This is a genomic window from Actinomycetospora cinnamomea (assembly GCF_003096675.1).
GTDB lineage: Bacteria > Actinomycetota > Actinomycetes > Mycobacteriales > Pseudonocardiaceae > Actinomycetospora > Actinomycetospora cinnamomea.
In genome coordinates this window covers 168308-398993 of record NZ_QEKW01000002.1, presented here as the reverse complement: position 1 = coordinate 398993, position 230686 = coordinate 168308, and the positions used below count along the sequence as shown (strand labels likewise).

At 75.5% G+C, this 230686-nt stretch carries 210 protein-coding genes, 1 tRNA gene, 1 pseudogene and 1 riboswitch (2 of these 213 cut by a window edge); of the genes and pseudogenes, 97 read left to right on the top strand and 115 right to left on the bottom strand.

Features of this window, described 5'->3' with window-relative positions:
- From C8D89_RS06605 to C8D89_RS30140, 5 genes are all read left to right on the top strand, one after another.
- Positions 1–1117: the 3' portion of an alpha/beta fold hydrolase gene (locus tag C8D89_RS06605; protein ID WP_116707260.1), read on the top strand. It extends 149 nt beyond the left edge of the window; the window shows 1117 of its 1266 coding nt (coding positions 150–1266); its start codon lies beyond the left edge, outside the window; its stop codon occupies positions 1115–1117.
- A gap of 198 nt (positions 1118–1315) precedes the next feature.
- Entirely contained in the window at positions 1316–2494 is a 1179-nt protein-coding gene (locus tag C8D89_RS06600; protein WP_116707396.1) for an acetyl-CoA C-acetyltransferase, read from the top strand.
- A 290-nt stretch (positions 2495–2784) separates the two neighbouring features.
- A complete protein-coding gene (locus tag C8D89_RS06595; RefSeq protein WP_116707259.1) occupies positions 2785–3873 on the top strand; it encodes an S-(hydroxymethyl)mycothiol dehydrogenase in 1089 nt (362 codons plus the stop codon).
- Entirely contained in the window at positions 3870–4514 is a 645-nt protein-coding gene (locus C8D89_RS06590; RefSeq protein WP_243417897.1) for an MBL fold metallo-hydrolase, read from the top strand. The genes C8D89_RS06595 and C8D89_RS06590 overlap by 4 nt, the downstream gene beginning before the upstream one ends.
- Positions 4515–4598: 84 nt before the next feature.
- Positions 4599–5606, top strand: coding sequence for a gamma-glutamylcyclotransferase family protein (locus C8D89_RS30140; protein ID WP_116707258.1), 1008 nt, complete (start codon positions 4599–4601; stop codon positions 5604–5606).
- A gap of 4 nt (positions 5607–5610) precedes the next feature.
- On the opposite strand, the gene C8D89_RS06580 is transcribed toward C8D89_RS30140, so the two are convergent.
- Positions 5611–5916 carry a hypothetical protein gene (locus C8D89_RS06580; RefSeq protein WP_116707257.1) on the bottom strand — a complete coding sequence of 102 codons (306 nt, stop codon included), beginning with the start codon at positions 5914–5916 and terminating at the stop codon, positions 5611–5613.
- 159 nt (positions 5917–6075) lie between these two features.
- Here C8D89_RS06580 and C8D89_RS06575 point away from each other — a divergent pair, with 159 nt between their 5' ends.
- From C8D89_RS06575 to C8D89_RS06565, 3 genes are read left to right on the top strand one after another with little or no spacing between them, the layout of a single operon-like run.
- Positions 6076–7005 carry an ABC transporter ATP-binding protein gene (locus C8D89_RS06575; RefSeq protein WP_116707256.1) on the top strand — a complete coding sequence of 310 codons (930 nt, stop codon included), beginning with the start codon at positions 6076–6078 and terminating at the stop codon, positions 7003–7005.
- A complete protein-coding gene (locus C8D89_RS06570) occupies positions 7002–8198 on the top strand; it encodes an ABC transporter permease (RefSeq protein ID WP_116707255.1) in 1197 nt (398 codons plus the stop codon). The genes C8D89_RS06575 and C8D89_RS06570 overlap by 4 nt, the downstream gene beginning before the upstream one ends.
- Positions 8199–8256: 58 nt before the next feature.
- Positions 8257–9255, top strand: a complete 999-nt coding sequence (locus tag C8D89_RS06565) for a glycine betaine ABC transporter substrate-binding protein (protein WP_116707254.1) — start codon at positions 8257–8259, stop codon at positions 9253–9255.
- 77 nt (positions 9256–9332) lie between these two features.
- Here the strand turns inward: C8D89_RS06565 and C8D89_RS06560 are convergent, their stop codons facing one another.
- From C8D89_RS06560 to C8D89_RS06545, 4 genes are all read right to left on the bottom strand, one after another.
- Positions 9333–10721: a cryptochrome/photolyase family protein gene (locus C8D89_RS06560; protein WP_116707253.1), complete on the bottom strand. Its 1389-nt coding sequence runs from the start codon at positions 10719–10721 to the stop codon at positions 9333–9335.
- 133 nt (positions 10722–10854) lie between these two features.
- Positions 10855–12159, bottom strand: a complete 1305-nt coding sequence (locus C8D89_RS06555) for a citrate synthase (protein WP_116707252.1) — start codon at positions 12157–12159, stop codon at positions 10855–10857.
- A 204-nt stretch (positions 12160–12363) separates the two neighbouring features.
- The gene (locus tag C8D89_RS06550) at positions 12364–13320 is read right to left on the bottom strand and encodes a carbohydrate kinase family protein (RefSeq protein ID WP_116707251.1); all 957 of its coding nucleotides are present in this window, start codon (positions 13318–13320) and stop codon (positions 12364–12366) included.
- Positions 13320–14222 carry an aldose 1-epimerase family protein gene (locus C8D89_RS06545; RefSeq protein WP_116707250.1) on the bottom strand — a complete coding sequence of 301 codons (903 nt, stop codon included), beginning with the start codon at positions 14220–14222 and terminating at the stop codon, positions 13320–13322. The genes C8D89_RS06550 and C8D89_RS06545 overlap by 1 nt, the downstream gene beginning before the upstream one ends.
- Positions 14223–14307: 85 nt before the next feature.
- On the opposite strand from C8D89_RS06545, the gene C8D89_RS06540 reads away from it, so the two are divergent.
- The gene (locus C8D89_RS06540) at positions 14308–15753 is read left to right on the top strand and encodes an NAD(P)/FAD-dependent oxidoreductase (protein ID WP_116707249.1); all 1446 of its coding nucleotides are present in this window, start codon (positions 14308–14310) and stop codon (positions 15751–15753) included.
- Here C8D89_RS06540 and C8D89_RS06535 read toward each other — a convergent pair.
- On the bottom strand, positions 15750–17090 hold the full coding sequence (locus C8D89_RS06535) for an MFS transporter (RefSeq protein WP_116707248.1): 1341 nt from the start codon (positions 17088–17090) through the stop codon (positions 15750–15752). The genes C8D89_RS06540 and C8D89_RS06535 overlap by 4 nt on opposite strands.
- 17 nt (positions 17091–17107) lie before the next feature.
- Positions 17108–17731, bottom strand: a complete 624-nt coding sequence (pdxH, locus tag C8D89_RS06530) for a pyridoxamine 5'-phosphate oxidase (protein ID WP_207787110.1) — start codon at positions 17729–17731, stop codon at positions 17108–17110.
- A gap of 312 nt (positions 17732–18043) precedes the next feature.
- On the opposite strand from pdxH, the gene C8D89_RS06525 reads away from it, so the two are divergent.
- The 4 genes from C8D89_RS06525 (at position 18044) to sepH (ending at position 22811) form a co-directional block, all read left to right on the top strand.
- Positions 18044–19174 carry a citrate synthase 2 gene (locus C8D89_RS06525; protein WP_116707246.1) on the top strand — a complete coding sequence of 377 codons (1131 nt, stop codon included), beginning with the start codon at positions 18044–18046 and terminating at the stop codon, positions 19172–19174.
- A 135-nt stretch (positions 19175–19309) separates the two neighbouring features.
- Positions 19310–20245 (top strand): DUF559 domain-containing protein, encoded by a 936-nt coding sequence (locus C8D89_RS06520; RefSeq protein WP_116707245.1) that lies wholly within the window; start codon positions 19310–19312, stop codon positions 20243–20245.
- Between the two features lie 125 nt (positions 20246–20370).
- Positions 20371–21507: a phosphoserine transaminase gene (gene serC, locus C8D89_RS06515; protein ID WP_243417896.1), complete on the top strand. Its 1137-nt coding sequence runs from the start codon at positions 20371–20373 to the stop codon at positions 21505–21507.
- 254 nt (positions 21508–21761) lie between these two features.
- Positions 21762–22811 carry a septation protein SepH gene (sepH, locus tag C8D89_RS06510; protein WP_116707243.1) on the top strand — a complete coding sequence of 350 codons (1050 nt, stop codon included), beginning with the start codon at positions 21762–21764 and terminating at the stop codon, positions 22809–22811.
- A gap of 4 nt (positions 22812–22815) precedes the next feature.
- Here sepH and C8D89_RS06505 read toward each other — a convergent pair whose 3' ends face one another.
- Positions 22816–23499, bottom strand: a complete 684-nt coding sequence (locus C8D89_RS06505) for a DUF2537 domain-containing protein (RefSeq protein ID WP_116707242.1) — start codon at positions 23497–23499, stop codon at positions 22816–22818.
- On the bottom strand, positions 23496–24308 hold the full coding sequence (locus tag C8D89_RS06500; protein ID WP_116707241.1) for a TrmH family RNA methyltransferase: 813 nt from the start codon (positions 24306–24308) through the stop codon (positions 23496–23498). The genes C8D89_RS06505 and C8D89_RS06500 overlap by 4 nt, the downstream gene beginning before the upstream one ends.
- Positions 24309–24483: 175 nt before the next feature.
- On the opposite strand from C8D89_RS06500, the gene C8D89_RS06495 reads away from it, so the two are divergent.
- Complete coding sequence (locus tag C8D89_RS06495; protein ID WP_243417895.1) at positions 24484–25029, top strand: bifunctional nuclease family protein; 546 nt, start codon at positions 24484–24486, stop codon at positions 25027–25029.
- A 217-nt stretch (positions 25030–25246) separates the two neighbouring features.
- Entirely contained in the window at positions 25247–26761 is a 1515-nt protein-coding gene (locus C8D89_RS06490) for a glutamate-cysteine ligase family protein (RefSeq protein WP_116707240.1), read from the top strand.
- Here C8D89_RS06490 and C8D89_RS06485 read toward each other — a convergent pair.
- On the bottom strand, positions 26707–28014 hold the full coding sequence (locus tag C8D89_RS06485) for an MFS transporter (protein WP_116707239.1): 1308 nt from the start codon (positions 28012–28014) through the stop codon (positions 26707–26709). The two genes, C8D89_RS06490 and C8D89_RS06485, sit on opposite strands and share 55 nt — an antisense overlap.
- A gap of 127 nt (positions 28015–28141) precedes the next feature.
- A complete protein-coding gene (locus C8D89_RS06480; protein ID WP_116707238.1) occupies positions 28142–28360 on the bottom strand; it encodes a dodecin in 219 nt (72 codons plus the stop codon).
- 117 nt (positions 28361–28477) lie between these two features.
- Here C8D89_RS06480 and C8D89_RS06475 point away from each other — a divergent pair, with 117 nt between their 5' ends.
- Together C8D89_RS06475 and C8D89_RS06470 are read left to right on the top strand one after the other, a co-directional pair.
- Positions 28478–29869, top strand: coding sequence for a molybdopterin-dependent oxidoreductase (locus C8D89_RS06475; protein ID WP_116707237.1), 1392 nt, complete (start codon positions 28478–28480; stop codon positions 29867–29869).
- Positions 29869–30351 (top strand): hypothetical protein, encoded by a 483-nt coding sequence (locus tag C8D89_RS06470; RefSeq protein WP_116707393.1) that lies wholly within the window; start codon positions 29869–29871, stop codon positions 30349–30351. The genes C8D89_RS06475 and C8D89_RS06470 overlap by 1 nt, the downstream gene beginning before the upstream one ends.
- Before the next feature lie 24 nt (positions 30352–30375).
- On the opposite strand, the gene C8D89_RS06465 is transcribed toward C8D89_RS06470, so the two are convergent.
- Genes C8D89_RS06465 through C8D89_RS06455 form a run of 3 tightly spaced genes read right to left on the bottom strand, consistent with a single transcriptional unit; the run spans position 30376 to position 33220 of the window.
- Entirely contained in the window at positions 30376–30735 is a 360-nt protein-coding gene (locus tag C8D89_RS06465) for a nuclear transport factor 2 family protein (protein ID WP_207787093.1), read from the bottom strand.
- Positions 30732–31580 carry a methyltransferase domain-containing protein gene (locus tag C8D89_RS06460; protein ID WP_207787092.1) on the bottom strand — a complete coding sequence of 283 codons (849 nt, stop codon included), beginning with the start codon at positions 31578–31580 and terminating at the stop codon, positions 30732–30734. Before C8D89_RS06460 ends, C8D89_RS06465 begins: the two co-directional genes overlap by 4 nt.
- Positions 31577–33220 carry an AMP-binding protein gene (locus tag C8D89_RS06455; RefSeq protein ID WP_116707236.1) on the bottom strand — a complete coding sequence of 548 codons (1644 nt, stop codon included), beginning with the start codon at positions 33218–33220 and terminating at the stop codon, positions 31577–31579. Before C8D89_RS06455 ends, C8D89_RS06460 begins: the two co-directional genes overlap by 4 nt.
- Before the next feature lie 302 nt (positions 33221–33522).
- On the opposite strand from C8D89_RS06455, the gene C8D89_RS30715 reads away from it, so the two are divergent.
- Positions 33523–36297: an AAA family ATPase gene (locus tag C8D89_RS30715; RefSeq protein ID WP_165825574.1), complete on the top strand. Its 2775-nt coding sequence runs from the start codon at positions 33523–33525 to the stop codon at positions 36295–36297.
- 51 nt (positions 36298–36348) lie between these two features.
- Here C8D89_RS30715 and sfnG read toward each other — a convergent pair whose 3' ends face one another.
- Both sfnG and C8D89_RS06440 read right to left on the bottom strand, forming a co-directional pair.
- Complete coding sequence (gene sfnG, locus C8D89_RS06445; RefSeq protein WP_207787091.1) at positions 36349–37479, bottom strand: dimethylsulfone monooxygenase SfnG; 1131 nt, start codon at positions 37477–37479, stop codon at positions 36349–36351.
- A gap of 202 nt (positions 37480–37681) precedes the next feature.
- Positions 37682–39127, bottom strand: a complete 1446-nt coding sequence (locus C8D89_RS06440; protein ID WP_116707234.1) for an NCS2 family permease — start codon at positions 39125–39127, stop codon at positions 37682–37684.
- Between the two features lie 79 nt (positions 39128–39206).
- Between C8D89_RS06440 and C8D89_RS06435 the strand changes: the two genes are divergently transcribed.
- The gene (locus C8D89_RS06435) at positions 39207–39473 is read left to right on the top strand and encodes a DUF2530 domain-containing protein (protein WP_165825573.1); all 267 of its coding nucleotides are present in this window, start codon (positions 39207–39209) and stop codon (positions 39471–39473) included.
- 7 nt (positions 39474–39480) lie between these two features.
- Here C8D89_RS06435 and C8D89_RS06430 read toward each other — a convergent pair whose 3' ends face one another.
- Positions 39481–42543 (bottom strand): sacsin N-terminal ATP-binding-like domain-containing protein, encoded by a 3063-nt coding sequence (locus tag C8D89_RS06430; RefSeq protein ID WP_116707233.1) that lies wholly within the window; start codon positions 42541–42543, stop codon positions 39481–39483.
- A gap of 41 nt (positions 42544–42584) precedes the next feature.
- Positions 42585–43418, bottom strand: a complete 834-nt coding sequence (locus tag C8D89_RS06425; protein ID WP_423716734.1) for a DUF3027 domain-containing protein — start codon at positions 43416–43418, stop codon at positions 42585–42587.
- 123 nt (positions 43419–43541) lie between these two features.
- Between C8D89_RS06425 and C8D89_RS06420 the strand changes: the two genes are divergently transcribed.
- Both C8D89_RS06420 and C8D89_RS06415 read left to right on the top strand, forming a co-directional pair.
- Complete coding sequence (locus tag C8D89_RS06420) at positions 43542–45137, top strand: MFS transporter (protein ID WP_116707232.1); 1596 nt, start codon at positions 43542–43544, stop codon at positions 45135–45137.
- Positions 45134–45640, top strand: coding sequence for a DUF2771 family protein (locus C8D89_RS06415; protein WP_116707231.1), 507 nt, complete (start codon positions 45134–45136; stop codon positions 45638–45640). The genes C8D89_RS06420 and C8D89_RS06415 overlap by 4 nt, the downstream gene beginning before the upstream one ends.
- Before the next feature lie 36 nt (positions 45641–45676).
- On the opposite strand, the gene C8D89_RS30710 is transcribed toward C8D89_RS06415, so the two are convergent.
- Entirely contained in the window at positions 45677–46063 is a 387-nt protein-coding gene (locus C8D89_RS30710; protein ID WP_116707230.1) for a cold-shock protein, read from the bottom strand.
- Positions 46064–46186: 123 nt separating this feature from the next.
- Entirely contained in the window at positions 46187–47839 is a 1653-nt protein-coding gene (locus tag C8D89_RS06405; protein ID WP_207787090.1) for an AMP-binding protein, read from the bottom strand.
- Positions 47840–47956: 117 nt separating this feature from the next.
- Between C8D89_RS06405 and C8D89_RS06400 the strand changes: the two genes are divergently transcribed.
- The 3 genes from C8D89_RS06400 (at position 47957) to C8D89_RS06390 (ending at position 50580) form a co-directional block, all read left to right on the top strand.
- The gene (locus C8D89_RS06400) at positions 47957–49213 is read left to right on the top strand and encodes a phosphorylase family protein (RefSeq protein ID WP_116707228.1); all 1257 of its coding nucleotides are present in this window, start codon (positions 47957–47959) and stop codon (positions 49211–49213) included.
- Positions 49214–49289: 76 nt separating this feature from the next.
- Positions 49290–49682 (top strand): hypothetical protein, encoded by a 393-nt coding sequence (locus tag C8D89_RS06395; RefSeq protein WP_116707227.1) that lies wholly within the window; start codon positions 49290–49292, stop codon positions 49680–49682.
- Positions 49683–49710: 28 nt separating this feature from the next.
- On the top strand, positions 49711–50580 hold the full coding sequence (locus tag C8D89_RS06390; protein WP_116707226.1) for an alpha/beta fold hydrolase: 870 nt from the start codon (positions 49711–49713) through the stop codon (positions 50578–50580).
- A gap of 15 nt (positions 50581–50595) precedes the next feature.
- Here the strand turns inward: C8D89_RS06390 and C8D89_RS06385 are convergent, their stop codons facing one another.
- Genes C8D89_RS06385 through C8D89_RS06370 form a run of 4 tightly spaced genes read right to left on the bottom strand, consistent with a single transcriptional unit; the run spans position 50596 to position 53769 of the window.
- Positions 50596–51750: a sulfate/molybdate ABC transporter ATP-binding protein gene (locus tag C8D89_RS06385; protein ID WP_423716749.1), complete on the bottom strand. Its 1155-nt coding sequence runs from the start codon at positions 51748–51750 to the stop codon at positions 50596–50598.
- A gap of 5 nt (positions 51751–51755) precedes the next feature.
- Positions 51756–52589: an ABC transporter permease gene (locus tag C8D89_RS06380; RefSeq protein WP_243417893.1), complete on the bottom strand. Its 834-nt coding sequence runs from the start codon at positions 52587–52589 to the stop codon at positions 51756–51758.
- The gene (gene modA / locus C8D89_RS06375; RefSeq protein ID WP_243417892.1) at positions 52586–53368 is read right to left on the bottom strand and encodes a molybdate ABC transporter substrate-binding protein; all 783 of its coding nucleotides are present in this window, start codon (positions 53366–53368) and stop codon (positions 52586–52588) included. The genes C8D89_RS06380 and modA overlap by 4 nt, the downstream gene beginning before the upstream one ends.
- On the bottom strand, positions 53365–53769 hold the full coding sequence (locus tag C8D89_RS06370) for a TOBE domain-containing protein (protein WP_116707225.1): 405 nt from the start codon (positions 53767–53769) through the stop codon (positions 53365–53367). Before C8D89_RS06370 ends, modA begins: the two co-directional genes overlap by 4 nt.
- A gap of 119 nt (positions 53770–53888) precedes the next feature.
- Here C8D89_RS06370 and C8D89_RS06365 point away from each other — a divergent pair, with 119 nt between their 5' ends.
- Entirely contained in the window at positions 53889–55094 is a 1206-nt protein-coding gene (locus C8D89_RS06365) for an acyl-CoA dehydrogenase family protein (RefSeq protein WP_116707224.1), read from the top strand.
- A gap of 49 nt (positions 55095–55143) precedes the next feature.
- Here the strand turns inward: C8D89_RS06365 and C8D89_RS06360 are convergent, their stop codons facing one another.
- The 4 genes from C8D89_RS06360 to C8D89_RS06345 all read right to left on the bottom strand — a co-directional run bounded on the left by C8D89_RS06360 (position 55144) and on the right by C8D89_RS06345 (position 58282).
- The gene (locus C8D89_RS06360) at positions 55144–56217 is read right to left on the bottom strand and encodes a TerC family protein (protein ID WP_116707223.1); all 1074 of its coding nucleotides are present in this window, start codon (positions 56215–56217) and stop codon (positions 55144–55146) included.
- Positions 56218–56435: 218 nt separating this feature from the next.
- Positions 56436–56798: a MarR family transcriptional regulator gene (locus tag C8D89_RS06355; protein WP_116707222.1), complete on the bottom strand. Its 363-nt coding sequence runs from the start codon at positions 56796–56798 to the stop codon at positions 56436–56438.
- Positions 56799–57196: 398 nt separating this feature from the next.
- Positions 57197–57433: a hypothetical protein gene (locus C8D89_RS06350; protein ID WP_116707221.1), complete on the bottom strand. Its 237-nt coding sequence runs from the start codon at positions 57431–57433 to the stop codon at positions 57197–57199.
- Between the two features lie 108 nt (positions 57434–57541).
- Complete coding sequence (locus C8D89_RS06345; protein WP_116707220.1) at positions 57542–58282, bottom strand: response regulator transcription factor; 741 nt, start codon at positions 58280–58282, stop codon at positions 57542–57544.
- A 203-nt stretch (positions 58283–58485) separates the two neighbouring features.
- On the opposite strand from C8D89_RS06345, the gene C8D89_RS06340 reads away from it, so the two are divergent.
- A complete protein-coding gene (locus C8D89_RS06340; protein ID WP_116707219.1) occupies positions 58486–59688 on the top strand; it encodes a hypothetical protein in 1203 nt (400 codons plus the stop codon).
- On the top strand, positions 59672–60760 hold the full coding sequence (locus C8D89_RS29695; RefSeq protein WP_207787089.1) for a hypothetical protein: 1089 nt from the start codon (positions 59672–59674) through the stop codon (positions 60758–60760). The genes C8D89_RS06340 and C8D89_RS29695 overlap by 17 nt, the downstream gene beginning before the upstream one ends.
- A gap of 200 nt (positions 60761–60960) precedes the next feature.
- Here the strand turns inward: C8D89_RS29695 and C8D89_RS06330 are convergent, their stop codons facing one another.
- Both C8D89_RS06330 and C8D89_RS06325 read right to left on the bottom strand, forming a co-directional pair.
- On the bottom strand, positions 60961–61392 hold the full coding sequence (locus C8D89_RS06330) for a DUF5666 domain-containing protein (RefSeq protein WP_116707218.1): 432 nt from the start codon (positions 61390–61392) through the stop codon (positions 60961–60963).
- On the bottom strand, positions 61389–62444 hold the full coding sequence (locus C8D89_RS06325; RefSeq protein ID WP_116707217.1) for an efflux RND transporter periplasmic adaptor subunit: 1056 nt from the start codon (positions 62442–62444) through the stop codon (positions 61389–61391). The genes C8D89_RS06330 and C8D89_RS06325 overlap by 4 nt, the downstream gene beginning before the upstream one ends.
- Positions 62445–62697: 253 nt before the next feature.
- On the opposite strand from C8D89_RS06325, the gene moaA reads away from it, so the two are divergent.
- From moaA to C8D89_RS06310, 3 genes are read left to right on the top strand one after another with little or no spacing between them, the layout of a single operon-like run.
- Positions 62698–63786 (top strand): GTP 3',8-cyclase MoaA, encoded by a 1089-nt coding sequence (moaA, locus tag C8D89_RS06320; RefSeq protein ID WP_116707216.1) that lies wholly within the window; start codon positions 62698–62700, stop codon positions 63784–63786.
- The gene (locus C8D89_RS06315) at positions 63786–64082 is read left to right on the top strand and encodes a MoaD/ThiS family protein (protein ID WP_116707215.1); all 297 of its coding nucleotides are present in this window, start codon (positions 63786–63788) and stop codon (positions 64080–64082) included. Before moaA ends, C8D89_RS06315 begins: the two co-directional genes overlap by 1 nt.
- A gap of 37 nt (positions 64083–64119) precedes the next feature.
- On the top strand, positions 64120–64596 hold the full coding sequence (locus C8D89_RS06310; RefSeq protein WP_116707214.1) for a methylated-DNA--[protein]-cysteine S-methyltransferase: 477 nt from the start codon (positions 64120–64122) through the stop codon (positions 64594–64596).
- Between the two features lie 72 nt (positions 64597–64668).
- Here C8D89_RS06310 and C8D89_RS29070 read toward each other — a convergent pair whose 3' ends face one another.
- Together C8D89_RS29070 and C8D89_RS06300 are read right to left on the bottom strand one after the other, a co-directional pair.
- A complete protein-coding gene (locus tag C8D89_RS29070; RefSeq protein WP_165825572.1) occupies positions 64669–65130 on the bottom strand; it encodes an HAD family hydrolase in 462 nt (153 codons plus the stop codon).
- A gap of 34 nt (positions 65131–65164) precedes the next feature.
- The gene (locus C8D89_RS06300) at positions 65165–66061 is read right to left on the bottom strand and encodes a DNA-3-methyladenine glycosylase family protein (RefSeq protein WP_243417891.1); all 897 of its coding nucleotides are present in this window, start codon (positions 66059–66061) and stop codon (positions 65165–65167) included.
- A gap of 61 nt (positions 66062–66122) precedes the next feature.
- On the opposite strand from C8D89_RS06300, the gene C8D89_RS06295 reads away from it, so the two are divergent.
- Positions 66123–66518 (top strand): VOC family protein, encoded by a 396-nt coding sequence (locus tag C8D89_RS06295; RefSeq protein ID WP_116707384.1) that lies wholly within the window; start codon positions 66123–66125, stop codon positions 66516–66518.
- On the opposite strand, the gene C8D89_RS06290 is transcribed toward C8D89_RS06295, so the two are convergent.
- The 15 genes from C8D89_RS06290 to C8D89_RS06220 all read right to left on the bottom strand — a co-directional run bounded on the left by C8D89_RS06290 (position 66507) and on the right by C8D89_RS06220 (position 83344).
- On the bottom strand, positions 66507–67166 hold the full coding sequence (locus C8D89_RS06290; protein WP_116707212.1) for a helix-turn-helix domain-containing protein: 660 nt from the start codon (positions 67164–67166) through the stop codon (positions 66507–66509). The genes C8D89_RS06295 and C8D89_RS06290 overlap by 12 nt on opposite strands.
- 225 nt (positions 67167–67391) lie before the next feature.
- On the bottom strand, positions 67392–68438 hold the full coding sequence (locus C8D89_RS06285) for a P1 family peptidase (protein WP_243417890.1): 1047 nt from the start codon (positions 68436–68438) through the stop codon (positions 67392–67394).
- Positions 68431–69063 (bottom strand): thiamine phosphate synthase, encoded by a 633-nt coding sequence (gene thiE, locus C8D89_RS06280; RefSeq protein ID WP_116707211.1) that lies wholly within the window; start codon positions 69061–69063, stop codon positions 68431–68433. Before thiE (C8D89_RS06280) ends, C8D89_RS06285 begins: the two co-directional genes overlap by 8 nt.
- Complete coding sequence (gene thiM, locus C8D89_RS06275; RefSeq protein WP_116707210.1) at positions 69060–69890, bottom strand: hydroxyethylthiazole kinase; 831 nt, start codon at positions 69888–69890, stop codon at positions 69060–69062. The genes thiE (C8D89_RS06280) and thiM overlap by 4 nt, the downstream gene beginning before the upstream one ends.
- A gap of 94 nt (positions 69891–69984) precedes the next feature.
- Positions 69985–70866, bottom strand: a complete 882-nt coding sequence (locus tag C8D89_RS06270) for an SRPBCC family protein (protein ID WP_116707209.1) — start codon at positions 70864–70866, stop codon at positions 69985–69987.
- 114 nt (positions 70867–70980) lie between these two features.
- Positions 70981–71832: an FAD binding domain-containing protein gene (locus tag C8D89_RS06265; protein WP_116707208.1), complete on the bottom strand. Its 852-nt coding sequence runs from the start codon at positions 71830–71832 to the stop codon at positions 70981–70983.
- Positions 71829–74327 carry a xanthine dehydrogenase family protein molybdopterin-binding subunit gene (locus tag C8D89_RS06260; RefSeq protein WP_116707207.1) on the bottom strand — a complete coding sequence of 833 codons (2499 nt, stop codon included), beginning with the start codon at positions 74325–74327 and terminating at the stop codon, positions 71829–71831. Before C8D89_RS06260 ends, C8D89_RS06265 begins: the two co-directional genes overlap by 4 nt.
- On the bottom strand, positions 74327–74851 hold the full coding sequence (locus C8D89_RS06255) for a (2Fe-2S)-binding protein (RefSeq protein ID WP_116707206.1): 525 nt from the start codon (positions 74849–74851) through the stop codon (positions 74327–74329). Before C8D89_RS06255 ends, C8D89_RS06260 begins: the two co-directional genes overlap by 1 nt.
- A gap of 581 nt (positions 74852–75432) precedes the next feature.
- A complete protein-coding gene (locus C8D89_RS06250) occupies positions 75433–76080 on the bottom strand; it encodes an MOSC domain-containing protein (protein WP_116707205.1) in 648 nt (215 codons plus the stop codon).
- Entirely contained in the window at positions 76077–77747 is a 1671-nt protein-coding gene (mftF, locus tag C8D89_RS06245; RefSeq protein ID WP_243417889.1) for a mycofactocin biosynthesis glycosyltransferase MftF, read from the bottom strand. The genes C8D89_RS06250 and mftF overlap by 4 nt, the downstream gene beginning before the upstream one ends.
- Positions 77731–78363 carry a phosphoribosyltransferase family protein gene (locus C8D89_RS06240; RefSeq protein WP_116707204.1) on the bottom strand — a complete coding sequence of 211 codons (633 nt, stop codon included), beginning with the start codon at positions 78361–78363 and terminating at the stop codon, positions 77731–77733. The genes mftF and C8D89_RS06240 overlap by 17 nt, the downstream gene beginning before the upstream one ends.
- A 10-nt stretch (positions 78364–78373) precedes the next feature.
- Entirely contained in the window at positions 78374–78808 is a 435-nt protein-coding gene (locus C8D89_RS06235; protein ID WP_116707203.1) for a PaaI family thioesterase, read from the bottom strand.
- A gap of 76 nt (positions 78809–78884) precedes the next feature.
- A complete protein-coding gene (gene mftE, locus C8D89_RS06230; protein WP_116707202.1) occupies positions 78885–79562 on the bottom strand; it encodes a mycofactocin biosynthesis peptidyl-dipeptidase MftE in 678 nt (225 codons plus the stop codon).
- Between the two features lie 45 nt (positions 79563–79607).
- The gene (locus tag C8D89_RS06225; RefSeq protein ID WP_116707201.1) at positions 79608–81506 is read right to left on the bottom strand and encodes an oxidoreductase; all 1899 of its coding nucleotides are present in this window, start codon (positions 81504–81506) and stop codon (positions 79608–79610) included.
- Complete coding sequence (locus C8D89_RS06220; RefSeq protein ID WP_116707200.1) at positions 81503–83344, bottom strand: oxidoreductase; 1842 nt, start codon at positions 83342–83344, stop codon at positions 81503–81505. The genes C8D89_RS06225 and C8D89_RS06220 overlap by 4 nt, the downstream gene beginning before the upstream one ends.
- Before the next feature lie 37 nt (positions 83345–83381).
- On the opposite strand from C8D89_RS06220, the gene C8D89_RS06215 reads away from it, so the two are divergent.
- The gene (locus C8D89_RS06215) at positions 83382–84011 is read left to right on the top strand and encodes a DUF1707 SHOCT-like domain-containing protein (protein ID WP_116707199.1); all 630 of its coding nucleotides are present in this window, start codon (positions 83382–83384) and stop codon (positions 84009–84011) included.
- On the opposite strand, the gene C8D89_RS29690 is transcribed toward C8D89_RS06215, so the two are convergent.
- Positions 83980–84957 carry a hypothetical protein gene (locus C8D89_RS29690; RefSeq protein WP_207787088.1) on the bottom strand — a complete coding sequence of 326 codons (978 nt, stop codon included), beginning with the start codon at positions 84955–84957 and terminating at the stop codon, positions 83980–83982. The genes C8D89_RS06215 and C8D89_RS29690 overlap by 32 nt on opposite strands.
- 315 nt (positions 84958–85272) lie before the next feature.
- On the opposite strand from C8D89_RS29690, the gene C8D89_RS06205 reads away from it, so the two are divergent.
- The 6 genes from C8D89_RS06205 (at position 85273) to C8D89_RS06180 (ending at position 95382) form a co-directional block, all read left to right on the top strand.
- Entirely contained in the window at positions 85273–89382 is a 4110-nt protein-coding gene (locus C8D89_RS06205; protein WP_116707198.1) for a Pls/PosA family non-ribosomal peptide synthetase, read from the top strand.
- A 74-nt stretch (positions 89383–89456) separates the two neighbouring features.
- The gene (locus C8D89_RS06200) at positions 89457–90290 is read left to right on the top strand and encodes a dimethylarginine dimethylaminohydrolase family protein (protein WP_116707197.1); all 834 of its coding nucleotides are present in this window, start codon (positions 89457–89459) and stop codon (positions 90288–90290) included.
- Positions 90287–90967: a BPL-N domain-containing protein gene (locus C8D89_RS06195; protein WP_207787087.1), complete on the top strand. Its 681-nt coding sequence runs from the start codon at positions 90287–90289 to the stop codon at positions 90965–90967. The genes C8D89_RS06200 and C8D89_RS06195 overlap by 4 nt, the downstream gene beginning before the upstream one ends.
- A 5-nt stretch (positions 90968–90972) precedes the next feature.
- Complete coding sequence (locus C8D89_RS06190) at positions 90973–92367, top strand: M1 family aminopeptidase (RefSeq protein WP_116707196.1); 1395 nt, start codon at positions 90973–90975, stop codon at positions 92365–92367.
- Positions 92368–92388: 21 nt separating this feature from the next.
- Complete coding sequence (locus C8D89_RS06185) at positions 92389–93639, top strand: heparan-alpha-glucosaminide N-acetyltransferase domain-containing protein (protein ID WP_116707195.1); 1251 nt, start codon at positions 92389–92391, stop codon at positions 93637–93639.
- A 210-nt stretch (positions 93640–93849) separates the two neighbouring features.
- The gene (locus tag C8D89_RS06180) at positions 93850–95382 is read left to right on the top strand and encodes an Hsp70 family protein (RefSeq protein ID WP_116707194.1); all 1533 of its coding nucleotides are present in this window, start codon (positions 93850–93852) and stop codon (positions 95380–95382) included.
- Positions 95383–95427: 45 nt separating this feature from the next.
- Here the strand turns inward: C8D89_RS06180 and C8D89_RS06175 are convergent, their stop codons facing one another.
- A complete protein-coding gene (locus C8D89_RS06175; protein WP_116707193.1) occupies positions 95428–96129 on the bottom strand; it encodes an HAD-IA family hydrolase in 702 nt (233 codons plus the stop codon).
- A complete protein-coding gene (locus tag C8D89_RS06170) occupies positions 96126–97094 on the bottom strand; it encodes a phosphoribulokinase (RefSeq protein WP_243417888.1) in 969 nt (322 codons plus the stop codon). Before C8D89_RS06170 ends, C8D89_RS06175 begins: the two co-directional genes overlap by 4 nt.
- Before the next feature lie 102 nt (positions 97095–97196).
- Here C8D89_RS06170 and C8D89_RS06165 point away from each other — a divergent pair, with 102 nt between their 5' ends.
- From C8D89_RS06165 to C8D89_RS06140, 6 genes are all read left to right on the top strand, one after another.
- Complete coding sequence (locus C8D89_RS06165; protein WP_116707380.1) at positions 97197–97871, top strand: response regulator; 675 nt, start codon at positions 97197–97199, stop codon at positions 97869–97871.
- Positions 97868–99085, top strand: coding sequence for a GAF domain-containing sensor histidine kinase (locus C8D89_RS06160; protein ID WP_116707192.1), 1218 nt, complete (start codon positions 97868–97870; stop codon positions 99083–99085). Before C8D89_RS06165 ends, C8D89_RS06160 begins: the two co-directional genes overlap by 4 nt.
- 35 nt (positions 99086–99120) lie before the next feature.
- On the top strand, positions 99121–100545 hold the full coding sequence (locus C8D89_RS06155; protein ID WP_116707191.1) for a form I ribulose bisphosphate carboxylase large subunit: 1425 nt from the start codon (positions 99121–99123) through the stop codon (positions 100543–100545).
- A gap of 10 nt (positions 100546–100555) precedes the next feature.
- On the top strand, positions 100556–101020 hold the full coding sequence (locus C8D89_RS06150; RefSeq protein WP_116707190.1) for a ribulose bisphosphate carboxylase small subunit: 465 nt from the start codon (positions 100556–100558) through the stop codon (positions 101018–101020).
- Complete coding sequence (locus C8D89_RS06145) at positions 101010–102020, top strand: AAA family ATPase (protein WP_116707189.1); 1011 nt, start codon at positions 101010–101012, stop codon at positions 102018–102020. The genes C8D89_RS06150 and C8D89_RS06145 overlap by 11 nt, the downstream gene beginning before the upstream one ends.
- Before the next feature lie 61 nt (positions 102021–102081).
- On the top strand, positions 102082–102957 hold the full coding sequence (locus tag C8D89_RS06140) for a LysR family transcriptional regulator (protein ID WP_116707188.1): 876 nt from the start codon (positions 102082–102084) through the stop codon (positions 102955–102957).
- A 1-nt stretch (position 102958) separates the two neighbouring features.
- Here C8D89_RS06140 and C8D89_RS06135 read toward each other — a convergent pair whose 3' ends face one another.
- A complete protein-coding gene (locus tag C8D89_RS06135; protein ID WP_207787086.1) occupies positions 102959–103987 on the bottom strand; it encodes a class I fructose-bisphosphate aldolase in 1029 nt (342 codons plus the stop codon).
- Between the two features lie 178 nt (positions 103988–104165).
- Between C8D89_RS06135 and C8D89_RS06130 the strand changes: the two genes are divergently transcribed.
- The gene (locus tag C8D89_RS06130) at positions 104166–104348 is read left to right on the top strand and encodes a hypothetical protein (protein WP_116707187.1); all 183 of its coding nucleotides are present in this window, start codon (positions 104166–104168) and stop codon (positions 104346–104348) included.
- Between the two features lie 10 nt (positions 104349–104358).
- Here C8D89_RS06130 and C8D89_RS06125 read toward each other — a convergent pair whose 3' ends face one another.
- Positions 104359–104748 carry a DUF6223 family protein gene (locus C8D89_RS06125; RefSeq protein ID WP_116707378.1) on the bottom strand — a complete coding sequence of 130 codons (390 nt, stop codon included), beginning with the start codon at positions 104746–104748 and terminating at the stop codon, positions 104359–104361.
- Between the two features lie 217 nt (positions 104749–104965).
- Here C8D89_RS06125 and C8D89_RS06120 point away from each other — a divergent pair, with 217 nt between their 5' ends.
- Complete coding sequence (locus C8D89_RS06120; RefSeq protein ID WP_116707186.1) at positions 104966–106093, top strand: histidine kinase; 1128 nt, start codon at positions 104966–104968, stop codon at positions 106091–106093.
- Positions 106090–106752 (top strand): response regulator, encoded by a 663-nt coding sequence (locus C8D89_RS06115; RefSeq protein WP_116707185.1) that lies wholly within the window; start codon positions 106090–106092, stop codon positions 106750–106752. Before C8D89_RS06120 ends, C8D89_RS06115 begins: the two co-directional genes overlap by 4 nt.
- Before the next feature lie 33 nt (positions 106753–106785).
- Here the strand turns inward: C8D89_RS06115 and C8D89_RS06110 are convergent, their stop codons facing one another.
- The 4 genes from C8D89_RS06110 to mftA form a co-directional block, all read right to left on the bottom strand.
- Positions 106786–107067, bottom strand: a complete 282-nt coding sequence (locus tag C8D89_RS06110; protein ID WP_207787085.1) for a hypothetical protein — start codon at positions 107065–107067, stop codon at positions 106786–106788.
- Between the two features lie 245 nt (positions 107068–107312).
- Positions 107313–108539: a mycofactocin radical SAM maturase gene (gene mftC / locus C8D89_RS06105; protein ID WP_116707183.1), complete on the bottom strand. Its 1227-nt coding sequence runs from the start codon at positions 108537–108539 to the stop codon at positions 107313–107315.
- A complete protein-coding gene (gene mftB, locus C8D89_RS06100; RefSeq protein WP_116707182.1) occupies positions 108536–108880 on the bottom strand; it encodes a mycofactocin biosynthesis chaperone MftB in 345 nt (114 codons plus the stop codon). Before mftB ends, mftC begins: the two co-directional genes overlap by 4 nt.
- On the bottom strand, positions 108880–108975 hold the full coding sequence (gene mftA / locus C8D89_RS06095; protein WP_116707181.1) for a mycofactocin precursor MftA: 96 nt from the start codon (positions 108973–108975) through the stop codon (positions 108880–108882). Before mftA ends, mftB begins: the two co-directional genes overlap by 1 nt.
- 146 nt (positions 108976–109121) lie before the next feature.
- Here mftA and C8D89_RS06090 point away from each other — a divergent pair, with 146 nt between their 5' ends.
- Together C8D89_RS06090 and C8D89_RS06085 are read left to right on the top strand one after the other, a co-directional pair.
- Positions 109122–109706, top strand: coding sequence for an acyl-CoA-like ligand-binding transcription factor (locus C8D89_RS06090; protein WP_133251826.1), 585 nt, complete (start codon positions 109122–109124; stop codon positions 109704–109706).
- A 50-nt stretch (positions 109707–109756) separates the two neighbouring features.
- Complete coding sequence (locus C8D89_RS06085; RefSeq protein WP_341477309.1) at positions 109757–110065, top strand: GntR family transcriptional regulator; 309 nt, start codon at positions 109757–109759, stop codon at positions 110063–110065.
- 164 nt (positions 110066–110229) lie between these two features.
- Here C8D89_RS06085 and C8D89_RS06080 read toward each other — a convergent pair whose 3' ends face one another.
- Positions 110230–110967, bottom strand: a complete 738-nt coding sequence (locus C8D89_RS06080; protein WP_207787084.1) for an SDR family NAD(P)-dependent oxidoreductase — start codon at positions 110965–110967, stop codon at positions 110230–110232.
- Between the two features lie 215 nt (positions 110968–111182).
- Here C8D89_RS06080 and mdo point away from each other — a divergent pair, with 215 nt between their 5' ends.
- From mdo to mftM, 4 genes are all read left to right on the top strand, one after another.
- A complete protein-coding gene (gene mdo / locus C8D89_RS06075) occupies positions 111183–112475 on the top strand; it encodes an NDMA-dependent methanol dehydrogenase (RefSeq protein ID WP_116707179.1) in 1293 nt (430 codons plus the stop codon).
- A 110-nt stretch (positions 112476–112585) separates the two neighbouring features.
- Positions 112586–113881 carry an AAA family ATPase gene (locus C8D89_RS06070; protein ID WP_116707178.1) on the top strand — a complete coding sequence of 432 codons (1296 nt, stop codon included), beginning with the start codon at positions 112586–112588 and terminating at the stop codon, positions 113879–113881.
- Positions 113882–113905: 24 nt separating this feature from the next.
- A complete protein-coding gene (locus C8D89_RS06065; protein ID WP_116707177.1) occupies positions 113906–115453 on the top strand; it encodes a VWA domain-containing protein in 1548 nt (515 codons plus the stop codon).
- Positions 115454–115472: 19 nt separating this feature from the next.
- Positions 115473–116414, top strand: coding sequence for a mycofactocin oligosaccharide methyltransferase MftM (mftM, locus tag C8D89_RS06060; RefSeq protein WP_207787083.1), 942 nt, complete (start codon positions 115473–115475; stop codon positions 116412–116414).
- An 84-nt stretch (positions 116415–116498) separates the two neighbouring features.
- Here mftM and C8D89_RS06055 read toward each other — a convergent pair whose 3' ends face one another.
- Together C8D89_RS06055 and C8D89_RS06050 are read right to left on the bottom strand one after the other, a co-directional pair.
- Complete coding sequence (locus C8D89_RS06055) at positions 116499–117833, bottom strand: nitric oxide synthase oxygenase (RefSeq protein ID WP_116707176.1); 1335 nt, start codon at positions 117831–117833, stop codon at positions 116499–116501.
- A gap of 85 nt (positions 117834–117918) precedes the next feature.
- Entirely contained in the window at positions 117919–119175 is a 1257-nt protein-coding gene (locus tag C8D89_RS06050) for an MFS transporter (RefSeq protein ID WP_243417887.1), read from the bottom strand.
- A gap of 204 nt (positions 119176–119379) precedes the next feature.
- Here C8D89_RS06050 and C8D89_RS06045 point away from each other — a divergent pair, with 204 nt between their 5' ends.
- The 3 genes from C8D89_RS06045 (at position 119380) to C8D89_RS06035 (ending at position 124799) form a co-directional block, all read left to right on the top strand.
- Positions 119380–120195: a hypothetical protein gene (locus C8D89_RS06045; protein ID WP_116707175.1), complete on the top strand. Its 816-nt coding sequence runs from the start codon at positions 119380–119382 to the stop codon at positions 120193–120195.
- 284 nt (positions 120196–120479) lie between these two features.
- Positions 120480–122141 carry a globin domain-containing protein gene (locus tag C8D89_RS06040; RefSeq protein ID WP_341477305.1) on the top strand — a complete coding sequence of 554 codons (1662 nt, stop codon included), beginning with the start codon at positions 120480–120482 and terminating at the stop codon, positions 122139–122141.
- 237 nt (positions 122142–122378) lie between these two features.
- Entirely contained in the window at positions 122379–124799 is a 2421-nt protein-coding gene (locus tag C8D89_RS06035) for a molybdopterin-containing oxidoreductase family protein (RefSeq protein ID WP_116707174.1), read from the top strand.
- A 10-nt stretch (positions 124800–124809) separates the two neighbouring features.
- Here C8D89_RS06035 and C8D89_RS06030 read toward each other — a convergent pair whose 3' ends face one another.
- Positions 124810–125334, bottom strand: coding sequence for an OsmC family protein (locus tag C8D89_RS06030; protein ID WP_116707173.1), 525 nt, complete (start codon positions 125332–125334; stop codon positions 124810–124812).
- A gap of 32 nt (positions 125335–125366) precedes the next feature.
- The gene (locus C8D89_RS06025; RefSeq protein ID WP_207787082.1) at positions 125367–126758 is read right to left on the bottom strand and encodes an MFS transporter; all 1392 of its coding nucleotides are present in this window, start codon (positions 126756–126758) and stop codon (positions 125367–125369) included.
- A 61-nt stretch (positions 126759–126819) separates the two neighbouring features.
- Here C8D89_RS06025 and C8D89_RS06020 point away from each other — a divergent pair, with 61 nt between their 5' ends.
- Positions 126820–127359 carry a winged helix-turn-helix transcriptional regulator gene (locus tag C8D89_RS06020; RefSeq protein ID WP_116707373.1) on the top strand — a complete coding sequence of 180 codons (540 nt, stop codon included), beginning with the start codon at positions 126820–126822 and terminating at the stop codon, positions 127357–127359.
- A 431-nt stretch (positions 127360–127790) separates the two neighbouring features.
- On the opposite strand, the gene C8D89_RS06015 is transcribed toward C8D89_RS06020, so the two are convergent.
- The 7 genes from C8D89_RS06015 to C8D89_RS05985 form a co-directional block, all read right to left on the bottom strand.
- A complete protein-coding gene (locus C8D89_RS06015; RefSeq protein ID WP_116707171.1) occupies positions 127791–128468 on the bottom strand; it encodes a MadR family response regulator transcription factor in 678 nt (225 codons plus the stop codon).
- Positions 128465–129853: a MadS family sensor histidine kinase gene (locus C8D89_RS06010; protein ID WP_116707170.1), complete on the bottom strand. Its 1389-nt coding sequence runs from the start codon at positions 129851–129853 to the stop codon at positions 128465–128467. Before C8D89_RS06010 ends, C8D89_RS06015 begins: the two co-directional genes overlap by 4 nt.
- Positions 129854–129875: 22 nt before the next feature.
- Positions 129876–131180, bottom strand: a complete 1305-nt coding sequence (locus C8D89_RS06005) for an iron-containing alcohol dehydrogenase (RefSeq protein ID WP_116707169.1) — start codon at positions 131178–131180, stop codon at positions 129876–129878.
- A gap of 123 nt (positions 131181–131303) precedes the next feature.
- Positions 131304–132008 carry a PIG-L deacetylase family protein gene (locus tag C8D89_RS06000; protein WP_207787081.1) on the bottom strand — a complete coding sequence of 235 codons (705 nt, stop codon included), beginning with the start codon at positions 132006–132008 and terminating at the stop codon, positions 131304–131306.
- Complete coding sequence (locus tag C8D89_RS05995) at positions 132005–132328, bottom strand: AzlD domain-containing protein (protein ID WP_116707168.1); 324 nt, start codon at positions 132326–132328, stop codon at positions 132005–132007. The genes C8D89_RS06000 and C8D89_RS05995 overlap by 4 nt, the downstream gene beginning before the upstream one ends.
- Positions 132325–133026, bottom strand: coding sequence for an AzlC family ABC transporter permease (locus C8D89_RS05990; RefSeq protein WP_116707167.1), 702 nt, complete (start codon positions 133024–133026; stop codon positions 132325–132327). The genes C8D89_RS05995 and C8D89_RS05990 overlap by 4 nt, the downstream gene beginning before the upstream one ends.
- A gap of 110 nt (positions 133027–133136) precedes the next feature.
- Complete coding sequence (locus C8D89_RS05985) at positions 133137–135767, bottom strand: ATP-binding protein (protein WP_165825571.1); 2631 nt, start codon at positions 135765–135767, stop codon at positions 133137–133139.
- A gap of 99 nt (positions 135768–135866) precedes the next feature.
- Between C8D89_RS05985 and C8D89_RS05980 the strand changes: the two genes are divergently transcribed.
- Positions 135867–136796 carry a class I SAM-dependent methyltransferase gene (locus C8D89_RS05980; RefSeq protein WP_243417886.1) on the top strand — a complete coding sequence of 310 codons (930 nt, stop codon included), beginning with the start codon at positions 135867–135869 and terminating at the stop codon, positions 136794–136796.
- A 15-nt stretch (positions 136797–136811) separates the two neighbouring features.
- On the opposite strand, the gene C8D89_RS05975 is transcribed toward C8D89_RS05980, so the two are convergent.
- Genes C8D89_RS05975 through C8D89_RS05965 form a run of 3 tightly spaced genes read right to left on the bottom strand, consistent with a single transcriptional unit; the run spans position 136812 to position 140015 of the window.
- Entirely contained in the window at positions 136812–137996 is a 1185-nt protein-coding gene (locus C8D89_RS05975) for an XdhC family protein (RefSeq protein WP_116707164.1), read from the bottom strand.
- A complete protein-coding gene (locus C8D89_RS05970) occupies positions 137989–139125 on the bottom strand; it encodes a vWA domain-containing protein (RefSeq protein ID WP_116707163.1) in 1137 nt (378 codons plus the stop codon). Before C8D89_RS05970 ends, C8D89_RS05975 begins: the two co-directional genes overlap by 8 nt.
- Positions 139122–140015, bottom strand: coding sequence for an AAA family ATPase (locus C8D89_RS05965; protein ID WP_116707162.1), 894 nt, complete (start codon positions 140013–140015; stop codon positions 139122–139124). The genes C8D89_RS05970 and C8D89_RS05965 overlap by 4 nt, the downstream gene beginning before the upstream one ends.
- 529 nt (positions 140016–140544) lie before the next feature.
- Here C8D89_RS05965 and C8D89_RS05960 point away from each other — a divergent pair.
- Together C8D89_RS05960 and C8D89_RS30705 are read left to right on the top strand one after the other, a co-directional pair.
- Entirely contained in the window at positions 140545–141195 is a 651-nt protein-coding gene (locus C8D89_RS05960) for a LysM peptidoglycan-binding domain-containing protein (RefSeq protein ID WP_116707161.1), read from the top strand.
- Between the two features lie 411 nt (positions 141196–141606).
- Positions 141607–142314 (top strand): LysM peptidoglycan-binding domain-containing protein, encoded by a 708-nt coding sequence (locus C8D89_RS30705; protein ID WP_207787080.1) that lies wholly within the window; start codon positions 141607–141609, stop codon positions 142312–142314.
- An 86-nt stretch (positions 142315–142400) separates the two neighbouring features.
- Here C8D89_RS30705 and C8D89_RS31075 read toward each other — a convergent pair.
- The 5 genes and pseudogenes from C8D89_RS31075 to C8D89_RS05925 form a co-directional block, all read right to left on the bottom strand.
- Positions 142401–143329, bottom strand: a pseudogene (locus tag C8D89_RS31075) (molybdenum cofactor biosynthesis protein MoaE).
- 7 nt (positions 143330–143336) lie between these two features.
- Positions 143337–143837 (bottom strand): cyclic pyranopterin monophosphate synthase MoaC, encoded by a 501-nt coding sequence (gene moaC, locus C8D89_RS05940; protein WP_116707159.1) that lies wholly within the window; start codon positions 143835–143837, stop codon positions 143337–143339.
- Positions 143830–145296, bottom strand: coding sequence for an NAD-dependent malic enzyme (locus C8D89_RS05935; RefSeq protein ID WP_116707158.1), 1467 nt, complete (start codon positions 145294–145296; stop codon positions 143830–143832). Before C8D89_RS05935 ends, moaC begins: the two co-directional genes overlap by 8 nt.
- Positions 145297–145321: 25 nt before the next feature.
- Complete coding sequence (locus C8D89_RS05930) at positions 145322–145930, bottom strand: nucleotidyltransferase family protein (RefSeq protein ID WP_116707157.1); 609 nt, start codon at positions 145928–145930, stop codon at positions 145322–145324.
- 30 nt (positions 145931–145960) lie between these two features.
- On the bottom strand, positions 145961–146167 hold the full coding sequence (locus C8D89_RS05925; protein WP_116707156.1) for a hypothetical protein: 207 nt from the start codon (positions 146165–146167) through the stop codon (positions 145961–145963).
- A gap of 100 nt (positions 146168–146267) precedes the next feature.
- On the opposite strand from C8D89_RS05925, the gene C8D89_RS05920 reads away from it, so the two are divergent.
- Entirely contained in the window at positions 146268–148640 is a 2373-nt protein-coding gene (locus C8D89_RS05920) for a helicase-associated domain-containing protein (RefSeq protein WP_116707155.1), read from the top strand.
- A gap of 157 nt (positions 148641–148797) precedes the next feature.
- On the opposite strand, the gene C8D89_RS05915 is transcribed toward C8D89_RS05920, so the two are convergent.
- From C8D89_RS05915 to C8D89_RS05900, 4 genes are read right to left on the bottom strand one after another with little or no spacing between them, the layout of a single operon-like run.
- Positions 148798–149373 carry a GTP-binding protein gene (locus tag C8D89_RS05915; protein WP_116707368.1) on the bottom strand — a complete coding sequence of 192 codons (576 nt, stop codon included), beginning with the start codon at positions 149371–149373 and terminating at the stop codon, positions 148798–148800.
- Between the two features lie 10 nt (positions 149374–149383).
- The gene (locus C8D89_RS30110; protein ID WP_243417884.1) at positions 149384–150085 is read right to left on the bottom strand and encodes a DUF742 domain-containing protein; all 702 of its coding nucleotides are present in this window, start codon (positions 150083–150085) and stop codon (positions 149384–149386) included.
- A 22-nt stretch (positions 150086–150107) separates the two neighbouring features.
- Complete coding sequence (locus C8D89_RS05905) at positions 150108–150530, bottom strand: roadblock/LC7 domain-containing protein (protein WP_116707154.1); 423 nt, start codon at positions 150528–150530, stop codon at positions 150108–150110.
- Positions 150527–154984 carry a sensor histidine kinase gene (locus C8D89_RS05900; protein ID WP_165825570.1) on the bottom strand — a complete coding sequence of 1486 codons (4458 nt, stop codon included), beginning with the start codon at positions 154982–154984 and terminating at the stop codon, positions 150527–150529. Before C8D89_RS05900 ends, C8D89_RS05905 begins: the two co-directional genes overlap by 4 nt.
- A gap of 431 nt (positions 154985–155415) precedes the next feature.
- On the opposite strand from C8D89_RS05900, the gene C8D89_RS05895 reads away from it, so the two are divergent.
- The gene (locus C8D89_RS05895) at positions 155416–157140 is read left to right on the top strand and encodes a DNA repair helicase XPB (protein WP_243417883.1); all 1725 of its coding nucleotides are present in this window, start codon (positions 155416–155418) and stop codon (positions 157138–157140) included.
- 117 nt (positions 157141–157257) lie between these two features.
- Here the strand turns inward: C8D89_RS05895 and C8D89_RS05890 are convergent, their stop codons facing one another.
- Positions 157258–158295, bottom strand: coding sequence for a S66 family peptidase (locus tag C8D89_RS05890; protein ID WP_116707151.1), 1038 nt, complete (start codon positions 158293–158295; stop codon positions 157258–157260).
- Between the two features lie 428 nt (positions 158296–158723).
- Here C8D89_RS05890 and C8D89_RS05885 point away from each other — a divergent pair, with 428 nt between their 5' ends.
- Both C8D89_RS05885 and C8D89_RS05880 read left to right on the top strand, forming a co-directional pair.
- Positions 158724–159308, top strand: a complete 585-nt coding sequence (locus tag C8D89_RS05885; RefSeq protein WP_116707150.1) for a GNAT family N-acetyltransferase — start codon at positions 158724–158726, stop codon at positions 159306–159308.
- 16 nt (positions 159309–159324) lie between these two features.
- Entirely contained in the window at positions 159325–159876 is a 552-nt protein-coding gene (locus tag C8D89_RS05880) for a cysteine dioxygenase family protein (RefSeq protein ID WP_279323355.1), read from the top strand.
- 92 nt (positions 159877–159968) lie between these two features.
- On the opposite strand, the gene C8D89_RS05875 is transcribed toward C8D89_RS05880, so the two are convergent.
- The 6 genes from C8D89_RS05875 to C8D89_RS05850 all read right to left on the bottom strand — a co-directional run bounded on the left by C8D89_RS05875 (position 159969) and on the right by C8D89_RS05850 (position 168115).
- On the bottom strand, positions 159969–160397 hold the full coding sequence (locus C8D89_RS05875; protein WP_207787106.1) for a YccF domain-containing protein: 429 nt from the start codon (positions 160395–160397) through the stop codon (positions 159969–159971).
- A 45-nt stretch (positions 160398–160442) separates the two neighbouring features.
- Positions 160443–161741, bottom strand: a complete 1299-nt coding sequence (locus C8D89_RS05870) for an MFS transporter (RefSeq protein ID WP_116707148.1) — start codon at positions 161739–161741, stop codon at positions 160443–160445.
- Positions 161738–162814: a zinc-dependent alcohol dehydrogenase family protein gene (locus C8D89_RS05865; protein WP_243417882.1), complete on the bottom strand. Its 1077-nt coding sequence runs from the start codon at positions 162812–162814 to the stop codon at positions 161738–161740. The genes C8D89_RS05870 and C8D89_RS05865 overlap by 4 nt, the downstream gene beginning before the upstream one ends.
- Positions 162815–162830: 16 nt before the next feature.
- Positions 162831–164510 (bottom strand): AMP-binding protein, encoded by a 1680-nt coding sequence (locus C8D89_RS05860; protein WP_116707146.1) that lies wholly within the window; start codon positions 164508–164510, stop codon positions 162831–162833.
- A gap of 461 nt (positions 164511–164971) precedes the next feature.
- Positions 164972–166606, bottom strand: coding sequence for a chaperonin GroEL (gene groL, locus C8D89_RS05855; protein WP_116707145.1), 1635 nt, complete (start codon positions 166604–166606; stop codon positions 164972–164974).
- 180 nt (positions 166607–166786) lie between these two features.
- Positions 166787–168115: a serine/threonine-protein kinase gene (locus C8D89_RS05850; protein WP_116707366.1), complete on the bottom strand. Its 1329-nt coding sequence runs from the start codon at positions 168113–168115 to the stop codon at positions 166787–166789.
- A 189-nt stretch (positions 168116–168304) separates the two neighbouring features.
- On the opposite strand from C8D89_RS05850, the gene moeA reads away from it, so the two are divergent.
- The 4 genes from moeA (at position 168305) to C8D89_RS05830 (ending at position 174063) form a co-directional block, all read left to right on the top strand.
- On the top strand, positions 168305–169519 hold the full coding sequence (gene moeA / locus C8D89_RS05845) for a molybdopterin molybdotransferase MoeA (protein ID WP_116707365.1): 1215 nt from the start codon (positions 168305–168307) through the stop codon (positions 169517–169519).
- Positions 169520–169889: 370 nt separating this feature from the next.
- A complete protein-coding gene (locus C8D89_RS05840; RefSeq protein WP_116707144.1) occupies positions 169890–170651 on the top strand; it encodes a phosphatidylserine decarboxylase in 762 nt (253 codons plus the stop codon).
- Positions 170648–171760, top strand: coding sequence for a CDP-diacylglycerol--serine O-phosphatidyltransferase (gene pssA, locus C8D89_RS05835; RefSeq protein WP_116707143.1), 1113 nt, complete (start codon positions 170648–170650; stop codon positions 171758–171760). Before C8D89_RS05840 ends, pssA begins: the two co-directional genes overlap by 4 nt.
- The gene (locus C8D89_RS05830; protein ID WP_116707142.1) at positions 171757–174063 is read left to right on the top strand and encodes an AAA family ATPase; all 2307 of its coding nucleotides are present in this window, start codon (positions 171757–171759) and stop codon (positions 174061–174063) included. The genes pssA and C8D89_RS05830 overlap by 4 nt, the downstream gene beginning before the upstream one ends.
- Before the next feature lie 95 nt (positions 174064–174158).
- Here the strand turns inward: C8D89_RS05830 and C8D89_RS05825 are convergent, their stop codons facing one another.
- Both C8D89_RS05825 and C8D89_RS05820 read right to left on the bottom strand, forming a co-directional pair.
- On the bottom strand, positions 174159–174947 hold the full coding sequence (locus C8D89_RS05825; protein WP_165825569.1) for a LytR C-terminal domain-containing protein: 789 nt from the start codon (positions 174945–174947) through the stop codon (positions 174159–174161).
- Positions 174948–174997: 50 nt separating this feature from the next.
- Positions 174998–175351 carry a nucleoid-associated protein NapA gene (locus C8D89_RS05820; protein ID WP_243417881.1) on the bottom strand — a complete coding sequence of 118 codons (354 nt, stop codon included), beginning with the start codon at positions 175349–175351 and terminating at the stop codon, positions 174998–175000.
- A 90-nt stretch (positions 175352–175441) separates the two neighbouring features.
- On the opposite strand from C8D89_RS05820, the gene C8D89_RS05815 reads away from it, so the two are divergent.
- From C8D89_RS05815 to C8D89_RS05800, 4 genes are all read left to right on the top strand, one after another.
- Entirely contained in the window at positions 175442–176029 is a 588-nt protein-coding gene (locus C8D89_RS05815) for a peptide deformylase (protein ID WP_116707364.1), read from the top strand.
- 138 nt (positions 176030–176167) lie between these two features.
- The gene (locus C8D89_RS05810; RefSeq protein WP_116707139.1) at positions 176168–177076 is read left to right on the top strand and encodes a S1C family serine protease; all 909 of its coding nucleotides are present in this window, start codon (positions 176168–176170) and stop codon (positions 177074–177076) included.
- Positions 177077–177199: 123 nt separating this feature from the next.
- On the top strand, positions 177200–178033 hold the full coding sequence (gene thiD, locus C8D89_RS05805; protein WP_116707138.1) for a bifunctional hydroxymethylpyrimidine kinase/phosphomethylpyrimidine kinase: 834 nt from the start codon (positions 177200–177202) through the stop codon (positions 178031–178033).
- 70 nt (positions 178034–178103) lie between these two features.
- Entirely contained in the window at positions 178104–178967 is an 864-nt protein-coding gene (locus C8D89_RS05800; RefSeq protein WP_116707137.1) for a hydroxymethylpyrimidine/phosphomethylpyrimidine kinase, read from the top strand.
- 144 nt (positions 178968–179111) lie between these two features.
- Here C8D89_RS05800 and C8D89_RS05795 read toward each other — a convergent pair whose 3' ends face one another.
- Positions 179112–179507, bottom strand: coding sequence for a hypothetical protein (locus C8D89_RS05795; RefSeq protein ID WP_116707136.1), 396 nt, complete (start codon positions 179505–179507; stop codon positions 179112–179114).
- A gap of 48 nt (positions 179508–179555) precedes the next feature.
- Entirely contained in the window at positions 179556–180545 is a 990-nt protein-coding gene (locus C8D89_RS05790) for a D-2-hydroxyacid dehydrogenase family protein (RefSeq protein WP_243417880.1), read from the bottom strand.
- Positions 180546–180587: 42 nt separating this feature from the next.
- Between C8D89_RS05790 and C8D89_RS05785 the strand changes: the two genes are divergently transcribed.
- From C8D89_RS05785 to C8D89_RS05775, 3 genes are all read left to right on the top strand, one after another.
- Positions 180588–181436 (top strand): hypothetical protein, encoded by an 849-nt coding sequence (locus tag C8D89_RS05785; RefSeq protein WP_116707135.1) that lies wholly within the window; start codon positions 180588–180590, stop codon positions 181434–181436.
- 42 nt (positions 181437–181478) lie between these two features.
- Entirely contained in the window at positions 181479–182789 is a 1311-nt protein-coding gene (locus tag C8D89_RS05780) for a cytochrome P450 (RefSeq protein WP_207787078.1), read from the top strand.
- A gap of 128 nt (positions 182790–182917) precedes the next feature.
- Entirely contained in the window at positions 182918–183358 is a 441-nt protein-coding gene (locus C8D89_RS05775; RefSeq protein WP_116707134.1) for an SRPBCC family protein, read from the top strand.
- Positions 183359–183483: 125 nt separating this feature from the next.
- Here the strand turns inward: C8D89_RS05775 and thiG are convergent, their stop codons facing one another.
- The 3 genes from thiG to thiO form a co-directional block, all read right to left on the bottom strand.
- The gene (thiG, locus tag C8D89_RS05770; RefSeq protein WP_116707133.1) at positions 183484–184239 is read right to left on the bottom strand and encodes a thiazole synthase; all 756 of its coding nucleotides are present in this window, start codon (positions 184237–184239) and stop codon (positions 183484–183486) included.
- Positions 184240–184241: 2 nt separating this feature from the next.
- Positions 184242–184442, bottom strand: a complete 201-nt coding sequence (thiS, locus tag C8D89_RS05765; protein WP_116707132.1) for a sulfur carrier protein ThiS — start codon at positions 184440–184442, stop codon at positions 184242–184244.
- A gap of 71 nt (positions 184443–184513) precedes the next feature.
- Positions 184514–185677, bottom strand: a complete 1164-nt coding sequence (thiO, locus tag C8D89_RS05760; RefSeq protein WP_165825586.1) for a glycine oxidase ThiO — start codon at positions 185675–185677, stop codon at positions 184514–184516.
- A 44-nt stretch (positions 185678–185721) separates the two neighbouring features.
- Here thiO and thiE (C8D89_RS05755) point away from each other — a divergent pair, with 44 nt between their 5' ends.
- A complete protein-coding gene (gene thiE / locus C8D89_RS05755; protein ID WP_116707131.1) occupies positions 185722–186375 on the top strand; it encodes a thiamine phosphate synthase in 654 nt (217 codons plus the stop codon).
- Positions 186376–186407: 32 nt separating this feature from the next.
- Here thiE (C8D89_RS05755) and C8D89_RS05750 read toward each other — a convergent pair whose 3' ends face one another.
- The 7 genes from C8D89_RS05750 to C8D89_RS05720 all read right to left on the bottom strand — a co-directional run bounded on the left by C8D89_RS05750 (position 186408) and on the right by C8D89_RS05720 (position 191460).
- Positions 186408–187322 (bottom strand): S1 family peptidase, encoded by a 915-nt coding sequence (locus tag C8D89_RS05750; protein WP_133251825.1) that lies wholly within the window; start codon positions 187320–187322, stop codon positions 186408–186410.
- 103 nt (positions 187323–187425) lie between these two features.
- Entirely contained in the window at positions 187426–188619 is a 1194-nt protein-coding gene (locus C8D89_RS05745; protein ID WP_116707129.1) for a hypothetical protein, read from the bottom strand.
- Positions 188620–188851: 232 nt separating this feature from the next.
- Positions 188852–189511, bottom strand: a complete 660-nt coding sequence (locus tag C8D89_RS05740) for a DUF3159 domain-containing protein (RefSeq protein WP_116707128.1) — start codon at positions 189509–189511, stop codon at positions 188852–188854.
- A gap of 1 nt (position 189512) precedes the next feature.
- Positions 189513–189953 (bottom strand): VOC family protein, encoded by a 441-nt coding sequence (locus tag C8D89_RS05735; RefSeq protein ID WP_116707127.1) that lies wholly within the window; start codon positions 189951–189953, stop codon positions 189513–189515.
- 58 nt (positions 189954–190011) lie between these two features.
- Positions 190012–190662, bottom strand: coding sequence for a TetR/AcrR family transcriptional regulator (locus C8D89_RS05730; protein ID WP_116707126.1), 651 nt, complete (start codon positions 190660–190662; stop codon positions 190012–190014).
- A 77-nt stretch (positions 190663–190739) separates the two neighbouring features.
- The gene (locus C8D89_RS05725; protein ID WP_133251824.1) at positions 190740–191135 is read right to left on the bottom strand and encodes a hypothetical protein; all 396 of its coding nucleotides are present in this window, start codon (positions 191133–191135) and stop codon (positions 190740–190742) included.
- A gap of 40 nt (positions 191136–191175) precedes the next feature.
- Complete coding sequence (locus C8D89_RS05720) at positions 191176–191460, bottom strand: hypothetical protein (protein ID WP_116707124.1); 285 nt, start codon at positions 191458–191460, stop codon at positions 191176–191178.
- A 155-nt stretch (positions 191461–191615) separates the two neighbouring features.
- Between C8D89_RS05720 and C8D89_RS05715 the strand changes: the two genes are divergently transcribed.
- From C8D89_RS05715 to C8D89_RS05695, 4 genes are all read left to right on the top strand, one after another.
- Positions 191616–192617, top strand: a complete 1002-nt coding sequence (locus C8D89_RS05715; RefSeq protein WP_116707123.1) for a chemotaxis protein CheB — start codon at positions 191616–191618, stop codon at positions 192615–192617.
- Complete coding sequence (locus C8D89_RS31070; protein WP_423716707.1) at positions 192614–195811, top strand: CheR family methyltransferase; 3198 nt, start codon at positions 192614–192616, stop codon at positions 195809–195811. Before C8D89_RS05715 ends, C8D89_RS31070 begins: the two co-directional genes overlap by 4 nt.
- Before the next feature lie 959 nt (positions 195812–196770).
- Positions 196771–197724, top strand: a complete 954-nt coding sequence (locus tag C8D89_RS31300) for a helix-turn-helix domain-containing protein (RefSeq protein WP_479731919.1) — start codon at positions 196771–196773, stop codon at positions 197722–197724.
- A gap of 177 nt (positions 197725–197901) precedes the next feature.
- Entirely contained in the window at positions 197902–198945 is a 1044-nt protein-coding gene (locus tag C8D89_RS05695) for an alcohol dehydrogenase catalytic domain-containing protein (protein ID WP_116707121.1), read from the top strand.
- Between the two features lie 179 nt (positions 198946–199124).
- Here C8D89_RS05695 and C8D89_RS05690 read toward each other — a convergent pair whose 3' ends face one another.
- On the bottom strand, positions 199125–199862 hold the full coding sequence (locus C8D89_RS05690) for a GAF and ANTAR domain-containing protein (protein WP_116707120.1): 738 nt from the start codon (positions 199860–199862) through the stop codon (positions 199125–199127).
- Between the two features lie 273 nt (positions 199863–200135).
- Here C8D89_RS05690 and C8D89_RS05685 point away from each other — a divergent pair, with 273 nt between their 5' ends.
- The 4 genes from C8D89_RS05685 (at position 200136) to crcB (C8D89_RS05670) (ending at position 203661) form a co-directional block, all read left to right on the top strand.
- Entirely contained in the window at positions 200136–201764 is a 1629-nt protein-coding gene (locus tag C8D89_RS05685; RefSeq protein ID WP_116707119.1) for an MFS transporter, read from the top strand.
- A 74-nt stretch (positions 201765–201838) separates the two neighbouring features.
- Positions 201839–201903: riboswitch (Fluoride riboswitch) on the top strand.
- 246 nt (positions 201904–202149) lie between these two features.
- Entirely contained in the window at positions 202150–202692 is a 543-nt protein-coding gene (locus C8D89_RS29060; RefSeq protein WP_165825568.1) for a universal stress protein, read from the top strand.
- A 31-nt stretch (positions 202693–202723) separates the two neighbouring features.
- On the top strand, positions 202724–203284 hold the full coding sequence (crcB, locus tag C8D89_RS05675) for a fluoride efflux transporter CrcB (RefSeq protein ID WP_341477304.1): 561 nt from the start codon (positions 202724–202726) through the stop codon (positions 203282–203284).
- Positions 203281–203661, top strand: coding sequence for a fluoride efflux transporter CrcB (crcB, locus tag C8D89_RS05670; RefSeq protein ID WP_116707117.1), 381 nt, complete (start codon positions 203281–203283; stop codon positions 203659–203661). Before crcB (C8D89_RS05675) ends, crcB (C8D89_RS05670) begins: the two co-directional genes overlap by 4 nt.
- A 143-nt stretch (positions 203662–203804) precedes the next feature.
- On the opposite strand, the gene C8D89_RS05665 is transcribed toward crcB (C8D89_RS05670), so the two are convergent.
- Positions 203805–203880, bottom strand: a tRNA-Thr gene (locus C8D89_RS05665).
- Between the two features lie 149 nt (positions 203881–204029).
- Between C8D89_RS05665 and C8D89_RS05660 the strand changes: the two genes are divergently transcribed.
- Positions 204030–205559: a threonine/serine exporter family protein gene (locus C8D89_RS05660; protein ID WP_116707116.1), complete on the top strand. Its 1530-nt coding sequence runs from the start codon at positions 204030–204032 to the stop codon at positions 205557–205559.
- A complete protein-coding gene (locus tag C8D89_RS05655; RefSeq protein ID WP_116707115.1) occupies positions 205525–206982 on the top strand; it encodes an alpha,alpha-trehalose-phosphate synthase (UDP-forming) in 1458 nt (485 codons plus the stop codon). Before C8D89_RS05660 ends, C8D89_RS05655 begins: the two co-directional genes overlap by 35 nt.
- 28 nt (positions 206983–207010) lie before the next feature.
- On the opposite strand, the gene C8D89_RS05650 is transcribed toward C8D89_RS05655, so the two are convergent.
- The gene (locus tag C8D89_RS05650) at positions 207011–208102 is read right to left on the bottom strand and encodes a LacI family DNA-binding transcriptional regulator (protein WP_243417878.1); all 1092 of its coding nucleotides are present in this window, start codon (positions 208100–208102) and stop codon (positions 207011–207013) included.
- A gap of 175 nt (positions 208103–208277) precedes the next feature.
- Between C8D89_RS05650 and C8D89_RS05645 the strand changes: the two genes are divergently transcribed.
- Positions 208278–209882, top strand: coding sequence for an adenylate/guanylate cyclase domain-containing protein (locus tag C8D89_RS05645; RefSeq protein ID WP_243417877.1), 1605 nt, complete (start codon positions 208278–208280; stop codon positions 209880–209882).
- Positions 209883–209922: 40 nt separating this feature from the next.
- Here C8D89_RS05645 and C8D89_RS05640 read toward each other — a convergent pair whose 3' ends face one another.
- The 3 genes from C8D89_RS05640 to cysS all read right to left on the bottom strand — a co-directional run bounded on the left by C8D89_RS05640 (position 209923) and on the right by cysS (position 213840).
- On the bottom strand, positions 209923–211269 hold the full coding sequence (locus C8D89_RS05640; protein ID WP_116707113.1) for a short-chain fatty acid transporter: 1347 nt from the start codon (positions 211267–211269) through the stop codon (positions 209923–209925).
- Between the two features lie 147 nt (positions 211270–211416).
- On the bottom strand, positions 211417–212436 hold the full coding sequence (rlmB, locus tag C8D89_RS05635; RefSeq protein ID WP_116707112.1) for a 23S rRNA (guanosine(2251)-2'-O)-methyltransferase RlmB: 1020 nt from the start codon (positions 212434–212436) through the stop codon (positions 211417–211419).
- A gap of 3 nt (positions 212437–212439) precedes the next feature.
- Positions 212440–213840, bottom strand: coding sequence for a cysteine--tRNA ligase (gene cysS / locus C8D89_RS05630; protein ID WP_116707111.1), 1401 nt, complete (start codon positions 213838–213840; stop codon positions 212440–212442).
- 164 nt (positions 213841–214004) lie between these two features.
- On the opposite strand from cysS, the gene C8D89_RS05625 reads away from it, so the two are divergent.
- The 3 genes from C8D89_RS05625 to C8D89_RS05615 are packed head-to-tail and all read left to right on the top strand — an operon-like array spanning position 214005 to position 217152.
- A complete protein-coding gene (locus tag C8D89_RS05625; RefSeq protein ID WP_207787077.1) occupies positions 214005–215129 on the top strand; it encodes an NDMA-dependent alcohol dehydrogenase in 1125 nt (374 codons plus the stop codon).
- A gap of 14 nt (positions 215130–215143) precedes the next feature.
- The gene (locus C8D89_RS05620) at positions 215144–216166 is read left to right on the top strand and encodes an AAA family ATPase (protein WP_243417876.1); all 1023 of its coding nucleotides are present in this window, start codon (positions 215144–215146) and stop codon (positions 216164–216166) included.
- A 59-nt stretch (positions 216167–216225) separates the two neighbouring features.
- Positions 216226–217152 (top strand): vWA domain-containing protein, encoded by a 927-nt coding sequence (locus C8D89_RS05615; RefSeq protein ID WP_207787076.1) that lies wholly within the window; start codon positions 216226–216228, stop codon positions 217150–217152.
- Between the two features lie 50 nt (positions 217153–217202).
- On the opposite strand, the gene C8D89_RS05610 is transcribed toward C8D89_RS05615, so the two are convergent.
- The 5 genes from C8D89_RS05610 to C8D89_RS05590 all read right to left on the bottom strand — a co-directional run bounded on the left by C8D89_RS05610 (position 217203) and on the right by C8D89_RS05590 (position 221335).
- On the bottom strand, positions 217203–218018 hold the full coding sequence (locus C8D89_RS05610) for an ESX secretion-associated protein EspG (RefSeq protein WP_116707110.1): 816 nt from the start codon (positions 218016–218018) through the stop codon (positions 217203–217205).
- Positions 218015–219592, bottom strand: coding sequence for a hypothetical protein (locus tag C8D89_RS05605; RefSeq protein WP_116707109.1), 1578 nt, complete (start codon positions 219590–219592; stop codon positions 218015–218017). Before C8D89_RS05605 ends, C8D89_RS05610 begins: the two co-directional genes overlap by 4 nt.
- A gap of 66 nt (positions 219593–219658) precedes the next feature.
- Positions 219659–220129 (bottom strand): 2-C-methyl-D-erythritol 2,4-cyclodiphosphate synthase, encoded by a 471-nt coding sequence (gene ispF, locus C8D89_RS05600; protein WP_116707108.1) that lies wholly within the window; start codon positions 220127–220129, stop codon positions 219659–219661.
- Complete coding sequence (gene ispD / locus C8D89_RS05595) at positions 220126–220818, bottom strand: 2-C-methyl-D-erythritol 4-phosphate cytidylyltransferase (protein WP_116707107.1); 693 nt, start codon at positions 220816–220818, stop codon at positions 220126–220128. Before ispD ends, ispF begins: the two co-directional genes overlap by 4 nt.
- Before the next feature lie 34 nt (positions 220819–220852).
- Complete coding sequence (locus C8D89_RS05590; protein WP_116707106.1) at positions 220853–221335, bottom strand: CarD family transcriptional regulator; 483 nt, start codon at positions 221333–221335, stop codon at positions 220853–220855.
- A 218-nt stretch (positions 221336–221553) separates the two neighbouring features.
- On the opposite strand from C8D89_RS05590, the gene C8D89_RS05585 reads away from it, so the two are divergent.
- On the top strand, positions 221554–222096 hold the full coding sequence (locus C8D89_RS05585; RefSeq protein WP_116707105.1) for a copper chaperone PCu(A)C domain-containing protein: 543 nt from the start codon (positions 221554–221556) through the stop codon (positions 222094–222096).
- Between the two features lie 49 nt (positions 222097–222145).
- The gene (gene radA, locus C8D89_RS05580) at positions 222146–223543 is read left to right on the top strand and encodes a DNA repair protein RadA (RefSeq protein WP_116707104.1); all 1398 of its coding nucleotides are present in this window, start codon (positions 222146–222148) and stop codon (positions 223541–223543) included.
- Positions 223544–223546: 3 nt separating this feature from the next.
- Here the strand turns inward: radA and C8D89_RS05575 are convergent, their stop codons facing one another.
- The gene (locus C8D89_RS05575; protein ID WP_133251823.1) at positions 223547–224464 is read right to left on the bottom strand and encodes a DUF4232 domain-containing protein; all 918 of its coding nucleotides are present in this window, start codon (positions 224462–224464) and stop codon (positions 223547–223549) included.
- Positions 224465–224575: 111 nt separating this feature from the next.
- Between C8D89_RS05575 and C8D89_RS05570 the strand changes: the two genes are divergently transcribed.
- From C8D89_RS05570 to C8D89_RS05560, 3 genes are all read left to right on the top strand, one after another.
- Positions 224576–225499, top strand: a complete 924-nt coding sequence (locus tag C8D89_RS05570) for an HhH-GPD family protein (protein WP_116707102.1) — start codon at positions 224576–224578, stop codon at positions 225497–225499.
- A 4-nt stretch (positions 225500–225503) separates the two neighbouring features.
- A complete protein-coding gene (locus C8D89_RS05565) occupies positions 225504–225824 on the top strand; it encodes an antibiotic biosynthesis monooxygenase family protein (protein ID WP_116707101.1) in 321 nt (106 codons plus the stop codon).
- An 86-nt stretch (positions 225825–225910) separates the two neighbouring features.
- Positions 225911–226660, top strand: coding sequence for an SIR2 family NAD-dependent protein deacylase (locus C8D89_RS05560; RefSeq protein WP_423716747.1), 750 nt, complete (start codon positions 225911–225913; stop codon positions 226658–226660).
- 60 nt (positions 226661–226720) lie between these two features.
- Here C8D89_RS05560 and C8D89_RS05555 read toward each other — a convergent pair whose 3' ends face one another.
- A complete protein-coding gene (locus C8D89_RS05555) occupies positions 226721–227836 on the bottom strand; it encodes a winged helix DNA-binding domain-containing protein (protein WP_116707099.1) in 1116 nt (371 codons plus the stop codon).
- Positions 227837–227938: 102 nt separating this feature from the next.
- Here C8D89_RS05555 and C8D89_RS05550 point away from each other — a divergent pair, with 102 nt between their 5' ends.
- Both C8D89_RS05550 and C8D89_RS05545 read left to right on the top strand, forming a co-directional pair.
- Entirely contained in the window at positions 227939–229000 is a 1062-nt protein-coding gene (locus C8D89_RS05550) for a YihY/virulence factor BrkB family protein (protein ID WP_116707098.1), read from the top strand.
- 33 nt (positions 229001–229033) lie between these two features.
- Complete coding sequence (locus tag C8D89_RS05545) at positions 229034–230041, top strand: helix-turn-helix transcriptional regulator (protein ID WP_116707097.1); 1008 nt, start codon at positions 229034–229036, stop codon at positions 230039–230041.
- Here C8D89_RS05545 and C8D89_RS05540 read toward each other — a convergent pair.
- Positions 230026–230686, bottom strand: partial view of a GNAT family N-acetyltransferase gene (locus C8D89_RS05540; protein ID WP_116707096.1) — the 3' portion only. The gene runs 476 nt beyond the window's last position; only the last 661 of its 1137 coding nucleotides appear in the window; its start codon lies off the right edge, out of view; it ends in the stop codon at positions 230026–230028. The genes C8D89_RS05545 and C8D89_RS05540 overlap by 16 nt on opposite strands.

Here is a 230686-nt window from a genome sequence, read left to right as displayed (position 1 = left end):
GACGGAGATGACCAAGGGCGCGGGCTACGTGCTGTCCCGGGCGTTGCGCCAGACGGCCACCCCCGGCCGCAACAGCCGTGACGCGCGCCGCTGGTGGCGGCTCGTGCTGGGCCGCCGCCGCCCGCGCTGGCACAACGAGCACGAGATCGTCTTCGAGACGCCGATCGCACGCCTGCGGGACTTCTCCCAAGGCTCCACCGACGACGTCGCGCCCACCCTCGTCCTGCCACCGCAGGCCGGTCACGACTCCTGCATCGTCGACTTCCAGCCCCGGCAGTCACAGATGATGGTGATCCGCGAGGCCGGCCTGACCCGCGCGTTCACCCTCGACTGGGTCGGCGCGACACGGGCGACCTCGACGAGCACGATCGAGGACTACGTCGCGGTCGTCGACCGCGCGGTGGAGCACTGCCGGTCGACGACCGGCCACGACGCCGTGAACCTCGTCGGCGACTGCCAGGGCGGGTGGCTCGCGACGATCTACGCCGCGCTGCACCCGGAGAAGGTCAACACCCTGACCCTGGCCGGCGCGCCCATCGACTTCCACGCCGGCGAGACCCCGATCGGGGCGTCGTCGCGGGTGATGACCCAGCGGTTCGGCCAGCTGCCCTACCGCGCGATGGTCGCCGCCGGCGGCGGCGTCATGCCCGGCGCGTTCGTCCTCGGCGGGTTCATCGCGATCCGGCCCGACGCCGAGATCGCCAAGCACGTCGATTTGCTGCGCCACCTGGACGACCCCGAGGCCATCGCGCGCTACGAGGCGTTCGAGGACTGGTTCAAGCACACGCAGGACGTCGCGGGGACGTTCTACCTCTGGCTGGTCGAGCACCTCTTCGCCGGCAACGAGCTGGTGGCGGGCACGCTCGAGGTCGGCGGGCGGCGGGTGGACATGCGCGACATCTCCTGCCCGCTGTTCCTGCTCGGCGGCGCGACCGACCACATCACGCCGCCCGTCCAGGTCTTCGCGGCCGCGGACCACGTGTCCACCCCGGCCGACCAGGTCACCCGGCGCACCGCCCCCGGCGGGCACCTCGGCCTGTTCATGGGCAACCAGGCGCTGCGCCACGAGTGGCCGCCGCTCATGGCCGCCGTCGCGGAGCACTCCCGCCGCGGCTGAACGGACGTTGCTGGACCGATCCCGTAGCCGACCGGGGATCGTCAGCCCGCGGGCCTGGGTTTCGACCCCGGCCCGCGGGTACGTTCCAGATACCTGGCCCTTCGCACCGGCGGAGGGCACCACCGCGCCGTGACCACCCCGGTGGTCGGTCGTCGCCGGCCCACCGTCGTGCCATCCATCGACCAGGAGGTCTCCCGCATGCCCGGTTCCGTCATCGTCTCCGGCAAGCGCACCCCCATCGGCAAGCTCTCCGGCGCCTTCGCCGGCATGACGGCCGGTGACCTGGGCACCACCGCGATCAAGGCCGCGCTCGAGGCCGCGGGCATCAGCGGCGAGCAGGTCGAGTACGTGATCATGGGACAGGTGATCCAGGCCGGCAACGGCCAGAACCCGGCCCGCAAGACGTCGACCGATGCCGGCATCCCGATGTCCACGCCGTCGTTCACGCTCAACAAGGTCTGTCTGTCCGGGCTGGACGCCGTGGCGCTGGCCGACCAGATGATCCAGGCCGGCGAGTACGACATCGTCGTGGCCGGCGGCATGGAGTCCATGACCGCGGGGCCGCACATGCTCCCGAAGGCCCGCCAGGGCTACAAGTACGGCCCGGGCCAGCTGCTCGACGCCACCGACCACGACGGCCTGACCGACAGCTACGACCACGAGTCGATGGGCGCCTCGACCGAGCGGTTCGCCAAGGCCGCCGGCCTCTCGCGCCAGGAGATGGACGAGGTCTCCGCCGCGTCGCACCAGCGCGCCGCCGACGCCGCCAAGAACGGGCGGTTCGAGGCCGAGATCACCGGTGTCCAGGTCCCGCAGCGCAAGGGCGACCCGATCACGGTGACCGAGGACGAGGGCGTCCGCGGCGACACCACCGCCGAGGGGCTGGGCAAGCTGCGGCCGGCGTTCGACAAGGAGGGCGCGATCACGGCGGGCAGCTCCTCCCAGGTCTCCGACGGTGCGTCGGCCACCGTCGTCATGTCGGCGCGCAAGGCCGAGGAGCTGGGCATCACGCCGCTGTGCGAGGTCCGCAGCCATGGCTGGGTCGCCGGCCCGGACAACTCGCTGCTCTCGCAGCCGTCCAACGCCGCGTTCAAGGCGCTGCGCCGCGAGGGCATCGAGCCCTCGGACGTCTCGCTGTGGGAGATCAACGAGGCGTTCGCGGCGGTCGCGATCCAGTCGGCGCGCGAGCTCGGGCTCGACTCCGACAACGTCAACACCGACGGCGGCGCCATTGCTCTCGGCCACCCCATCGGCTGCACCGGCAACCGCCTCGCCGTGCACTGCGCCCACGAGCTGCAGCGCCGCGGCGGCGGCTACGCCGTCGCGAGCCTCTGCGGCGGCGGCGGCCAGGGGTCGGCGCTAATCTTCCACGCCTGACCCGTCCCGATGTCGGCGGTGTGGCACCGCTGACACCCAGTGTCCGTGACGCCACACGCTCGACGCGGCGGTCACCCCGAGGGGCGGCCGCCGCGTCGTCGTGCGAGGGGAACCGCCGAGCCGGATGCTGCGCCGAACCGGATGCCCCGGGGGCGCGCGGGGCGCCGTCCGCGGACCCGCGACTCGCGGTGATCATGCCGACGGCGGTGACCATGGCCGGGTGTGCATGCCAGGGTGGACGCCCGGGCACAGGTGACCGGGAGCACACTCAGGAGAAGACGGAGGCACACATGCCGCAGGAGGTCCGGGGCGTCGTGTCCCGGGAGAAGGGCAAGCCGGTCACGGTCGAGACGATCGTCGTCCCCGATCCCGGGCCGGGCGAGGCCGTGGTCGCGATCCAGGCCTGCGGGGTCTGCCACACCGACCTGCACTACCGCGAGGGCAACATCGAGGATGCCTACCCGTTCCTGCTCGGCCACGAGGCCGCGGGGGTCGTCGAGTCGCTGGGGGAGGGTGTGGAGGGCCTCGAGGTCGGCGACTTCGTGATCCTCAACTGGCGAGCGGTGTGCGGCGTCTGCCGCGCGTGCCGCAAGGGCCAGCACCACCTCTGCTTCGACACCCACAACGCCGCGCAGCCGATGACGCTCAAGGACACCGGCGAGGAGCTCAAGCCGGCGCTGGGCATCGGTGCGTTCATCGAGAAGACGCTGGTCCACTCCGGGCAGTGCACCAAGGTCAACCCGGAGGTCGACCCGGCCGCCGCCGGCCTCATCGGCTGCGGCGTCATGGCCGGCGCCGGGGCGGCGATCAACACCGGCCAGGTGCAGCGCGGTGAGACCGTGGCCGTCATCGGCTGCGGTGGAGTGGGCGACGCCGCGATCGCCGGGGCGGCGCTCGCGGGCGCCACGACGATCATCGCCGTCGACACCGAGGACCGGAAGCTCGAGTGGGCCAAGGGCTTCGGTGCGACGCACACGATCAACGCCAAGAGCCAGGACCCCGTGCAGGGCATCCGCGACCTCACCGACGGCTTCGGCGCCGACGTGGTCGTCGACGCGGTGGGCATCCCGGCCACCTGGAAGCAGGCGTTCGAGGCCCGCGACCTCGCCGGCCGTCTGGTCCTCGTCGGCGTGCCGTCACCGGACATGAAGCTCGAGGCCGACTTCCAGCCGTTCTTCTCCCACGGCGGGTCGCTGCGGGCGTCCTGGTACGGCGACTGCCTGCCGAGCCGCGACTTCCCGATGCTCATCGACCTCGCGCTGCAGGGCCGGTTCCCGCTCGACAAGTTCGTCACCGAGCGGATCTCCCTCGACGACGTCGAGCAGGCCTTCGAGAAGATGCACCACGGCGACGTGCTGCGTTCGGTGGTGGTCCTGTGACCGCGCAGAAGGTGGGCGAGGGCGTCGAGCACCTCACGACGTCGGGCCAGTTCCAGATCGACGGCAACTCCTTCGACGTCGACAACAACGTCTGGATCGTCGGCGACTCGTCGGAGGTCGTCCTGCTCGACGCCCCGCACGACGCGGAGGCGATCAAGAAGGCCGTCGGCGACCGCAACGTCGTGGCGATCCTGTGCACGCACTCGCACAACGACCACGTCAACGCCGCGCCGGCGATCGCGCAGGCCTTCGACGCACCGATCCTGCTCAACCCCGACGACCGGGTGGTCTGGAACCTGACCTACCCCGACCGCGAGCCCGACGGCGAGATCACCGACGGCGAGACGTTCACCGTCGGCGGGATCGAGCTGCGGGCCATCCACACGCCGGGGCACTCGCCGGGGTCGACGGTGTTCTACGCGCCCGACCTCGGCACCCTGTTCTCCGGGGACACCCTGTTCAACGGGGGCCCGGGCGCCACCGGGCCGTCGTACTCCGACTTCAACGTGATCATCGAGTCGCTGGCCCAGAAGGTCTTCACGCTGCCCGGCGACACGATCGTGCGCACCGGGCACGGGGACACCACGAAGGTCGGGGACGAGGCCTCGCGGCTCGAGGAGTACCGCGAGCGGGGCTACTGAGCACCTGGTGAGCCGCTGACCGCGCACGCCGACGCCGAGTACCCGGCCGACCCCTACCCCGGGGTCGCGCCGGGTTTCTCGTTCGTGCACCTCGACGCGGTCAGCCGCCGGCTGGAGCCGTCGGCGGACGCCGCCGCCGGGTGGACGGTGGACGGTGGTGACGACCTCGATGGCTGCGATCTCGACCGCTGGCTCGCCGAGCGCGCGGCGGCGCCGATGGCCGACCGGGTGCCGGTGCTCACGTTCGGGTCCAACCGCTGCCCGGGCAAGCTGACGTGGCTGCGCGAGCACCTCGGGCTCGTGGGCCCGGTCGTCGTGCTCCGGGCGCGGGTCGAGGGGCTCGCGGCCGTGTGGGCCGCGGGGCTGCGCACCCGGGACGGTGCGCGGCCGGCGACGCTGGCCCCTGCACCGGGCGCGGTGGAGACACACGCGGTGTGGATGGCGACCGCGGACCAGGTCGCGGTGCTGGACCGCTGCGAGGGACGCGGCGAGCGCTACGACCTCGTGCGTCTGGAGGTCGGCCGGGTGGTCGCCGAGGACGGCGCCCGCCTCGACCGCGTCTGGACCTACTGGGCGGGCGGACCGGTGCGCGCGCCGCTGCTCGTCGACGGCGCCCCGGTGGCGGTGAGCGCGGTGGCCCAGGACGCGGCCCGTGACCTGGTGGGCGAGCCCGCCAGCGCCGTCCCGGACGCCGTGACCGTCGAGCAGGGCACGCCCGACCCGCACGCCTGGCCCGACCGCGTCTTCGTCTACGGCACCCTCATGCCCGGGCGGCGCGCGTGGCCCCTGATGGCGCGGCACGTGGTCGGCGAGCCGGTCGAGGCCTGGCTGCCGGGGCGGGTGCACGACACGGGGCGCGGCTACCCGGCGCTCGTGCGGGGCGGGCCGGGACGTGCCCGGGGCGCCCTGCTGCGGCTGGCGGACCCGCCCGCCGCCCTGCCCCGGCTCGACGCGTACGAGGGCCCCGACTACCGCCGCGAGCGGGCGGTCGCCCACACCGAGGGCGAGCGCGTGCCCGCGTGGGTGTGGACGTGGCCCGGCCCCGTGCACGGGGCGCCGCTGACGGCGCCCTGGCCGCCCGGCGGGCGGTGACCCGCTACCAGCGCGTCCGCACCGTCACGTACCCCCGGCCGGGCGTCGTCCCGGGCACGACGGTGGCGGGCGCCGGCGCCGGAGGCGGGGATGCGTCGGCGGCGTCCGCCGACGCCTCGGCCCGCCGTCGCAGCCGGCGTCCGTGCGCGAGCAGGAGGAGGCCGCCGACCAGCGCCACCGCGGCGACGACGAACAGGGCCGCGCTCACGGCGGGCGGCACGCCGGGCAGGCGCGGGGTCCCCGGGACGGCCAGGGGCACGGCGCCCAGCAACAGCGTCAGCGTCAGGCCCACCACCACCAGCAGCCGCACGACCGTCCCCCTTCCGTCGCCCTCGCACTCTGCTGCGGACGTCGCACCGACCGCCAGGTCTCGTTACGACGAACGGGGTCACGATGCGGTCCCGGCGCCTGCGGTGGACGTGATCGGTGCGGTCGGACATCCTGTCGCCGGCTCCGACTGGGGAGAGCGATGCTCGAGATCGACGGGATCTCCAAGCGGTTCGGGTCGACGGTGGCCCTCGACCGCATGACGTTCACGGTGCGGCCCGGCGAGCTCTACGGCTTCGTCGGCGCGAACGGCGCGGGCAAGACCACGACGATGCGGATCGCGTTGGGCGTGCTGCAGGCCGACGCGGGCGAGGTCCGGCTGGACGGGCGCCCGCTCGACGCCGCCTCGCGGCGCCGGATCGGCTACATGCCCGAGGAGCGCGGCCTGTATCCCCGCATGGCCGTCGGGACGCAGCTGCGCTACCTGGCCGAGCTGCGCGGACGGTCGGCGAGCGAGGCCCGGGCCGCCGCCGAGCGCTGGACCGAGCGCCTCGGCCTCGCCGAGCGCCGCACCGAGGAGGTGCAGCGCCTGAGCCTGGGCAACCAGCAGCGCGTGCAGCTCGCCGCCGCGCTCGTCGCCGACCCGGACGTCCTGGTGCTCGACGAGCCGTTCTCCGGGCTCGACCCGATGGCGGTCGACGTGATGAGCGAGGTCCTGCGCGAGCGCCGCGACGCGGGCGCGCCGGTGGTGTTCTCGAGCCACCAGCTCGAGCTGGTCGAGCGGCTCTGCGACCGGGTCGGCATCGTGCGCAGTGGGCGCACCGTCGCCGAGGGGACGGTCGACGAGCTGCGCGAGGCGTCGGGCACCGAGCTCGTCGTCGTCGTGCCCGACGCCCCGGGCGGGTGGGCGGACGGCCTGCCCGGCGTCGCCGCCACCCGGGCGGCCGAGGGCGGGACAGTGCTCACGCTGGCCGACGCTTCCGAGCCGACGCTGACCGGGGTGCTGGACGCGGCCCGCCGCACCGGGCCGGTGCACGAGTTCCGCCGTCGCCGCCCCGCCCTCGCCGAGATCTACCGCGACACCGTTGCCGACGCCCCGCGGGAACCGGTCGAGCCCGGGGTGGCGGCGTGACCCCGGCGGCCCTGCGCCCGGTCGCCCTCATCGCCCGCCGCGAGTTCGCGGCGAAGGTCAAGGGCCGGGCGTTCGTGGTCGGCACGCTCGTCGTGCTCGTGCTGCTCGGGGTGTACGCGGCCGTGATCGCGACGATCGCGTCCGGGGAGGACACGGCGCGCGTCGCGGTGTCCGGCCCGGCGACCGCCCTCACCGGACCCCTGGAGCGCGCCGCCCCCACGGAGGGCCTGACGCTCACCGTCGTCGCCGCGCCCGACCCGGCCGCCGCGGAGGCGGCGGTGCGCGCCGGCGACCTCGACGCGCTGATCACCGGCGACCCCGTGCGACCGCGCGTGTTCGTCCAGTCCGAGCCCGACGCCGACCTCGAACGCGTGATCGTCGACGCGACGTCCGTCGTGGCGCGCGACGCCTACCTGCAGGGACGCGGGGTCGACCCGGCCGCCCTCGACGCCGTGGTCGCCGAGGCCGGGCCCGCCGTGGTGTCCGCCGAGCCGCCCGACCCGCAGGCGGGCCAGCGGCTGGGCCTCGGGCTGGCCGGGGCGTTCCTGCTGTTCTTCTCCATCCAGACCTACGGCGCGATGGTCGCCCAGGGCGTCGTCGAGGAGAAGTCGAGCCGCGTCGTCGAGATCGTGCTGTCGTCGGTGCGGCCGTGGCAGCTGCTGCTGGGCAAGGTGCTCGGCCTCGGCGCGGTGGGGCTGCTGCAGCTCGTCGTGCTCGGCGGGGCGGGGCTCGCCGTCGCGGGCGCCGCGGGCGTGCTGGCCGCGGACGCGGGGCTGATCTCGACGCTCGTCTCCGTCGTCGTCTGGTACCTGCTGGGTTTCGCCCTCTACGCGACGGTGTTCGCCGCGGCGGGGTCGCTGGTCTCGCGCCAGGAGGACACCCAGAGCGTGCTCTCGCCGGTGACGATCACCGTGCTGCTGGGCTTCGTCGTGGGGTTCAACCTGCTGACCTCGGACCCGCGGGGCACCCCGATCACCGTGCTCTCGCTGCTCCCGCCGTTCAGCCCGCTGTTCATGCCCGCCCGCGTCGCACTCGGCGTCGCACCGGTGGGGCAGGTGGTGCTGGCCTTCGCGCTGACCCTCGCGTTCACCGCCGCGGTGCTGTGGCTCGGCGGGCGCATCTACGCGAACTCGGTGCTGCGCACCGGCGCGCGGGTGAGCCTGCGCGAGGCCCTGGGGCGCGCCCGGGCCTGACGGGCCGGCCGAGATCGTCGGGCTCGCCACGGAGCGTTCCTGGTGCCAGGATCACGCGATGCTCCTCCGACGGTCCTCCCGCGCGGCCGCAGCAGTGGCCCTGGCCGCCCTCGCGTTCCTGCTCGCCGCCTGTGGCGGCCTCTCCGGCTCGGGCCAGCCCGAGGCCTCGGGCGGCAGCCTCGCCGCCAGCGGCATCAACCTCCAGGGCCAGACCTACACGGTCGGCGGCCAGGAGTTCGACGAGCAGCTGCTGCTCTGCAAGATGAGCGTCGCCTCGCTGCAATCGGTGGGCGCGACCGTCAACGACCGGTGCAACATCACCGGCTCCGCCGCCGCCCGCCAGGCCCTGCTCTCGGGCGAGATCGACATGGGGTGGTCGTACACCGGCACCGGGTGGATCGCGAACCTCGGCAACACCAACCCGATCCCCGACGAGCAGCAGCAGTACATCGCCACGCGCGACCAGGACCTGCAGCAGAACCAGATCGTCTGGACGCAGCCCACGCCCTTCAACAACACCTACGCGATCGCCACGAGGCGCGACTTCGCACAGCAGAACAGCCTGCGCACGACCACGGACTGGGCGAACTTCATCAACAGCGGCAACCCGGCCGCCACCACCTGCGTCGAGGCCGAGTTCGCCAGCCGCAACGACGGCCTGCCCAACCTTCTGAAGGCCTACGGCGTCACCCGTCCCTACGACTCGCCGCCCGCGTTGACCGTGCTCGACACCGGCGCGATCTACCAGGCCGTGGCGAACGGGAATCCGTGCAACTTCGGCGAGGTGTTCACCACCGACGGCCGCATCCCGGCGCTGAACCTCGTGACGCTCGAGGACGACCGGAACTTCTTCCCGAAGTACAACGCGTCGAACACCATCCGCAAGGAGGTCGTCGACCGGAACCCGCAGGTCGTGGAGGTGTTCAACCAGATCGCCCCGCGCCTGACGAACGAGGTCATGCTCGACCTCAACGGGCAGATCTCGTCGCAGGGCCGCGACGCGGCCGAGGTCGCGAGGGAGTTCCTCCAGCAGCAGGGCCTCATCGGCAGTCAGTGACGCGCACGTCGTGACGTCGAGTGGGCCGTGCGGGCCCGGACCCCCGCGGATCCCGGGCCCTCGCGGCCCGCTCGGCGTTACAGGCGGTTGAAGCGATCGAGCGCCTCCTGGCGCTCGGCCTTGTGGTCGACGATCGGCGCCGGGTAGTCGCCCGGGGGTTCGGCGAGCTTCCAGGGCTGGTGGACCTTCTTGCCCTCGATCCCCGCGAGCTCGGGCACCCAGCGGCGCACGTACTCGCCCTGCGGGTCGAAGCGCTCCCCCTGGGTCACCGGGTTGAACACGCGGAAGTACGGCGCGGCGTCGGTGCCGGTGCCCGCGGCCCACTGCCAGCCGTGCTGGTTCGACGGGAGATCCCCGTCGACGAGGAGCTGGAGGAAGTGGCGCGCGCCCCGCCACCACGGCAGGTGCAGGTCCTTGACCAGGAACGACGCCACCGCCATGCGCATGCGGTTGTGCATCCACGCCTGCCCGCGCAGCTGGCGCATGGCGGCGTCGATGGCCGGGAAGCCGGTGCGACCCTCCTGCCACGCGCGGAACCGCTCCTCGGCCCCCGGGCCGGAGTCGTAGGGCATGCGGTCGAACTTCGGGTCGAAGTTCTCGCGTGCCGAGCGGGGGTAGAACCAGAGCACCGCGGCGTAGAAGTCGCGGAAGCAGAGCTCGTTGCGGAACGACTCCGGTCCCTTGACGCCCTTGCCGCTGCCGCCGACGCCGGCGAGCAGCTGGCGCGGGTGGATGACGCCGTACTTGAGGTACACCGACATCCGCGAGGTCGCCGGCTTGTCGGGACGGTCGCGCAGGTCGTCGTAGTCGGCCAGGTGCTCGTCGACGAACGCCTCCCAGTGCTCGTGGGCGGCGCGCTCGCCCGCCTCGGGCAGCTCGGCCTCGGGCGGCTCGTCGGCGGGGATCCGCACCGCCCGCGGCCCGCCGTTCTTCTCCGAGGGCTGCATCCACTCCACGGTCGAGGCGTCGGTGTCGGCGGGGGCGCCCTTGTCGCGCTGGGCCCACTCGCGGCTGAACGGCGTGTAGACCTTGTACGGCTCGCCGTCCGACTTCGTGATCTTCCCGGGGTCGACCGCGTAGGGCGAACCGGTGCGCACGAGGTCGACGTCCCGCTCGCCCAGGGCCTTCTCGACGGCCTCGTCGCGCTCCCGGCCGTAGGGGCCGAAGTCGGCGGCGACGTGCACGCTGCCCGCCCGCACCGCGCCCGCGAGCTTCGGGATCGCCTCGACGGGGTCGCCGCGCACGACGAGCAGCCGCCCGCCGAGGGACTCGTCGAGGTCGCGCAGGCTGCGAAAGAGGAACGTCCGCCGGGCCTTCCCCGCCGGCCCGAGGAGCCGCTCGTCGAGCACGAACACCGCCAGCGAACGCCGCGCCCGCGCCGCGGCGGCGGTGAAGATCGGCTGGTCGTGCACCCGCAGGTCGCGGCGGAACCAGACGATCGCGGTGTCGTCGCGGGAGTCGCTCATGAGACCCGGCTACCCCGGGACCTCCGGCTCACTCCCGTCCGCCCGCCCGGCGCGGTGAGCGCACCGGACCGGGCGAGCGAACGGGGACTTCGGACGCATAGAGGCAGCGAACAGCGCGTTCGCTGCGAGGGGGTCAGCGCTGGTCGAGGCTGACGTACTCGCGCTGCGTCGGGCCGGTGTAGACCTGGCGCGGGCGGCCGATGCGGGTGTCCGGGTCGTCGATCATCTCGCGCCAGTGGGCGATCCAGCCCGGCAGGCGGCCGATGGCGAAGAGCACCGTGAACATCTCGGTCGGGAAGCCCATCGCCTGGTAGATCAGGCCGGTGTAGAAGTCGACGTTCGGGTAGAGCTTGCGCTCGACGAAGTAGTCGTCCTCGAGCGCGAACTCCTCGAGCCGCATCGCGATGTCCAGCATCTCGTCGCCGCCGCCGAGCTTGTCGATGATGCCGCGGGCGGTGTCGCGGACGATCGCGGCGCGGGGGTCGTAGTTCTTGTAGACCCGGTGCCCGAAGCCCATGAGCCGGACGCCCGGCTCCTTGTTCTTGACCTTGCGGACGAACTCGTCGGCGTTGCCCTCGTTGTCGCGGATGCCCTCGAGCATCGAGAGCACCGCGGCGTTGGCCCCGCCGTGCAGCGGTCCGAACAGGGCGTTGATGCCCGCCGAGATCGACGCGAACAGGTTGGCCTGGGCCGAGCCCACCATGCGCACCGTGGACGTCGAGCAGTTCTGCTCGTGGTCGGCGTGCAGGATGAGCAGCATGTCCAGCGCCTTGGCGATGTCGGGGTCGACCTCGTACTGCTCGGCGGGGAGGCCGAAGGTCAGGCGCAGGAAGTTCTCGACCAGGCCCAGGTTGTTGTCCGGGTAGAGGAACGGCTGGCCGATCGAGTTCTTGTAGGCGTAGGCCGCAATCGTCGGGACCTTGGCCAGCAGCCGCACGCTCGAGAGGTCCACGTTCGGCTCGTCGAACGGGTCGAGGGACGACTGGTAGAAGGTCGACAGCGCCGACACCGCCGACGACAGCACCGGCATCGGGTGCGCGTCCTTGGGGAAGCCGTCGAAGAACTTCTTGAGGTCCTCGTGCAGCATCGTGTGCCGCTGGATCTGCTCGGTGAAGTTCCCGAGCTGCTCGGCGTTCGGCAGCTCGCCGTACATCAGCAGGTAGCTGGTCTCGACGAACGTCGAGTTCTTCGCCAGCTCCTCGATGGGGTAACCGCGGTAGCGGAGAATGCCCGCGTCGCCGTCGATGTAGGTGATGTCCGAGCGACATGCACCGGTGTTGACGAAGCCCGGGTCGAGGGTGACGAGACCGGTCTCGCCGAGCATCTTCCCCAGCGCCACGCCCGAGGCGCCCTCGGTCGCCTCGACGATCTCCATGGTGTGCTCGCCGCCCGGGTACGACAGCGTGGCGGTGCGCTTCTCGGAATCCTCGCTGGCCATCGGCAGTCAGTCCCTCTCACGCTCGTCGCGAGCGGGAGGGTCGGCGGCGCCGGCGCAGGTGAAACATGGTGCCGGAGCCGCCCGGCCGCCGGGGTTTCCCCGCGACGCGCTCCCGCAGCAGTCGGGGTCGTACGAGCGCGAACCGTAGCGCCCGGACGGTCCGCGACGCATCACGAAGCGTGAGGCCACGAGGCGTGGCCCGCGTCACTGTTGACGGGGGCGTGACGCGCCGTCGAGCTCGTGTCGCCAGGGAGGCTCGGCCCCGGCCCGCGAGACCGTCCAGGCCGCGGCGCGCGCGGCGACGCCGAGCCCCTCGGTCCAGGCGTCGGCGTCGAGGCCGGCCACGGCGTCGCGGGCGAGCGCGTCGCGACCCGCCAGCCAGGCCAGCAGCGCGGCGTGCACGCTGTCGCCCGCGCCGATCGTGTCCACGAGCGGGCCCACGGAGTCGGCCGGCACCTCCACCACCCCGCCCCCGCGGGTGTGCGCGGCGAGCCCGGAGGAGCCGCGCGTGAGCACCACCGCGCCCGCCCCGGCGTCGAGGAGGTCCGACGGTGTGCGTCCCCACCGCTCGGCGTCCTCGTCGGAGAGCTTCACCAGCCCGGCCACCGCCGCGATCGCGTCCAGCCGGGCGATCACCGTCGCGGTGTCGTCGGTGAGCCCGGGCCGGAGGTTGGGGTCGAGGCTCACCAGGCGGCCGCGGGCCGCCTCGCGCTCGGCCAGCGCGGCGTAGCGGCTCGCCCCCGGCTCCAGCACCAGCGAGAGCGTCCCCACGGCCAGCGCCACCGTGTCGCCGGGGAGCGCGCCGGGGTCGGCGACGAGACGGTCGGCGCTGCCCGCGACGTGGAATGCGTAGCGGGCCGCGCCCGCGGCGTCGAGGGTGACCACGGCCAGCGTCGTGGGCTCGGGACCCCGCTGCAGCAGCGAGGTGTCGACACCGTTGGCCTCCAGTCGCGCGACGAGGGCGTCGCCGAAGGGGTCGGTCGACAGCCGGGTGAGCATGGACGTCGGGACCCCGAGGCGCCCCAGGCCCACCGCGGTGTTGAACGGCCCGCCGCCCAGGCGCGGGGCCAGCGGCCTCAGGGCCGGGTCGCCGTGGTGCGCGCCGTCCACCGGCACCAGGTCGACGAGCGCCTCGCCGCCGACGACCACCCGCCCGCCCATCAGACGGCCCCGTCCCGGGAGCGGATCCCCCAGCGCACGGTCCACGTCTCCCCGGGCGCGAGGACGTGCAGGTCGGTGCCCGAGTTCAGCGCGTCGGGCGGGCACGTCATCGGCTCGACGGCCACCGCCGGGCCGCGACCGGCGAGGTCATCGGGGGTGAACACCTGCACCCAGCGCACGGCGGGGTCGGCCCACAGCGCGGTGGCGCGGCCGTCGGGGGCCGTGAGCACGCCGAGCACGCCGTCCGGGCCGGGCGCGGCGCCGAAACAGGTGTCGAGGGCCAGGTCACCGACGCGGCGACCCGCGCGCAGGTCCTCCCCCGGCGCCACGGGACGGACGCCCGTCGGGACCAGGGCGTCGTCGACGTCGACGACGCGGTCGGCAAAGAGGATCAGCGTGCACCCGGCCGGGGCCGCGTCGCCGGCCCGCAGGTAGGGATGCGTGCCCAGCCCGGCGGGCACGTCGACCTCGCCGGTGTTGGTCAGCGCGTGGGTGACGGTCAGGCCGCCGGGGTCGAGCGCGTAGGTCGTCGCGACGTGCAGCGGACCGGGCCAGCCCCAGGACGGGTCGACGTCGGCGATGAGGGTGACCGCGTCGTCGGCCCGGGCCGTGACCGACCACGGCCGGTGGCGCAGGAACCCGTGGATGGCGTGGCCGCGTGCGGGCTCGGTGACCTCGAGGGCGTGGTCCGCGCCGCGCCAGCGGTACCGGGCGCCGGCGACACGATTGGGCCACGGCACGAGCACCCCGCCCGCACCCATCGGCGGCGTCTCCTCTTCCTCGAAGCCCTCGACGCGGTCATGGCCGGCGATCGTGAGCGTCCGCAGCCCGGCGCCCACCTCCGTCACGACGGCGCGGCTGTCCGTGGCGACGAGGTCGATCTGCTCGCCGGTGGGGGGCACGCGATCACGTTAACGCTGTGACGATCGGCTTGCGGTCACGCGTGGCCGGTTTGACCGGACCCTCTGTGCGGCAAGGGTGACGGGCATGACGGACGACACGGCGGCCGGGACACGCAGCGCGGCGGAGCGCGACCGGTCCGCGCCCGGCCGCCCGCCGAAGGTGGTCATCGTCGGGAGCGGCTTCGCGGGGTTCAAGGCGGCCCAGTCCCTGTCGCGCCGCATGGGCGACGCGGTGGACATCGTGGTGGTCAGCCCCACCAACTACTTCCTCTACCTGCCGCTGCTGCCCGAGGTCGCCGCCGGGATCCTGGAACCCCGTCGCATCTCGGTGGCGCTCGCGGCGGCGCTGCCGGCGTGCGTGCGCCATGCCCCGGGCGAGGTCGACGAGCTCGACCTCGACGAGAAGCGCATCGGGTGGCTCGACCCCGAGGGCGTCCACCACGAGACGACGTACGACCGCCTGGTGATCGCCGCGGGCAGTGTGCACAAGGTGCTGCCGGTGCCCGGGGTCACCCAGTACGCCCAGGGCTTCCGGGGCGTGCCCGAGGCGCTCTACCTGCGCGACCACCTCATCCGGCAGATCGAGCTCGCCGCCATGAGCGACGACCCGGAGGAGCGCGCCGCCCGGCTGACCTGCGTCGTCGTCGGCGCCGGCTACACCGGGACCGAGGTCGCCGCCCAGGGGCAGCTGTTCATGAAGGAGCTCGCGGCGAGCCGAGGTCTGCCGGAGGAGCCCCGGTGGGTGCTGGTCAGCCGTGGCGAGGTGCTCGCCGGGCTGGACCCCCACCTCGCCCACACCGCCGACCGGGTGCTGCGCGAGCGCGGCGTGGACGTCCGCACCCACGAGCAGGTGGACGAGGCGACGGGCGACGGGGCCCGTCTGGCCTCGGGCGACCACATCCCCACCCGCACGCTCCTCTGGTGCGTCGGCGTGCGCCCCGACCCGCTGATCGACGAGCTCGGGGTGGAGGTCGACCAGGGCCGCCTCGTGGTCGACTCCCACCTGCGCGTGCCCGGCTACCCGGAGGTGTTCGCCTGCGGCGACGCCGCCGCCGTCCCCGACCTCTCCCGGCCCGGCGAGTACACCGCGATGACCGCGCAGCACGCCGAGCGCCAGGGCAAGCTCGCCGGCCGCAACGTCGCGGCGTCCCTGGGCCACGGGCGCGAGAAGCGCTACAAGCACCGTGACCTCGGCTTCGTGGTCGACCTCGGGGGCTTCGAGGCCGCGGCCAACCCGCTCGGCGTTAAGCTGACCGGCAAGCCCGCCCACGTCGTCGCCCGCGGCTACCACCTGATCTCGATGCCCGGGAACCGCATCCGCACGGCGGTCGACTGGACCCTCGACGTGCTGCTGAAGCGCCAGACCGCCCAGCTCGGGCTCGTGCGCTCGCCGGCCGTGCCGCTGGACTCGGCCTCCCCGGAGGTGCCCCAGCACGGGCTCGGCTTCCCCCACGCCGCCGCCCCCGGGTCGCGGCGCAACGAGCAGCACGGCGAGCAGCCGCAGGAGCAGCGCCAGGAGCAGGCCAACTAGCGGTCGGCCTCTTCCCCGACGGGTGCCCGGTAGCGCCAGAACACCGGGAAGATCATCACCACGAGCACGGTGAGCACGATGACGCCCACGCCGCCGATCGTCGTCGCCGCGCCCGTGCCCAGCGCCGCGGCGGCCGGGCCGTGCCACAGGTCGCCCAGGCGCGGGCCGCCCGCGACGACGACGGTGAAGGTGCCCTGCATGCGCCCGCGCATCTCGTCGGTGGCGACGACCTGCAGCATCGTCTGCCGGAACACCGCGCTGACGAGGTCGGCGGCACCCGCGAGCGCGAGCAGGCCGACCGCGAGCCACAGCATCGAGGTCAGCCCGGACAGCGCGACGCCGGCGCCCCAGATGCAGATCGCGACCGTCACGGCGACGCCCTGACGCCGGATGCCGTGCAGGCGCCCGGAGAACAGCCCGCCGAGCGTCGCGCCGATCGCGATCGACGCGTAGAGGGCGCCGAGCGCCGGGCCGCCGCCCGGTGGATCCCCGAACACCCGCTCGGCGGCCTCGGGGAACACGGCGCGGGGCATCCCGACGGCCATCGCGATGATGTCGACGAGGAACGAGACCAGCAGGACCTGGCTCATCGCGATGTAGCGGAAGCCGGCGAGGACGTCGCGGAAGCCGGCGCTGCGCCGCACCGCGCGCACCGCGCCGCGCAGCCCGCCCGGCTCGCCCTCGGCGACCGGCAGGCGGGGCAGCATGTACACCGCCCAGATCGAGGCCGTGAGGCACGCCGCGTCGACGAAGTAGAGCGTCCCGACCGAGGTGAACGTCAGCGCGATCCCGGCCAGCAGCGGCCCGGCGATCGACCCGAGCTGGTTCACGGTGAACAGCAGCGTGTTCGCCGCGGGGAGCTCGTGGCGCGGGAGGATGCGCGGCAGCACCGCGGCGCGCGTCGGCTGGTTGACCGCGAGGAACGCGCTCTGGACCGCGTAGAGCGTCAGGATCGTCCACGGCCCGCCGACGCCGGTGACCGACACCAGCCCGAGCAGCAGCGAGGTCACCGCGATCCCGGTGCCCGTGACCACCAGCAGGCCGCGGCGGTCCACCGCGTCGGCGATCGCGCCGCCCCACAGCCCGAAGACGATCAGCGGGACGAGGCCGAAGAGCCCGGTCAGCCCGACCCACGCCGACGACCCGGTGAGCTGGTAGAGCTGCGTCGGCACCGCGACGACGGTGAGCTGCGCGCCGACGACGGTGACGATCGCGGCGATCCAGAGCCGGCGGAACGCGGGTGTGCGCAGCGGCGTGGTGTCGGCGAGGAACCCCCGCGCTGGTCGTCGCCCCTTCGACGGGTCCGACTCCGCTCCGCTGCGCGTCCCTCCTGCCACCGACGCATCCTGCGCCCTCAGGGCGCCAGGCGCTCCACCACCCAGTCCGCGTCGGTGCGCCGGAAGCGCAGGCGGTCGTGGAGGCGGTCGGGACGGCCCTGCCAGAACTCGACGTGGGTGGGGACGATGCGCCAGCCACCCCAGTGCGGTGGGGCCGGGATCTCCTCGTCGTCGGCGAACCGCTCGGTGACGGTGGCGAGCAGGTCGTCGAGGGCGGCGCGGTCGCGCACCACCGCGGACTGCGGCGACGCCCAGGCGCCGAGCTGCGACCCGCGGGGCCGGGTGCGCCAGTAGGCCATCGTGTCCTCGCGGGGCAGCAGCTCGACGGTGCCGATCACCGTCGCCTGCCGCTGCAGCGCGAGCCACGGGAAGGTGGCCGAGGCGCGGCGCGTCTGGCGCAACTGGTGGCTCTTCTCCGAGGTGTAGTTGGTGAAGAACGTGACCCCGCGCGGGTCGACGTCCTTGGCCAGCACCGTCCGCGTGGTCAGCCGGCCCTCGTCGTCGCCGGTGCCGAGGACCATGGCGTTGGCGTCCGGCAGGCCGGCCTCGCGGGCCGCCGCGATCCAGGCCAGCAGCTGCTCGTGCCAGGTGGGGGCGAGGTCGGCGACGTCGAGCGACGACGTCCGGTAGTCCTCCCGCATCCCCGGGAGCTCCGCGCCCGTGCTCGTGTCCGTCACCCGGCCTCCTCGTCGTCCGCGTCCGGTGTCCGCTCGCGGCACCGTAGGCATCCGGCTCCCCGCGCGACAGGCCCCGCGTCACCACCGGGGCAGGGTGAGGAGGCCCACACCCCTGCTCCGGGCCCCGACGTTGCCCGCCGGGCGCGTCACGGAGCAACGTGCAGCCGGGCCCCGAGCACCGCCACCACCCCGGCGGAACCGGCGGGCCCGAGCCGGGCAGCGGGGCCCGCACCCGGTCCCCGCGTCGCCCCGCCGACGCAGCGAGGAGGACCCCCCGTGACCCCTGCCGCCCCCGTCCCGGCGTCCGCGGTCCCGCCGCCGCCCCCGGGCTACTCCCCCGGCCTCGAGGGCGTCGTCGCCTTCCGCACCGAGATCGCCGAGCCCGATCGCGACGGCGGCGCCCTGCGCTACCGCGGGGTCGACATCGAGGACCTGGTCGGCGAGGTCGGTTTCGGGCAGGTGTTCGGCCTGCTCGTCGACGGGGATCCCGACCGGCCGCTGGTCCACGAGGAGCCGGGCGTCGAGCCGCCGTTCAGCGGCGACGTCCGTGTCGACGTGCAAGCGGGGCTGGCGCTGCTCGGGGCGCGCTGGTCGCTGCCGCCGCTGCTCGACGCCACCCCGGAGCGTGCCCGCGACGACCTCGCCCGCAGCGCCGCCGCCGCGCTCGCCCTCGCCGCCCGGTCGGCGCGGGGGGACGGCCTGCCGCCGGTGCCCGAGTCGGAGCTGGACCGCGTCGCCGACCCCGTCGAGCGCTTCCTGCACCGCTGGCGCGGCGAGGCCGACCCCGTCCACGTGCGGGCGCTCGACGCCTACTGGGTCTCGGCCGCCGAGCACGGGCTCAACGCCTCGACGTTCACCGCCCGGGTCGTCGCGTCGACCGGCGCGGACGCCGCGGCGTCGCTGTCGGCGGCGGTGGGCGCCATGTCGGGCCCGTTGCACGGCGGCGCCCCGGCCCGCGTGTTGCCGATGATCCACGAGGTCGAGCGCACGGGGGACGCCGAGGCCGTCGTGCGCGGGATCCTCGACCGGTCCGAACGGCTCATGGGCTTCGGGCACCGCGTCTACCGGGCCGAGGACCCGCGGGCCCGGGTGCTGCGCCGTACCGCCCGCGAGCTCGGCGCGCCCCACTACGAGGCCGCCGCGGCGCTCGAGGCCGCCGCCCTGGCCGCGCTGCGCGACCGGCGCCCGGACCGCGCGATCGAGACGAACGTCGAGTTCTGGGCGGCGGTGGTGCTCGATCTCGCGGGCGTCCCGGCGGCGATGATGCCGGCGATGTTCACCTGCGCGCGCACGGCCGGCTGGTGCGCGCACGTGCTCGAGCAGCGCCGCACGGGACGGCTCGTGCGTCCGTCGGCGCAGTACATCGGGCCCGGTCCGCGACCGCTCGACGGCGTCGGGGCGGCCTGAGCGCGGGCCTCGGCACCACCGAGATCCGGTTGGGTGGCGCGATCGTTCCGCTGAGCGGAGCGATCGCTCCGGAGACCGAGATCTCGGTGCTGGACGGCGTGGATCCCGGGGCGGCGGGCCTACGTCGAAGCCGGTATGAGCACCGACGCGCAGCGCATCCGATTCCGTCAGCAGGTCCGTCGTCAGCACGGGGTGGTGAGCCTCGACCAGGCCCGGGCCGCCGGCTACAGCCGTCAGGCCGTGGCCCGCAAGGTCGCGGCGAAGGCCTGGTTCCCGGCGGGCCCCCGGGTCTACCTGGTCGGGGAGCACGACGAGACGCCGCGATCGCGGGCGTTCGCCGCCTTCCTCTCGCTGGGCCCGGACGCGACGCTGGACGGTGTGACGGCGGCGTGGTGGCGGGGCCTGTGGGACACCGCCCCGGCGCGACCCCAGCTCGCGGTCCCACCCACCAGCCGCCCGCGTCCCCGCGCCGGCGTCGACGTCACGCGCCGGGTGATCGCCCCGGAGGACCGCGTCCGTGTCGGCGGGCTCGCCGCCTCGGCGCGCACGCTGACGGTGCTCGACGCCGCGGCCCGCCTGGGCCTCGAGGACGGCGCCCGGGTGGCCGACCGGGCGCTGCAGAAGGGCTCGGTGAGCATCGCGGGCCTGCGGGAGGTGCACACGCGCACCGCCGGGCGTCGCGGCGCGCCGGTGGGCGCCGAACTGATCGCCCTCGCCGACGGCGGCGCGCGGTCCTGGGCCGAGCGCGCCCTGCACGGCGGGCTGCGAACCGCCGGGTTCGCCGGATGGACCGCGAACACCGAGATCGTCCTGCCCGGCTTCGGGCGCGCAGTCGCCGACGTCGTGTTCGACGAGGCGAAGGTGGTCGTCGAGGTGGACGGCTGGGCCTACCACCGCGACCTGCGTGCGTTCCTCGTCGACGGCCCACGCCAGTCGGCGCTGGCCGCGGCCGGCTGGGTCGTCCTGCGCACGCACTGGTACGAGCTCCGCGAGGACCCGGACGCGTTCCTCGGCCGCCTCCGGGCGACGCTACGGACGAGGTCCGGACCTTGGGAGCGACCGTTCCGCTGAGCGGAGCGTTCGCTCCAGGAGAAAGGATCTCTCTCGCGTCGGGGGACGCGGCCGCGCACCCGACGGCGACCGTGCAGTGGCCCAGGCGACAGCGTCGCGGGGGGCGCGCTGCGAGGATGGCGGCCGTGACCACGTCGACCGACACGCTGCAGATTCCCGCCGAGCTCCTGCCCAGCGACGGGCGGTTCGGATGCGGCCCCTCGAAGGTGCGCCCCGAGCAGCTCGCCCGTCTCGCCGAGTCCGCGGGCGTGATGGGGACCTCGCACCGCCAGAAGCCGGTGAAGTCGATCGTCGGCCGGGTGCGGTCCGGGCTGCGCGAGCTGTTCTCGATCCCCGAGGGCTACGAGGTGGTGCTGGGCGTCGGCGGCACGACGGCGTTCTGGGACGCCGCCGCGGCCGGCCTGGTGCGCGAGCGCAGCCTGCACCTGACCTACGGCGAGTTCTCCTCGAAGTTCGCCTCGGTGACCAAGGGCGCCCCGTTCCTCGCCGACCCGATCGTCGTGTCCGCCGACCCGGGCAGCGCCCCGGAGCCGACCTCCGACCCGAGCGCCGACCTCATCGGCTGGGCCCACAACGAGACCTCGACCGGCGTCGCGGTGCCGGTGGCCCGGCCGAGCGGGTCGGGCGACGCGCTCGTCGCGATCGACGCCACCTCGGGCGCCGGCGGCCTGCCGGTGCAGATCAGCGAGTCCGACGTCTACTACTTCGCCCCGCAGAAGGCCTTCGCCTCCGACGGCGGGCTCTGGGTCGCGATCATGTCGCCGGCGGCACTCGAGCGCGTCGAGCAGATCGACGCCGACCGGCCGGGCGGGCGCTGGATCCCCGAGTTCCTCAGCCTCTCCACCGCCCTGGACAACTCACGCAAGGACCAGACCTACAACACCCCGGCGGTGGCCACGCTGCTGCTGCTCGCCGACCAGATCGAGTGGATCAACGCCGGCGGTGGGCTCGACTGGGCCACCGCCCGCACGAAGGACTCCTCGGACCGGCTGTACTCGTGGGCCGAGCAGTCGCCGTACGCGACACCGTTCGTCACCGAGCCGGACCACCGCTCCTGGGTCGTCGGCACGGTCGACTTCTCCGACGACGTCGACGCCGCCGCGATCGCCGCGACGCTGCGCACCAACGGCGTGGTCGACACCGAGCCCTACCGCAAGCTCGGCCGCAACCAGCTGCGCGTCGGCATGTTCCCGGCCGTCGAGCCCGACGACGTGACCGCCCTGACCCGCTGCATCGACTGGGTCGTCGAGCGCCTGACCTGATCGTCGCGCACCCCGGGCGGGCGAGCGTGCCCCGCGCCCGCTCGTCCGGGTGGTCCGCGGCGCCACCGCGTGTCCGCCCGTGTCCGCCCGTGTCCGTGGCCACGGAGTCGGTGGAACACTCCGGCGGCGCGCCTCCCTCGTCCGGGGCGGGCGGTCGCCTAGCGTCGGTGGGCGAGCACCGCGCCCCCACCACCGCCCACCCAGGGCGGCCGCCGATGTCCGGGGCCGGGCCGCGAGCCGACGGGGAGGCCTGGATGCGTCAACTGCGCGTCGTCGGCCTGGCAGACGACCACGAGACGGTGATCCTCGAGGACCCGATCCGGCACGAGCGGTTCGCCGTGGCCGGCGACGAGCGGCTGCGGGCCGCGGCCCGGGGCGACGTGCGCCGCCTCGGCCAGATGGAGATCGAGGTGACGAGCCCGATGCGTCCTCGTGACATCCAGGCGCGGGTGCGCGCCGGCGAGTCCGTCGACGAGGTGGCCGCGGCCGGCGGGGTGAGCATCGCCCACGTCGAACGGTTCGCCTACCCGGTGCTGCTCGAGCGCGCCCGGGTCGCCGAGATCGCCCGGCGTGCGCACCCGGTGCTGGAGACCGACCCTGCGCGCACCGACGGGCGCACGCTCGGCGAGATCGTCGCCGCGACGTTCACCGCCCGCGGCCAGGACCACGACGAGGCCCGCTGGGACGCGCGCAAGGGCGAGGACGCCCAGTGGGTGGTCACGCTCGCCTGGCAGGCGGGGCGCTCGGACAACACCGCCCGCTGGACCTATCGCCCGGGCAGCGCCGGCGGCACCGTCGAACCGCGCGACGACCCGGCCCGCGAGCTGCTCGGCCACGACCCGGTCGGCGGCCCGCGTCGCGCCGACGGCTCCCCCGCCGGGACGCCGGAGCCGGAGGCCCACCCCGAGACCCACGAGGCCGACGAGGCCCACGACGCGGTGGACGAGACGCCGGCCCTGGCCGTCGCGGGCGACACCGCCCCCGCCCGCCGCCCCGCGGGACCCGCGAGCGGTTCGGCACCCACCGGCGGCGCGTCCCGCCGCGGCGGGGCACCCGGACGTCGCGGCGCCCGACCCCCGCGCGGCGCCGGCGAGCCGACGGCGCCCACGTCCACCTCCGCCCCGAGCTCGGCTCCCACGTCCGCCACGGGCGGCGAGCAGGTGCCCGTGCCCCGCACCGGGCGCCGCGACGCCGACGAGGCCGCCGCGGAGACCCCCGAGGCGGGCCGGAGGGGCCGGCGGTCGCACCCGATCGTCCCGTCGTGGGAGGACGTCCTGCTGGGCACGCGCTCGCCGCGCTCGTGATCGGCTAGAAGGCCGCCACGGCGAGGAACAGGAACGCGACACCCGTGCCGGCGAAGGTGCCGTAGACCGCCCAGCGCCATGTGGGGACGTGGCGGTTGAGCCACAGCGCGGGCACGAGGCCGGCGACCACCGCGGCGTCGACGAGCAGCCCGAGCGGGCCGAGCCCCGTGATCAGGGGCGCGGCGAGGGCGAGGTTGGCGAGCAGGACCAGGCCCGCGACCAGCACCGCGAGCACCAGGCCGGTACCCCACGGCGTGGGCTCGGCGGCGGCCGCCACGGGTGAGGGGGTGCCGGTGTCGCCGGGGTGCGGCGGGCCGTGGTCCACGAAGCGGACGGGCAGCGGCGGCACCGGCGGCGGGTGGGGCGTGCGCGTCACGGCGCGCAGGGCGACGCGGTGGCCCGTGACGGGGTCGCAGTAGTCGACGGGCACGGCGAGCTCGACCGACAGCCGCGCGGCGAGCTGGCGGCCCCGGCGGCTGACCGCCTCGGCGGCGGCGTCGGGCGGCGCGGGCCGGGCGCCCGGCACGGCGGCGAACGGGCCCACCGACGCGGCCACCCGCGCCCACTCCTGCAGCGCGTCGACGAGGTCCGTGGGCAGCCCCCAGGTCCGCCCGTCGGTCCGGTCGGACAGCGGTACCCCCGCGACCATCGCGTGGCCGCGCACGGCCCGCAGCTCGACGACCCTCACCGCGGCACGCCGGTGGCGTGGAAGGCGACGGCCGCGGCCGTGGCGACGTTGAGGGAGTCGACGTCGTCGGCCATCGGGATGCGCACGCGGACGTCGGCGGCGGCGAGCGCCTCGTCGGACAGGCCCGGGCCCTCGGCGCCGAGCACCAGCGCCAGACGCTCGTGGCTCGCGAGAGCGGCCAGCGCCGAGGGGTCACCACCCGGCGTCAGCGCGGCGAGGGTGAACCCGGCGTGGCGCAGGGCGGTCACCGCCGGGCCCAGGCCGCAGGCCGCGAACGGCACGCGCAGCACGTGCCCCATCGAGACGCGGACGCTGCGTCGGTAGAGCGGGTCGGCGCAGCCGGTGCCGACGAGCACGGCGTCGACCCCCAGGGCGGCGGCGTTCCGGAACAGGGCGCCGAGGTTCTCGTGGTCGTTCACGCCCTCGAGCAGCGCCACCCGGCGTGCGCCGGCGAGCAGGGCCGCGGGCTCCGGGCTCGGGGCGCGGTCGGCGCTGGCGAGCACGCCCCGGTTGAGGTGAAAGCCGACGACGTGCGCCATGGTGTCGGCGTCGGTGACATAGGCGGTGAGGTCGGCGGGGACGTCCGCACCGCGCAGATCGGGCGCCAGGTCCTCGATCCGGCGCGCCACGCCGAGCAGCGCCCGCGGCGGGTACGGCGAGGCGAGCAGGCGCCGCACGACCACGGTCCCCTCGGCGAGCACCAGCCCGCGGCCACCGGGGCGGTCGGGCCGGCGGTCGGCGCGGGCGAGGTCGCGGAAGTCGGCGAGGCGCGGATCCGCCGCGTCGTCGACCGCCACCACACGCGCCACGTGCGTATCGTCCCAGACCTGGCCGACCCGGTCCGAGGGCGGCGAGGAGCGGTCCGGGCCGGAGTCCGGGTGTCGCGGGCGGCCGGTCGGGCACCCCGGTGGCCGGACGGGATCGGCGCACGATCGACAGGACGGAAGCCCCCGGGAGGGCTCGGGGACGTGGGAGGCTGGACCTGTGAGCGAGATGCGGGTGGTCGGCGTGCTGGCCGTGGACGACGCCACGCAGCAGGGCGGCGCGTCGGGCTCCGGGGAGAGCAGGCACCCGGTGGTGCTCCTGCAGGAGACCCAGGGCAAGCGCTGCCTCCAGATCTGGATCGGCCTGGCCGAGGCCGAGGCCATCGCCCTCGAGCAGCAGGGCCGCCTGCCCGAGCGCCCGCTGACCCACGTGCTGATCTCCGACGTGGTATCCGCGCTCGGCCGCCGCCTCGAGCGGATCGAGATCACCGAGGTCCGCGGCGGCACCTTCTACGCCGACCTCGTCTTCGATCGCGGACTGCGTGTCTCCGCCCGTCCCAGCGACTCGATCGCCATCGCCCTGCACGCCGACGTGCCCATCCACGCCACCGAGGGCGTGCTCGCCGACGCCGGGGTCGTCGTGGAGGACGACGAGGCCGAAGACACCCCCTCGAGCAGCGGCTCGGGCACCGACGAGGACGAGGTCGACCGCTTCCGCGCCTTCCTCGACAACATCTCCCCCGAGGACTTCGGACGCAGCGGTTAGCCACTGAGATCACCGGTCACTGCGGGCGGACGAATGGTCGCCCTCGACGGTGTCCTACGCTGAACGGACGCTTTCCGTGGGCGGACGGTGCCGGCGGCTGGCGTGTCCCCGCGGGCTGTGTCAGCGTGACCGGTCGTCGGGGTGCGGATGAGGCTCGGGCGCGCCGGGAGAGGCGCCCGGCGGTCGGGTCGGATCGTGGACGGGAGCCGCGCGGGCAATGGGCCAGCACCTCACCGCCACTCTCTTCACGGCCTCGGACCAGGCCCGCTACCGGACCCGGATACACCGGTGCCTCGAGGCGTTCGGGCGCATGGTCACCGAGGGCCGGTTCGCCGCCGAGGAGCCCAGCACCGGCGTCGAGATCGAGCTGGCGCTCGTCGACGACGAGATGCGTCCGGCGATGCTCAACCACGCCGTGCTCGACCGCTCCGCCTCGGACGTCCTGACCTCCGAGCTCGGGCGATGGAACCTCGAGATCAACCTGCCGCCGCGGATGCTGCCCGGCGCCACCGCCGGTGACCTCGAGCAGGACGTGCTCGACGCCGTGTCCCAGGCCGGAGAGTGCGCCCAGGGGGTCGGCGCCCGCGCGGTGACCATCGGCATCCTGCCCACCCTTGCCGCGGAGCACCTCGCGTCCGACCAGCTCACCGAGGACCCGCGCTACGCGCTGCTCAACCGCCAGATGCTCACCGCGCGCGGCGAGCCGTTCCGCCTCGACATCACCGAGCCGCCCGCCCCGCGCCACGGGCCCGTCGGCGGTGCGCCGGCCGAGCACCTCGTCCTCGACGTCGACTCGATCGCGCCGGAGGCCGCCTGCACGTCCCTGCAGCTGCACCTGCAGCTCACGCCCGAGACCTTCCCCGCGTACTGGAACGCGGCACAGGCGATCGCGGGGCTGCAGGTGGCGCTCGCGGCGAACTCGCCGTTCCTGCTCGGCCGCCGGCTGTGGGCCGAGACCCGGGTGCCGCTGTTCACCCAGGCCGTCGACACCCGGCCCGTGGAGCTGCGCAACCAGGGCGTGCGGCCCCGGGTGTGGTTCGGCGACCGCTGGACCCACTCGGCCTACGACCTGTTCGAGGAGAACGTCCGCTACTTCGGCGCGCTGCTGCCCCTGGCCGAGGACGAGGACCCGTTCGCCGAGCTCGACGCCGGCCGTCCGCCCAGCCTGCACGAGCTGCGGCTGCACAACGGCACCGTGTGGCGCTGGAACCGCCCGGTGTACGACGTCGCCGGCGGGGTGGCGCACCTGCGCCTCGAGAACCGCGTGCTGCCGGCCGGGCCCACGGCCGTCGACGCCGTCGCCAACGCGATGTTCTTCTACGGGCTCATCCGCGCCCTCGCGGAGTCCGACCGCCCGCCGTGGCAGCTCATGTCGTTCGACGCCGCGGAGGCCAACTTCAACGCCGGCGCGCGGCACGGGATCGATGCCGCCCTGTACTGGCCGGGCATCGGCACCGTGCGTGCCGACGAGCTCGCGCTGCGCCAGATGCTCCCCCTGGCCCAGGAGGGCCTGGCGGCGTGGGGCGTCGACTCCGCGGCCGCCGACCGCTACCTGGGGATCGTCGAGCAGCGGTGCGTGCGCCGGTCGACGGGCGCGACGTGGCAGGTGCGCACGGTGGTCGAGGCCGAGCGGGACGGCGCCGACCGGCCCGCGGCGATCCGGCGGATGATGCGCGCCTACCTGGAGGGCATGGAGGCCAACGAGCCGGTCCACGACTGGCCGGTCGGCTGACCCTCCCTGCGCCGTCGCAGCACCACCCAGAGGCCCGCGAGCAGTGCCACCAGCGCCGAGGCGGCGCCGCCGAGAACCAGCGGGGCGCGCCCGCCGAGCTCCGCGGCGAGCCAGCCCAGCGCCGGTCCGCCGACCGGGGTGCCGCCGAGCAGCACCACCATCCACAGGCCCATGACCCGCCCGCGCACCGACTCGTCCACCCCGAGCTGCACCGCGGCGTTGGCCGCGCTGGTGAACAGCAGCTGCGCCGCCCCGGTGGGCACCAGCAGCAGGGCCACCAGCGCGTAGCTGGGCATGAGGCCCGCGGCGGCCTCGCAGACGCCGAACACCACGGCAGCCACGAGCACGGTGCGCAGCCGCGGGCGACCGACGCGGCGGGCCGCGACGAGCGCGCCCAGCAGGCAGCCCACGCCGAGCGCCGAGGTCAGCAGACCGTAGGACTCGGCCCCGCGACCGAAGACGTTGCGGGCGACGATGGCGAGGGTCACGAAGAAGTTGATGCCGAGCGTGGACACGAAGAACACCAGCACCAGCAGCAGCACGACGTCGGGGTGCCGGCGAACCTCGCGCAGCCCCGCGCGCACGGCGCCGCGCTCGCGGGGGGCGCGGGCGTAGGCGTACATCTCGGCCGGGCGCATGGCCAGCAGGCCCGCCAGGACGGCGACGAACGTGGCGGCGTTGAGGAGGAACACCCAGCCGGTGCCGACCGCGGCCACGAGCAGGCCCGCGACGGCGGGGCCGAGGATGCGCGCGGTGTTGAACGTCATCGAGTTGAGCGCGACGGCGTTGGCCAGCGCGCCCGAGCCGACCATCTCCCCGGCGAACGACTGGCGCACCGGCCCGTCGAGTGCGGAGAAGCAGCCCAGGAGCACGCACAGCACGTAGACCTGGGCGATCGTCACCAGACCGGTGACGTCGAGCAGGCCGAGGACGAGCGCGCAGGCGCCCATGCCGATCTGCAGGCCCATGAGCAGGCGGCGCTTGTCGTACCGGTCGGCGATCGCCCCGCCCCACAGCGAGAGCAGCAGGGTCGGGCCGAACTGCAGCGCCGCGGCGATGCCCAGCGCGACGGGGCTCCCGCCCGAGAGCTCGAGGACCAGCCAGTCCTGGGCGACGCGCTGCATCCACGTGCCGACCAGCGACACGACCTGACCGGAGGCGAAGAGGCGGTAGTTGCGCACGCGCAGGGCGGCGAAGGTGCCGCCGCGGCGGCGCGCCGGCTCCGTCGCGGTGTCGGCGCCGGCCTCGCTCACGGTGTCCCGCCGTCGTCCGCCACTCTCGTGAGCTTACCTAACGAGTTGCGGCCGGGCCGTGTCAGCCGTGTGGCACCGCAGACGCTGAGTGTCCGCGGTGCCACACGGCTGACATCGACGCGCGCGCTCAGGGCTTGGTGTCCTCGAGGGCGAAGCCCACCTTGAGCGTCACCTGGAAGTGGCCGACCTCGCCGTCCTGCACGTGCCCGCGGATCTCGACGACCTCGAACCACTCGACCTGGCGCAGCGTCGAACATGCCCGGCGGATCGCACCGCGGATCGCCTCGTCGACGCTCTCGGCCGAGCTGCCGACGATCTCGGTCTTGCTGTAGATGTTGTCCGCCACGCAGGGCTCCTTCGCGATGGTCGAGGTTCGTGCTTCCCTCGAACCGATACCCGTTCGGCCACGGACACCCACGTGAGGCCCGTCGGGCCCGAGCGCCCCGACCGAGAGGACCCCGCGGTGACGAGCACGACCGAGCCGGCGCCGGGCCAGGGTCGGGGGGAGGGTCGGGAGGCACCGGACGAGGACGGCTACGGCTTCCCCCGCCCGTTGTGGCGCGGACTCGCCCGGCTCCCCGTCCCGCCACCGTTCTCCGCGCGGACCTGGCGCAGCCCGTTGCGCGGCCGGTGGCTGACGTCGGTGTTCGGGCTCGTGCTGCTGATCGGCCTGCCGATCGTGATCGTGACCGGGTTCCTGTCGTGGCTGGCCTACGGACCGCAGTTCGGGCAGGCCATCCCCGCCGACGTCGGGTACCTGCGGCCGCCGCCGCTGGAGTGGCCGACGTCCCCGTCGTGGCTCTACCGCCTCACCCAGGGCCTGCACGTGGGGCTGGGCCTGGTGCTCGTCCCGGTGATCCTGGCCAAGCTGTGGTCGGTGGTGCCCAAGCTCTTCGCCTGGCCCCCGGTGCGCAGCCCCGCCCAGCTCCTCGAGCGGATCTCCCTGCTCGCGCTGGTCGGCGGGATCCTGTTCGAGCTGGTCACCGGCATCATGAACATCCAGTACGACTACTCGTTCGGCTTCGACTTCTACACCGCCCACTACTGGGGTGCGTGGGTGTTCCTCGCCGGGTTCGTCACCCACGTACTGATCAAGTTGCCGGTGCTGGTGCGCGCGCTGCGGGCGGGTGCGCCCGGGCGCTGGCTGCACGACTCGGCGGAGCAGACGGTGCCCGAGCCCCCCGACGACGAGGCCGGCCACGGGCTGGTGGCCACGGCCCCGAGCGCGCCGACGATGAGCCGGCGTGCCCTGATCGGGACGGTGGCCGGCGGGAGCGCGCTGGTCGCCGTGCTGAGCATCGGGCGCAGCGTCGACCCGCTGCGGCCCCTCGCGTTCCTGTCCCCGCGCGGGCGCTCCTACGGCACCGGGCCCAACGAGTTCCAGGTCAACCGCACCGCGTTCGCCGCCGGCATCGGGCCCGGCGTCGGCGACGGATACGCGCTGGTGCTCACCGGCGGTCCCGCCGGCGAGGTGCGCCTCGACCGTGCCGCGCTGGCCGCGATGCCCCAGCACACCGCCGTGCTGCCGATCGCCTGCGTGGAGGGCTGGTCGACCGTGCGGACCTGGAGCGGGGTGCGACTGCGCGACCTCGCCGCGGCGGCCGGGGTGCCCGCGCCGGCGAACGCGTTCGTGGCGTCGCTCGAGCGGGCCGGGCCGTTCGCCCGCGTGACGCTGCAGGGCAACCAGGTGCTCGACCCCGATTCCCTGCTGGCCCTGCGGGTGGGCGACGCCGACGGCGGCCCCATGGCCGACCTCTCGCTCGACCACGGCTTCCCCGCCCGCGTGATCGTCCCGGCCCTGCCCGGCGTCCACAACACCAAGTGGGTGGGCTCGATCGACTTCCGGCGCGCGTGATGCGGGCCTTCCGTCGGTTCTACGGGGAGCACCCGCTGCACCTGCTCGCGCTCCTGGGCTGCTTCGCGCTGGCCGGTGCCGCGGTGCTGGCGCTGTGGCCGAACCCGAACGCGGTCACGATCGCGATCTGGTTCGCGGGCGCCGTGGTCGCTCACGACCTCGTGCTCTACCCGCTCTACGCGCTCGCCGACCGGTCGCTGGTCCTGGCGCGCCGGGTGCGCCGCCGGGTGTCGGCGCGCGCGGTCGCAGTGCCCGCGACGAACCACGTGCGGCTGCCGGTGATGGGCGCGGCGCTGGCCGGTCTGATCTGGTTCCCGACGATCTCCGGCCGTGCCGCGGGCACCGCCTTCTTCGCCTCGGGCCTGCCGCCGACGGTGGACTACGTCCAGTGCTGGCTGCTGCTCACCGCCGCGCTGTTCCTGCTCAGCGCCGTGCTCTACGCGGTGCGCCTGGGCCGGGCCGCCGTGCGCGCACGGGCGTGATGCTCCGCCTCGCCGGTGTGGCGCTCACACCGGTCCCCCGTCGCGGTAGGGCGCCCGCCAGTCCGGCGCCTCCCACGGCGGGCCGCCGTAGATCGTCTCGCGGACCACCAGATCGTCCCGGAACTCCAGAATGCTGACGCCGTACATCGGCTCGCCGCCGTCGTAGCGGATGACGGCCTCGGCGACCCAGAGGTCGCCGAGACCCAGCACCCGCCGGATCTCCCCGGTGACCTTCGCCGGGTACTGCGTCCGCCACGCCAGGAACGTGTCCCGGCCGGTGAAGCGCTCGCCGGATTGCGGGAACTCGAGCACGGCGTCGTCCGCGAAGATCCGGTGGCCGAGCTCGGGATCGTTCCCCGTCGCCTCCAGGTACCGCACGATCACGGCCCGGCGGCGTTCGTCGGCGTCGATGGTCGGCGCGCGACGACGGCGAACACGGGGATCACCACCTCGGGGCGCCGCTCCCAGCCGTCCACGACGGCGTGGGCCGCGTCCCAACGCGCCACGTCGTCCGCGTCCGCGAGCCCCGCGGCCACGAGCGCGTCGCGGGCGGCCCACGCCGGTCCGCGCATCCCCGAGGGCAGGGAGGCGGTCTGGGACCAGCCGCGGAAGTCCTCGACCTCGAGCCCCGCACCGCGCGCGAGGGCGGCCAGCCGGCGGCCGACCCGCAGGTCGTTGCCCCGGTCGGCGTGCCAGCGCTGGTAGCGCCGCTCGAGGTCGTCGATCGCGGGCAGCGACGGGGTGGTGCCGGCGCCGGTGGCGTCGACGTCGAGGACGTAGACGTGCCCGCCGGGCCGCACGAGGCTCGCGAGGTGGGCCACGAGGCGCTGCTCCGCGCCGCCGTTGTGGGCCAGCACGTGCCGCATGACCCCGACGTCGAACGCGCCCTCGGGCAGGCCGGTGGCGTCGGCGCGCGCCCGGCACACCGCCACCCCGGGCAGGCCGGCCTCCCGCAGCATGGCCCGAGCCGTGGCCACCGCCTCGGGGTCGGCGTCCACCCCCGCCACGACACCCTCCGGTCCGACACACCGGGCGAGGGCCAGCAGCATCGCGCCCGGCCCGCAGCCGACGTCGACCACGCGGGTGCCCGGGCGCAGACCCGCCCGCGCCCACAGGTCCGCCTCGTGCTCCCGGGCGCGCTCCGCCATCATCCGGTAGCGCGCGAGCTCGTCGGGGGCCAGCCGCAGCGCGTATCCCGGGGCCGCCGCCCTCGCCGGTGCCGCGGTCACCGTGCCGCCACCGGACGCTCGGCCGGGCCCCCGGACCCGGAACGATCCGCCGCCGGGAGGGCGCCGGCGCGCTCCTGCGCCACCAGCAGCCGGCGCAGGATCTTCCCGGACGGCGAGACGGGGATCGCGTCGACGAACGCGACCTCGGTGATGCGCTTGTGCGGCGCCACCCGGCCGGCCACGTGGGCCACGAGCTCGGCGGCCTCGACCTCGCCCGCGGCCACGACGACGGCCTTCGGCCGCTCGCCGGCGCGTTCGTCGGCCACCGGGATCACGGCGGCGTCGGCGACGGCGGGGTGCGTGCGCAGCACCGCCTCCACCTCGGCGGGGGCCACCTGCAGACCCTTGACCTTGATCAGCTCCTTGAGCCGGTCGTCGACGAACAGGTTCCCGTCCGCGTCGAACCGCGCGAGGTCGCCGGTGTGGAGCCATCCGTCGACGTCGATCGTGGCCGCGGTCGCGCCCGCGTTGCCCAGGTAGCCGGCCATCAGCTGCGGCCCCCTCACCCACAGCTCGCCGGTCTCGCCCACACCCAGGTCCGTGCCCGACCCGGGGTCGACGATGCGTGCCTCCACCCCGCCGAGCAGCAGCCCGCTCGAACCGGGCACGACCGGCACCGCGGGGTCGAACAGCGTGATCGTGGCGACCGCCTCGGTCATGCCGTAGCCCTGTCCGACGGGGCACCCGACGCGGCGCGCGCACTCCTGCTGCAGGTCCGCGGACAGGGGCGCGGCCCCGCAGCCGACGAGGCGCAGCGAGGACAGGTCGTAGCGATCCACGACGGGGTGGCGCGCCATCGCCAGGACGATCGGCGGCACCACCACCGAGACCGTGATCCGGTGGGCCTGGATGAGCCCCAGGTAGTCCTCGAGGTCGAAGCGGGGCAGCGTGACCATCGTGCCCCCGCTGCGCAGGGTCACGCCCGCGACCACGCTGAGCCCGACGGCGTGGAAGAACGGCGCGACGGCCATCGCGCGGTCGTCCGGGGTCACGTCGAGGGCGGCGTGCATCTGCGCGACGTTGGTCGTCATCGCGCGGTGGGTGAGCATGACGCCCTTGGCCAGCCCGGTCGTGCCCGACGAGTAGGGCAGCAGGGCGAGGTCGGTCGCCGGGTCGACGAGGCCGGGCGGCAGCGCGACGGCGGCGCCGTCGGCGAGCACCTCGGTGAAGGCCACCTCACCGTCGGGGTCGCCGATCACGACGATCTCCACCGGCCGGTCCTGCGCGGCCACCGCCGCCCGCACGAGGGGCAGGAACGGCGGGATCGTGACGACGGCGCGGGCGCCGCCGTCGCGGAGCTGGCCGGCGATCTCCTCGGCGGTGTAGAGCGGGTTGATGCCCGAGACGACGACGCCGGCGGTCATCGCGCCGTAGCAGGCGACCAGCCACTCCGGGCAGTTGGGCGCGACGATGGCGAGCACGTCGCCGGGGCGCAGCCCGCGACGGTGCAGGCCGCCGGCGCACCGGGCGACGTCGCGGCGCAGCTCGGCGTAGGTCACGGCGCGTCCGGACGGGCCGTCGATGACGGCCGTCGCGTCGGGACCCGCGGCAGGGTGGTCGAGCAGGAACGTGGGGACACCGACGTCGGGCACGTCCACCGCGGGTCGGCGGCTGCGCACGACGTGGTCGGCGGCGGTCACATCGGCTCCTCATCGGCGCCGCCGCCGTGCCCGGTGACGGGGATGCGGTCGGTCGGTGCCGCGGTGCGTCCGCGGCAGCACACCTCGATCACGGTCGTCGACCTCCTCGTGTCCTCGTGCGGACCCGGTGCTCCCCCGGAGTCGCCCGCGGACCACGGTGGGCCGACGACGGGGTGAGGACGTCGGGGACGGGCCCCGAGGAATGGGCCGACCCGGTGACCTCGTCACCCGTCGTGATGACCCGCCGGGCTCATCCTCGTACATTGGTCCACAAGGGAACGACGCAGAGCACGGAGAGTCACGTGCCGGTGACGACGGCGGGGGCCGCGCGGGAGACCGCGATCCTCGAGCGTGAGCACGAGCTCGCCGTGCTCGAGACCGTCGTGGGCGCCGCCGTCGGCGGTCGCGGCGGACTGGCGTGGATCGAGGGCCCGCCGGGGATCGGCAAGACCCGCCTGCTCGCCGCCGCCCGGGCCCGGGCCGACGGCCGCGCCGTGCTCGCGGCCCGGGGCGGGCGCCTCGAGCGCGACTTCGCGTTCGGCGTCGTCCGCGGGCTGTTCGAGCCGCTGCTCGTCGCGCGTGGCGACGCGCTGCTCACCGGCGCGGCCCGGCTGGCCGCCCCGGCCCTCGCCCCCGGCCGGGTCTCCGGCGGCGAGGTCGACGCCGCCGGCACGCTGCACGGCGTCTACTGGCTGGTGGCGAACCTCGCCGAGCAGGGCCCCGTCCTGCTCGTCGTCGACGACGCGCACCTCGCCGACACCGCCTCGCTGCGCGCGCTGGCCTACCTCGCGCGCCGGGTGGCCGAGCTGCCCGTCGCGATCGTGCTCGCCGCGCAGGCGCCGGACGCGCACCTGGAGCCGGCGGTGGTCGACGCGCTGCGCGAGGCCGAGGTCACCACGGTGCTGCGTCCGGGCCCGCTCAGCCCGGCCGCCGTCGGCGCCCTCGCCGCCGCCCGGTGCGGCTCGGCGCCCCCGGGGTTCGTCCGGGCGTGCCACGAGGCCACCGCCGGCAACCCGCTGCTGGTGCGGGCCCTGCTCGCGGCCGTCCTCGAGGCCGGGGCCGCGCCGGGACCGGAGGCCGTCGCGGAGCAGGCGCCTGCGGTCGTGGCGCGGTTCGTGGCGCGCCGCCTGCGCGACGCCGGAGGCGACGCCGCGGCCGTCGCCGACGCCGTCGCCGTGCTCGGCGGGGCGGCCGAGCTGCGGCACGTCGCCGCGGTCTCGGGCCTCGACCCCGACCGCGTCACCCGCGCCGCGGAGACGCTGGTGGCCGCGCGCCTCCTGTGCCCGGGCCGGCCGCTCACGCTCGCGCACTCCCTGGTCGAGCAGGCGGTCGCCGACCGGCTGGGGCCGGCCGCCCGCCACCGCGCGCACCGCCGCGCCGCCGACGTCCTGGCCGCGGACGGGGCCGGCGGCGAGCGCGTCGCCGCCCACCTGCTGCACACCGAGGCGTTCGGCGACCCGACGGTGGTGGCGTGGCTGCGGCGGGCGGGCCGGGAGGCGCTGGCCAAGGGCGCACCGGAGACCGCGCGCGCCTACCTGCAGCGGGCGGTGGCCGAACCGCCGCCGCCCGAGGAGCGGGCCGCGGTGCTGCACGAGCTGGGGGCGGCGACCGCCCGGGTCTCCCACACCGACGGCGTCGCGCTGCTCGACGAGGCGTTCGCGACCGCCACCCATCCCCGGCTGCGGGGCCTGGTCGCGCTCGACCTGGCCCGGGCGCTGCAGGCCACGCTCGCGTTCCCCCGCGCCCTGGAGGTGCTCGACGAGGCCCGCGCCGGGCTCGACGACGGCAGCGAGGCAGCACTCGAGCTGGCCGCCGCGGCCGCGGGACTGGCCCGGCGCGATCCCGCCCGCCGGGCCGAGGCGGTGCGGCTCACCCACGCCCTGCGCCGCGAGGGTCGGCTGCCGGCCCGCGGCGGCGCGATCCTGTTGGCCACCACCGCTCTCGAGGCGCTGCAGACCGACCACGACACGACGGCCGTGGACATGGCGCGCGAGGCGCTCGCGGCGACCCTGCGCGAGCCGGTCCCGGACCCGGCCGTCGTCCTGCCGGCGACGACGGTGCTGGTCGCCATCGACCACCTCGACCCGGTGCGCGCCGCGGCCGAGACGATGCTCGCCGGCGCCCGCCGCCGCGGGTCGACCGTCGACTTCACCGCCGCGAGCGTCCTGCGCACCCAGACCCGCTACCTGCAGGGCGACCTCGTCGAGGCCGAGGCGGACGCCCGCCTCGCCGACGCCCTCGCCGTCGAGCACGGGCTGCACACCGCCCGGCGCTACACCCTGGGCTGGCTGGTCGTCGTACTCGTCGAGCGCGGGGCCGTCGAGGAGGCCGCGGCCGTGCTGGCCGCCGGGGAGGGCCACACGGGGCTGGCCTACCTGCTCGCCGCCCGCGGGCGGCTGCGGCTCGCGCAGGGACGGGCCGCCGAGGCTCGCGACGACTTCGCCGCCTGCGGCGAACGGTTGCGCCTGCGCGGGATGGCCCACCCGAACCTGCTGCCCTGGCGGACCGGGCTCGCCGCCGCGCTGCACCGCCTCGGCGACGAGGAGGCGGCGGTGCGCGCCGCCGACGACGCGGTGGCGACCGGGCGCCGCTACGGCTCGCCCCGGGCGCTGGCGGACGCGCTGCGCACCCGGGGCCTGGTGGGCGGGACGATCGCCCCGCTGCGCGAGGCCGTCACCCTGCTCGAGCCGACGCCCGCCCGCCTCGAGCTTGCCCGCGCCCGCGTCGACCTCGGCGCGGCCCTGCGCCGCGGCAACCAGCGGGTCGCCGCCCGCACCGAGCTCGCCGCCGGCCAGGACCTCGCCCGCCGCTGCGGCGCCGACCCGCTCGTCGAACGCGCCCGCGAGGAGCTCGGCGCGGCGGGAGCGCGCCCGCGCCGGATGGCGGTCACCGGCGCCGACTCCCTGACCGCCGCCGAGCGCCGGGTGGCCGACCTCGCGGCCGACGGGTTGTCGAACCGCGAGGTCGCCCAGGCCCTGTTCGTCACCGCCAAGACGGTGGAGACCCATCTCGGGCACGTGTACCGCAAGCTCGGCGTGACCGGGCGAGACGAGCTGCTCGACGCCCTCCGTGAGTGAGATCGCGGGCCATGACACGGGCCATGGCCGACGGTTTCACTCGCAGAAGGGTCAGACCTGGGCCAGCGCCGGCGCGGGCTCCGCGTCGGGGAGCTCGGCCTCCTTCTCGCGGATGATCGGCAGGACCTCCTTGCCGAACTGCTCGACCTCCTCCTTGACGTGCAGGAAGCAGAGCAGGTTGAGGTCGACGCCGAGCTTCTTGTACGCGATGACCCGGTCGGCGACCTGCTCGGCGGTGCCGATCAGCTGGGTCTTGAAGCCGTCGTTGTACTGCACGAGGTCGGAGAACGAGGACTCCGCCCACATGCCCTTCTTGTCCGACGCCGAGGCGCCGGCCTGCTGCACGGCCTGACGGAAGCCCTCGACCTGCTCGACGTTCGCCTTGGCGACGATCTCGCGCAGGGTGTCGCGGGCCTCCTTCTCGGTGTCCCGGACGATCATGAAGCCGTTCAGCCCGAACCCGACCGAACGGCCGTGCTCGGCGGCGGTCGCGTTGATGACGTCGAGCTGCTCGGTGACGCCGTCGAAGTCCTTGCCGTTGGAGAAGTACCAGTCCGACACCCGGCCGGCCATCTTCTGCGCCGCCGTCGAGTTGCCGCCCTGGAAAATCTCCGGGTGCGGGCGCTCCGGCGTGTTCAGCGGCTTGGGCTTCAGCGAGTAGTCGTGGAAGCGGTAGAAGTCGCCACGGAACTCGAAGTGGTCGGACTCCCAGATGCCCTTGAGGCACCGGATGAACTCCTCGGTGCGCCGGTAGCGCTCGTCGTGCTCGAGCCACGGCTCGCCGAAGGCGGTGAACTCGCCCTTGAACCAGCCGGAGACGACGTTGGTGGCGAAGCGGCCGCCGGTGAGGTGGTCGGCGGTGGCGCCGAAGTTCGCGAACACACCGGGGTGCCACATGCCCGGGTGCACGGCGGCCATGACCTTGAGCTTCTCCGTCGCCATCATGATCGCCAGCGACAGCGAGGTGGACTCGTGCTGGTACTCCGCGGAGTAGCTGGCCATGTAGCGCACCTGGGAGAGGGCGTACTCGAAGCCCGCGGCCTCGGCGGCACGGGCGGTGTCGCGGTTGTAGTCCCAGCTCCAGTCGGTGCGCTGCTCGATCTGGCTCGTGACCAGGCCGCCCGAGACGTTGGGGACCCAGTAGGCGAACTTCAGCGGTGCGGTGGGGATGCCGGCGGACACGGCGATGTGCCTCCTCGCGAGGGGGTAGGGACGCGCGCGGACGCGCGGGGGTTCCGGGCAGGAGAAGAACGGGGCTCAGCGACAGAGCGACGTCGCGAGCAGCCCGTGATCGACGTGCCGACGGCGCGTCAGTGGAACCCGACCCATCACGAGCCGACGCTTCCGGCCCCGCGGGACCCTGTCAACCGGAGCCCGGCCTGCGTCACAGCCCGAACAGCACCCGCAGCGGCGTCACCGCGAAGTACAGGACGAAGGCGACCGCCACGACCCACATCAGCGGGTGGATCTCCCGCGCCCGGCCGGTGGCGCTGCGCAGCAGCACCCAGCTGATGAACCCGGCGCCGATGCCGTTGGCGATCGAGTAGGTGAACGGCATGACGACGATGGTCAGGAAGACCGGCATCGCCACCGAGAAGTCCGACCACTCGATGTCGCGGACGCCCCCGATCATCAGCGCGCCGACGATGACCAGGGCCGGGGCGGCCGCCTCCACCGGCACGATCTCGTAGAGCGGCGTGAAGAACATCGCGGCGAGGAACAGCAGGCCGGTCACGACGTTGGCCAGGCCGGTCCGCGCACCCTCGGCGATGCCCGAGGCGGACTCGACGAACACGGTGTTCGAGCTGGACGACGCCGCGCCACCGGCCACCGCGCCGGCGCCCTCGACGACCAGCGCGCGCCCGATGTTCGGCAGCTGGCCGCGCTCGTCGAGCAGCCCCGCCTGGCGCCCGAGCCCGGTCATCGTGCCCATCGCGTCGAAGAAGTTGGCGAGCACCAGCGTGAACACCAGCAGCGAGACCGCCAGGGCGGGCAGCCGCGCGAACGCGCCGAGGGAGACGTCGCCGACGAGCGAGAGGTCGGGCAGCGAGACGATCGACTCCGGGAGGCCGGGGTAGCCGAGGTTCCAGCCCCGCGGGTTCGTCCCGTTCGACGGCCCCACCTGCACGATCGCCTCGACGACGATCGCCAGCACCGTCGTGGTGAGCACGCCCAGCAGGATCCCGGCGCGGACGCCGCGGGCGACGAGCACGCCGGTGAGCAGCAGCCCGATGCAGAAGACCGCGCTGGGCCACGAGGCGATCGAGCCCTGGATGCCGAGCCCCACCGGCACGGTGGTGTTGGCCGCATCGGGCAGCCTGCGCACGAACCCGGCGTCGACGAGGCCGATGAAGGCGATGAACGCGCCGATACCGGCCGCGATCGCGATCTTCAGCGGGTCGGGGATCGCGTTGAACACGGCCGTGCGGAACCCGGTGAGGCCCAGGATCACGATGATCACGCCGTTGACCACCACGAGGCCCATCGCCTCGGGCCAGGTGACCTGCGGGGCGATCGTCACCGCGACCAGGGTGTTGATGCCCAGGCCGGTGGCCATCGCGAAGGGGAAGTTCGCGACGAGCCCGAAGACGATCGTCATGACGCCCGCGACCAGCGCGGTCACCGCCGCGACCTGCGGGACGGTGAGCACCATGCCCATGACGTCGCGCTTGGCCGACGGGGACGCCGGGTCCAGGCTGCCGAGGATCAGCGGGTTGAGGACCACGATGTAGGCCATCGTCACGAAGGTCACGACGCCGCCGCGGACCTCCTGGACGACCGACGTCCCGCGCTCGTTGAGGCGGAAGTAGCGCTGCAGCACGGCCGGCAGGTTTACCCGATCACGCCGCTCTCATGTGCGTGATCTTCCCGGCCATAGCCGTGAATTCCGCTCACGTAGGGTCCGGGGGGTGCCCCGCCGCCTCGATCTGCACGCCGAGCCGCCGCCGCTGCCGCGCCGGCTGACCGACGTCGTGCCGGTCGTCCTCGCCGGGTCGGCGATCTGGCTGGCCGTCGCGGTCGTGCTCGGCGTCCTCGCCGCGGCCGGCGTCCGCCCGCTCGACGTGTGGTTCGCCGCCGCGGTCGTCGGGGTGGGCCTCGGCGGGGTCGGGCTCGGTGTCCTCGCGCTGCAGCGCCGCGCCCAGCGCCGCGGGGTCAAGTGGGCCCAGAAGCTGTGACGCGGGGCTACGTGGAGGGCGCAGCGAGCGCCGCGAGCAGGCCGCGCACCGGATCGTCGGCGTGCACCACGCCCTCGCCGTCCACCCACGCCGCCGGCGTGTACTCCACCGGCGCCCCGCCGCGCTCGTCGTCGACGACGAGGACGCGCAGACGGTCGTGGAGCACCAGCTCGCCCTCGGGCAGGGGGCGGCCCAGCACCGCGGCCCACGCCACGGCGGCGGGCAGCTCCTCCCACGGCACGGCGCGCCCGCCCTCGCGCACGGTCACCCGCACGCGCTCGGAGGCGGGCGCGAGGTCGAGCAGGTCGGCGAGCAGGGCGGGGTCGCCGGCGCCGGGGAGGACGAGCGCCGCGGGCGGGAGCACCCCGCCGAGCTGAGCGCGGTCGAGGACGGCGGGCGGGACACCGGTCTCGGCGTCGCGGACCTGCCCGTCGGCGGTGCGCACCCGGTCCGGGGGCTCCACCTCGGTCACCGACACCCGCCCGGCGGCGACGGCCTCGGCGAGCGCGGCGTGCGCGGCGGCGGCGCGGGCGGGCGGCACGGGGCGGGCGGGGTCGGCGAGCCGGGCGAGCAGGTCGGCGGCGTCGTCGGGCCCGGCGACGCGGGGCCGGGTGCGCACGCCGATCGCGGCGAGGAACGCCGGATCGAGGCGGGCGGCGACGTCGTCGGGCACCGGGTCGTAGAGGCCGGCGACGGCCGTCGCGCCCGGCAGGCGCCAGTCCGTGGGCGGACGTCCCGCGAGGCGCCCGTGCCGTCCGAGCCACCAGGCGGTGTAGGGCCGCGGGCCCTCGTCCTCGCCCGGCGCGCCGACCGGCCGGGCGCCGCCGAGCGCCTCGCGGACCTCGCGGTCGCCGGCGAGCACCGGCCACGCCGCGTCCCACCGGTCGACCAGCTCGAGGTCGCGCACGGCGACGAGCGGGCCCGGGGCGTCCGCGCTGTCGGGCCCGCCGGGACGGTCGGCGGCCGGATCGATCTCCTCGGCCCACCACGTCTCCTCGTCGTCGAGGTCGTGGTCGGGGCCGACGGGGGCATCGTCGCGCAGGACGGCGAAGCCGTCGAGGACGCCGACCGCGGTCAGCGCGTGGCGCGGGTGGGCGGCGGCGACGGCGGGGTCGAGGACCCCGAGCGGTCCGTCGGGATCGACGAGCCCGCGCAGGGCACCGTCGGGCAGGACGAGCTCGTCGGCGCGCCGGTACCCGCCGTCGGCGGCGCGCAGGGCGAGGGCGCCGACGCCGGGCCCGGGGTCGGCGGCGCCCCCGGCGACGAGGGCGAGGACCAGGGCCGCGAGGGCGTCCAGCTCCTCGGGATCGCCCCCGGCGTCGGCGTCGTCGGCCGAGCGCTCGACGGCCTCGCGCAGCGCCGGGTCGGCCAGCAGCGACGGGCCGTCGAGGGCGCGCGCACCGAGCGCGAGCAGCAGCGCGCGGGCGCCGGGGTCGTCGTCGAGCCCCGGTGCGGCGACCCGCAGGCCCGGCACCGCGGCGGCGGCGAGGCGCTCGGCGACCGCCGGGTCGCCCCCGGGCAGCAGCACCCCGCGCGGGGAGAGCACCACGCGCCCGTCGGTCAACGGCACGGGCAGTCCGGCCAGCTCGTCGCGGGTGCCGGGGCCGGCCACCGCGGGCAGCGCGGCGAGACCGGCCAGCAGCGCCCGCCACCACGCCACCGGACGCTCGAGGCCGACCAGGGCGTCGGCCAGGGCGGCGATGCGGGTGCGGGCCACGCCGACGGCGGACAGCGCGCCGGCGTGGCGGGGCGCGGCGAGGCGGGCGTCGACGAGGCCGGGCAGCACATCGGCGAGCTGCCCGGCGAGGTCGGCGAGGACCTCGGGTGGGCCCGCGGGGTCGAGGTCGAGGACCTGCGCGCCGGCCGGGGCGAGGTCGGAGGACCCGTCGGCGGCCGGCAGCCACGGCGCGGTGCGCAGCGCGGCGAGCACGCCGTCGCGCAGCGCGGCGTCGACCGCCGAGGCGGGCAGCGCCGGGCGCGGGACCAGCCCCGGGCGTTCCTCGGCCGGCCGGTCGCGGACGAGGTCGGGGTAGGCGGCCGCGGCGGCGGCGAGCACGTGGTCGGTGACCGGGCCGGCGCGCACGTGGCGGCGATCGGGGTCCAGCGGCACGGTGGCCAGCAGGCGCGCGGGCAGCGTGGTGCGCTCGTCGGTGGGCGTGGGCGCGTGCAGGACGTCGGGGCGCTCGGGGCCGGCGAGCTCGCCGTCGGCGGGCACCGCCCACGTGGCCCGCCACCCGGGGCGGGCGCGGTCCTCGACGGCGAGGGTGGCGAGCAGGGCGGCGGGCACCTCGCCCTCGACGCGCCGCAGGCGCCAGCGCCGATTGCCGACCACGACGGCGTCGCCCTCGCCCGACCGCGCCACGACCCCCTCGGGCAGGTCGATCGCGTGCAGCGGGGGCAGGGCGAGCAGCAGGTCCTCGGCCTGCGCGGCGGCCGCGGCGAGCAGGTCGGCGGGGTCGAGGCCGGGGCGCAGCGGCAGCCGGACCTCGGTGTCGGTGCCCTCCGGCGGGCCCGGCTCGCCGGGGTCCGTGGGCCACACGAGGCGCAGCGCCGGCGCGGACCCGTCCCGGCGGGCCAGCTCGTCGGACAGCTCCGGCGCGCCCGCCCCGAGGATCGTGCGGGCGGTGCGCGCACGGTCGAACGCGACGCCGGCGACGGAGCCGTCGGCGCGGCGGGTGACGACGCGCGGGGCGTCGCTGATCGCCGTGACCGCGGCGAAGCCGACCCCGAAGCGCCCGACGCCGTGGACACTGGCGCCGCGCTTGGCCGACGCCCGCAGCGAGGCCAGCGCGGCGACGCCGTCCGCGTCCAGCGGCGCCCCGGCGCCCGCGACGTGCAGGTCACCGTCGACCACCCGGATCCGCAGCGCGGTCGTGGTGCCCGCACGCTCGGCGGCGTCCGCGGCGTTCTGGGCGAGCTCGACGAACCAGCGGTCGCGGTAGCCGCCGCGGAGCAGGTCCTCCTCGGCGTTGGCGTCCTCCCGGAAGCGGGCCGGGGACGCGGTCCAGGCGTCGAGGACGGCGCGACGCAGCGCGTCCGTGCCGAACGGGTCCGCGGGGTCCGGGGTCACGCCAGGCCCCGTCCCCGCTGCGGCCCCGGCCTGCACCGGTCTCAGCGGCGCGATCCGGTGGTCTCCGGCTCCATCTCGACCCCGTCGTCGTAGACGAGGTCGGCGACGGCGATGACCGATCCGCTGTCGACCTGCAGCTCGGAGTGGCCGCCGCAGCCGTACTCGGCGTGCACGACATGACCGTCGGCGGGGACGTTGCCGTTGCCGCACACGCCGAACGCGGCGCGGAGCGACCCGGCGACCGGGAGGTAGAAGCCGCAGGTGCCGCAGTGCGCGGTGGCCGCGCGCGCCATGTCGGCCCGGGGCCCGAAGTGCCCGTCCGACCAGCGCACCGCGGCGTCGAGACGGCCCTCGCGGCTCATCACGCGCGGGCGCCCCATGCCCAGTTCGTCGCCGACCTCCCGGACCCCCGCGCCCGGCTCGGCGTCCTCGGCGGCCTCCTCGTCGTCCGGGTCGAGCGCGGCGTGCGCCGGTACGAGGCGCTCGTCGCCCTCCTCGACGGGCAGGAGGTCACCCGGGCCGAGGTCCTCCGCGCGGACGCGGTCGCTCCAGGGCACCCACGTCGGCGCGACCACCGACTCCGGCCCGGGCAGCAGCACGACCTCGCTGACGTTCACGTCGCCCTCGGGGCCCGCGACCGTGACCGCCCAGTACCAGCCGCGGTAGCCGGGCTTGGCGGCGGCGAAGTAGTGGGTCGCGGCCTCGGGCACGTCCTCGGCGCGCACGGCCACCGCCTCGCCGACCTGCTCGGCCTCGCCGTCGGCGGTCTCCACGGCCGCGGCGCGCGCGAGCTCGCCCGCGGCGGCGAGGTGGGCGGCGACGGCCTGCTCGGTCTCGGTCATGACGTCGTCCGTGGGGTCGGCGAAGGGGACCACACCGTCGATTGTGCCGCTCACCCGACGGTGCGGGAGAGGCGGGCGCCGTTGCCGGGCCGCGCCGGGCACGGCGGGTCGGCGATCGATCACCGAGGGTCCCCGGGTGATCGGTCCTCGGTCATCATGGACCCCGTGACCGGACCGTTCCGGCGCCCGCCCGGCGACGACCCGAGGCGCCGGACGCCACCCCGCACGCCGCCCCCGGACGGCGACCCGGGCCACGGCGCCTACGGTCCCCCGCCCCGCCGCCGCCCCGGCCGGCTCCCGCCGACGGCCCGGCACACGCGCCCCTACCCCGAGGACCCGGGGGCGGGCGGCGCGGGGACGGGCGACACCGACGTCGACGCGCGCGAGGACGACGACCCGGCGCCGTCGAAGATCACGGTCACGCGCGTCGCGGCATGGCGGGCCCGGCGCCTGACCCGACGCGGTGCGCAGGCCTTCCACCGGGCGGCGTCGGCCGACGGCGCCGACCGCTCGGGGCTCACCGCCCTGACCTACGCGTGGATGGCGAACTACGCCTCGGACGCCACGCTCGCGGTCGCCCTGGCCAACACCCTGTTCTTCTCCGCGGCCAGCGCCGAGAGCAAGAGCAGGGTCGCGCTCTACCTGCTGATCACCGTGGCCCCGTTCGCCCTCGTGGCGCCCGTGATCGGGCCGCTGCTCGACCGGCTGCAGCAGGGCCGGCGCGCCGCCATGGCGGTCTCCACGGCCGGCCAGGGTGCGCTCGCGGTGGTCCTCGCCCTGTACATGGACACCTGGGCGCTCTACCCCGCGGCGCTCGGGATCATGGTGCTGTCGAAGTCGTTCGGCGTGCTCAAGGCCGCGGTGACCCCGCGGGTGCTACCGCCCGGCATCACGCTCGTCACCACGAACTCGCGGCTGACGGTGTTCGGCCTCGTCGCGTCGGGCGTGGCCGGCGGGGTCGCGGCCGGTGTCGCCTGGCTGTTCGGGTCGCCGGGTGCCGCGTGGCTCACCGCCGCGATCTGCCTGGCCGCGGTGTGGCTGTGCCTGCGCATCCCGGCGTGGGTGGAGGTCACCGAGGGCGAGGTCCCGACACGGATCCTGCCGGTGCCCGGGATCGAGGAGGCCCCGCCGAAGCGCTCGCCGCTCACCCGCGACGTCGTCACCGCCCTGTGGGCCAACGGGACCATCCGCAGCCTCACCGGATTCCTCATGCTGTTCGCCGCGTTCGTGGTCAAGAACGAGACCGAGGGCGCGCCCGGCGACCAGCTCGTGCTGCTCGGCGTGGTGGGCGCGGCCGCCGGCGCCGGGGGGTTCCTCGGCAACTTCGTCGGCGCCCGCCAGCGCTTCGGCCGGCCGCGGGTGCTCATGGTCGTGTGCCTGCTGCTCGCCCTCGTCGCGGTCGTGCTCGCCGCGGTCGTCACCGGGCTGGTCACCGCGGCCGTCGCCGCCCTCGTCGCCGCGACGACGAGCGCGCTGCTCAAGGTCTGCCTCGACGCGGTGGTGCAGCGTGACCTGCCCGAGGCCGGGCGGGCGTCGGCGTTCGGGCGCTCGGAGACGATCCTGCAGCTGTCGTGGGTGTTCGGCGGTGCGCTGGGCGTCCTGCTGCCGCCGACGTGGTGGATCGGGTTCACGGTGATCGGCGCCGTCGTGGCGCTCGGTACCGTGCAGACCGTGCTCATCACCCGCGGGTCGTCGATGCTGCCGCGGCGACGGCGCGCACCGGAGCCCGAGCCGGGGCGGGCCCGGCGGTGAGGACCCTGTCGCGGCGCACCGTGCTGGTCGGCGTCGCCGTCCTCGCCGTCGTGACCGTCACGGTGGTGCTGATCGTGCGCGCCACCGCCGGGCCGTCCTCCCCCGGCGACGTCACCTTCGCCGCGGGCGGGGCCGGCGCCACGGTGGGCGCGAGCCAGTTCTGCGACGTGCAGGTCACCGAGTGCGGCGACGACCCCGACGCCGTCGCCGTCCTGCGCGTCCCGCCGAACACCCCGCTGACCGTGACCGTCCCCGAGGAGGTCACGAGCACCCCCTGGCAGGTCGCGTTCACCTTCCGCGACGCGGCAGGTGCGGTCCAGCAGGGCCGCAGTCCCGTCTTCGCGCCCGGCACCGCCCCGGGCTTCACCCTCGTCCTGCCGGCGCCCTCCGACCAGCTGACGAGCGCCGAGGTGCAGCAGTACGGGGCGCGCATCAGCCAGGGCCCGAACGGTCTCGAGTTCGCGACCCGGGCCACGTGGGTCCTGTCCGTCGACGACCGGTGACACGCACCCCACGGGGAGCGCGCCGGGTGCCCGTGCCTACCCCTCCAGCTCCCGGGCCACGGCGCGGACGACCTCGGCCAGGCGCTTGGTGTTGCGCCGGTCGGGGTAGCGCCCGCGCCGCAGCTCGGGCTGCACGCGGGCCTCGAGCAGCTTGATCATGTCGTCGATGAGGCCGTGGAGCTCGTCGGGCGAGCGGCGGGAGGCCTCCGACACCGACGGCAGGGGGTCGACCAGGCGGACCTGGAGCGCCTGCGGCCCCCGCCGACCCTCGGCGATGCCGAACTCGACGCGCTGCCCGGACTTGAGGGTCTCCACCTCGCGCGGTAGCGCACCCTTGGGCACGTAGACGTCGGCCCCGCCCTCCTGCGACAGGAAGCCGAAGCCCTTCTCCGCGTCGTACCACTTGACCCTGCCGGTCGGCACCGTCGTCTCCCGTTCTCACTCACCGACGAGAAAGCGCCCCGGCGACCGCCGGAGCGCAGGGCTCCAGGTTAGCCGGTGCCGGCCACCGCGAATCCCGCTCGCGGCGAGGGGCGGGACGGGGCCTCAGGCCGTGGGGCTGCCCGTCTCCAGGCCGAGCAGCTCGACGGCCTCCTCGCGCATCTGGACCTTGCGGACCTTGCCCGTCACGGTCATCGGGAACTCCTCGACGACATGGACGTAGCGCGGGATCTTGTAGTGGGCGAGGCGGCCCTGGGAGAACTCGCGCAGCGCCTCCGCCGTCAGCGGCTCGGTGCCCGGCTTCTGGCGCACCCAGGCCATGATCTCCTCGCCGTACCGCTCGTCGGGGACGCCGATGACCTGGGCGTCGACGATGTCGGGGTGGGTGTAGAGGAACTCCTCGATCTCGCGCGGGTAGATGTTCTCCCCGCCGCGGATGACCATGTCCTTGATGCGCCCGGTGATGTTGATGTAGCCCTCGTCGTCCATCACGCCGAGGTCGCCGCTGTGCATCCAGCGGGCGCGGTCGATGACCTCGGCGGTCTTGTCGGGCTGCTCCCAGTACCCGAGCATCACCGAGTAGCCGCGGGTGCACAGCTCGCCGGGGGTGCCGCGCGGCACCGTGCGCCCGGTCTCCGGGTCGACGATCTTCGACTCGAGGTGCGGCATCGTGCGTCCCACGGTGGACACGCGCCGGTCCAGCGAGTCGTCGACGCGGGTCTGGGTCGACACCGGGCTGGTCTCGGTCATGCCGTAGGAGATCGCGACCTCGCTCATGCCCATCCGCTCGACGACCTGCTTCATCACCTCGATCGGGCACGGCGAGCCGGCCATGATCCCGGTGCGCAGGCTCGACAGGTCGTAGGACTCGAAGTTCTCCAGCCCCAGCTCGGCGATGAACATCGTCGGCACGCCGTAGAGCGAGGTGCACCGCTCCGCGGCCACCGCCTCGAGGGTGAGCGTCGGGTCGAACCCGGGCGCGGGGATGACCATCGTCGCCCCCGAGCTGGTGCACGCCAGGTTGCCCATGACCATGCCGAAGCAGTGGTAGAAGGGCACCGGGATGCAGACGCGGTCGACGTCCGAGTAGCCGATCAGCTGCCCGACGAAGAAGCCGTTGTTGAGGATGTTGTGGTGCGACAGCGTCGCGCCCTTGGGGAAGCCCGTCGTCCCGGACGTGTACTGGATGTTGATCGGGTCGTCCGGGGTCAGCGTCGCCTGCACCTCGCGGACCCGGGCGACGTCGGAGGCGCGGTCGAACAGCCCGCTCCACTCGTCGGAGTCGATGATGACCACGCGCTGCAGCGCGGGACAGTTCGGCCGGACGTCGGAGATCATCGCGGCGTAGTCGGAGGTCTTGAAGCTGCGCGCCGCGACCAGGAACGACACCCCGGCCTGGTTGAGCACGAACTCCAGCTCGTGGGTGCGGTACGCGGGGTTGATGTTGACGAGGATCGCGCCGATCTTGGCCGTCGCGTACTGCAGCAGCGTCCACGGCGAGCAGTTGGGCGCCCAGATGCCCACCCGGTCGCCGACGGCCACCCCGGCGTCGAGCAGCCCGAGCGCCAGCGCGTCCACCTCCGCGACGAACTGCGTCCAGGTGAAGCGCTCGCCGCGCGCCCGGTCGACCAGCGCCTCGGCGTCGGGACGCGCGGCCGCGGTGCGGTCGAGGTTGTCTCCGATGGTGTCCCCGAGCAGGGGCACGTCCGAGGTGCCCGAGGTGTAGGACGGGGTGCTCGGGACGCTGGGGGCACTCACCGCTGCGGCCTCCTCGCTGGGTCGTGGTCCGTCGACCGGCCGATCGTTCGGCTGTGGTCCGGGCCACGATCGCACGCCGGACCGGAGATCGACAGGGGTCGCTGCGACCATCGGTCCATGTCCTCCACCCACACCCGCGGCGACGACGCCACCCGGGACACGGGCCGGCCCGGTCCCGACACGCGGCAGCCGCCGGAGGCCGTCACGGTCGACGGCCTCGACCTCGCGCCCGGCGAGGTCGACCCGGCCACCGAGCGGCTGGTCGCCGTCCTCGCCGACGCCGACGAGGCGGGGTGGTACGGGGCGCTCGAGGTCGAGCGGCCCTGGTCGGAGCACAACCCGCGCCTCGACGGGGAGTTCGCCCGCGCCGCGGCGATCCACCGCTACCTGTGCCGGGAGCTGGCGGTGCTGCTGCGCGCCGGCGCCCGCATCACCGCGCGCGCCTCCCGCCGGCAACCGCCGTTCGACGACCCGGAGTTCTTCGCCGCCCTCGACGAGGAGCGTGTCGACACCCGGTCGAAGAAGCTCTTCCTGTTCTCCCCCGAGCGCATGGCGCTCTCGCTGGACCGGATCGGTCACTACACGGGCACCCCCGCCACCGCGTTCCAGCGCCACGTCCTGTTCACCAACTACGCGATGCACGTGGAGGCGTTCGTCGAGCGCTTCCCGGACGCCGAGCGCCCCGCGCGCGAGGGCGTGCAGATGCCGGCGTTCCACCACCGCACCGAGGCCGGCGACGGCGTGAGCCTGGTGAACATCGGCGTCGGGCCGGCCAACGCGAAGACGGCCTCCGACCACATCGCGGTGCTCCGCCCCGACACCATGATCATGATCGGCCACTGCGGCGGGCTGCGGAACCACCAGCAGAAGGGCGACTTCGTGCTGGCCACGGGCTACCAGCGCGCCGACCACGTGCTCGACGAGGTGCTGCCCCTCGACGTGCCCGTGGTGCCCAACCACCGTCTGAACTCGTTCCTGCTGGACGCGCTGCAGTCCGCCGGCATGACCTACCGGCTCGGCATCGTGCACACCACCGACAACCGCGACTGGGAGTTCACCCAGCAGGCCACGCTGGCCGCGATGCGCGTGAGCCGCAGCGTCGCGGTCGACATGGAGTCGGCGACGATCGCGGCCAACGGCTTCCGCTACCGCGTGCCGCACGCGACGCTGCTGTGCGTCTCGGACAAGCCGCTGCACGGCTCGCCCAAGCTCGCGGGCAGCGCGCAGGAGTTCTACGAGGCCTCCAAGCGCCACCACCTCGACCTCGCCCTCGCGGCGCTCGACGCCGTCCGCCGCGAGCACCCCGAGGGCCTGCCGGGGCAGGAGATCCGCGCCGTCGACGAGCCGCTGTTCGGGGGTCCCCCGGATCTGTAGGTCCGCGGGGTTTGTCGCCCGGCCCGGGTCGGCAAGACCTCCGGTGCCCGCCCGCGACGAGCGACCTGGAGGGGCGATGACCAGCGCCGGCGCGACGACCGCCGTGGATCGGTTCCGTGAGCTCTCCGACGGCGATCCCGAGATCCAGGCTCACGGGCGCTACTTCTCGTGCACCTACCTGCTCGACATGATCGAGCACCGGTTCCTGGTCCGGATGCACCGGGGCGAGGTCGAGGAGCTCGTGACCGACCCGGGCCCGCTCGAGCCCTACGACTTCGCGATCCGGGCCGGGCGGGAGACCTGGGAGGGCTTCTGCTCCGAGGTGCCGCCGCCGATGTGCCACGGCATCTGGTCGGCCACGTTCCAGCGGGACATGACGCTGGAAGGCAACCATCTCGTGATCATGCAGAACCTGCGCGTGCTGACCCGACAGCTCGAGCTCCTGCGGATCACCGGACCGCTGGGCTGAGACCGGGCCGGGACGGAGGGACATCGGGATGTCGACCGCGAGCCATGACGACGTCGTCGGACGATACGTCCGCGTGGAGGTCGAGGGCGCCGAGTACGACGTGTTCTACCTCGAGGCCGGGCAGGGACAGCCGCTGGTGTGCCAGCACACCGCGGGCTGCCACAACCACCAGTGGCGAGAGCTGCTGCGCGATCCCGACATCACCAGCCGCTACCGCGTCATCGCCTACGACCTGCCGCGCCACGGCAAGTCCGACCCCCCGAACAACACCGAGTGGTGGACGTCGGAGTACCGCCTGACGACCGACCACTTCACCGGCTTCGTCGTCGCGTTCTGCGACGCCCTCGCCCTCGACGACCCGATCTTCATGGGGTCGTCGTTCGGCGGCAACGTCGCGCTCGACCTGGCCCACCGCCGTCCCGATCGTTTCCGGGCCGTGATACCGGTCGAGGGCGCCGACCACGCCCCCGGGTTCTTCCTGGACTGGTGGCAGCACCCCCACGCCAATGCCGCCCAGGTCTCCGCGAGCGGCACGTGGGATCTCATGGCGCCCCAGTCGCCCCTGGCCGACCGGTGGAAGACCTGGTTCTACTACACCCAGGGCTCGGAGGCGTTCCGCGGCGACCTGTACTACTACTCGGTCGACCACGACCTGCGCGGACGGTTGCACGAGATCGACACGGACCGGTGCCCGGTCGTCATGCTGACCGGCGAGTACGACTACCTGACCACCCCCGAGGACGGGCGTCGCACCGCCGACGGCATCCCGGGCGCCGAGTTCCTCGAGATGAGCGAGATCGGGCACTTCCCGATGAGCGAGAACTACCCGCGCTTCAAGACCTATCTCGAGCAGGCCCTCGACTCCATCGCCACGAAGACCGGCGGCGGCGCGGGCTGATCTCCGTAGGTGCGCTCACGTGCGCCTCCGGCGCACCGGGTGCACCGACACCTCCGTCGCCTTGACCGCGAACCACAGGTCGTCGCCGGGCCCGACGCCCAGCTCGGCGACGGCGGCGGGCGTGACGTCGGCGGCCAGCCCCTCGGCCCAGGGCGGCCCGCCCGGCGACGGTCCCGCCCGGAGCCGGACGACCTCGCCGCGCGGCTCGAGCCCGGCCAGGCGGACGGGGAGCACGTTGCGGGGGCTGCCGCCCGGGCGCTCGCGGTGCACGGCGACGGCGCTCGGCGCGAACACCGCGACCGCCGGCTCGCCCGGGGCGACGTCCTCCGACGCGACCCCGTGGACGGTGCCGCCGTCGGGGGTCGCGAGGCCCTCGGGCGCGGCGGCGCCGGGGACGAGGTCGAGCCCGGCGATGCGCGCGGCGAACGCCGAGCGGGGGCGGGCGAGCACCTCGGCGGTCGGGCCCTGCTCGACGACGGCGCCGTCGGCGAGCACCACGAGGCGGTCGGCGAGCACCACGGCGTCGAGCACGTCGTGGGTGACGAGCAGCGTGGTCTGCCCCGTGTCGCGCACGACGCGGCGCAGCACCGAGCGCACGGCGGGCGCGGCGTCGACGTCGAGCGCGCCGAAGGGCTCGTCGAGCAGCAGGAGGTCTGGCTCGACGGCCAGGGCGCGGGCGATCGCGACGCGCTGCGCCTGCCCGCCGGAGAGGGCCGCGGGGCGCCGGTCGGCCAGCTCGGCCACCCCGACCTCGGCGAGGCGGTCCTGCGCGATCGCCGCCGCGGTGCGCCGACCACGCCCCGCGCAGCGCGGGCCGAAGGCGACATTGTCCCGGGCGCACAGGTGGGGGAACAGCAGCGCCTGCTGGCTGAGCAGCCCGATGCGGCGGCGGTGAGCGGGCACGGCGATCCCCGCGGCGGTGTCGGTGAGCGTCCGCCCGCCCAGCGTCACGCGCGCGTCCTCCGGTGCGTGGAGGCCGGCGAGCGTCCCGAGCAGCGTCGACTTGCCCGAGCCGTTCGGCCCGAGGACGGCCACGACCTCGCCCGGCGCAACGTCCACGGCGACGTCGAGGACGAAATCCCCGCGGTGCGTCGTCACCCGGGCGTGCAGGCCCTCCTCGGGCCGGAGGGCCCCTCCGCTCGGCGCGCCCGGGCGCCGCCACCGTCGCAACGGGTTCACCGCACCCCCGAGACGTCGCGGGTGCGGGTGGCGACGATGACCAGCACGGCGACGACGACGAGCACCAGGGACATGGCCACCGCGCCGTCGAGGTCGTTCTGCGACTGGATGTAGATCAGCAGCGGCAGCGTCTGGGTGGTGCCCTGCAGGTTGCCCGCGAACGCGATCGTGGCGCCGAACTCGCCCAGCGCGCGGGCGAAGGCGAGCACCGAGCCGGACACCAGCCCGGGCAGCACCACGGGGACCGTCACCCGGCGCAGCGCGGTCAACGGGGTCGCGCCGAGGGTGGCGGCCACGACCTCGTAGCGCTCGCCCGCGGTGCGCAGTGCGCCCTCGAGGCTGACGACGAGGAAGGGCATCGCGACGAAGGTCTGGGCGATCACCACGGCCCCCGTCGTGAAGGGGACGGTGATCCCGAACCAGGCGTCGAGGAGCCGGCCGAGCGGTCCCGTGCGCCCGAGGAGGAACAGCAGCGTCAGGCCGCCGACCACCGGGGGCAGGACCAGCGGCAACAGCACGATCGAGCGCACCACCGCGATACCCGGCAGCCGCGAGCGGGCGAGCACGAGCGCCAGCGGGGTGCCGAGCAGCAGGCACAGCGCCGTCGACGCCAGCCCCGTCCGCAGCGAGAGCCACAGGGCGTCGAGGGCGGCGTCGGTGGTGACGAGCGCGCCGAAGTCGGGCCAGTTCGTCCGCACGACCAGCCCGGCCACCGGCACCGCGATCAGACCGAAGCCCACCACGGCCGGCACCCACACCGGCCAGGGGAGCGCGAGCGTGGCGGTGCCGCCCCGGCTCCCCCGGCTTCCCCGCGCGCCGGCCTGCGTCACGGCACCGTGAACCCGGCCTGCCGCAGCGCGGCGTCGCCCTGCGGGCCGGTGACGAAGGCGATCCAGCGGGTCGCGAGGTCGCCGTGCGGGCTGCCCGCGACCGCCCCGACGAGGTAGCTCTGCGCCGCGCCCGGGGCCGTCGCCTCCGGGAAGTCGAGGCCCTGGACCTGCCCGTCCGCCGACCGGACGTCGGTGACGTAGACGAGCCCGGCATCGACGTTGCGGGTGATCACGCGCTGGAGCACGGCGCGGACGTCCTGCTCCTCGCTGACCGGGTCGAGCGTGATCCCGGCCGCCCGCTCGGCGGCCTCGGTGGCCGCGCCGCAGGGCACGGCCGGCGCGCAGACCGACTCGGTGACCTGCGGCCCCACCAGGGACGCCAGGCCGGCGAGGCCCTTCGGGTTGCCCGGCGGCACGGCGACCTGGAGCCGGTTGGTCGCGGAGGTCACCGGTTCACCCGCGATCCGACCGGCCTGCTGGGCCGTCTGCATCGTGCGGGTGCTCGCGGTGGCCAGCACGTCGGCCGGCGCGCCCTGCACGACCTGCTGGGCCAGGGTGTCCGAGCCGCCGAAGTTGAAGCGGACGGTCACACCCGGCTCGGCCTGCTCGAACTGCGCCCCGAGCTCCTGGTAGACGTCGGTCAGCGACGCGGCCGCAGAGACGGTGAGGGTCCGGCCCGCGGCGGCCTGCGGTTCCCCGGACGCTCCCCCGCACGCCGCGACGCCGAGCAGGAGGGCAGCCGCCAGCGTCGTCGGGACGAGCGTGCGCGGGCGGGTCACGCCAGACCTCCGGGGGTCTCGACGATGATCTGTGTCGCCTTCACCACCGAGACCGCGAGCGAGCCGACCTCGAGCCCGAGCTCCTCGACGGCCTCGGTGCTCATCAGCGACACCACGCGGTGCGGCCCGCACTGCATCTCGACCTGCGACACGACCTGGTCGCTCGTGATCGCGGTGACCAGGCCGACGAAGCGGTTGCGCGCCGAGCGCCCCACCCCCGAGGGGTCGGGCGTCGCGTGGGCCTGGGCGCGGGCGAAGGCCGCGAGGTCGGCCCCCGCGATCACCTTGCGCCCGCTCGCGTCGGTGGCCACCGGCAGGGCGCCGCTGTCGGTCCAGCGGCGGACGGTGTCGTCGCTGACGCCGAGCAGCCGCGCGGCCTCGGCGATCCGGAAGTGCGTCACGTCGCGGCAGTCTAGAGCCGGAAGTGCGCCTGCACAGCCTCGGATCAGCCGCACGTTCGTGATCTCTACGGATCGACCCGCCCTCGCGCGGTGACGGGGCGCGGTGCGAAGGTGCAGGGGTGGACTTCGCCCCCAGCGCTGCGGCTCAGGACTACACCGACCGGATGCGGGCCTTCCTCGACGAGGCCGTGCTGCCCGCGGAGAAGGTCTACGACGCGTGGCGGGAGGAGCGGCGCGGCACCTCGGCGGAGCACGAGCTCCCGCCCGTCGTCGAGGAGCTGAAGTCCGAGGCGCGTGACCGGGGCCTGTGGAACCTCTTCCTGCCCGACGTCTCCGGGCTGTCGAACCTCGAGTACGCGCCGGTGGCGGAGGTGTCCGGGTGGTCGCCGGTGATCGCCCCGGAGGCGATCAACTGCCAGGCGCCCGACACCGGCAACATGGAGACGCTGCACCTGTTCGGCACCACCGAGCAGAAGCAGCGCTGGCTCGAGCCGCTGCTCGCCGGGGAGATCCGCTCCGCGTTCGCGATGACCGAGCCCGCCGTCGCGTCGTCCGACGCCACCAACATCACCACCTCGATCCGGCGCGAGGGTGACGAGTACGTCATCACCGGCAAGAAGTGGTGGATCTCCGGCGCCGCGGACGCGCGCTGCCGGATCTTCATCGTCATGGGCAAGACCGACCCGGACGCCGCGACGCACCGCCAGCAGTCGATGGTGCTCGTGCCCCGCGACACCCCGGGCATCACGATCACCCGGGCGCTGCCCGTGTTCGGCTACCAGGACCAGCACGGTCACTGCGAGATCGAGTTCAACGACGTCCGCGTGCCCGTGGAGAACCTGCTGGGCGAGGAGGGCGGCGGGTTCGCCATCGCCCAGGCCCGCCTCGGCCCCGGCCGCATCCACCACTGCATGCGCCTGATCGGGATGGCCGAGCGCGCGCTGGACGCGATGGTGCGCCGGGCGAACGAGCGCGTCGCGTTCGGCCGCCCGCTGTCCGAGCAGGGCGTCGTGCGCGAGCAGATCGCCGAGAGCCGCATCGAGATCGAGCAGGCCCGCCTGCTGGTGCTCAAGACGGCGTGGCTGATCGACAACGTCGGCTCGCGGGGCGCGGCCACCGAGATCGCCGCCATCAAGGTGGTGTGCCCGCGGATGGCGTGCGCGGTGATCGACCGCGCGATCCAGGTGCACGGCGGGGGCGGCGTCTCCGACGACTTCCCGCTGGCCTCGGCCTACGCGTGGGCGCGCGCCCTGCGGCTGGCCGACGGGCCCGACGAGGTGCATCTGCGGTCGGTGGCGCGCCAGGAGATCAAGGCTCGCGGCTGAGGCGCCGGCCGCACCGGTGCCGGGTGGTCCCGGCACCGGTGCGGCAGGGTCAGGAGCGGGGGGTCGGTGCCGGCGGTCCGTCGTGGTCCGCCCCGCGGCCGGCGGCCGTCCGGGATCGGCGCGGCCACAGCGGCTCGAGGTCGGCCATCTCGTCCTCGCCCGCCTGCCGGAAGGGCGGCGCCCCGGCCGGCGCGGCGAGCGCGTGGGCGGTTCGGCCGCGGGTGGTCCACCAGCTCGTGGCGATCGCGACGGTGAGGATGGTCGTGATGACCGCGAGCGAGATCGGGGTCGGGATGTAGGTGACGTCGACCTTGAGGGCCATCTTGATCCCGACCCACACCAGCACCAGCGCCAGACCCAGCTTGAGGTAGACGAAGCGGTGCACGAGGTCGGCGAGCAGGAAGTACATGGCCCGCAGCCCGAGCAGCGCGAAGGCGTTGGCGGTGAAGACCAGGAACGGCTCGTCGGTCACCGCGAAGATCGCCGGGATCGAGTCGACGGCGAAGACGACGTCGGTGGCCTCGACCAGCACGAGCACCGCCAGCAGCGGGGTGGCCAGCAGGACCCCGTGGCGGCGGATGAGGAAGCGCTGGCCGTGGTAGGCGTCGGTCATCGGGACCAGCCGCCGGAACAGGCGCAGGGTGCGGGACCGGCCGGGGTCGATGTGGGCGTCGCGCTGGACGGCCATCTTGATGCCGGTGATGACGAGGAACGCGGCGAACAGGTAGAGCACCCACGAGAAGTTCGCGATCAGCACCGCGCCGGCGGCGATGAACGCGCCGCGCAGCACGAGGGCGCCGAGGACCCCGAGGAAGAGCACGCGGTGCTGGTACTCGCGGGGGACGCCGAAGAAGCTGAAGATCACCGCCCAGACGAAGACGTTGTCGACGGCCAGGGACTTCTCGATCAGGTAGCCGGCGAAGTACTGCTGGCCGAACTCCGCGCCCCAGAACCACCACACGGCGATCCCGAAGCCCACCCCGATCGCCACCCACACCGCCGACCAGGCGGCGGCCTCGCGCACCCCGATCACGTGGGCGCGGCGGTGGGCGACCAGGTCGACCACCAGCATCGCCACGATCCCGGCCAGCACGGCAGCCCAGACCCACCACGGCACGTCCACCAGGGACCCTCCAAGCGTTCGCGTTCGACACTCGGAGGTCTCTCCCGACCCGTCGGAGTGCCCGATGCTGCGCGGGTCCGCCTCGCCGGGACCGCAACCCGCGGACTGCCCGCGGGCCGGTGACCGTGGTGACGACGAGGACGTCGGGGATACTCCCCTCCACCACGAACAAGTGAAGCAGAATTCGCGCTTTACGGCAACATGCGTCGGTGGAGGCCTCAGGAGTCGACGTGGTCGTGGGTGAACAGGGCGAGGAGCTCGCCCACGGCGTGATCGCTCTCGGCGGGATGACGCAGCCGCCCGGCCGGGTTCACGTGGTAGCGGTTCCGCCGCCCGACCCGGACGCGACGCAGGTAGCCCGCGGCCTCGAGGTCGGCCACGATCGACTGCACGGACCGCTCGGTGATGCCGACCAGGAGCGCCACGTCGCGCAACCGCGTCTCCGGGTCGCGGGCCAACGCCACCAGCACGTGCGCGTGGTTGGTCAGGAACGTCCATCCCGGCGGGCCGCCGTCGCCCGCCCGGCCCCGGGGTCCGCCGGAGGCACCCGCGTCCGGCTCGGTGTCGTCGACCGTGCCCACCCCCTCGCGGGCGGAGCCGTCGATCTCCTCCGACCCGTCTCCGCTCGACCCCGTACACGCAGTCCGATGCGCGATTCCGAGATCCTACAACGCGCGGCCGAGCGGGGACGGGCACCGCCGTGCGCGGGTCAGCCCGGGGTGTCGCGGCGGTCCGGGTCGGCGGGCAGGCGCGGCGCGTAGACCGCCAGCAGCAGGACCGGCGTGACCACGAGAGCAGGACCAGCACGACGGCCAGACCCACGGTTCCCTGCACCGGGGTGAGGTCGAGCCGGGCCACGATGTCGTCCGGACCGCATTGCTCGTGCTTCGCTCGACGGCCGCGAGGGACGGGGCCCGTCGTCGACGACGTTTCGGGGACGCAGGTATCGCGGGGCCCTTCCCCGGTGAGGAGCGGCCGGTCAGCCGGCCGGACGCATCGGCACCGGTTCCGACCGGTCGGGGATCGGACGCGCCGCAGCCGGCCTGCGCGCGAGGGCCGGAGCCACGGCGCGCGTGTCCGAGCCGACCGCGGTCGCCGCCGGCGAGCCGAGGGCGCCGACCACGAGCAGCCCGACCGCGCCGGTCGCCTCGGCCACCAGGTCGAGCACGTCGGCCAGGGCGCGGAAGAGCAACGGCGGTCTCCGCACGGCACTCATCCGCCTCACCTCGACACGTCGCGGTCTCGCTGTCGATTATGCGATGCGCAGTTCGCGTGTCAAGGAACGTGTATCACGCGCCGCGCGACTCGCGGCGAGGCCGCCGGCTCAGCGACGGACCGGTGCGGGCACGAACAGCCCGAGCCGCCAGGCGTGGCTGACCGCCTGAGCGCGGTCGGCGGCACCGAGCTTGCGGAAGAGGTGCCCGGTGTGGGACTTCACCGTGTGGTCGGAGAGGTAGAGCCGGCGCCCGATGTCGGCGTTGGTCAGCCCGCGACTGACGCCGATGAGCACCTGCACCTCGCGCACCGACAGCTCCAGACGTCGCTGGGCCTCGAGGTCGACGACCACGTCGCGCAGGTCGCGGCGGTCGTCGCGGCGGTCGTCGCGGCGGTCGTTGCGGCGCCCTGACCCACCCGGGCGCGGCGAGGGAGCGAGGGACGGCAGCAGGTCCTCCCCCGCCGCCGACGAGGCGACGCTGCGGACCAGCGTGCGGATCATCGTCCGCGGTGCGTCCCAGCGCAGGAATCCGGCCGCGCCGTCGGCGAGGGCCTGCTGGGCCGGCGCCCGCGCCCCGGCGGACCCCGCGACGAGCACCGCCGTCCCGGGCGCCTCGGCCAGGACGCGGCGCACGGTGGCCAGTCCCGTGGGCTCGGTCTCGGCCAGCCCGAGGACGGCCATCGCCCGCTCGCTCACGGCGAGACGCGCGAGGAGGTCGTCCGCGTCCTCGGCCACGACGACCCCGTCCGGCCCGGCCACCTCCCGCACCAGCAGCGTCAGCCGGCGCCGGGCCTGTGGCCGTTCGTCGTGGACCACGCACCCGGCCCCGATCGCCCCCTCGTCGAGCACCCGCGTACAGGTACCTCATCCGGGTGATCTCGGGGGTCGCGACGCGCGGCGTGACGAGGGACGGAACCACAGCGATGTAAGTCGCCCGGGCGGCTATCACCCACATGCGACTCCTGTGTTTCGCTTGTCGACGGAGAGTCGGCGACCTTGCATGTCCCGCGGACGTCCCCGACCCCGACGGGGACCGCACGCGAGGAGAACCGATGCCGTCACGGTGGACGGGGAGGGCGCTGCTCGTCGCGGCGACGGCGGCCCTGGTGGCCGGCCTCGTCGCGCCGGCGGCGGCCGCGGTGCCGACGAGCGAGACCTGGGCCGCCGAGCTCGCGGTGAGCGGGGGCGACGACACCAACGTGGTCGCCGACGGTGCCGCGGTGCGGCTCGCCGACCTCACCCCGCGTGGCACCAGCCAGGGCCCGGCGCCGGCGGAGGGTGAGCTGCTCCTCGCGCCGCGGCGCCCGGCGGCGGTCACCGATCGGGTGGCCGTGGACGTCACCGCCGACGTCCCGCCCGCGGCGGAGGTGATCGTCGCGGTCCGTGGCACCCGGGACGACGGCACCTGGGGCCAGTGGACCGAGGCCCGCTCGGGCGAGCCGGCGCGCCTGTCCGAGCCGACGGTCGAGCTCCAGGTCCGCGTCACCCTCGTCGCCGCGCCCGACGGTCGGGGCCCGGCCTTGCAGCGGCTGTGGCTGACCGCCGACCGCGGGCCCGCGCTGCTGGTCGCACCCCGGCCGGCCGAGCCCTTCACCGCGCGCGTGTTCGCCACGCGCATCGGGCTGGTCGGCAACGACACCGCGAACGGCCACGAGGTCGAACGGGACGACCGCTTCGTCGCCCTGCCCTCCCGCCGTGCCCTGGCGCCCCGCGGCAGCGGCGACTACACGGTGCGCGTCTGCTCCCGTCCCGACCGCTGCACGTGGGCGCCGGTCTGGGACCTCGGACCGTGGAACACCCGCGACGACCACTGGAACGAGCAGCGCCAGACGTTCGGCGACCTGCCCCGCGGCCGTCCCCAGGCCGAGGCCGCGTTCGCCGACGGCTACCGCGAGGGCCGCGACGGCTCCGGGCGCCGGGTCCGCAACCCCGCGGGCATCGACCTCGCCGACGGCACCTTCCGCGACGACCTCGGGCTCGACGACAACGCGTGGGTCACCGTCACCTACCTCTGGACCGGCACGGGCCCCTCCGGTAGCGCGCTCGACCGCGACGCGCGGCTCGACGTCCGTGCCGCCCCCGCGGCCGACGCCCCCGTGGTCGGCGTCGTCGCACCGCGGGCGCGGATGACCTACGAGTGCACGACGGACACCGGGGCCGGACGCACCGGCGTCGGCACCCGGTGGATCCGTCTCGGACCCGCCCAGTTCGTCCAGGCCGACCAGGTGGAGGTGCGCGATGTCCCGTCCTGCTGACCCCCGGCGACGCCCGGCGGCCGCGCTCGCCCTCGCGGCGGGCGGTGTCGGGCTCACCCTCGCCCTCGCGGTGCCCGCCGCGGCCGCGGTGACGACCGGTCCGACCGAGAGCTGGGCGCCCGAGATCGCCCTCGCCGGCGGCGACGACCGCGGCGTGGAGCTCGTCGACGGCACCGTGCGCCCCACCGGGACGGAGACCGGCGAGCTCGTCCTCGCCCCGCGCCGCACCCTCGGGTCGGTCGACGCGGTGTCGGGCGAGGCGGCCGCGGACGTGCCGGACGGCGCGTCGGTGGTCGTCGAGGTCCGCGGGCTGCGCGCCGACGGGCGGTGGGGGCCGTGGGTGACCGTGCCCCGCTCGGACCCCGCGACCCTGGACGCGCCCACCCGGGAACTGTCGGTGCGGGTGCTGCTCCGGCGTGGTGTCGACGGAGCGACGCCGGTGCTGCGGGGCCTGTGGCTCACCAGCACCGGCACCGCTCCCCCGGCCCGGACGACGACCGAGACCACGACGGTGACCACCACCGTGCCCGTGACCCTCGTGCCCACGACGACCACCACGCCGGCCACCACCACGCCACCGCCGAGCACGACCACCACCGAACCGCCGGCCACCACCACCACGCCGCCGCCCGACACGACCACCACCGAACCGCCGGCCACCACCACGCCACCGCCGACCACCACCACGCCACCGCCGAGCACGACCACCACCGCGCCGCCGCCCGACACGACCACGCCACCCGACACGACCAGACCGGGTGGGTCCGCACCGACGACCACGGCCATGACCACGACGACCTCCGAGACGAAGACGGTGGTCGCCCCGCCGAGCGGGACGTCGTCGACGGACCCCGACCACACGGGTGGAGGCACCACCGACCCGACCACCGAGCCGGAGCCGAGCGAGCCGGGCCCGACGACCACGACCACCACGCCGGTCCCGCCGCCCGGGCTCGTCCCGGACCTCCCGCCGGACCCGCCGTACGTCCCGTCGCCCACTGCGGCGACGCCGGAGACCCCGGACTCGTGGTGGGGCGCCGACCTGCTGGCGTGGCTCGCTCGCGCCTTCTGACCCACGGGATGGTCCGGCTTCGGTGACGAAGTCCGCGCCTGGCGCGGACTTCGTCACCAGGTCGAGCACATGATCACCGGATGCGATCCGCCGGACCACGACCGTGGTACGGGTGACGAACGCCCGCGGATCCGCGGTGACCCGTCACCGAGGTCGCGATCTCCCGGCGCCCTGCTCGCCCGACGGTCCCGGCGACACCGTCAGCGCGGGACCCCGACCTCCACGGCCGTGATCAGGCCGTCGGGGTCCCGCACCCCCAGCACGCTCACACGGGTGCCGCGCACGAGACCCGCCGCCCCGCCGGCGCGGGGCTGCTCGTCGAGCACGCGCGTGTCCGGCGCGGCGCGCACCACCACGAGCCGGCCCCCCGGGGTGCGCACGGCGAGTACGCCGTCGTCGGCGCTCTCGATCGTCCCCACGAGGGGCGTCCCCTCGCCCGCGGGCGGCGGGCAGCCGCGACAGCCGACCGCGAGGTAGCGGTCCGCGACCACCCCGCCCGCGACCCCCAGGACGAACACCGTGACCAGGCCCAGTGCGATCACCCACCGACGCGGCCGCGGCCGCTCGGGTGGCTCGCGGCGAGGGGGCGGGGGCGCCCACCGGTCGGTGTCGTCGTCCTCCGGGTAGGTCATGGCCGGTCCTGCCCGGGCGGCCTCCGCGGCACGACGACCCGGTCGCCGACGCGCAGGCCGTCGCGGACCTCGACCGACACCGCGTCGGCGAGCCCGGTCGTCACGGTCACGGCGCGGTCGGGCCCGCGCCCGTCGGGCGGGCGGACGAGGACGACGCCGCGGTCCGGGCCGGTCGAGCGCACGGCCTCGATCGGCACGACCGGCACCGCGATGGCCCGGGTGACGAGGATCCGCACCTGGGCGGCCTGGCCCACGCGCAGGGTGGAGGGCGGGGACGCCGTGGCGACGGTCACGCCGTACGCCCCGTCGGGCCCGGGGGCCGGCTCGACACCGACCACCTCGCCCAGGACGGCCGGGCCGACCCCGTCGACCGCCGCCCCGGCAGGCTGCCCGGCCTCGACCCGGGCGACGTCGCGCGGGGCGACCGCCGCACGCACGACGAGCGTGCCGAGGTCGGCGAGGCGCACGAAGGGCCGGCGGCTCGGGGCGTCGTCGGGGGTGGGCGCGCCGGCGAGGACCCGGTCGCCGACCTGGCCGGCGACCTCGGTCACGGTGCCGTCGCGCGGGGCGCGCAGGACGGTGGCCTCGAGCACCCGGTCGGCCTCGGCGATGTCGGCGCGGTTTCGGGACGCGGCGGCCTCGGCCCGCGCGACCGCCACCACGTCGACGGGGACGCGGAGCCGGGCGAGGTCGAGCTCCCGGAGGTCGGCGTCCAGCGCGTCCTGCGCGGCGAGGAGCCGGGCACGGGTCGGACCGTCGTCGAGCGTGGCGAGCACCTCGCCGGCGCGCACGACCCGGCCCGGCGCGACCTGGACACTCGTGACGGTCCCGCTCACCGCGAACGACACGTCGGACTCCGCGGCACTGCGCACATCGCCGGGCGCGCGGACCTCCGCGACCACGTCCGCCCGCACCACCGGCACGACCCTGGACGCCTGCGGCAGGAGCTGGGGGTGACGCAGCAGGACCACCGTGCCCGCGACGCCCGCGAGGAGCACGACCACGAGCAGCATCGGCAGCAGCCAGCCCAGGCGGCGCCGACCGGTGGACATGGACGCGGACGGTAGTGGCCGGGCGGGAACCCCCCGGGGAACCGATGACCTCGGCGTGTCACCCGTCCGGGCGTGCCCGCGACCGGGCGCTCCGCGGTGATCGTCGGCGGCCCCTCCGATCGGGCCGTTCCGGCGGATGCTGGCCCGCACCTGCGAGCGTCCACGATCATGCCTGCCGCACCTGCGGTGCGCGCCCCGGACCTGTGGAGATGCAGCTCACCGCCCGTGCCCGACGCGGTTAGGGTGGATCGTGATGAGCGTTCTCGACCTCGGTGTGCCGGCCGTCCCCGGGGCCGCCACCCCCACCACGGACACCACCGGGCGGCCCGACGACGCGCGTCTCGTCGACTCGTGGGGCCGGGTCGCCACCGACCTGCGGGTCTCGCTGACCGACCGCTGCAACCTGCGCTGCACCTACTGCATGCCCGCCGAGGGCCTGGAGTGGATGCCGACCGAGCAGGCGCTGACCGACGACGAGGTCGTGCGCCTCGTGCGCGTCGCCGTCGAGCGCCTGGGCGTGCAGGAGATCCGCTTCACGGGTGGGGAGCCGCTGCTGCGCAAGGGCCTCGAGGACATCGTCGGGGCCACCGCGGCGCTCGACCCGCGGCCCGAGATGTCGGTGACCACGAACGGGCTCGGGCTGACGCGTCGCGCCGCCGGTCTCGCGGCCGCCGGCCTGGACCGCGTCAACGTCTCGCTGGACACGCTGCGCCGCGAGCGCTTCGCGGAGATCACGCGGCGCGACCGGCTCGACGACGTCCTCGCCGGCCTGCGTGCCGCCCGCGAGCACGGGCTCGACCCCATCAAGGTCAACACGGTGCTCATGCCCGGCCTCAACGACGACGAGGCCCCCGACCTGCTGGCCTGGGCCCTGGACGAGGGCTACGAGCTGCGCATCATCGAGCAGATGCCCCTCGACGCCGGGCACTCCTGGCAGCGCGACCGCATGATCACCGCAGAGCAGGTGCTGGCCTCGCTGCGCACCCGCTTCACGCTCACCGAGGACCCGGCCGAGCGGGGCGGCGCCCCGGCGGAGCGCTTCCTGGTCGACGGGTGGACCGGGCCGGACGGCTCGCCAGCCAAGGTCGGGGTCATCGCGTCGGTCACGCGGCCGTTCTGCGGCACCTGCGACCGGACTCGGCTCACCGCCGACGGGCAGGTGCGCACCTGCCTGTTCTCGCAGACCGAGAACGACCTGCGGGGCATCCTGCGCGGGGGCGGCACCGACGAGGAGATCGCCGCCGCCTGGCGTGTGGCCATGTGGGGCAAGAAGCCCGGCCACGGCATCGACGACCCCGGCTTCCTGCAGCCCGACCGACCCATGAGCGCGATCGGAGGATGATGACGGCGCCCACCGCTCCCACCACCACCCCGTCGGCGCGCACCGTCACCGTGACGGTGCGCTACTTCGCCGGTGCCAAGGCCGCCGCCGGCACCCGCAGCGAGACGGTCGCACTGCCCGCGGGCACGACGGTCGACGACCTCCTCGCCGCCCTCGCCGCCGACCACGGCGAGGCCCTGGCGCGCGTGCTCGCCGCCGCGAGCTTCCTGCTCGACGAGGTCGCGGTGCACGACCGCTCGCTGGTCCTCGCCGAGGGCGCGGTCGTGGACGTCCTGCCGCCCTTCGCCGGCGGCTGAGCGCCACGGTCGGGCACCGACCGGTGTTCTCGAGGACATGAGCGTCGTCCACGACACCACGATCGGACCGCTGCACCTCGACGCGACGGCCCGGGGCCTGACCCTGCTCGGGTTCTGGCCCGGCGAGGCCGGGGACGGGCACGGCCCCGAGGTGGTCCGCGTCCTCGACCTCGCCCGCCGCGAGCTCGACGCCTACTTCGCCGGGACGCTGCGCGCGTTCACGGTGCCCGTCGACCTCGACACCCACCCGGCGTGGGACCGCCGCGTGCTCGAGGGGCTGGCGTCGGTCGGCTACGGCGAGACGGTCAGCTACGGAGAGCTCGCCGCGTCGGTCGGGCTCGGACCCGGCGAGGCCCGGCGCGTGGGTGGGGCGATGGCCCGCAACCCGGTGGCCATCGTCGTGCCGTGCCACCGCGTTCTCGGTGCCGACGGCAGCCTCACCGGTTACGCGGGCGGGCTGGAGCGCAAGCGCACGCTGCTCGACCTGGAGCGGCGCGACAGCATGCTGTTCTGACTCCGCCGCCTCGTGATCAACGGGGACTTCGGACGCGTAGAGGTGGCGAACAGCGCGTTCGCTGCGTCATCGTCAGCGGCGGCGACGCAGGCCGGCCAGCTCCTCGAGCACCTCGGCGACGTCGTCGACGTCCTCGACCTCGTAGGGCGCGGGCTCCCCGACCCCGACGACGACGTCGTCGGCACCCGCCTGCCCGTCCGCGGTCACGCCGACGACCACCGCGGCCGTCGCCCCGAGCTCGGCGCGCAGCGCGGGCAGCCCGTCGGGCGCCACGACCCGCGCGCCGCCCTTGGAGCCGGACAGGAACATCAGCTCGGCGACCTCGTCGCTCGGGCGCTCCGACACCACCGCGACGGTGGTGTCGGGCAGCGCCATGAGGACGTTGAGCGCCTCGGACGACACCTGCTCGGCGCGGGCCTGCGCGGGATCGCCATCGTCCGGGGCGAGCGCCCCGTCGAAGGCGCAGGCCACGAGCAGGGCCGGTGTCTCCGCCACCCGGTCGAGCGCGCTCCAGAGCTCGTCGTCCGCGTCCACCGCCACCTCCATGTCCGCGTGATCGCGGTCTCGATCACCCTGGCATGGTGTTCACGGCGTGGTCCAGGGCCGCCCAGAGGTACTGCGTCGCGTAGGCGCGGTAGGGGCGCCAGGCCTCGGCGCGGGCGAGCAGGTCGCGGTCGCGCGGCGGCAGCCCGAGGCGTTCGGCGGCCGCGCGGACGCCGAGGTCGGTGGGCAGGAACGCGTCGGGCTCGCCGAGGGCGCGCATGGCGACCGAGTCGACCGTCCACGGCCCGATCCCCGGCAGCGCCGCGAGCCCGGCGCGGGCGGCGGGCACGTCCGCCGGGTCCAGGACGACCTCGCCCTCGGCGAGCGCCCGGACGAGGGTGAGCAGGGTCCGCTTGCGTGTGCGCGGCATGCCCAGCTCGTCGGGGTCGACGGCCGTGAGGGCGGCCGGCGGGGGGAAGAGGTGGGTGAGCGTGCTCCCGGGTCCGGCCAGCCCGTCCGGCAGCGGTGTGCCGTACCCGCGGACGAGCCGCGCGGCGTGGGTACGGGCCGCGGCGGTGGAGACCTGCTGGCCGAGGACGGCGCGCACGGCGAACTCGTCCGCGTCGGGCGAGCCGGGCACCCGCCGTCCCGGCGCGTCGTCGACCAGCGCCGCGAGCGCGGGGTCGGCGCGCAGGGTGGCGTCGACGGGGTTCGGGTCGGCGTCGAGGTCGAGGATCCGGCGGGCCAGCGCGCTCGCCCGCTCGGCGTCGGACGGGTCGGTGAGGGTGAGGGTGGCGGTGACGTGCTCCGCGTCCGGCGCGAGGGCCACCACGCCCGGTCCGCCGGGCAGGGCGAGGCTGCGGCGGTAGGCGCCGTCGTGCCACTCCTCGACGCCGGGGACGGCCGTGGCGACGAGGTGCCCGTAGAGGTTGTCCGGGCACAGCGGCGCGGTGAAGGGCAGCGCCCGGGCCTCGGTGTGCACGCCCGCATGGTGTCCGATCGCTCCAAGCCGCGGGGACGCGGTCGTCCCTACCGTGACCGCCATGCCACCCCGTCTCACCGTCGTCGAGCTCGTCGTCTCCGACATGGCCGCCTCCCTCGCCTTCTACCGCCGGCTCGGCCTCGACGCGCCACCCGGCGCCGACCAGCAGCCCCACGTCGAGATCGACCTCGGCGGCGGCATGCGCCTGGCCCTCGACACCGAGGACACCGTCCGGTCCTTCGACCCGCACTGGACGCCGCCGCAGGGCGGGCCCCGCAACGCGCTCGCGTTCGCGTGCGACTCGCCCGCCGAGGTCGACGACGTCTACGCCTCGCTGGTGAACGCGGGGTACCAGGGCGAGCTCGGGCCGTGGGACGCCGCCTGGGGCATGCGCTACGCCGTGGTCCACGACCCGGACGGGTCGCAGGTCGACCTGTTCGCGCCGCTACCCCAGTAGCGCGGTCGGCGTGGTGCCGGCCAGGGCACGCACCTCGCGGGCGAGGTGCGGCTGGTCGGCGAAGCCCTCGCTCGCGGCGACCTCGGCCCACGGCGTGCCGGCCCGCGCCCGCGCCAGCGCGCGCTGCAGGCGCAGGACCCGTCCGAGGTGCTGGGGGCCGTAGCCGAAGACGGGCAGGCAGCGGCGGTGCAGCGTGCGGGTGGTGGTGCCGAGCGCGTCGGCCAGCCCGGCGACATCGGCGCCCCGCGCGAGGGCGGCGAACACGCGGGCGCCGAAGCGGTCGGCGGGATCGGGCGGCGTGGCCGTCGCGACGCCCGCGAGGACGCGCGCGGGGTCGTCGGCGACCCGCTCGGTGAGCTCGCGGGCCGCGGCGCCGGACCACACCGCGTCCAGGGCCACGCTGGTGTCCCGCAGCTCGTCGGCCCGCACCGCGAGGTGCGCCGGGCCCCGGCCGTGCGAGAAGCGCAGCCCCACGTGCGGAAGGCCGCCGGGATGCCGGCGCGCCGCCGCGTCCGGCCCGGCGACGACGAGGCCGGCGCCGTTCCAGATCAGGTCGAGGCACCCGTCGGGCAGGATCGTGCCCGGCGCCCCGTCGTTCGCCCACAGCACGACCCCGGGCGCCACCCGCCGCTCGCGGTGCCCCGCCACGCGCCCATGGTGCCGCGCGCCCCCTGCGGGAGCGAGGGTCACCCTCGCTGCGTCACACGCAGCCGGGGCGTCCCTCGCTGCAGCGGCGTCGGGTCGCGGCCGACGAGCGAGGGTCACCCTCGCTGCGTCACACGCAGCCGGGGCGTCCCTCGCTGCATCACCACGGGCGCGGCGTCACCCCCGGGCGCGACATCACCCCGGGCGCGACATCACCCCGGCGCGGCGTCAGCGGACGAGGTCGCGGTAGGCGCGCCAGTGCCCCGCGGCCGTCTCGACGGAGTGGGCGGCGAGCACCGCGTGGACGATGGCGCGGGTGACGCAGTCCGCGCCGGCGGTGAGGATCTCCTGGACGCCGGCGAGGTCCGGAGCCGGGCGGCCGGTCGCGGCAGGTGCCGTGGACAACCCGAAGAGCGTGTCGCCGTCGGTCATCCCGTGCACGGGGCGCACGGCGCGGGCGATGCCGTCGTGACCGACCGCGGCGAGCTTGGCGCACTGGGCCACCGACAGGGCGGCGTCGGTGGCGACGACGCCGATCGTGGTGTTGAGCGTGGGCGGCGCGGCGGCCGCGTGCAGGTCCGCCAGCAGCGCGGTGCGGTCGTCGGGCAGGGCCGGGTGCTCGGCGTCGTCGGGGTGGCGGTGGCGCCTGCCCCACAGCTCGCCGGTCGCCGGGTCCACCGCCGAGCCGGCCGCATTCGCCACGACCAACGCGGCCACCACCGTCCCGTCCGCCAGCACCGTCGACGCCGACCCGACGCCGCCCTTGAGGCCCCCGATGAGCGTGCCCGTGCCGGCGCCGACGACACCCTCGGCCGGCGGGGCGTCGGTGCAGGCCGCGAGCGCCTCGGCCCCGAGCTCGGCGCCGGGGCGCGCGGTGAAGCGGCCGCCGCGGCCGAGGTCGAACACCACGGCGGCGGGCACGACCGGGACCACCTCGTGGGGCTCGCGTCCGACCGGGAACCCGCGACCCATCGCGCCGAGTGCGTCGGCCACCCCGGACGCGGCCGCGAGCCCGTAGGCGCTGCCGCCGGTGAGCACGACGGCGTGGACGCGCTCGACGAGCGTGCGCGGGTCGAGGGCGTCGGTCTCGCGCGTGCCGGGCCCGCCGCCACGCACGTCCGCCCCGGCCACCGCGCCCTCGGGGCCGGGCAGCACTACCGTCGTCCCCGACAGCGCGCCCTCCCCCGCGAGCTGTGCGTGCCCGACCTGCAGGCCCGCGACGTCGACGAGGCTGTTGGTGGGGCCGGGGTGCACGGGCGACAGCCTGTCACGCACCGTCGACGACGGTCCGCAGCGCGCGGGCGGCGGCACCCGGGTCGGGCGCCGCGGCGATCGCGGAGCTGACGCACAGCCCCGGCACGCCGGTCGCGAGCACCTCCCCGGCGTTGTCCGGGTCGATGCCCCCGATCGCCACCGCGGGGACCCCGCGTGCCCGCGCCGCGTTCCACAGCCGACGCAGCCCGTCGACGCCGGTGGCGGGCGCGGCGTCGGGCTTGGTGGCCGTCGCGAACACCGGTCCGATGCCGAGCAGGTCGACGGCGCCGGACGGAACGTCCAGGTCGTCCGGCCCGGTGACCGACCAGCCGATCGAGAGCTCCGGTCCCGCGACGCGCCGCGCCTCCGCGGGCGGCACGTCGTGCCGGCCCAGGTGCACGCCGTCGGCGCCGGCGGCGAGGGCCACGTCGAGGCGGTCGTCGACGACCACGGCGACCCCGCTGCCGCGCAACGCCGCCAGCACCGCGCACGTCCCGTCGTACAGCTCCCGCCCGGTGGCGGCGGGCGCGCGGACCTGCACCGCGGTGACCCCGCCCGCCACCGCGTCGCACGCCACGGCCAGGGGGTCGCCGGGCCCGTGGACCGGGTCGACGATGAGGTAGAGGCGGGGGTCGACGGGCGTCACGCCGGGTCCACCAGCGCGTCGGCCCCGCCGGCGTCGTCGGCGCCGTCGAGGGCCGCGAGCGCGTCGAGCCAGGCCGGGACGAACGACCCCGGTCCGCCCGCCGTGCGCCCGGCCGCCGCGCCGCAGACACCGACCGCGGCGTGGGCGGCCACGGCGGCGGTCAGCGGGTCCCACTCCCGAGCGCTGTCCGTCGTCCGCGCGGCGGCCAGGAAGGCGGCGGTGAGGGCGCCCAGCGCGCACCCCATGGCGGTGACGCGACCCATCAGCGGGTGGCCGCCGCCGACGTGGTGCACGGTCCGGCCGTCGGTGAGGCGGTCCACCACGCCGCTCACCGCGACCACCGTGCCGTGCCGGCGGGCGAGCTCGTCCGCGGCGTCGGCGGCGTCGTCGACCGTCGCAGTCGCGTCGACCCCGCGCCCACCGCCGACCTCGCCGGCCAGCGCGAGGATCTCCGAGGCGTTGCCCCGGACCACCGTCGGTCCGTGGGCGAGGAGCTCCCCGGCGACGTGCGTGCGCAGCGACAGGGCGCCGACCGCGACCGGGTCGAGCAGCCACGGCGTCCCGGCGTCGTGCGCGGCCCGCGCTGCGGCGTGCATGCCCTCCGCGCGGGCCCGCGACATCGTGCCGGTGTTGACCACCAGCGCCCCGGCGACCGCGGCGAGCTCGGCGGCCTCCTCGGGGTCCTCCACCATCGCCGGGGAGGCCCCGAGGGCGAGCAGCGCGTTGGCGGAGAACGTGGTGGCCACGAGGTTGGTGACGCAGTGCACGAGCGGGGTCCGCTCGCGGACGGTGTCGAGCAGGGCGCCGGTGCGGGACGGGGCGGTCATGTCCCCCGGCCTACCCGTTCGGGCCTCCGGCCGCTGTGAGTGCTTGTCCGTGCCCTGGCACGGACAAGCACTCACGAGCGCGGAGCGCCAAGGACTACGACGACGAGCGGCCCCGGGCCACCAGGATGATCGCGACGATCGCGGCGAGGACGGCGGCGCCGATGCCGACGGGCGCGAGCCGCTTGACGATGGCGTCGCGCGAGCTGTCGAGCAGGTCGATCGCCTCGACCTGCTGACGACGCTGCTGGCTCGGCTGGGCCGCGGCCTCGCCGGCCGCGCTCGCCGCGGTGCCGACCGACGCGCCGGGCTTGGCGCCCGTGTCGCCCTTGGCCGCCTCGGCCACGGTGGTCGGCATCGCCGCCGCGGTCGGCGCGCCGGAACCCGAGGCCACGGGGGCGGGCGCCGGCGGCGCGGTGACGGGTGCGGCGTCCCCGCCCGCGGCGACCGCCTCGGGGGCCGGGCCGGTGCCGTTGCCGCCGGTCGCGCCGGTGTCGGTGCCGGTGACGGTGGGCGCGGCGGCCCCGCCCGCGGCGCTGCTGCCGAACTCGTCGGCGAGGCAGGACGCGAACTGCCCGAGGATCTTGTCGCCGACGTCGGACATGACACCGCGGCCGAACTGCGCGGGCTTGCCGGTCACCTGCATCTCGGTGAGGACGTTGACCTTGGTCTTGCCGCCGTCGTCGGTCATCGTCAGCGTCGCCTTGGCCGACGCGGTGCCGTTGCCCCGCGAGTCACGGCCCTGGGCGTCGACGACCACCTTGTGGTTGTCCTTGTCCCGCTCGATGAAGGTGCCCTTGCCCTTGTAGGTCATCGAGATCGGTCCCAGCTTGACCTTCACGGTGCCCGTGAAGTCGTCGCCCTCGTGGGAGTCGAGGGTGGCGCCCGGGAAGCACGGCGTCACCTTCTCCGGGTCGTTCAGGGCGTCGAACACGGTGTCGATGTGCACCGGGACGGTGAACTCGTTCTCCAGCTTCACGCGGTACCTCCGGGAGGGTGCGGATCACGACGGCGGCCCGCCCCCGCGGGGTGCGGGGGCGGGCCGGAGCATCGTGACGATCGTGTCGTCGGACGACGGTCGACGCTCTAGACGTCAGCCCGCGGCGGCGAGGACGGCCCGACCGGTGAGCACCCGGGCGAGGTGCTCACGGTAGTCGGAACCGGCGTCGGCGTCCGCGGTCGGGCTGGTGCCCTCGGCGGCGGCCTGGGCGGCCTTGCGCACATTCTCCTCGGTGGCGCTCTGCCCGACCAGGGCCGACTCCACCGACCGGGCGCGCACCGGGGTGCCCGCCATGTTGGTCAGCCCGATGCGGGCCTCGGAGATCGTGCCCCCGTCGACCTTCACCGTGGCGGCGACCGCGACGATCGACCAGGCCTGCGCGACCCGGTTGAACTTCTCGTACCGCGCGCCCCATCCCGTGTACTTCGGGAAGCGGATCTCGGTGAGGAGCTCACCCTCGCCGATGGCGGTGGTGAAGTAGTCCTCGAAGAAGTCCGCCGCCGCGACCGTGCGGGTGCCGTTGGGTCCGGCGATGACGAACTCCGCGTCGAGCGCCAGCGCCGGCGCGGCGAGGTCACCGGCCGGGTCCGCGTGCGCCAGCGCCCCGCCGAGGGTGCCCTTGTGGCGCACCTGCGGGTCGGCCACCGTCCTCGTCGCCTCCTGGATGAGGGCGACGTGCTGGCGCAGCGTGTCGTCGCGGGTGACGTCGTAGTGCGTCGTCATCGACCCGACGACGACCTTGTCGCCCTCCTCGCGGACGCCCTTGAGCTCCGGGATGCCGTTGAGGTCGATGATCAGCGAGGGGTCCGCCATCCGCAGCCGCAGCACCGGCAGCAGGCTCTGCCCGCCCGCGAGGAGCTTGGCGTCGTCCCCGCCGTCGCGCAGCGCAGCCAGCGCCTCGTCGACCGTGGTGGGCCGGACGTAGTCGAACTGGGCCGGGATCACAGGTGTCCTCCCTGGGTGTCGCCCTTCGAGATGTCGCTGGCGGTGGAGCCGAGACCGGCGCCCGGCGAGGCGACGTTCGCCTCGTCGCCGCGACCGGCGTGGCCCGACGCGTTCTGGATGGCGCTCCAGACGCGGTACGGCGTCGTGGGCATGTCGATGTCCTTGACACCGAGGTGGCGGATCGCGTCGAGCACCGAGTTCACGACCGCGGGGGTCGAGGCGATCGTCCCGGCCTCGCCGACGCCCTTGACCCCGAGCGGGTTGGTGGTCGACGCGGTGGTGGTGTTCGCGGTGTCGAAGCTGATCAGGTCCGCGGCGGTCGGCAGCGTGTAGTCGACCAGCGTGCCCGAGAGCAGCGTGCCCTGGTCGTCGTACGCGGCCTCCTCGAAGAGGGCCTGGGCGATGCCCTGCGCCAGGCCGCCGTGCACCTGGCCCTCGACGATCAGCGGATTGACCACGTTCCCGACGTCGTCCACGCAGACGTACTTGTACAGCTGCACGAAGCCGGTCTCGGTGTCGACCTCGACGGCACACAGGTGCGTGCCGTGCGGGAACGAGAAGTTCTCCGGGTCGAACGTCGCGTGGGCGTCGATGTCGGGCTCGATGCCCTCGGGGTAGTCATGGGCGGCGAACACCGCGAGGGCGATGTCACCGATGCCCACACCCTTGTCGGTGCCCTTGACGGTGAACTTGCCGCCCGTGAACTCGAGGTCGCCCTCGGAGGCCTCGAGCATGTGCGCGGCGATCGGCTTCGCCTTCTCGATGACCTTCTCGGCCGCCTTGACCACGGCGATGCCGCCGACCGCGAGCGAGCGCGAGCCGTAGGTGTCGAGGCCGCGGTAGGACGACTGGGTGTCACCGTGGAGGATCTCGACGTCGTCGAACGGGATGCCGAGCTGGTCGGCGACGATCTGCGAGAACGCCGTCTCGTGGCCCTGCCCGTGCGGGCTGACGCCGACGACGACCTCGGCCTTGCCGGTGGGCAGCATCCGGATGGACGCGGTCTCCCAGCCGCCGGCGCCGTAATCCAGCGAGCCGAGTACGCGGGACGGGGCGAGGCCGCACATCTCGGTGAAGGTCGAGATCCCGATGCCGAGCTGCTTGACGTCACCCCGCCGACGGCGCTCCTGCTGCTCCCGGCGCAGGCCGTCGTAGTCGAACATCTGCAGGGCCTGGTCGGTGGCCGCCTCGTAGTTGCCCGTGTCGTAGGTCAGCGTGCTGACCGTGGTGTACGGGAACTCGTCGTGCTTGATCCAGTTCTTCCGGCGGAACTCCATCGGCTCCATGCCGAGCTCGAGGGCCACCTCGTCCATGAGGCGCTCGATGCCGAAGGTGGCCTCGGGGCGGCCCGCACCGCGGTAGGCGTCGGTGATCGTCTTCGTGGTGAAGACGTTGGTGCAGTCGAACCGGTAGGCCGGGATCTTGTAGATCGCGTTGAACATGAACGCGCCCAGGATCGGCACGCCGGGTCCGACCAGGCCGAGGTAGGCGCCCATGTCGGCCAGCAACTTGACGTCCAGGCCGGTGATCCGCCCGTCCTTGGTGACGGACATCGTCAGGTCCTGGATCTGGTCACGGCCGTGGTGGGCGGACAGCAGCGACTCCGAGCGCGTCTCGGTCCACTTCACCGGCTTGCCCACCTTCTGGGCCACCAGGAGGGTCATCACCTCCTCTGGCGTGACCTGGAGCTTGCCGCCGAAGCCACCGCCGACGTCCGGCGCGATGACGCGCAGCTTGTGCTCGGGCAGGCCGAGCACCAGCGCCAGCATCGTCTTGAGGATGTGCGGGACCTGGGTCGCCGACCACATGACGAGCTGCTCGCCGGTCGGGTCGACCACCGTGGAACGCGGCTCGATGAACACCGGCACGAGCCGCTGCTGGCGGAAGCGGCGCCGGACGATGATCTGGTCGTCGTCCGACTCGGCCTTCTGCAGGGCCTCGGCGACGCTGCCGCCCGAGCCGGCCTCGCCCGAGTCGAACACCCACTGGGCGTTCGCGTTCGTGCCGATCTCGGGGTGGACGAGGGTGGCGCCGTCCTTCAGCGCCTCCTCCATGTCCAGGACCGGCTCGAGCTCCTCGTAGTCGACCTCGACCTGCTCGGCGGCGTCCTTGGCGATCGCCGCGCTGCGGGCGACGACCACCGCGACGCCCTCGCCGGCGAAGTTGACGCGGCTGCCGGCCAGCGCCGGGCGCTGCGGGGCCTTCATGTCCTTGGTGATCGGCCAGGCGCAGGGCAGCTGCACCTGGTCCGCACCGATGTCCGCGGCGGTGTAGACCGCGACGACGCCGGGGACCTGCTTGGCCGCCGAGGTGTCGACGCCCTTGATGGTCGCGTGCGCGAACGGGCTGCGGACGACCGACAGGTGCAGGAGGCCGGTGAGGGCCTGGTTGTCGGTCCACCGGGTGCGGCCGGTGATCAGGCGCCGGTCCTCCTTGCGGCGGCGGTCGCGACCGACCTCCGGCGCGGCTGCGGACGGGTTCTCGGTGGTCGTCATCAGGCGCCTCCCCCGGCGACGGTCTGCTTGGCGCCGGACTCGGCGGCCGGGGCGCTGCCCGGCTTCATCTTCGAGGCCGCGTCCTGGACCGCCCGGACGATGTTCTGGTAACCGGTGCAGCGGCAGAGGTTGCCCTCGATGCCCTCACGGATCTCCTGCTCGGAGGGGTCGGGGTTCTCCCCGAGCAGGTCGATCGACTGCATGATCATGCCGGGCGTGCAGTAGCCGCACTGCAGGGCGTGGTTGTCGTGGAAGGCCTGCTGCATGGGGTGCAGCTGGCCGTCACGCTCGAGGCCCTCGATGGTGAGCACCTCGCTGCCGTTGGCCTGGACGGCCAGCACCGAGCAGGACTTCACGCTCAGACCGTCGAGGTGGACGGTGCACGCTCCGCAGTTGCTCGTGTCGCAGCCGATCACCGTGCCCGTCTTGCCGAGTCGTTCGCGCAGGTACTGGACGAGCAGCATGCGGGGCTCGACGTCGTCCTCGTAGACGAGTCCGTCGACGGTGGTCCGGATGCGTGCCATGGACCTCACTCCTCACTCGGCCGGACGACGTGGCACCGGAGCCCGGACGTCGAGGCCGAGGACGTGGTGGTGGTGTTCGAACACCGCACCCGCCGACGACGAGGAATGGACCACGACGCAGGCGGGCACAGGTTGCCGACCATCTCCGGCGTGGCGGCGGACACATCACACCGCCCACGTCCGAGCGGCGCAACATCCACTCGGGCGGCGGGTCGGGGTGTCGGCGGCGCCGGTGGGGCCGTTCTCGCGTGAGAGGTCCGCAACGGCGGTGCCATCGGGCCTTGGTGGCCGCTTCTGCGGCGATCCGCCCCCCGATGCCCGCGTGACCGCGTGCGAATCAGGCCGATCCGTACAGCCGCCGCCCCCTCCGTTCGGAGGGGCCGGTCCTTCACACGGGGTGCACGCCGCGGCGCACGGCGTGGGCCCGGTCGCGACGCGTCGACCGACGGCGTGCACCGGCGGTCGCACACGCGGTGTGTCGCGGGTCGCACACGGGTGTGCGAGCAATGCGGCTTTGCTGGCGTTCGACGCCAGGATCGCCACATCCTCGCTGGGGCGACACGCCGGGCGGGCGGGGTGCGTCAGGCGTGGGCGAGGCGCCGGCGGGCCCAGTCGTGGTAGCTCGCGGGCAGCTCGGGGACCTCGAGCAGGCGGGCGGCGCGGTGGCGCTCGTGGTGGACGATCGCAAAGACCTCGGCGACGGTGACGCCGTGCGCGGGCCGGTCGACGACGTGCAACGCGTCGCCCGACGTGATCGTCCCCGTCGCCGTGACCCGCAAGTAGACCCCGGGCCGGACGGCGGCGGTGAACCGGCGCGGCATGGCGCCGTCGCCGGCGCGCAGGCCGAGCTTGAAGCACGGGGTGCGCGGCTGGGCGACCTCGAACTCGGCGGTGCCGACGCGCCAGCGCTCGCCGACGACCGCCCCGCGCAGGTCATGGCCGACCGTGGTCAGGTTCTGGCCGAAGACCTGGTCGTCCAGCGCCCTGTACTCAGGGTGCTCCGCGCGCCACCACGCGAGGTCCTCCTCGCCGTAGGCGTAGACGGCCTTGTCCGGGCCCCCGTGGTGGACGGTGTCGGCCTGTTCGTCGCCGGCGAGGTTCTCGGGGCAGACCTCGACGGGTCCGTCGACCGGGTGCTTCCGGATGGCCGTGCGCGTCGTGTCGCTGTCGCGCGGCCCGGGGACGTCGCGGGGCCGGCCGACGGCGACCGTGCGGACGAAGGGGGTCATCGGTCGGGTCCCTTCCCGGTGAGATCGGGGCGCAGCGGCGCGAGCGTGCGGTGCCGCCACGCGCCCCACCACAGACCCGCGCCGTAGGCCAGGTCGTCGAGACGGTGGGCGATGACGTGACCGAGCGCGTCCACCGGGCCGGCGCCGGGCGGTCGGAAACGCACCCAGTCGGCGAGGCCCTCGGCGACGGCGGCGACCGCCAGCGCCCGGCGGACCCGCCGCGAGACGAGCGCGCCCGCCACCGCCGCCGGCCACCAGTGCCGCGTCAGCGCCCCGGCCGCCTGCCACGCCGCCCCGCCGAGACCCCACGGCGCGAGCACCGAGGCGAGCGCGAGGGCCTTCCTCATGTCAGCGGTGGGCCATCGCAGACGTTGAGTGTCCGCATCGCCACACGCTCGATCGCCTCGCACGAGGCCGCGGGCCAGGCGGGCCGTGGCCACGAGGGTCACGGCGCCGGCGGCGGCCGTGGTCCACCGTCGCTGGACGCCGAGGAGCGTGACGGCCGCCGCGGTCCACGGCGCGAGGGCCATGGGCGGGACGCGGCGCGGGTGACGCAGGGCGAGCGGGGCGGCGCCGGTGCCGTAGAACGCCTTGCGCGTGAGCCAGGGTCCGAGGGCGTCGCGGTGCTCGTGCGCCACGCGCGAGGCGGGCTCGTAGCGCAGGCGGTGGCCGTCGGCGGCGAGGCGCCAGACGAGGTCGACGTCCTCGGCGACGGGCATGTCCTCGGCGAACCCCGCGCCCAGGGCCGACCGGCGCACGACCAGCGCCGCGCTGGGGACGTAGGCCACCCGCGAGCGGGCGGTGACCGGGGCGGGGCGGGGCCCGAGGTCGAGGCTCGACCGTCGCTCCTCGTAGCGAGCCACGGCGCGGCGCGCGATCGAGGATGTGGCGTTTCTGGCGTCGGACGCCAGCAAAGCCGCATTGCTCGCACCACCACCCGCCAGCCCCACCCAGGCCACGATGCGCGGTGCGGCGAGGGCGACGGCGGGGTCGGCGAGGTGGCCGAGTAGCGGCGCGAGCCAGCCGGGCTCGGGGACGACGTCGGAGTCGAGGAACGCGACGACCGCGCCGGACGCGGCCGTCGCGCCCGTGTTGCGCGCCGCGGCCGGGCCCCGCGAGCTCGGGTGCCCGACGACCCGGGCCCCGCGGGCCGCGGCGACGCGCGTGGTGGTGTCGGGGTCGGCGGAGCCGTCGTCGACGACCACCACCTCCCCCACCCCCGGTGCCGTCGCCGCCACGGCGTCGAGCAGCCGGGCGAGCTCGCGGGGACGGTCACGCACGGGCACCACCACGGACACCTCCCCCGGCGACGGCGCGTCGGCGTGACCCGGGACGGGGTGCGCGACGCCGGCGTCGGTGAGCAGGCGTGCGAGCGTTGCCGACGTCGCGTCGGTGACGGTCAGTCGCGCCTCGGGCGGGACGCCGTCCGGTCCGGCGAGGCGCGCGGACGCGGCGGGCGACAGGCGCAGCACGCGCGGCGGCGACCCCCCGACCAGGGTGCGGCCGCCGTCGACGCGCAGGACGCGCCGGTCGAGGACGACGGTCCACCCGGCCGGGAGGCGCGCCGGCCGGGTGACGGGCCCGGCGTCGGTGGCGGGGACGGTGGGAGTGGCGATGGCCGGCGAGTCTAGGCAGCACACCGTCGATCGGTCAGCGACCGAGGACACGCCGGACGTCGTCGTCGGTCAGCTGGGCGAAGTCGTCGTAGACCTGCGAGACGGCCCGGAAGTCGGGCGGTACGAGGGCGGCGACGACCCGCTCGCACTCACCGGCCAGGCGCTCGAGCGCGGACGGCGCCGCGACCGGCGTCGCGAGCACCAGCCGGGCCGGCCCCGCCGCCGCGAGCGCGCGCAACGCCGCCCGCACGGTCATGCCCGTGGCGATCCCGTCGTCGACGAGCACGACCTCGCGACCCGCCACCCGCTCCCTCCGCGTCCCGTAGGCCGCCTCGCGACGCTCGGCCTCGGCGCGCTCGGCGGCGACGACGTCGGCGAGGTCGTCCGGCGTGAGCCCCGCGTGCTGCAGCGCCCGGTCGAACCACACCGGCTCGCCCTCCGCGGCCACCGCGCCGAGCCCCGCCTCCGGGCGCTCGGGCGCGGTGATCTTGCGAGCGACGCCGACGTCGACCTCCGCGCCGCCGCCCAACGCCGTCGCGGCCGCCGCGGCCACCGGCACGCCCCCACGCGCGAGGCCCACGAGCAGCGGGCGGCGCAGCCCGAGCTCGGCCAGCGGCGCGGCCAGGGCGCGTCCGGCGTCGGTCCGGTCGGCGAACGGGCGGCTCACCGGTGCGACCCTAGGACGCGCCGACCACCGACTTGGTCACCTGGCTGAGCGCCACCGGCCGGTCGGGTCCGTCCTCGAGGCTCGCGGTGACCGTCACGAACGCCACCTCGCGGCCGCGTCGGGCCAGCCGCCCGACGACACGCACCCGCCGGCCCGCGCGCGCCTGGCGCAGGTACTGCGTCGAGATCTGATGGGTGACCGCGTGCTGGGCCGCGCTCAGGGTGGGCAGCACGGCGAGGTAGCCGGCGAGCTCGATGGCGGCGCCCAGCGCGGCCCCGTGGGCGGTCGCGGCGGGGGTGACGGCGATCCCGGCGACGGGGAGCACGACGCCGTCGAGCGGGGCGTACGGGTCGACGAACTCGAGGCCCAACGCTTCGGGCAACGCCACCGCGAGCGCCGCCTCGGCGCGGGCCAGGAGATCGTCGCCGGCGAGCAGTCCGGTCATGCCTCCCGAGCGTCCGCTCCGCGACCGGCGGGCCGGTGAACGGCAGCGGTCGTGGCGGGATCCCGTCCCGGTCGGGTCAGGTGAGGCGCCCCGACGCCTCGTCGACCGACCAGCGCCCCACCGCGGTGACGAGCCCGGCGACCATCACCGACACGGTCTCGGCGCCCTCGCCGCCCGTGGCGCCGGTGGGGTCGCCGAGCACTCCTGATGGGCTGACGTCGCGGACCGAGCCGGCGGCGATGGTGGGTAGCAGCTCGCGCAACGGGGCGGTGTTGCCGGGCGCGGCGAGGTCCTCGCGCACCCGGTCGGGGGCCAGCGCGAGCATCACCGCGGTCTCGTGGCGGCCGGCGTGCGCGTCGGCGCCGGGGACGCTGCACGGGAACCAGGCGACGTCGCGGCCCTCGGCACGCAGCATCGGCACGGCCGCGCGCAGGGCGGCGACGTTGCCGCCGTGGCCGTTGACCAGCACCAGTCGGCGTGCGAAGCGGCAGGCCGAGCGGCCGAGCTCGACGATCACGGCGGCGAGGGTCTCGGTGCCGATCGAGACCGTGCCGGGGAAGGTCTCGTGCTCGCCGGAGGCGCCGTAGGGCAGGGCGGGCGCGACGGGCAGGCCGCTGCGCCCGGCGACGGCGGCGGCGATCGCGGTGTCGGTGCCGAGCGGCAGGTGCGGGCCGTGCTGCTCGGTGGCCCCGACGGGCACGAGCAGGACCGGCACGTCCTCGCACTCCGGCCACGGCACCTGGGCGATGTCCACGGGTCCACCCTATGTGCGTGATCTTCTGCGCTATAGCTCAGAAGATCACGCACGTAGGGAGGCGCCCGCGGACGTGCCCTCGCGGATCGCGGCGGCGAGGTCGCGGGGGGCGAGGCAGTCGCCGACGCGGACGGCGGGCACGCCCAGGTCCGGGAGGTGCGGGGTGGGGGGGCCGGCGTGCACCACCCAGTCGGCCGGCCACGCCGTCACCTCGCCGGTGACGTGGTGCAGTACGTCGAGAACGGGTCCGGAGCGTGCAGTCAGCACCACCCGGTCGGTCAGCTCGACGATCCCGAGGTCGACGGCCCGCCGGCGCCAGCGCTCGCGGTCGAGGGTCGGCGCGAGGTCCCCGGCCGCGACCAACGCCGAGGTCAGCGTGGTCACGGCCGCCCCGCGGCGCGCCAGGAGCTCCGCGGTCGAGGTCGCGGCGTGGGAGCGTCCGGCGTCGACGACCAGCACGCGCCCGGCCGGCGCCACCCGCCCGGCCAGGACGTCGGTGACGTCGGCGACGCGGTCGAGCCCGGTCGCCCAATCCGGGAGCGCGGGGCGCGCGCCGGTGGCCAGGACGACGGCGTCGACGCGGTCGACCGGAGCGTCGACCCCGGCCACCTCGGTCCGCAGCCGGACCTCCACGCCCGCCTCGCGCGCCTCGTACGCCAGGTCCGCGACGGCGTGCGCGAGCTCGCGGCGCTCCGGGGCCCGCGCGGCCAGCGCGAGCTGCCCGCCGAGGGCATCGCCGCGCTCGGCGAGGGTCACCGCGTGCCCGGCCCGCGCCGCGGCCAGCGCCGCCGCCAGCCCCGCGGGCCCGCCGCCGACCACGAGGACGCGCGCGACCGGGGACTTCGCGCGCGTAGAAGCAGCGAACAGCACGTTCGCTGCGGAGGACTCGCGCCCCGCCACCGGGTTCACCGCGCAGCCCAGGCGCTGGTTGAGGCCGACGCGGGCGATGCACTCCTGGTTGCAGCCGATGCAGCGGCGCACGCGCTCGCCGCGCAGGGCCTTGGCCGCGAAGGCCGGGTCGGCGATCTGGCCGCGGACGACGCCCACGAGGTCGCACGATCCCGACGTGACGGCGTCGCGGGCCTGCGCCGGTGTCGTGAAGCGCCCGACGCCGATCACCGGCACCGACACCGCGGCCCGCACCGCCGACGGCACGTGCGCGGCGTAGCCCGCGGGCACGCCCATCGGTGGCTCGATCAGCGGCAGGGTGCGGGTGGCGACGCCGACGGCGGTGTTGACGTAGTCCACGAGCGGCTCGACCGCGACGGCCACCCGCACCGCGTCGCCCGCGGAGAGCCCGCCCGGCACGCCCTCGTCGCCCTGCACGCGCACCCCGAGCACCCGGTCCGGCCCGATCGCCGAGCGCACCGCGCGCAGCACGGCCGCCAGGAACGGCACTGCCCGCGGCGAGCGCGCCGAGACCAGCTGCCGGATCAGCGACGCCTGCGAGCACTGCACCTCGACGCCGTCCAGCCCGCCCGCGGCCACGTGCGAGGCGACCAGCCCGAACCCGTCCACCAGCCGCGACAGCCCGGCCGGGGAGAGCGCCCGCGGGACCTCCCGGAACATCGGGTCGGGCTCGTCGGACGTCCCGTCCACCGGTGCCCGCGAGTACAGCGACGACGACTGCCCGCCGTTGTGCCCGAGCTGCGCGAGCACCAGCGCCCCGTGCGCGTGCACCGCGTCGGCGATCGCCCGGTACCCCGGCACCACGGCCGGGTCGGTGCCGTCGACGAGCTTCTCGTAGGGCCGGTCGGCGGAGTCGACCGACTGCTCCTCGGTGATCACCAGCCCGGCCCCGCCCGCCGCGCGCGCGCCGTAGTACGCGGCGTGCTGCGGGGTCGGCCGGCGGGCCACGGCGGCGTTGGTCAGATGCGCGGGGAGGACGATCCGGTTCCGGACGACCCGCGGCCCCAGCCGTACGGGTTCGCCGAGCACGCTCACGCCAGCAGCTCCCGCGCCGCCGCGCGGCCCTCGCGCACGGCCTCGGCGACGGTCCGTGGGGCCACGGCGTCGCCGGCGCGCACCAGGCCCGGGCGGTCGGCGTACGCCCGCCCCGCCCGCGGGCCCGCGTCCACCAGCGCGGCCGCCGGCAGCGACGACACGGCCCCGGTGACGACGTCGGTCACGACCACCGCCGCCCCCGACCACGACGACACCCGCGCCTCGGTCACCCGCCGCACCCCCGCCCGCGCGAGCCGGACCTGCGCGTCGACGAGGTCGCCGCTGCGCGCCAGCCCCGGGCCGACGAGCACGCCCGGGGCGACGATCGCGACCTCGCGCCCGTCGGCCGCCAGCCGCTCCGCGAACGCCACCGCCGCCCCGTCGCCCAGCGGGTCGTCGAGCACGACCGGGCCGGGCGGCAGGCCGTCGCGCAGCGCGGCGGCGATCGGCGTCCCGCCGGACGCGCGGTCCACCCCGCCCCGCGCGTCGAGCACGCGCCCGGACGCCGGCACCTCCACCGACGACCCGAGCTCGAGCCCCACCCCGAGCGCCCCGAGCTCGTCGAGCCACCAGTCCACCAGCCGCGCGAACCGCTCCCGTCCCGGCAGCCCGGCGACGAGCCGCAGCAGCCCGCCCGCCGCGTCACCGGCCTCGACCACCCGCACCGGGCACCCCGCCCGCGCCAGCGTCCGCGCCCCCTCGAGTCCCGCCGGCCCGGCCCCGACCACGAGCACGGGCTCGGCGCGCCGCGCCACCACCCGCTCGGACACCTCGGGCGCCGCCACCGTGCACGACACCCGCGGGTTGCGGACGTCGCGCGCCCGGCACTGCTGGTTGGTCAGCACGCACGGGCGCGGCGTGGCGCCCGCCCGGACCAGCGCGACCAGGTCGGGGTCGGCGAGCTGGGCGCGGGTCATCTCGACGAGGTCGGCGTCGCCGGAGGCGAGCGCGTCGACGGCGAGGGACGGGTCCACCACGCTCCCCGCCAGCACCGTCGCGACGCCCGGCACGCGCAGCTCCGCGCACGCCACGCGCAGGAACCCCGGCGCCGTGTGCGCGTCCGGCCGCGTCGCCCCGACCGAGAGCGCCGACCCCCGCACCGGCACCACGAGGTCGACCCACGGGGCCACGCGGTCGAGCACCGCCCGCGCCTCGGGAGGCGTGATCCCCGCCCACGGCGCCAGCTCGTCCACGGTCAGGCGCAGGCCGACCAGCGCCTCCGGCCCGACCGCGTCCCGGACCGCGGCGAGCACCTCGACCAGCAGCAGCGCCCGGTCGGCGCCGTACGCGTCGTCGCGGTGGTTGGTGAGCCCGGACAGGAACTGGCGCAGCAGGGCGTGCTGGCCCGCCTGGACCTCGACCCCGTCGCAGCCCGCGGCGACGGCCGCCCGAGCCGACGCGGCGAACCCCGCCACCACCGCCGCGATGCCGTCGGCGTCGAGGACGGCCGGCACCTCGCCGGACGCCGGGTCGGGCACCGCGGAGGGCGCCCACAGCGGTCCGGGGGTGTAGGCCGTCGAGCCCTGTCCGCCCGCGTGCCCGAGGCCCGCGAGCACGAGCGTCCCGTACGGCCGGAGCGCGCCGACGACGTCGCGCCAGCCCTCGGGACACTCCGCGGCCAGCGGCGCGTACTCCATCGGGTGGTCGTCGGGCACCACCGACGCGACCTCGGTGACGACGACGCCTGCGCCCCCGGCCGCGCGGGCCCGGTAGTGCGCGACGTGGTCGGGGCCCAGCGCGCGAGGGCGCCGGGGGTCGGCGAGGTTGGTGGTGTGCGGACCGAAGAGGACGCGGCTCGGCGCCGTCCGCCGGCCGAGCACGACGGGGTCGCCGAGCACACGATCACGCTAGTCGCCGGCGGCTAGGGTCGGTGGCGTGGCGGCGGACGACGCGACGGGAGACGGCCCGGATCGGGGGCGGACGCCGGGAGGGAGCCCGGCCCCGGAACCCGGCGGGCTGCGCGCCGGTGACGCGGACCGCGAGGCCGTGGCCGCGGTCCTGCGGGACGCCCTGGGCGAGGGCCGGCTCGATCTCGCCGAGGTCGACGAGCGCCTCGCCCGGGCCTACGCCGCCCGCACCTACGCCGAGCTGGACCCTCTCGTCGCCGACCTGCCCGCGACCCTGCCCTGGCAGCGACCGCCGGCGCCGCGCGAGGAGCGCCCGCTGGTGCTCAGCGCCGGCTGGTCCAGCGAGAAGCGCACCGGGGCGTGGCGCGTCCCGCCGCGGATCGTCGCCGAGCCGAGCATGTCCGACGTCAAGCTCGACTTCCGCGAGGTCGCGTCGCCGCCGCCGCGGATCGACCTCGAGGTGCAGGGCGGCATGGGCAACGTCGTGCTCGTGCTGCCCGACGACTGGGCGGTCGACACCGATGAACTGCGCTCGACCTGGGGCACCGTCAAGAACCGCCACCGCGGCACCGCCGGCCCGGGCCGCCCGACGATCCACGTGACCGGGACGATCGGCCTGGGGACGTTCAGGACCCGGGGACCGTACTTCTACGAGTGACCCCGCCGGCACCCAGCCAGGCGAGCCCGCTCGCCACCGCGTCCTCGACCAGCGCGCCGGGCAGGTCGGAGCCGAACCGCTGGGCGGCCATCCCGCGCATCCGCTGGCCCAGGACGCTGGTGCCGACCGCGGCCAGCGCGGCGACCAGCGCCGGCGGCCCGCCCTCGTACCGATCGCGGTGGGCGGCGAGGTCGGCGGCGGTGGACGCGAGCACGATCCGCGGCGCCAGGCCGCCCGGGCTGGTGCGGTCGGGGACGGCCGGGCTCTTGTCGCCGGCCATCTCGCCGAGCGTCGCCAGCACCGGCACCGCGCGGCGCCCCGGGGAGGCGAACCAGCTCGCCGCGCGCGGATCGGACGCCCGGGCGCGCAGCGCCAGCGCGGTCAGACCGACCGTGCTGCGGCACCCCGTGGCGGCGCCGAGGGCGGCGGCCCGCGCGAGCGCCGCCGCGGAGGGGGCCGGGGGTCCGCCGACGCGGGGGTCGTCACCGGCAGCCAGCACCGCGTGGGTGGTCACGCCGTAGACGAGGTGCGGGATCGCGTCGGCGGTCCAGTCCGCCGCGCTCCACCGCCGCGGGTCCGAGACGCCGAGGCGGGACATCGGGAGGTCGGTGGCGAGCATCGCGGCGGCGCCGAGCACCGGGCCGCCCACCGCGGCGGGCAGGCGCACCCCCGCCGCGCGCAGCACCCCGGCCACGCCGCCGACGGCGAGGCCGGTCGCGGTGCCGGCGAGCGCGCCGAGGCCCTCGAGCCGGTGGGTCCGCGCGCTGCGCCCGCCCGGGACCTCGACGCCCAGCCTCTGCGCCGCCGCGGTCACCGCCTGCGTCGGCGCGCTGCTCGCGGGGCGGGCCCGCAACACCATGTCGGCCTGGGTGGCGGCGTTGAGCGCCGTGGTGCCGGCAGCGCCCGCCGCGACACCCCGTCGGAATCCGCGCAGTAGTGAGGTCACGGCCCGGGGCTACCCGCCGCCGCCACACCCCATGACCCGGGGAACTCCGGACACGGACGGGTGACGCAGCAGGTTCGTGATCACTCGGATCACCCTCGAACGATCACGCTGTGTACCGCTGTTACCCGTCTGTGACAAGGCTGACCCTGGGCGGCGATCGCGTTTCGCAGTCGCCGCGCGGGAGGTATGGCCCGGGACGGCCCGCGCCCACAGCGAGGTCGGGCCGCGGGGTCGACGCCTCCCCGACGGCGTCCCCCGCGATCCCCGAGCACCACCGACGAGCCGCGTCCGCGGACGCCAGGGGGGAGCGCGAGCATGACCGGACTGGTCACCCTGACCGAGAGCACCGGCGGGCCCGCCGGGTCGCCGGGGCGACGACCCCATGCCGGAGCGTGCGCGCCCGAGGGCCGGCCGTCGCTGCCGGAGGCCCGCCTCGAGCACGTTCTCGAGCGCTCCGCCGACGCCACGCCCGAGGCCACCGCCGTCGAGCACGAGGGCCACGCGACCAGCTACGCCGAGCTCGACCGGCGGGCGAACCGGCTCGCGCACGTCCTGCGCGAGCGCGGCGTCCGGCCCGGCGCCCGGGTGGGCCTGTTCCTCGGCCGCTCGCTGGAGACCTACGTCGCGCTGCTCGGCGTGCTGAAGGCCGGGGCCGCGTTCGTCCCGGTCGACCCCGAGGCCCCGGCGGACCGCCTCGCCTACGTCGCAAACGATGCCGACGTCGACCTGCTGCTGACCACCACCGGCCTCGCCGAGCCCGTCCGGGCCGTCGGCCGGGACTGGCTCGCGCTCGACGACGCCGAGACCGTCACCGCGCTCGACCGTGCCCCGGCCGACCGGCCCGTCGACCGCTCCCCGCAGGGCGTCGACGACCCCGCCGCCTACGTCATCTACACCTCGGGCTCCAGCGGTCGACCCAAGGGCGTCGAGATCGCGCAGTCGAGCATCACGAACTTCCTCGCCGTGGTCCCCGCCGTCTACGACGTGCGTCCGGACGACCGCGTGCACCAGGGCATGACGATCTCCTTCGACTTCTCCATCGAGGAGATCTGGCCGACGTGGGCGGTCGGCGCGACGCTGGTGGTCGGCCCGGACGACGAGCGACGCCTCGGCGCCGACCTCGCCGACCACCTCGAGCGCGCCCGCGTCTCGGTGCTCTACTGCGTGCCGACCCTGCTGGCCACGATCCCGCGGGACCTGCCGGGCCTGCGCAGCATCCTCGTCGGCGGCGAGGCCTGCCCCGCCGAGCTCGTCGAGCGCTGGAGCCGCCCCGGGCGCCGGATGCTCAACACCTACGGCCCCACCGAGGCCACCGTCACCGCCACGTGGTGCGAGCTCGTGCCGGGACGGCCGGTGACGATCGGGCGCCCGCTGCCGACCTATGGCGCCGAGATGATCGACGCCGAGGCCCCCGACCCGCGCCCGGTGGGACCGGGTGAGGTCGGCGAGATCACCCTGGGCGGGCCGGGGGTGGCCACCGGATACGTCGGCATGCCCGAGAAGACCGCCGAGAAGTTCGTCGCGCACCCCGTCACCGGCGACCGCGTGTACCGCACCGGCGACCTGGGGCGCTGGACACCCCACGGCGAGATCGAGTACCTGGGTCGCGCCGACGCCGAGGTCAAGGTGCGGGGCCACCGCGTCGATCTCGGCGAGATCGAGAGCGTGCTGCTCACCGACCCCGAGGTCGGCAGCGCGGTCGTCGCGCTGGACCCGGGCCCCGACGGCTCCGACGGCTCCGGCGGCGGGGACCTCGCCGCCTACGTCGTGGTCACCGCCGGCACCGACGAGGACGCCCTCGCCACCCGCCTGGCCGGCGTGCTGCGCGAGCAGCTGCCCGCCTACATGGTCCCGGTGACGCTGGACGTCCTCGACACGCTGCCGACCCAGGTCAGCGGCAAGGTCGACCGCTCGCAGCTGCCCGCGCCCGCGGGCCGGCGCCTGGTCGCCGCGACCGGCCCCGTCGTCGAGGCCGAGGGCGAGCTCGAGGAGCGGATCGCCGCGCTGTGGTCCGAGGCCCTCGGCGTGCCGGCGGCCGAGCTGTCGGTGACCGCCGACTTCTTCGACGACCTCGGCGGACACTCCCTGCTGGCGGCCACCACCGTGACGCTGATGCGGGAGCGCGGCGTCGGCGGGAGTCCGGCCGTGCGCGACCTCTACGCGCACCCCTCGGTGCGCGCGCTGGCCTCGCACCTCGCGGGCGCGGGGTCGCAGGAGGCCACCTCGGCGGCCCCGCGGCCCGGCCCGGTGCGCCACCGCACCCGCCGGGTCGCGGCCGCCGGCGCGGTCCAGGCCGTCGTGCTCTACCTGTTCCTGCTCGCGGTGACGCTGCCGGTGAGCTGGGTCTACACGGCCAACGACGGCACGGTCTCGACGTCCGTGCTCGCCCAGGTCCTCGCCGCCGGCGCGGTCGCCTGGCTCGGCGTGCGCTGGGTGCTGCCCGTGCTGCTCGCCCGCCCGCTCGCCGCGGGGGTCCGGACCGGCCGGTACCGGCTGTGGGGTCCCACCCACCTGCGTCTCTGGACGCTGGACCTGGTGCTGCGGCTCGCGCCGCTGCCGGTGCTCGCCGGCTCGCCGTTCCTCGCGCCCTACCTGCGCCTGCTCGGCGCCCGCGTCGGGCGGCGCACGCACGTCGCGACCGCGGACGTGACGCTGCCGCGCCTGCTGCACCTCGACGACGACGCCGACGTCGGCTACGGGGCCGCCCTGCACCCGTGGGCGGTGGAGGACGGCTGGGTCGTCGTGGGCCCGGTGCACGTCGAGCGCGGCGCCGTCGCCGGGGCCAACACGGTGCTCGCCCCGGGCAGCCGGATCGGCGCGGGCGGGTACCTCGCCGAGCAGTCCGCCCTCGGGCGCGACGAGGCCGTCCCGGCCGGGGAGGCGTGGGCGGGCTCGCCGCCCGCGCCGCGGGAGGTCACCGACGCGGCGCTGGACGCGATGCGCGGGGCCGACCCGCTGCCGGGCTGGCGGGCGCGCCACCTGCCCGGCGCGCTGGCCGGGCTCCTCGGGCTCGAGGTGGCCGCGGTGGCCATGGTGGTGCCCGCGGTGCTGGTCGTGTGGGGCGCGCTGCTGGCCTTCGGCGTGCTCGCCGGCCTCGTCGCCACCCTGCTCGCCGGGCCGGTGTTCGTGCTGACCGTGTGCGCGCTCGTCGCGCTCGGGCGCCGCGCGGTGCTGCCGCGCACGCCGGTCGGCATCCACCCGGTGCACTCCGGTCTCGGCCTGCGCAAGTGGGTCGCCGACGCGCTGCTCGCCCAGAGCCTGACGTTCACCAACTCGCTCTACGCGACGCTGTACACGCCCACCTGGCTGCGCCTGCTCGGGGCGCGCGTGGGCACCGGCGCCGAGGTCTCGACCGCGGCGCACCTCGACCCCGACCTGCTCACCCTCGGCGACGGGAGCTTCGTCGCCGACATGGCCAGCGTCGGCGCCGCGACCTTCGCGAACGGCCGCGTCCTGCTGCGCCCCACCCAGGTCGGCGACCGGGCCTTCGTCGGCAACGCCGCGATCGTGCCCTCGGGCACCGGCACCGGCACCGGCTCCCTGGTCGGCGTGCACACGGTGCCGCCGCCGGAGGGCGTGCCCGCCGACTCGTCGTGGCTGGGCTCGCCGGCGATGCACCTGCCCCAGCGCCAGGACTCCGGCGACTACGACGAGCAGGAGACCTTCCGCCCGGGCCGCCGCCGCGTCCGCCACCGCCTGGCCGTCGAGTTCGTCCGTGCCACGTTGCCGGCCTCGCTGCTCGGGCTCGGTCTCTACCTCTACCTGCTGGCGCTCTCGGCGCTGGCCGACGGCCGCGCCCTGCTGCCCACCGCGCTCGGCGCCCCGGTCCTCGCCGCCGCCGCGAGCCTCGCCGTCGTCGCCTACGTCGTCGCGGTCAAGCGGCACGTCGTCGGGCGGTACCGGCCGCGGGTCGCCCCGCTGTGGGACCCGTTCGTGCGCCGCACCGAGTTCGTCACCGGTCTCTACGAGGCCGCAGCGGTGCCCACGATGCTCGGCCTGCTGGTCGGGACGCCGTTCCTGCCGATGGTCCTGCGCCGCTTCGGCGCGCGGATCGGGCGCCGGGTCCACCTCGCGACCACCTACCTCACCGAGTTCGACCTCGTCGAGATCGGCGACGACGCCGCGGTCGGCCCCGGCGTCTCGTTGCAGACCCACCTGTTCGAGGACCGGGTGATGAAGATGTCGACGGTCCGGGTCGAGGCCGGCGCCACCGTCGGCACGCGGGCGATCGTGCTCTACGACGCCACCGTGGGGTCGCAGGTGGACCTCGACGGGCTGTCGCTGCTGATGAAGGGCGAGGAGCTGAGCGGGGGCACGCGCTGGCGCGGCATCCCCGCCCGCGGCATCGCCGAGCCGGACACCGACGCCTTCGCCGCGGTCGGATCGCGGGACGCGACCGTCGAGCTGCCCGCGGCCGCCGCGTGACGCGCGCGCCCCAGGTCCCGTCCCCGACCGTCCCCGAGGCCCCACCCCGAGCGGCCCCACCCCGAGGAGCACCGATGCACCGCCACCTGCTGGTGTCCGACGCCGACCACTTCCGGGTAGCCGACGAGATCAACCCGTGGATGGACCGCACCGACCAGCCCGACCCCGCCGGGGCGCGCGCCGAGCACGACGCCCTCGTCGCCGCGCACCGCGACGCCGGGCGCACCGTCGAGCGCGTGGCGTCGGCCCCGGACTGCCCGGACATGGTGTTCACCGCCAACGCCGCCCTGGTGCGGGGCGAGCGCGCCGTACTGGGACGGCCCCCGGCCGCCCGCGCCGGTGAGATCGCCCACCACCGCGCCTGGCTCGAGGGCCGCGGGTTCACCGTCGACGACCCCCCGGCCGCGTTCAGTGGGCAGGGCGACGCGCTGCCGGTGCTCGGCGACGTGCTGCTCGCGGGCCACGGGCAGCGCACCGACCCGGCGGTGCACCCGGTGCTCGCGGAGCGTCTCGACTACGAGGTCGTGCCGCTGCGCACGTCGTCGGCACTGTTCTACGACCTCGACCTCGCGGTCGGCGTCGTCGACCCCGACCGGTTGCTGGCCTGGTGCCCCGAGGCCCTCGACGGGCCCAGCCGCCGGCGGGTGCGCGCCCTGCGCGGTCGCGGCCTCGAGCTCGTCGAGGTGGCGCCGCACGAGGCCCAGCGGTTCGCGCTCAACCTCGTCGGTGACGGCACCACCGTGACCTTGACCCGGGGCTGCCCCCGCCTGGCCGGGGCGCTGCGGGCGCGCGGGCTCGTCGTCCACGAGCTCGTCACCACCGAGCTCGCCAAGAGCGGCGGCGGGGTGCGCTGCACCGCGCTCACCCTCGACGCCCCGGCGCCCGTTCCCGGGGAGGCGGCGGCGTGAGCGTCCTCGCCCTCGTCCACCGCGGCCCCGCCACCCTGCCGGGCTGCCCCGAGGCCGTGGCCTCGCTCCTGCGGGAGACCGGCCGGGACCTCGACGTGCGCTACGTCGGGCCGCGAGAGGAACTCCGGCTGACCGCCGACGTCCTCGCCGGCGCCGTGCTCTACGCCCAGCCCGGCGGCGGGACGCTGCGCCCGGCGTGGCGCAAGATGCGCCGCCACCGGAAGGACCTGACCGGCTGGGTGGCGGGCGGGGGTCGCTACCTGGGCTTCTGCCTCGGCGCCTACCTCGCCGGCGAGTCCCCGGGATTCGGGCTGCTGCCCGGTGACACCGACCAGTACCTGGCCACGGACGGCGCGCAGATCGACCACGACGGTGACGCCGTCGTCGACGTCGACTGGGGCGGGCGGCGCCGGGGCGTCTACGCCCAGGACCCGACGACGTTCCACCTCGACGAGCGCGCCGGCCCGGACACCACGGTGCTCGCCCGCTACCCGAACCGGGCACCCGCGGCGCTGGTCACCCCCTACGGCGCGGGACGGGTCGGTGTCGTCGGCCCCCACCCGGAGGCCACGATCGACTGGTTCACCGACGCGGGGCTGCCGGTCCCCGCCGAGGGCGGCGACGATCTCGCCCGCGATCTCGCCCGCGACCTCGTCGACCACGTGCTGGAGGGCTGACGCCCGTGCCGTCCCGATCCCTGCTGGCGGTCCTCGTCGCCACGCTGCTCGCACTCGTCGGGTGCGGTGCGCCCCGGGCCGAGGCCGCGCCCTGGCCGCAACGCCCGGCCGTCGACCTCGCGTTCGACGTGGCGCCGGACCTGCGCAGCGCCACCGGACGCGAGACCCTGACCTTCACCCCCGACCTCCCGATCTGTGAGCTGGTGTTCCGGGCCTGGCCGAACGCGCCGTCGCCCGCGCGGGAGGGCAACGCGCTCACCGTCACCGACGCCGTGGTGCAGGGCCGGCCCACCGTTCCCGTCATCCGGCCCGCCGGGGCGCCGTCCGGCGCGCCGGGCACGCTGATCGAGCTGCCGCTGCCCACCTGCGTCGCAGCCGGCGAGACGGTGCGCGCCGAGCTCGGGTTCACCCTGACGCTGGGGGTGGACGCCGACGAGCGCCTCGGCGTCTCCCCCGCCGCGGGCACCGCCTGGTGGGGCTCGGGGTTCCCGCTGCTCGCGTGGGTCCGCGGCCAGGGCTGGGTCCGCGACGACGCCGTGAGAATCCCCGGCGAGACCGCGGTGAGCGAGGAGTTCCGCCTCGACGCGCTGCGCGTCACCGCTCCTGAGGGCGCCGCCGTGTCCGGTGCCGGGCGCGCCGACCCGCCGGCACCCGGGCCGCGGCCGGGCACCACGACCCACGTGTTCCGCGCCGACGCGGTGCGGGACGTCACCGTCGCGGTGGGGAACTACCGGGTCCTGGAGCGGGAGGTCGCCGGCACCCGGCTGCACCTGTTCACCCCCGCCGCGGGGACCCGCGCCGACCCGGAGCGGTGGGCCGCCGAGATCGACCGCGCGCTCGGGCGGCTGCAGGACCTCCTCGGACCGATGCCCTACCGGGATCTGTGGGTCGCGATCGCGCCGTCGCAGTCGTCGGGCCTCGAGTACCCCGGCGCGCTGCAGTTCGGCGACACCGCGCCCGGCGATCTCGCCCAGCTGGTGACCCACGAGCTCGGCCACCAGTGGTTCTACGCACTCGTCGGCAACAACCAGGCCCGCGACCCGTGGATCGACGAGGCCTTCACGACGTGGGCCCAGGCCGTCGCCACCGACACCACCGGCCGCTACCAGCTCGACGACGTCCCCGACGGGGTCCGCGGCGACCTGGGCGACCCGATGCGCGAGTGGGCCGACCGCGGCTTCGGGGCCTACAACGTCGGCGTCTACACCCAGGGCGCCGCGGTCCTGCTCGCCGCCCGCGAGCGCGCCGGCGCCGAGCGCTTCGACGAGGCCGTCCGGGACTACCTCGCGACCCACGCCCACGGCGTCGCCGCGCCCGCCGACGTCTCGCGCGCCTTCGCCGACCTGCCCGAGGTGACCGACGCACTGACCCGCGCCGGCGCGCTGCCCCCGCCCGGCTGACGACCGATCAGGAGCCTTCCCGTGTCCAGCATCGAGGCCCCCACGGCCCGCATCCCCGCCGCCGACCCGCCCGCACCGCAGGCCCACGGCCCGCCCGGGCGATTGCCCGCCATCGACGCCGCCCGCGGCGTGGCCCTGCTCGGGATGATGGCCGTCCACGCCCTGTGGGTGATCGACGCGCAGGGCGCACCGACCGCCGTCGGCCTCGTCGCCTCGGGCAACGCCGCCGCACTGTTCGCCGTGCTCGCCGGCGTGGGCATCGCGTTCACGACCGGCCGGGCCCGCGTGACCGGCGGCGCCGCCGCGCGCCGCGCCGCGGGCGGCCTCGTCGCGCGCGGAATCGTGATCGGCCTCATCGGGCTGGCCCTCGGTACGGTCGTCGACGCCGAGGTCGCGGCGGTGATCCTGCCCTTCTACGCCGTCCTGTTCGTGCTCGCCGTCCCCCTCGTGCTGCTGCCGACCCCGGTGCTCGTCGGGGGCGCGGTCGCCGGCGCCGTCGGCACCCCGGTCCTGAGCCAGCTGGTGCGCGCGCAGCTGCCCGCCCCACGCGGGGACAACCCGTCGCTGGCGTGGGTCGTGGAGGACCCGCTGGGTCTCCTGCGCGAGCTGCTGCTCACGGGCTACTACCCGGCGCTGTCCTGGGTGCCCTACGTCGCGGTCGGGCTCGCGCTCGGTCGCGCGCCGCTGCGCTCGCCCCGCCTCGCCGCGGGGCTCGCCGCCGGCGGGGCGGCGCTCGCGGCCGCGGCCGCCGGGCTCTCGACCCTCCTGCTCGGGCCCGGTGGCGGGCTCGCCGGGATCACGGCCGCCTCGACGGCCACCGGGCTCGACGCGGCCACGCTGCGGGAGTACCTCGGCGCCGGGCCGGACGGCGTCACCCCGACCTCGACGTGGTGGTGGTTGGCCGTCGACGCCCCGCACTCGTCCACGCCGCTGGACCTCGCCCGCACCGCCGGCATCGCGCTCGCGGTGATCGGCCTGCTGCTCCTGCTCGACCAGCTGGGACGACGGGGCCGCCCCGCGGTACGCGCGACGGTGGCCGCCGTGCGGGCGCCGCTCGCCGCGGCCGGCGCGCTGGCGCTGACCTGCTACACCCTGCACGTGCTGTTCCTCAACTCCTCGCTCGACGAGTACTCGCCGGTCACCGGCTACGTCGTGCAGGTGGTCCTCGTCCTCCTGCTCGGCCTGGGCTGGCGGGCCAGCGCCGGGCGCGGCCCCCTGGAGGCGCTGGCCTCGGCCGCCGGCGCCCGCGGGGCGCGGTGGGCCGGGGGCTGAGGGCTGGGGGCTGGGGCCTGAGGGCGGAGGGCTGAGGGCTGAGGGCGGAGGGCTGAGGGCGGAGGGCTGAGGGCTGAGGGCTGAGGGCTGAGGGCTGAGCCCGGAACTCTCGGGACCGCCCCCGTCCGGGGTGGGGCGCACCCCACTCCGCGCGGGGCCCGGGTACCGGAGGCTCGTGGTCGTCCCGCCCGACGCGCCCCGGAGGCCACCGTGAGCTACCACCTCGGCATCGACCTCGGCACGACGATCACCACGGCCGCCGTGCACCGTGACGGCCGGGTCTCCGTCGCCGCCCTGGGGGAGCACACCGCGGCGATGCCCTCGGTCGTGCTCTGGAGCGCCGAGGGCCCCCCGCTGGTCGGGGACGCCGCCGAACGCGGCGCGGTCGACGAACCGACCCGCGCGGCCCGGGCCATCCGCGCGCGGCTGGCCGACCCCGCACCGTTCCTGCTCGACGGCGCCCCGTTCGCCGCGGGGGCGCTGCTCGGGGTCCTGCTCCGCCGGGTCGTCGACCTCGTCGCCACGCAGGAGGGCGGGGCGCCCGCCGCCACCGTGCTGACCCACCCCGCGAGCTGGGGTGCCGCCGAGCGCGTGGCCTTCGCCGGGGTGGCCGCGAGCCTCGGGCTCGGCGAGGTCACGCTCGTCGGCGAGCCGGAGGCGGCCGCCCGCCAGCACGTGGCCGACCACGAGTTGCGCGACGGCGCGGCCGTCGCCGTGGTCGACCTGGGTGGTGGCAGCGTCGACGCCGCGGTGCTGCTGTACCACGCGGGCGCGTTCACGGTCCTCGGGCGTCCCGAGAGCATCACCCATCCCACCGACGGGCAGGCCGCCGACGAGGACGTCGTCGCCGGGCTGCAGCGTGCGCTCGCCTCGGCGCAGGTCGGGCCGGGCGAGCTCGACGTCGTGGTGCTCGCGGGCTGGTCGACCCGCCTCGGCTCGGTCGCCGCGGCGGTCGCCGACGCGCTCGACGTCCCCGTCGCGGTGGACACCGAGCCCGAGTACGCGGTCGCGCTCGGCGCCGCCCGGCTCGCCGCGCGGTCGGCCGAGGACGGCGCCACCCGCGCCGTCGCCGTCGCGCCGACGGCTCCGCTGGGCGGCGTCGCGGCTCCGCACACCGGCCCCACGCTCGCCGCATCCTCGCCCCTCGGCGCCGCGCCGCCGCCCGCGCTCGCCGCACCCCGGACGGGCACTCACCGCTCGGGCGGTCGCGGGCTCGCCGCGGTCCTGGCCGCCGGCGCGGTCGCCCTCGGCGTCCTGGGGGGCGGGGCGATCGCCCTGGCCGGCGCCGCGTCTCCCGCCGTCGCCACACCCGTGCCGGTGGTGTCGACGGCGTCGCAGGCCGCCCCGTCGCCGCAGGCCCCTGCCCCCGTCGAGGTCACGGCCGAGGCCGCCCCGGCGAGCGCGGCGCCGGTGACCGCGCGGGCCGTCGCCGTCCCGACCAGCAGCTCGGCGACCTCGACACCGACCTCGACACCGACCCCGACACCGACCTCGACCCCGACCTCGACCTCGACGCCGGAACCGGCGGCGCCGGCGGCCGGTGGGAACTCGACTCCCCGCCCCCCGTCGGACGGCGGCCACCACGACACCCGCGACGACACCGGGCACGACGACACCCGGCACGTCGACACCGCCGACGACACCGCCGACGACACCGCCCACGACACCGCCCACGACACCGAGCACGACGGCGGCGACCCCGAGGGCGCCTCCGGCGCTGGGGAGCCAGCCGCGTCGCCGTGACGACCCGGTCACTCACGGGGCCCATCACAGCCCCAACACAGCCCCTTACAGCGCCATCACAGCGAGGCCCGCCGCCGTGAGCTGGTCCGGCTCGTCGAAGGCGTCACGCACCAGCGCGGCACCGCTGAGGTCGTGGCCGGCGGTGTAGCCGTTGGTGACCACGACGGTCGCGAGCCCCGCGGCGCAGGCGGCCCGCAGGCCCGGCCCCGAGTCCTCGACGGCCACGACCTCCCCGGCTTCCAGGCAGAGCCGGTCGAGGGCCAGCAGGTAGGCCTCGGGGTCGGGCTTGAGCTCGGCGACGTCGTCACCGCACACGACGACCTCGGCGGTGCCGGCGCCGAGCAGGTGCGCGATCAGCGGCTCCACCCACGCCCGCTGCCCGGTCGTCGCGACGGCGATCCGCACGCCGTGGGTGCGCAGGTCCTCGACGAGCTCGCGCACCCCCGGGCGCGGCGCGATCGCCCCGCGGCGGGCGACGTCGGCGAACAGCTCGGTCTTCGTCCGGTGCACCGCCGCCGCCAGCGCCGCGGGGTCGTCGAGGCCGTGCGCGCGCAGGTCGGCCTCGATCCGCGGCCGGCCGCCGGTGATCTCCAGCAGCTCGCCGTAGCGCTCGACGTCCCAGTGCAGGTCGACCCCGTGCGCGGCGAACGCGTCGTTGAACGCGACGCGATGCCCGTCGCGCTCGGTGTCGGCGAGGGTGCCGTCGACGTCGAAGACGACGGCTGCCAACGGTCCCGGCGAGCTCATCGCGCGGCGTCGGTGAGGTGGTAGAGCAGCAGGAGCTGGGCGATCGCCAGGGGCTCACTGCGGGCGTCGCCCGAGGACCCACCCAGGCGCCCGAGGCACTCGGGGGTCTCGGTGTCGGGCGCGCCGAGCGCGGTCCAGATGGCCTTCTCCACCGCGATGCTCTCCTCCCGGGGCGCGTAGCCGTGGACGTGCAGCGTCTCGGCGGGGCGCCCGTCGGGGTCACGCTCGAGCTTGAGATGCATCGCCCGGGAGAGCCCGGGCGCGAGGACCTCGCCGAGGTCGGGGTGGTCGATGGTCGGGCGCATCGTCAACGTCGCCGACAGCGGCGTGCCCTCCGGGTCGTCGCGGCTCTCGATCGGCGCGAACCGCACGACGAGGTCGGCGACCGCGCGCTGCGGGCGGATGTAGGCCTCCGACTCCGGCTCGCGCCGCTCGAGCTCGGCGAGCACCTTCTCCTCGGTGTAGCCGCGCTTGCTCGTGTCGCGCTGGACCTTCCACCCACGCCGGATGTCCTCGGGCGGGTCGAGGAACACGGTCACGTCGAAGCACGCCCGCGAGAGCTTGCTCCACAGCGGGAAGAGCCCCTCGACGATGACGAACTCGGCCGGTTCCACCAGCTCGGGGCGCACGAGCTGCCCGGTGCCGTGGTCGTAGACGGGCTTGAGCACCGGGGCGCCCGTGGCCAGCAGCTGCAGGTGCTGCTCCATGATCTCGAGGTGGTTGCAGTCCGGGTGGAGCGCGGTGAACGGCAGCTCCTTGCGCTCCTCCCGGTCGTAGCGGTGGTAGTCGTCGGTGCACAGGGAGACGCACCGGTCGGGCCCGAGGGCCTCGACCAGGCCGCGGGTCATGGTCGTCTTGCCGGCGGCGCTGTCCCCGGCGATCGCGAGCATGACGGGGCGACGGGGCGGTGCGCCGGGGTGTTCGCGACTGCCGGCGCGCCGGATGCGCAGGGCCTTGTCGGGCACGAGGTCTCCTCTCGTCGCCCCGCACGCTAGGGCCGCCGGCGCCGCGGCTCTCCCCCGTGACGGGGGGTGCGACGGGGGAGCGGATCCACCACTGTGGTCGGCATGACCTCGACCACCCCGCGGGCGGGACCGCTGCGGGTGGTGCTGGTCGACGACCACGAGATGGTCGTGGCGGGGCTCAAGGCCATGCTCGCCCCGTTCTCCGGCCGGGTGCGCGTGGTCGGCACGGCGCACGGCGCCGACGAGGCCCTCGACGTCGCCCTGTCCCTGGCGCCGGACATCGTGCTGTGCGACGTGCGCCTGCGCGGCGACAGCGGGCTCGACCTGTGCCGCAACCTGGGCGAGCGCGCGCCCGGCCAGAAGGTGGTGCTGCTCTCGGTCTACGACGACGAGCAGTACCTCTACCAGGCGCTGCGGGCCGGGGCGGCGGGCTACCTGCTCAAGCACATCGGCGGCGAGGAGCTCGTCCGCCACCTCGAGCTCGCCGCGGCGGGGACGACGGTCGTGGACGCGACGATGGCCGGGCGGGCGGCGGCGTCGGCGGCCCGCCTCGAGCGCGACGAGTTCTGGCCCGGCGCGCACCTCGGCCTCACCCAGCGCGAGAGCGAGGTCCTCGCCCTGCTCGTCGCCGGGCACAGCAACAGGGCCATCGCCGCCCAGCTCGTCATCGGCGACGAGACAGTCAAGAGCCACGTGCGCTCGCTGCTGCGCAAGCTGCAGGTCCCCGACCGGACGGCAGCCGTGGCCGCCGCGCTGCGCGAGGGGGTGTTCCGGTGACCCGGGGCCTGGGCCTGGCCGACCCGGAGCGGGAGAACGCCGTCCTGCTGGCGATCATCGAGGCGACGACCAGCGGGCCGGGCGTGGAGCCGCTGGCCGCGGCGGTCGCCCGGGTCATCACCGAGGCCACCGCCACCGACGTCTGCTTCGTGCACGTCCTCGACGACACCGAGCCCTCGCTGACCCTCGCCGGCGCGACACCGCCGTTCGACGCGCAGGTCGGCGCGGTCCGCCTCCCGCTCGGGCAGGGTGTGACGGGGTGGGTGGCGAGCCACCGCGAGCCGGTGGTGATCCCCGCCGACAAGCACGCCGACCCGCGCTACGTCGCGATCCCGGAGCTGCGCGGCGAGCGCTACACGTCGATGGTGTCGGTGCCGATGGAGAGCGAGCCGGCGGGCCTCGCCGGGGTCCTCAACGTGCACACCGTCGCCCGCCGCGAGTTCGACGACCGCGACGTGCGCGTGCTGCTGACGATCGGCCGCCTCGTCGCCGGCGCGGTGCACCAGGCGCGGATGCACCGCCGGCTCGCCGCCCGGGAGGAGGCGCACGGGCGCTTCGCCGAGCAGATGGTCGCCGCGCAGGAGGCCGAGCGTCAGCGCCTGGCCCGCGACATCCACGACGGCATCTCCCAGCGCCTGGTGACGCTGTCGTTCCACCTCGACGCGGTGCGCACGTTCGTCGAGCGGGGCGAGGCGGACGCCGCCCGCGCCGACCTCGCCACGTCGTGCGACCTCGTGCTCACCACCCTCGACGAGGCCCGCGCGGCGATCGGGGCGCTGCGCCCGCCCGTCCTCGACGACCTCGGGCTCGCGGGTGCGCTCGCGGCCCTGGCGCGCGGGCTGCCGGACGTGCGCGTCGTGCTCGACCTCGACGAGCGGCGCCTGCCCGAGCACGTCGAGGTGGCGCTGTACCGCATCGCGCAGGAGACCCTGCAGAACGTGCTCAAGCACGCCGGGGCGGAGGAGGTCGGCGTGCGCCTCGAGGTCGGGGACACCGCCGTGCACCTCGTGCTGGGTGACGACGGCGCCGGCTTCGACCCGGCCGAGCGCCCGGCGGGCTCCCCCGGCTACGGGCTCGCCTCGGTGCAGGAGCGCGCGGAGCTGGTCGGGGGCGGGGTGCGGGTGACGTCACGGCCCGGCACCGGGACGACGGTCACCGTCACCGTGCCGGTCGAGGATCAGCCGAACGGCGAAGTGTCGGCCGACAACACTTGATTGTCCTGCGCATCCACGGCCCGCACCCTCGGGGCATGGCCGACCGATGGAGCGCGGGCGTCATCCCCTACGCCGAGATGGGGTACTGGCAGCCCGACTACGAACCCCAGGACACCGACCTGCTCTGCGCGTTCCGTGTGACGCCGCAGGAGGGGGTGCCGCCGGAGGAGGCGGGCGCCGCCGTCGCCGGCGAGTCGAGCACCGCCACGTGGACCGTCGTGTGGACCGACCGCCTCACGACCTACGAGCACTACCAGGCGAAGTGCTACCGCGTGGACGCCGTGCCGGGCGTCCCGGGCCAGTGGATCGCGCACATCGCCTACGACCTCGACCTGTTCGAGGAAGGGTCGATCGCGAACCTCACCAGCTCGATCATCGGCAACGTCTTCGGGTTCAAGCCGCTCAAGGCGCTGCGCCTCGAGGACATGCGGATCCCGCCGCACTACGTCAAGACGTTCCAGGGCCCGGCGCACGGGATCGTGCAGGAGCGCGAGTACCTCAACAAGTTCGGCCGGCCGCTGCTGGGCGCCACGACGAAGCCGAAGCTGGGGCTCTCGTCGCGCAACTACGGCCGCGTCGTCTACGAGGCCCTGCGCGGCGGGCTGGACTTCACGAAGGACGACGAGAACATCAACTCGCAGCCCTTCATGCGCTGGCGCGACCGCTTCCTGGCCTGCATGGAGGCGGTGAACAAGGCCCAGGCCGAGACCGGCGAGGTCAAGGGCCACTACCTCAACGTCACCGCCGCGGACATGGAGGACATCTACGAGCGGGCCGAGTTCGCCCGCGACCTCGGCAGCGTGATCATCATGGTCGACCTGACCGTCGGCTACACCGCGATCCAGTCGCTGGCCAGGTGGGCGCGACGCAACGGCGTGATCCTGCACCTGCACCGCGCCGGGCACGCGACGTACACGCGCCAGAAGACCCACGGCGTGAGCTTCCGCGTCATCTCCAAGTGGATGCGTCTCGCCGGCGTCGACCACATCCACGCCGGCACCGTCGTCGGCAAGCTCGAAGGCGACCCCGCGTCGGTGCACGGCTTCTACGACGTGCTGCGCAGGAACCGCTACGCCGCGGACCCGTCGAAGGGGCTGTACTTCGACCAGGAGTGGGTCTCGATGCCGGGCGTGATGCCGGTGGCGTCGGGCGGCATCCATGCCGGGCAGATGCACCAGCTGCTCCACCACCTCGGCGAGGACACGATCCTGCAGTTCGGCGGCGGCACGATCGGCCACCCGATGGGCATCGCCCAGGGCGCCGAGGCCAACCGCGTCGCCGTCGAGGCGATGATCAAGGCCCGGAACGAGGGGCGCGACTACCTCGACGAGGGCCCCGAGATCCTCCGCGCCGCCGCCAGGCACAACAAGCCGTTGGACATGGCCCTGTCCACCTGGGGCGACGTCACCTTCGACTACGCCTCGACCGACACCGTCGACGCCACGCCCACCCCCTCGTGAGGAGACGACCGTGAGACTCACCCAGGGCACCTTCTCGTTCCTGCCCGACCTCACCGACGACGAGATCCGGCTGCAGATCGACTACGCGCTCACCCGCGGCTGGCCGCTGTCGGTCGAGTTCACCGACGACCCGCACCCCCGCAACACCTACTGGGAGATGTGGGGGCTGCCGATGTTCGACCTGCAGGACCCGGCGGCCGTGCTCGACGAGGTCCGCGCCTGCCGCGAGGAGCACCCGGAGCACTACGTCCGGGTCAACGCCTACGACGCGAGCCTGGGCCGGCAGACGGTCGCGCTCTCGTTCCTGGTCAACCGGCCGTCCCACGAGCCGGGGTTCCGCCTGGACCGCCAGGAGGGCCGCGACCGGCAGATCGGCTACACGGTCCACCCGTACGCCACCGAACGTCCGGCGGGCCGGCGCTACGCGAGCGGCGGCTCGGGCGACGGGGCCCGGAGCAACGGTCATGGTGGCTGACACCAGGATCGCGTTCGGCACCTCCGGCCGGTCGGCGGCCGTCTCCGAGGAGGCAGCCACGAACGAGTCGACCAGAGCCGAGGCCGAGGCGCGCCGGCGGGACGCCGAGGCCCTCGCCCCCGACGACACCGTCGACCTCGACGCGGTGCGCCGCGACGCGGGCGTCGACGACGTCCTCGACGCGCTGGACCGCGAGCTGGTCGGGCTGTCGCCGGTGAAGGAGCGGCTGCGCGAGCTCGCGGCGCTGCTGGTCGTCGACCGGGTGCGCGAGCGCTTCGGGGTCACGACCGACCGTCCGACGCTGCACATGTGCTTCACCGGCAACCCGGGCACGGGCAAGACGACCGTTGCGCAGCGGATCGGTGACCTGCTGCACGGGCTGGGCTACCTGCGCCGCGGCCACCTGGTCACGGCGACGCGCGACGACCTGGTCGGCCAGTACGTCGGACACACCGCGCCGAAGACCAAGGAGATCGTGGGCAAGGCCCGCGGCGGCGTGCTGTTCGTCGACGAGGCCTACTACCTGCACCGGCCGGGCAACGAGCGCGACTACGGCGGCGAGGCCATCGAGATCCTGCTGCAGGCGATGGAGTCCCACCGCGACGACCTCGTCGTCGTGCTCGCCGGCTACGCCGACCGGATGGCCACGTTCTTCGAGGCCAACCCGGGGATGCAGAGCCGGATCGCCCACCACGTCGACTTCCCGGACTTCACCGCCGACGAGCTCGTGACGATCGCCGAGGGCATGGTCGCCGAGCAGGGCCTGGCGCTGTCCGACAAGGCCCATGCCGCCCTGCGCGAGTACCTCGCCCTGCGCCGCGAGCAGCCGTGGTTCGCGGGCGCGCGCAGCGTGCGCAACGCCCTCGACCGCGCCCGGATGCGCCAGGCCCGCCGCCTCGGCGAGGGCGGGGGCGAGGTCGGCCTGCACGACCTCACCACCCTCGAGGCCGCCGACCTGCGCGCCTCCCGCGTCTTCGCCGGCGGTCACATGGCCACCTGACCCACGTGCGTGATCTTCTGAGCTATAGCTCAGAAGATTGCGCACGTAGGAGGGTGGCCGCGTGACCACCACGGCCCGGTTGCGCGCGTTCGTCGCCCTCGCCGACCACGGGTCGGTGCGCGGGGCCGCGGCGGCGCTGGTCGTCACCGAGTCCACGGTTTCCGCCGCGGTCCGCGCGCTGGGCGAGGAGGTGGGCGTCGCGCTGGTCGAGCGCGAAGGCCGCGGCGTCCGACTCACCCCCGCCGGCGCGCGCTACGCCGGCTACGCCCGGCGCATCCTCGGGCTGCTCGACGAGGCCACGACCGCCGCTCGCGGCGAGGCCGACCCCGAGCGCGGGCACGTGCGCCTCGGCGCGGTCACCACCGCCGGCGAGCACCTCCTGCCCGCCCTCCTGGCCTCGTTCCGCGACCGCCACCCCGACGTGAGCCTCGGCGTCGACGTCGCTCCCAGCGCCGTCGTCTGGCCGATGCTGCGCCACCACGAGGTCGACGTCGTCGTCGCCGGCAGCCCGCCGGGCGACCTCGGCGCGCGCGTGCGTGCCGTCCGCGACAACATCCTCACCGTCGTCGGCGCGCCGGCCGCGGCCCCGGCCTTCGACCCGGCGACCGCGACGTGGCTGCTGCGCGAGGCGGGCTCGGGCATCCGGGCGACGCTCACCGCGCTGCTCGAGGAGCTGCCGGCCGACCCACCGCGCCTGGTCCTGGGCTCGCACGCGGCGACGATCGCCGCCGCCCGCGCGGGGCTCGGCGTGACGCTCGCGGCCCGCGAGGGCGTGGCCCGCCTGCTCGACGACGGCACGCTGGTCGAGCTCGCGATGCCGGGCGTGCCGCTGTCACGTCCCTGGCACGTCGTGACCCATCCGGACGCGACGGCGAGCACCGAGCTCCTCGTCGCCCACCTGCTCGACGACGAGGAGCTCGGCTGGCGCCGGGCGTGAGTCAGGCCGGGACGTTGCGCTCGACCTCGCGGCGCAGGGCGCACCGGCCCTCCGCCACCCGTGCCGGATCACCCCGCCACGCGTACAGCGCCGGCGAGACCAGCGCCCGCCCGAACGAGAACGTCAGCGGCCACGGCCCGCCACGCCGGCGGATCGCGGCGAGGTTCGCCGCCGCCGTCTCCGACGACTGGCCGCCCGAGAGGAACGCGACGCCCGCGAGGTCCGCGGGCATCGTCGCGCGCAGGACGTCGACGGTCGCGCGGGCGACCTCGTCGGGGCCCGACGGCGCCCGGGTGCCCTCGCCGGCGGTGACCATGTTCGGCTTGAGCACCATCGCCGCCGCGTCGACCCCGACGGCGTCCAGCGCCCGGGCCAGCGTCGCCAGCGTGCGGGCGGTCGCCGCCGCGCACACCTCGATCCGGTGCCCGCCCGCGGCGAGCACCTCGGGCTCGACGATCGGGACGAGCCCGCCGTCCTGGCAGGTCCTGGCGTAGGACGCGAGCGCCTCGGCGTTGGCCTCGAGCGCCCGCGCCGACGGACGGCCCGCGCCGAGGTGCAGGACCGCCCGCCACTTGGCGAACGCGGCGCCGAGCGCGACGTACTCGGCGACCCGGTCGGCGAGCCCGTCGAGCCCGCCGGTGAGGGTCTCGCCGTCGTCGCCCCCGCCCAGCGCGGCCGTCCCGGTGTCGACCTTGATCCCGGTCAGCAGCCCGCCGTCGGCGAGCGCCGCGGGGAACGGGCGCCCGTCGGCCACCCGCTGGCGTAGCGTCTCGTCGCACAGGATGACCCCGCTGATCCCGTCCGCCAGGCCCTCGCCGGTCACGAGCAGCTCGCGGTACGCCCGCCGGTGCTCCTCGGTGGGCTCGACGCCGGCGCTCTCGAGGCGCTGCGACATCGTCCGCGGGCTCTCGTCGGCCGCGAGGATGCCGCGCCCGCCGGTGACGAGCTCCGCGGCGGTGGCGCGCAGCGGCGCGGTCCCGGCGCGGTCGGCGGTCGTGGTGGTCGGCGTCGGCGCAGCGGTCGTCGTCACGGCGATCTCCCTCGCTCGGGTGCGCCGCCGACGCTAGGAACGCCCGCGGCCTCGCCGCGTCCCCTCCGCGGTGGAGCGGGCGGGGGATGTGTCAGCGGTGGGCCATCGCAGACACTGGGCGTCCGCAACGCCACACGCTCGACCGGGGCTCGGTGCCGCGGCGACCCGGAGGTGCCCCGTGACCACCACCCCGTCGTCCGAGCTGTTCGCCGCCATCCGCGCCGCGCTCGCCGACGACACCGAGATCGCCCTCTCCACCGACCCGGAGGTCCGCGACCGGATCATCACCCGCGCCGCGGTCATCGCCGCCGTCGTCGCCGCCGAGCACTACCGCCCGGCCGCCCCGGAGGACGGGCCGTGAGCGCAGACGGTCACGGCCCGCTCATTCGGGCGCGGCCGCCCGTGCCCGCCCCACCACCGGCCCCCCGCCCGGCGGCGCGTCGGGAGCGGACCAGCGCCGCTCCGCCGAGGAGCACGGCGGCGAGCCCGACGACCACCGCCAGGACACCCCCCACGATCCCGTGGCCGGTGCCGGGGCCGCCGTCGGCGGCGGCCACCACGACCGCGCCGACGACCGTCGCGACGAGGCCCGCCGCCAGGGCCACGATCGCCCGGTTCCTCCGGGCACCACGGCCGGAGCGGACCAGGGCCCACCCGCCGAGGACCACGCCGGCCAGTCCGACCGGCATCGCCACCAGGGACCAGAACCGTCCGGGGGTGAGGGTGTAGGCACCGACGGCCAGCAGTTGATGGACGGACATGAGGTGCTCCTCGTCCTCGCGGGCTTCGACACGGCCGATCGTCGCCCCGTCCCCCTGGCCCGGACGTCGTCCCGGCGCCGACATCCCGCCCTGCCGGCCGCGCCGTAGCCCGCTGCCGCGCGCGCCGCAGGAAGCACGGACATACCGCCCGCGCAGTAGACGCCCGATGGTCCGCGCGCGGGAGTCGCCGACGCGCGCACGGCGCTAGCGTGCTCCCGTGGGCCGGGGGTGGACGGGGGTCCGGGACGGGGCGATCGCCGTCGGTGTGGTGGCGTTCCTGCTGGCCGCCGAGCTGCTCGGCCAGCACCCCGCGACGGAGCTGGCCCCGGTCGGCTACCTGCTCCTGATCGCCGGGGGGCTGTCCCTGGTCGCGAGCCGGCGGGCTCCCCTCGTCGTGCTGGCCGTGACGGGGTCGTGCGCGCTGGGTCAGCTCGCCGTCGGGTTCGAGGTGCCGGCCGTCGCGTTCCTGGTCGCGGTGTACGCCGCCGTGCGGGCGGGGCACCGTGTCGTCACGATCGCGGCGTCGGTGATCATGCTGGCTGCCGTCCCGCTCGCGATGCTGGCCTCTCCGCGCGGCTGGCCCGTGGGCGAGGCGCTCACCCAGGCGCGGGACGTGCTCCCCCTGGCCTGGCTGGTCGCCGCCGGAGCGGCCGGTGAGGCGCTGCGACAGGCCGAGCGCCGGGCCGAGGACGCCGAGCGCACCCGTGAGGAGACCGCGCGCCGGCGCGCCGACGAGGAACGGCTGCACATCTCGCGGGAGCTCCACGACTCGCTCACCCACCAGATCTCCGTGGTCACGGTGCAGGCCGAGGTCGCCGTGCACCTGGCCCGCAAACGCGGGGAACAGGTGCCGGAGGCCCTGCTCGCGATCCGGGAGGCCGGGCGGGAGGCGGCTCGGGAACTGCGCGCGACACTGCAGGCGCTGCGTGACGACGGGACGGACGGGAAGAACCCGCCGTACGGGCTGGACGACATCCCGGAGCTCGTGGAACGAGCTCGGACGTGCGGTCTGGACGCGACCCTGACGATCGAGGGACATCGACACGACGTCCCGGTCGCCGTGCACCGGACCGCGTACCGGATCGTCCAGGAGTCACTCACCAACATCACCCGGCACGCGGCCGCGGCCAGGACCAGGGTGCTGATCGACCACCGGCCCGACGCCCTGGTCGTCCGCGTCGACGACGACGGACCAGCGACCCCGTCCTCCCCGCCGGTGCCCGGTGTCGGGCTGCTCGGCATGCGGGAACGGGTCACGGCGCTCGGTGGCTCGCTCACCGCGGCACCGCGCGGCGGGGGCGGGTTCAGCGTCCACGCCGAACTCCCGACGGGGCACACGTCGTGATCCGCGTCCTCCTGGTCGACGACCAGCCGCTCATCCGCAGCGGGTTCCGCGCGCTGCTCGACGTCGAGGACGACATCGAGGTGGTGGCCGAGGCCGGCGACGGTCGCGAGGGCGTGGCGCTGGCGCGCGAACACCTGCCCGACGTCGCGCTCGTCGACATCCAGATGCCGGGCGTCGACGGCATCGAGGCCACCCGCCACATCGCGGCGGACCCGGCCCTGGCCCCGGTGCACGTCGTGATCCTGACCAACTACGGCCTGGACGAGTACGTCTTCGAGGCGCTGCGGGCCGGCGCGGCCGGGTTCCTCGTGAAGGACATCCTGCCGGAGGACTTCCTGCACGCCGTGCGGGTCGCCGCACGCGGGGACGCCCTGCTGGCCCCGTCGATCACCCGCAAGCTCATCGACCAGTACGTCACCCACCCACCGGCCACCCGGAGAGACACGGCGCTGCGGGAGCTGACCCACCGGGAACGGGACGCGGTCGCTCTCGTCGCGCACGGCCTGTCCAACGACGAGATCGCGGACCGCATGGTGATCAGCCCGCTCACGGCGAAGACCCACGTCAACCGGGCCATGACCAAGCTCCACGCTCGCGACCGCGCGCAACTGGTCGTCCTCGCCTACGAGACGGGTCTGGTCACCCCCGGGTCGTCCTGACGGCAGCGGCCCGGCGGCACCGGCACCCGCCGGTCAGCTCCCGGACGAGGCCGCCGGACGCGTGACGTCCGGGGAGGTGTCCAGGCCGTGCTCGGCGGCGTGCTGATCGAGCTCGGCGAGCAGCGCCCGGGAGGTCTCGGTGGTCCGCCCGGACTGGTGCTCGAGGTAGACCGCGGCACCGAGATCGTGGAGCAGGGCGTCGCCTCGACGCTTCGCCTGCATGGCCTCGACCTTGGCCTGACCCTTCGCGGCGGCGTCCATGCTCTTGCGGGCCAGAGCATCGGCGCCGGTCTGGACCTTGTCCCTGAGACTCATGGCGCAGCCCTTCCGGGGTGTGGGGCGGAGGCAGCCGACCCACGGGTCATGGGCCGCCGCTCCCCGCGTCGTGCACGCCGTCCAGCCAGCCCCGTGAACGCCGAGTCCCTCAGAGTCCAACGGTCCGTCTCGCGCCACCACTCGGCCCTGACGCGTCCCGACCTGCCGGTGCCGCACCGACCGGTGAGGCCGCGAGTGGACTCACCCCGGTGCCGCGGGGGTCGCCCGCGGCACCGGGGGAGGTCTCAGCCGACCCGGATGCCGGCGGGCAGGCGGGTGCCCTCGCCGCCGAGGGGGTCGGAGTCGCACGCCCGGTCGGGTCGGCGCACCGACAGCGTCAGCGGGACCGGCTCGCGGCGATCCCGCGGCGTCGTGCGGTGCGAGTGGTCCAGCGACGGCTTGGGGATGACCCGCTGCGGATCACCGTCCACCTGGAGCTTGGCCAGCTCCCGCTCGCCGTTGCCGAGCACGCACTCCGGGTCGGGGCCGTCGAGCGGCAGGCCGGTGAAGAACTTGGCCGCCATGCACCCGCCCTGGCAGGCGTCGTAGTGCGAGCACTTCGTGCACGCCCCGCCCGACTGCGGTCCGCGCAGCTCGGCGAACAGCTCGGAGGACTTCCACACCGTGTCGAAGCCGCCCGGCGAGCGGACGTTGCCCGCGAGGAACTGGTCGTGGATGGCGAACGGGCAGGCGTAGACGTCGCCCACCGGGTCGATCAGGCACACCACGCGCCCGGCCCCGCACAGGTTGAGCCCCGGCAGCTCCTGGCCGTACGCGGAGAGGTGGAAGAACGAGTCACCGGTCAGGACGTCCTCGCCGCGGGCGACGAGCCAGTCGTAGAGCTGGCGCTGCTGCTCGCGGGTGGGGTGCAGCTCGTCCCACGAGTCGGCGCCGCGCCCCGACGGGCGGAAGCGGGTGATCCGCAGCTGGGCGCCGTAGCGGTCGGCGATGGCCTTGAAGTCGTCGAGCTGGTCGACGTTGTGGCGGGTCACCACCACGCTGATCTTGAACTGGCCGAAGCCCGCCTCGTACAGGTTCTCCATCGCCCGGATCGCGGTGGCGTACGAGCCGGGGCCGCGGACGTGGTCGTTGACCTCGGCCGTCGCGCCGTCGAGGGAGATCTGGACGTCGACGTAGTCGGTGGCCGCGAGCTGCGCGGCGCGAGCCTTGTCGAGCTTGACCCCGTTGGTGGAGAACTTCACGCCGACGTCGTGGGCGATCGCGTAGTCCAGCAGCTCCCAGAAGTCGCTGCGCACCGTCGGCTCGCCGCCGCCGATGTTGACGTAGAAGACCTGCATCCGCTGCAGCTCGTCGATGACCGCCTTGCACTCCTCGGTCGACAGCTCGCGGGGGTCGCGGCGGCCGGAGGAGCTCAGGCAGTGCACGCAGGACAGGTTGCAGGCGTAGGTGAGCTCCCAGGTCAGGCAGATCGGGGAGTTCAGGCCGTGGGTGAAGTGTTCGACGAGCTTCATGGCGCGTCCTCCCGGGGCTTGATCGTCCCCGCCTGCGCGAGGCCGGCGAGGGCCTTCAGGTACTGCTCCCGCTGGTGTGCAGGGACCTCGGCGGCCTCGAGGGCGCCATGGACGTCGGGGTGGTCGGCGAGGGACTCGACGACCCGGACGAGCGGGCGGGTCTTGAGGAACGACAGCCGCCGCGTGTGGAAGTCGTAGACGAGGGCGCCGAACGACTCCGGTCGCACCGACACCGAACCGGAGATCCGGTACGGCCGGCCGGCGTCGAAGTCACCGACGCCGGCGGGGGCTGAGCCCGAGATCTGACCCTGCGGGCCGGCCCCCGCCGCCGTCGTCGACATCAGTAGACGCCGCACATGCCGTCGATCGAGACCTCCTCGACGAGGGTCTCCTCCACCAGCTGCTCCCTGTCGGCGTGCTCGTCCTTGATCTCCATCGCGTCCTCCTCACCTGCGGGTGCCTCGGGCGCTGCGAACGCTAAGCGGCACTCGGTGCCACCCACCACACGCTCACCGGGCGGGACCCGCCCCTCCGTTCGGTGGGGGTGGGCACGACGACGACTTGGTAGGGGATGCTGGTGTGGTGACGAGGAGCGCGCGCCGGGCGCCGGTCGCCCGGCGCCTCGAGCACGTCGCGCTGGAGCTGTTCGCGACCCAGGGGTTCGACGAGACGACCGTCGACGAGCTCGCCTCGGCCGGCGGGGTCGGCCGGCGCACGTTCTTCCGGTACTTCCCCACGAAGCTCGACGTGGTGCTCGGCGAGCTCGATGAAGGACTGGCCGCGCTCGTCGTTGCGCTGGCCACGCAGCCCGGCGCCGACCCCGTGGCCGCGGCCCGCGCGGCGTTCCTCGCGGTCAACCGCTACGCCGACGGCGAGCTGCCCGCCCTGCGCCGGCGCCTCGGGCTCATCGAGGACGTGCCCGAGCTCGCCGCCCGCGCCACCGTCCGCTACCGCGACTGGGAGTCCGCGCTGGCCGGCGACGCCGCGCGCCGCTGGGACGTCGACGCCGGGTCGCTGCGCGCGCAGGTGTTCGGGCGCGCCGTGGTGGCCTCGATGCGCGCGGTGTTCAGCGCCTGGCACGCGCGTCCGGAGGCCGACGCCGCCGCGCTCGGCGGGCTGGTGGACGAGGCGTTCGACCTGCTCGCCCGGGGGTTCTCGGCGCGGTGAGCGAGCTGATCGACCTCGACCCCGACTCGACCGACCCGCCCTACGAGTAGCTGCGCGCGCGGATCACCGAGCTCGCCCGGACCGGCGAGCTGGCCCCGCACACGCGCCTGCCCGCGGTCCGCCGGCTCGCGACCGACCTGAACCTCGCCCCCGGCACGGTCGCCCGCGCCTACCGCGAGCTCGAGGCCGCGGGCGTCGTCGAGACCCGCGGGCGGCTGGGCACGTTCGTCGTCGGCGCGGACGCGGCCGCCGACCCGGCCCGCGAGCTGGCGGCGGAGTACGCCCGCCGCGTCACCGCCCTCGGCGTCTCGCCCGAACGCGCGCTGGACCTGGCCCGCGCGGCCCTGGCCGAGAAGTAGCGAGACCGGGGCCACCGGGGCGAGGGGCGCCCTGGCTGCGTCCTGCGCAGCCAGGGACACCCTCGCTCCCGGGACCGTCGCGCGCCCCCACGCAGCGAGGGACGCCTTCGCTGCGTCCCACGCAGCGGGGGACGCCCTCGCTCCTTCCGGGGCGGCGCTGCCACCTACCACGGCACCTCGGCCCGGTCCTCCCACAGTCGCCCGGTGGGCACGGGGTCGGAGAGGGTGGAGTCGCGCAGGGCGAGCCACAGGGCGGTGTCGGCGCCCTGCTCCACCGAGCGTGGCGCGTCGGGGCCGCCCATGTCGGTGCGGCAGTGGCCCGGACACGTCGCGTCGACCAGCACGCCCCGCCGCCCGAGGGCCAGCTCGTGGGCCAGGTTGCGGGTCAGCGCATTGAGCCCCGCCTTGGCCACCCGGTACGGCGCCAGCCCGCCCGCCGTGCCCGGCCCGGACATCCGCCCCAGGCAGGCGCTCAGGTTCACCACCCGGCCCCATCGCCGCCGCGCCATCCCCGGGACCAGCGCGGACACCAGCGCGAACGGGGCGTCGAGGTCGACCGCGCGCACATCGCGCCACTCGTCGAGCGAGGCGTCGAGGGTCTTCGACCGCCGCGAGCTCATCACCGCCGCGGCGTTGACCAGCACGTCGACCTCGAGGCCGTCGACGCGCGCGGCGATCCCGTCGACGTCGGCCAGGTCGTGGGGCAGCGCCACCCCGCCGTACGCGTCCACGGCCGCGGAGAGCGCCTCGGCGTCGCGCGCCATCCCGATCACGTGCGCGCCCGCGCCGGCCAGCCCCGCGGCGATCGCCCGGCCCAGCCCGCGGCTCGCTCCCGTCACCAGCGCCGTGCGCCCGGCCAGCTCGCCCACCCGCCGCAGGTTCCCTGCCGCGTCCTCGCCCACCCGCACCGACTATCACAAAATAGAGGCAACAACAGAACGATGACAACGCCGCACGATGGCCAGGCGGGGCACCTGCCCGATGGTGCAGGGCGGCCACCGTCGCCGTGGCCGGGATCACCGCATGGCCCTTCTGCGGTGACCCGCGCCACGCCTAGCGTCGCGCCGGATCACGAGGGCCCGCGCCCTCGGTACCCGGAGTCGACGAGAGGACCGCCATGCAGGTAGACGAGCTGCTCAAGCCGTTCCCGATCAAGGAATTCCACCCGTTCCCTCGGGCGCTGCTGGGGCCCGGCTCGCACGAGATGATCGGCCCCGAGGCCCTGAAGATGGGCTTCAAGAAGACGCTGATCATGACCTCGGGTCTGCGCGGCACGGACATCGTCCACAAGATCTCCGAGTCCATGAAGTGGCACGGGATCGAGACGGTCATCTACGACCAGGTCGAGTCCAACCCCAAGGACTACAACGTCATGGACTCGGTGAAGCTGTACCAGGAGAACTCCTGTGACAGCTTCGTCTCCATCGGCGGCGGCTCCTCGCACGACGCCTGCAAGGGCGCCCGCGTCTCGGTGGCCCACGACGGCCGCAACGTCAACGAGTTCGAGGGCTTCAACCAGTCCGAGAACCCGAAGAACCCGCCGCACATCGCGGTCTCGACGACGGCCGGCACCGGCTCGGAGACGTCGTGGGCCTACGTCATCACCGACACCACGACCGACCCGAACAAACCGCACAAGTACGTCGCGTTCGACGACGCCTCGGTCACCAGCCTGGCGATCGACGACCCGGTGCTCTACTACGACTGCCCGGTCGACTTCACCGCGCAGTGCGGTTTCGACGTGCTCGCACACGCCTCCGAGCCCTACGTCTCGCGGCTCAACTTCGAGCCGAGCCTGGGCAACGCCCTGCACGCCATCGAGCTGACCAACAACCACCTGCGCGAGGCAGTCTGGAACGGCCAGGACCTCCCCGGCCGGCAGGGCATGATGTACGCGCAGTACATCGCCGCGCAGGCCTTCAACTCCGGTGGCCTCGGGATCATCCACTCGATCTCGCACGCGGTGTCGGCGTTCTACGACACCCACCACGGCCTGAACAACGCCGTCGCGCTGCCCCGCGTGTGGGCGTTCAACATGCCGGTGGCCTACAAGCGCTTCGCGCGCATCGCCCAGGCCATGGGCGTGGACACCACGCACATGACCGACGTCCAGGCCGCGGAGGCCGCGCTCGCCGCGTCCATCCGCCTGCTGCGCGACGTGGGCATCCCGGAGAAGTTCACCGACGTCACCCAGGACTCGTACTCCAAGAACCGCCTGGGCAAGGGCCCGACGAAGTTCTACGAGAACGAGAAGACCATCACGGGCAACGACGCCGACGTGGACCGCATCACCAACCACGTCCTCGGGGACGCCTGCACCCCCGGCAACCCCAAGGAGTGCACCTTCACGACGGTGCGCCCCGTCGTCGACCACTGCCTCAACGGTGACCTCGACGACCTGCTGAGCTGACGCGTCCCGGGGCCCGGCGGAGGGAAGTCCTCCGCCGGGCCCCGGTGCGTCCCGCACCTCCGGCCGGGACCGCCCGGCCGGCCCGGCACCTCCAGAGAGGACACCCCCGCGTGAGCACGACCGTCGACACCGCGACCGACCACTCCCCGTGCGGAGGCTCGGGAGACGAGGACTTCCCGTTCGGATCGGTCGACGAGGTCGTCGACGCGCTCGCCGCGCAGGGCTACATCGCGGACCGCCGCCTCGCGACCACCGTCTTCCTGCTCACCCGTCTCGAGAAGCCGCTGCTGCTCGAGGGCCCGGCCGGCGTCGGAAAGACCGAGCTGGCCAAGATGCTCGCGCTCGCGACGGGCCGGCGCTTCCTGCGCCTGCAGTGCTACGAGGGCCAGGACGAGACCAAGGCCCTCTACGAGTGGGACTACGGCAAGCAGCTGCTCTACACCCAGATGCTGCGCGAGAAGATCAGTGAGATCGTCCAGGACGCCCCCGACATCAAGACCTCGGTCGAGCGCATCGCGGCGCAGGACAGCGTCTTCTTCTCCGAGGAGTTCCTCGCCGAGCGCCCGCTGATGGAGGCCATCCGCTCCGACGAGCCGGTCGTGCTGCTCATCGACGAGGTCGACCGCGCCGACGAGGCGTTGGAGGCGGTGCTGCTCGAGACCCTCGGCGAGTACCAGATCTCGGTCCCGGAGGTCGGCACGTTCTCGGCCAAGAACGCGCCCTACGTCATCCTGACCAGCAACAACACGCGCGACCTGGCCGCCGCCCTGAAGCGTCGCTGCCTGCACCTGTTCCTCGACTACCCGACCGCCGAGCGCGAGCTGGAGATCGTGCGCTCGAAGGGCACCGGGCTCCCCGAGGCCGCCGCGCGCGAGCTGGTCGAGGTGGTGCGCGGGCTGCGCGAGCTCGAGCTGCGCAAGGCGCCGAGCATCTCCGAGACGATCGACTGGGCCCGGACGCTGGCCGTGCTGGGCGTGGACGAGCTGTCGAGCTCGATCCTGTCGGACACCGTGAGCGTCGTCGTGAAGTACGACAAGGACGTCACCAAGGCCCTCGGCGCGCTGCCGAAGCTCGTGGACCCGAACGCCGAGATCGACGACCACGGCCACGGCCACGGCCACGGGCACGGCCACGGGCACGGCCACGACGACGGCCACTCCGCGGGTCCGGCGCCGGCCACGTCCCGCCGCGTCGACGACGACGCCGACGACGGCCCCGACGGCCGGGCCGTGCGCGCGGCGAAGGACCAGGAGGGCCGCCACGCCGGTGTCTACGGCGCGCCGGGGCGCGAGTACCAGGAGAAGGCGCGCTCCGGCGAGGCCGAGCCGGCCAAGAAGCGCCCGGTCAGCTCGGGCCAGGGCAGCCGCTCGTTCGGCGCCGGTCTCGGCAAGCGCCGCGCGCTGTAGCGCCGACCGCGAGAGGAGGCCCGCGTGGAGGCCAGCATCCACCGCTTCGTCCGCCTGCTCCGCATCCGTCAGGTGCGGATCTCCACCTCCGAGGTCCTCGACGCGATGCGCTGCGCGCGTGAGCCCGGGGTGCTCGCCGACCGCGAGACGCTCAAGGCCGCGCTGCGCGTGGCGCTCGTCAAGGACATCCGCGACGAGCACACCTACGACGAGATCTTCGACGCGTTCTTCGCGCTGGTGCGCATCGGCGCCGAGGACCGGGGCCACGGCCACGGGCACGGGCACGAGGACCTGTCCGACGACGGCGTCCTCGAGGACTTCACGCTGTCCGAGGAGCCGAGCGAGACCCCCCAGCAGGGCCACGACCACGGCACGCCCGTCGACATCAAGGAGTTCTTCGACCCCGAGGACATGGCCCAGCAGTACAACCTGCACCAGGAGGCCAACAAGATCGACCTGGCCGCGATGACCGACGAGATCGTCTTCTCCAAGGACGGGGCCACCGACCAGACCGGCACCGGCGAGAAGGTGCAGATCGAGACCGACCGTCTGCACGGCGGCGGCCTGCCCGGCGACATCGCCGCCGCATCGGGCACGAAGGTCGACGCCGACCTCAACGTCGCTCAGCAGGAGGCGCTGCTGGGGTGGCTGCAGGGCGTCGAGGAGGACGCCGAGGGCGCCGCCGGAGACGAGACCGACGCCATGGCGCTGCGACGCCGCCTGGCCGGGATGCTGGAGAACCTCCCGGAGGCCATCAAGCGCCACCTCGAGCGGCTGCTCGAGATCGAGCAGCGCATCGTCGACGACGGGACGGGCGGCGAGGACGCCCGGCGCGCCGAGGTCGACCGGGCCGAGGAGCACGAGCGCCAGCAGCTCGAGGACTCGCTGCGCCGGCTGGCCAAGACGCTGCACGGCGCCCTGACCCACAAGCGCCGCGAGTCGCCGCGCGGGCGCATCGACCCCGGCCGCACGATGCGGCGCAACATGCGCTTCGACGGCGTCCCGTTCCGGCCCGTGACGGTCGCGCGCACCGAGGACAAGCCGCGGCTGGTGATCCTCGCCGACGTCTCGCTGTCGGTGCGCGCCACCGCGCGGTTCACCCTGCACCTGGTCCACGGGCTGCAGGACATGTTCGGGCAGGTGCGCTCGTTCGCGTTCGTCGCCGACCTCATGGAGGTCACCGACCTGTTCGCCGACCACACCGTCGAGGACGCCCTCGGCCTGATCTTCGGCGGCGACCTGCTCGACGTCGACGCCAACTCCGACTACGGGACGTCGTTCGGGACCTTCCTCGAAGACCACGGGTCGGCGGTGAACCGCCGCTCGACCGTGATCGTGCTGGGCGACGGGCGGGGCAACGGCAACGACCCGAACACCGACGCGTTCGCCGAGATCACCCGCCGGGCCCGCGAGACGATCTGGCTGACCCCGGAGCCGCGCTACTCCTGGGGGCTCGGGGCGTGCGACCTGCCGCGCTACGCCGAGTACTGCGACCGCATCCGGGTCGTGCGCGACCTCACCGGACTCTCCGAGGTCAGCCACGACATGGCGGCCGAGATGATCGGGCGATGAGGGTGGGTGGGGGTCCGCCGTGACCGGCGTCCGCGACGTCCCCGCGGGCACTGCGGGCACCGTGCGCATCGACCCGCTCGCCCCGTCGCACCCCGGGCGCTGGGAGGACGCCCGGGTGGTCGTGTGTCACGTCGACCGCGCGCCCGTCCCCGTGCGCCTGGTCGCGGCCCGCCCGCCCGAGCGCGTCACCGAGCACTTCGAGGTCCACCTGCCCGGCGACCGGCTGCTCGTGCTGCACCGGCTGCGCCCCGACGAGCTCGACGACGACATCGCCGGGCTCATCGCCGGCGAGCTCTCCGGCCTCGTCGCGTCGGCCGGCGACTTCGAGCGGGTGTTCACCGGCGTCGTCCGCTCGACCATCAGCGACCCGCTGACGGCGTGGTCGACGTTCTACGCCAACAGCCTCGCCGCGCTGCGCTCACCGGCGCACCCCGTCGACCCGACGGTGGCCCCGGAGTCGTCGCTGGCGGCGTTCGCCCCGGTCCACGAGCGCGTTCTCTCCGAGCTCCGCGGGCGGACGGTGCTCGACGTCGGCTCGTGCTTCGGCTTCCTGCCGCTGCGGCTGGCGCAGGAGGGGTTCGAGGTCGTCGCCACCGACCACACGCCGGGGACGATGGGCCTGCTCGGCGCCGTCGCCCGCCGCCGCGGCGAGCCCGTGCGCACCGTCGTCGCCGACGCCCGCACCCTGCCCGCCGCCGACCGCTCCGTGGACACCGTCACCGCGGTGCACCTGCTCGAGCACCTGCCCGCGGCCGACACCGTCCCCGTGCTCGACGAGATGCTCCGCGTCGCCCGGCGCCGCGTCGTGGTCGCCGTGCCCTACGAGGACGTCCCCGAGCCCGTGTACGGGCACCTGAGGACCTTCGACCACGCCGCCCTGCACGCCCTCGGCGAGCGCTCCGGCCGCCCCTTCACCGTCGCCGACGACCACGGCGGCTGGCTCGTGGTCGAGGTGGGCTGACGCGGCCGCGGGATGGAGCGAACGGGCTGTTCGCTGCTTCTACGCGCGCGAAGTCCCCGTTGATCATCGCGACTCGGGGTCGGGTCAGACCGGGCACCCCCGCCCACGCGCCTTGGCCTGGTCGTCGAGGCGGAACATCGGGCCGGTGTCGGTGGGCTCGTCGTAGTACCGGTGGAACACCGGGGTGAGGCCGCCGGAGATCGGCGGGACGATCCAGCTCCAGTCGACGGGGCAGTGGCGCCCGGCCGCCTCCTCCTTCTCCACGAAACGCAGGAAGCGCTGCGACTCGCCGTGGTGATCGGCGAGGGAGACGCCGGCCTCGTCGAAGGAGTGCTGGACCGCGGCGGTGAGCTCGATGGCCGCGCGGTCGCGCCACAGCGTGCGGTCGCTGGAGGTGTCGAGCGCCATGGCGTCGGCGACCTCGGCGAGCATGTCGTAGCGGTCGGCGTCGGCCAGGTTGCGCGCGCTGATCTCGGTGGCCATGTACCAGCCGTTGAACGGCGCCGCCGGGTAGGAGATGCCGCCGATGTCGAGACGCATGTTGCTGATGACGGGCAGCGCGTGCCAGCGCAGGCCCAGCTCGGCGAACCACGCGTGCTCGGGGTGGTGCAGGTCCACCTCCATCACCGCATCGCGGGGCACCTCGTGCACCTGCGGACCGGCCGCGGCGTGCTCCCCGCCGCCGGTGACGACGAGCGGGAGGACGTCGAAGCGCCCCATCGGGCTCGGCGGCAGCCAGCCCAGCGAGCGGGCGGTGTCGGTGAACCCGACGTAGCGCGGGTCGCCGAGCACCCGCCCGCCGGCGCGGTAGCCGGCGTAGCGGATCAGCTGCTCGTTCCACACCCGCGGTCCCGGGCCGGACGGGCCGTCGGGCGCGAAGATCGTGATGGTGGAGCGGATGCGCCCGCGACGCGTGGCCTCGCGCAGGTGGCCTACGCACTCGGCGGCGACCTCCTCGGGCGCGGTGACGTGCCGCCGGTCGCGCAGGTGCAGGCTGCGCCAGTAGAGCCGCCCGATGCAGCGCGCGGAGCTCCGCCAGGCCACCCGCGCCCCGAACTCGAGCTCGTCGTGGGTGTGGACGTAGGTGCCGGTGCGGTCGATCTCCTCACGGACCGCGACGATCCGCGGCTCGACCGGCCCCGACGCCGGGTTCTCGGTGTGGAAGAGCCGGAGGAACTCCTCGGCCTCGTCGGGGTCGACACCCCGCACCGCGGTGGGCCCGGCCTCCGGGGTCGCCGGCGCGTCGTCGTCACCCTCGCGCGGCGAGGGCGGGGGGTTGTCGGTGGGCACCACCGGGTCGCCGGCGGCGACGGGGGTGGGGACCCGGGGTCCGGGACGGGGCCGGCCGTCCCGCGGATGCGGGGTGGGGACCAGCTGGTCCCCGGTGCCGACGACGTCGATCGCCACGCCGCGCGTCATGCCACCTCCGAGTCGTCGTGCCGTCCCGTGCGGCGCGGTACCCACTGTGCCGCCCCGTCGCCGGGAGCGGATCTCGCCGTTCGGATCAATCACTCGGGATCGCGTCCGAACCCTGATGGTCTGTTCGGCGCAGCAGCGCCCCGACCGCCACCGCGGCGAGGACCGCCACGGCGACCGAGAACACCACGCCCGCGGTCGTGAGACCGAAGCCCTGCGCGGCCGCCCCGACGCCGATGACCGGCACCGACAGGGCGACGTAGACGACCACGAAGAAGCTCGAGGACACCTCGGCGCGCTGTTCGGCGGGGCTCGCCGCGCCGACCGCGCCGAGGCCCGCCCGGAAGCTCGCGCCCTGGCCGAGCCCGGCCACCACCGCGGCGGCCACGAGCACCGGCAGCGACGCGAGCAGCAGCGCCAGCGCGATGCCGAGCGCCCCCACCCCGAGCACCGCCGAACCCCCGACCAGCGACGTCCGCTCGCCCAGGCGCGCCGACGCCAGCTGCCCGACCGTCGACGCGGCCAGCAACGAGAACACGACCAGACCCTCGACGGCGTGGTCGCGGATGTCGAGCACCTCGCCCAGGAACGACGGCGACACCGACGTGAACAGGCCGAGCACCGCGAACCCCGCGAACCCGGCGATCACCGCGCGCACGAACACCGGGCGCGCCGCCGCGGGGACGCGCAGCCGCTGCGGGCGCAGGCTCGCCCCGCGCCACCCGCCCGCACCCGGCACCGGCTCGGGGATCAGCGCGACGCCGACCGCGGCGGGCACGAGCAGCAGGAGCGAGGCGACGTAGGGCAGCGCCAGCGGCGCCGGGGCGTACTGCGCCAGCACACCGGCGACGACGGGCCCGAGCCCCAGGCCGCCCATGTTCACCGCCGCGCCCACCAGCGAGGCGCGGGCGCGGCCCTCGTCGGGCACGAGGTCGAGCAGCGTCGCCGTCGCCGTGCCCGTGTACACCCCGGCCGAGAGCCCGGAGAGCACGCGACCGACGAACAGGCCCGGCAGGTCCAGCGGGGCAGGGAGCGGGGCCAGGAACGCGACCGCCGACAGCGCCGAGAGGCCGAGCCCGAGGAGCAGCACCGGTCGACGGCCGATCTGGTCCGACAGGCGCCCCAGCAGGAGGAGCGCGGCGATCACACCGACGGCGTACGCGGCGAAGATGACCGTGACGAGCAGGCCGCTGTAGCCGTATCGCTCCTGGTAGATGGGGTAGAGCGGCGTCGGCAGGGTGGTACCGAGCATGGTGACCACGAACGAGTACGCGACGACCACGAAGGCCACGCGGCGTGCCGTGGACGGCTCCGCGCGCGTCCCGGCGCCCCGTGTCGGCTCCACGTGAGCCCACTGTAGAGGGTGCTCCGGACACGTCACGCACACACCGGAGGTCCCGGGGCCGCCGCGTGGTGATCGAGAACACCGGGTCGTCCGTCGTCGGTCGAACGCGTCTGGCACCCTCTCCGGTCGACAACGTGTGATGGCTTCGTGCACAGCGCGTCACGTCGTCGGGGACGACGCGCTCGCGGGGCCGGGAGGTGCACCGTGACGCGAGCCCCGGGGCCCGCGAGCCACGACCCGGACGGGCCGGTCGCCGACGACCGCGAGACCGCGGTCCTGCCGTCGTTCGGTGCCACCTGCCGGGCCCGCCCGGGGCCCGCGGTGCCCGAGGTCCCCGCGATCGCCGACCTCGCGGCGCCCGGACGCCCGGGCGTCGAGGCCGTCCTCACCCCCGACCCGCCCCCGGCCCGCCGCCGGCCACGCCCGTCGCGGCGGATGCGCGCGCGAGCCGACGAGATGGCGCGCGTGCTGTCCCGGGGGACGCCGAGGGTGTCGCGACGCGGCCTGTCGTCGGTCCCGGCCGCGGCCGCGGTGATGGCCGCGGTGGCGGTCGGCGGCGTCGGCATCGCGCTCGGCCTCGAGGCGCAGCGCACCGGCCAGCAGCTCGCCCTGCCCCGGGTCCCGCACGTGCCCGACGAGAGGCCGCCGGCGGGTGGCGGGCCCGTCACCGACCGCGGCACCACCTCGACGGCGGGGACGGGCCCGCTCGAGGCGGACGACCCCGAGGACGGGGCGCGACCGTCCGCCCGGGCCGCCCCGTCCTCGGCGGCGACACCCCGCGAGACCCGTGGTGGAGCCCCGTCCCCGGGCACGACCTCGCGCTCCCGCACCACCACCCCGACGACCGCCGACGACCCGACCTCGTCACGCAGCACCCCGCGGTCCACGTCGCCGTCCCGCCCCTCGACCCGCGCGGAGTCCGACGGGGCGGGGCGGGGTACGAGCGCCGAGGACCCGGGGCTCGACGGACCCGCAGCCGGCTCGAGCCCGGCCGAGGGCGGCGGGACCGGCGCGGGCTGACCGCCGCCCGGCGCGGCGGCCGGGCCACGTCCACGGGGCGGCCGCGGGGGGTCGCGGGGAGCGGTCGATCGGCGACGACGGGTGACGCCGCCGTTCGGACGCGTCACCCGATCCGGGTGCCTGCCCGTCCCGCTCACCGGACCCGGCCCTACGCTGGCCGCACCAGCACGCGACCGAGCGGCGCGGAGCGCGACGCGGAGTAGCGTTCCCGGGTCGGGGACAACCGCTAGGGTGGCGCGACGCCGAGGGGTGTCCAGTCATCCGGGACGAGGAGTCGACCAGACGTGACCGCAGCGAGGGACGACCGTTCCCTGGCCGGGGGACCCGACGGGCGGTCCCGCGGTACGGGCACCCACCCCGACCGTGACCCCCGCTCCGGGGAGGGCTGGTACCCCGGGCACGCCGAGCCCGACGGTTACGAGACGTCCGCACGCCCGGACGGGCACCTGGGCGCCGGGCGTCCCAGGGGGCCGGAGGAGACCGACAGCTCGGTCTTCGACATCGCCGACGACCGGCGGGAGGCCCCGTACGGGGCGTCCCGCACCGGACTCGATGCCACGGGTCCGTACCGCTCCGCGTCCGATGGGAGCTCGATGACCTACCCGTCCGGGCCGTCCGGCCCGCCCGCCGGCCTGCGCGCACGCCCCCTGGGCCCCGGCGGCGCGCCGGTGCCGCCGTCGTACGGGTCGAGCCAGACCACCTCCGCGATGCCGTCCGGACCCGGGGGCGCCATGGTCCCCACCGCACCTCCGCCCCCGATGCCGGCATCGGCGGCCGGGACCCCCGAGGGTCTCGGCATGCCCGCGCCCCGCGAGTCGGCGGTGTCCAACGACGTCAACGACATGGTCTCGCTGATCCGGCAGAGCTGGGCCTCGATCCAGCACCGGTCCGACGAGCTCACCAAGCTCTTCTACGCGTGGCTCTTCCGCCTCTCACCGGAGACCCGCGAGCTGTTCCCAGTGACCATGGAGTTGCAGCGAACGCGGTTCCTGCGAGGCCTGCTGCACGTCATCCAGATGGTCGACCGGCCCGAGGAGCTGTCGGTCTTCCTGCGCCAGCTCGGCCGGGACCACCGAAAGTTCGGCGTGGTCGACAAGCACTACGATCAGGTTGGCGAAGCCCTCGTCGGGGCCCTCAAGGAGGTCACCGGCGAGCGGTGGAACAACGAGATCGAGCAGGCCTGGCTGGGGGCGTACTCCCTGACGGCCTCGATCATGCTCGACGCCGCCGAGGGCGAGCGCGGACCCGCAGTCTGGATGGCGCGGGTGATGGAGCACCGGCGGATCAACCAGGACCTCGCCGTGGTGCGGGTGCAGACCAGCCAGCCCGTGCCCTACCTCGCCGGCCAGTACGTCAGCGTCGAGACCCCGCAGCGCCCGCGCATGTGGCGCTCGATGTCGCCGGCCAACGCCCCCGGCCCGGACTGCGTGCTCGAGTTCCACGTCCGCACCGTGCCCGGCGGGTGGGTGAGCCGCGCGATCGTCTCCCACGCCCGCGTCGGCGACGTCTGGCGCATCGGTCCGCCCATGGGCCAGATGACGCTCGACCCGCGTCGGCGCTCGGACCTGCTCATGGTCGCCGGCGGCACCGGTCTCGCCCCGGCGCGCGCGATCATCGAGCAGCTCATGATGGAGGGCACCGACCGCAAGGTCTGCCTGTTCGTCGGCGGCCGGACGTGGAGCGACCTCTACGACATCGAGGGCCTGCGCCGCAGCGCGCAGGAGTTCCCGTGGCTCACGGTCGTGCCCGTGGTCGAGGACGACGGCCGCCGCCACGGCGCCGAGACGGGCACGCTGGCCGAGGTGGTCGCCCGCTACGGCGCCTGGGCCGACCGCGAGATCACCATCAGCGGCTCGCCGCCCATGGTGCGCGCGACGGTCAACGCGCTGCTCGACGCGGGCACGCCGTTCCGCAACATCCACTACGACCCCTACCACACCGACTGAGCGAGGCTCGGGAAGCAGCGAACGTGCTGTTCGCTGCTCCTACGCGCCCGAAGTCCCCGTTGATCACGAGGGGACGCTCGCTCGTTCCTTCGCACGCGCGTCATCCCGCAGCCCAACTCCCTGGGCCGTTCGGCCGTCGTTCGTGCCGGTCCGTGGACCCGACGGCCCGGATGGCCCACACTGCCGCTCCCGGTCCGTGCGCAGAGGTCGCTGCGACGGACCCGGGCGGGAGTCCGGATGACGCGCGTCGCACCGACCAGACAGGTCGCCACGTTCTGCCCGCTGTGCGTGTCGCGCTGCGGCGCGACCGCCACCCTGCGTGACGGGGCGTTCGTGGCCCTCGGGCCGGACCCGGCGCACCCGACGGGGCGGGCGCTGTGTGTGAAGGGCAAGGCCGCCCCCGAGCTGGTGAACCATCCCGAGCGGCTGCTGCACCCGCTCGCGCGGACCAACCCCAAGGGCGCGGCCGACCCGGGCTGGCGCCGGATCGGCTGGGACGAGGCGCTCGACACGGTCGCGACCCGCCTCCGGGCGCTGGCACGTGACCACGGCCCCGAGTCCGTCGTCTTCGGCAGCGCCTCGCCCTCGACCTCGGCGATGTCCGACGCGGTCGACTGGGTGATGCGGCTGAAACGTGCGTTCGGCAGTCCCAACCTGTGTGTGTCGATGGAGCTGTGCGGGTGGGGCCGGTACCTGGCGTCGATCTACACCTACGGCGACTCGGTGCCGGGCGTGTACATGCCGGACCTCGACCGTGCCGGCGCCATCCTCTTCTGGGGGTACAACCCCTCGATCGCGCGTCTCGTTCACGCGACGAGCACGGTCGCCGCGCTCGAGCGGGGCGCGCGCCTGGTCGTCGTCGATCCGCGGCGGGCCGGGCTGGCGAGCAAGGCGCACCACTGGCTGCGGGTGCGGCCGGGCACCGACGCCGCCCTGGCCCTCGCCCTCACCCACGTCATGATCGAGCGCGGCTGGTACGACGAGCACTTCGTGCGGCGCTGGACCAACGCGCCGCTCCTCGTGCGCGAGGACACGGGCCGCTTCCTGCGCGGTAGCGAGACCGCCAGCGAGATCGGCAGCCAGATCGGCAGCGAGGTCGGCGAGGACCCGGATCACCTCGTCGCCTGGGACGAGGCCGACGGGGCGCCGGTCGGGTACGACCCGACGCGCGGACGTTACGCCGCGGACGAGGACCGGCTCGCGCTCTTCGGCGCACGCCGGGTCCGGACCACGGACGGCCCGGTCATCTGCCGACCCGCCTTCGACCTCGTCGCCGAGCAGTGCCGGGCGATGGAGCCGAGCGTCGCCGAGGCGATCACGACGGTGCCGGCCGCCGACATCGAGGCCACCGCCCGCACCCTGTGGGAGGCGCGGCCACTCGCCTTCTACACGTGGTCGGGCCTCGAGCAGCAGAGCGGTACGACGCAGATCATCCGCGCGGTCAACCAGCTCTACGCGCTCAGCGGCTGCCTCGACGCCCCGGGCGGCAACGTCGCCTTCCCCGCGGTGCCCACGAACCCGATCGGCGGCGCGGCCCTGCTGTCCCGCGCCCAGCGCGCCAAGGCCCTCGGGGTGGAGCACCGCCCCCTGGGCCCCGCCCGCTTCGAGTTCGTCACCGGGGAGGACTTCTTCACCGCCGCGATCGAGGGCCGCCCGTACCGCGCCCGGGGGTTCGTCAACTTCGGCTCGAACCTCGTGATGGCCCACGGCGACAGCGCCCGCGGACGCGACGCGCTGCGCGCTCTGGACTTCGTCGTGCACGCGGACATGTTCATGAGCCCGACGGCCGAGCAGGCCGACATCGTCCTGCCGGTGACCAGCGCGTTCGAGGCAACCGCGTTGCGCGTCGGGTTCGAGGTCAGCGAGGACGCCCAGTCGTTGGTGCAGCTGCGCGAGCCCCTGGCCCCGGCCCGCGGGGAGGCGCGCTCGGACCTGCAGATCATCTTCGACCTCGCGGTGCGCCTCGGGCTGGGCGAGCACTTCTTCGACGGGGACGTCGAGGCCGCGTTCCGCCACCAGCTGGAGCCGAGCGGGGTGAGCCTCGAGCAGCTCCGCGCGGAGCCGGCGGGCGTGCGGGTGCCGCTCGTGACCCGCCACCGCAAGTACGCCGAACCGGTCGACGGCATCCCCCGCGGCTTCGCCACGCCCACGCGCAAGGTCGAGCTCTACTCGGAGGTGCTCCTCGAGCACGGCTACCCGCCGCTCGCCGAGTTCTCCGAGCCGGGCGTGAGCCCGAGGTCGCGGCCCGATCTCGCCGACCGGTTCCCGCTGATCCTCAGCTGCGCGAAGTCGTTGTGGTTCTGCGAGAGCCAGAACCGCAACATGGCGAGCCTGCGCAAGGGCGCCCCGGACCCCCAGGTCGAGCTGAACCCCCGCACCGCCGCCGCCCGCGGCATCGCGACCGGGGACTGGGTGCGGATCGCGACGCCGCACGGCGACGTCCGGGCCCGCGCGAAGCTGCGCAGCACCCTCGACCCGCAGGTGGTGTTCGGTCAGCACGGATGGTGGCAGGCGTGCGACGAGCTGGGCCTGCCCGGCTACCCGCCCTTCGGCCCCGGCAGCGCGAACCTCAACCTGGTGCTGCGCCAGGAGCCCAGCGATCCCGTCAGCGGCAGCTCGCCGCTGCGGGCGTCGGTGTGCGAGGTCTCGCGCCTCTGAGCGCTCGTCCTCAGGCGCTCGCGGTCTGGCGCGGGGCCATCTCGACGGAGAGCTCCGGCGGCTTCGCGAGGGTCTGGAAGACGACGCAGTAGCGCTCGGTCAGCTTGTGCAGCGTCGCGAGGGTGTCGGCGTCGGCGTCGGTGTCGAGGTCGAAGCGCAGGCGGATCTCGCGGAACCCGACCGGCGCGTCCTTGGCCACGCCGAGGGTGCCACGGAAGTCGAGGTCGCCCTCGGCGTGCACGCTGCCGCCCCGGACCTCGACGCCCATCGACGTCGACACCGCCCGCAGCGTCACACCCGCGCACGCGACGAGGGCCTCGAGCAGCATGTCGCCCGAGCACAGCTGGGTGCCGTCGCCGCCGGTGGCGGGGTGCAGGCCGGCCTCCGCGATCGCCTGGGCGGTCTGCACCCGGCAGGCGATGCCCGAGCCGTCGACGTCGCCGTCGGCCTTGAGCGTGACGACCGCCGCCTCGGGGTCCTCCTTGTACTGCGACTTGAGCGGACCCTGGGTCTCGGCGAGCTTCGTCTTGTCCATGCCCGCGATCCTCCCCCGGCCGGCGGCGATCGTCACCCGCTGGTCACGGGGGTCCGCACCCGCCGGGGTCGGCAGGCGGCCACCGCGGCGGCCCCGACCAGCGTGAACGCCGCCGAGATCGGCAGCGCGTCGTTCCAGCCCGCGACGAGGCCCTGGGCGCCGCCGCCCAGGGACGGGCGCGTGGCCACGACGGCGATGACCGTGACGCCGATCGCCGCCCCGACGTAGCGCGCGGTGTTGTTGGCGCCCCCGCCCATCGCGCCGCGGCCGGGTGGCACGCTGGCCACGGCCTCGCGTCCGAGGGCGGCGTTCACCACCCCGCTCGCCGCACCCGCCAGCACGAGGCCGGGGACGAGCGAGGCGGGCGCGTCGCCCGTCGCCAGCCCGAAGAGCAGCAGCTGGCCGGCCGCGACCACCAGCAGGCCCGCGGCCATCTGCAGCCGCCCCGGCCACGCGGCGGGCAGGCGCCGGGCGAGCACGGCGGTGACGACGCTCGTGCCCGACCAGGCGAACAGCAGCAGCGCCCCGGCCAGCGCGGTGCTGCCCAGCCCGCGCTCGACGACCGTGGGCAGGAACGAGGTGGTGGCGATGATCCCCGTACCGGTCGCGAGCGCGCCGACCGTGGCGGCGACGAAGGCCGGCGACGTGAACAGGGCCATGTCGAGCATCGGCGCCGCGCGCCGCCGCTCGAGCACGACGAAGGCCACGAGCAGCGCGGCCCCGCCCCCGACCAGCGCGAGGACCACCGGCCGATCGAAGCCCGCCCGTCCCTCGACGAGCCCGGCCAGCAGTGCGGCGAGACCGGCCGCGAGCACGAGCACGCCCGGCAGGTCGATCGGGCGCGGCTGGGCGGCCCGTGACTCGGGCACGAGCGACCGGGCGACCAGCGCCAGGACGACGGCCGCGACCGCGCTCGCCCAGTAGGCCCCGGTCCAGCCGACGAGGCGGTCGAGACCGGAGGCCAGGAACGGGCCGGCGGCGATCCCCGCGCCGAGGCTCGCGCCCCAGACGCTGCTGGCGGTGCGCGCGGCCGGGGTGCCGGCCGGGAACGCGTGGCCGAGCAGCCCCTGGCTGCACGCGACCAGGGCCGCGGCGCCGACGCCCTGGAGGATGCGCGCGGCCACGAGCACGAGCGCGGACGGCGCGAGGGCCCCGAGCACCGACGACGCGGCCACCACCAGCGCGCCGAGCACCAGGACGCGGCGCCGCCCCACGTCGTCGCCCAGCGCGCCGACCGACAGCAGCGCGACGCCCAGGCCCACGCTCATCGAGCTGAGGATCCAGGCCTGCGCCGCAGGCCCGGCGCCGAGCGCCGTGGCCGTCGACGGCAACGTCGCGAGCGGCACCGTGAAGACCACGAGCGCGAGGAAGGTGGCCGTCCCGGCGACGGCGAGGGTGGCGCGGGGGCGCTCATCCGTGGTCACGGGTGCGGACGCTAACAGGTTCGGTTCGTTGATTGAACCGAAAGCGGCTAGGGTGTGGCCCGTGCCGCTCGGCCGTGACTACGACCGCCAGGACTGCGCCCTCGCCCGCGCCCTCGAGGTCCTCGGCGAGCGCTGGACGCTGCTCGTGCTGCGCGACTGCTTCTTCGGGGTACGCCGGTTCGCCGACCTGCGCGCCCACCTCGACGTCCCGCGCGCCGTGCTCTCCGACCGGCTCGCCACGCTCGTCGAGGCCGGGGTGCTCGAACGGCGTCCCTACGCGCCCGGGCGCGACGAGTACGTGCTCACCGAGGCGGGGCTCGACCTCTGGCCCGCGCTCTTCACGCTCGCCCGGTGGGGCGACCGGCACCGCGTGGGTCCCGGCGGCGGGCGCCGGCGCTTCCGCCACGCCGACTGCCCCGCCGGCGGCGCCGACCTCGCCGAAGGTGGGATGTGCCCGGCGTGCGGGACGCTGCCGGCACCCGGGTCGCTGGAGACGCGCTCGCTCGACCCGGACGCCGACGACGGCACGCGCCCGGAGCGCGACGACGCCGTCAGCCGGGCCCTGCGCCGGCCCCACCGCTTGCTGACGCCTCTCCCCTGAGCCTGTGTGAGCGATGCTCGCCGCTGTTCGGGCGACGAGTCCCGCCGGCTCTTCAGCGCGGCCCCGCCGGCGCCTGCGCGGAGGCGGACCGGGGCCGCGCGCGCGAGCTCGCCGAGACGGTGCACGGCGCGGAGGCCGTCGCCCGGGTGTTCGGCGGCCGGGCGAGGGGCGCGCGCACCCGGCGCTGCTGGGCGGGGTGGTCGGCGCGGTGTTCGCCCCGGGCGGGCGCGTGTTCTCCGCCTTCGACCTCGTCGTCGCCGACGGCGGATCGCTGCGATCGAGGTGATCGCCCACCCCGACGTCCGCGCCGACCTGGACGTCGAGCAGCTCGCGTCAGCGCGCGGCCCCGGCGTGTCGCGCGGGTGAGGATGTGGCGATCCTGGCGTCTGACGCCAGCAAAGCCGCATTGCTCGCACCGGCAGGTGCGGTGCCTAGATCAGGCCCATCTTCGAGGCGGCGTAGACGGCCTCGGCGCGGCGGGTGACGTCGAGCTTGCGCATGAGGTTGCCGACGTGGAACTTCACCGTCGTCTCGGAGATGAACAGCTCGCGGCCGATGGTGCGGTTGGACATGCCGCGGGCGAGGAGGCGCAGGACGTCGAGCTCGCGGCCGGTCAGCGGGTCGCCGTGGGGCTGCTGGCCGTTGAGCGAGCGGACGACGGCGGCGGCGGAGCGCGAGTCGAACGCCGACTCGCCGCGCGAGACCGCGCGGATGGCGCCGGTGAGCTCGGTGGTGTCGACGTCCTTGACCACGTAGCCCCGGGCCCCGGCGTGCACCGCCTCGACGACGAGCCGGTCGTCGAGGAACGTCGTCAGCACGAGCACCCCGACGCCGGGGTGGGCCTGGGTCAGCTGGCGGCACAGCTGCAGGCCTTCGGAGTCGGAGCTGGTCGAGAGCTTGAGGTCGAGCAGCACGATCGACGGCCGCTGGTGCGCGACGACGGCGAGGGCCTCGGGCGCGCTGGAGGCCTCGCCGACGATGGCGAACTGCGGCTCGCGCTCGAGCACGGAGCGCAGGCCCCGGCGGACGATCGCGTGGTCGTCGACCAGCACGATGCGGACCTCGCCCCGGCGGGCGGTGGCGCGGGCGGGGACACGGATGTCGGTCATGACCGGCTCCCGGATGGCTCGGCGGGATCGGGGACGCCCGCCGGCGTGGCGGCGGCGGGCAGGGGCAGGGGGACGCCGACCTCGACGCGGATGCCGCCCTGCGGCGCGCGGCGGATGCGCAGGGTGCCGCCGATCTCGCGGGCGCGGTCGGCCATGTTCACCAGCCCGCGGTGCGAGCCGTCGAGGTCGCCGGCGGCGGCGACGCGCAGCGAGCGCCGCACGTGCTCGGGGTCGCCGGTGCCGTCGTCGGACACCGAGAGCACGAGACGGTCCTTGCGGAAGGCCAGGCGCACGACGGCGACGCCGGCCTCGGCGTGGACGGCCGCGTTGAACAGGGCCTCGCCGGCGACGCGGAACAGCGAGCGCTCGGCGGCCGAGGGCAGCGGCACCGGGCGGCCCTCGATGCGCACCTCCACCCGCAGGTCCGACGGCATGTGCACCGTGGAGAGCTCCTCGAGCATGGCCGGCAGCGACTGGCGTCCGCGGTCGTCGGCGGAGTGGTTGAGCGCGTAGATCGCCGACCGCAGCTGCTCGACGGCGCGGCGGGTCAGTGCCTTCGCCGTCTCGAGGCGCTCGCGCTGCCGCTCGTCGCGGATCTCCGAGCGCACGACCTCGATCTGCATCCCGGCCGACAGCGCGTACTGGGTGACCGAGTCGTGCAGCTCGCGGGCGATGCGGTGGCGCTCGGAGTCGAGGACCTCGCGCTGGCGGGCGACCGTCAGCGCGTCCCGCGTGCGTTGGAGCTGCTCGTTGCGCGCGGCGAGGTCGTCGGCGTGCCGGCTGGCCTCGCCGTAGAGCCGCATCGTGCGCTGGTGCAGCGCGGAGTTCTGCAACGCGGCCGCGGTCTGGCCCGCGAGGACGCGCAGCACCGAGGCGTCGGTGGCGTCGATGGCCCGCTCGGCGCCGGTCCAGGCGACGATCTCGCCGACGACGTCGCCGTCGAGGTGCACCGGCACGTGCAGGTGGTGCGGGTCCTGCTCGTCGGGCCCGGACGCGCCGTGGCGATGCCCGTGCCCCGAGCGCACCGCGTCGAGGTGGGCTGCGACCCACGGCGGCACCGACGGGTCGTGGGCGTCGACCTCGTCGCCCACGGGCCCGAGCACGAGGTGGCGCGGCGCCGCCTCCGGCAGCGCGCCGTCGGCCAGCGCGAACACCACCCAGTGCGCGGTGAGGTGGTCGGCCGCCGCCTCGGCGACCGAGCGCACCAGCGTGCCGGGGCCCTCGGTGGTGCGCACCAGCGCACGCGAGATGCGGTCGAGGGCGTGGATCACCCGGCGCAGCCGCTCGGCCGAGGCCAGGTACTCGACGTAGAAGGAGGGCTTGCCCGACCGGATGCCGGTGAGCTGGTCGAGGTCGTGGTGGTCGGGGGAGATCCGGCTGCTCATGCAGGAGCCCCAGACACGGTCACTACAGCGCCGCCCGGAACAGCGTCTCGATGTCGGCCTGGTCTGCTTCGCGCGGGTTGGTCGACAGGCACGCGTCGGCCAGCGTCATCGCCGAGAGCAGCCCGACGTCGGACTCGGTGACACCGATCTCGCCCAGGCCCTTCGGCACGCCGAGCTCGTCGGCGAGGCGGCGGACCTCGCACGCGGCCCACTCGGCGGCCTCCGCGGCGCCGGCCGTCGAGTCCGGCGTGATGTCGCCGGGCAGACCCAGCGCCTGCGCGATCGGGACGAAGCGGTGGGGGTCCGGCTCGGCGTTGAAACGGATCACGTGCGGCAGGAGCACGCCGTTGATGACGCCGTGCGGCAGGTCGAGCAGGCCACCGACCTGGTGGCTCATCGCGTGGGCGGCCCCGAGGATCGCGTTGGTGAACGCGAGCCCCGCCTCGAGGGCGGCCTGCGCCATGCAGGTGCGCGCGGCCTCCTCGGACGGGTGGTCCATCGTGCGCTCGAGGTGCTCGCCGACCAGGGCGATGGCCTGCAGCGCGTGGTGGTCGGTCAACGGGTTGTGCGCCCGGGAGACGTAGGCCTCGATGCCGTGGGTGAGCGCGTCGAGCCCCGTGGCCGCGTTCAGCCAGTCGGGCATGGTGACCAGCAGGTGGGGGTCGACCACCGAGACGTCGGGCACCAGCGCGCGGCCCAGGATCGTGATCTTGGTGTTGCGCCGGGTGTCGGTGACGATGCAGAACTGCGAGACGTCGGCGCCGGTGCCCGAGGTCGAGGGCACCATCACCAGCGGCGGGATGGGCAGGGCCATCCGGTCGACGCCCTCGTAGTCGAGGATGGTGCCGCCGTTGCCGGCGAGCAGCGCGATGCCCTTGGCCGCGTCGATCACCGAGCCGCCGCCGAGCGCGACGATCACGTCGCAGCGCTGCTCGAGGTAGGCCAGGTGCCCCGCGGCGATCTCGTGGTCCTTCGGGTTGGGCGTGACGCCGTCCCACACCGACGCGCGCAGTCCGGCGTCGGCGAGGTGGGCGCACAGCTGTGCCGGCCACCCGGCGTCCACGAGCCCGGGGTCGGTGACGAGCAGCGGGCGCCGCGCGCCCAGGCGCACCGCGGCGTGCGCGGCCTCGGGCAGCGACCCCGGCCCGAAGAGGATCTCCGGCACGTGGAACTTCGCGAGCCGCGGCGTGGCGGCGCGCGGACGGCTCGCGGCCCGGTCGGCCGGGCGCCGCGTCGGGGAGACGGTCGCGTCGACCGGGGCCTCCTCGGGGCGGCGGCGCGCGATGACCGAGTCCCCCGCGCGGGTCACGCTGTCGACGAGGACCACGCTGCCCCCTTCTCAGGACGTTTGGTTGCCCACGTTACAGACGGACAGCGGGGGACGGCAGGGTGACCGATGAGTTCGGTCTTGCTCCGTTCGGAGTACGAGGCGCCCGATCGATCAGCACCGTCAGGCCGCCTGCGCACCGGCCAACGTTCGCCGGACGAACGCCTCCTCGGCCCACCAGCTCCGGAAGGTCGCGAGCCCGACCCCCTCGACGAGGCGCCGCGTCTGGCTGTCCTGCGCGAGCATCGCAGCGATCTTGCGGTCCAGCCGCTCACCGTCGAGGCGCAGGTGCAGGTCCGCCTCGACCTCGGGCGCCGGCCCGTCCATGAAGACGCCGAACGTCTCGTTGATCTCCGCGAATCGACGGGCGAAGCCGCGGGGCAGCACCGCCTCGAGCAGCGTGGCGCCGGGCGCCGCGGCCCGCCAGGCCCGGCGGGCCCAGCGCCCGACGGCGCGATGGTCGGCGTGCCCGGTCACCCCGTCGGGGCCGAAGGTGACGATCGTGTCCGGACCGATCTCGTCGACGATCGCCGCGATCCGCTCGGCCGCCGTCCGCTCGGGCACGAGCGGGCAGGTGCCGTCGGTGTAGCCGAGCCAGCGGTGCTCGGTGACGCCGAGGACGGCGAGCGCGGCGTCCAGCTCCCGGGCGCGGTGGGCGCCGAGCCGGTCCGGCGGCCAGCGGGCCGGGTCGTCGGTGCCGTGCTCGCCGCGGGTGGCGGTCACGAGCACGACCCGGTCACCGCGCGCACGGGCGTCGAGCAGCAGGCCGGAGGACAGGAACGTCTCGTCGTCGGGGTGGGCCCAGACGCCGAGCAGGGTGCGGGTCACGGCAGGACCTCCCAGCAGAGCAGGACCGCGACGGCGGCCAGGACGGGCAGGGCGGGATTGCGGGTCCGCCACGCGACGAGCGCGGCGACGGCGAGGGCGACGAGCGCGGCGTGCACCGGGCCGGGGACGAACAGCACGGGCAGCCCGCCGCGGCCCACGACGGCCGTCGCGACGAGCGCGGCGAGGGCGGCCGGGGCGAGGTGGCCCAGCCCCCGGCGCAGGGCTGCGGGCAGGCGGTGGGCGGGCACGACGGTGATGAGCACGGTCCGCAGCGCGTAGGTCGCGACGGCCGCGGCGAGCAGGATCAGGGTGGAGGTCATGACGACGGGCTCCGGTCGCTGAGGGTGGCCGCGAGCACGCCGACGGCGATGCCGCACAGCAGGCCGATCCCGTCGGGCAGGGGTGAGGCGACCACGGCGGTGACGGCCGCGGCCGACGCGCCGGCGCGGGCGGGCCGGGCGCGCAGCTGGGGGACGAGCACGGCCAGGAACATCGCCGGCGCGGCGACGTCGAGGGCCGCCGAGTCCGGGAGGACGGGGGCGAGCACGACCCCCAGCACCGTCAGACCCACCCAGGCGGCGGCGAGCCCGACGCCGGCGGTCAGCCAGTAGCGGCGGAACCGGCCCGGGTCGGCGAGATCGCCGCGGCGGGTGACCATCGCGTAGGTGGGGTCGACGACGAACTGCGGGCCGACCCACCGGAACCACCGCGGCTGGTCGCGGAAGCTCGGCTCGATCGCCGCGGCGTAGAGCAGGAAACGCGCGTTGACGAGCGTGACCGCGGCGACCAGCGCGAGCGGTGCGGCGCCGCCGGCGAGCATCGTGAGCCCGGTGAGCTGCGCGCTCCCCCCGAGCAGGACCGCGGACGAGAGCACCCCGGTGCCGCCGCCGACACCGGACCGGACGCCGGTCACGCCGATCAGGAGCGCGAAGGGCGCCAGGCCGACCATCACCGGGGCGAGGTCGCGCAGCGCGGCCCGCACCTCGACGGTGGGCGAGTGACGCAGGGTGATGTCCATGCGCCGACGGTGCCGCCGAGCGCCCGGTCACGGCATCGGCGACCGCTCCCCACCTTGCTCTGCGTCACCCCCCACGCGGGGCGGGGGCCGGCCGGCGGGCGAGGTGTGGGCTAGGTGGTGACCGTCGCGTCGCGCGAGCCGCGGCGCCGCTCGGGCAGGAGCCCCAGCGCCCGCGCGGCCACCGCGGCCTCGCGCCGGGTGGGCACGTCGAGCTTCGCGAGGATCGCCGACACGTGGTGGTCCGCGGTCTTCTCCGAGATGAACAGCCGTGACGCGATCTCCGCGTTGGTCAGCCCCTCGGCGACGAGGCGCAGCACGTCGACCTGACGCGCGGTGAGCCCGGCCGGGTTGGTGCGGGTGGTGGCCCGCGGTCGGGCGGGCACGCCGCTGACACCGCGGGCACGCAGGTCGCGACGGACCTTGGCCGCGACCGCGTCCGCGCCGAGCCGGTCGAGCAGCTCCAGCGCCGCGAACACCGCGTCGGTCTCGCCCGTGTCCACCAGCGCGAGGGCCTCCTCGTACGGCGACCCGAGCTCGTGCCAGCGCTCCGCGGCCGCCCGCGCCCGGCCGGCGAGCGCCAGGCGGTACGGGGAGTCCTCGGGAAGGGGCGGGGCCTCGACGACGTGACCGAGGCGCGCCAGCCACACGGCGAGCTCCCCGCCCGACCACGCGCTGCCCGGGCGCGACCCGCCGTCGGCCAGCAGCGCCGCGGCCCCCTCCAGGCGGGGGTCGGGCCGCCCCGTCACCCAGGAACGCTCGGCGAGGGCCGACACCGCGGGGAGGAGGCGCAGCGGCTCACCGAAGAGCTGGGCGAGGTCGTGGCCGCGCTCGAGGTGGGCGTCGGCGCCCGGGACGCCGCGGCGCAGCGCGACGAGCCCCTGGACCAGGGAGGGCCAGGTGTGGGTCAGCAGCGAGCCGCTCTCGGCGAGCACGGCGGTCGCGTCGTGCGCGGCCTCGTCCCACGCGCCGCGCAGCATCCGCAGACGCGCCCGCACGCCGCGCTGCCAGTCGTGGCACAACGGGTACTCCCACTGCACGGTCAGCGGCAGGCTCCGGTCGAGCGCCTTCTCCGCGGCGTCGAGCCGCCGCCACTCGACGTCGAGGTTGGCCAGGTTGCTCCACCCCGTCGAGTGCTCCACCTCGATGTCCTCGCCCACGGCGTCGAGGAACGTGTGCAGCCGGTCCCGGGCGGTCCCGTCGCCGGTCATCATGCCGATCATCGCGTCGACGACGGTGAGCCGGACGGTGAGCTGGTCGTCCACCGCGCCCGCGGCGACGGCGCGGGCCCGGTCGAGGCGGGCGACCGCGGTCGGCAGGTCGCTGTCCTGCACGGACAGGAAGGCCTGGGTCGCGAGGGCGTGGCCGAGCAGGGCGGCGCTGCGGCTGCCGGGGGTGGCGCGGGGTTCGAGCACCGCAACGGCGGTGGCCGCGTGCGCCACCGCGCCCGGGCGGTCGCCGTGGTACCAGGAGTACGCGGCCAGGGACCGGTGCCCGGCGCCGACGCCGTCGAGGTCGCCCTCGGCCTGCCGCCACCCGATCGCGCGATGGCCCGTCGCGATCGCCTCGGTGAGGCGGTTGGTGAGGAAGAGCTCGCTCGAGAGCAGCTCGCAGAGCCCCGCCCGGGCACCGAGCGCGTCGCGCGGCGCCCGGTCGAGGGCCGTGGAGAAGAACCTCGCGGCCTCGGTGTGGGCGCCCGACGCAGCCGCGACGCGGCCGGCCCGCGCGGCGTAGCGGAAGACCCGCGAGTCGTCGCCCGCCGCCAGGGCGTGGTGGGCGAGCAGCGCCGGGTCCGGGTCGGGCAGCGTCTCGAAGGCCTCGAGCATCCGCCGGTGCAGCTCGATCTCGCCGCCGGGTGGGAGGGCGCCGGCGACCGCGAGCCGGCAGATGTCGTGGCGGTAGGTGATGCCCCGCCGGTCACGCGCGATCAGGCCCGCGCCGTGGAGCGCACGCAGCGGGCCGATCCCCACGCCGAGGGCCGGCAGCAGCGCCTCGGGGACGGCACCGGGCGCGCAGGCCAGCAGATCGGCGAGGTCGCGGGCGTCGGCGTCGAGCCCCGCGGTGCGGGCGAGGACGGCGTCGCGGACCGAGACCGGCAGGGCCCCGTCCTGGGAGATCACCTCGGTGACGAAGAACGAGTTGCCGCGGGTGATCCGGTGCACGTCCGCGGGGTCGATGTCCCGCTCGCCCACCAGCGCCGTCACCGCGGCGACCGACAGCGGCCCGAGCTCCACGCGGGTCGCGGTGGGCGTGCGCGCCACGTCGCCGAGCAGGGCCCGCAGCGCCGGCTGCGGGTCCGGCTCGTCCGCGCGGTAGGTGGCCAGGACGAGCGAGCGGGAGCGGGCGATGCGGCGCAGGAGGAAGCGCAGGAGGTCGATCGTCGCCTCGTCGGCCCACTGCAGGTCGTCGACGACGAGCAGCACCGGTCGGGCGGTCAGCACCTCCAGCAGCGCGCGGTGGATCTCGTGCGGCGGGGCGCCCGCATGGAGCAGCCCGGCCACGGGCTCGCCGAGGTCGGCGGCGACGTCGTGCAGCGGGCCGAGCGGCCGGGGCACCCCCAGCGGGTCGCACACTCCCCACAGGACCTCGGCCCCCTCCAGGCCGTCCGCCACGTGGCGGGCCAGCGAGGTCTTGCCGATGCCCGACTCGCCCGCCAGCAGGACGACGGAGCCCGCGCCCGACCGCGCCTCCCGCCAGGCCCGCTCCAGGAGGCGCTGCTCGTCGTCGCGCTCGAGCAACTGCACCCTACTCACGTTAGGTGATGGGCAGGGGTCCGGATATGACCTGAACAGAGCAGTAGGCGTCAACAGAACATGGGGAGGAGTCCCCCATGGACCCGGTACGTGATCACGCGCACCCTCCTGGTGGCGGTCGGGGCGACCCCGGCCGGTGACACCGAGGAGACGACGATGACCGACACGACCGACATCACGGCGACGACCCCGATCACCGCCACCGACGCCGACCGCACGCTCAAGGCGAAGCACCGCGCGATGTGGGCGATGGGCGACTACCCCGACGTCGCCGCGCGGCTGATCCCCGAGCTCGGCCCGGTCCTCGTCACCGCCGCCGGCATCCGCCCCGGCGACCGCGTGCTCGACGTCGCCGCCGGCACCGGCAACGTCGCCGTACCCGCCGCGCGGGCCGGCGCCGACGTCGTCGCCTCCGACCTCACCCCGGAGCTGTTCGACGCCGGCCGGGCGTCCGCCGAGCGCGCGGGCGTCGCGGTGCAGTGGCAGGAGGGCGACGCCGAGGCGCTCCCCTTCGGAGACGACACCTTCGACGCGGTGCTGTCCTGCGTGGGCGTCATGTTCGCGCCGCACCACCAGCTGGCGGCCGACGAGCTCGTCCGCGTGTGCCGCCCGGGCGGGCGCATCGGGTTGATCAGCTGGACGCCCACGGGCTTCATCGGCGACCTCTTCCGGACGATGAAGCCGTACATGCCCCCGCCCCCGCCGGGCGCGCAGCCGCCACCGCTGTGGGGCGACGAGGAGCACGTGCGCACGCTGCTCGGCGACCGCGTCACCGACGTCGAGACCCGCACCCGAACGGTGACGGTCACGGCGTTCGAGTCCCCGGAGACGTTCCGGGCCTACTGGCGGGAGACCTACGGGCCGACGATCGTCGCCTACCGCAACGTCGCCGACGACCCCAAGCGCACCGCCGCGCTCGACCGCGACATCGCCGCGGTCGCCGCCCGCCACGACCGCGGCACGGGTACGACGGTGATGGACTGGGAGTACCTGCTGCTCACCGCCCGCGTCACGGCCTGACGGCGGGATCCGGCGTCAGGCCTGGGCCGTCGGGGACAGGGCCGCCGACAGGGAGGCGGCCGACACCGCCGGCTCGACGTTGGACTCGGAGTGGATGGGGCCCTCGCGATCCGACAGCGGTGTGCCCCGGCCGCCCCACTGCTGGGCGATCATCTCCGCGGCGATGGACACCGCGGTCTCCTCGGGGGTGCGGGCGCCGAGGTCGAGGCCGATCGGGCTGGACATCCGGGCCAGCTCGGTTTCGGTGACGCCGGCGTCGAGCAGGCGCTGGCGGCGGTCGAGGTGGGTGCGCCGCGACCCCATGGCGCCGATGTAGCCGATCTCGGGCAGGCGCAGGGCCACCTCGAGCAGGGGCACGTCGAACTTGGGGTCGTGGGTGAGCACGGCCAGCGAGGTGCGCGAGTCGATGCGCCCGGCCTCGGCCTCCTTGGCCAGGTACCGGTGCGGCCACTCGACGACGACCTCGTGGGCCTCCGGGAAGCGGCTCGACGTCGCGAACACGGGCCGGGCGTCGCAGACGGTGACCCGCATCCCGAGGAACGTGCCGATCCGCGCGACCGCGGCAGCGAAGTCGATCGCGCCGAAGACGATCAGCCGGGGCGGCGGGGCGAAGGACTCGACGAACACCTGCAGGCCCTCGCCGCGGCGCTCACCGTCGGTGCCGTAGGACACGAGCGCGGAGCGCCCGGCGGCGAGCAGCCCGCGCACGTCGTCGCGCAGGGCGTCGTCGAGGCGCGCCGAGCCCGTCGTGCCCTCGACCGACTCGGGCCAGACCACCAGGCGGCGCCCGACGCGCTCGGCGGGCCCGGACACGACGGTGGCCACGGCCACCGACCGGTGCTCGCGCACCGCGGCCGCGATCTCGCCGAGCTGCGGGAACGACTCCCGGTCGACCCGCTCGACGTAGACGTCGAGGATGCCGCCGCAGGTCAGGCCGACGGCGAAGGCGTCGTCGTCGGAGACGCCGTAGCGTTGCAGGGTCGCCGGATCCGTGCCCTCGAGGATGCCGGAGCCGAGCTCGTAGACGGCACCCTCGACGCAGCCCCCGGAGACGCTGCCCACCGCCTGGCCGTCGTCCCCGACGAGCATCGACGCGCCGGGCTGGCGTGGCGCGGAACGGAAGGTCCCGACCACGGTGGCCAGGGCGGCCGGTCGGCCCTCGGCCCACCAGCTCTCGAGCGTCGGCAGCACGTCACGCATCCCGCAGCACCTCCAGCAGTTCCGCCAACGTGGCCAGCGAGTGACCCGCCAGCAACCGGTCAACGTGCGGGAGGGCGGCCGCGATTCCCCCCTGCACGGGCGCGTAGCCGCTCTTGCCGGCGTGCGGGTTGACCCAGACCACCGAGTGCGCCAGGCGCGCGAGCCGCGCCGCCTGCTCGCCGAGCAGGTCGGCACCCCCGCGCTCCCAGCCGTCGGAGAAGACGACGACCGCGGCCCGGCGGGCGACGCCGCGCTGGCCCCAGCGGTCGAGGAACGCGCGCAGCACCTCGCCGAGCCGGGTGCCGCCCGACCAGTCCGGGATCGCGCGGCCGGCGTCGGCCAGCGCCCGTTCCGGGTCGCGCTGGCGCAGCTCGCGGGTCACGCGGGTCAGCCGGGTGCCGAGCGTGAACGTCTCCACCGCGCTCGGCGTGCGGCGGGTGACGACGTGGGCGAAGCGCAGCAGGGTGTCGGCGTACGGGCTCATCGAGCCGGACACGTCGATGAGCAGCACGACCCGGCGCGGGCGCACCCGGCGCGCGCGGCGGCGCAGGTCGCCGATCTCGCCGCCGTTGGCCAGCGCCGCGCGCAGCGTGGCCCGCGGGTCCGGCTCGCCGCGGCGGGCCGGGCCCCGGCGCCGAGCGCGGCGCCGCGGCGGGGCGGGACGCAGCAGCGCCAGCAGCTGCCTGAGGTGCTCGCGCTCGCCGATCGAGAGCTCGGCGATGTCGCGGTCGCGCAGGATCTCCTCCCCCGAGGCCGCGACGCGCAGCTCCGGGGTCTCCTCGTCGCCGTCGGCGCCCGATCCCGGCGGCGGGTCGGTGAGCGCGGCCATCGTCGAGATGCGCGGTTTGGGCGGCGCCGGGCGGCCCATGCGCTGGTCGCGCGGGTCGGCGGAGAACCACGCGGCGAACGCGTGGTCGTAGCGCGCGACGTCGTCGGGGTCGGCGCACAGCGTCAGGCGCCCGGCCCAGTAGGTGGCGACCTCGCTGGCGAGGTCGGAGAGGCGCAGCGCCTGCAGGTAGGCCGCGACACGGTCGGTGGTGACCGGGACGCCGGCGTTGCGGACGAGGCGGGTGAAGGCGACGAAGTCCGAGAGGACGGCGTCACCGTCCGGTGGCGCGGCGGCGGTCATGACGCGAGCAGGGCGTCCAGCTTGTCGCGGGCCCGGTCGGCGTCCTCGCGGTACTTCAGCACCGCGCCGAGCGTGGCCGTCGCCGAGGCGAGGTCGAGCCGGCGGGCGCCGACGAGCTGCAGGGCCTGCGCCCAGTCGATCGACTCGGCGACCCCGGGCGGCTTGAGCAGGTCCAGCCCACGGAGCCCCTGCACGGCCTGCGCGACCTGGGCCGCGAGCTCCTCGGGCAGGTCGGGCAGGCGGCGGCGCAGGATCGCGGTCTCGCGGGCGAGGTCGGGGTGCTCGAGCCAGAGGTAGAGGCAGCGGCGCTTGAGGGCGTCGTGCACCTCGCGCGTGCGGTTGGACGTCAGCACCACGAGCGGCGGCGTCGCGGCCTTGACGACCCCGACCTCCGGGATCGTGACCGAGTTCTCGGCGAGCACCTCGAGCAGGAAGGCCTCGAACTCGTCGTCGGCCCGGTCGACCTCGTCGACGAGCAGCACGCAGGGCGCCTCCTGGATGGCCTGCAGCACCGGGCGCGCGAGCAGGAAGCGACGGTCGTAGAGGGAGGACTCGACGGCGTCGACGTCGAGCTCGGTGTGCGACGCGCTCGCCGCGGCCTCCAGCGCGCGCAGGTGCAGCAGCTGGCGCGGGAAGTCCCAGTCGTAGAGCGCCTGCGCCGCGTCGATGCCCTCGTGGCACTGCAGCCGCACGAGCGGCAGACCCAGCGCCTCGGACAGCGCCTGCGCCAGCGCGGTCTTGCCGGTGCCCGGCTCGCCCTCGCAGAACAGCGGCCGGCCCATGCGCAGGGCGAGGAAGGCCGCCGACGCCAGGCCCGCATCGGCGAGGTAGCCGGTCTCGTCGAGGGCGCGCGCGAGGTCGTCCGGGCTGGTGGCGGTCGGTGCGGTCACCCGTCCAGCATGCCCCCGCCCTGATCGCGCAGCCACCGGACGACCGGGCAGGATGACCCCCACCGACCTGGGCGTCCTCAGGTTGCCTGCTCCGAACGGCCGCGCCGCAGCCGTGAGGCCAGGCACAGATCGGATCTGCGACACACCGCGGAAACGCTTGCGTCGCCGTGATCGACTCGCCTCGTGAGCAGCGATTCTCCGCCCTCGCTGGTCACGAGAAGGTCGCGATGGGGTGACGGCGGTCGCACGGCGCCCGGGTTGAAACCTGTTGTGGGCTCCGTACCTTCGCCAACGGCTCCCACCGAGGACCGGACCGGTCCTGCCCCGCGGGGAGTCGCACACCCCCGGGGTCGCCGCGCCGAGCGCCCGTCCAGCGGCCCCGGGAGACCCGAGCAGAAAGTTGCGGACCGGACGGGCGTGAGGACGAGGAGCCCGGGTGCACCACACCCCGGGCGGTGAGGCCGCGTGGAACCGGCCGGCGATCCGCCCGTGAGGCCCGGCCCACCAAGGCGCGGTACGGAGAGAGGTCATGGCTCGGAACACTGATGAGTCGCTGACGCGCGCCCTCGGACGGCGAGCGGCGCAGTTCGTGCTCGTGGGCGCGGTGGCGGCGACCCCGCTGGCGCTCGGCACCGGCATCGCCTCGGCCGACACCGACTGGGACGAGCTCGCCCAGTGCGAGAGCGGCGGCGACTGGAGCATCAACACCGGCAACGGCTTCGGTGGCGGCCTGCAGTTCACCGACTCCACGTGGAAGGCCTTCGGCGGCTCCGGCCAGCCGGAGAACGCCAGCCGGTCGGAGCAGATCCAGGTCGCGGAGCGCGTCAAGGCCGAGCAGGGCATGAACGCCTGGCCGACGTGCTCGAAGAAGACCGGCAACACCGACAACTCGGCCAACACCGGGAGCTCGGGCTCGTCGAGCTCCTCGGAGTCGTCGAGCTCCTCGAGCTCCTCGGACTCCTCGAGCTCCTCGAGCTCCTCGGACTCCTCCGACTCCTCGGCGGAGACCGAGAGCGTGTCGTCCACCTCCGGGTCGGGCTCCGGCTCGTACACGGTCGCCAGTGGCGACACGCTGAGCGAGATCGCCTCGGCGCACGGCGTCTCGTGGAAGTCGCTCGCCGAGGCCAACGGCCTCAGCAACCCGGACGAGCTCTCCGTGGGGCAGACGCTCTCGGTCTGACGCCCTCGCTCGTTCCCGCGACGACCCCGGTCCCCCGCGTGGGGCCGGGGTCGTCGTGCGTCGGCCTCCGGGAAATGCGATGTGAGACCGGTCACTCCGTCTCAGGTACGGTCCGCACGCAGATCGTCGCACTCAGTGATCGTGTGACCGCGGAGCTGCCTGTTCGTCACTCGGCCGTGATCTCCTCGCCACCTCACGAAGCTGAGAGCCACCCGCCGTGACGCCCGCACGGATCTAGCCTCGTCGCGTCGGCCCGTACGGCGGGGCCGACCGGAGCCCGAGCGCGTCCTGTCCGGCGGGCCCCGATCCCCCGGCTCCCCGCCCGGACAGGACCCGACGACCGGACCCGCCGTCCGCTCCCCCTTCCGCGACGGCCCGGTACGGCGGCTCGACGCGGCCCCGAGGAGACCCGTGGACCACGCCCGATCCCGACCCGCCCGTCACCGCGCGCCCCGCCGCCCCGGGCGCCTCGGCCGCGCCGGGCTCGCCCTCGTCGCCGCGGGCGCGCCCGTCATCCCGGCGGCCCTGCTCGCCGCCCCCGCCGCGCACGCCGACACCGACTGGGACGCGCTCGCCGAGTGCGAGAGCGGCGGCGACTGGAGCATCAACACCGGCAACGGCTTCGGCGGCGGCCTGCAGTTCACCGACTCGACCTGGCGAGCGTTCGGCGGCTCCGGCCAGCCCGAGGACGCCAGCCGCGAGGAGCAGATCCGCGTCGCCGAGCGCGTCAAGGCCGGGCAGGGCATGAACGCCTGGCCGACCTGCTCGCGCAAGACGGGGCAGACCGACAACTCCCCGAACAGCGACGTGCCCTCGTCGTCCTCGTCGTCCTCGTCGTCCTCGTCGTCCTCGTCGTCCTCGTCCTCGTCGTCCTCGTCCTCGTCGTCGTCCTCCTCCGACGACTCCGACTCCGGGTCCGACTCCGGCTCGGCCCAGACCCGTACGGTGCGCGACACCGGCTCCTCGGGCGCGGGCTCCTACACCGTGAAGGCCGGCGACACGCTCAGCTCCATTGCGGCCGCGAACGGGTCGTCGTGGCGTTCGCTGGCGCAGGCCAACCCCGACGTCGCGACCGACCCGGACCTCATCTTCCCGGGGCAGACGCTGTCGATGGCCTGAGCGGGCGTCGGCTCCGCGGAGCGAGGGACGCCTTCGCTGCGTCCCACGCAGTCAGGGACGCCCTCGCTCCGCAAGCCGGTGCGCTCTCAGGGGCAGTTGACCCATTCCTCGGTGCCGTCGGTGAACTCCTGGCGCTTCCACACCGGCAGCTCGCGCTTGACCGCGTCGACGAGCTCGCTGCAGGCGTCGAACGCCTCGCGGCGGTGCTCGGCGGCGACGGCGCAGGCCAGGGCCACATCGCCGATCCCCAGGGGGCCGACGCGGTGGGTCACGGCGAGGGCGCGCACGCCGGGGAAGCCGCCCGCGACCTCGGCGGCCACCTTCTCGACGACCGCCGCGGCGGTCGGGTGGCCCTCGTAGTCGAGCGCGGTCACCGAGCGGCCGTGGTCGTGGTCGCGCACGACACCCGCGAACGTCACCACCGCGCCGGCCGCGGCGTCGTCGACGAGCGCGGCATGCTCGGAGACGTCCAGGGGCTCCTCGGTGACGGTCGCGCGCAGCACGCGGGCCGGGACGGCGGTGCTCACGGGTGGTCCCCTCCCAGGATCTGGTCGACGGCGTGGGCCAGCACGGGCTCGAGCACGGCCAGGCCGTCGCGCACCCCGCCCGGGGACCCGGGCAGGTTCACCACCAGGGTGCGCCGGGCGACCCCTGCCACGCCACGCGAGAGCACCGAGGTCGGGACCGCGTCCGCGCCGGCGCGGCGGATCGCGTCGGCGAGGCCGGGCACCTCGTAGTCGATGACCGCGCGGGTCGCCTCGGGCGTCGCGTCGGTGGGGGCGATGCCGGTGCCGCCGGTGGTGAGGACGACGTGGGCGCCGTCGGCGACCGCCTCGCGCAGCGCCGCGGCCACCGGCTCCCCGTCGGGCACGACCACGGGGTCGGGCGTGGTGAAGCCCAACCCGCGCAGCCACTCGACGATGATCGGTCCGCCGCGGTCGGCGTAGACGCCCGAGGCGGCGCGGTTGGACGCGGTCACGACACGGGCGCGCCGGGTGGGGTCCGTCGGGTCGATCGGGTCGTCACCGTCCGTCGGGGCGGGTCCAGACACCGGAGCGTCCCCCTTCCTTGCGCTCGAGGCGCACCGCGTCCAGCGTCGCCGCCGGGTCCAGTGCCTTGATCATGTCGTGCAGTGTCAGCCCGGCGACGGCCACGGCCGTCAGCGCCTCCATCTCGACGCCGGTCCGGTCGGCGCTGCGCGCGGTGGCGGTGATGGTGACGTGGTCGTCGCCGACCGCGAGGTCGACCGTCACCCCGGCCAGCGGGATCGGGTGGCACAACGGGACGAGGTCGGGGGTGCGCTTCGCGCCCATGATGCCCGCGACCCGCGCGACGCCCAGCGCGTCGCCCTTCGGCACGGTGTCGTCGCGCAGCGCCGCGGTGACCTCGGGGGTCGTGCGCACCACGCCCGTCGCCGTCGCCGTGCGCCGCGTGACCTCCTTGTCGCCGACGTCGACCATGCGCGCCGCGCCCGTCGCGTCGACGTGCGTCAGGCCTCCCGGGCCGGGACCCTGCTCACTCATCCGACGTCTCCACCGCGCGGGCGGTCTCCTCGCCGAGCGCCAGCGCGTCGCCGATGTCGACGGGGCCCTGCCCCTGCTCCCGCACGCGCTCGGCGACCTTGCGCACCGCCCCGGCCACGGCGGGGGCGACGGTGCTGTCGAAGACGCTGGGCACGATGAACAACGGGTTGGGCTCGGCGACCACGTCGGCGATGGCCGCGGCTGCGGCGAGGAGCATCTCGTCGGTGATGCCCCGGGCGTGCGCGTCGAGCAGCCCACGGAAGATGCCGGGGAAGGCCAGCACGTTGTTGATCTGGTTCGGATAGTCCGAGCGGCCGGTGGCGACGACCTCGGCATGCCGCTGGGCGATCGAGGGGTCGATCTCGGGGTCCGGGTTGGCCAGCGCGAACACCACGGCCTTGTCGGCCATGCCGGCCACGTCGGCCTCGCGCAGCAGGTTCGGCGCCGAGACGCCGATGAAGACGTCGACGCCCGGCATCGCGTCGTGCAGGTCGCCGGTGCGCCGCTCGCGGTTGGTGCGCTCGGCCACCCACTCCAGGCTCGGGTGCAGCCCGGGCCGCTCGGGGTGGATGATCCCCTCGACGTCCACCGCGACGAGGTCGGCGGGTTCCAGCGGCAGCAGCAGGCGGATGATCGCCGAGCCCGCCGCGCCCACCCCGCAGACGACGACGCGGCACTCGTTCATCTCCTTGCCGACGACGCGCAGCGCGTTGCGCAGGGCGGCGAGCACGACGACGGCGGTGCCGTGCTGGTCGTCGTGGAAGACGGGGATGTCCAGCGCCTCGCGCAACCGCTCCTCGATCTCGAAGCACGCGGGCGCGGCGATGTCCTCGAGGTTGATCCCGCCGTACACCGGGGCCAGGAGCTGCACCGTGCGGATGATCTCCTCGGTGTCCTGGGTGTCCAGGCACACCGGCCACGCGTCGACGCCGGCGAAGCGCTTGAACAGCGCCGCCTTGCCCTCCATCACCGGCATCGCGGCCGCGGCCCCGAGGTTGCCCAGCCCCAGGATCGCCGAGCCGTCGGTGACCACCGCGACCGTGTTGCGCTTGATGGTCAGGCTGCGCGCGTCGTCCGGCCGGGCGGCGATGGCCTGGCAGACCCGGGCGACGCCGGGTGTGTAGGCGCGGGAGAGGTCCTCGCGGGTACGCAGGCCGACCTTGGGGTTGACCTCGATCTTCCCGCCGAGGTGCACGAGGAACGTGCGGTCCGAGACGTTGCGCACCCGCACGCCGTCGAGGGCGCCGAGCGCATGGGTGATCTGCTGGGTGTGCTCCTCGGAGAGGGCGTTGCAGCTGATGTCGACGATGATCGAGTCGGTGCGCGACTCGACGACGTCGAACGCGGTCATCACACCGCCGACGCGGCCGACGGCGACGGCGAGGTCGCCCGCCGCGGTCGCGCTCGCCGGGGCCTCGACGCGGGCCGTGATCGCGTACCCCGGTCCGGGAACGGTCACCGTGCTGTCTCCTCTCGTGCTGCCCTCACGACGCCGGCTCGGCTCCGCTCCGCGTCCCGGCCCAGCGTTCCAGGTCCTCCGGGGTGTCGAGGTCGTCGCCGACCGCCACGTCCCCGATCTCCACCACCGCGACGTCGTCGCGGCCCCGGAGGAACCCCCGGGCGCCCGCGTCGCCGGCGGCCGCCGCGCGCACGGCCGCCCAGTGCCCCCGGCCGAGCAGCACCGGGTGACCGGCCCGCCCGTCCACGGCCCCGCGGGCCAGCGCGTCCGGGCCCGTCGCGTGCGCCGCGACCCGGGCCAGCGCCGCGGGCCCGATGCCCGGGGTGTCCACCAGCGACACGAGCACCGCGTCCGCGTCCGTGTCCGCCAGCGCGTCCAGCCCGGCGCGCAGCGACGCGGCCTGACCCTCGGTGTCCCAGCCCGGGGCCGGGACCCACGGGGTGCCGGCCGGCAGCAGGTCCGCCACGGCGGGCAGGCCGGCGCCGAGGACCACGACGACGGGCGCCGTCCCCGCCGCGTGCAGGGCCCGCAGCGCCCGGACCACGAGCGGTTCGCCGTCGAGCTCGACCGCGGCCTTCGGCCGGCCCATCCGCCGACCCCCGCCCGCGGCGAGGAGCAGGCCCGCGACGGTCACGATGGTCCGGCTCCGCTCACGTCCCGGGGTTCAGCTGCGGTTGATCTCGGTGACCGGGTGCTCGTAGCCGAGCTGGTCGGCCGGGAGCGGGAACTCGGTGTCCCCGAACGGCGACGGCGAGCCCTGCGTGGGCGCCATCAGCTCGGTGATCGGGTGGCCACCCTCCACCTCCGGCCACCAGGGGTCCTGGCGCGGCACTACGGTCGACTGCTCGCGGCCCTCGTCGTGGTCGGCCATGCCCGGGCTCCTCCCGCCGTCCTCGCCCGCCGGTCGGCGGGGCTCCAGTCTGCCGCACCTCGGGGGTGCCCGCGTCCGACCCCGACTACCGTGGGAGGCGATGTCCGGCCGGACCCTCCTCGACCACCTGCGCGCCCGGGACGACGACGCCCTGGGCGCGCTGCTGCGTGCGCGCCCGGACCTCGCGCTGCCCGCCCCGGCCGACACCGGCGTCGTGGCCACCCGCGCGAGCGTGCGGATGTCGGTGGGTCGCGCGTGCGAGGACCTCGACGCCTTCACGCTGCAGGTCGTCGACGCGCTGCTCGTGGTGCGCGCCGACGAGGCGGCCGCCGCCACCGGTGACGTCCTCGCGCTGCTCGGGCCCGACCGCGCCGACGCCGGCCGCGCGGCGCTCGCCGATCTCGAGCTCCGCGCGCTGGTCTGGCCCGACGGCTCCACGGTGACGCCCTCGCTGCCCCGTGCCGACCCCGACGCCACCGCCGGGCTGCGCGCGGTGCCCGCGCTGCGCGACGTGTCGGTGCGCTACCCCGGCGGGCTCGGGCGCCCTGCCCCCGAGTTCTCCGCGATCGCCACCGCGGACGATCCCGCCGACGTCGTCGCCGCGCTGCCCGCCGACGAGAGGGCCGTGGTCGACGCCCTGGCCGCCGACGGGCCGGTCGGGCGCAGCCGCGCGCAGGGTCCCGACGACGGGCCGGTGGGGCGACTGCTCGCCGCCGGCGTGCTGCACCGCGTCGACCACGAGACCGTCGAGCTCAGCCGGGAGGCCGCCCTCGCGGTGCGCCTCGACCGGCCGCTGGGCGACGTGCCGGTCGCCGACCCCATGCCCCCGCCGCGCACCCACGACCCCGCCGACGTCGACGCCACCGCCGCCGGCGAGGTCCTCGAGCTCGTCCGGCGCGCGGAGACCGTGCTCACCGCCTGGTCGTCGCAGCCGCCGGCGGTGCTGCGCTCGGGCGGGCTCGGGGTCCGTGACCTGCGCCGCGTGGCCCGCGAGCTGGGGCTCGACGAGGCCGGGGCCGCGCTGCTGGTCGAGGTGCTGGCCGGCGCCGGGCTGATCGCCGTCTCCGAGGGCCCGGAGAACGGACGTGGGGCCCCGGCGTGGACGCCGACCGTCACCGTCGACCGCTGGCTCGCCTCCGGCCCCGACGTGCGCTGGGTGGCCCTGGCCCGGGGATGGCTCGAGACACCCCGCGCGCCGTCGCTGGTGGGCGCGCGGGACAGCGGGGACAAGCTCATCGGCCCGCTGTCGGACGAGGCCCGCCGGCCGTGGGCGCCCGCGCTGCGGCGCCGGGTGCTCGACCGGCTGTGCGAGTTCGACGACGGCGACGGCCCGCCCCACGCCGACGACCTCGTCGCCTCCCTGGCCTGGCGCGCCCCGCGCAAGGGCGGGCGGCAGCGCGACGAGATGGTGCGCACGGTGCTGCGCGAGGCCACGACGCTGGGGCTGGTGGCCCATGACGCGGTCACCTCGGCGACCCGGGAGCTGCTGGCCGTCGCGCGTGGCCCGGGTGACGACCCGGACGGGGCCGCGGCCGCCGCGCTGCGCCGCGCCCTGCCCGCGCCCGTCGACCACGTGCTCCTGCAGGCCGACCTCACCGCCGTCGCCCCGGGGCGCCTCGAGCCCGAGCTCGCTGCCGCCCTCGATCGTGTCGCCGACGTCGAGTCCGCCGGCGGGGCGACGGTCTACCGCATCACCGAGGCCACCGTCCGGCGCGCGCTCGATCTCGGGCAGACGGCCGCCGACCTGCACGAGCTGTTCCGCGCGCGCTCGGCCACCCCGGTGCCGCAGGGCCTGACCTACCTCGTCGACGACGTCGCCCGCCGCCACGGGCGCCTGCGCGGCGGGGCCGCGGCGTCGTTCCTGCGCTCGGAGGACGAGGCGCTCGTCGCCGAGGTGCTCGCCCACCCCGAGGCCGAGCGCCTCGAGCTGCGCCGCATCGCGCCCACCGTGCTCGTCAGCCCCCAGCCGCTGGTCGAGGTGCTCGACGCCCTGCGCGCCGCGGGGCTCTCCCCGGTCGCCGAGGACGACGTCGGCGGCGTGCTCGACCTGCGCCCCCGCGGCAAGCGGGCCCCCGCCCGCCGCCCCGAGCGCGCGCACGGGGGGACCCCGTCGCTGTCCGACGACCAGGTCACCGCCCTCGTCGCGCAGCTCCGCGCGGGCGACCGTGCCGCCGCCGCGTCGCGGGGCCGCACCGCCGCCGGCGGGGTATCGGGGCGCTCGGCCACCTCCGCGACCGTGGCCGTCCTCGCCGAGGCCGCCCGCACCGGCCGCAGCGTCTGGATCGGCTACGTCGACGCCCACGGCACGGCGTCCCAGCGCGTCGTGCGCCCCCTGCGCGTCGGCGGCGGTGTGCTCGAGGGCATCGAGGACGACGGGGACACCCACGGCGACGTCCTCGGCGGGTCGGGGAGCTCGCCGCTGTCCTTCGCGTTGCACCGCATCACCTCGGTCAGCGTGCTCGCCGACCGCTGACCGGCCGCCTGCCCTTGGTGCAGCGAACGGGTATCTCGCTGCTTCTAGGCGTACGAAGTCCCCGTTGATCACCGGCTGGGCCGGATGCGAACGGGGAGTTCGCGCGCCTAGAAGCAGCGAACAGCGCGTTCGCTGCGACGGCTGCGGCGGGGGTGCGTCAGGCCCGGGCGCCGACCGCCCAGACCTGCATCGCGTGCTCGACCAGCGCGATGAGCGCCTCCTTCGTCGATTCCCGGTCGCGGGCGTCGACGGTCAGGATCGGCACCGACGGGTCGATGGCCAGGGCCTCGCGCACGTCCTGGAGGTCGTGGCGCAGGACGCCGTCGAAGCAGTTCACCCCGAGGACGTAGGGCAGGCGACGGTCCTCGAAGAAGTCGACGGCGGCGAAGCAGTCGGCCAGCCGGCGGGTGTCGGCGAGGACCACGGCGCCGATCGCGCCGCGCACGAGGTCGTCCCACATGAACCAGAACCGGTCCTGCCCGGGCGTGCCGAACAGGTAGAGGATCAGGTCGGAGTCCAGCGACACGCGGCCGAAGTCCATCGCCACCGTGGTGGTGCGCTTGCTCGGCACCGCGGACAGGTCGTCCACGCCCGCGCTGGCGTCGGTCATGACCGCCTCGGTGGTCAGCGGGTCGATCTCCGAGACCGAGCCCACGAACGTCGTCTTGCCGACCCCGAACCCGCCGGCCACGACGATCTTGGCGGAGGTGGTCGTCGGGACGGGCTCGGCCACGAGGGCTGCGTCAGAGCCGTCGAAGTCCACTCAACACCCTTTCCATCAGCGCCCGGTCCGGGACGTCGCCCGAGGTCGAGGCGGTCTGGTGCACCACGACGGTGCCCTGGGAGGCCATGTCACCGATGAGCACCCGGGCGACGCCCAGCGGCAGCGACAGCAACGCGGCCACCTCCGCGACCGATCGGGGCTCGCGGCACAGCTCGGCCACGGCACGGTGCTCGTACTGGGGGATCCGCGACGGGTCGCGGCCCGCGGCGCCGACCGAGACCAGGGTCTCGACGGCGAGGTCGTAGACCGGGCGGGTCCGCCCGCCGGTCCAGGCGTAGGGGCGCACGATCGCGACGTCGTCGGCGCGCTCCCCCGGGGGCCCGGGCTCCGGGAGCTCGTGCCGCGGGGGCCCCGGGCGGGGGACACCGTACGGCGCGGTGCGCGGCTCCCCGGGCGCCAGGGCGTGCGCGCCCGCGGCACCGTCGACCCCATCGCCGTAGAGGTAGCCGTTGGCGGCGACGGTGCCCCCGCTCGGCGGGTCGACCTCGGGAGCCGCGGCTACCGGGGGTGCGTCGGTGACGTCCGGGACGTCCGGCTCGCCCGGCGCCTCGGACGCGCGCCGTCGCCGGAACAGGCCCCGCCGTCCCCCCTTCGGGCGCGGCGCGGAGTCGCTGATCCCGTTGAGGACGTCGGCGAAGGACCCCTCGGGTTCATCGCTCACCGTCGTCACCCCCTCGACGCGGTCATCGCACGGCCGACCCCTGCAGCTCGGCGCGGAGCTCCGGGGTCAGCAGCTGGCCGACCCGGTCGACCAGCAACGTCATCTCGTACCCGACCAGCCCGATGTCGCAGTTCGGGGCGGCGAGGGTGGCCAGGCACGAGCCGTCGCTGATGGACATGAGCAGCACGATCCCGCGTTCCATCTCCACCACCGTCTGCACGACCTCGCCGGCCTCGAAGCAGCGCGCGGCGCCCTGCGTGAGGCTCACGAGCCCCGAGGCCACGGCCGCGAGCTGGTCCGCGCGGTCGCGGGGCAGGCGGTTCGACGCCGTCAGCAGCAGCCCGTCGGCCGACACCACGACCGCGTGCGCCACCCCGGGCACCCGCTCGGCGAAGTTCGAGACCAACCAGCCGAAGCGGCTCGGCTGCGACTGGGCTCCGGTCACTGCTCCTCCTTGTCCCCGGGGCGCGCGTCGGGCTCGCCCGCGGTGTCGGCCGGTCGGGCGCGGCGGGTGGTCCGGCCGTCGGCCACGCCCTGCTGGTAGCTCGCGAGACGTCCACGGATCGCCTCCGCGCTGCGTCGCGGGCCCGTTCCGCCGGGGGCCGGGCCCTCGCCCGGTCCCCCGGTGCGGGCGGCCCCGGGCACGAGGTGAGCCCGCGGGCGACGCCGGGGCAGGCCCGCCTCGGTGGTGCCCGCGCCGGCGCCCGCGTCGAGCGCCTCCGCTGTCGCGGCCGCGGCCCGCCAACCCTCGTCGCCCGAGGTGGAGGCCCACTCGGCCTCGTCCGGGCCCGCCGACGGTGCCGCCTCGCGGAACCACGCCGACGCGACCTCGTCGTAGATCGGCGTGCGCTCGCGGTGCGGGGCGCCGGCGCGCAGCGGGAGCCGCTCGGGCACCGCACGGCCGGGACGAACGCCGCCGCCCCCGGCGTGCCCGTTGCCGCCGTTCACCGTCGGCGCGGGGTCGAACAGGCGGCCGCCGTCGTCCCCGGTGGCCCGGGGCTCGGCGGGGGCCGGGCGCGGGGCGCGGCGGGGCAGGCCGCCGGCCTCCGGCGCATCGCCCCGCGTCGGCAGGGCGCCCGGCGCCGGGGTCGGGTCCTCGTCCACCGGCTCGCCGACGGAGGCCGGCTCGGCGCGCGTCGCCTGCTCCGCGGTCGGCTCCGCGGCCGGTGGCTCGGCCGGTCGACGTGGCCGCAGCCGCGGTGCCATCCCCGGCGAGAACGGCACCCCGCTGCGAGGCAGCCGCCGCCCGGGCGACCGCCGCTCGAGGGACGTGTCCGGCTCGGCGTCGGCCACCTCGGCCGCGTCGGTCACCGCCCCGTCCGGAGCGGGCCCGCCCGCGACCGGGGCCTCGCCCGGGTCGGCCTCGACGCCCTCGCCGGCGCCCTCGTGCGGCGTCTCCGACACGGGGGGCTCGTCGGGTACGACCGGCGCCGGGCCCTCGTCCGGCGCGTCCTCGGCAGCCGGTCGGGGCTGCGGGCGTACCACCCTCGGTCGCAGAGGGAAGGTGCCGCGCCGCGTCGGGAGGGGCGCGGGCCCGTCGCCCGCGGGCGCCTCGCCCGCGGGCGGCTCCTCCGCAGGAGCCCGGTCCGCAGGCGCCCCGTCTGCGAGCGCCCCGTCTGCGAGCGCCCCGTCCGCGGGGCCCTCGTCCGCGGACGCCTCGTCCGCAGGACCCTCGTCCGCGGGCGCCTCCTCCGCGAGGCCCTCGTCCGCGGGCGCCTCCACCTCGGGGATCGCCAGTCCCGCCGTGCCGGGTGTGACCCGGTCGTGGTCGCGGTCGTCGGCGACCTGGTCGGACACGTCGGGGATCGCGGTCGACGCGTCGTCCTCCGGGGTCTCCTCGAGGTCGACGACCTCCGGGACCTCCGGTTCCTCCGCGCGCGGGGGCACGGGGCCTCCGGGCGGCGGGACGACCGGGGCGTTGTTCCACATGGGCGGCCCGGCGACCGGACCGCGGGCACCCACCGGCGCGGGCCCGTACGGGCCGGCGGAGGCCCCGGGCCCACGACCCGGCGGAGGTCCACCGGGCGCCCCGGGACCACGCCACCCCGGCGGCGGTCCACCGGGACGGCCCCCGGGCGGCGACGGAGCCCACCCCGGACGGCCCTGACCACCCGGACGACCCTGACCGCCAGGCCCACCCGCACCACCGGGCCCACCCGGACCCACGGGGCCGGCGGGCCCGCCGGGAGGCCCCGGCAGCGGAGCGGGCGGCGGCCCGGACGGACGCAGCACGTGCCGCCCGGACGGCTCGGGCTCCCCGTCGTCGGGCACCTCCGGCTCGGCGTCGGGCCCCGGCTCGGTGTCCTCGCGGTCGGCCGGGGTCTCGACGGGCTCCTCGTCGGCCGGCTCCTCACCGTCCGCGGGCCCGGAGTCGTCGAGGGGTCGCCGGCGCCGGGCCGCGGCCGCCCCGATCAGCGCCGCCGCCCCCGCCGCCGCGCCGCAGCCGACGAGGCCGTGGCGGCTGCCGTCGCCCTGCTCCCGCGTCTCGCCCTCGGGCGTCGCCGGGCTCACGTCGGCGGGCGCGTCGGCCGCGGGGGCCGACGCCGACGCGGGCTGCGACTCGTCGGCGGGCCCGGACGAGGGGGACGCGCCCGCCTCGGCGGGAGCTGGGCGCGACGGACCCTGCTCCGGGCGGCGGGGACCCGCCGGTCCACCCGGGCCACGCCCGGGCACCGCGTGCCCGTTGGTCCCGGGCACGCCGTTGACCGCCCCGCGGCGCGGCAGCGCCGGGCGCGAGGAGGTCTCGCCGCCCTGCTCCGGGTCGACGCCGGGCGCGAAGAACGAGCCGGCGCCCGCGGGCCGGGGACCCCGCTGCGGCAGGCCGGACGCGCCGCGCGCCTGCTCGGGGACGCGTCCCCGGTCGCCGCCGCGCCCGCCGGTGACCGCGGCCGTACCCTCCCCCACGGCGGCGAGCACCGCGGACGCGGGCACCAGCGCCGTCGCGGCGACGCCGCCCTCCTCGCGGTTGCGCAGCTCGACGGTGATGCCGTGGCGGGTGGCCAGGCGCCCGACGACGAACAGGCCCATGCGCCGGGACGCGGAGACGTCGACGGTCGGCGGCGAGTCGAGGCGCTGGTTCGCGTCGTGCAGGTCGTCCTCGCTCATGCCGACGCCGGAGTCGAGGATCTCGACGAGGATCGAGCCGTCGCCGTTCTGCGTGCCCCGCACCTGCACCCGGGTGTCGGGCGCGGAGAACGTCGTGGCGTTCTCCAGCAGCTCGGCGACCAGGTGGACGACGTCGCTGGCGGTGCGCCCGAGCAGCTGGGCCTGGGGCGGCGGCGCGAGGTCGATGCGCTGGTACTGCTCGACCTCCGACGCCGCGGCGCGCAGCACGTCGACCAGCGGCACCGGCTTGCTGCCGCGCCGGGAGAGGTCGGTGCCCGAGAGGACGAGCAGGTTCTCGGAGTTGCGGCGCATGCGCGTCGCGAGGTGGTCGAGCTGGAAGAGGTTGGAGAGCGCCTCCGGGTCCTCCTCGGTGTTCTCCAGCTGCTCGATGAGCCGCAGCTGGCGCTCGACCAGCGCCTGGGAGCGCCGCGACAGGTTGACGAAGATCGAGTTGAACGCCGTGCGCAGGCCGGCCTGCTCGGCCGCCAGGCGCACCGCCTGCTCGTGCACCTGGTCGAAGGCCCGCGCGACCTGCCCGATCTCCTCGCGCGTGGTGATGGGCGTCGGGACGATCGTGGTGTCGGGCACCTCGCCCTCGCGCAGGCTGCGCACCGCCTGCGGGAGGCGCCGCTCCGCGACGTCGAGCGCGGTGCGGCGCAGCAGGCGCAGGGGCCGCAGCAGCGAGCGGGTCACGAAGAACACGACGGTCGCGCCGGCGATGAGGGCCAGCAGCAGGATCACCGACGAGATGCCGGCGTCGTTGCGGGCGGCCTGCTGCAGCGCGGAGGCCTGGCCCTGGAGCTGGCCGCGCAGCTGCTCGGACACGGCGCCGACCCGGTCCTCGACCGCGGTGGACGCGCGCTCCCAGTCCGGTCCCGGCACCTGCAGCGGCAGCCCGGCGGCGCCCCGGCCGAGCACGACCTGCGCCAGCAGGTCGCGGTTGTCGACGTCGGGGCCGACGACGGCGTCGGCGAGCGCGGCGTCGTTGCTCCCGATCGCGGTGCGGAAGTCGTCGACCGCGATCGAGCGGCGCAGCGTGGCGTTGCGGGCCTGGTCGATCGAGGGCGCGTCGATGCGGCCCGCCGCGATCCCGGCGGCGACGACGGCCTGGACGTAGGCGTCCTCCTCGCGCACCACCGACAGCGAGTAGAGCCCCGCCGCGAGCCCGGCGACGCTCGGGTCGGCGGCCTCGCGGGACAGCGAGCGGGCGAAGACCTCGAGGGTGTCGACGGTCTCGGTGTAGCGGGCGATCGCGCCGGCGGCGTCGACGCGGCCGTCGATGACGTCGTCGCGCAGTCGCGCGAGCTGCTCGATCTCGGCGTCGGCCTGGTTGAAGGCCGTCACGGTCTGCTGGTCGAGGGAGTCGGCGCCGCCCTCGGCCCGGCGCAGCTCGGAGACCGCGTCGCGGGTGACCTCGATGCGCTCCTCGAGCGGGCCCGACCCGCCGACCCGGTTCGACGCCGCGTAGACCGCCGCCGCCGAGCGCTCGTCGGCGAGGGCGTCGAGCACCTGCGAGGTGCTGGCCTCCAGCGAGACCGCCTGCTGGACGCCGTCGTAGGAGGCCGCCTCGTCGGTCTGCTCGACGATGCGCAGCACGCCCAGCGTGAGCACGAAGATCGTCGGGACCAGGAGGACCGCGGCGAGCTTGACCGGCAGGCTCCAGTTCCGCAGCGCCAGCCTCTCCGTCCAGTCGCTCCCGGACCGGTCGTCCGCGCGGGGGTCGCGCGGCTCGCTGCCGTACCGGACGGAGGCGCGGTCGGGCGTGCGCTCGGGTCCTCGCTCGGTGGTGGTCACGGACGGGTCCTCCCGGTTCCGCCGGTCGGTCGGACGTGGTCGGGCGCCGCCACACGCCGAACGCGTCCCTGGTCGACGCAGGGTGACCAGCGATGGGCTAGGGTCGGCGCCGACCGGTCCGAACGGCAGCACGTGGGTGACGCCGCGCCGTGGCGCGGGCACACGCGGGCAGCACGATCGGGGTGCAGGTCGGGCGAGCGCATCGGTGTGGTCAGACGTCCCTGGCGTCGGCGGGAGTGCACCCGACGTGTCCGGGCGTCACTCCTCGTGGGCGGGGGTCGAGCGCGCTCACTGTATCCGTCGCGCCCGAGGGAATGACCGGCACCGCCGCGACGCTCCCCGAGCGGCGTCCCTGCTCCGCCCGACGGCGTGTCGGTGCCTCGGGGGACAATGGGACGGACCACCCGTCGACGCGCCCGGAGGTCGAGAGGTTGAGCCAGCCCGGCAACGGACCGCTCATCGTGCAGTCCGACAAGACCCTGCTGCTGGAGGTCGACCACGAGGCCGCTCCCGCCGCTCGTCAGGCCATCGCGCCGTTCGCCGAGCTCGAGCGCGCGCCCGAGCACGTGCACACCTACCGCGTCACCCCGCTCGCGCTGTGGAACGCGCGCGCCGCGGGCCACGACGCCGAGCAGGTCGTGGACGCGCTCGTGCAGCACAGCCGGTACGCGGTACCGCAGGCGCTGCTGGTCGACGTCGTCGACACCATGGGGCGCTACGGGCGCCTGCAGCTGACGAACTCCCCCGTCCACGGCCTGGTCATGCTGTCGAACGACCGCGCCGTGCTCGAGGAGGTGCTGCGCAACAAGAAGATCACCCCGATGCTCGGCGAGCGCATCGACGACGACACCGTCGCGGTGCACCCCTCGGAGCGCGGGCGGCTCAAGCAGGCGCTGCTCAAGGTCGGTTGGCCGGCCGAGGACCTCGCGGGCTACGTCGACGGCGAGGCCCACCCCATCGAGCTCGACCAGTCCGACTGGGAGCTGCGCGACTACCAGGCCGAGGCCGTCGAGGGCTTCTGGCACGGCGGGTCCGGCGTGGTCGTGCTCCCCTGCGGCGCGGGCAAGACCCTGGTGGGCGCCGCGGCGATGGCCAAGGCCGGCGCGACGACGCTGATCCTGGTCACCAACACCGTGGCCGGTCGGCAGTGGAAGCGCGAGCTCGTCGCGCGCACGTCGCTCACCGAGGACGAGATCGGCGAGTACTCCGGCGAGCGCAAGGAGATCCGCCCCGTCACCATCGCCACGTACCAGGTGATGACCCGCAAGTCGAAGGGCGAGTACCGGGCGCTGGAGCTGTTCGACTCCCGCGACTGGGGACTCATCATCTACGACGAGGTGCACCTGCTGCCCGCGCCGGTGTTCCGCATGACCTCCGACCTGCAGTCGCGCCGCCGCCTCGGGCTCACCGCGACGCTGGTGCGCGAGGACGGCCGCGAGGGCGACGTCTTCTCGCTCATCGGTCCCAAGCGCTACGACGCGCCCTGGCGCGACATCGAGTCCCAGGGCTGGGTCGCCCCCGCCGACTGCGTCGAGGTCCGTGTGACCATGACCGACAACGAGCGGATCATCTACGCCACCGCCGAGGCCGAGGAGCGCTACCGGCTCTGCGCCTGCGCGAACACCAAGATTCCGGTGGTCAGGAGCATCCTCGAGCGCCACCGGGGCGAGCCGGCGCTGGTCATCGGCGCCTACCTCGACCAGCTCGACGAGCTCGGGGTGGCCCTCGACGCGCCGGTGATCCAGGGCTCGACGAAGAACAAGGAGCGCGAGGAGCTCTTCGACCGGTTCCGGCGCGGCGAGCTGCCGGTGCTGGTCGTCTCCAAGGTCGCGAACTTCTCGATCGACCTGCCCGAGGCGTCGGTGGCGATCCAGGTGTCGGGCACCTTCGGCTCTCGGCAGGAGGAGGCCCAGCGCCTCGGGCGGCTGCTGCGTCCCAAGGCCGACGGGCGCCAGGCGCACTTCTACTCCGTCGTCGCCCGCGACTCGGTCGACGCCGAGTACGCCGCGCACCGGCAGCGGTTCCTCGCCGAGCAGGGCTACGCCTACCGGATCGTGGACGCGGACGACCTCCTCGGGCCCGTCATCCCGGACGTGGGCACGGACACCGAGGGCGAACCCGAGTCGGAGCGCCACGACCCGTCGGGCGGCGCCTGAGCCCGCGTGTCGGTCCTGCCCGAGACCGCCGGACCTGCTCGGGGTCGAGTGTGCCTGCCCACCCGAGCCTCGCGCGCCTCCCGATCCGGCCGAGCGAATTGTGGCGATCAGACACGCTCAGTACTCGACGGTGATTCGTCGGGCGGCACCGTCGACGGTGATCGTGCCTCCGTGCGGGACGACCAGCTGCGGGTCGGTGTGGCCGAGGTCGACGTCGAGCACAACGAGCGCGTCCGGGTGGTACTCCCCGAGCGCCCGCAGCACCGCCCCGTGTTGGGCATCGACGTACTCGGCACGCGCACGTGGCCCGTTCGGCCGCTCGAATGACCACGCCTTCGGCCGACCCATCAGCACCGCGCCGAATCGCTGCAGCAGGCCTCTCTCCCCCATGCACATGAGCACCCGGTACACGTAGGCGGCCGGGGGCATCTCCTCCGAACTCTCCAGGAACAGGACTCCGTCGTCGTAGGCCTCTGCCCGAGCCAGGTAGTGGCCGACCCGCAGGTGGAAGTCGACAATCTCGAGACTTCCACCCCATCCCGGCCCGCTCACCGTTCGGGCCGGTCCGTGCCACGACCACGGCGACGCCGGCATCGACTCCGGCTCGGTCTCGAGCGCGGCCGGGTCGGCCCAATCACGATCGACGTCGGTGTACTCCTGCGGCGACCTCAGCTCGTGGACGCCCCGTGTGAACAGCGCCCGGCGCAGGGACTCGCTGGTCGCGGGGTGCATCATCCCGCCTCGGCCCCACTGCACCATCACCACACCTCCGTGGTATCCGACGATGCCGAGGTTCCACAGGAAGTGCAGCAGGTTGGTGGCGTCGCTGTAGCCGACGAACGGCTTCACGTGCTTCGCCAGCAGAGCAGTGTCGAGGTGGCGCAGGAGCTTCAGCTGATCATCACCGCCGATGGAGACGAGAACCGCCGCGACCTCCGGGTCTGCGAAGGCCGCGTGTAGATCGGCGGCCCGCTGCTGCGGAGTCGCACCGAGCACGCGGGTGGTGGGGTACTCGACGGGGACCAGTCCGAATTCGTCGCGGAGCCGCCGTAGACCCAGCTCGAAGGGGCCGGGGAACACCGCGGGCAACCCGGCCGACGGCGACAGCACCGCGACCCGGTCGCCCGGCTGGAGCTTCTCGGGATATGTGAACATCCTGCCCCTCCGTGTGCGAGTAGCGGGACCACCCGACCCGCGGATCCTTCCTCAGGGCGGCGAGCGCCCCCGTGTCGGCGACGACGAGTGCACCGCGGTGACCTCACCAGCCGGGGTGCTCCCGACATCGACCCGGGCCGTCGCAGAGGACTCGACGTTGAGCTGCACGACTGGTCCTCCGCGACGAGGTAGACCGCCGCCGACTGGCGCGCAAGAGAACTTCGGCGTGACGCGGCCGCAGAGCCTGCAGCCGGTCCTGCCCGGCGGCCACGGCGTGACTCCTGTGGTGGGCGAGGAGTGGGTGCTTCACCAGCGTGGGTGTGTGGCAGGCCGGAGATGGGGTGTGCCTCCCGACGACGTGGGAGGCCGTCCCGGCGCACGCTCGTCGCGCACGCCGGACGAGGTGTCCGGCCTCGCGAGGAGGACCCATGACCGCCACCCTGACCCCCGTCCACCCCGTCGGCGCCCGGCCCACCGCCGTCACCGCGCTCCCGGGGCCACCCCGGCCCCGACCCCTGGGACGCGCGCCCACCGTGGCCGTGCGGGAGCTCGGGCCCACCGACGCCGACGTGCTCGACGCGGTCTTCACCGGCCTGTCCGACCACTCCCGCTACCTGCGCTTCCACGGCGCCACCCCGCGCCTGACCGGGCCGGTGCGCCGCAAGCTCACCGCCGTCGACGGCCGGCGCCACCTCGCGGTCGCGGCCTTCGCACCCACCGGCGAGCCCGTCGGCATCGCGCGGCTGATCTGGCTCGGCCTGCGCGACGCCGAGCTGGCCGTCGAGGTCGTCGACGCCTGGCAGGGGCGCGGCGTCGGACGCCGGCTGCTGCACGCGATCGCCGCCCGCGGCCGCGAGGAGGGCTACGCGCGCCTCGTGGCCGTCGTGCTCGCCGAGAACACCGCGATGCAGGCGCTGCTCGCCTCCGTCCTGCCGATCGTCGCCGTCGAGACCGACGCCCACGAGATCACCCTGACCGCCGACCTGCGCCCGGCCCTCGCCGGGGCCGCCTGACCTCCGAGGAGCCACCGTGTCCACCACCCTGGCCACCCCGCTGGCCACCACTCTGACCACCCCGCTGGCGACCCTCACCGCCGACCTCGACGCCGCCGCCCGCGACGCCGCGCCGGGCCGCGCGCGGGTCGACGCCGTCGGCCACGCCCTGGCCCCGCACCTCGGCGATCCACGATTGCTGCGCCCCGACCAGTGCGTCGGGGACCCCGCGCACTACCGCCAGCACGTCCTGCACGTCGCCGACGACGGCGCGTTCTCGCTGGTGGCGCTCGTGTGGCTGCCCGGCCAGACCACGCCGATCCACGACCACCTGTCCTGGTGCGTCGTCGGTGTGCACACCGGCGAGGAGCACGAGACGCGCTACCGCGTCGAGGGCGACCGGCTCGTCGCGGCCGGCGAGGACGTCGCGGGGCCCGGCACGGTGACCGGCCTGCTGCCCCCGGGCGACATCCACCGCGTCACCAACACCGCGCCGACCACGACGATCTCGCTGCACGTCTACGGCGTCGACGTCACCCGCCGCGGCTCGAGCATCCGGCGGCGCTACGACCTCCCCGTGCTGGGCTGAAGGGACCAGCGCCGAGTCAGCGGTGGGCCATCGCTGACACCCAGTGTCCGTGACGCCACACGCTCGCCGGCGCCGGACCGTGCTCGGTCGGCTCAGCGCCGCGCCGGCACCGGGGTGCGGTGGTCGCCGACGGCGAAGGCCGCCGCGTCCTCGCTGTCGACGATGCGCCGCCCCAGGGGCGTGAGCGAGACCGGGATCAGCTTGAGGTTCGCCCACGCGAACGGGATGCCCACGATCGTCACGGCGAGGGCGATGGCCGTGGCGATGTGCCCGAGCGCGAGCCACCACCCGGCCACGATGAACCACACGACGTTGCCCAGCGTCGAGCCCAGCCCGGCGTCGGGGCGACGCTCGATGCGGCTGCCGAACGGCCAGAGCGTGAACAGCGCGATCCGGAACGACGCGATGCCCCACGGGATCGTGACGATGAGGATGCAGCAGATCAGCCCGGCGATCACGTAGCCGATCGCCATCCACACGCCCGCCAGCACGAGCCAGACGAGGTTCAGCAGCGTCCGCAGCAGGTCCATGACCCCCAGCCTGCCACCACCGGGGTGTGACGTGCGCTACGTCAGCTCCCGTCCCTTCGTCTCCGGCAGCGTCAGGATGATGAGGAACGCGAGCAGCGCGCCGCCGGAGACGTACCAGAAGAACAGGTCGGGACGTCCGGCGCCGGACAGCGCGGCGATGAGCAGCGGCGCCGTGCCGCCGAAGAGGGCGACCGTGAGGTTGTACCAGGCGCCGATGCCCAGCGCCCGGAGCTCGGTCGGGAAGATCTCGCTCATGATCGCCGGGGCGATCGAGGAGAACACCGAGTAGAGCCCGAGGCCCACCGAGAACACGATGATCAGGTTGACGAGCGGCGGTCGCTCGGTGATGAGCAGGCTCAGCGGGACGGTCAGGAGCACGAACGCTCCCGACCACGCCAGCATCTGCGGCTTGCGCCCGAACCGGTCGGCGAGCGCACCCATCGGGTACTGGCCCGCGATGAACACGACGGTGCCGATGGACAGGGCCAGGAAGACGTCACTGCCCGCGGCGTCGCGGAACTGCACCGCGAACGGCGTCAGGGCGCTGAAGAACGTGTAGTAGCACAGCGTCGAGAGCAGCGTGAACCCGAACAGCTGCAGCACGGAGCGCGGGTGGTGGGTGAGCGTCTTGAGCAGCGGGTTCCTGGTCGCCCGCGCGGTCTCGACGTTGCGCTCGAACTGCTCGGTCTCGGCCAGGGTGCGGCGCAGCCACAGCCCGACGAGGCCGAGCACGCCACCGACGACGAACGCGATGCGCCAGCCCCAGGACTCCAGCTGGGGCCGGGTGAGCGTGGTGGTCAGCAGGAGTCCCAGCAGGCTGGCGGCCAGGAGCGCGGTGCCGGTGGAGATGTAGAAGAAGCTGGAGTACCGCCCGCGGCGGTTCGGTGGGGCGATCTCGGCGAGGTAGGCGCTCGCGTTGGACACCTCGCCGCCGAGGCTCAGCCCCTGCGCGATGCGGGCGAGCAGCAGCAGGATCGGCGCGAGCCACCCGACCGCCTGGTAGGTCGGCAGGATCGCGATGACCAGGGACCCGCCGGCCATGAGCAGGATCGTCACGAGCATGGCGAAGCGGCGCCCGCGCAGGTCCGCGAGCCGCCCGAGGAACACCCCGCCGAGCGGACGGAAGAAGAACGCCAGCGCGTAGGTGCTCGTCGTGCCGATGAGCGCGAGCGTCGGGGATGACTTGTCGAAGAACTGCGACGAGAAGTAGACGGCGAACGTCGCGTAGATCGTCCAGTCGAACCACTCGACCGCGTTGCCGATGCTGGCCGCGACGAGGGTCCGCACCGGTAACTGGTGGCGCTCGGTACTCGTCGACGCGGACACCTGACTCATCCGTGCTCCTCCCGCTCGCCCCCGCCGCGACGCACCGTAGGCGACCGATCGCGTGAGGTACAGGTTAAGTCGATGGCGACCTTGCCGCCCGCTCCGGAGTCGGCGACCTCGTAGGCCCGACCCGCCTCGGCCAGCGGGAACCGGTCGGTGACGACCCGTTCGGGATGCAGGTCCCAGCGCGCCAGGCGCTCGAGCAGCTCGGCCATCCGCCAGGTCGGGGCCACCCACGAGCCGTGGACGGTGAGCTGGCGGTGGATGAGCACGGCGCTGACGTCGACGGTCAGCGTCCCGCCCTCGCCGACCATCGCGCACCGGCCGTGGCGGCGGGTGTGCCGCAGCGCGGTCAGCTGGCCCGCACCGACGCCCGAGCAGTCGACGCTCACCTCGGCGCCGTCGCCCAGCAGGTCGGCGAGCTCGTCCTCGGACTCCACCGCGACGTCCACGGCGCCGAGGTCACGGGCCAGCGCGCGGCGCGCGGGCGACGGGTCGGTGCCGACGACCCACGACGAGCCCATGGCCGCGGCCAGCATCCCCACCGCGAGCCCGACCGGCCCGAGCCCGGTGACGAGCACCCGCTCACCGCCCGCGAGCGCCACCCGGCACAGCGCCTCGTAGGCGGTGCCGAACCCGCACGCGACGCACGCGCCGTCGAGGAAGGTGAGGGGGTCGGGCAGCGCAAGCAGGTCGCGTTCCTCGGCGAGCAGCAGGTCGGCGTGCCCGCCGTCGCGCTGCCAGCCGTAGGCCGCGCGCCCCGGCGAGGTGCAGCTGATCTGGTAGCCGCGTCGGCACTCGTCGCAGCGGCCGCAGCCGGAGATGTGGTACACGACGACGCGGTCGCCGACCGCGGTCCGCTCCACGCCGGGCCCGACGGCGACGACCTGACCGCACGGCTCGTGCCCGCCGATGACGTCCTGGTAGGCCTCGGGGCCCTCGCCGAGGTGCTCGCGGTAGATCGCCCGCAGGTCGCTGCCGCAGATCGTCGAGGCGCGCATCCCGACGAGGACCTGACCCGGCCCCGGCTCGGGGTCGGCGACCTCGCGCACGTCGACCCGGCGCCCGCCGGGCAGGTACACGCCCCGCACCGCCGCCTCAGCCCTTCTCCTGCGCCTGCTGCGCCCACTGCGCCCACTGCGCCCACTGCCGCAGCTCCGCGGCCTTGATCTTCGTGCCGTTGGTGCCCGCCGTCGTGGGCATCGCGTCGACGACGTGCACCGCCGCGGGCACCTTGAAGCCCGCGAGCGCCTCCCGGCACCACGCGACCAGCTCCTCCCCCACCGGCGCCCGCCCCGCCGCGCCGACCACGAAACCGACCGCGCGGGTGGCGCCGTCGGAATCGGGCACGCCCACGACCTTCGCGGTCCCGACGTCCGGGTGCGCGGCCAGCCGCCGCTCGATCTCGGCGGGGTCGACGAGGAAGCCGCGCAGGCGCAGCGCATCACCGCGCCGGCAGGTGTAGACGAAGGCGCCGTCGTCGACGAGCGCACCGAGGTCCCCGGAGCGGAACCAGCCGTCCGCGGTGAACGCGTCCGGCACCTCCGCGCCCAGATAGGCGTCGACGACGTTCGGTCCCCGGAACTGCAGCTCGCCCTCCCGGCCGCGTTCCAGGACGGCGCCGGTGTCGGGGTCGGCCACACGCACCGCGATGCCGGGGTGCACGACACGTCCACCGCCGGCCCAGCACGCGGGGGCGGGCTCGTCGGCGGGCCAGGTCGCGGCGAGGGCGAAGACCTCCGACGAGCCGTAGACGCCGGCGACCCGGGTCCCGGACTCCTCGCAGAGCCACGCCGCCAGCTCGGACGAGCGACCCTGGAAGTCGGCGACACCCCACCAGCGCCAGCTGCCCAGATCGCGCGGCCGGGCGGACCACGCCTCGTGCAGCCGCAGGACGAGGTCGTCGCCGCTGGCCAGGTGCGTGACGCGGTGGGTCGCGACGTGGTCGAGCACGCGGTCGGCGTCGAAGGTGGGCTCGAGCAGCGCGGCCGCTCCGGCCGCGAGCCCGGCCATCACCGCGTTGTAGCCGAACACCCCCGACAGCGGCAGGGCGCCGAGCACGACGTCGCCCTCGCGCAGCCCGAGCACCGCGGCGTCGGCGACGGCGTGGGTGAGCACCGCCGCCGCGGTGTGCGCGGCGAGCTTGGGCAGGCCGGTCGAGCCGGAGGTGGTGAACGCGACGGCGAGCGCGCCGGGGTCGGAGCGCGCCGGCTCCGGGCCGTCCTCCCGCTGCGGCGTCCAGGCGCCCGCGCCGACGTCCGAGCCGGCGGGGTCGGCCGCCGGCCCGCCGGGGCCGGTGACCACCGCGACCTCGGGCACCACGCCCGACTGCGCGACGGCCTCGTGCAGCCGGGTGAGCAGATCCAGCCCGTGGAACCCGTGGGCGAGGGCGACCAGCCGCGGCCGCGCGCGGGCGAGGACGTGCGCGACCTCCTCGACGCCGTAGCGGGTGTTGACGCCGACCACGTGCGCGCCGCGGGCGGCGACCGCGCACTGCCAGACGAGCGCGTCGCTCCAGTTCGGCATCCACACGGCGACGGCGTCGCCGGCGCCCACGCCGTGCTCGCGCAGCTCCTCGGCCAGCGCCCGGACACGGCGCCACAGCTCGCCCCGGCTCACGGGGTGCACGGGGCCGTCGGGGGCCGCGTCGAGCACAGCGGTGACGTCCGGGTCGCGGCGGACCAGCCGGGCGACGAGGTCGGGCAGGTCGGCGGGCCGTTCGCCGGGCGCGGGGAAGGCGGCGACCGTGTGGGGCGTCGCCGCCTCGTCGGTCGTCATGATGGTCGCCGATCGTTCACGGGGCCCGATGCTGGCCGAAGATCCCGTTTGGTGGAGCGATCGTTGTCCTGAGCGAAACGCACGCTCCACAATAGGAACTTCGTCTGCTAGCGCGAGCGCGCTGACCTCGGCGCAGCGAACGCGCTCATCGCTGCTCGGCCTCCGAGGTCCCCGTTCGTTGCGGGCCCGGTCCCCGAGCAGCGTGCCTGACGTTGGGCAGCGAGGGACGCCCTGGCTGCGTGGAAGGCAGCGAAGGACGCCTTCGCCGAACGGTTGCTCCGCACCGCGGTGGGAGCGAGGGGCGCCCTGGCTGCGTGGGAAGCAGCCGGGGCGTCCCTCGCTGCTAGGAGCCACGCACCCCGGGAGCCACGCACCCCCCGGGGAGCCACGCACGCCGGACACGACGAAGGGCCGCACCCCGAGGGGTGCGGCCCTTCGCGTGGACGCTCAGGAGGCGTGGATCAGAAGTCCATGCCGCCCATGCCGCCGGTCGGGTCGGCACCGGCGCCGGCGCCCGCCTTCTCCGGCTTGTCCGCCACCACGGCCTCCGTGGTGAGGAACAGCGCGGCGATCGACGCGGCGTTCTGCAGCGCCGAGCGGGTGACCTTGGCCGGGTCGATGATGCCCGCCGAGATCAGGTCCTTGTACTCGCCGGTGGCGGCGTCGAGGCCCTCACCGGTGTTCAGGCCGCGGACCTTCTCGGCCACGACGCCGGGCTCGTGGCCGGCGTTGTGGGCGATCTGCTTCAGCGGCGCCTCGAGCGCGGTGCGCACGATGTTGGCGCCGGTGGCCTCGTCCCCGTCGAGCCCGAGGCCCGAGAACACGTCGCCCGTCGCGGCCTGCAGCAGGGCGACGCCGCCGCCGGCGACGATGCCCTCCTCGACCGCGGCCTTGGCGTTGCGCACCGCGTCCTCGATGCGGTGCTTGCGCTCCTTGAGCTCGACCTCGGTGGCGGCACCGGCGCGGATGACCGCGACGCCGCCGGCCAGCTTGGCGAGACGCTCCTGGAGCTTCTCGCGGTCGTAGTCGGAGTCGCTGCGCTCGATCTCCGAGCGGATCTGGGTGACGCGGCCCTGGATCTGGTCCTGGGCACCGGCACCGTCGACGATCGTGGTCTCGTCCTTGGAGACGGTGACCTTGCGGGCGCGGCCCAGCAGGCTCAGGTCGGCGGTCTCGAGCTTGAGGCCGACCTCCTCCGAGATGACCTCGCCGCCGGTGAGGATGGCCATGTCGGCCAGCATCGCCTTGCGGCGGTCACCGAAGCCGGGAGCCTTCACGGCGACCGACTTGAAGGTGCCGCGGATCTTGTTGACGACCAGGGTCGCCAGGGCCTCGCCCTCGACGTCCTCGGCGATGATCGCCAGCGGCTTGCCGGACTGCATGACCTTCTCCAGCAGCGGGAGCAGGTCCTTCACCGACGAGATCTTCGAGGACATGAGCAGGATGTAGGGGTCATCCAGCTCCGCCTCCATCCGGTCCTGGTCGGTGACGAAGTAGGGCGAGATGTAGCCCTTGTCGAAGCGCATGCCCTCGGTGAGCTCGAGCTCGAGCCCGAAGGTCTGCGACTCCTCGACGGTGATGACGCCTTCCTTGCCGACCTTGTCCATCGCCTCGGCGATGAGCTCGCCGATCTGCGAGTCGCCGGCGGAGATCGACGCGGTGGCGGCGATCTGCTCCTTGGTCTCGACCTCCTTGGCCGACTTCAGGAGCTGCTGCGAGACGGCCTCGGTGGCCTTCTCGATGCCCTTCTTCAGCGACATCGGGTTGGCGCCGGCGGCCACGTTGCGCAGACCCTCGCGGACGAGCGCCTGGGCGAGGACGGTCGCGGTGGTCGTGCCGTCACCGGCGACGTCGTCGGTCTTCTTCGCGACCTCCTTGACGAGCTCGGCCCCGATCTTCTCCCAGGGGTCCTCGAGCTCGATCTCCTTCGCGATCGAGACGCCGTCGTTGGTGATCGTGGGGGCGCCCCACTTCTTCTCCAGGACGACGTTGCGGCCGCGCGGGCCGAGGGTCACCTTGACGGCGTCCGCGAGGCTGTTCATGCCCCGCTCGAGGCCGCGGCGGGCCTCCTCGTCGAACGCGATCATCTTGGCCATGCGGGTGGTCCTCCGATGAGAGACACGTGTGCTCGGCCAGGCGCGGTGCCCGCGACGGACGACCGGCTCCATTGCGCCGGCCTCACCGTCCCGACCTGGCACTCGACGATACCGAGTGCCAAGTCCATGCTGGCACTCGGGTCAGGGGAGTGCAACCGACCCGGGCCGGGGTGTCGGCCTTCAGAGCACGAGCACCAGCAGCACGACGATCAGCAGCACCAGCGCCACCCCGCCGGCGACGAGGATCGCGCGGGGTGGGCCCGCGCCGACCCGGGCGAAGGAGCCGTCGCGGTCGGGCGGGACGGGGTCGCGCAGGCGCATCGGGGGCGCCACCGACGAGCGCGTCAGCGGCCCCGACGGCGGGCCCGGCGGCGACCCCGGTGACGCCTGGGGCGGACCCGGCGGGCGGCCGGGCTGCTGGCCCCCGACCGGCGGGCGACCGGGCGCGCCGCGCGGCGGCGTGGGAGGCGGGCCGGGACGGGACGCGGGCGCGTAGGGGGTGGCCCACGGCGGCGCGCCGGACGCGGCCGGCTCGGTGACTGCCGGGCCCGACGAGGCCGTGGTCGCGCCGGAGGCGGCCGCCGGCCGTCCCGCCCCCGGCCACAGCGGGCGCGAGGGCGGGCCGATGACACGCCCGGGCGCCGGGCCGACGAGCGGCGCCGGACCCGGGCCGGTCAGCGCGCCGCGGGCGGCTTCGATGACCGCGCTCGCCGACTCGTGACGTCGCGGCCGGTCGGGATCCATGCCGCGCCGGATCACGTCGTCGATGCGCGGGTCGAGCCCGGCCGGCTCGGCGGCCGACGGCACGTCGCCGCCGAGGTGGCCGTCGATGACCTCGGGCACGGAGCCCAGGTACGGCGCGCGCCCGGTGAGGCAGGTGAACAGCACGCAGGTCAGCGAGTAGACGTCGGTGCGCGCGTCGACCGGCTCGCCGCGCAGGTGCTCGGGCGCGGCGTAGGTGGGCGAGCCGAGGAAGTCGCCGCCGGAGGTGCGGTGCCCGGTGGCGCCGCGGCGGGTGAGACCGAAGTCGGCGAGGTAGACGTGCTCGCCGGCGGACTCGCGCGTCGTGACGAGCACGTTGGCCGGCTTGACGTCGAGGTGCACCAGGCCGCGTGCGTGCACGGCGTCCAGCGCGTCGGCGACCTGCCCGAGCAGGCGCAGCGTGCGCGCCACGGTCAGCGGGCGGCCGTCGATGACGCTCGCGAGGTCGGGGCCCTCGACGTGGCGCATCGCGATGTAGAGGTGGCCGTCGGCCTCGTCGAAGTCGTAGAGCGGGACGACGTGGGAGTGGTCGACCGCGGAGGTGTTGCGGGCCTCGTCGACGAACCGCTCGCGGAACTCGCGGTCGGCGGCCAGCGACTCGTCGATGACCTTCAGCGCGACGCGCCGCCCGAGGCGGGTGTCGGTGGCGCGGTAGAGCACGCTCATGCCGCCGCGGCCGATCACCCCGTCCACGCGGAAGTGACCGAGACGCTGCCCGGTCAGGTCCTGCGTGCTCGGGTCGGCCACGCCGCAGACCCTAACGCCGCACCGTGTCACGACCGGGCCGGATCGCGGGCCGGGGTGACGGACGGGACGATGCGCGCCGTGACGGGACACGGGGAGACGGAGCGCGGGCACCAGGATCACGGCCACGGCCGAAGCCACGGCCACGACCACGGCCACGGCCACGGCCACGACCACGGCGACCCGTCGGCGATGCGGCCGGTGGCCGAGCACGCCGCGGCCGTCGCCGCGCTGCTCGCGCCTCAGCCCGTCGAGACGGTGGAACTGGCCGCCGCGCTCGGCCGCGTGCTGGCCGAGGACCTCGCCTCGCCCGTGCCGCTGCCCCCGTTCTCGAACTCGGCGATGGACGGCTACGCCGTGCGCGCCGCCGACCTCGACGCGGTGCCGGTCGAGCTGCCGGTCGCCGCCGACGTCCCCGCCGGGCGCACCGACGGTCCGCCCCTGCAGCCCGGCACCGCCCACCGGATCATGACCGGGGCGCCGCTGCCCGAGGGCGCCGACGCGGTGGTGCAGGTGGAGTGGACCGACGCCGGCACCGAGCGGGTGCGCATCGACCGCGCGGTCGCCGAGGGCCAGAACGTGCGCCGCGCCGGCGAGGACGTCACCGAGGGCCGGGTGGTCCTGGGCGCCGGGACGTTGCTCGGCCCCGCGCAGCTCGGGCTGGCCGCGGCCGTCGGCGCCGGCGCCCTGCCCGTGCGGCGCCGCCCCCGGGTGCTCGTGCTGTCCACCGGCTCCGAGCTCGTCGCGCCCGGCGAGCCGCTGCGTCACGGGCAGATCCACGAGTCGAACGGGCCGATGCTGACCGCCGCCGTCACCGACGCGGGGGGCAGCGCCGAGCTCCTGCGCTTCGTGCCCGACGACGTCGCCGCGTTCACCCGCACCCTCGACGACGCCCTGGCCGCGCACGCCGACGACCCCGTCGACCTCGTGCTCACCTCGGGCGGGGTCAGCGCGGGCGCGTACGAGGTGGTGAAGGACGCCTTCACCGGCCGGGGCGTGGAGTTCAGCAAGGTCGCGATGCAGCCCGGGATGCCGCAGGGCCTCGGCCGCCACCGCGGGCCGACGGGCGAGGTGGCGGTGGTGACGCTGCCCGGCAACCCGGTCAGCTCCCTGGTGTCGTTCGAGGTGTTCGTGCGTCCGGCGCTGCGGGCCGCCGCGGGCCACCCGCAGGCCGCCCGCCCGCGGGTGCGGGCCCGTCTCGCCGAGCCGCTCGACTCACCCGCCGGACGTCGCCAGTTCCGTCGCGGCAGCGTCGACGCGGTCGCGGGGACGGTGACGCCCGTGGGCGGGCCGGGGTCGCACCTGCTCGCCGCGCTCGCCCGTGCCGACTGCCTGATCGTCGTCGACGAGGAGACCACCCACCTCGAGGCCGGCGAGACCGTCGAGGTCTGGCTCCTGGACGGGTGACGCCGCGGGGGCTCGATGGAGCCCCCGCACGGAGCGCTCGACCCGGTGTCCACCCTCCCGTCGAGCGGCACCGTTCCGCCGTTGGGGCGACCCGGCCTTCCGCCTGCGCCGGTCATCGGGCACCATGTGTGACAGGTGTCATGGGACGCGTCGCGCGATCCCGGGCACCACCCGGGTGGGCCTCTCGAGGACCAACCGCTTGTCGCTGGGGAGCGGACGAGCGGTTCCTGGCCGGGGTCGCCGACTCGGGGGTTGGCGGCCCCGGCCCCATCCCGGCCCTTCCCATCTCGTCCTCCCAGCTCGTCCTCCATGGGGCCCGGCCGATAGGTTGCCCGCGCGCGCCGTCGAGGAGAGGGATCCGAGAGCGACGATGGGCCAGCACGAGCAGACCCCGGGCGGCACCGTCCGCCACGCCCTGACCCTCGTCCGCGACACGATCCCCCCGCTGCACCCCGGCGGGCGGCCCGTGATCGCCGCGGTCGCCGCGGCCGCGTTCGGGCTGCGGGCGTTGCGGGGGCGCGGCACGTTCGCCGCTCTCGCCGTCACCGCGGGGGTCGCCGCGTTCTTCCGCGCGCCGCACCGCACGACACCCCGCCGGTCCGGCATCGCGGTCGCGCCCGCCGACGGCACCGTCAGCCTCGTCGACACGGCGGATCCGCCCGCGGAGCTCGTCGCGCTGGGCCTGCCGCCCGGCCCGCGCCCCCGGGTCAGCGTGTTCCTCTCGGTCTACGACGTCCATGTGCAGCGGGTGCCGGTCGACGGCCAGGTCCGCGCCGTCGAGCACCGGTCCGGCGGCTACCTGTCCGCCGACCTGCCCGCCGCCAGCGACACCAACGCGCGCACCGCGACATGGGTGCGCGGCGCCGACGGCCACGACCTGGTCGTCCTGCAGATCGCGGGGCTCGTGGCCCGGCGCATCGTCTGCGACGTCAGCCCCGGCGACGAGGTGCGCGCCGGCGACGTCTACGGGCTGATCCGCTTCGGCTCGCGCGTCGACCTGCTCCTGCCGCCCGGCAGCACGGTCCACGTCGAGCCCGGGCAGCGCGCGGTGGGCGGGGAGACCGTGCTGGCGGACCTCCCCGCCGGGGCACCGGGCGCCGCGGAGCCGGACCAGCCCAGCGGTGCCCCGTGACCCCCGAGACGACGGCGGTCCGCGGCGGGGGACGCGGGGTGCGGCTGCTGCCCAACGCGGTCACCGTGCTCGCCCTCTGCGCGGGGCTCTCGGGCGTGCAGTTCATGCTCACCGACAACCGCGTCGCCGCGCTCGCCGCGATCGCCCTGGCCGCGGTGTTCGACGCCCTCGACGGCCGGCTGGCGCGGCTGCTCGACGCGACGAGCAAGATGGGCGCCGAGCTGGACTCCCTGTCGGACTGCGTGTCCTTCGGCGTCTCGCCGGCCCTCATCCTCTTCCTCTGGGCGCTCGACGACATCCGCATCGGGTGGGTCGTCGCGCTGGTGCTGGTGGTGTCCGCGGCGCTGCGCCTGGCGCGGTTCAACACCCTGTCCGACGACGACGAGGCCCCGCCCTACGCCGGCGAGTTCTTCGTCGGCGTCCCCTCCCCCGCGGGCGCCCTCGTCGCGCTGGCGCCGCTGGCGCTGGACGTCCAGCTCGGACCAGGGTTCTGGTCGCAGCCGGCCGTGGTGGCCGTGTGGACGGTGCTGGTCGGCACGCTCATGATCAGTCGTGTCCCGACCGCCTCCCTCAAGAGCGTCCGGGTGCCGCCGAGCCTCGTCGCGCCGCTGCTCGTGGCCGTCGCGTTCGCGGCGGCGGCGCTGGTGACATTCCCGTTCGTGGTCTACGCGGTGGCGGTGGCGGTCTACCTGCTGCACATCCCCTACGCGGCCAACCGCTACCGCTGGCTCGGCCGCCACCCCGAGATCTGGCACGTGCCCCCGCGCCAGCGACGGGCCGTGCGCCGCGCCCACCGCCGGCTGGGCCTCGCCCCGCCCCGCCGCCCGCTGCGGCGCCGCGTCGCCGGTGCCGCCGCCCGGGCCGGCAGCGCGGCGCGCAACATCGGTCGCGACCGGGACCGCGATCGCGACCGGCTGCGCGGGGAGCGCACGGCGCCGCTCCCGCCGAGCAGCCCCAGCGCGAACGGCGACGGGCAGGACGGGCCGCGTCGTGACGGCCGGCCGCGCCCCCGCGGGTCGCGCCGGCTCGGGCTGCGCCGGCAACGGGACGAACGCCGGGACGAACGCCGGGACGAACGCCGGGACGAGCGCCGGGACGAGCGCCGGTGAGCGCGCCGGAGGGGGTCGACCTCCTCGCCCGCCTCGGCACGTCCGCCGGCGACGCACGGCGCGGCGTGGTGCGCCTGCACCCCGAGGTCATCACCGCGCTCGGCGTGCAGGCGTGGGACGCGGTGCGCGTCACCGGGGCGCGCACCACCGTCGCGCTCGTCGCGCCCGCCGCCGAGCCCGCGGCGCCGGGGACGGCGGTGCTCGACGAGACGACGATGGTGAACGCCGGCGTGGTCGACGGGTCGACCGTGGGCGTCGCCGCCGCCCCGGTGGCCGTCGCCCGCCAGGTCGAGCTGGCCGGGTCACGCCTGGCGAGCGCGGCGCTGCCGCCCGCCACGCTGCGCCTCGCCCTCATCGGCAAGGTACTGCTGCCCGGCGACACGCTCTCGCTGCTGCCCCAGGACCTGGCGCCGTTCCCCGGTGCGGACGCGCCGGGCGCGCGTCGGGGGCTCGCCGCGGCGCTGGGTGGGAGCTGGACGACCGAGCTCGTCACGGTGACCGCCGCCGAGCCGCCGGTGGGCTCCGACCCGGGCGCGGCGCTGGCCGTCGGGCCGACCACGGTCGTGCGCTGGCGCAACGGCGCGAGCACCGGCGGCCCGGCGCCGATCGCGTCCGCGGCGCCCGCCGCCGGTCGGGCCGCGGCCGGGTCGGCGGTGTCCGCGCCGTTCGCGGCCGCCGCGCCCTCCGCACCCGCCGCACCGCCCGTCGAGCAGGAGGCCCCCGCCGAGCCCGCCGTCGCCGTCGCCGACCTCGTCGGGCACGCCGACGCTGCGCGGCGCCTGGGCGAGTGGTTCGACCTCGTCTTCCGGCGCCCCGAGCTGCTCGAGCGCCTGGGTGCCGCGCCGCGCCTCGGGGTGCTGGTCAGCGGGCCCGAGGGCGTCGGCAAGACCACGCTCGTCCGGGCGGTCGCCGCCGAGAACCAGGCGCGGGTGGTGCGGCTCGACGCGCCCGCCGTCGCGGCGATCGAGGCCGGGGCGGCCGCCGCCCGGGTCCGCGAGGCCGTCGACGACGCGGTGTCGAGCACCCCCGGCGTGCTGCTCGTGACCGACGGCGAGGTCCTGCTGCCCGCGGCCGACCCGCCGCCGCTGTCGACGCTGGTGCTCGAGGCGCTGCGCCGGGCCGCGAACACGCCGGGCGTCGCGCTCGTCGTGACGTCGTCGCGACCCGAGGCGCTCGACCCTCGGGTGCGGGGCGCCGACCTCGTCGACCGCGAGCTGACCCTGCCCCCGCCGGGCGACCGCGACCGCGCCGAGCTGCTGCGGGTGCTGCTGCGCGGGGTGCCGCTGGCCAGGGACGTCGACCTGGCCGCCGTCGGTGCACGCACCCCCGGGTTCGTCGCGGGCGACCTCTGCGCGCTGCGCCGCGAGGCCGCGGTCCGGGCGGCGCTGCGGGGCGGATCCGCCGACGAGGACCTCACGCTGCAGACCGACGACCTGCTCGGCGCGGTGTCGTCGGTGCGCCCGGCGTCGCTGTCCTCGGGGTCGCAGACCCTGTCCTCGGGCGGGCTGACCCTCGAGCGGGTCGGCGACATGGTCGAGACCAAGCAGGCGCTCACCGAAACAGTCCTGTGGCCGCTGCGCTACCCCGACTCCTTCGCCCGCCTCGGGGTCTCCCCGCCGCGCGGGGTGCTGCTCTTCGGCCCACCGGGGTGCGGCAAGACGTTCCTGGTGCGCGCGCTGGCGGGCACGGGCTCGCTCAACGTGTTCGTGGTCAAGGGCGCCGAGGTGCTCGACAAGTACGTCGGCGAGTCCGAGCGGGCCGTGCGCGCGCTCTTCGCCCGGGCGGCCGCCGCGGCGCCGGCGCTGGTGTTCCTCGACGAGATCGACGCGCTGGCCCCGCGCCGCGGCGGCTCGACCGACGCCGGCGTGGCCGACCGGGTCGTCGCCGCGCTGCTCACCGAGCTCGACGGGGCCGAGCCGCTGCGCGACGTCGTCGTGCTCGGGGCCACCAACCGGCCCGAGCTCATCGACCCCGCGCTGCTGCGGCCCGGGCGGCTCGAGCGCCGCGTCTACGTGCCGCCGCCGGACGCCGCGGCCCGCGCGGACATCCTGCGCGCCGCCGCCCGCGACACGCCCCTGGCCGACGACGTCGACCTGGACGCGCTGGCCGAGGACCTGGACCGCTACTCGGCGGCGGACTGCGCAGCGCTGATCCGCGAGGCGGCGCTCACCGCGATGCGGACGTCACTGGAGTCGACCGAGGTGTCCGCGAGCGACCTGGCCAGGGCCCGCGAGGCCGTCCGGCCGTCGCTGGACCCGCGCCAGCTCGCGGAGCTGGAGGCCTACGCCGGCGAGGCGGGCTAGCTGGAGCGTGTCCGTGCGGCGCGGTCCAGCCGCCCGACGGCGCTGGTACCACGAGCACGGCCACGTGAACCGCCACGTGATCGGTCGGACGCGCGCTAGCCGCGCCAGTTGTTCGTGGCGATGACGATGACGCCGGGCGAGGCGCCCTGGATGCCGTCGAAGCGGGGCAGCGAGCGGATGCCGAACTGGCGCGCGATCGCGTCGGCGGGCCCTTCCTCGCCGCTGCCCGGGCGGTAGTAGACCGTGCTCTCCGGGATCACGCCGTAGGGGTAGTTGCCGACCTCGACGACGTTCCAGCCCCGCGCCCGCAAATCATCCGCGGCGCGGTCGGCCAGCCCCTGGATCGTGGAGTTGTTGAACACGCGGACCGCGACGGCCGACGTGGCGCCCGAGCCGCCGCCCGCGCCGCCGCCCCCGCCGCCCGCGGCGGGACCGGCGCCGGGAGGGCCACCGGGACCCCCGCCGGGGACGGGACCACCGCCGTGACCACCGCCGGGACCACCGCCGGGGACGATCGGCGCGCCGACGGCCGGCGCGCCGGCCGCGAGCGGGCCACCGGGCACCCCGGGCTGGCCGGGCTGGCCGGGCTGGCCGGGGGCGCCACCGGGCTGGCCGGGGGCACCACCGGGCTGACCCGGCACCCCGGCCTGGTTCGGTGCCCCGACCGGTGGCCCCCCGGGCTGGCCCGGGGCCGGCGCGGGGGCGCTGCTGCTCGCGCCGGGCAGCGGCGGAGCGGAGGTCGGGCTCGCCGGGGCCGCGGTGGGGCTCGAGGGCCCCTCGCCGCCGAGTGCGAGCAGGCCGACCACGGCGGCGACACCGGCCACGGCGAGCAGGACGATGCCTGCGATGCGCATGCGCGAGGCGTCGGACCCGGGCCCAGTCATTCCTGCTCCCCTCGACGGCGACGATCTGCCGCTCGGGAGTCAGGAGACCACTATCGGGGCTCGACGCCGAGGCGACGCGCCGCGCGCGCCCGCTGCCGGCTCTGGCGCAGGCGCCGCAGCCGCTTGACGAGCATCGGATCCGCGGCGAGCGCCTCCGGCCGGTCGACCAGTGCGTTGAGCACCTGGTAGTACCGGGTCGCCGACATGTCGAACAGTTCGCGGATCGCCTGCTCCTTGGCGCCCGCGTACTTCCACCACTGACGCTCGAACGCGAGGATCTCCCGATCCCGACGGTCGAGCCCGTCCGAGGGCTCGTCCTGCGGGGGATGCACCCGTACGGCGTCCGCCACGCTGCTCGCCTCCTGCCCACCACGGCGTCCCGGCGCGAATGACACGCCTGTCATTCGCGCCCCTCCATTGAAGCACGGTCCCCCGACACCGCGGGGGCTCCGGCGCCGACGTGACACCGACGCGCGGGCACTACGGTGCGCGCCGTGACCGTGAGGCCCGTCGTCGTCGTGGGCGAACCCGTGCTGCACCGGCCCACCCGCCCGGTCACCCCCGAGGAGCTGGGCGGCGCGTCGCTGCGCGCCCTCGTGGACGACCTCTTCGAGACGATGGACGCCGCCAACGGCGTCGGCCTCGCGGCCAACCAGATCGCCGACGACCGGCGGGTGTTCGTCTTCGACTGCCCGGATCCGGAGCTCGGCGGCGAGCGCCGGCGCGGCGCCGTGGTCAACCCGGTGCTCACCGCCGACCCGCCGCCCCAGACGATGCCCGACCCCGACGAGGACGAGGAGGGCTGCCTGTCGGTGCCCGGCGAGTCCTTCCCGACGGGCCGCGCCGCGACCGCGGAGGTCCACGGTGTGGACGTCGACGGGAACGAGGTCGTCGTGACGGGCACGGGGTACCTGGCGCGCTGCCTGCAGCACGAGACCGATCACCTCGACGGCCACGTCTACCTCGACCGCCTCGTGGGCCGGTACCGCCGCGCGGCCAAGCGCGCGGTCCGCGACCACGGCTGGGGCGTCCCCGGCCACTCCTGGCTGCCCGGCGTCGACCCCGACCCGTTCGGGCACTGAGCGAGAGCTGCAGCGAACGGCCTGTTCGCTGCTTCTACGCGTCCGAACTCCCCGTTGATCACCGTGGTCCGGGGTCGGCGCGTCCGCTCACAGCGGACACCGCGACGACACCTGGTGCAACGGTGTAAGCACGAAGGCATGGACGAGCTCGACGCCTACTCCCGCACCGTGAGCACGGTCGCGGCCGCCGTGGGCCCCTCGGTCGCCGCGGTGCGCGCGGGTCGGGGCAGCGGGTCGGCCGTGGTCCTCGACCACGGGGTCCTGGTCACGAACGCGCACGTCGTCGGCGGGCATCGCGAGGGATCGGTGGCCTACGCCGACGGCACCGAGGGCACGGTCACCGTCCGCGGCACCGACCCCCTCTCCGACCTCGCGGTCCTGGTGTCCCCGGACCCCACGCCGCCGCCGCTGGAGCTCGGCGACGCCGCGACGCTCGTGGTCGGCCAGCTGGTGGTGGCCGTCGGCAACCCGCTGGGGCTCGCCGGCTCGGTCACCGCGGGCGTCGTGAGCGGCCTCGGGCGCGCGCTGCCGGTGCGCAGCGGCACGGCGAGCCGGGTCGTCGAGGACGTCATCCAGACCGACGCCGCGCTGAACCCCGGCAACTCCGGCGGTGCGCTCGTCGACGCCGCCGGCCACGTGGTCGGCATCAACACCGCGGTCGCCGGGGTCGGCCTCGGGCTCGCGGTGCCGATCTCGGCGACGACGCGTCGCATCCTCGCCACCCTGCGCGCCGAGGGACGCGTGCGGCGCGCCTACCTCGGGCTGGTCGGCGCGCCCGCGCCGCTGCCCGCCGACGTCGCCGCCCGCCTGGGCCGGCCGCGGGGCCTGCGGGTCGCCGAGGTCGTCGCAGGCAGCCCGGCCGCGCGGGCGGGCCTGCGCGCCGGCGACCTCGTGGTCTCCGCCGACCGCGAGCCCGTCACCGACGCGCAGGGACTGCAGCGGCGGCTCTTCGCGTCCTCGATCGGGCGCACGATGCCGGTCACCGTGCTGCGGGGCGAGGCGATGGTCGACGTGCTCGCCGTGCCGACGGAGCTCACCGACCGCTGATAGCGTCGCCGGGCCACCGCGGGAGCTCGCCGGAAGCGGGCTGAGAGGGCGGCTGGTCCCACCCGGGACCCGCGCCGCCGACCGCCGAACCCGCCGGGTAATGCCGGCGTAGGGAGCCGACCGATGCGCGCGTCCAGCACCCCGCCCGTCGCCCTCGCGATCGCGGGCACCGACTCCGGCGGCGGCGCCGGCATCACCGCCGACGTCCGCGCGTTCACCGCGTGCGGCGTGCACGGCGCGGTCGCGGTCGCGGCGGTGACCGTGCAGAACTCCGTCGGCGTCTCGGGCTTCCACCCGATCCCGCCCGACGTCGTCGCCGACCAGATCCGCACCGTCGCCGGCGACATGGGTGTCGACGCGGCGAAGACCGGCATGCTCGCTTCGACCGAGATCATCGAGGCGGTGGTGGCCGCCGCCGACGAGGTCGGTATCGGGTCGCGCGCGCCGTTCGTCGTCGACCCGGTGGCCGCGTCGATGCACGGCTCGCCGCTGCTCGCGGAGGACGCGCTGGACGCCGTGCGCACCGAGCTGATCCCGCGCGCCACGCTCGTCACGCCGAACCTCGACGAGGTCCGCCTGCTGGTCGGGGTCGAGGTGACCGACGACGCCACCGCCCGCGAGGCCGCCCGCGCGCTGCTGGACCTCGGGGCGCGTGCGGCGCTGGTCAAGGGCGGCCACCTCGAGGGCTCCGCCGACGTCGTCGACCTCCTCGTCACCGCGGACGGCGTCGAACGGCCCTACTCCTCACCCCGTCGCGACACCCCGCACAGCCACGGCGGCGGCGACTCGCTGGCCTCGGCGATCACCGCCGGCCTGGCGCGCGGGATGGCGCTGCCCGACGCCGTCGCGCTCGGCAAGGCCTACATCACGCGCGCCGTCGAGCACGCCTATCCCCTCGGTGCGGGCCACGGCCCGGTGTCGGCCCTGTGGTCGGTGGCCGACTGGGAGCCCACGTGAGCGAAAGTCCCGCCTTCCGCTCACATGAGGGTGGCGACGGCCGACGCGGGGGCGACGCGATGATGGGTCGATGGCCGACACCCCGCCGCGCGCGCTGACCATCGCCGGCTCCGACTCCGGCGGCGCCGCCGGGCTCGAGGCCGACCTGCGGGCCATGACGGCGTGCGGCGTGCACGGGTGCGTGGCGGTCACCGCGGTGACGGTGCAGAACTCGCTCGGCGTCACCGGGGTGCACCTCGTGCCACCGGACACCGTCGCCGCGCAGGTCCGCGCGGTCGTGACCGACATCGGTGTGGGCGCGGCGAAGACGGGGATGCTCGCGTCGCGCGAGATCATCGACGCGGTGGCCGACGTCGTCGACGAGGTCGGGGTCGGGCGCGGCGCCGACCCGGACGCGGAGCGCCGCGGAGCCGGACCATCGACGTCCGTCCCGTTCGTCGTCGACCCCGTCGCCGCGTCGATGGCCGGCGAGCCGCTGCTGGCCGAGGACGCGATGGAGGCGATCCGCGGCCGGCTGTTCCCGCGGGCGGCACTGGCGACGCCGAACCTCGACGAGGTCCGGCTGCTCGTCGGGATCACGGTCACCGACGCGGCGACCGCACGCGAGGCCGCGGAGGCGCTGCACGCGCTGGGGCCGCGCTACGTGCTGGTCAAGGGCGGGCATCTCCGGGGTTCGCCCGAGGTGGTCGACCTGCTCTTCGACGGCGAGCGGACGTGGGAGTTCACCGGCCCCCGCATCGACACCCCGCACGTCCACGGCGCCGGGGACGCCCTGGCCAGCGCGACGTGCGCCGCGCTGGCCCGGGGCCTGGCGATGCCCGACGCCGTCGCGTCGGCCGAGCGCTACATCCGCCGCGCCGTCGCCGAGTCCTACCCCCTCGGCGCCGGCGTGGGTCCGGTGTCGCCGCTGTGGGCGGTGCAGCCGCATCGCTGAGGCAGCGTGAACCCGGCGCGGGCGAGGATGTGGCGTTCCTGGCGTCGAACGCCAGCAAAGCCGCATCGCTGGCACCGGGGGGCCCGATCGGGACGATCGACGCCCCGTGAGCATCGACCGCGCCACTTGTGAACGACTTGCGGCTCAGGTGCCGAACACCCGGCGGCGCACGCGACGCCCACGCCGGCCCGCCGGCACCTCCCGCTCCACCCCGTCGAGGAGGGCGGCGAGCTCGTCCAGGCGCCGGGCCAGCGTCCGCATGCGAGCGAAGTCGTCGGGCGTGGCGACGGTCGCCGGGCGCTCCAGCAGTGCACGGACCACCGTCCGCGTGCCGCGGCGGACCTCGTCGACCAGGCCGCACAGGTCCGGGTCGTGCTCGGTCCGCAGCTCCGCGCAGGTCTGCCCGACCCACTCGTCGATCGCCTGCGCCCGGCGCGGGGGGACCGTCTCGGAGCCCGCGGCGAGGCCCTCGACGAGCCGGGCGAGGCGGCGGACGTCGTGCGGGACCGCGGCGGCGGAGGCGGGTGGTGCGAGGGTCACGCCGGCGAGGATGGACCGGCCACCTTGCCGCCGACTTGCAACCGGCTGTCAGCCGCCGTCGCCGGGGCCGAGCTCGCGGATCGGGGCCCCGTCGGCCCAGGCCGCGATGTCCTCCACCGCGTCGCGATAGAAGACGTCGTAGGAGCCCTCGGTGACGTAGCCCAGGTGCGGGGTGAGCACGGTGTTCGGCAGCGTGCGCAACGGCGAGTCGACGGGCAGCGGCTCGGTGCCGAACACGTCGAGCCCGGCCCCGCCGATCGTGCCCGCGTGCAGGGCCTCGACCAGCGCGTCCTCGTCGACGATCGGCCCGCGCGAGGTGTTGACCAGCAGCGCGGTCGGTTTCATCCGCGAGAGGTCGTCGCGGCCGACGAGGCCGGTGGTGCGCGCGGAGAGCTTGACGTGGAGGGTGACGACGTCGGACGTCGCGAGCAGCTCGTCCTTGCCGACCGGGGTGACGCCGGCGGCGCGGGCGTCGTCCGGGTCGAGGTGCTGGCTCCAGGCGACGACGTCCATGCCGAAGGCGAGCCCGACCGTCGCCACGGGCTTCCCGAGGCCACCGAGGCCGATCACGCCGAGGCGCCGGCCCGCGAGGTCGTGGCCGACGGTGTGCTGCCAGCCGCCCTCACGCACCGCCCGGTCCTCGGCGGGCACGTGGCGGGCGACGGCGAGGATCAGCGCCCACGTCAGCTCGACGGTCGGCGTGGACGGGCTGACCCCGCCGGTGCCGGAGACCGTGACCCCGCGCTCCCGGGCCGCGGCGACGTCGATCGCGACGTTGGCGGGGCCGGTGGTCACCAGGAGACGCAGGTGCGGGAGACGCTCGAGGACCTCGCGGGGGAACGCGGTGCGCTCGCGCATGGCGACGACGACGTCGTAGGGCTCGAGGGCCGCGACCACGCCGTCCGCACCGCCGAGGTGGGAGGCGAAGAACGTCACCTCCTGCGCGGCGAGGGAGTCCCAGTCGGCGTGGGTGGACGCGACCTGCTGGTAGTCGTCGAGGACGGCGATTCGGTGAGGTGGGCGGCGCGGGGTCGGCACGCGCGGTGTGTGCCCCTGGACCCTCGAGGGCACACACCCGCCGTGCCGCCCCACGACGTCGACCCGGTGCCCGTCCTGCGCCCGACCAGGGCCCGCTGGCCGGTCTACGCCGAGCGCCCACGGCGGCGGGCGCGGCAGTTCCTCGCCGACGTCGCGGTGCTGACCTGGGCCGCGGTCGTCGTCTCGGCCGCGGTGCTGCTCTACGACGCGGTGCTGACCCTGCAGGAACCGGGACGCCGGCTCGGCGGCGCGGGCGAGACCGTCCGCGACACCTTCGGCTCCGCCGCCGACACCGCAGCCGGCCTGCCGTTCGTCGGCGACGACCTCGCCCGCGCGCTGTCGACCGGCACCCGCGCCGGTGACTCGCTGGTCGAGGCCGGCCAGCAGGAGGTGGCCGCGGTGCAGTCGCTCGCCACCGGCCTGGCGTGGCTGCTCGTGGTGCTCGCGCTCGTCCCCGTGGCCGTGCTGTGGCTCTCGTTGCGGGTGCGGTGGATGCTCGCCGCGCGGGCCGTGCTCGCCCTGCGCGACGGGCTGCGCGGCGACGCCGGCGCCGGGGACGCCGACCTGCTCGCGCTGCGAGCCCTCGCCCACGGCTCGCCGCGGCGGCTGGCGCGCGCCGTGCCCGGCGCGGCCGGCGGCTGGCGCCGGGGGGATCCGCGCGTGCTGGCGAGCCTCGCGGACCTCGAGCTCGCCCGCCTCGGTCTGCGGGGCCCGACGTTCGTCCACGCCCCCGCGTCCGTGACCCCGGCCGTCGGCGGCGACGGTGCCGTCGGGGAGGATCCGGACAGCACCGCGTGGCGCCGGCCCGGTCCGGCCTCGGGGACCGACCCCGACGAACGGTGGGGTGACACACCCCGTCCTCCGGGTCCCCCGGGCTCGCCGACGTCCTAGCCTCGGCCCCCGGTCGGCGGTACGGCTGGCGGGGAGGGCAGCATGAGCACGGTGGTGGACCGATCTCGCCTGGGTGCGCTGCGTGCGCGCCTGGTGGGATGGGCGGCTCGCCGGTACCTCGCCTGGCGCAGCCGGCGGGGCCTCGACCCGGTCACGCTGCTCCCCGACCACGCCCTGATGCCCCTGCGCCGCGACGGGCTCGACCCCGTGCCGGCGCTGCGGGAGGCGCGTGAGGACGCTCCGGTGCGGCACTTCCCGCTGCCGTTCGGGGTGACGGCGTGGCTCGTGACAGGCCACGAGGAGGCCCGCGCCGTCCTCGGGCGGACGAATGGCCTGTCCAACGACTTCTCCCACCTCGTCGGCCAGGCCGGGGTGCAGGAGGGCCAGAACCCGGGAGGGCTCGGCTTCACCGACCCGCCGGAGCACACGCGTCTGCGGCGCCTGCTCACCCCCGAGTTCACGACGCGGCGCCTGGCCCGGCTCGGCCCGCGGATCACCGAGATCGTCGAGGACCGCCTCGACGCCATGGAGGCGCTGGCCACCGCCGGTGAGCCCGTGGACCTCGTGCGGGACTTCGCCACACCCATCCCGTCCCTGACGATCTGCGAGCTGCTGGGCATCCCGTACTCCGAGCGCGAGGAGTTCCAGGCGCTGTCGACGGCGCGGTTCGACGTCCTCGGCGGGGCCGCCGCGTTCGACAAGATCTCCGAGTCGCTCGTCTACCTGCGTGGGGTCGTCGAGCGCCAGCGCGTCGAACCCGGCCCGGGCCTGCTCGGGCAGCTGATCCGCGACCACGGCGACCAGCTCGACACCGACGAGCTCGCCGAGCTGGCCGACGGCCTGCTCACCGGGGGGCTGGAGACGTCGGCATCGATGCTGGCCCTCGGCGCGATGATCCTGCTGCGCGACCTCGACAGCTTCGCGCTCGTCCGCGACGAGCCCGACGCGGTGCACGGGTTCGTCGAGGAGCTGCTGCGCTACCTGACCGTCGTACAGATCGCGTTCCCGCGCTTCGCGACCGAGGACATGACCCTCGGCGGCGTGGCCATCTCGGCCGGCGACGCGCTGCTGGTGTCCCTCTCGGGCGCCGACCGCGACCCGCGCCTGACGCCGGACCCCGAGCGCTTCGACCCGCGTCGCCCGCCGACGCCGCACCTCGCGTTCGGGCACGGCATCCACCGCTGCATCGGCGCCGAGCTCGCCCGCATGGAGCTGCGCACCGCCTACCCGGCCCTGCTGCGCCGCTTCCCCGGCCTGCGCCTCGCCCCCGACGCCGCGCCCCTGGACGACCAGCCCTTTCGCACCACCTCGATCGTCTACGGCGTCGACGCCCTGCCCGTGGCCCTGGCCTGACCTCGCCGCTCCGATCGAACACGGGGTGCTCGTCGATCGAACACGGGGTGTTCGAGCAAAGCGGCATTGCTGGCGTTCAACGCCAGGAACTCCGCATCCTCGATCCGGCGCGCGGGTAGGGGGTCGGCGTGACGGAACGCCAGGTCTCCCGCTCGATCGAGATCGACGCCCCGCCGAGCCGGGTGTTCGACCTGCTCGCCGACCCCCGGCGCCACCCCGACTTCGACGGCTCGGGAACCGTGCGTTCGGCGATCTCCGGGCCGTCGCGCCTGTCGCTCGGCGCGCGGTTCGGCGTCGCGATGCGCATCCGGCTGCCGTACCGGATCTCCAACACCGTCGTGGAGTTCGAGGAGGACCGGCGCATCGCCTGGCGGCACTTCGGCCGGCACCGCTGGCGCTACGAGCTCACGCCCACCCCGTCGGGCGGCACGCGGGTCACCGAGACCTTCGACTGGTCGACCTCGCTCGGCCCCGCGATCATCGACCGCACCGCCTTCCCGACGATCAACGCCCGGAGCATCGAGCAGACCCTGCCGCGGCTCAAGGCGCTCGCCGAGTCGGACGCCTGACTCGACGCCCGAAGGGGGTCACGGGCACTCCCCCGCACGCCGAGGTCCTCGCGACGGCCACGTGACGCGAGCGTGTGGCGTCACGGACACTCAGTGTCTGCGGTGGCCCACCGCTGACATGGGCACTACTCCGAACCGGGGCTGGAGGCCTGGGCCCAGAAGCGGCGGGGGATGCGTCCGGCGCCGTGGGCCAGGTGCCCGGCCTCGACGGCGAGGCGCATCGCGGTCGCCATGGCCTCGGGGTCGGACGCGCGCGTGACGGCGGTCGCGAGGAGCACCGCGTCGCAGCCCAGCTCCATCGCCTGCGCGGCCTCGGACGCCGTGCCGATGCCCGCGTCCAGCACCACGGGCACAGGAGAAGCGGCCGTGATCATCTCGATGTTGTGCGGGTTCCGGATCCCCAGCCCCGTCCCGATCGGCGCGCCCAGCGGCATGACCGCCGCGCAGCCGGCCTCGGCCAGCTTCGTCGCCAGCACCGGGTCGTCGTTGGTGTACGGCAGCACCGTGAACCCGTCGTCGACGAGCTGCTCGGCGGCGTCGAGAAGCTCGATCGGGTCGGGCAGCAGCGTGCGCTCGTCGGCGACGACCTCGAGCTTCACGAGGTCGGTCGCCAGCGCCTCGCGCGCCATCCGCGCGGTGTGCACGGCCTCGGCGGCGGTGCGGCAGCCGGCGGTGTTGGGCAGTGCCTCGATCCCCAGGCGCTCGAGCAGCGCGAGCACCCCGGGCCCGCCGCCGGCGTCGAGGCGGCGCATCGCGACCGTCGTCAGCTCGGTGCCCGAGGCCACCAGCGCGCGTTCGAGCACCGCCAGGTTCGCCGCGCCCCCGGTGCCCATGATCAGGCGTGAGCCGAGCTTGCGCCCGCCGATGACCAGCGGATCCATCGTCACCCTCCCTGCACCGCGGTGAGGACCTCGACGCGCGAGCCCTCCACGAGCGCCGTCGCCGCCCACGCCGCGCGTGGCACGACGGCGCCGTCGACGGCCACCGCGACGCCGCGCTCGGGCACCCCGTGCTCGGCCATCAACGCGGCAACGGTGGTGCCGGACGGCACGTCGCGCCGGTCGTCGTTGAGCCACACGTCCATCGGCCGCTCCCACTCCCTGCGCCGGCATGACCCGGATCAGGTTCGACGGTCGGGGCCGGATGGGCCCCCTCTCAGCCCGCGTCCGTCCGGGCTCCCGTGGTTCCACCGTCCACGGTACGCGCGCCGGGCGCCCACCGGTCCGCGGCGGCGGGACGGGCCGCGTCGGGCAGGGCCTCGCCGCGCAGCACGGCGGTGATCGCGTCCACGGTGACGGCCACCAGCAGCATCCCGTTGCGCCCGTGCCCGGTCGCCGCGACGAGCCCCGACGGCCCGACGGGGCCGAGCAGTGGGAGGTTGTCGTCGGTGCCCGGGCGGAAGGACGCGGCGGTCTCCTCGAGCGCGTAGTCGGCGATGCCGGGCAGGACGCGCTCGACGTCGGCGATCAGGTCCCGCACCCCGCCGACCAGCACGTCGGGGTCGAAGCCGGCTTCGTACTGCGTCGCACCCACCACCACGCGCCGCTCGTCCCGCGGGACGGCGTACACCGGGCGCCCGCTCACCGCGGCCCGCACCGTGCGCACCGGCGGCGGCAGCGACGACCGCCGGGCCCGCACGCGCAGGATCTCGCCCTTGACCGGGCGCACGCGGTCGGCCAGCGCGGGGTGCAGGGCCGACGACCAGGCCCCCGCGGCCACGACGACGCGGTCCGCCTCCAGCACGTCGTCACCGAGCTCGACCCCTGTCACCCGCGCCCCGTCGTCGAGCACCCGGGTGACGCGACGCCGGGCGGTCACCACCCCGCGCGCCCGCCCGGCGGCGGTCAGCGCCGCGAGCAGGGCGCGGTTGTCGACGGCCAGGTCGTCGGGCACGGCCAGGCCCGCGCGCACCGCCGGGCCGAGCGCCGGCTCGCGGCGACGCACCTCGCGCCCCGACAGGCGCTCGACGTCCCGGCCCCAGGCGCGCAGGTGCTCGACGACGCGGTCGAGGTCGGCGACGTCGGCGGCGTCGGTCGCGACCTGCAGCGTGCCCTCGGTGCGCAGCCCGACCGGCCCCCCGGCGTCCGCGGCGACCGCCTCGGCGAACGCCGGCCAGCGCGCCAGGGACGCCGCGCCGAGCTCGAGCACCTCCTGCTCCCCCGGCCACGCCTCGGTGATCGGCGCGAGCATCCCGCCCGCGACCCGCGAGGCCCCGGAGCCCGGGTCCGGGTCGACGAGCACGACCTCGCCGGCGAGCTGCTCGCGCGCCGCCGACCACGCCACCGCCGCGCCCACGGCGCCCGCGCCCACCACGACCATTCGGTCCCGCACGGTTCCCGACGGTAGGCGATACCGTCGCGACGGTGACGAGGCTCGCGACCCACGCCGAGCGCCGCGCCCGCCTGCAGGACGCCCGGCTCTACCTGTGCACCGACGCCCGCGCCGACCGCGGCGACCTGGCCGACTTCGCCGACGCGGCGCTGCGCGGCGGGGTCGACGTCATCCAGCTGCGCGAGAAGGGCCTCGAGGCCCGCCAGGAGCTGGCCGCGCTGGCGGTCCTGGGCAGCGCGGCCCGGCGCCACGGCGCCCTGCTCGCCGTCAACGACCGCGCCGACGTCGCCCTGGCCGCCGGCGCCGACGTACTGCACCTGGGCCAGGACGACCTCCCGGTGTCGTGGGCCCGGCGCGTCCTGGGCGGTGACGTCCTCGTCGGGCGCTCCACCCACGACGAGGAACAGGCCGCGGACGCCGCCGTGGAGGCCGGTGTCGACTACTTCTGCACCGGCCCGTGCTGGCCGACGCCGACGAAGCCGGGTCGCCCGGCCCCGGGCCTCGACCTCGTCCGCAGCACCGCCGCCGCGTGGCACGAACGCCCCTGGTTCGCGATCGGCGGCATCGACCACGCCCGCATCGACGAGGTCGTCGCGGCCGGGGCCACCCGCGTCGTCGTCGTCCGCGCGATCACCGAGGCCGACGACCCCGAGGCCGCCGCCCGGAGCCTGCGCGAGCGCCTGTGAGCGGTTGTCCGTGCCCTGGCACGGGCACGCGCTCACGAGGCGGCAGCCAAAGTCAGCCCCTCGACCCGCAGGACCTCGTCGATCGGCTGGTAGAGGCTCGTGCCGCCGGGGGTGGTGCAGTCGCCGGTGCCGCCGGAGAGCACGCCGAGCGCCGAGCTGCCCGCCACGAAGGGCCCGCCGGAGTCCCCGCCCTCGCTGCACGCCGTGGTGAGCACGAGGCCCCGCACCGGGCCCGCCGCGTAGTTCGCGGTGACGTCGACCGCGGTGACCGTGCCGCAGCGCCAGCCCGTGGTCGAGCCCGAGCGGCAGACCGGGGCGCCGACGGGCGCGGTCGCCGTGCCCGTGACCGCCCGTGTGGTGGAGGCCTCGGCCGCCACGAACGGGGTGGGCCGCCATCCCGGGCCGACGTCGACCACGCCCCAGTCCCCGGTCCGGTCGAAGACCGAGCTGCGCACCGGTCCGAGCGGCGCGCCGTTCGCCCCGCCCACGTCGCCGCCGCGTTGGGTGCAGTGCCCGGCGGTGACCAGCCGCGGCGCGCCGTCCGCCGTGCGCGCGGAGAACCCGGCCGAGCACCGGCTCCCGCCCAGCCGGATCGCGTCGCCGCCCACGAGGTCGTACGGCGGCGGGTCCGCCCGCGGGATCGGCGCCGCCACGCCCTCCACCACGCGCACGGCCGGGTCGACCGCGCGCGCGTCGTCGACCCAGGCCGCTCCCCGGGCGTCGCGGGGGCGGGCGTTGAGCGCGAGCACGACCGTCGACGTGGCCGCGTCCACCCACCACGCGCTGACCGCGGCCGGCGCCCCCCGCTCCTCGGCGAGGGCGTCGAGGCGCTGCTTGACCCGGGCCAGCTCGTCCGGGGTGGCCGCCCCGGCCGGGACGGGCGCCGCGAGCAGTGCGACGGCGAGCAGGACGAGCGTGAGCAGCCCCGTGCCGCGCCGCCGACGCATGCCCACCCCCACCTCGCTCGCGCTGCGCCGTCCGGACGAACGACGACGGCCGGGCGAACGCTAGAGCGTTCGCCCGGCCGTCGAGGGGTGGCGCGGCGGGATCTCAGCCGTTGGTGGCGGCCCCACCGGAACCGTTGGAGCCTCCGGGTACCAGGTCCGACAGGCCCCCGCCCTGCGAGGTGCGGGGCGACTGCGGGCTGCTGGTGCTGCCCGGTTGCGAGGTCGCGGTGTCCTCGTCCTGCGTGCTCTGCTGCTGCTCCGACTCGGCGGGCGTCGAGGTCGCCGTCTCCTCGTCGGTGGTCGCGGAGTCCGGGGCCGTCGTCGTCGCCTCGCCGGCCTGGGTCTCCTGACCGAACAGGCTGCCGACCGACGTCCCGCTCGACCCGCCCGAGAGCGGCTGCCCGACGGCGGTCTCCACACCGAAGGACGCGAGCAGGGCGATGACGAACACGCTGGCCGCGACGCCGCCGACCGTCACCCAGGTCTTCCAGCCGAGCGCGCGCAGCGAGATGCGGCGCTTCGGCTCCGGCTCGAGCGCGGCGACCTGCGTGACCGCGTCGTCACCCGGACCACCGGGGCCACCCGGACCACCCGGACCACCCGGACCACCCGGGCCACCGGGGAACACCGCGGTCGGCCCGCCGCCCGGCGGGGTGCCCTGCTGGCGGCTCTGCGGGATGGCCGCCGTGGGGCGGGCGCCGGTGGGCGGTCCGACCTGCGGGTGCACCCGGGTCGGGTCCGCGAGGCCCTCGGCCCGCAGCGCCACCCGTCCCGGCACGCCGGGCTGCCCGGTGGGCGGGCCCGACGGCCCGGGGACGCGGCGGGTCGGGTCGTAGGCGGGCGTGCCCGGCCGCGCCTGCTGCTGGCCGGGCATCGGCACCCCCGGGCCCGGCGTCGGCGGGGAGGGCACGCGGCGCGTCGGGTGCGCCTGGGTCGGTGCGGCGGCCTGGGCCGAGCCGCTCCCGGCGCGTCCCTGCTGCTGCGGGATCGCCTTGCCCGGCACCTGGCCGGCGACCTTCCCGACGACGCCCGCCATCTTGGTGTTGCCCGCACCGGCGACCACGAGGCGCTGCTTCACGCGGTCGCGCGTGGCCTCGAGCGAGCGCTGGTAGAGCGCGGAGCCGACGGTGCTCACGATCGACGCGACGGCGGCGCCGCCGATCGTGCCGAGCACGCCGACGAACGACCCCAGGATCGCCGCGGTCGCGGCGGCCAGGGCGCTGGCGATGATCTGCGGGAAGGTCAGACCGATGCCGGAGGACGAGGTCCCGGATTTTTCGGAGTTCTCTTCGGACATGGCTCCCGTCTGGCGCGGATCGCGGGGTGGGACGGCTCCTGGCGGGGTGCCGGCTGGCAGGCCGGCGGGTGCGCCCGCGTCGTTCGACGCACCCACCGACCACAACGGACGACGCCCGCCATCGTGCCTCGTTGCCCGGGCGTGAGAGCGTTCACCCGCGGACGCAGATGGTGTGAACCGACCGGCCCAATGACTGGTCCGGACGGCCCCACATCCCCAGCTCAGAGGCCCCTCAGGACTCCTGGACGACGGGACGTCGAGGCCCAGGGTGCCCGGGTGGGAGGGCCGAGCGAACCAGCGGCCACGAGGCTGCGACACAGACCACGACGAGCGGCCAGGTCAGCACGACCTGGGCGATCCCGAGGGCCACCACCTGGTCCGCCGCCCACAGGCCCGTGAACACCACGACGCGCACCGCGTACTGGCCCACCCACACCCAGCTCGCCCGGCTGTAGCCGCGCACCAGGTCGGGGTCGCGCCGCCAGAGCGTGGGGTGGCCGGTGAGCGCGCCCACCACGAGACCGAGCAGGGGCCAGCGGATCGCGATGGAGACCAGCCAGGCGGCGAGGCTGCCGGCGTTGGCGACGATCCGGGGCAGGAAGAAGTCCTGGGCGCGCCCGGTGTAGAGCGCGAGCAACGCGGCGCCGACGGCCAGGAGCAGCCCGACGGCCACGGCGCGCGGACGCTCGCCGCGACGGTGGCGCCAGAGCGCGACGCCGGCGGCGACCACGACCGCCGCCACGCCCCCCACCAGCACCGGCTGGGCCACGGCCAGGGCGTCGGCGGCGAGCCACGCCACGACGAACGCCACCGACGGCAGCGACGCGTCGAGCGCCTGTCCCCGCCCGCCGAGGAGCTCGGCCAGCGGGTTCGGCGCGCGGTCCCGCGGCACGTCAGCCGGTGGTCTCCGGGGCGCGTCCCCGGCGACGGATCTCCGCTGCGAACGCCGGCGAGGGGGTGCTCGGGCTCGAGACCTCGACGAGCATGCCGTTGGGGTCGGTGACGAGCATCTGGCGTCGGCCGTGGAACAGGTCGCGGGGCGGGGCCACCACCGGGATGCGCAGCCGCCGGGCCTCGGCGTGGACGGCGTCGACGTCGTCGACGAGGAACGTGAGGATCACCCCGCCCGGGTCGGCGCGGTACGGCGGCGGCACCAGCTCGTGACCCACGGCCCAGAGCGCCAGCTCGTGCTCGGCGTCGCGGTCGCTGCGGCGCAGGGCCACGTACCAGTCGCTGTCGAAGGCGACCTCGAAGCCCAGCAGGTCGACGTAGAAGTCGCGGGTCTCGGGCAGCCGGTCGGACAGGACGGTGGGGAACGAGCGGCGCATCGCCATGCGTCGGATCCTCTCTCCGGCGGGACCTCCATCGTCGCACCGCGGGAGCACGCGCGATCTACGGGCTCCCGGCCGCGTCGAGCCGCGCGGGGCCCACCGTCGCGCGGATGACCGCCCAGCACGCCTCGGTCAGCTGCGCGACGAGCTGGTCGAGCGAGGCGCCGTGCGGCGCGTCCAGCCAGTGCGCCGCGGCCGAATCGACCATCCCGACCAGCCCGAAGGCCAGCGGGTGGGCCACGGCGGGCTCGATCTCCGCACCGAGGGAGCCGTCGACGAGCATGCCGGCGACGTGCTCGGCGACGGTGGCCCGCACGTTGGTGGTCGCCGACTCGCCGCCCGTGCCGAACGAGGTGCGCTTCAGGTAGCGGTAGACGTTCCCGTTGGCCGACAGCCAGCGCAGGTGCGCCCGCAGGGCCCGCGCCAGCATCTCGAAGGGCCGCCCGTGCGGTCGCCACACCGGCTCGAGCTCGGTGACCAGGCGCTCGACCGACCGCGCGGCGATCGCGCTCTGCAGGTCGTCCCGGCCCTCGAAGTGCCGGTACAGGCCCGGCCGCGACACCCCGGCCCGCGCGGCGATCTGCTCGGTGGTGACGTCGGGGCCGTGCTCACCGATCGCCGCCACGGCCGCGTCCACGATCTCGAGCCGGCGCGCCTCCCGGTGCCCCGCCCACCGGAGCGCCCGGCCGTCGGTGGGGGACGTCTCGCTCATGGTCGGACCAGGGTGGCACCAGGCGCGTGCCGGGACCAACTATGCAGGACACGGTGTCCGGGCCACACCGACCCCGATCACCGCCGCGCCCCCACCTGCTCGGCCCCGCGACCGATCAGCACCAGCAGGCAGCCGGCGAGCAGCCCGGCCATCACGGCGCGGGCCCCCGCATCGGGCGCGGCGAGGGCGACCAGCGCCGAGAACACGGTCACCGCCCAGGCGAAGGCGGCCAGCCAGCTCGAGATCGGGCGCAGGCCCGCGACGGTGCTGGTGTCCCGCCGCGCGCGCACCGCCCGCCACGCGGCGAGCAGGAAGGCCAGGACCACCGCGGTGACGACCGCGGCGGTGCGCCCCGGACCGGGCTCGGCGAGGGCGACGACGAGCAGCGTGGCCACGGCGACGGCGCACGCCGCGGCGGTGACGAGCCATCCCGCGCGGCGTGCGCGGCCGTCACGCGCCGTCCCGAGGGGCATGAGCGGCAGCGTAGCGACGCCGCCGGGCACGGCCGTCCACTCAGGGGTCCTCAGCGTGCTCGGTGTCCTGCGTCCACGTCGCTGCGGCCTCGCGCTCCTTCGCGGCGTAGTCGCGCGCCTCCTGCGCCTGGGCGAGCAGGCGGTTGGCGGCGTGCGGGCGCAGGCGGGCGGAGGCCTCGTAGGCGTGCGCGACGCCCTCCTCGGCCGTGGCGACCTGCTCGGCGAGCTCGCCGATGCGCTGCTGCAGGTGCTCGGCGTGCTCCCGGGCGGCGCGCCAGTCCTCGGCCGTCCGGTCCAGCTCCGCCCGACGTTCCGGCTCGTCCATCGGTCCTCCGTCTCCGCCGGGCGCCGGGATTCCGGTCCGCGCCTCGATGCGGTCTACCATGGCCGCCCACCGGTTGACCCGCAGCCGCCGAGCGGCTCCTCCCGAGCCGCGCGCACCGCCGTCCGCCCGGACGCCGTGAGAGGCAGGCACCCCCGATGGACCCGGCTGGACCCCCGTTCCTCATCGGTATCGGCGCTTCGGCCGGCGGGGTGGAGAGCCTCCTCGAGCTGGCGGGCCGGCTCGACCCCGCGCTGCCCGCGACCGTGCTGGTGGTCCTCCACCAGTCGCCCTCGGGCCCGACGGTGTTCCCCGAGCTGATGGCTCGACGATGCCGCCTGCCGGTCCGCCACGCCCGCCATGGCGAGCAGCTCCCGGTCGGCGAGGTGCGTGTCGCCCCGCCGGATCACCACCTGCTCGTCGTCGATGGGCAGCTCGAGGTGGTGCGCGGGCCCCGGGAGAACGGTCACCGGCCCGCGATCGACCCCCTGTTCCGCTCGATCGCCCAGGCGGCGGGGCCGGCCGGCGTCGGGTGCGTGCTCACCGGGCTGCTCGACGACGGCGCCGCGGGCCTCCTCGACGTCGTGCGTCACGGCGGCACCGCGGTCGTGCAGGACCCGGCCGAGGCCACGTTCGACTCGATGCCACGCGCCGCGCTGGAGCAGGTGCCGGGCGCCGTCGTCCGCCCGCTGTCCGAGATCGGCGCCGTGTTCTCCCAGCTCACCTCCCGACCGACCCTCGGCGGCCACCGGCCGAGCAGCCGTCTCGCCCGGGAGATCGACGCGGTGCGCCGCGCGCCGGGCACCTTCGGCGCCGGGCCGCCCGGACCGGCCGCGGGCTTGGCCTGCCCGGACTGCTCGGGACCGCTCTACGACCTGTCCGAGGACCGGATGCTGCGCTACCGCTGCCGGATCGGCCACGCGTGGTCCGAGCGCAGCCTGAGCCACGAGCAGGACACCGGGATCGAGCGCGTGCTGGCCACCGCGCTGCAGGCGCTCGAGGACAAGGCGGACCTGCAGCACCGGATCGCGACGACCGCCGCGGAACGTGGCTCGGACCTCGTGGCCGCCCGGGCACGGGAGGCTGCCCACGCCGCCGTGGTCTCGGCCAAGATGGTGCGTGAGCTCCTGACCAGCGAGGAGGACGAGGGCACGGCATGAACGAGGACGAGGCGGCGGTCGACGACGCCACGCCGGCGGACGAGCCCCGCGGTGACGAGCAGGAGGCCGCGTTCGAGGGCCTGCTGGAGTTCCTCAAGGAGAGCCGGGGCTTCGACTTCACGGGCTACAAGCGTTCGAGCATCCGCCGACGGGTGACGCGGCGGATGCAGCAGGTGGGGACGAGCTCGTTCGCCGACTACCTCGACCTCCTGCAGGTCGACCAGGACGAGTTCACCCACCTGTTCAACACGGTGCTGATCAACGTCACGGGTTTCCTCCGCGACCCCGAGGCCTGGCAGGAGCTGCAGGACGAGATCGTCCCCCAGCTGCTCGCGCCGAAGGGGCGGGGCGAGGCCGTCCGCGTGTGGTCCGCCGGCTGCGCGAGCGGCGAGGAGGCCTACGGCCTGGCCATGGTGTTCGCCGAGGCGCTCGGCGTGGAGGAGTTCCGCCGGCGGGTGAAGGTCTACGCCACCGACGTCGACGACGACGCGCTGGTGACGGCGCGCCAGGCCACCTACTCCGACAAGGATCTGCAGACGCTGCCCCCGGAGTGGCGCGACCGCTACTTCGAGCGCAGCGCGGCGCGGTACACGTTCCGCAGCGATCTGCGGCGCAGCGTCATCTTCGGGCGCAACGACCTCGTGCAGGACGCACCGATCGGCCGGCTCGACCTGCTCGTGTGCCGCAACACGCTGATGTACCTCAACGCCGAGACGCAGGCGCAGGTCCTGCGCCGGTTCCACTTCGCCCTCAACCCGATGGGCGTGCTGTTCCTCGGCAAGGCCGAGATGCTGCTGAGCCACGCCGAGCTGTTCCTCCCCATCGACCCCAAGCGCCGCTTCTTCCGCAAGTCGGACCACGTGGACGCCGGGGGGCGTTTCTCCGGCGCCGCCGACCGGTCGTCCGCCGCCCGTGCCCGGACCGACGCCCAGCTCGAGGACGAGGCGCTCCTGCTCAGCCCCCTGGCCGCGATCGTCGTGACCCCCGACGAGATCGTGGCGAAGGTCAACCAGCGCGCGGAGGCGCAGCTGGGAGTGTCGAGTCGCGAGATCGGGCGGCGGTTCACCGAGCTCGAGCTGGCCCACCGGATCACGGGCCTGCGCTCGTCCTACGAGGACGTCCGCCGGCACCGGACGCCGATGTGGCAGCACGAGGCCGAGTTCGCGCGCTCGGCGTCGGAGACGCTGGTCTTCGACATCCAGATCGTGCCGCTCGACAACGGTGGTGAGGACGGCATCTCGGTCGCCCTGTTCTTCACCGACGTCACCCGGTACCGGCGCATGACGGCCGAGCTGCAGTCGGCGCACCGTCAGGTGGAGACCGCCTACGAGGAGCTGCAGAGCACCGTCGAGGAGCTCGAGACCACCAACGAGGAACTCCAGAGCACCGTCGAGGAGCTCGAGACCACCAACGAGGAACTCCAGAGCACCGTCGAGGAGCTCGAGACCACCAACGAGGAGCTCCAGAGCACCAACGACGAGCTCCAGTCGATGAACGACGAGCTGCGCGACCGCAGCTCCCAGCTCGACCGGGCCAAACGACTTCCTCGAGTCGGTGCTGGGGGGCCTGCGCACCGCCGTGGTGGTCGTCGACGCCGACCTCATCGTGCAGGCGTGGAACGGACGCGCGGACGATCTGTGGGGCCTGCGCTCCGACGAGGCGGTGGGCCAGCACCTGCTGAACCTGGACATCGGGCTGGCGACCGACCAGGTGCGGCCGCTGGTACGCGACGTGCTCCACGGGGCACCCCCGGGGGAGGACCCGCTCCGCATCGACGCCATCAACCGACGGGGGCGCACCGTGCAGCTCGCCATCACCGTCACGCCGCTGGCCGGACGGGACAACCGTCCCGACGGGGCGGTCATCCTCATGGACCGGGTGGAGCAGCCAGGCGCCGGGACGGTGCCGTCGTGACCCCCGACGAGCGCGCGACGGCCGCGCCGGCGCCGAGCGAGGTCGACGAGCTGGCCGACCTGCTCGAGGGCCTCTCCCGGCGGCTCGCGGCGATCGACCGGCAGCCGGTGTCCGCGGCGCTGGCGGGTGACTCGCCCGACGCGGCGGAGAACCGGTCGATCCGCGGCGCGCAGGCGCAACTCGTCCGCACCGACACGCGGGTGCTGCGCGCGGAGGTCGCGGAGGTCCGTCGCCGGGCCCAGGAGATGACCGGGAGCGCCCATCGAGCGCACGTGCAGGCCCAGCGGTTCACCACGCCCCTGCTCGAGCCGGCCGAGGCCCCGGTCGAGGAGCTGGACGGGCTGTGCCGCCACGCGCTGCGCGTCGCGGGGACGGTGTACTGGACCCAGGTCGCCGTGCCCGTGCGCGGCGGTACGACGCTCGTCCGGTCGGCCGGCGACGCCGCCGCGTCGACCGTCGAGGCCGTGGCGCGCGGCCCGCGGGCGTCCGCGACGCGCTCGGGCATGTCCGTCGCGGTCGAGGACGTCGCCGTCGATCCCCGGTGGCCCGCGCTGCGCGAGGGCGGTGGGAGCACCGCGGAGGGCATCGCACCGGCCTCGCTGCTCGTGCTCCCGGTGGGGGCCGCCACCGGCGGGACGCTGACGCTGGCCGCGCGGGTCCCCCGGGCCTTCGATCCGGCGGTTCGCGCCGTGGCGGCCGAGCTCGCCCACCACGCGGGCCGGCTCGTGGCCGCGGCCGCGGGTCGCGGCGGCGAGGGGCAGGACCCCGCCGTCCGGGCGCACGACACCCTCGCCGCCGCGCGCGTCCTGCTCGCCCGCCGCGACCAGGTCACCCCGGACGCGGCCTTCGATGCGCTGCTCGAGCGTGCGGACCGCACGCGGATCACGCTGCTCGCCTGCGCCGAGGAGGTCGTCGACGAGCTGGGCCCCTCGAGCGCGAACGGGTCGCCGCCCGAGCCCGCGACCCTGCGCCGGGCCCTGACCTACCTCGAGGAGCACGCGGGCGAGGACGTCGAGGTCGCCGACGTCGCGGCCGCGGCCGGGGTCGGTGTGCGCGGCCTGCAGATGGTCTTCCGCCGCTGGCGTGACACCACGCCGCTGGGGCAGCTGCGCGAGATCCGCCTCGCTCGCGCGCACGAGGACCTCCGTGCCGCGGACGCCCACGGCGGGCGGACCGTCGCCGACATCATCGCCCGCTGGCGCTTCACCCACCCGGGGCGCTTCTCGGTGACCTACCGCCGCCGGTACGGCTGCTCGCCCAGCGAGACCCTGCGGTCCTGACCCTCGCCGGCCGACGGAGCGGACGCGGGCGCCTCTCCTCGGCGGCCGGGGGCCTGTCCCCGCTCCCCGGGCCCGTCTACCGTCGACCTCGTGGCCCACACGCGGGAGCTCGAGGCCGCGCGGCGCCGGTTCCTGCGCCACGGGCGCGACGCCGTCGCCCCGGGCCTCGTGCGTCGCGACGTGCTCGCCTCGTGGGAGCGGGCGCGGGCCGCGGGTGTCGACACCGGGCGGCTCGCCGTGCCCGCGGTGGGGCTGGACCGCGGCCCCCGGGTCGTCGCCGCCGAGCGGGTCGTCGACGCCGTCCACGCCCGGCACCCCGAGCTCGACGCCGCCGTGCTCGTCGTCGACCGCGCCGGCGTGGTGCAGGTGCGCCGCGACGGGGACGCGGCGCTGGCCGAGCTGCTGGACGCGGTCCACCTCGTCCCCGGCCACCGCCACGCCGAGGACGCCGTCGGCACCACCGCCGCGGGCCTGGCCCTCCACGAGGGGTGCGCGGTCGCGGTGGAGGGGCCCGAGCACCTGCACCCCGCGCTGGGGCACCTGGCCGCCGCCGCGGCGCCCGTGGACCCGGCGGACGGGGGCGAGGACCTCGCCGTCGTCGTGGTCCGCCACGCGAGCGACGGCGCCGCCCGCGACCTCCCGTTCGTCCGGGAGCTCGCCCGCGAGGTCGCCGAGCAGGACCGCCGGCACCGCCGCGCCCGGGTCCTCGCCGTGCACGACGCCCTCGCGGGGGCAGCCGCGGACGGGGCGGTGTGGACCGTCGCCACCGACGGCGAGGAGGTCCTGCTCGGCGCCGGGGTGCGCCGCCTCCCGGCCGGTGACCAGCAGGCCCTCGCCGACCTCGCCGTCGCTGGCCTGGCCCTCGGGCGCGCCGCCGACCCGACGCACGTCGACCTTTCGTCCGGCGGGTGCGCCGAGGTGGCCCTGCGTGACGTCCGCTGTGACGGGGCGCTCGTCGGGTGCATCCTCGGCGCCGGGCCGGCGGTGGACGAGCGCGCGTGGCGCGAGGCCGAGGCACGGCGCCGGCAGGGCTCCCACGTCGCGCCCACGGCCCGGCGCGACTTCGCCGCCGACCTGCGCGACGAGCACGGCGCCGCCGAGCGCAGCCAGGCCGAGGCGCGGGTGCGCGCCAACCGCGACCTGCTCACGCCGTCGTTGCGCGCCCGGCAGGAGCTGGTGGCCAACCTCGCGCAGCGCCGCCACCAGGTGCTCGTCGGGGAGGCCGGCGTCGGCAAGCGCACGCTGGCCGTCGAGCACTTCACGCGGCTGCAGCGCGACGGCACCGTCACGGTGCTCGACGGCGACCCCTCCGAGGACGGCGCCCGCACCACCGAGCCGCTGGCCCGCCTCGCCGACCGGCCCCCGGCGCACCCCCACCTCGTCGTGCTGCGCGGGCTGCAGCACCTCACGCCGCTGTCGGCCCGGCGCCTCGACGAGTCACTGCGCCTGCTGCTCGCCCGGTCCGACACGGTCGTCGTGGTCGCCTGCCTCGACACGACCTCGGTGGACGCGAGCCGGCCCTACGGTCTGCTGCTGCGCCACTTCCACGAGACCGTGCGCGTCCCGGCGCTGCGCCACCGGGCCGACGAGCTCGGCGACCTCGCCCGGGCCAGGTCGTGCGGGTGCTCGAGGGCTACGCGTGGCCGGGCAACATCAACGAGCTCGAGGACGTGCTGCGCTACGTCGTGGCCCGCAAGCCCGTCGGCGTCGTGCAGCCGCCCGACCTGCCCGCGCTGTGCTTCACCCGCCGTGCCCCGCGGTTGTCGATGCTCGAGACCGCCCAGGCCGACGCGATCATCCAGGCGCTCTACGAGGCGCGCGGCAACCGCTACCGGGCCGCGGCCCTGCTCGGCATCGCCCGCTCGTCGCTCTACCGCAAGATCGACGCCTTCGGGATCAGCTACATCGCCTGACGGGCCTGCGGCCTCGTGAGTGATCCGGGTCGTCGTGGCGTCCCGCATCCGGGACGGTGCCCGGTCCGCGGCGGGGCTCGGCGGTGCCCGGTCGTCCCAGGATGGGACAGACCGGTGTGGCCCGCGCCACTAGCGTCGAGCGGCGTCGGACGGCGCGGCGAGCCCACGGAGGCGACGATGAAGGCACTGGTGTACCACGGTCCCGGCAACAAGGCCTGGGAGGACGTCCCGGATGCGCACGTGGAGGAACCCACGGACGTTGTGGTGAAGGTCGACACGACGACGATCTGCGGCACCGACCTGCACATCCTGCAGGGCGACGTAGCCGCGGTGACCGACGGGCGCATCCTCGGTCACGAGGCGGTCGGCACCGTCACCGAGGTCGGCGACGCGGTACGCGGCTTCTCGGTGGGCGACCGCGTCCTCGTCCCCGCGATCACCAAGTGCGGCCGCTGCGAGTACTGCCAGCGCGGCATGCCGTCGCACTGCCAGACCGTCGGCGGCATCGGCTGGATCTTCGGGCACCTCATCGACGGCACCCAGGCCGAGTACGTGCGCGTGCCCTACGCGGACACCTCGCTCTACGCGGTGCCGGGCGGGGTCAGCGACGAGCGGGCGATCTTCCTGGCCGACTCGCTGCCCACCGGCTACGAGGTCGGCGTGCTCGCCGGCAACGTGCGGCCCGGGCACACGGTGGCCGTGGTCGGCGCCGGCGCGGTCGGCCTGTCGGCGGTGCTCACCACGGGGCTGTGGGGCGCCTCGAAGGTGATCGCGATCGACTCGAACAAGTTCCGCCTGGAGAAGGCACTCGAGTTCGGCGCCACCGACGCCGTCGAGGTCGGCCCGGGGACCGTCGGCGACGTCGTCGCGCTCACCGACGGGCTCGGCGTCGACGTCGCCATCGAGGCCGTCGGGTATCCGGAGACCCTGTTGACCGCCGCGTCGCTCGTGCGCCCCGGCGGGACGATCGCCAACGTCGGCGTGCACGGCACGCCGGTCGAGCTGCCCATGCAGGACATGTGGATCAGCAACGTCACGCTGACCATGGGCCTGGTCGACACCGTGTCGATCCCGACCCTGCTCAAGATGGTGGCGTCCGGCCGCATCCCGGCCGAGAAGATGGGCACGCACTCGTTCACGTTCGACCAGATGGACGAGGCCTACGACGTGTTCGCCAACGCGGCGGCCAACCTCGCCCTCAAGGTCGTCATCACGCCCTGATCAGGGCACCAGCACGAACGCGATCACCAGCCCGACGACGACGAGCAGCGCCAGGAGCGCGCCCCACCGGACCGCGGCGGCGGACTCCGCGCGGCGACGAGGAGCGGGTCCTGCGCGCTGCTCGTCGTGGCGTCGTGCCGCGGCGCGGCCTGCGGGGGCACGACCGGCGGGGCGAACGGTCAGTGCTGGGACGCCCGGCGCTCGGCCTCGCCGACGAGCCACCGGGCGACGTCGGCGAGCTTCATGTTCGTGTCCTGCGAGGACTTGACCATCATCGCGAACGCCTCGTCGCCGTCGAGGCAGAACCGCTCCATGAGGATGCCCTTGGCCTGCCCGATCACGTCGCGGCTGGCGAGCGCGATCCCCAGGTCGTGGGCATGGTCGGCGCCGTGGAGCAGGGCGCCCGCGTGGCCGGCGAACAGGCCGGCGGTGAGCCGGGCGTGGGCGTCGAACGCGTCGGGCCGGCCGGAGTAGAGGTTGAGCGCGGAGCGGCGTCCCCCGACGTTCCCGATGAGCGCCACCGACAGCATCGACCGGAACCCGGCCGCGACCGCCCGCGGCGCGAACCGCGGCCAGCGCGATGCGTCGTCGCCGCCGAGATCCCGGACGAGCAGCATCCCGTCGTCCGGGGGCTGCTCGGCGGCATCGAGGCACGGCCCCTCGCCGAGACGCCCCTGGAGCTGGTCGAGCTCCTGCACGGCCTCCGTGGTGGCGTGGCTGGACTGCACCTCGCGGCCCTCGGTGCGCGAGATGCCGCCCCCGACCGCGGCGGGGACCATGCTGACCGCCGACACCACGAGACGCGAGAGCAGCGCGTCCCGGTCGCGCATGACCCGCTGGTCGATGAGGTCCTGCGACGCCGCGCGCAGGGCGACGACGAGCTCCTGGTCCGTGGAGTGAAGACCGCTGCGAGCCATGTGACGCGCCCTCCGGGTCGCACGCGTCCGCGAGCCACCGGCGGGCCCCCGGACGCAGGTCAGTCCCGGGCGACTGGTTCACCCTCGGCGGATCGTACAAACGATTCGTTCGGCGTCCAGCCCCCGAACGGGCCCACGCACGAGGCCCGCTCCCGGTCCACGATCCCGGGTCGGGCGCCGCGGCGTGCTCGGCGGACCTCGGGACCTGTGGCGCAGGACACGGGACCTTCGACCGCGCCGTCCCCCGACGCACGACCGCAAGGCTCGACACCCATGACCGGCGCCCCCGTCCCGACCACCGCCGACGACCCCGGGGTGCGCCCCGGCCTCGGGGTGCTCCTCGCGGCCTGCATCTCCACCCTGGTGGTCAACGCGAACACCTCGGCGGTCAGCATCCTCATCCCGTCGATCAGCACCGACCTCGGCGCGCCGATCGATCTCCTGCAGTGGGCGGTGACGGGCTACCTCCTGGTCGGCGCGGCCACGATCGTCACGACGGGCGCCCTCGGCGACGTCTTCGGGCGACGCCGGATCTTCGTCGCCGGCCTGCTGCTGTTCGTCGCCACCTCCGTGCTCATCGCCCTCGCCCCGAGCGGCGCCGTCGTCGTGGTCGGACGGGTGATCGCGGGCGCCGCCGGCGCGACGATCCTGGCCTGCGGGCTCGGGCTGCTCTCGGTGGCGTCCTCGGGTCAGGGCCAGATGTGGGGCGTGTCGCTGTGGGGCGGCGCGTCCGCGGTCGGGGCGGCGGCCGGCCCGGTGATCGGGGGTGTGCTCAACGAGCTCTCGGGCTGGCAGGGCCTGTTCTGGCTCAACGCCGTGGTGGCGGCCGCCTGCGTCCCGCTGACCTGGGCCACCGTCGCCGAGTCGTCGGACCCGGGACGATCGCGGCGCATCGACTGGGCCGGCACCGCCCTCGTCGCCGCCATCCTCGTGCCGTTCGTGTTCGCGATGACCGAGGGTTCGTCGTGGGGCTGGCTGTCGCTCCCGACGCTGACCTGTCTCGTGATCAGCGTGCTGGCGGCGGTGGGGTTCGTCGCCGTCGAGCGGCGGGTGAGCGCCCCGCTGATCGATCTGTCGCTGCTGCGCAACGTCCTGCTCGTCGGGTCGACCCTGGCGATCCTCATCGGGGCCGGGGCGATCGCCGCGATCAGCTTCCTGATCAGCCTGTACTTCCAGAACCCGCTGGCCTTCGGCATGACCAGCCTCGAGGCCGGCCTCGCGACGCTGCCGGTGGCCGCCGCGGTGGTGGTCGTCGCCCCGCTCGTGAGTCCCCTGGCCCACAAGTTCACGGCCCGGGTGGTCGTGATGACCGGGTTCGTGCTGCTCACCGCGTCGTTCGCGGTACTGGCCGCCGTGCGGCCCGGGTGGGGCTATGTCGCCTTCCTGGTCCCGCTGCTGGGCGTCGCCGCCGGGCTCGCGCTCTCCAACGGCCCGGCCTCCTCGGTCTCCACCGCGTGCGTGCCCGCCAACCAGGTCGGCTCCGCGTCCGGGATCTCGAACATGGCCCGCTACGTCGGTGGCGCGGTGATGACCGCGGTCGTCGCCGGCATCGTGGCCCGGGTGGCCATGACGAAGGTCGACGCGGGCCAGGCCGGCGCCGAGGCCCTGGCCGCGGGGTTCGGTCGTGCGTGTCTGGTGCTCGCCGTCTTCTCCGCGTGCGGCATCCTGCTGGGCTGGCTCGTCGCCCGCCGCACCCGGCGTCCCGGCGTGGCCGACCTCGCCGCCGCGGCCGCGTCCACGATCCACACCCTCCCGCCCGGACCTCACCGCCCGGCCGAGGTCGCGGCCGGCGGAGGCACCGACGGAGCATCGACCCCGCGCCCCGGCGCGGGCGGCCGCTCCCCGGACCATGGGGGTGCGACCATTTCCGGCCGTCACCGTCGCCACCGCGGCGACGTCTGAGCGCGCGAGAGGAACGACCCGCTCGAGCCTTCACCTGTTCGGCCCTTGTGATGGGGCGGTCAGGGTCTACCTTCTGTGCCACAGGCGATGGGACTCGCCTTCAACCGCAGGTCCTCCTGCTGACGGTCCCTGTTTCGGTTCCGACCGGGCAGGAGGCCGCATGCGCACATCTCCCCTTCCGCGTCGGTCGGCTCGTGTCGTGGCCACCGGCGTGGCCCGCTCGCGCCGGCTTCTCGGTCTGGACGACCGCGCCGCCGCCCACGAGGTGTCGGGCGTGTGCGACCAGCAGATTCCCGTCCCCGCCCGAGCCGCCCACGGCCGACCACGGGCCCTCCGTCCGTGGTCGGGCCCGCGGTGGTCCGACATCTGCAGGAAGGAGCGACGAATGACCCGTGCGGAGCCTCCCGAGGAGGGGCACGACGCCCAGGTGCCCGGCCCCGAGTTGCGGACCGAGGGGCCTCGTTCGAGGGCGGAGCCGACCACCCACGTGGTGCTGGGCTACCGGGCCGACCCCCACGGCCAGGCGGTGCTGCGCCACGGGGCCGACCTCGCCATGCGGCTCGGGGCGGCACTTCACGTGGTGCACGTGGTCGACCTGTCCGACTACCCGATCGACCCCGACTCCCCGGACTGGGAACAGCAGGCACAGAAGACCCTCGCCGCCGAGCACCACGACGTGGAGTCCGCGCTGGCCGATCTGTCGGGTTCGTGGACCTACCACGCCGCCCACGGTGACCCGGTCGCCCTGCTGCGCCAGGTCGCCGACAGCTACGACGCCCTGATGTTCGTCGTCGGCAGCCGCGGGGAGAGCGCCGGCGGCGTGATCAGCCGCCTGCTCGGCACGCGGCCGTCGGTGTCCCACGGACTGATCGCGCGCAGCCACCGGCCGGTGCTGGTGATCCCGCCGCACGCGGCCGACGAGTCCTGACCGGGTCGCACCGACCGCCCACGGAGGTCCCTTGCCCGAGAACCACGACCTCACCCCGGCGACGACCGGCCGACAAGGCGAGCACCAGCCCGATCCCGCGGCCAGGGGTCGGCTCGACGAGGACGGCGCACTCACTCACGACCCGGCCGCGGGCCGGCGCCGGAGGGTGCCGCTCGCGCGCCGTCAGGGGGCGCTCACGGCGGCGGTCGCGATCGGTGGAGCGGTCGGGGGACTCGCGCGCTGGGTCGTCCAATCGCTCCTCCCGGCCGCGCCCGGAGGGTTCCCCACCGCCACGTTCGCGATCAACGTCGCCGGTTGCCTCCTGATGGGGGTCCTCGTCGTCCTGGTCACCGAGGCCCGTGAAGCGCACCCGATCCTGCGGCCGTTCCTCGGAGTCGGGGTGCTCGGCGGCTTCACCACCTTCTCCAGCTATGCCGTCGAAGCACACCAGCTGCTCACCGGCCGCCACCTGGGCGTCGCCGCTCTCTACCTCGTCGCCACCGTCCTCGCGGCCCTCCTCGCCGTGCTCCTCGGGCTCGCGACGACCCGCCGACTCGCCGGCCTCACCCGCCCGCGGAGGACTCGACCATGACCACGACCACCGGCCTCCTGGTGATCCTCGGCGCCGCCGTCGGGGCCCCGGCCCGCTACCTGACCGACCGATGGCTCCAGTCCACCCACGGCACCGGTTTCCCCTGGGGCACCTTCACGGTGAACATCGTCGCGTCCTTCGTGCTCGGCGTGATCATCGGCTCAGGCGCCGGGGGCACCGTCCCGCCCGCCGTCGCCGTCCTGGTCGGCACCGGGTTCTGCGGGGCACTCTCCACCTGGTCGACCCTCGGCTACGAGACCGTCCGGCTCGCCGAGAACCGGGCCTGGACCCAGGCGAGCCTCAACGTCGTGGCCTCGGTGCTCGCCGGCCTCGGCTCCGCGGGCCTCGGATTCGCCGTCGCGGGAGGCGCCGGCTGACCTCCCGCGAGGGGCCACTCGGGCCAGAGGTCGACCACAGCTCGACCTCAGCCGCCCCTCGGAGGACCGAGCGTCGAGGTCGACCGCTGCGACACGCGGCAGGAACAGAACCCGTCCCGGGCAGCGTTGTGCCTGGTCGGACGTGGAGCCGGCGCGGGGAATCGAACCCCGAACCTTTCGCTTACAAGGCGAGTGCTCTGCCGATTGAGCTACGCCGGCGTGGGGGCCATCGTACGAGGGTCGCGCGCTGCCGCGGAGCCCGGCGGGGTCGGTCGGCTCAGGGCGGGGCCGACCGCCGCCGGGGTGGGCCACGGCACGACCGCGCCCGGCAACCGTGATCGGCTCCCACACGTCTGGGCAGGTGCTGGATGAAGTTCCGCGGTGTGCCCCGTCCCCGAGACGAGCACGCCGACGCGCAGGGAGAGGAAGAACCGCCCGTGGGGGTGGCCCAGCGAGCACGTGGCTCGCTCCGTCGACAGTTCCCCGTCACACCCGATCTGCGGCGCGCGATCGACGCGCCGACCGTCCGCGACAACCTGCTGCCCGCGGTGCCCGGCCCCCAGGTCGCCGAGGACGCGCTCGTGCTGCGCGTCCTCGACCTCGCGCTGCGCGTCGGCGAGGTCCAGCTCGCCACCGGTGCCGGGGCGGCGGTCGCGCACGACACGATGCTCGCGATCGCGAGCAGTTACGGTCTGCCGACCTGCGACGTCGACATCGCGTTCTCGACGATCACCATGTGCTGCCACCGCGGCAACGAGGCCGGCCCGGTGACGACCATGCGCAACGTCCGCTACCGGACCCAGGACTACACGCGGCTGACCGAGGTCGACGACATCATCACCGCGATCGTCGACCGCGAGGAGCCGATGCCGGTCGAGGAGGCGAGCACGCGCCTCGGCAACGCGGTGCGCGCCCCGCACCCCTACCCGCGGTTCGTGGCCGGGCTCGCCCGCTCGCTGTTCGCGGGCGCCGTCGCGTTTCTCATCGGCGGCGGCCTGCTGGTCGCCGTCCTGGCGACGGCGGCGACCGGCGTCGTGTGGGGCACCGCGCGATGGCTCGGCCGGCGCGGGGTGCCGATGTTCTTCCAGCAGATGGTGGGCGCCGCGGTCGTCACGCTCAGCGCCACCTCGCTGGCCTGGTCCGGGGTGCTCGAGGACTCGCCCGCCTTCGTCATCGCCGCGGGCCTGGTCGTGCTGCTCTCGGGCCTCTCGCTCGTGGGCCTCGTGCAGGACGCGATCTCGGGCTTCCCGCTCACGGCGGCGGGCCGCGCGGTCGAGGTCGTGCTGGCCTCGGTCGGTCTGCTGGTCGGGGTCGTCGTGAGCATCAAGCTCGTCAACGGGGTGCTGGGCACCGACGCGATGGCCTTCGCGGCCGTCGTCCCGCCCAGCCCGACGCCGACGCTGCACCCGCTCTCGCTCGTCGCGGCGGCGGCCGCCGGGCTGCTGTTCGCGCTGTCGGCGTACGCGCCGTGGCGCTCGCTGCCGCTCGCGGCGATCGCCGGGGCCACGGCCTGGGGTACGTACGCGCTGTTCACGGTGCTCGGCGCGGGCGACGTCGTCGCCGCCGCCCTCGCGGCCGGGGCGCTCGGGCTGGTCGCGATGATCCTGCCCCGCTCGCTGGGTACACCCCCGCTGGTGCTGGTGATCGCCGGGATCACGCCGCTGCTCCCCGGCCTGACGATGTACCGCGGGTTCTCCCAGCTCGCGTACAACAGCGTCGGGCAGAGTGCGGTGACGATCCTTCTCGCCCTGGCCTTCGGTCTCGCGCTCGCGGCCGGGGTGTCCTTCGGCGAGCAGATCGGCTGGCCCCTGCAGCGGCTCGCCCGCCGCTGCATCCCCGGACTCAGCGCGGAGGACAGAGCACGTGACGCACGCCGAGGACGCCCGCGGGTCTTCTGAGCTGGTCGTGGTGGCCAACCGGCTGCCCGTCGACCTCGTCCCGTCGGACACGGACGGGGGGCAGCCGGAGTGGCGTCGCAGCCCCGGAGGGCTGGTGACCGCCCTCGAACCGACGCTGCGCGCCCGCGGCGGCACGTGGGTCGGCTGGCCCGGCGTCGCCGACGCGGAGCCCGAGCCGTTCGACGACGAGGGCATGGGCATCCGTCCCGTGCCGATCACCGCCGACGAGCTCGCGGCCTACTACGAGGGCTTCGCCAACGCGACCCTCTGGCCGCTCTACCACGACGTCGTGGCCCGGCCGCACTTCGAGCGCTCGTGGTGGGAGGTCTATCGGCGGGTGAACGAGCGCTTCGCCGACGCCACGGCCGAGGTCGCGGCGCAGGACGCGACGGTGTGGGTGCAGGACTACCAGCTCCAGCTCGTGCCGCAGATGCTGCGCGAGCGGCGCCCGGACCTGCGGATCGGCTTCTTCCTGCACATCCCGTTCCCGCCCGTGGAGCTCTTCGCCCAGCTGCCGTGGCGGCGCCTCGTCGTCGAGGGCCTGCTCGGGGCCGACGTCGTCGGCTTCCAGACGGTCGGCAGCGCCGAGAACTTCCGCAGCGTGGCCGCCCGCCTCACCGACGCGACCGCGGACGACGCCACGATCACCACGAACGGGTCCTCGGGGCACGTCACGGCGCCGGACGGGCGCACGGTCACCGTCGGCGCCCACCCGATCTCGGTGGACTCCGGCGAGCTCGACGCCATGGCCCGCGAGGACGCCACCGCCGAGCGGGCGACCGAGCTGCGCCACCGGCTGGGCGACCCGCGCACGGTGCTGCTGGGGGTCGACCGCCTCGACTACACCAAGGGCATCGACGTGCGCCTGCAGGCGTTCGCGGAGATCCTCGGCGACGGCCGCCTCGACCCCGCGGAGACCGTGCTCATCCAGGTCGCGACACCCAGCCGGGAGCGCGTCGAGCACTACGCGGAGATGCGCGACGAGATCGAGCTGACCGTCGGGCGGGTCAACGGCGAGTACGCGTCGGTCGGCAACCCGGTGATCCACTACGTGCACCAGCCCGTGCCCCGCGACGAGCTGGTCGCCTTCTACCGGGCCGCCGACGTCATGCTCGTCACGCCCTACCGCGACGGCATGAACCTCGTGGCCAAGGAGTACGTGGCCTCCCGGGCCGACGGCGACGGTGCGCTCGTGCTCAGCGAGTTCACCGGCGCCGCCGACGAGCTCGCCGAGGGCGCGTTCCTCGTCAACCCGCACGACCTCGACGCCGTGGAGGACGCCATCGTCGAGGCCGCCGGGCTGGGGACGGAGGAGGCCCGCCGGCGGATGGGCGCGATGCGTGAGCAGGTGCTCCACCGAGACGTCGAGCGCTGGGCCTCCGGGTTCCTGGCGGCGCTGGGTGCGCTGCGCGCACCTGAGTAGTCCGGAGTGCCGGAGCACTCCGAACTGCTCACGTGGCGCGAGCCACCCCCGAGGTGGCGCGGGCGAGGAGCTCGGTGGGCAGCAGCAGCGTGCGGGAGCGCTGGCGGTCGCCCCGGTCGAGCAGCAGCTCGCCCGCCGCGCGGCCCTTGTCCAGGGTCGGCTGGCGGACCGTCGTCAGCTCCGCGCGCTCGGCCGCGGGGACGCCGTCGAACCCGGTGACGGTCAGGTCGTCGGGCACCACCAGCCCGGCCTGCCGGGCGTGACGCAGCGCGCCGAGGGCGAGGATGTCCGAGGTGCACACCAGGGCGGTGACGTCGGGGTGCCGGGCCAGCAGCTGCTCGGCGGCGGACGCACCGGCCGACTCGCTGTGGTCGTAGCGCTCGACCACCGGCACCGCCGACCAGTCCACCCCGGCCTCGGCGAAGCCCTCGCGCAGCCCGGTGAGGCGCCGGCGCTGCACCTCGTAGCGGGCCCGTTCCTGGCGCTCGATGCTCGCGAAACCGTCGTTGCGGTCGGTGGACAGGCGCATGCACAGCACGCCCACGTGGCGGTGGCCGAGCCCGACCAGGTGGCGCGCCATGTCCACCATCGCGGCGTGGTCGTCGATGCCCACACGGTCGACGTCGGGCACCGCCGTCGGCTGGTCGCACACCACGACGGGCACGGGACGCTCGAGCACCGCGTGGAAGTTGTCGTCGTCGTCGGGCATGGAGTAGACGACGAAGCCGTCGACGCCCGCCCGGGCCACGGCCCCCGGGTCGTCGGCCTCCGGGCTCACCGGGACCAGGAGCAGGCCCGAGCCGTTGTCCTCGCACGCCAGCGCTAGCCCCTCGAGGAACTGCACGGCCACGGGGTCGCGGAAGGCGTACGAGAGCGCCTCGGTGAGCAGCAGGCCCACCGCACCCGCCTTGCGCGTGCGCAGCGACCGGGCGACCGGGTCGGGCCCGGGGTAGCCGAGTCGGCGCGCCGTGTCGAGCACGCGGCGGCGCAGCGCCGGCGAGAGCTGGTCAGGGCGGTTGTAGGCGTTGGACACCGTCGTCCGCGACACGCCCAGCTCCGCCGCCAGCGAGGCCAGCGTGGCGGTACGCCGCGCGCGACGACCCTCGAGTGCCTCACCCACTGCCCGAACGTATCGACTGTCTCGATCTAGGGCCACTCCACGCGACCGACGGGGCGCCGTGTGCGCCGTGGTGTGACCTGTTCGGGCGAATATCGACCTCGCCTTGACAGCCATCACGGTTCTCGTCGGCGCAGGCGTCCGCGGCGGACGGCGAGCGCCCCGCTACAGTCCGTGCGTGAACGCTGCGTCCAGAGGTGCGGCGCCCGAGGACCGCGGCCTGCGACTGGTCACGCGGCTCGCGCTCGGCCTGGTCGTCGTGCTGCCCAACATCGTCGGCGCCGGCGTGGTGCTCGTCGTGGCCGCGTGGGTGCTGCCGCTCGGCGAGCTCACCGAGGACGACCCCGGCGCGCTGGTGCGCAACCTGATCGCGTTCGGGGCCTACCTGCTCGGCGCGGTGCTCGTCGGCGTGCTGTGGGGGCACGTCCGGATGCGGGTGCCGCCCGCTCCCGGGCCGGGCGCGGACGCCACGACCGTGCGCCGGCACCGCAAGCGGGTGCGGCGCGTGGTGCTGCGCGGCCCGCTGCGCCTCGCGACCGTGCAGACGGTGCTCTGGCTCGCGGCGCTGGTGCTGTTCGTGCTGCTCAACGTCTTCGCGAGCCCGCGGCTGGGTGCCTCGGTCGGGGTGACGGTGGCGCTCGGCGGGCTGGCGACGGTCGCGGTCACCTACCGGCTCGTGGAGCGGGTGCTGCGCCGCGAGGTCGCGCGGGTGCTGAACGACAGGCCGCCCGAGGACCGCGTCCTGCCCGGCGTCGCGCTGCGCGCCGTCGGGTCGTGGGCGCTGGGTACCGCGGTGCCGCTGGCCGGGGTCGTGCTCGCCGCGGCCGCGGCGATGGTGTTCGGCGGCTACACGACCGAACGGCTCGCGCTCGTGGTGGTCGTGCTCGGCGGCGTCGCGCTCGTCGTCGGGTTCCTCGTCACCGTGCTGACCGCCGCGTCGACCGCGGCGCCCGTGCTCGCGGTGCGCCGCGCGCAGCGGCGGGTCGAGGACGGCGACTACGACGCCGCGGTCCCGGTGTTCGACACCACCGAGCTCGGCCTGCTGCAGGCGGGCTTCAACACGATGGTCGGCGGGCTGCGCGAGCGCGAGCGGGTCCGCGACCTGTTCGGCCGCCACGTCGGCGAGGACGTCGCGCGCACCGCGCTGGAGAACGAGGTCGAGCTCGGTGGCGAGGTCCGCGAGGTGGCGGTGCTGTTCGTCGACCTCGTCGGCTCCACGGAGCTGGCCGCGAGCCGCCCGCCGACCGAGGTCGTCGGGATGCTGAACGCGTTCTTCGCCGTGGTGATCGACGTGGTCGAGCAGCACGACGGGTGGATCAACAAGTTCGAGGGCGACGCCGCGCTCGCGGTGTTCGGGGCGCCGACGGAGCTCGACGACGCCGCCGGCCGCGCCCTGCGCGCCGGCCGCGAGCTCGGCCGGCGGATCGCCGCCGAGCTCGACGGGATCGGCGCGGGCATCGGCGTCTCGGCGGGCGAGGCCGTGGCCGGGAACATCGGCGACACCCGGCGCTACGAGTACACGGTGATCGGCGACCCGGTGAACGAGGCGGCCCGGCTCACCGAGGTGGCCAAGGAGATCGACGGCTGTGTGGTCGCGTCGGGTGCGGCGCTGGAGCGCGCGGGCGACGAGGCGGAGCAGTGGCGCGTCGTCGACGCCCGCACCCTGCGGGGCCGGGACGGCGACACCGAGATCGCCGTGCCGCGCGAGCACGCCCTGTCCGCCGGGCGCGGGGAGCCGGAGGAGACCGCGGACGCCGGACGGCGCGCACCGTCGCTCGGTTAGTCAACCGGGCGCGCCGGCGGGGGTCTCCGCCCGCGCGGGGTCATCCCGCGCCCAGCACGAGCAGCGTCCCGCCGAAGACGAGCCCGCTGACGAGGAAGGTGATGGCGGTGAAGCCGAAGATGTCGCGGACGCCCAGCCCGGCCACGGCCAGCAGCGGCACCGCCCAGAACGGCTGGACCAGGTTGGTCCACTGGTCGCCGTAGGCGATCGCCATCGTGATCACCGCGGGATCCACGCCGATCGAGTTGGCCGCGTCCAGGAAGATCGGTGCCTGCACGGCGAACTGACCGCCTCCGCTGGGGACGAACATGTTCAGCAGGCCGGCGGACAGGAAGGCCAGCACCCCGAGCGTGCCCGGGCCGGCCACGGTCGTGAAGAACCCGCTGAGCTGGGCGGCCAGCCCGGAGGCGGTCATCATGCCGATGATCCCGGCGTACAGCGGGTACTGGAGCAGCACCTCGCCCACGGTGCGCACCGCACCGCCGACGAGGTCACTGAGCTCCCGCGGGCCGCGCACCAGCAGCAGGATCGCGGCGAGGAAGCTCCAGTTCACGATGTCGAGGGTGAGGTCGAAGCCCTCCTGCACGAAGTACACGACGAGGTAGCCGAGCAGGGCGACGGCGGGCACCAGGGTGATCAGCCGCGAGGCCTCCAGCCGCTCGGCCGGCGTCGACGGCGGGGCGGGCGCGGCGTCCTCGTCCTCCTCCTCGACCATCCTGTCGGGCAGCTCGACGATCCGGTCGTCACCCTTGGGGGTCAGCAGCGCGACGGTGCCGAGGATCGCCGCGACCGTCACCGCGATCGCGATCAGGTTCCAGAGCGAGAAGACCGTCTCGGTGATCGGGATGGTCCGCCCGATCGCCTCCTCGACGAAGCTGCCGGGCGTGGCGGCGGCCAGCGGCCCGGTGGCGCTGTAGCCCATGTGCCAGACGACGAAGCCCGAGTAGGCGCTGGCGACCAGCAGCGGGTAGTGCAGCGGGGTGCCGCGACGGCGGGCGGCCCGCCCGACCTCGAGCGCGATGACGCCGCCCACCACCAGGCCGAGCCCGAAGCTGATGAGCGAGGCCAGGGACGCGATGAGGGCGACGAAGACGTAGGCCGCCCGGGGGCTTCGGGGGACCTCGGCGACGCGGACCAGGGCGGCCTTGACCTGCCGGGTGGTGGCGAGGGTGTAGCCGAGCAGCAGCACCAGGGCCACCTGCGTCATGAAGTCCAGCAGACCGGCCAGGCCGTCGCCCCAGGCCAGGGTCAGCTCGACGGGGCCGACGTCGCCGAAGATCAGGGCCAGCACGGCCACGATGACGCTCAGGACGACGGCGAACACGAAGGCCCCCGGCATGAACCGCTCCACGCCGGCGACCAGGGGACGGGACAGGGCCCTCAGCACAGTGCAGCTCCTTCCACCGGACCCCCCGCCGAGAAACAGGATCAAACGGACTTCATGCCCAAAGATGCGGCGGGCCAAGCCACCCGCGTCGAGCGGGGCCGGTGTCCCGGGAGGGGGTCGGGAGGAGTTCGCCGCGCGCGGTACCGGCTACGCGCGCCGGCGCCGCGCCACCTCGGCGAGGGCCACGCCGGCGGCGACGGAGGCGTTGAGCGACTCCACGTCGTCGGCCATGGGGATCGACACCGAGGCCGTGCAGGTCTCGCGCACCAGCCGCGACAGGCCCTTGCCCTCCGAGCCCACGACCACCACCAGCGGCCCGCGGGCGGCGTCGGGGCCGGCGACGTCGTCGAGGTGGTCGATGTCCGTGCCCGCCTCGCCGTCGAGCCCCACCGCGACCAGGCCCTCGTCCAGCCACGCCGACAGGGTGCGGCTGAGGTTGGTCGCGCGGCCGATCGGGATGCGCGCAGCGGCACCGGCCGAGGTCCGCCAGGCCACCGGCGTCACGCCGACCGAGCGGCGCAGGGGCAGCAGCACCCCGTGCGCGCCGAACGCCGCGGCCGAGCGGAGCACGGCGCCGAGGTTGCGGGGGTCGGTCACCCCGTCCAGGGCCACGAGCAGCGGCTCGACGCGCGCGAGGTGGGCGCGCTGCCGGGCCTCCTCGAGCAGGTCGTCGGGGTGCAGGTACTCGAACGCGGGCACCGACAGCGCGAGCCCCTGGTGCACGGCACCATCGGCCATCTTGTCGATGTCGCCGCGCGGCACCTCGAGCACCGAGATGCCGCGCTCCGAGGCGCTGCGGATCGACTCGCGGACCCGGTCGTCGACGTCGATGTTCTGCGCGACGTAGAGCGCGGTGGCGGGGCTGTGCGCGCGCAGGCTCTCGACGACGGGGTTGCGCCCGAGCACGGTCTGCGGGCCGTCGGGGTCCTCACGCCGTGGCGCGGTGCGTCGCGGCGCCGCCCGGTCCTCGCCCGCGGGGCGCCGGGGCGCGGAGGACGAGGACGCGCCGTCGCTGCGGAAGGCCTTGTGGTTGGGACGCTTCTCGGCGGGCGGGGTCGGGCCCCTGCCCTCGAGGCTGCGCTTGTTCTTGCCGCCGGAGCCCTTGGTCGGGCCCTTCTTCGTCCCGGGCTTGCGGCGCGCGCCGGGGCGCCGGGAGTTGCCGGCCATGGATCAGGCACCGTCCTTGAGCGTCCAGGTGGGGCCGTCGGCGGTGTCCTCGACGGCGATGCCCGCGGCGGTCAGCTCGTCGCGCAGGGCGTCCGCGCGGGCGAAGTCGCGCTCGGCGCGCGCCCGCTGGCGCTGCTCGAGCAGCGAGCCGACGAGCGCGGCCAGCGCCTGGCGCGCGGCGTCCGCGGCGCCCCCGCCGCCCGCGCCCTCGCCCCAGGTGTACGGGTCCAGGCCGAGGACCCCGGTCATCGCCCGCACCGCGCCCGCGGACGCGAGGGCCTGCGCGCGGTCGCCGGCGTCGAGAGCGGCGTTGCCGGCGCGCACGGTCTCGTGCACCTCGGCCAGCGCCGCGGGCGTCGCGACGTCGTCGTCCATCGCCGCGCCGAACGCGTCGCTGACGCGCCCCAGGTCCACGGCGCCGACGCGGTCGTGCACGCGGTGCACGAACGCCTCGATGCGCCGGTACGCGGCGGCCGCCTCGGCCAGCGCGTGCTCGGAGTACTCCAGCGTCGAGCGGTAGTGCGGCGCGACGAGGTAGTAGCGCAGCTCCACCGGGCGCACCCGCTCGAGCACCGCCGGGATCGTCAACGTGTTGCCCAGCGACTTCGACATCTTCGCCCCGGACATCGTCACCCAGGCGTTGTGCAGCCAGTACTCGGCGAACCCGTCGCCCGCCGCGCGCGACTGCGCGAGCTCGTTCTCGTGGTGCGGGAAGACGAGGTCGAGCCCGCCGCCGTGGATGTCGAACCGCGGGCCGAGGTAGCGCGTCGCCATCGCCGAGCACTCGAGGTGCCAGCCCGGCCGGCCGCGGCCCCAGGGCGTCGGCCAGTCCGGCTCGCCGGGCTTGGCGGCCTTCCACAGCGTGAAGTCGCGCGGGTCGCGCTTGCCGCGCGGGTCGGCACCCTCGCCCTGCTCCATCTCGTCGGGGCGCTGCCCGGACAGCTCCCCGTACGACGGCCAGGTGCCGACGGCGAAGTAGACGTCGCCGCCGGCCGCGTAGGCGTGCCCGCGCTCGATGAGGCGCTCGATGAGCTCGATCATCTCGGTGACGTGGCCGGTCGCGCGCGGCTCGATCGACGGCGGCAGGCAGCCCAGCGCGTCGTAGGCGTGCGCGAAGGCGCGCTCGTGCGTCGCCGCCCACTCCCACCACGGCCGGCCGGCGGCCTCGGCCTTGGCGAGGATCTTGTCGTCGATGTCGGTGACGTTGCGGACCAGCAGCACGTCGTACCCGGAGTGCGCGAGCCAGCGGCGCAGCACGTCGAAGTCGAGCCCCGAGCGCACGTGCCCCACGTGCGGCACGCCCTGGACGGTGGCCCCGCACACGTACATCGACGCCGTGCCGGCGCGCTGCGGGCGGAACTCCCGCAGCTCGCGTCGTGCGGTGTCGTACAGGTGCAGGCTCACCGCCCGGATCCTACGGAACGCGGGATCCCCGCCCGTCGACCCATGGGGACTGCGCCCACGACCCGACCGATCGATCGTTCGGTAACCCCCTTCCCAAGGTGTGAGGCGGCACATAGAGTCGCGCGCATCATTCGACGGTTTCGCAGCGCAAGGAGTGGTCAGCGTTGTCCATCACGTGCCGGACGTCCCTCGTCCGTCAGGCCCCCGGCAAGTACGAGACGGCGACGGTCCAGGTCGACGACCCGCGCCAGGACGAGATCCGGGTGAAGATGGTCGCGTCCGGTCTCTGCCACTCCGACGACCACATCGCCACCGGTGACATCCCGGTCGGCACCTACCCCTTCGCCGGCGGCCACGAGGGCGGCGGCATCGTGGAGTCGGTCGGCCCGAACACCTCCGGCTTCGAGGTGGGCGACAAGGTCGTCTTCTCGTTCCTGCCCGCCTGCGGCAAGTGCCGCTGGTGCGCCACCGGTCACTCGAACCTCTGCGACCTCGGCGCCGGGCTCCTCGCGGGCACCCGGTGGACCGACCCCTCGACCCGCCTGCACCTCGAGGACGGCAGCAACGTCGGCCAGATGTGCGGCATCTCGACCTTCTCCGAGTACACGACGGTCGCGGTCGACTCGGCGGTCAAGGTCGCGCCCGACACCAAGCTCGAGGTCGCCTGCCTGCTCGGCTGCTCGGTGGGCACCGGCTGGGGCACCGCGGTGAACACGGGCGAGGTCCGCCCCGGCGACACCGTGATCATCCAGGGCATCGGCGGCATCGGCGCCAACGCCGTGCAGGGCGCCGCCCACGCGGGCGCGGCCAACGTCATCGCCGTCGACCCGGTCGCGTTCAAACGCGAGAAGGCCCTCGAGCTCGGCGCCACCCACGCGGTGGAGTCGATGGAGGAGGCGACCGAGATCGCCAAGGGCTTCACGAACGGCCAGGGCGCCGACGTCGCGCTCGTGACCATCGGCGTCACCAAGCCCGAGCACGTGGGTGAGGCGTTCGCGTCCATCCGCAAGCAGGGCACGGTCGTCGTCACCGGCCTCGGCGACATCACCGAGATCGGGGTGCCGATCCCGATCGGCGAGCTGACCCTGTTCGAGAAGAAGCTGAAGGGCTCGCTGTTCGGTTCGTCGAACCCCCACGCCGACATCCCGAAGATGCTCGACCTCTACAACCACGGCCACCTCAAGCTCGACGAGCTCGTCACCAAGCAGTACAAGCTCGACGAGGTCGCCCAGGGCTACGAGGACATGCACGCCGGCAAGAACATCCGTGGCGTCCTGATCTTCGACTGAGGTATCGACACCCCGTGACGTACGGCTCCGCGGCCCCGGTGTCCACAGGGCCCGAGGGCGCAGCTCCGCTGCGCTCCGTGCACCAGGACGCCGGGGCCGCCCCCCGTCTGCCCTCCGCCGGGTCCCTCCCGGTCCGCGACATGATCGACGCCGCCCGCGCGCGGGTCGTCGGTCGTGTGCGCGAGTCCGAGGTCATCGCCGCGGCGCTCGCCGCCGGGCGCAGCGTGCTGCTCGAGGGCCCGCCCGGCACCGGCAAGACCACCCTGCTGCGCGCGCTCGCCGAGGGCGCCGGCGTCGGCCTCGAGCTGGTCGAGGGCAACGCCGAGCTCTCACCCGCACGCCTCGTCGGGCACCACGACCCCTCCCGCGTGCTCACCGAGGACTACCGGCCCGAGAACTTCGTGCCCGGCCCGCTCGTCCGCGCGCTGACCTCGGGCGCCCTGCTCTACGTCGAGGAGCTCAACCGGGTCCCCGAGGAGACGCTCAACGTGCTGCTCGGCGTGCTCTCCGAGCGGCGCCTGCACGTGCCGCGTCTCGGGATCGTCGACGCGGCGCCGAGCTTCCGGCTGGTCGCGGCGATGAACCCCTCCGACGCGGTCGGCACCGGGCGCATCACCCCCGCGCTCTACGACCGCTCGTGCCGCGTCGGGTTCGCGCACCAGAGCGTTGACGAGGAGACCGCGATCGTGCGGCGCGACCACGCCGTGGTGGACGCCGGGTTCGTCGAGCGCGCCGTCCGCGCCGCCCGGGCCACGCGCGAGCACCCCGACCTGCGGCTGGGGTCGTCGGTGCGCGGGGCGCTCGACCTCGTGGCCGTCGCGGCGTCGCTGGCCGAGCTGCGCGCGGTCGAGCTGTCCGCCCGCCTGGGTGCGGGCGCCGAGTCGACGGGCACCGACGCCGCGCTCGCCGCCTTGTCGGGACGCGTGCAGCTGCTCGAGGGATCGACGCGCACCGTCGAGGAGGTCGTCGCCGAGCTGTGGGCCGCGACCGCCCCGGTCGACGAGCAGCCCGGGGACGGTGGCGCGGGAAAAGCCTGAGCCCCGGCTCCCCGCCCGCACCGGAGCCGGGCCGGTCGCCCGGGGCTCCGCCGCGCGTGGTGTCCGATCCCCGCGGGGTCGCCGACCTGCTGCGCGACCAGGCCCGCCGCACCGAGACGCGGGCCGACCTGCAGCGGCGGCACGACGACCTCGAGCAGGTGACACCGACGGTCGGGGTGCTCGACGAGGCCGCGATGGCCGGCGCGTACGCCGAGGACCCGGACGCGGCGGTCGACCTGCTCGCCGACCTCGCGCGCACCACCGACCCGACGCTGCGGGCGAAGGCCCGGCGCCTGGCCGTGCGCCTGCTCGTGCCGCCGGCCCGGTCGGGGGAGACCCGGCGGCGCGGGTCGAGCCGGCTGGCGACCGTCGGCGGCGAGGGGCTCGACCTGGACCTCGACGCCACGCTCGAGCGCTCGCTCGCGCATCGCCCCATCCGGGCCGAGGACCTGCGCTGGCGGGGCTGGCGGTCGCCGGGGCGCGCGATCGTGCTGCTCGTGGACGCATCGGGGTCGGTGGCCGGCAAGCCGCTGACCACGGCGGTGACGACCGCCGGGGCGCTCGCGGCGGGCCTGCGCGGCGACGACGAGCTCGCGGTGATCGCGTTCTGGTCCCGCGCGGTCGTGCTGCGCCACCTGTGCTCCCCCGCGCCGCCCTCCGCGGTGCTCGACGCGCTGCTCGACCTGCGCGGCGGCTCGACCACCGACCTCGCGCTGGGGCTGCGCACCGCCCTCGCGCAGGCGGCCTCCGCGCGGGTCCCGCACGCCGACGTCCTCGTGCTCACCGACGGGGCGTGGAACGAGGGCGCGGACCCGGCGCCCGTCGCCGGCGCCGCCGGCGCGGCGCGGGTGCACACGCTGGTGACCGTCGACGACGAGGAGGCCCGGACCTCCTGCGCGCGCCTCGCCGCGGCCGGCGGCGGGCGGTCGGTGCCGCTGCACCGGCCCTCGGACGCTCCGGCGGCCGTGCGGGCGGTGCTGCGCTGAGGTCTCCCGGGCCGAGCCGGCCACGATGCTTCGGATAGGGAAGCATTCCCCTACGCCCCTGCGCGGCTGCCGGTGACGTCCCCGACGTGGTCCTCGAGCAACGCCGCCAGCTCCTGGCGCAGGCGGGCCCGGTCCAGGGGGTGGACCAGCACGCGCCGTCCCGACGCGTCGAGGCCCCACGCGACGCGACCGGCGGCGGTGTCGAGCACCGTGACGGTCCGGGCGGCGCGGCGCGCCACCCCGTCGGCGTCCCGCGCGGACACCCCGAAGGTCATCGCGCGGTCGGGGGTGCGGACCCAGAGGGACCGCAGCCGGTCGACCTGGTGCGCCGGCACCCCCGCCCGCCGTAGCCGCCGGCACCGCTCGTCGAGGGTCGACCCGCGTCCGAACAGGGCGTCGGCGGGCAGCGCCATGGGGACGCCGGGCGCCGGGCGCGCGTCGGGCAGGCGGGCGAGCAGGGAGCCGGCGAGGTCGTGCGGGTCCGCGGGCTCGACGAGCAGCAATCCGGCGTCGCGGCGCGCCACGAGCCCCAGCCCACCGCGGGCCGCGGCGAGCGCCGCACGCGGGTGGGTGCGGGGCACCTGGACGACGACGTCCACCTCACGGACCGGCCGGGCGAGCACGGCGAGCGCGTCCACCAGGGCGGGATGGGGCGCCCCACGGTGGTCGAGCAGCCCCTGCGAGCCGAGACGCCGCCACGCCGCGGCGTCGAGGGCGTCGCGCTCGGCGTAGGTGGCCCCGTGGTCGTGGACGTGGAGCGTCGCCGGCCGCTCGCCGAGCCCGAGGTGACGCCAGAGCGCGAGGTACTGGCCGACGTCGAGCCGGACCCCGGCGAAACGGCCGCCGAGCACCGTGGACGCGGTCACTCCCCGATCACCGGCGGCGCGGTCGCGGGCAGCCTGCCCGCGATGGCGTCGGGGTCGTCCTCGGTGAGGTAGTCGGGCCGGCGGTGCTGCCCGTAGGCGTCCTGGCGCCCGACCATCCCGGGCGGCGGGATCAACGGGACCGCGCCCCGGCTCTCGGCCGCGGCGCCCGCCGCCCGGGCCGCGGCCACCTCCGCGGCGGCACCGGAGCCGATGCCGGTCCGCGCGCCCGGCTCCCCGACCCCTCCGCCGAGCCCGCCCGCGCCGGCCCGGCCACCCGCGCCACCCCCGGCAGCACCACCGGCCGCGCCCTCGCCGGCGCCGAGCGCGGCCCCGGGCAGTCGTGACCCCCGGCCGCCGGCGGCCGGCCGATCGGCCCCGACCCCGCCCGGCGCACCCGGCGCCGACGGCGCCCGTCCCGCTCCCGTGGTGGGCCCTGCCGTCGCGCCGGTCGTCGCCCCCGTCGTGGGCCCCGTCGTGCTCGGCGGGACGCGGCCGACCGGGCCCGCACCCGGCACCGAGCCCACCGGCGGGATCGCCCCCGCTCCGGCGCCGCCCGCGTCCCCGGCACCGGGCACGGCTCCCGCACCACCGGCGCCGGGAACGCCCGCCCCGGCACCGGTCGGGCCGGGCGCGGCCGGCGCGGGGGCGGTACCCGCCGCGGTCGTCGACGAGGGCCCCGCCGGCGCGCCGGCCGCCCCGGGCACCCCGGCTCCCGCGCCGCCACCACCACCGGCACCGCCGGCACCACCACCGGCACCACCACCACCGGCCGCACCAGCACCGGCCGCACCAGCACCGCCCCCGGCGTCCGCCGGCAGGACGCCCGGCACCGCTGCTCCACCCGCCGCCGCACCCGCACCGCCCTGCGCTCCACCCTGGACTCCACCGGGTGCTCCGCCGCCTCCCGAGACGGCGCCACCGCCACCGACGCCACCGCCACCGGCGCTGCCACCGACTCCACCTACCGGGCCGGCGCCGTCGCCCCCGGGCGGGAGCACCGGCTGGATCTGGTTGCCGCCCGGTCCGGCGAACTGGGGCAGCGTCGTCATCTCGGGCCGGCTCGCGTCCTGGTAGGCGGTCATCGCCTCCTGCGCCGCGGTCTCCGCACGCTGCTGCTGGGCCATCTGGTAGACGGCGTCGGCGCCGCCGAGGGGCACCGACAGGGCTCCGCCGGCCATCGGCGGCACCGTGCCCAGGAGGGACGAGCCGTCGAGGAAACCCTCGACGCCGGCCTGCTGCCAGGAGGAGAACCGGGGCGGCGGCACCGCGTTCCTGACGGTCGCGAGACGGTCCGCCTGGTTCGCGCCGGCACCGTTGACCACCTCGGCCAGCCCCCGGGCGTTGTCGACCCACGGACCGAGCGGCTGGAGGGCCTTCTGCGCTCCCAGGGCGGCGTCGCCCTGCCACGTGGCGCCGAGGGTGGCGTTGGCGCGCTCGACCGAGTCGGTGACGGCGACCATGCGGGCGGCGAGGCGCTGCCAGGCCGTCCCGGCCTCGCGGAACCCGTCCCCCGCGCCCTGCAGCGCGTCGTGGATCGCCTGGTGGGAGAACGCGGACCAGTTGGTCGTGAACACCCGCCCACCTCCCCTCACGCGGAGGGTAGGTCGGCCCTCACGGCCGCGGGTCCGGTTCGGGGAAAGTCAGGCAGGGACGATCATCGCCGTCGCCACGGCGGCGAGGCCCTCGCCGCGGCCGGTGAGGCCCAGGCCGTCGGACGTGGTGCCCGATACCGCCACCGGTCCCCCCAACGCCTCGGAGAGCACGGCCTGCGCCTCGGCCCGCCGGGGACCGATCTTCGGCGCGTTGCCGATCACCTGGACCGCCGCGTTGCCCAGCGCCCAGCCCTCGACCGCGACGAGCGCGCGGACCTCGGTGAGCAACCGCACCCCGGACGCACCGAACCACTCCGGCCTCCCCGTCCCGAACACCGCGCCGACGTCGCCGAGCCCCGCGGCCGACAGCACCGCATCGCACAGCGCGTGGGCGGCGACGTCGCCGTCGGAATGCCCGGCGCAGCCGTCGACGCCCTCCCACAGCAGCCCCGCGACCCAGCACGGCACGCCGGGTCGCACGGGGTGCACGTCGGTGCCGACGCCGACCCGACCGGTCATGCCGGGCCCGCCGTGACGAGCGCCTCGGCCATGGCGAGGTCGAGCGGGGTCGTCACCTTGAAGGCCCGGGGATCGCCGGGGACCGTGACGACGGTGACGCCGATGTCCTCGGCCAGCCCCGCGTCGTCGGTCGCCGCGACGGGCTCGCCGGCCCCGCGGCGGACCCGGGCCTGCTCGTGGGCCGCGCGGAGCGTCGCCGCGGCGAAGCCCTGCGGGGTCTGCACGGCGGCGAGCCCGCTGCGGTCGACCGTGGCCGTGACCTGTCCGCCCGGGCCCGTGCGCTTGAGGGTGTCGGCGACGGCGGTCGCCGGCACCACCGCCCGGTGGCCCGACCGCACCGCCTCGACCACCGCGCGCACCACCGCCGGCGGGCAGAGGCAGCGCGCGGCGTCGTGCACGACCACGACCTCGGTGGTGGCGGGCAGCATGTCCAGTGCCGCCGCGACCGAGCCGACGCGGTCGTCCGCGCCCGTCACGACCGTCGCCCTCCGGTGGTCGAGCGCCTCGCGCACCGCGTCCTCGTCACCGGGTGGCGCGGCCACCACGACGACGTCCACGCCGCCCTCGATCAGCCCGTCGACGGCGCGCGCCACCAGCGTCTGTCCACCCACGACGGCGAGGGCCTTCGGGCGTCCCAGGCCGAGCCGCTCGCCACGTCCCGCGGCGGGGACGATCGCGGCGACGGTCACCGCGCCTCCGCGGCCGCCACGTCGCGACGCTCTCTCAGGAAGCCAGCACCTGGTCGAGCAGCGACTCGGCGGCCACCTCGTCGGTGCCCTCGGCGAGGGCCAGCTCGCTCACCAGGATCTGGCGCGCCTTGGCCAGCATCCGCTTCTCGCCCGCGGACAGACCGCGGTCCTTCTCGCGGCGCCACAGGTCGCGGACGACCTCGGCCACCTTGTTCACGTCGCCGGACGCGAGCTTCTCGAGGTTCGCCTTGTACCGGCGCGACCAGTTGGTCGGCTCCTCGGTGTGCGGCGCGCGCAGCACCTCGAACACCCGATCCAGACCCTCCTGGCCCACCACGTCGCGGACGCCGACGATCTCGGCGTTGTCCGCGGGGACCCGGACGGTCAGGTCGCCCTGAGCAACCTTGAGAACGAGGTACTTCTTCTCCTCGCCCTTGATCGTCCTGGTCTCGATGGCCTCGATGAGTGCGGCACCGTGGTGCGGGTAGACGACGGTCTCGCCGACCTTGAAAACCATGTGTCCCGAGCCCCTTTCGCTCCTCCCAGATTAACACGTCCGACGCACGGGCATTGCAGGGGATTGCGCCGTCTTCGCAGGTCAGGGACTTGACAAGTCGGCGGGGGCCGTGCTCGTCCAGGTCGCGGCCGCGCCCGGACGGCCGGGGAGCCGCGCTGGTACTAGGGTGTCGCTGCCCGAGGAGAGCCCGCCCCGCCACCGAGAGGACGCCCCGGATCATGAGCCGCCGCCCGCACGGGCCCCGACCGGCGCTCGTCGTCGCGACCCTGCTGACCGCGGCCCTCGCCCTCGCGGGCTGCAGCGCCGGCACCGTGACCCAGACCGACACCATCGTCTCGCAGGCGGCGGGCACGCAGGGGAGCGTCGGGCCGATGGTCCTGCAGGACGTCTCCATCGACTCCGGACCCGCCGAGACGGTGCCCTCGGGCGTCGAGGTGCCGCTGCGCGGCACGATCATCAACGAGGGCGCCGAGCCCGACCGGCTGGTCGCGGTCTCGTCGCCGTACGCGGTCGGCTCCCGGATCGAGGGCGGCACCGTGGTCCCGGGCGAGAATGCCCTGCGCATCGTGGGCGCCGACCCGGCTCCGCTCTCCCCGCCGAACATCGACCTGCGCCTGCCCGGCTCGGCGCGCGTGGTGCTCACCGGCGTCACGCAGCAGCTGCGTGCCGGCCCCACGTACGCGGTCACGTTCACCTTCGAGCGCGCGGGCTCGGTGACGCTGCCCGTCATCGTCGTCGGGTCGGGGCCCTCGGAAGGCTGACCCGGCCCTCGGGCCCGGCGCTGTCGGGGGCCCGGCCTACGGTGCCGGCATGCCCCGCACCCGCACCGCCCGCTTCGAGTGCACCGCCTGCGGCCACGCCGCCGCGAAGTGGGTCGGACGCTGCCCGGACTGCGGTGGATGGGGCACCGTCGAGGAGGCCCCGGATCTCCCGGTGGCCGGACGCGGCGGACGCGCCGGGGTGCCGCCGGCGCCGGCCGCCCGTCCCTCCAGCCCGGTACGGCTGATCAGCGAGGTCGACCTCGAGACCGCCACGGCGCGACCGACCGGCGTGGGCGAGCTCGACCGCGTGCTCGGTGGCGGCCTGGTGCCCGGCGTGGTCGTGCTCCTCGCGGGTGAGCCGGGCGTGGGCAAGTCCACGCTGCTGCTGGAGGTCGCGGCGCGCCGGGCACGCGACGGCGCGACGGTGCTCTACGTCACGGGCGAGGAGTCGGCGGGCCAGGTCCGGCTGCGTGCCGAGCGCACCGGCGGCCTCGCGCCGCACCTGTTCCTCTCCGCCACCGCCGACCTCGAGGAGGTCGCCGCGCACGTCGAGGCGGTCGACCCCGAGCTGCTCGTCGTCGACTCGGTGCAGACGGTCGGCACGGCCACCGTGGACGGCACCCCCGGCGGCGTCTCGCAGGTCCGCGCGGTCACCACGGCGCTGGTGGCGCTGGCCAAGCAGCGCGACCTGCCCGTGGTCCTCATCGGCCACGTCACCAAGGACGGCGCGATCGCCGGTCCGCGCACGCTGGAGCACCTCGTCGACGTGGTGCTCTCGTTCGAGGGCGAGCGCCACTCCGCCCTGCGGCTGGTGCGCGGGCTGAAGAACCGGTTCGGCGCCGCCGACGAGGTGGGGTGCTTCGAGATGCACGAGGCCGGCATCGCCGAGGTCACCGACCCGTCGGGCCTGTTCACGGGAGGGCTGGAGCGCACCGTCGCGGGGCAGGCGGTGACGGTGACGATGGAGGGCAAGCGGCCGTTGATGGCCGAGGTCCAGGCGCTCGTCGCGCGACGCGGGTCGGAGAACGCCCCACCGCGCCGGGTCGTGTCCGACCTCGACGCCGGGCGGGTCGCGGTCATCCTCGCGGTGCTGCAGGAGCGCTGCGGCCTGCGGCTGTACGACCGCGACGTCTTCGTCGCCACGGTCGGCGGGATGCGCCTGGGCGAGCCCGCGGCCGACCTGGCCATCGCCGTCGCGATCGCCTCGGCCTACCACGACATGGCCGTCCGGTCCGGGTTCGTCGCCCTCGGCGAGGTGGGGCTCGGGGGCGAGGTCCGCCGCGTCGTGGGGCTCGAGCGCCGCCTCGCCGAGGCGGGCCGGCTGGGCATCAGCCGGGCGATCGTCCCGCCCGGCGACGCGCGCTCGTCGAAGGGCCTCGTCGCGGTGGAGGTCGACGACCTCGCGGGGGCGCTCCTGCGGGTCGGCCTGTCGCCCGCACAGCGGTGAGGGTCAGCCGGTCAACGTGAACGACACCGGTTCGCTCATGATCCCGTCGAGGCGGGCCAGGAGCTGGTAGGTACCCGGCGGCACGGTGGTGCGCTCCCCCGCGCAGCCGGGCGTGGACGTGCGCCCCGACCAGCGCACCGAGAACACCGCGTCCTCGCCGGGTCGCAGCGTGCGGACGTCGTCGGTGTCGCCGGGTGAGCAGTCGTTGCTGCCCCACAGGCCGTCGCCGGGGCGGCGGACGACGGCGACGGCCTGCCGGGCCGCGTCGAGGTCGCGGACGCAGGGCGCGTCGCCGGTGTTCGTCACCACGAGGCTGAGCACCGGCTTCCGGCCGGCCGGATAGCTCTGCGCGTCGGTGCGGGCGGTGACCCGTAGGTCGTCGTCGGCGCAGGGTCCGGGCGCGGGCGCCCCGGTGGACTCGGAGATCTCCGAGGTCGCGGGAAGCGGTGTCGAGGGCGGCGGGGTCGAGAGCGGGGTCGAGGGCGGCGCCTCGGTCGGGATCGTCTCGGGCGCCGTCGTGGTCGGGGTCGCCAGCAGCGGGCCCGACGAGCCCGTCGGCACGCCCGGGGGCAGGAAGCCCTGGAAGCCCTCCCCGCCCGGGGGCGCGAAGAGCGCGGCCCCGGGGGTCGGAGCGGGGGTCGGAGCGGGGGCCGGAGCGTCCCCGGGCGCGAGCAGCGGTGCCGGGCTCGCCGGGGGCAGGGCCGCCTCCACGGGGCCGGGGCCGTCGGCCGGCGACGCGTCCGTCATCGCCGCCGCCCGGGCACGGGCCTCGACGGTGGCCGGCTCGGGCTCGCCGATCCCGCCCGAACCCCCGGCCAGGCCCCAGACCAACCCGCCGAGCACGGCCAGGGCGAGACCGAGCGCCACACACCGCCGTCGCCAGTAGACCGACGGCGCGAGCGGTCCGACCGGCTCCCACACATCACGCAAAGTAGGTTCGCGTTCGCTCTGCGCGACCGACCACCACGCCGCACCCCGACCGTTTCACCCGACGGTGGCGACGGCCGACGCCCGGGGCAGGATCGGCGGTCGATGGCCATCACCACCACCGTCACCACCACCGCCGCCGCCGCGACGTTGGCCGACGTCCTCGTCCCCTGGTTCCGCGCGCACGCCCGCGACCTGCCGTGGCGTCGCCCGGAGACGACCCCGTGGGGCGTCCTCGTGTCGGAGATCATGCTCCAGCAGACGCCGGTCGCGCGGGTCGAGGGCCCGTGGCGCGAGTGGCTGGAGCGCTGGCCCCGGCCGTCCGCGATGGCCGCCGCGCCGGCCGCGGACGTGCTGCGCGCGTGGGGTCGGCTCGGCTACCCGCGGCGGGCGCTGCGCCTGCACGCGGCGGCCCGGGCCATCGCTGCCGACCACGACGACGTCGTCCCCACCGATGTGGAGACGCTCGAATCGCTGCCCGGCATCGGCACGTACACCGCCCGCGCGGTCGCCGCGTTCGCCCACGGCCGGCGCGTCCCGGTGGTCGACACCAACGTGCGCCGCGTCGTCGCCCGGGCCGTGCACGGCCGGGCCGAGGCCGGCGCCGCCGCGGCCCGTGACCTCGCCGACGTCGAGGTCCTGCTGCCGTCGGACCGGGCGGACGCGGCGACGATGTCGGCGGCGCTGATGGAGCTCGGCGCCACGGTCTGCATCGCCCGCGGGCCGCGGTGCACCGACTGCCCCGTCGCCGACCGCTGCTCGTGGCTGCAGCGCGGGCGCCCCGCCGGAGACGGACCGGCGCGGAAGGCCCAGACGTGGGCGGGCACCGACCGGCAGGTGCGCGGGCGCCTGCTCGAGGTGCTGCGGGGCGCGCCCGGACCGGTGCCCGCCGCCGCGCTCGAGGCCGCGTGGCTCACCGACCACGCCCAGCGCGCCCGGTGCCTCGACTCCCTGCTCGTCGACGGGCTGGTCGAGCAGCTCGCCGACGGCCGCTTCGCCCTGCCGGGCGAGGCGGGCGACGTAGGCTGAGGACATGGCCGTCGTGAAGATCAACGCCATCCACGTCCCCGAGGGCAGCGGGCCGGAGCTGGAGAAGCGCTTCGCCGCCCACGGCGACAGCATGCTGTCGACGCCGGGCTTCCTCGGCTACGAGCTGCTGCGCCCGATCGAGGGCGACACCCGCTACTTCGTCTACACCCGCTGGGAGTCCGACGAGGCCTTCGACGCCTGGCGCAACGGCGGGGCCGCCGAGGCCGCGCACAGCGGCCAGCGCGCGCAGCCCGTCGCCACGGGTGCGGACCTGCTGCAGTTCGAGGTCGCCCTGTCGGTCGGCAAGGGCGGCGGCGAGTCCTGACCGAGGGCCCCGACCCCTCCGCGGTGGCCGAGGCCGCCGGGCTGCTCGACCGCGCCGAGGCGCTGCTGGTGTGCGCCGGGGCGGGCATGGGCGTCGACTCCGGGCTGCCCGACTTCCGCGGCCCCGAGGGCTTCTGGCGCGCCTACCCGCCCTACCGGCGCCTGGGGCTGCGGTTCGAGGAGATCGCCGACCCGGAGCACTTCGACGCCGATCCGGAGCTCGCGTGGGGCTTCTACGGCCACCGCCTCGCGCTCTACCGGCGCACCGTCCCGCACGCCGGGTACGCGGTCCTGCGCCGGTGGGCCGACCGGTGGCCGACGCGCGTCTTCACGTCCAACGTCGACGGGGCGTTCCAGGCGGCGGGGTTCGCCGACGACGTCGTGACCGAGTGCCACGGCGCGATCGGGATGCTGCAGTGCACCCGTCCCTGCCACGACGGCACCTGGTCCGCGAACGGCGTCGAGGTCGCGATCGACGAGGAGACGATGCGGGCCCGCCCGCCCCTGCCGGCGTGCCCGCGATGCGGGGCCGTCGCGCGGCCGAACATCCTCATGTTCGGCGACCTCTCCTGGGTGCCGGGGCACCACGAGGAGAAGGAGGCCGCGCACCGCGCCTGGCTGCGGACCCGGGACGCGGCGCGGCTCGTGGTGGTGGAGCTGGGGGCGGGGACGGCGGTGCCCACCGTGCGCCGGCACGCCGAGCTGGCGTCCGCCGCCTCGGGCGCGCTGGTTCGCATCAACGTCCGCGAGCCGGCGATCCGCCATGACCGCGGCGTCTCCCTCGCCGCCGGTGCCCGGGCGACGCTGCAGACGATCGACGCCGCGTTGACCCCGTGATCAACGGGGACTTCGGACGCGTAGAGGCAGCGAACAGCGCGTTCGCTGCCTGACCGGTGCCTATTCGCCGCCTGTCACGCCCACCAGACGCAGGCCGCGGGCGGCGGCGACGCGCTCGGCCTCGTCGTCGAGGCGCGCGCGGACGTCGGGCTCGAGGGGCGCGACGGCGCTGATCTCGAGCGTCAGCTTCCTGCCCGACGCCTTCGGCCGCCACGTGCCGACGATCTCGCCGTCGGCCAGCAGCGCCCCGGGGTTGCCGAGGATCCGGTACAGCTCCTTGCGCACCGCCGCGTCCGGGGCGAGGAGCTCGCGGTCGCGGGCCTGGAGCATCGGGTCCCAGGGCGGTAGGAAGCGCACGACGTCGGGCTCGGGCGCGGAGAGCGCGGCGTCGAGGTCCTCGGTCGGCAACCAGGCGGGGCGCCCCTCGACCTCGACCTCCACGAGCCCGGTCAGCGCGGCCTCCCACGCCGGGGCGAACGCCGTCGTCGACGTGCCCACGAAGTCGGCGACCTCCTTCGGCCCGGCCGGCCCGAGCACCCGCAGGTAGTCGCACACCAGCCGCGCCGCCCGTGCCGGGTCGCCCTCGACGGGCCGCTGCCATCCGGCCGGCGGCGGGAGGAGCAGCAGCGTCCTCCCGGTCGCGTCCAGCCCCACGCCGACGGGCAGGGCCGAGAGCCGCATGAGCTGCTCGTTGATGTGGACCGTCCCGCAGCCGCGGCAGTCGCGGAGCAGCGCGTCGGGGAGCATCCGCGTCACCGCACTGCTGGCGGCCCCCTTGGTCATCGGTTCGGTGACGACCTCCGCGAGCGCGTCGGCGGCCCGGTCGATCGCCTCGAGGGCGGGGATGCCGACACGCCGCTGCTCCGGTCCGCTCCAGTTCAGCCGGGCGCCCGCGTCGGCGTCGTCGAGCGGGCGCGCCGCGGCCGCGATGTCGTTGCGCTCGGCGTGGGGGTGGTGGTGCGGGGCGCCACGGTGGGTCCAGCCGTCCACGAGGCCGTGGGCGACCGGGTCGGGGTCGTCGTCGGTGCGCGCGGCCAGCGCGAGCCGGGCGGTCGGGCCCGTGTCCTGCAGCCCGAGCGAGGCCAGCGCGGCGAGGGCGCCCGGACGGTCGCGGTGCAGCCCCTGGGCGGCCACCCGGTGCGCCATGACCTGCTCGCGGGTCAGCGTCTCCACCATGCGAGCCAGCTTCCCGCACCGTGGCTGACACCCGCGGTCAGGTTCGCCGGAGGCGGAGACGCGGCGCAGCGGAGCCCGACCCCGGGAGGGGAGGATGCACTCGTGAGCTCGGTGCGCGCGGTGCCCGTCACCACGGACATGGACGGCGACGCCCTGTCCGCCGACGACGCGTGGCACATGGTGCGCCACATCGGGCTCAAGACGCTGCTGCGCGACGCCTTCCGCCGTTTCCGCTACGGCGACGGCTTCAGCAACGCCCGGGCCTTCGCCCTGCAGCTCGCGCTGGCCACCGTGCCGCTGGTGATCGCCGGCAGCGGGCTCGCCTCGGTGGTCGGCATCGAGTCGGTGTCCGAGGTGCTCGCCCGCACCGTGGTCGCCGTCTCCCCCGGAGCCAACGACCAACTGCTGGCCGACCTCGTCGCCCGCGGCCCGGCCGAGGACCCCGGGCCGGGCGGCGAGGACGCCGACGACCCGCGCGGCGAGGACATCGGCGAGATCGCCGTGGTCCTCGGCCTCGCGACGGCGTTCCTCGCCCTGACGAGCGGGATCGCCCAGCTCGAGCGCGGGGTGAACCGCATCTACGGCACCGAGCGCGACCGGCCCCTGCTGCGCAAGTACGCGCGAGCCGCGGTGCTGACGCTCACCGCGGGCACGGCGCTGGGCGTGGGCCTGGTGCTGATCATCGCCGGGGGTCCCTTCGGTGACGCCATCGAGGTGGTCTATCACTGGGGCGACACGGCCGAGACGGTGTTCGACGTACTGCGCTGGCCGGTCGGGCTGGTCGCGCTCGTCCTGGCGGTGACCGTCCTGTTCCGGTTCGTCCCACGCCGCCACCAGCCGGGGCTGAGCTGGCTGGCCCTCGGCGCCGGGCTCACGGTGCTGCTGTGGCTGGCGGCGTCGGGGATGGTGGCGCTCTACGTCTCGCTCTCGGGGGACTTCAGCGACATCTACGGGCCCCTCGCCGGGATCATGGCCCTGCTGCTGTGGGCGACGGCCACCGGCATCGCGCTGCTGCTCGGCGTGGCCGTCGCCGCGCAGCTCGAGGGTGCGCGCGCCGGGATCGGCGATCCCCTGCTGCGCGACGAGGACGACGACGGCATCCCGGACCAGCTCCAGCCCGAGCAGCCGGTGGAAACGGCAAGCCCGGACGGGGGACGTGCCTGACAGCACCTGTCAGGCATGGGGTACGACTGATCCGTGCGCGCCAGCCGCCTGCTCTCCGTGCTGCTCCTGCTGCAGAACCGTGGCCGGATGACCGCGCGCGAGCTGGCCGACGAGCTCGAGGTCTCGATCCGGACGATCTACCGGGACATGGACGCGCTCTCGGTGTCCGGCGTACCCGTCTACGCCGACCGAGGGCCCGACGGCGGCTACTCGCTCCTCGAGGGCTACCGCACGCACCTGACGGGCATGACCGCCGAGGAGGCCGACGCGCTGGCGCTGTCGGGGATGCCCGACGCCGCGGCCGAGCTCGGGCTGGGCCGGGTGCTCGCGGCCGCGCAGCTCAAGGTCCAGGCGGCGCTGCCCGGCGAGCTGTCGGACCGCGCGGGCCGGATCGCCGAGCGCTTCCACCTCGATGCGCCGGGGTGGTTCCGCGAGGCCGACCAGGTGCCCACGCTGACCGGCGTCGCCGACGCGGTGTGGAACCAGCGGGTGCTGCGCGTGCGCTACCGGCGCTGGGCCACCGGCGGGCGCGAGCCGGAGGTCGAGCGCGAGCTCGAGCCGCTCGGGCTCGTGCTCAAGGCAGGCACCTGGTACCTCGTCGCCACGCCCCACGGCGAGCCCGGCGCGGGATCGTCGGGACCGCGGACCTACCGCATCGCGCGCATCCTCCACCTCGAGACCCTCGACGTGCGCTTCGAGCGTCCCGAGGGCTTCGACCTGTGGAAGTACTGGCACCAGCGCGCCCGGGAGCTCACCGACGCACTCTACCAGGCCGAGGCCACCGTGCGGTTCTCGCCGCGGGCCCTCGAGCTCGCCCCGGTCAGGCTGAGCCCGCACACCGCCCGCGCGCTGGCCGAGGGCTCGTGGCCCGTCGACGAGGACGGCTGGGTGCGCGCGGTGATCCCCATCGAGTCGATCACCCACGCCCGCGGCGAGCTGCTCGCGCTCGGCGCCGAGGTCGAGGTCCTCGCCCCGCCGGCGCTGCGCGAGCAGATGGCCGACGTGGCCCACGCGCTCGCGGGGCTCTACGCGTCCGTCTGACCCTTGCGACGGCGGTTGAGCTCGGAGGCCCGGGCGACCGCGCGGCGCAGGGCCCGGTCGGCCCGGGTCAGTGGCAGGCGTTCCAGGCGCAGCGCCTCGTACTCGACGGGCCGGGCACCGAAGTAGGCCTTGTACCGCTCGGGTGCCGACCCGGGTTCGGACTCGCCCATGTGGAACCAGCGCACTCCCTCGGCGGCCGCGGCCTCCAGGGAACGGCAGTGCAGCACGTAGGTGGCCAGGGTCTGCCGGGCCAGCGCGTCGTCCATCGCGGCCAGCCACCCGATCGCGTGAGCGCCGTGCTGCAGGACGACGTTCACCGCGACCGGCCGCCCCTCGTGGTGCGCCGACCACACCACGCACCGCTCCCCCAGCGCCGCGGCGACCGCCGCGACCTGCCCGGGCCGGTCCTGGCTCGTCGCCACCCGGTCGGCCAGCCACCGGGGCTGGCCACGCTGCTCGGCCCACCGCGCCACCGACTGGCCGTAGAGCTGCGCGAACGCCCGCACCCCGACCCCGTCCGGGCCGTCGCCGCGCTCGCGGCGCACCTCGAGGTCGAAACGCTCGGCCTTGCGCACCGAGTTGCGGACCTGGCGCTTGAACACCGTGCTCCACAGCTGCTCGTAGCCCGGCGACAGGTCGATCACC

Excerpts from the sequence above, each read along its gene's own strand:
- C8D89_RS06600 (WP_116707396.1), top strand. The coding sequence starts at position 1,316 with ATGCCCGGTTCCGTCATCGTCTCCGGCAAGCGCACCCCCATCGGCAAG.
- C8D89_RS06595 (WP_116707259.1), top strand. The coding sequence starts at position 2,785 with ATGCCGCAGGAGGTCCGGGGCGTCGTGTCCCGGGAGAAGGGCAAGCCG.
- C8D89_RS06575 (WP_116707256.1), top strand. The coding sequence starts at position 6,076 with ATGCTCGAGATCGACGGGATCTCCAAGCGGTTCGGGTCGACGGTGGCC.
- C8D89_RS06565 (WP_116707254.1), top strand. The coding sequence starts at position 8,257 with ATGCTCCTCCGACGGTCCTCCCGCGCGGCCGCAGCAGTGGCCCTGGCC.
- C8D89_RS06560 (WP_116707253.1), bottom strand. The coding sequence starts at position 10,721 with ATGAGCGACTCCCGCGACGACACCGCGATCGTCTGGTTCCGCCGCGAC.
- C8D89_RS06555 (WP_116707252.1), bottom strand. The coding sequence starts at position 12,159 with ATGGCCAGCGAGGATTCCGAGAAGCGCACCGCCACGCTGTCGTACCCG.
- C8D89_RS06550 (WP_116707251.1), bottom strand. The coding sequence starts at position 13,320 with ATGGGCGGGCGGGTGGTCGTCGGCGGCGAGGCGCTCGTCGACCTGGTG.
- C8D89_RS06540 (WP_116707249.1), top strand. The coding sequence starts at position 14,308 with ATGACGGACGACACGGCGGCCGGGACACGCAGCGCGGCGGAGCGCGAC.
- pdxH (WP_207787110.1), bottom strand. The coding sequence starts at position 17,731 with ATGCGGGAGGACTACCGGACGTCGTCGCTCGACGTCGCCGACCTCGCC.
- C8D89_RS06520 (WP_116707245.1), top strand. The coding sequence starts at position 19,310 with ATGAGCACCGACGCGCAGCGCATCCGATTCCGTCAGCAGGTCCGTCGT.
- sepH (WP_116707243.1), top strand. The coding sequence starts at position 21,762 with ATGCGTCAACTGCGCGTCGTCGGCCTGGCAGACGACCACGAGACGGTG.
- C8D89_RS06490 (WP_116707240.1), top strand. The coding sequence starts at position 25,247 with ATGGGCCAGCACCTCACCGCCACTCTCTTCACGGCCTCGGACCAGGCC.
- C8D89_RS06470 (WP_116707393.1), top strand. The coding sequence starts at position 29,869 with ATGCGGGCCTTCCGTCGGTTCTACGGGGAGCACCCGCTGCACCTGCTC.
- C8D89_RS06420 (WP_116707232.1), top strand. The coding sequence starts at position 43,542 with ATGGACCCCGTGACCGGACCGTTCCGGCGCCCGCCCGGCGACGACCCG.
- C8D89_RS06400 (WP_116707228.1), top strand. The coding sequence starts at position 47,957 with ATGTCCTCCACCCACACCCGCGGCGACGACGCCACCCGGGACACGGGC.
- C8D89_RS06395 (WP_116707227.1), top strand. The coding sequence starts at position 49,290 with ATGACCAGCGCCGGCGCGACGACCGCCGTGGATCGGTTCCGTGAGCTC.
- C8D89_RS06390 (WP_116707226.1), top strand. The coding sequence starts at position 49,711 with ATGTCGACCGCGAGCCATGACGACGTCGTCGGACGATACGTCCGCGTG.
- C8D89_RS06350 (WP_116707221.1), bottom strand. The coding sequence starts at position 57,433 with ATGAGTGCCGTGCGGAGACCGCCGTTGCTCTTCCGCGCCCTGGCCGAC.
- C8D89_RS06340 (WP_116707219.1), top strand. The coding sequence starts at position 58,486 with ATGCCGTCACGGTGGACGGGGAGGGCGCTGCTCGTCGCGGCGACGGCG.
- C8D89_RS29695 (WP_207787089.1), top strand. The coding sequence starts at position 59,672 with ATGTCCCGTCCTGCTGACCCCCGGCGACGCCCGGCGGCCGCGCTCGCC.
- C8D89_RS06330 (WP_116707218.1), bottom strand. The coding sequence starts at position 61,392 with ATGACCTACCCGGAGGACGACGACACCGACCGGTGGGCGCCCCCGCCC.
- C8D89_RS06325 (WP_116707217.1), bottom strand. The coding sequence starts at position 62,444 with ATGTCCACCGGTCGGCGCCGCCTGGGCTGGCTGCTGCCGATGCTGCTC.
- moaA (WP_116707216.1), top strand. The coding sequence starts at position 62,698 with ATGAGCGTTCTCGACCTCGGTGTGCCGGCCGTCCCCGGGGCCGCCACC.
- C8D89_RS06315 (WP_116707215.1), top strand. The coding sequence starts at position 63,786 with ATGACGGCGCCCACCGCTCCCACCACCACCCCGTCGGCGCGCACCGTC.
- C8D89_RS06310 (WP_116707214.1), top strand. The coding sequence starts at position 64,120 with ATGAGCGTCGTCCACGACACCACGATCGGACCGCTGCACCTCGACGCG.
- C8D89_RS06295 (WP_116707384.1), top strand. The coding sequence starts at position 66,123 with ATGCCACCCCGTCTCACCGTCGTCGAGCTCGTCGTCTCCGACATGGCC.
- thiM (WP_116707210.1), bottom strand. The coding sequence starts at position 69,890 with ATGACCGCCCCGTCCCGCACCGGCGCCCTGCTCGACACCGTCCGCGAG.
- C8D89_RS06260 (WP_116707207.1), bottom strand. The coding sequence starts at position 74,327 with ATGACGACCACCGAGAACCCGTCCGCAGCCGCGCCGGAGGTCGGTCGC.
- C8D89_RS06255 (WP_116707206.1), bottom strand. The coding sequence starts at position 74,851 with ATGGCACGCATCCGGACCACCGTCGACGGACTCGTCTACGAGGACGAC.
- C8D89_RS06250 (WP_116707205.1), bottom strand. The coding sequence starts at position 76,080 with ATGACCCCCTTCGTCCGCACGGTCGCCGTCGGCCGGCCCCGCGACGTC.
- C8D89_RS06235 (WP_116707203.1), bottom strand. The coding sequence starts at position 78,808 with ATGACCGGACTGCTCGCCGGCGACGATCTCCTGGCCCGCGCCGAGGCG.
- C8D89_RS06205 (WP_116707198.1), top strand. The coding sequence starts at position 85,273 with ATGACCGGACTGGTCACCCTGACCGAGAGCACCGGCGGGCCCGCCGGG.
- C8D89_RS06200 (WP_116707197.1), top strand. The coding sequence starts at position 89,457 with ATGCACCGCCACCTGCTGGTGTCCGACGCCGACCACTTCCGGGTAGCC.
- C8D89_RS06175 (WP_116707193.1), bottom strand. The coding sequence starts at position 96,129 with ATGAGCTCGCCGGGACCGTTGGCAGCCGTCGTCTTCGACGTCGACGGC.
- C8D89_RS06165 (WP_116707380.1), top strand. The coding sequence starts at position 97,197 with ATGACCTCGACCACCCCGCGGGCGGGACCGCTGCGGGTGGTGCTGGTC.
- C8D89_RS06155 (WP_116707191.1), top strand. The coding sequence starts at position 99,121 with ATGGCCGACCGATGGAGCGCGGGCGTCATCCCCTACGCCGAGATGGGG.
- C8D89_RS06145 (WP_116707189.1), top strand. The coding sequence starts at position 101,010 with ATGGTGGCTGACACCAGGATCGCGTTCGGCACCTCCGGCCGGTCGGCG.
- C8D89_RS06125 (WP_116707378.1), bottom strand. The coding sequence starts at position 104,748 with ATGTCCGTCCATCAACTGCTGGCCGTCGGTGCCTACACCCTCACCCCC.
- C8D89_RS06110 (WP_207787085.1), bottom strand. The coding sequence starts at position 107,067 with ATGAGTCTCAGGGACAAGGTCCAGACCGGCGCCGATGCTCTGGCCCGC.
- mftC (WP_116707183.1), bottom strand. The coding sequence starts at position 108,539 with ATGAAGCTCGTCGAACACTTCACCCACGGCCTGAACTCCCCGATCTGC.
- mftB (WP_116707182.1), bottom strand. The coding sequence starts at position 108,880 with ATGTCGACGACGGCGGCGGGGGCCGGCCCGCAGGGTCAGATCTCGGGC.
- mftA (WP_116707181.1), bottom strand. The coding sequence starts at position 108,975 with ATGGAGATCAAGGACGAGCACGCCGACAGGGAGCAGCTGGTGGAGGAG.
- mdo (WP_116707179.1), top strand. The coding sequence starts at position 111,183 with ATGCAGGTAGACGAGCTGCTCAAGCCGTTCCCGATCAAGGAATTCCAC.
- C8D89_RS06055 (WP_116707176.1), bottom strand. The coding sequence starts at position 117,833 with ATGACGCGCGGCGTGGCGATCGACGTCGTCGGCACCGGGGACCAGCTG.
- C8D89_RS06035 (WP_116707174.1), top strand. The coding sequence starts at position 122,379 with ATGACGCGCGTCGCACCGACCAGACAGGTCGCCACGTTCTGCCCGCTG.
- C8D89_RS06030 (WP_116707173.1), bottom strand. The coding sequence starts at position 125,334 with ATGGACAAGACGAAGCTCGCCGAGACCCAGGGTCCGCTCAAGTCGCAG.
- C8D89_RS06015 (WP_116707171.1), bottom strand. The coding sequence starts at position 128,468 with ATGACCGACATCCGTGTCCCCGCCCGCGCCACCGCCCGCCGGGGCGAG.
- C8D89_RS06010 (WP_116707170.1), bottom strand. The coding sequence starts at position 129,853 with ATGAGCAGCCGGATCTCCCCCGACCACCACGACCTCGACCAGCTCACC.
- C8D89_RS05995 (WP_116707168.1), bottom strand. The coding sequence starts at position 132,328 with ATGACCTCCACCCTGATCCTGCTCGCCGCGGCCGTCGCGACCTACGCG.
- C8D89_RS05990 (WP_116707167.1), bottom strand. The coding sequence starts at position 133,026 with ATGGACATCACCCTGCGTCACTCGCCCACCGTCGAGGTGCGGGCCGCG.
- C8D89_RS05975 (WP_116707164.1), bottom strand. The coding sequence starts at position 137,996 with ATGCGTGACGTGCTGCCGACGCTCGAGAGCTGGTGGGCCGAGGGCCGA.
- C8D89_RS05970 (WP_116707163.1), bottom strand. The coding sequence starts at position 139,125 with ATGACCGCCGCCGCGCCACCGGACGGTGACGCCGTCCTCTCGGACTTC.
- C8D89_RS05960 (WP_116707161.1), top strand. The coding sequence starts at position 140,545 with ATGGCTCGGAACACTGATGAGTCGCTGACGCGCGCCCTCGGACGGCGA.
- moaC (WP_116707159.1), bottom strand. The coding sequence starts at position 143,837 with ATGAGTGAGCAGGGTCCCGGCCCGGGAGGCCTGACGCACGTCGACGCG.
- C8D89_RS05925 (WP_116707156.1), bottom strand. The coding sequence starts at position 146,167 with ATGGCCGACCACGACGAGGGCCGCGAGCAGTCGACCGTAGTGCCGCGC.
- C8D89_RS05920 (WP_116707155.1), top strand. The coding sequence starts at position 146,268 with ATGTCCGGCCGGACCCTCCTCGACCACCTGCGCGCCCGGGACGACGAC.
- C8D89_RS05890 (WP_116707151.1), bottom strand. The coding sequence starts at position 158,295 with ATGTTCACATATCCCGAGAAGCTCCAGCCGGGCGACCGGGTCGCGGTG.
- C8D89_RS05885 (WP_116707150.1), top strand. The coding sequence starts at position 158,724 with ATGACCGCCACCCTGACCCCCGTCCACCCCGTCGGCGCCCGGCCCACC.
- C8D89_RS05870 (WP_116707148.1), bottom strand. The coding sequence starts at position 161,741 with ATGAGTCAGGTGTCCGCGTCGACGAGTACCGAGCGCCACCAGTTACCG.
- C8D89_RS05860 (WP_116707146.1), bottom strand. The coding sequence starts at position 164,510 with ATGACGACCGACGAGGCGGCGACGCCCCACACGGTCGCCGCCTTCCCC.
- groL (WP_116707145.1), bottom strand. The coding sequence starts at position 166,606 with ATGGCCAAGATGATCGCGTTCGACGAGGAGGCCCGCCGCGGCCTCGAG.
- moeA (WP_116707365.1), top strand. The coding sequence starts at position 168,305 with ATGCGGCCGGTGGCCGAGCACGCCGCGGCCGTCGCCGCGCTGCTCGCG.
- C8D89_RS05840 (WP_116707144.1), top strand. The coding sequence starts at position 169,890 with ATGGGCCAGCACGAGCAGACCCCGGGCGGCACCGTCCGCCACGCCCTG.
- C8D89_RS05825 (WP_165825569.1), bottom strand. The coding sequence starts at position 174,947 with ATGACTGGGCCCGGGTCCGACGCCTCGCGCATGCGCATCGCAGGCATC.
- C8D89_RS05820 (WP_243417881.1), bottom strand. The coding sequence starts at position 175,351 with ATGACAGGCGTGTCATTCGCGCCGGGACGCCGTGGTGGGCAGGAGGCG.
- C8D89_RS05810 (WP_116707139.1), top strand. The coding sequence starts at position 176,168 with ATGGACGAGCTCGACGCCTACTCCCGCACCGTGAGCACGGTCGCGGCC.
- thiD (WP_116707138.1), top strand. The coding sequence starts at position 177,200 with ATGCGCGCGTCCAGCACCCCGCCCGTCGCCCTCGCGATCGCGGGCACC.
- C8D89_RS05800 (WP_116707137.1), top strand. The coding sequence starts at position 178,104 with ATGGCCGACACCCCGCCGCGCGCGCTGACCATCGCCGGCTCCGACTCC.
- C8D89_RS05780 (WP_207787078.1), top strand. The coding sequence starts at position 181,479 with ATGAGCACGGTGGTGGACCGATCTCGCCTGGGTGCGCTGCGTGCGCGC.
- thiG (WP_116707133.1), bottom strand. The coding sequence starts at position 184,239 with ATGGATCCGCTGGTCATCGGCGGGCGCAAGCTCGGCTCACGCCTGATC.
- thiS (WP_116707132.1), bottom strand. The coding sequence starts at position 184,442 with ATGGACGTGTGGCTCAACGACGACCGGCGCGACGTGCCGTCCGGCACC.
- thiO (WP_165825586.1), bottom strand. The coding sequence starts at position 185,677 with ATGGTCGTGGTGGGCGCGGGCGCCGTGGGCGCGGCGGTGGCGTGGTCG.
- C8D89_RS05750 (WP_133251825.1), bottom strand. The coding sequence starts at position 187,322 with ATGCGTCGGCGGCGCGGCACGGGGCTGCTCACGCTCGTCCTGCTCGCC.
- C8D89_RS05745 (WP_116707129.1), bottom strand. The coding sequence starts at position 188,619 with ATGTCCGAAGAGAACTCCGAAAAATCCGGGACCTCGTCCTCCGGCATC.
- C8D89_RS05735 (WP_116707127.1), bottom strand. The coding sequence starts at position 189,953 with ATGGCGATGCGCCGCTCGTTCCCCACCGTCCTGTCCGACCGGCTGCCC.
- C8D89_RS05730 (WP_116707126.1), bottom strand. The coding sequence starts at position 190,662 with ATGAGCGAGACGTCCCCCACCGACGGCCGGGCGCTCCGGTGGGCGGGG.
- C8D89_RS05725 (WP_133251824.1), bottom strand. The coding sequence starts at position 191,135 with ATGCCCCTCGGGACGGCGCGTGACGGCCGCGCACGCCGCGCGGGATGG.
- C8D89_RS05720 (WP_116707124.1), bottom strand. The coding sequence starts at position 191,460 with ATGGACGAGCCGGAACGTCGGGCGGAGCTGGACCGGACGGCCGAGGAC.
- C8D89_RS05715 (WP_116707123.1), top strand. The coding sequence starts at position 191,616 with ATGGACCCGGCTGGACCCCCGTTCCTCATCGGTATCGGCGCTTCGGCC.
- C8D89_RS31070 (WP_423716707.1), top strand. The coding sequence starts at position 192,614 with ATGAACGAGGACGAGGCGGCGGTCGACGACGCCACGCCGGCGGACGAG.
- C8D89_RS05695 (WP_116707121.1), top strand. The coding sequence starts at position 197,902 with ATGAAGGCACTGGTGTACCACGGTCCCGGCAACAAGGCCTGGGAGGAC.
- C8D89_RS05690 (WP_116707120.1), bottom strand. The coding sequence starts at position 199,862 with ATGGCTCGCAGCGGTCTTCACTCCACGGACCAGGAGCTCGTCGTCGCC.
- C8D89_RS05685 (WP_116707119.1), top strand. The coding sequence starts at position 200,136 with ATGACCGGCGCCCCCGTCCCGACCACCGCCGACGACCCCGGGGTGCGC.
- C8D89_RS29060 (WP_165825568.1), top strand. The coding sequence starts at position 202,150 with ATGACCCGTGCGGAGCCTCCCGAGGAGGGGCACGACGCCCAGGTGCCC.
- crcB (WP_116707117.1), top strand. The coding sequence starts at position 203,281 with ATGACCACGACCACCGGCCTCCTGGTGATCCTCGGCGCCGCCGTCGGG.
- C8D89_RS05660 (WP_116707116.1), top strand. The coding sequence starts at position 204,030 with ATGAAGTTCCGCGGTGTGCCCCGTCCCCGAGACGAGCACGCCGACGCG.
- rlmB (WP_116707112.1), bottom strand. The coding sequence starts at position 212,436 with ATGGCCGGCAACTCCCGGCGCCCCGGCGCGCGCCGCAAGCCCGGGACG.
- ispF (WP_116707108.1), bottom strand. The coding sequence starts at position 220,129 with ATGACCGGTCGGGTCGGCGTCGGCACCGACGTGCACCCCGTGCGACCC.
- C8D89_RS05590 (WP_116707106.1), bottom strand. The coding sequence starts at position 221,335 with ATGGTTTTCAAGGTCGGCGAGACCGTCGTCTACCCGCACCACGGTGCC.
- C8D89_RS05585 (WP_116707105.1), top strand. The coding sequence starts at position 221,554 with ATGAGCCGCCGCCCGCACGGGCCCCGACCGGCGCTCGTCGTCGCGACC.
- radA (WP_116707104.1), top strand. The coding sequence starts at position 222,146 with ATGCCCCGCACCCGCACCGCCCGCTTCGAGTGCACCGCCTGCGGCCAC.
- C8D89_RS05570 (WP_116707102.1), top strand. The coding sequence starts at position 224,576 with ATGGCCATCACCACCACCGTCACCACCACCGCCGCCGCCGCGACGTTG.
- C8D89_RS05565 (WP_116707101.1), top strand. The coding sequence starts at position 225,504 with ATGGCCGTCGTGAAGATCAACGCCATCCACGTCCCCGAGGGCAGCGGG.
- C8D89_RS05560 (WP_423716747.1), top strand. The coding sequence starts at position 225,911 with ATGGGCGTCGACTCCGGGCTGCCCGACTTCCGCGGCCCCGAGGGCTTC.
- C8D89_RS05555 (WP_116707099.1), bottom strand. The coding sequence starts at position 227,836 with ATGGTGGAGACGCTGACCCGCGAGCAGGTCATGGCGCACCGGGTGGCC.